158 protein-coding genes and 4 pseudogenes (1 of these 162 running past the window's edge) are annotated in these 181933 nt (G+C 61.3%); 82 read left to right on the top strand and 80 right to left on the bottom strand.

What is annotated here, in order from left to right; all coding sequences use genetic code 11:
* The 4 genes from F7R06_RS06935 to F7R06_RS06950 all read left to right on the top strand — a co-directional run.
* A protein-coding gene (locus F7R06_RS06935; protein ID WP_090320998.1) for an HAD family hydrolase crosses the window boundary here: on the top strand, positions 1 to 327 show its 3' portion. The gene continues 702 nt to the left of window position 1, outside the view; the window shows 327 of its 1029 coding nt (coding positions 703-1029); its start codon lies off the left edge, out of view; its stop codon occupies positions 325 to 327.
* Positions 328 to 398: 71 nt separating this feature from the next.
* Positions 399 to 1979 (top strand): arylsulfatase, encoded by a 1581-nt coding sequence (locus F7R06_RS06940; protein WP_090320995.1) that lies wholly within the window; start codon positions 399 to 401, stop codon positions 1977 to 1979.
* 170 nt (positions 1980 to 2149) lie between these two features.
* Complete coding sequence (locus F7R06_RS06945; protein ID WP_090320992.1) at positions 2150 to 4663, top strand: fused MFS/spermidine synthase; 2514 nt, start codon at positions 2150 to 2152, stop codon at positions 4661 to 4663.
* 222 nt (positions 4664 to 4885) lie between these two features.
* The gene (locus F7R06_RS06950; RefSeq protein WP_090320989.1) at positions 4886 to 7252 is read left to right on the top strand and encodes a tetratricopeptide repeat protein; all 2367 of its coding nucleotides are present in this window, start codon (positions 4886 to 4888) and stop codon (positions 7250 to 7252) included.
* Positions 7253 to 7427: 175 nt separating this feature from the next.
* On the opposite strand, the gene F7R06_RS06955 is transcribed toward F7R06_RS06950, so the two are convergent.
* Together F7R06_RS06955 and F7R06_RS06960 are read right to left on the bottom strand one after the other, a co-directional pair.
* Positions 7428 to 7907, bottom strand: coding sequence for a DUF934 domain-containing protein (locus F7R06_RS06955; protein ID WP_090320985.1), 480 nt, complete (start codon positions 7905 to 7907; stop codon positions 7428 to 7430).
* The gene (locus F7R06_RS06960; RefSeq protein WP_090320980.1) at positions 7904 to 9577 is read right to left on the bottom strand and encodes a nitrite/sulfite reductase; all 1674 of its coding nucleotides are present in this window, start codon (positions 9575 to 9577) and stop codon (positions 7904 to 7906) included. Before F7R06_RS06960 ends, F7R06_RS06955 begins: the two co-directional genes overlap by 4 nt.
* Positions 9578 to 9903: 326 nt before the next feature.
* On the opposite strand from F7R06_RS06960, the pseudogene ccoN reads away from it, so the two are divergent.
* Both ccoN and F7R06_RS06975 read left to right on the top strand, forming a co-directional pair.
* Positions 9904 to 11330: pseudogene (ccoN, locus tag F7R06_RS06970) on the top strand (cytochrome-c oxidase, cbb3-type subunit I).
* On the top strand, positions 11330 to 11551 hold the full coding sequence (locus F7R06_RS06975) for a CcoQ/FixQ family Cbb3-type cytochrome c oxidase assembly chaperone (RefSeq protein WP_090320977.1): 222 nt from the start codon (positions 11330 to 11332) through the stop codon (positions 11549 to 11551). The pseudogene ccoN and the gene F7R06_RS06975 overlap by 1 nt, the downstream one beginning before the upstream one ends.
* A gap of 131 nt (positions 11552 to 11682) precedes the next feature.
* On the opposite strand, the gene F7R06_RS06985 is transcribed toward F7R06_RS06975, so the two are convergent.
* From F7R06_RS06985 to F7R06_RS07000, 4 genes are all read right to left on the bottom strand, one after another.
* Entirely contained in the window at positions 11683 to 12177 is a 495-nt protein-coding gene (locus F7R06_RS06985) for a hypothetical protein (protein ID WP_090320974.1), read from the bottom strand.
* A 112-nt stretch (positions 12178 to 12289) separates the two neighbouring features.
* Positions 12290 to 12811: a GNAT family N-acetyltransferase gene (locus F7R06_RS06990; RefSeq protein ID WP_090320971.1), complete on the bottom strand. Its 522-nt coding sequence runs from the start codon at positions 12809 to 12811 to the stop codon at positions 12290 to 12292.
* Positions 12812 to 12917: 106 nt separating this feature from the next.
* Positions 12918 to 13898 (bottom strand): LysR family transcriptional regulator, encoded by a 981-nt coding sequence (locus F7R06_RS06995; RefSeq protein WP_090320968.1) that lies wholly within the window; start codon positions 13896 to 13898, stop codon positions 12918 to 12920.
* Between the two features lie 72 nt (positions 13899 to 13970).
* On the bottom strand, positions 13971 to 14411 hold the full coding sequence (locus tag F7R06_RS07000) for a carboxymuconolactone decarboxylase family protein (RefSeq protein ID WP_090320965.1): 441 nt from the start codon (positions 14409 to 14411) through the stop codon (positions 13971 to 13973).
* Positions 14412 to 14616: 205 nt separating this feature from the next.
* Between F7R06_RS07000 and pdxR the strand changes: the two genes are divergently transcribed.
* The 5 genes from pdxR (at position 14617) to F7R06_RS07025 (ending at position 18746) form a co-directional block, all read left to right on the top strand.
* Positions 14617 to 16050 (top strand): MocR-like pyridoxine biosynthesis transcription factor PdxR, encoded by a 1434-nt coding sequence (gene pdxR / locus F7R06_RS07005; RefSeq protein WP_090320962.1) that lies wholly within the window; start codon positions 14617 to 14619, stop codon positions 16048 to 16050.
* A 123-nt stretch (positions 16051 to 16173) separates the two neighbouring features.
* Positions 16174 to 16467, top strand: a complete 294-nt coding sequence (locus tag F7R06_RS07010) for a putative quinol monooxygenase (protein WP_090320959.1) — start codon at positions 16174 to 16176, stop codon at positions 16465 to 16467.
* Between the two features lie 199 nt (positions 16468 to 16666).
* A complete protein-coding gene (locus tag F7R06_RS07015) occupies positions 16667 to 17086 on the top strand; it encodes a cupin domain-containing protein (RefSeq protein ID WP_090320956.1) in 420 nt (139 codons plus the stop codon).
* A 227-nt stretch (positions 17087 to 17313) separates the two neighbouring features.
* On the top strand, positions 17314 to 18024 hold the full coding sequence (locus tag F7R06_RS07020; protein ID WP_090320953.1) for an ATPase: 711 nt from the start codon (positions 17314 to 17316) through the stop codon (positions 18022 to 18024).
* A 146-nt stretch (positions 18025 to 18170) separates the two neighbouring features.
* Positions 18171 to 18746, top strand: coding sequence for a hypothetical protein (locus F7R06_RS07025; protein WP_090320950.1), 576 nt, complete (start codon positions 18171 to 18173; stop codon positions 18744 to 18746).
* An 88-nt stretch (positions 18747 to 18834) separates the two neighbouring features.
* Here the strand turns inward: F7R06_RS07025 and F7R06_RS07030 are convergent, their stop codons facing one another.
* Together F7R06_RS07030 and F7R06_RS07035 are read right to left on the bottom strand one after the other, a co-directional pair.
* Positions 18835 to 23730, bottom strand: a complete 4896-nt coding sequence (locus tag F7R06_RS07030) for an NAD-glutamate dehydrogenase (RefSeq protein WP_090320947.1) — start codon at positions 23728 to 23730, stop codon at positions 18835 to 18837.
* 489 nt (positions 23731 to 24219) lie between these two features.
* The gene (locus F7R06_RS07035; RefSeq protein ID WP_090320943.1) at positions 24220 to 25614 is read right to left on the bottom strand and encodes a hypothetical protein; all 1395 of its coding nucleotides are present in this window, start codon (positions 25612 to 25614) and stop codon (positions 24220 to 24222) included.
* Between the two features lie 356 nt (positions 25615 to 25970).
* On the opposite strand from F7R06_RS07035, the gene F7R06_RS07040 reads away from it, so the two are divergent.
* The 10 genes from F7R06_RS07040 to F7R06_RS07085 all read left to right on the top strand — a co-directional run bounded on the left by F7R06_RS07040 (position 25971) and on the right by F7R06_RS07085 (position 39200).
* Positions 25971 to 26324 carry a hypothetical protein gene (locus F7R06_RS07040; protein WP_090320939.1) on the top strand — a complete coding sequence of 118 codons (354 nt, stop codon included), beginning with the start codon at positions 25971 to 25973 and terminating at the stop codon, positions 26322 to 26324.
* A gap of 290 nt (positions 26325 to 26614) precedes the next feature.
* The gene (locus F7R06_RS07045; RefSeq protein WP_020800601.1) at positions 26615 to 27574 is read left to right on the top strand and encodes an AAA family ATPase; all 960 of its coding nucleotides are present in this window, start codon (positions 26615 to 26617) and stop codon (positions 27572 to 27574) included.
* Positions 27575 to 27579: 5 nt separating this feature from the next.
* Positions 27580 to 28524: a DUF58 domain-containing protein gene (locus F7R06_RS07050; RefSeq protein ID WP_090320935.1), complete on the top strand. Its 945-nt coding sequence runs from the start codon at positions 27580 to 27582 to the stop codon at positions 28522 to 28524.
* Entirely contained in the window at positions 28521 to 29015 is a 495-nt protein-coding gene (locus tag F7R06_RS07055; protein WP_090320932.1) for a DUF4381 domain-containing protein, read from the top strand. The genes F7R06_RS07050 and F7R06_RS07055 overlap by 4 nt, the downstream gene beginning before the upstream one ends.
* A complete protein-coding gene (locus F7R06_RS07060; protein ID WP_090320929.1) occupies positions 29008 to 30087 on the top strand; it encodes a vWA domain-containing protein in 1080 nt (359 codons plus the stop codon). Before F7R06_RS07055 ends, F7R06_RS07060 begins: the two co-directional genes overlap by 8 nt.
* Positions 30084 to 31826, top strand: a complete 1743-nt coding sequence (locus F7R06_RS07065) for a tetratricopeptide repeat protein (RefSeq protein WP_090320926.1) — start codon at positions 30084 to 30086, stop codon at positions 31824 to 31826. The genes F7R06_RS07060 and F7R06_RS07065 overlap by 4 nt, the downstream gene beginning before the upstream one ends.
* The gene (locus F7R06_RS07070; protein ID WP_090320923.1) at positions 31823 to 33475 is read left to right on the top strand and encodes a BatD family protein; all 1653 of its coding nucleotides are present in this window, start codon (positions 31823 to 31825) and stop codon (positions 33473 to 33475) included. Before F7R06_RS07065 ends, F7R06_RS07070 begins: the two co-directional genes overlap by 4 nt.
* Positions 33476 to 33724: 249 nt before the next feature.
* On the top strand, positions 33725 to 34969 hold the full coding sequence (locus F7R06_RS07075) for an exonuclease SbcCD subunit D C-terminal domain-containing protein (protein ID WP_090320920.1): 1245 nt from the start codon (positions 33725 to 33727) through the stop codon (positions 34967 to 34969).
* Positions 34966 to 38607, top strand: a complete 3642-nt coding sequence (locus F7R06_RS07080) for an AAA family ATPase (RefSeq protein WP_090320917.1) — start codon at positions 34966 to 34968, stop codon at positions 38605 to 38607. Before F7R06_RS07075 ends, F7R06_RS07080 begins: the two co-directional genes overlap by 4 nt.
* Complete coding sequence (locus tag F7R06_RS07085; protein WP_090320914.1) at positions 38604 to 39200, top strand: glutathione S-transferase; 597 nt, start codon at positions 38604 to 38606, stop codon at positions 39198 to 39200. Before F7R06_RS07080 ends, F7R06_RS07085 begins: the two co-directional genes overlap by 4 nt.
* An 11-nt stretch (positions 39201 to 39211) precedes the next feature.
* Here F7R06_RS07085 and F7R06_RS31045 read toward each other — a convergent pair.
* The 10 genes and pseudogenes from F7R06_RS31045 to F7R06_RS07130 all read right to left on the bottom strand — a co-directional run.
* A pseudogene (locus F7R06_RS31045) lies at positions 39212 to 39319 on the bottom strand (outer membrane lipoprotein carrier protein LolA); the annotation flags it as partial.
* A gap of 38 nt (positions 39320 to 39357) precedes the next feature.
* Positions 39358 to 39615 (bottom strand): hypothetical protein, encoded by a 258-nt coding sequence (locus F7R06_RS07095; protein ID WP_090320908.1) that lies wholly within the window; start codon positions 39613 to 39615, stop codon positions 39358 to 39360.
* Positions 39612 to 39824 (bottom strand): hypothetical protein, encoded by a 213-nt coding sequence (locus F7R06_RS07100; RefSeq protein ID WP_090320904.1) that lies wholly within the window; start codon positions 39822 to 39824, stop codon positions 39612 to 39614. Before F7R06_RS07100 ends, F7R06_RS07095 begins: the two co-directional genes overlap by 4 nt.
* 115 nt (positions 39825 to 39939) lie before the next feature.
* Entirely contained in the window at positions 39940 to 40065 is a 126-nt protein-coding gene (locus F7R06_RS31220; RefSeq protein WP_281198154.1) for a hypothetical protein, read from the bottom strand.
* 209 nt (positions 40066 to 40274) lie between these two features.
* Positions 40275 to 40454: a hypothetical protein gene (locus F7R06_RS07105; RefSeq protein WP_090320901.1), complete on the bottom strand. Its 180-nt coding sequence runs from the start codon at positions 40452 to 40454 to the stop codon at positions 40275 to 40277.
* A gap of 156 nt (positions 40455 to 40610) precedes the next feature.
* Positions 40611 to 41780, bottom strand: a complete 1170-nt coding sequence (locus F7R06_RS07110; protein ID WP_090320897.1) for a lactonase family protein — start codon at positions 41778 to 41780, stop codon at positions 40611 to 40613.
* On the bottom strand, positions 41773 to 42123 hold the full coding sequence (locus F7R06_RS07115) for a DUF5629 family protein (protein ID WP_090320894.1): 351 nt from the start codon (positions 42121 to 42123) through the stop codon (positions 41773 to 41775). The genes F7R06_RS07110 and F7R06_RS07115 overlap by 8 nt, the downstream gene beginning before the upstream one ends.
* 71 nt (positions 42124 to 42194) lie before the next feature.
* Positions 42195 to 43775: an aldehyde dehydrogenase (NADP(+)) gene (locus F7R06_RS07120; RefSeq protein ID WP_090320892.1), complete on the bottom strand. Its 1581-nt coding sequence runs from the start codon at positions 43773 to 43775 to the stop codon at positions 42195 to 42197.
* Positions 43776 to 43785: 10 nt separating this feature from the next.
* Complete coding sequence (araD1, locus tag F7R06_RS07125; protein ID WP_090320889.1) at positions 43786 to 44778, bottom strand: AraD1 family protein; 993 nt, start codon at positions 44776 to 44778, stop codon at positions 43786 to 43788.
* A 159-nt stretch (positions 44779 to 44937) separates the two neighbouring features.
* Complete coding sequence (locus F7R06_RS07130) at positions 44938 to 46260, bottom strand: MFS transporter (protein ID WP_090320887.1); 1323 nt, start codon at positions 46258 to 46260, stop codon at positions 44938 to 44940.
* A gap of 193 nt (positions 46261 to 46453) precedes the next feature.
* On the opposite strand from F7R06_RS07130, the gene F7R06_RS07135 reads away from it, so the two are divergent.
* Together F7R06_RS07135 and F7R06_RS07140 are read left to right on the top strand one after the other, a co-directional pair.
* Positions 46454 to 48190 carry an IlvD/Edd family dehydratase gene (locus tag F7R06_RS07135; protein WP_090320885.1) on the top strand — a complete coding sequence of 579 codons (1737 nt, stop codon included), beginning with the start codon at positions 46454 to 46456 and terminating at the stop codon, positions 48188 to 48190.
* A gap of 210 nt (positions 48191 to 48400) precedes the next feature.
* Positions 48401 to 49129 carry a FadR/GntR family transcriptional regulator gene (locus F7R06_RS07140; protein ID WP_090320883.1) on the top strand — a complete coding sequence of 243 codons (729 nt, stop codon included), beginning with the start codon at positions 48401 to 48403 and terminating at the stop codon, positions 49127 to 49129.
* Positions 49130 to 49294: 165 nt separating this feature from the next.
* Here F7R06_RS07140 and F7R06_RS07145 read toward each other — a convergent pair whose 3' ends face one another.
* The 8 genes from F7R06_RS07145 to F7R06_RS07185 all read right to left on the bottom strand — a co-directional run bounded on the left by F7R06_RS07145 (position 49295) and on the right by F7R06_RS07185 (position 59746).
* Entirely contained in the window at positions 49295 to 51679 is a 2385-nt protein-coding gene (locus F7R06_RS07145) for an efflux RND transporter permease subunit (protein ID WP_090320880.1), read from the bottom strand.
* 28 nt (positions 51680 to 51707) lie between these two features.
* Positions 51708 to 52760 carry a WD40/YVTN/BNR-like repeat-containing protein gene (locus F7R06_RS07150; protein WP_090320877.1) on the bottom strand — a complete coding sequence of 351 codons (1053 nt, stop codon included), beginning with the start codon at positions 52758 to 52760 and terminating at the stop codon, positions 51708 to 51710.
* A gap of 469 nt (positions 52761 to 53229) precedes the next feature.
* Positions 53230 to 55887: an aminopeptidase N gene (gene pepN / locus F7R06_RS07160; protein WP_090320870.1), complete on the bottom strand. Its 2658-nt coding sequence runs from the start codon at positions 55885 to 55887 to the stop codon at positions 53230 to 53232.
* Between the two features lie 10 nt (positions 55888 to 55897).
* Complete coding sequence (locus F7R06_RS07165) at positions 55898 to 56728, bottom strand: DUF2797 domain-containing protein (RefSeq protein WP_090320866.1); 831 nt, start codon at positions 56726 to 56728, stop codon at positions 55898 to 55900.
* The gene (locus F7R06_RS07170) at positions 56725 to 56985 is read right to left on the bottom strand and encodes a YeaC family protein (RefSeq protein WP_020799300.1); all 261 of its coding nucleotides are present in this window, start codon (positions 56983 to 56985) and stop codon (positions 56725 to 56727) included. The genes F7R06_RS07165 and F7R06_RS07170 overlap by 4 nt, the downstream gene beginning before the upstream one ends.
* A 33-nt stretch (positions 56986 to 57018) precedes the next feature.
* Positions 57019 to 57888, bottom strand: a complete 870-nt coding sequence (locus F7R06_RS07175) for a rhomboid family intramembrane serine protease (RefSeq protein ID WP_090320862.1) — start codon at positions 57886 to 57888, stop codon at positions 57019 to 57021.
* Positions 57885 to 58859, bottom strand: a complete 975-nt coding sequence (locus F7R06_RS07180; protein WP_390959975.1) for a metallophosphoesterase — start codon at positions 58857 to 58859, stop codon at positions 57885 to 57887. Before F7R06_RS07180 ends, F7R06_RS07175 begins: the two co-directional genes overlap by 4 nt.
* Positions 58856 to 59746, bottom strand: coding sequence for an NAD(+) kinase (locus tag F7R06_RS07185; RefSeq protein WP_007988608.1), 891 nt, complete (start codon positions 59744 to 59746; stop codon positions 58856 to 58858). Before F7R06_RS07185 ends, F7R06_RS07180 begins: the two co-directional genes overlap by 4 nt.
* A gap of 115 nt (positions 59747 to 59861) precedes the next feature.
* On the opposite strand from F7R06_RS07185, the gene F7R06_RS07190 reads away from it, so the two are divergent.
* Positions 59862 to 60812, top strand: coding sequence for a DUF1853 family protein (locus F7R06_RS07190; RefSeq protein ID WP_090320856.1), 951 nt, complete (start codon positions 59862 to 59864; stop codon positions 60810 to 60812).
* A 33-nt stretch (positions 60813 to 60845) separates the two neighbouring features.
* Here the strand turns inward: F7R06_RS07190 and F7R06_RS07195 are convergent, their stop codons facing one another.
* Both F7R06_RS07195 and F7R06_RS07200 read right to left on the bottom strand, forming a co-directional pair.
* A complete protein-coding gene (locus F7R06_RS07195; protein WP_090320851.1) occupies positions 60846 to 62129 on the bottom strand; it encodes an arsenic transporter in 1284 nt (427 codons plus the stop codon).
* A 162-nt stretch (positions 62130 to 62291) separates the two neighbouring features.
* Positions 62292 to 62852, bottom strand: coding sequence for an NADPH-dependent FMN reductase (locus F7R06_RS07200; RefSeq protein ID WP_090320848.1), 561 nt, complete (start codon positions 62850 to 62852; stop codon positions 62292 to 62294).
* A 175-nt stretch (positions 62853 to 63027) separates the two neighbouring features.
* Between F7R06_RS07200 and F7R06_RS07205 the strand changes: the two genes are divergently transcribed.
* Complete coding sequence (locus tag F7R06_RS07205) at positions 63028 to 63264, top strand: hypothetical protein (protein WP_090320845.1); 237 nt, start codon at positions 63028 to 63030, stop codon at positions 63262 to 63264.
* Positions 63265 to 63352: 88 nt separating this feature from the next.
* Entirely contained in the window at positions 63353 to 64246 is an 894-nt protein-coding gene (locus F7R06_RS07210) for a LysR substrate-binding domain-containing protein (RefSeq protein WP_090320842.1), read from the top strand.
* Here F7R06_RS07210 and F7R06_RS07215 read toward each other — a convergent pair.
* From F7R06_RS07215 to F7R06_RS07235, 5 genes are all read right to left on the bottom strand, one after another.
* Positions 64212 to 64826: a GNAT family N-acetyltransferase gene (locus F7R06_RS07215; RefSeq protein WP_090320839.1), complete on the bottom strand. Its 615-nt coding sequence runs from the start codon at positions 64824 to 64826 to the stop codon at positions 64212 to 64214. The genes F7R06_RS07210 and F7R06_RS07215 overlap by 35 nt on opposite strands.
* A gap of 14 nt (positions 64827 to 64840) precedes the next feature.
* Positions 64841 to 67096 carry an Orn/Lys/Arg family decarboxylase gene (locus F7R06_RS07220; RefSeq protein WP_090320836.1) on the bottom strand — a complete coding sequence of 752 codons (2256 nt, stop codon included), beginning with the start codon at positions 67094 to 67096 and terminating at the stop codon, positions 64841 to 64843.
* A 117-nt stretch (positions 67097 to 67213) separates the two neighbouring features.
* Complete coding sequence (gene dnaQ / locus F7R06_RS07225) at positions 67214 to 67972, bottom strand: DNA polymerase III subunit epsilon (protein ID WP_090320833.1); 759 nt, start codon at positions 67970 to 67972, stop codon at positions 67214 to 67216.
* A gap of 175 nt (positions 67973 to 68147) precedes the next feature.
* The gene (gene rnhA / locus F7R06_RS07230) at positions 68148 to 68600 is read right to left on the bottom strand and encodes a ribonuclease HI (RefSeq protein ID WP_090320830.1); all 453 of its coding nucleotides are present in this window, start codon (positions 68598 to 68600) and stop codon (positions 68148 to 68150) included.
* A gap of 92 nt (positions 68601 to 68692) precedes the next feature.
* Complete coding sequence (locus F7R06_RS07235) at positions 68693 to 69451, bottom strand: class I SAM-dependent methyltransferase (RefSeq protein WP_090320827.1); 759 nt, start codon at positions 69449 to 69451, stop codon at positions 68693 to 68695.
* A gap of 65 nt (positions 69452 to 69516) precedes the next feature.
* On the opposite strand from F7R06_RS07235, the gene gloB reads away from it, so the two are divergent.
* From gloB to fabI, 8 genes are all read left to right on the top strand, one after another.
* Complete coding sequence (gene gloB, locus F7R06_RS07240) at positions 69517 to 70284, top strand: hydroxyacylglutathione hydrolase (RefSeq protein ID WP_090320825.1); 768 nt, start codon at positions 69517 to 69519, stop codon at positions 70282 to 70284.
* Between the two features lie 99 nt (positions 70285 to 70383).
* Entirely contained in the window at positions 70384 to 71832 is a 1449-nt protein-coding gene (locus F7R06_RS07245; RefSeq protein ID WP_090320822.1) for a transglycosylase SLT domain-containing protein, read from the top strand.
* A 272-nt stretch (positions 71833 to 72104) separates the two neighbouring features.
* Positions 72105 to 73919, top strand: coding sequence for an extracellular solute-binding protein (locus tag F7R06_RS07250; protein WP_425415222.1), 1815 nt, complete (start codon positions 72105 to 72107; stop codon positions 73917 to 73919).
* Entirely contained in the window at positions 73916 to 75757 is a 1842-nt protein-coding gene (locus F7R06_RS07255; RefSeq protein ID WP_090320815.1) for an extracellular solute-binding protein, read from the top strand. Before F7R06_RS07250 ends, F7R06_RS07255 begins: the two co-directional genes overlap by 4 nt.
* Before the next feature lie 4 nt (positions 75758 to 75761).
* On the top strand, positions 75762 to 76835 hold the full coding sequence (locus tag F7R06_RS07260; RefSeq protein ID WP_090320812.1) for a microcin C ABC transporter permease YejB: 1074 nt from the start codon (positions 75762 to 75764) through the stop codon (positions 76833 to 76835).
* 1 nt (position 76836) lies between these two features.
* Positions 76837 to 77856, top strand: a complete 1020-nt coding sequence (locus tag F7R06_RS07265; RefSeq protein WP_090320809.1) for an ABC transporter permease — start codon at positions 76837 to 76839, stop codon at positions 77854 to 77856.
* Between the two features lies 1 nt (position 77857).
* Positions 77858 to 79468: an ABC transporter ATP-binding protein gene (locus tag F7R06_RS07270; protein ID WP_090320806.1), complete on the top strand. Its 1611-nt coding sequence runs from the start codon at positions 77858 to 77860 to the stop codon at positions 79466 to 79468.
* Between the two features lie 21 nt (positions 79469 to 79489).
* Entirely contained in the window at positions 79490 to 80284 is a 795-nt protein-coding gene (fabI, locus tag F7R06_RS07275; protein WP_007937760.1) for an enoyl-ACP reductase FabI, read from the top strand.
* A 183-nt stretch (positions 80285 to 80467) separates the two neighbouring features.
* On the opposite strand, the gene F7R06_RS07280 is transcribed toward fabI, so the two are convergent.
* Complete coding sequence (locus F7R06_RS07280; protein WP_090320804.1) at positions 80468 to 81328, bottom strand: LysR family transcriptional regulator; 861 nt, start codon at positions 81326 to 81328, stop codon at positions 80468 to 80470.
* A gap of 111 nt (positions 81329 to 81439) precedes the next feature.
* On the opposite strand from F7R06_RS07280, the gene F7R06_RS07285 reads away from it, so the two are divergent.
* Positions 81440 to 81865, top strand: a complete 426-nt coding sequence (locus F7R06_RS07285; protein WP_090320801.1) for a VOC family protein — start codon at positions 81440 to 81442, stop codon at positions 81863 to 81865.
* A 133-nt stretch (positions 81866 to 81998) separates the two neighbouring features.
* On the opposite strand, the gene F7R06_RS07290 is transcribed toward F7R06_RS07285, so the two are convergent.
* The 6 genes from F7R06_RS07290 to F7R06_RS07315 all read right to left on the bottom strand — a co-directional run bounded on the left by F7R06_RS07290 (position 81999) and on the right by F7R06_RS07315 (position 87530).
* Positions 81999 to 82580: a GGDEF domain-containing protein gene (locus tag F7R06_RS07290; protein ID WP_090320799.1), complete on the bottom strand. Its 582-nt coding sequence runs from the start codon at positions 82578 to 82580 to the stop codon at positions 81999 to 82001.
* Positions 82581 to 82654: 74 nt separating this feature from the next.
* On the bottom strand, positions 82655 to 83233 hold the full coding sequence (locus F7R06_RS07295; protein WP_090320795.1) for a hypothetical protein: 579 nt from the start codon (positions 83231 to 83233) through the stop codon (positions 82655 to 82657).
* A gap of 1 nt (position 83234) precedes the next feature.
* Positions 83235 to 85403 (bottom strand): xanthine dehydrogenase family protein molybdopterin-binding subunit, encoded by a 2169-nt coding sequence (locus tag F7R06_RS07300; protein WP_090320791.1) that lies wholly within the window; start codon positions 85401 to 85403, stop codon positions 83235 to 83237.
* A 7-nt stretch (positions 85404 to 85410) separates the two neighbouring features.
* Positions 85411 to 85866, bottom strand: a complete 456-nt coding sequence (locus F7R06_RS07305; RefSeq protein WP_090320788.1) for a (2Fe-2S)-binding protein — start codon at positions 85864 to 85866, stop codon at positions 85411 to 85413.
* A gap of 261 nt (positions 85867 to 86127) precedes the next feature.
* Complete coding sequence (locus F7R06_RS07310; RefSeq protein WP_090320785.1) at positions 86128 to 87282, bottom strand: NnrS family protein; 1155 nt, start codon at positions 87280 to 87282, stop codon at positions 86128 to 86130.
* Positions 87282 to 87530 (bottom strand): transmembrane sensor/regulator PpyR, encoded by a 249-nt coding sequence (locus F7R06_RS07315; protein WP_090320782.1) that lies wholly within the window; start codon positions 87528 to 87530, stop codon positions 87282 to 87284. Before F7R06_RS07315 ends, F7R06_RS07310 begins: the two co-directional genes overlap by 1 nt.
* A gap of 266 nt (positions 87531 to 87796) precedes the next feature.
* On the opposite strand from F7R06_RS07315, the gene F7R06_RS07320 reads away from it, so the two are divergent.
* Both F7R06_RS07320 and F7R06_RS07325 read left to right on the top strand, forming a co-directional pair.
* The gene (locus F7R06_RS07320; RefSeq protein WP_090320779.1) at positions 87797 to 88300 is read left to right on the top strand and encodes a VOC family protein; all 504 of its coding nucleotides are present in this window, start codon (positions 87797 to 87799) and stop codon (positions 88298 to 88300) included.
* 33 nt (positions 88301 to 88333) lie between these two features.
* Complete coding sequence (locus tag F7R06_RS07325) at positions 88334 to 89167, top strand: AraC family transcriptional regulator (protein WP_090320776.1); 834 nt, start codon at positions 88334 to 88336, stop codon at positions 89165 to 89167.
* A 183-nt stretch (positions 89168 to 89350) separates the two neighbouring features.
* Here the strand turns inward: F7R06_RS07325 and F7R06_RS07330 are convergent, their stop codons facing one another.
* The 5 genes and pseudogenes from F7R06_RS07330 to F7R06_RS07350 all read right to left on the bottom strand — a co-directional run bounded on the left by F7R06_RS07330 (position 89351) and on the right by F7R06_RS07350 (position 97235).
* A complete protein-coding gene (locus F7R06_RS07330) occupies positions 89351 to 92728 on the bottom strand; it encodes an ImcF-related family protein (RefSeq protein ID WP_090320773.1) in 3378 nt (1125 codons plus the stop codon).
* Positions 92715 to 93371 (bottom strand): hypothetical protein, encoded by a 657-nt coding sequence (locus F7R06_RS07335; RefSeq protein ID WP_245706680.1) that lies wholly within the window; start codon positions 93369 to 93371, stop codon positions 92715 to 92717. The genes F7R06_RS07330 and F7R06_RS07335 overlap by 14 nt, the downstream gene beginning before the upstream one ends.
* Positions 93368 to 95023, bottom strand: a pseudogene (locus F7R06_RS07340) (type VI secretion system Vgr family protein); the annotation flags it as partial. The gene F7R06_RS07335 and the pseudogene F7R06_RS07340, both read right to left, overlap by 4 nt.
* A gap of 216 nt (positions 95024 to 95239) precedes the next feature.
* Positions 95240 to 95827, bottom strand: coding sequence for a LysE family translocator (locus F7R06_RS07345; protein WP_090320770.1), 588 nt, complete (start codon positions 95825 to 95827; stop codon positions 95240 to 95242).
* Positions 95828 to 95903: 76 nt separating this feature from the next.
* Entirely contained in the window at positions 95904 to 97235 is a 1332-nt protein-coding gene (locus F7R06_RS07350; protein ID WP_090320767.1) for an aminotransferase-like domain-containing protein, read from the bottom strand.
* Between the two features lie 89 nt (positions 97236 to 97324).
* On the opposite strand from F7R06_RS07350, the gene F7R06_RS07355 reads away from it, so the two are divergent.
* From F7R06_RS07355 to F7R06_RS07375, 5 genes are all read left to right on the top strand, one after another.
* Complete coding sequence (locus tag F7R06_RS07355) at positions 97325 to 98221, top strand: DMT family transporter (protein ID WP_090320762.1); 897 nt, start codon at positions 97325 to 97327, stop codon at positions 98219 to 98221.
* A gap of 90 nt (positions 98222 to 98311) precedes the next feature.
* Entirely contained in the window at positions 98312 to 98932 is a 621-nt protein-coding gene (locus F7R06_RS07360; RefSeq protein WP_090320760.1) for a LysE family translocator, read from the top strand.
* A gap of 98 nt (positions 98933 to 99030) precedes the next feature.
* Positions 99031 to 100071, top strand: coding sequence for a DMT family transporter (locus F7R06_RS07365; RefSeq protein ID WP_090320757.1), 1041 nt, complete (start codon positions 99031 to 99033; stop codon positions 100069 to 100071).
* A gap of 102 nt (positions 100072 to 100173) precedes the next feature.
* Positions 100174 to 101256, top strand: a complete 1083-nt coding sequence (locus tag F7R06_RS07370) for a bifunctional transcriptional activator/DNA repair enzyme AdaA (RefSeq protein ID WP_090320754.1) — start codon at positions 100174 to 100176, stop codon at positions 101254 to 101256.
* A 114-nt stretch (positions 101257 to 101370) separates the two neighbouring features.
* Positions 101371 to 101988, top strand: a complete 618-nt coding sequence (locus F7R06_RS07375) for a DNA-3-methyladenine glycosylase family protein (protein WP_090320749.1) — start codon at positions 101371 to 101373, stop codon at positions 101986 to 101988.
* Between the two features lie 85 nt (positions 101989 to 102073).
* Here F7R06_RS07375 and F7R06_RS07380 read toward each other — a convergent pair whose 3' ends face one another.
* The 3 genes from F7R06_RS07380 to F7R06_RS07390 form a co-directional block, all read right to left on the bottom strand.
* Positions 102074 to 103171 carry an extracellular solute-binding protein gene (locus F7R06_RS07380; protein WP_090320747.1) on the bottom strand — a complete coding sequence of 366 codons (1098 nt, stop codon included), beginning with the start codon at positions 103169 to 103171 and terminating at the stop codon, positions 102074 to 102076.
* A gap of 2 nt (positions 103172 to 103173) precedes the next feature.
* Positions 103174 to 104298 carry an agmatine deiminase gene (aguA, locus tag F7R06_RS07385; RefSeq protein WP_090320744.1) on the bottom strand — a complete coding sequence of 375 codons (1125 nt, stop codon included), beginning with the start codon at positions 104296 to 104298 and terminating at the stop codon, positions 103174 to 103176.
* Between the two features lie 100 nt (positions 104299 to 104398).
* Complete coding sequence (locus F7R06_RS07390; RefSeq protein ID WP_090320742.1) at positions 104399 to 105283, bottom strand: LysR substrate-binding domain-containing protein; 885 nt, start codon at positions 105281 to 105283, stop codon at positions 104399 to 104401.
* A 209-nt stretch (positions 105284 to 105492) separates the two neighbouring features.
* On the opposite strand from F7R06_RS07390, the gene F7R06_RS07395 reads away from it, so the two are divergent.
* Complete coding sequence (locus tag F7R06_RS07395; protein WP_090320739.1) at positions 105493 to 105981, top strand: GFA family protein; 489 nt, start codon at positions 105493 to 105495, stop codon at positions 105979 to 105981.
* Positions 105982 to 106173: 192 nt separating this feature from the next.
* Here F7R06_RS07395 and F7R06_RS07400 read toward each other — a convergent pair whose 3' ends face one another.
* Positions 106174 to 106782, bottom strand: a complete 609-nt coding sequence (locus F7R06_RS07400) for a MiaE family protein (RefSeq protein ID WP_090320736.1) — start codon at positions 106780 to 106782, stop codon at positions 106174 to 106176.
* A gap of 159 nt (positions 106783 to 106941) precedes the next feature.
* Here F7R06_RS07400 and F7R06_RS07405 point away from each other — a divergent pair, with 159 nt between their 5' ends.
* On the top strand, positions 106942 to 107805 hold the full coding sequence (locus tag F7R06_RS07405) for a universal stress protein (RefSeq protein WP_090320733.1): 864 nt from the start codon (positions 106942 to 106944) through the stop codon (positions 107803 to 107805).
* Positions 107806 to 107898: 93 nt separating this feature from the next.
* Here F7R06_RS07405 and F7R06_RS07410 read toward each other — a convergent pair whose 3' ends face one another.
* Entirely contained in the window at positions 107899 to 108369 is a 471-nt protein-coding gene (locus F7R06_RS07410; RefSeq protein ID WP_047528256.1) for a DUF1289 domain-containing protein, read from the bottom strand.
* Between the two features lie 455 nt (positions 108370 to 108824).
* On the opposite strand from F7R06_RS07410, the gene acnB reads away from it, so the two are divergent.
* The gene (gene acnB, locus F7R06_RS07415; RefSeq protein WP_090320730.1) at positions 108825 to 111425 is read left to right on the top strand and encodes a bifunctional aconitate hydratase 2/2-methylisocitrate dehydratase; all 2601 of its coding nucleotides are present in this window, start codon (positions 108825 to 108827) and stop codon (positions 111423 to 111425) included.
* 84 nt (positions 111426 to 111509) lie between these two features.
* On the opposite strand, the gene F7R06_RS07420 is transcribed toward acnB, so the two are convergent.
* Together F7R06_RS07420 and F7R06_RS07425 are read right to left on the bottom strand one after the other, a co-directional pair.
* Complete coding sequence (locus F7R06_RS07420) at positions 111510 to 113171, bottom strand: SulP family inorganic anion transporter (protein ID WP_090320727.1); 1662 nt, start codon at positions 113169 to 113171, stop codon at positions 111510 to 111512.
* A gap of 101 nt (positions 113172 to 113272) precedes the next feature.
* On the bottom strand, positions 113273 to 114553 hold the full coding sequence (locus F7R06_RS07425) for a serine/threonine transporter (protein WP_090320725.1): 1281 nt from the start codon (positions 114551 to 114553) through the stop codon (positions 113273 to 113275).
* A gap of 269 nt (positions 114554 to 114822) precedes the next feature.
* Here F7R06_RS07425 and F7R06_RS07430 point away from each other — a divergent pair, with 269 nt between their 5' ends.
* The 5 genes from F7R06_RS07430 (at position 114823) to F7R06_RS07450 (ending at position 119076) form a co-directional block, all read left to right on the top strand.
* Positions 114823 to 115206 carry a tautomerase family protein gene (locus tag F7R06_RS07430; RefSeq protein WP_090320722.1) on the top strand — a complete coding sequence of 128 codons (384 nt, stop codon included), beginning with the start codon at positions 114823 to 114825 and terminating at the stop codon, positions 115204 to 115206.
* 30 nt (positions 115207 to 115236) lie between these two features.
* Entirely contained in the window at positions 115237 to 115842 is a 606-nt protein-coding gene (locus F7R06_RS07435; RefSeq protein ID WP_090320719.1) for a TetR/AcrR family transcriptional regulator, read from the top strand.
* A gap of 152 nt (positions 115843 to 115994) precedes the next feature.
* Positions 115995 to 116960, top strand: a complete 966-nt coding sequence (locus tag F7R06_RS07440) for a 2-hydroxyacid dehydrogenase (RefSeq protein ID WP_090320716.1) — start codon at positions 115995 to 115997, stop codon at positions 116958 to 116960.
* 143 nt (positions 116961 to 117103) lie between these two features.
* Positions 117104 to 118171 carry a phosphotransferase family protein gene (locus F7R06_RS07445; protein ID WP_090320713.1) on the top strand — a complete coding sequence of 356 codons (1068 nt, stop codon included), beginning with the start codon at positions 117104 to 117106 and terminating at the stop codon, positions 118169 to 118171.
* A 137-nt stretch (positions 118172 to 118308) separates the two neighbouring features.
* The gene (locus F7R06_RS07450; protein ID WP_090320710.1) at positions 118309 to 119076 is read left to right on the top strand and encodes an SDR family oxidoreductase; all 768 of its coding nucleotides are present in this window, start codon (positions 118309 to 118311) and stop codon (positions 119074 to 119076) included.
* Between the two features lie 566 nt (positions 119077 to 119642).
* Here the strand turns inward: F7R06_RS07450 and F7R06_RS07455 are convergent.
* Entirely contained in the window at positions 119643 to 119894 is a 252-nt protein-coding gene (locus F7R06_RS07455; RefSeq protein ID WP_090320707.1) for a DUF1652 domain-containing protein, read from the bottom strand.
* Between the two features lie 181 nt (positions 119895 to 120075).
* Positions 120076 to 121572: a helix-turn-helix transcriptional regulator gene (locus F7R06_RS07460; protein ID WP_090320704.1), complete on the bottom strand. Its 1497-nt coding sequence runs from the start codon at positions 121570 to 121572 to the stop codon at positions 120076 to 120078.
* Between the two features lie 195 nt (positions 121573 to 121767).
* Here F7R06_RS07460 and F7R06_RS07465 point away from each other — a divergent pair, with 195 nt between their 5' ends.
* A complete protein-coding gene (locus F7R06_RS07465) occupies positions 121768 to 122202 on the top strand; it encodes a YeeE/YedE family protein (RefSeq protein ID WP_090320701.1) in 435 nt (144 codons plus the stop codon).
* A 2-nt stretch (positions 122203 to 122204) separates the two neighbouring features.
* Positions 122205 to 122618 carry a DUF6691 family protein gene (locus F7R06_RS07470; RefSeq protein ID WP_090327284.1) on the top strand — a complete coding sequence of 138 codons (414 nt, stop codon included), beginning with the start codon at positions 122205 to 122207 and terminating at the stop codon, positions 122616 to 122618.
* 65 nt (positions 122619 to 122683) lie between these two features.
* Here F7R06_RS07470 and F7R06_RS07475 read toward each other — a convergent pair whose 3' ends face one another.
* Positions 122684 to 123967 (bottom strand): Zn-dependent hydrolase, encoded by a 1284-nt coding sequence (locus F7R06_RS07475; protein WP_090320698.1) that lies wholly within the window; start codon positions 123965 to 123967, stop codon positions 122684 to 122686.
* A 142-nt stretch (positions 123968 to 124109) separates the two neighbouring features.
* On the bottom strand, positions 124110 to 125594 hold the full coding sequence (locus F7R06_RS07480) for an NCS1 family nucleobase:cation symporter-1 (protein ID WP_090320694.1): 1485 nt from the start codon (positions 125592 to 125594) through the stop codon (positions 124110 to 124112).
* Positions 125595 to 126139: 545 nt separating this feature from the next.
* Here F7R06_RS07480 and hydA point away from each other — a divergent pair.
* From hydA to preA, 3 genes are all read left to right on the top strand, one after another.
* Positions 126140 to 127579, top strand: a complete 1440-nt coding sequence (hydA, locus tag F7R06_RS07485) for a dihydropyrimidinase (protein WP_090320691.1) — start codon at positions 126140 to 126142, stop codon at positions 127577 to 127579.
* 203 nt (positions 127580 to 127782) lie between these two features.
* Positions 127783 to 129150 (top strand): NAD(P)-dependent oxidoreductase, encoded by a 1368-nt coding sequence (locus tag F7R06_RS07490; protein ID WP_090320688.1) that lies wholly within the window; start codon positions 127783 to 127785, stop codon positions 129148 to 129150.
* Positions 129151 to 130425 (top strand): NAD-dependent dihydropyrimidine dehydrogenase subunit PreA, encoded by a 1275-nt coding sequence (gene preA, locus F7R06_RS07495; protein ID WP_090320685.1) that lies wholly within the window; start codon positions 129151 to 129153, stop codon positions 130423 to 130425.
* A 226-nt stretch (positions 130426 to 130651) separates the two neighbouring features.
* Here the strand turns inward: preA and F7R06_RS07500 are convergent, their stop codons facing one another.
* Complete coding sequence (locus tag F7R06_RS07500; RefSeq protein ID WP_090320682.1) at positions 130652 to 131272, bottom strand: TetR/AcrR family transcriptional regulator; 621 nt, start codon at positions 131270 to 131272, stop codon at positions 130652 to 130654.
* Between the two features lie 140 nt (positions 131273 to 131412).
* On the opposite strand from F7R06_RS07500, the gene copC reads away from it, so the two are divergent.
* From copC to F7R06_RS07545, 9 genes are all read left to right on the top strand, one after another.
* Positions 131413 to 131778, top strand: coding sequence for a copper homeostasis periplasmic binding protein CopC (gene copC / locus F7R06_RS07505; RefSeq protein ID WP_090320679.1), 366 nt, complete (start codon positions 131413 to 131415; stop codon positions 131776 to 131778).
* A gap of 3 nt (positions 131779 to 131781) precedes the next feature.
* Positions 131782 to 132639, top strand: coding sequence for a copper homeostasis membrane protein CopD (gene copD, locus F7R06_RS07510; protein ID WP_090320676.1), 858 nt, complete (start codon positions 131782 to 131784; stop codon positions 132637 to 132639).
* A gap of 237 nt (positions 132640 to 132876) precedes the next feature.
* Entirely contained in the window at positions 132877 to 134172 is a 1296-nt protein-coding gene (locus F7R06_RS07515; RefSeq protein ID WP_090320674.1) for an OprD family porin, read from the top strand.
* 194 nt (positions 134173 to 134366) lie between these two features.
* Positions 134367 to 135191, top strand: a complete 825-nt coding sequence (locus tag F7R06_RS07520; protein WP_090320672.1) for an NAD-dependent epimerase/dehydratase family protein — start codon at positions 134367 to 134369, stop codon at positions 135189 to 135191.
* Between the two features lie 55 nt (positions 135192 to 135246).
* The gene (locus F7R06_RS07525) at positions 135247 to 136134 is read left to right on the top strand and encodes an SMP-30/gluconolactonase/LRE family protein (protein WP_090320669.1); all 888 of its coding nucleotides are present in this window, start codon (positions 135247 to 135249) and stop codon (positions 136132 to 136134) included.
* Between the two features lie 66 nt (positions 136135 to 136200).
* The gene (locus F7R06_RS07530) at positions 136201 to 137184 is read left to right on the top strand and encodes a TRAP transporter substrate-binding protein (RefSeq protein WP_090320665.1); all 984 of its coding nucleotides are present in this window, start codon (positions 136201 to 136203) and stop codon (positions 137182 to 137184) included.
* Positions 137185 to 137264: 80 nt separating this feature from the next.
* Positions 137265 to 137792 (top strand): TRAP transporter small permease, encoded by a 528-nt coding sequence (locus tag F7R06_RS07535; protein ID WP_090320663.1) that lies wholly within the window; start codon positions 137265 to 137267, stop codon positions 137790 to 137792.
* A complete protein-coding gene (locus F7R06_RS07540) occupies positions 137793 to 139073 on the top strand; it encodes a TRAP transporter large permease (protein ID WP_090320660.1) in 1281 nt (426 codons plus the stop codon). It begins immediately after the preceding gene.
* Between the two features lie 76 nt (positions 139074 to 139149).
* Positions 139150 to 140019 (top strand): aldose 1-epimerase, encoded by an 870-nt coding sequence (locus F7R06_RS07545; protein WP_090320657.1) that lies wholly within the window; start codon positions 139150 to 139152, stop codon positions 140017 to 140019.
* Here the strand turns inward: F7R06_RS07545 and F7R06_RS07550 are convergent.
* From F7R06_RS07550 to F7R06_RS07595, 9 genes are all read right to left on the bottom strand, one after another.
* Entirely contained in the window at positions 140004 to 141743 is a 1740-nt protein-coding gene (locus F7R06_RS07550; protein WP_090320654.1) for a PAS domain-containing hybrid sensor histidine kinase/response regulator, read from the bottom strand. The genes F7R06_RS07545 and F7R06_RS07550 overlap by 16 nt on opposite strands.
* Positions 141727 to 142890, bottom strand: coding sequence for an alcohol dehydrogenase-like regulatory protein ErcA (gene ercA, locus F7R06_RS07555; protein ID WP_090320651.1), 1164 nt, complete (start codon positions 142888 to 142890; stop codon positions 141727 to 141729). Before ercA ends, F7R06_RS07550 begins: the two co-directional genes overlap by 17 nt.
* A gap of 247 nt (positions 142891 to 143137) precedes the next feature.
* Positions 143138 to 144280: a pyrroloquinoline quinone biosynthesis protein PqqE gene (gene pqqE, locus F7R06_RS07565; protein ID WP_090320648.1), complete on the bottom strand. Its 1143-nt coding sequence runs from the start codon at positions 144278 to 144280 to the stop codon at positions 143138 to 143140.
* Positions 144258 to 144530 carry a pyrroloquinoline quinone biosynthesis peptide chaperone PqqD gene (gene pqqD / locus F7R06_RS07570; protein WP_090320645.1) on the bottom strand — a complete coding sequence of 91 codons (273 nt, stop codon included), beginning with the start codon at positions 144528 to 144530 and terminating at the stop codon, positions 144258 to 144260. The genes pqqE and pqqD overlap by 23 nt, the downstream gene beginning before the upstream one ends.
* Positions 144527 to 145279 (bottom strand): pyrroloquinoline-quinone synthase PqqC, encoded by a 753-nt coding sequence (pqqC, locus tag F7R06_RS07575; protein ID WP_090320642.1) that lies wholly within the window; start codon positions 145277 to 145279, stop codon positions 144527 to 144529. Before pqqC ends, pqqD begins: the two co-directional genes overlap by 4 nt.
* Positions 145280 to 145409: 130 nt before the next feature.
* Complete coding sequence (pqqB, locus tag F7R06_RS07580; RefSeq protein WP_090320639.1) at positions 145410 to 146324, bottom strand: pyrroloquinoline quinone biosynthesis protein PqqB; 915 nt, start codon at positions 146322 to 146324, stop codon at positions 145410 to 145412.
* 56 nt (positions 146325 to 146380) lie between these two features.
* Positions 146381 to 146452 carry a pyrroloquinoline quinone precursor peptide PqqA gene (gene pqqA / locus F7R06_RS07585; protein WP_003253598.1) on the bottom strand — a complete coding sequence of 24 codons (72 nt, stop codon included), beginning with the start codon at positions 146450 to 146452 and terminating at the stop codon, positions 146381 to 146383.
* A gap of 262 nt (positions 146453 to 146714) precedes the next feature.
* Positions 146715 to 148235, bottom strand: coding sequence for an acetaldehyde dehydrogenase ExaC (exaC, locus tag F7R06_RS07590; protein WP_090320636.1), 1521 nt, complete (start codon positions 148233 to 148235; stop codon positions 146715 to 146717).
* A gap of 237 nt (positions 148236 to 148472) precedes the next feature.
* Positions 148473 to 150248: a PQQ-dependent methanol/ethanol family dehydrogenase gene (locus F7R06_RS07595; RefSeq protein WP_090320633.1), complete on the bottom strand. Its 1776-nt coding sequence runs from the start codon at positions 150246 to 150248 to the stop codon at positions 148473 to 148475.
* Positions 150249 to 150422: 174 nt separating this feature from the next.
* Between F7R06_RS07595 and F7R06_RS31050 the strand changes: the two are divergent.
* Positions 150423 to 150500 (top strand): annotated as a pseudogene (locus tag F7R06_RS31050) (outer membrane lipoprotein carrier protein LolA); the annotation flags it as partial.
* 11 nt (positions 150501 to 150511) lie between these two features.
* Here the strand turns inward: F7R06_RS31050 and F7R06_RS07600 are convergent.
* The 5 genes from F7R06_RS07600 to F7R06_RS31225 form a co-directional block, all read right to left on the bottom strand.
* The gene (locus F7R06_RS07600; RefSeq protein WP_090320630.1) at positions 150512 to 151450 is read right to left on the bottom strand and encodes a quinoprotein relay system zinc metallohydrolase 1; all 939 of its coding nucleotides are present in this window, start codon (positions 151448 to 151450) and stop codon (positions 150512 to 150514) included.
* Between the two features lie 16 nt (positions 151451 to 151466).
* Positions 151467 to 152234 (bottom strand): quinoprotein dehydrogenase-associated SoxYZ-like carrier, encoded by a 768-nt coding sequence (locus F7R06_RS07605; protein ID WP_090320627.1) that lies wholly within the window; start codon positions 152232 to 152234, stop codon positions 151467 to 151469.
* Positions 152235 to 152243: 9 nt separating this feature from the next.
* Entirely contained in the window at positions 152244 to 153119 is an 876-nt protein-coding gene (locus F7R06_RS07610) for a substrate-binding periplasmic protein (protein ID WP_090320624.1), read from the bottom strand.
* A 3-nt stretch (positions 153120 to 153122) separates the two neighbouring features.
* Positions 153123 to 153584 carry a cytochrome c-550 PedF gene (pedF, locus tag F7R06_RS07615; RefSeq protein WP_090320621.1) on the bottom strand — a complete coding sequence of 154 codons (462 nt, stop codon included), beginning with the start codon at positions 153582 to 153584 and terminating at the stop codon, positions 153123 to 153125.
* Positions 153585 to 153735: 151 nt separating this feature from the next.
* Positions 153736 to 153858 carry a hypothetical protein gene (locus tag F7R06_RS31225; RefSeq protein ID WP_281198139.1) on the bottom strand — a complete coding sequence of 41 codons (123 nt, stop codon included), beginning with the start codon at positions 153856 to 153858 and terminating at the stop codon, positions 153736 to 153738.
* A 157-nt stretch (positions 153859 to 154015) separates the two neighbouring features.
* Between F7R06_RS31225 and F7R06_RS07620 the strand changes: the two genes are divergently transcribed.
* The 6 genes from F7R06_RS07620 (at position 154016) to F7R06_RS07645 (ending at position 159103) form a co-directional block, all read left to right on the top strand.
* Positions 154016 to 155200, top strand: a complete 1185-nt coding sequence (locus F7R06_RS07620) for an ABC transporter substrate-binding protein (protein ID WP_090320618.1) — start codon at positions 154016 to 154018, stop codon at positions 155198 to 155200.
* Positions 155201 to 155231: 31 nt separating this feature from the next.
* A complete protein-coding gene (locus tag F7R06_RS07625) occupies positions 155232 to 156191 on the top strand; it encodes a YVTN family beta-propeller repeat protein (protein ID WP_090320615.1) in 960 nt (319 codons plus the stop codon).
* Entirely contained in the window at positions 156188 to 156919 is a 732-nt protein-coding gene (locus F7R06_RS07630; protein WP_090320612.1) for an ABC transporter ATP-binding protein, read from the top strand. Before F7R06_RS07625 ends, F7R06_RS07630 begins: the two co-directional genes overlap by 4 nt.
* Positions 156916 to 157707: an ABC transporter permease gene (locus F7R06_RS07635; RefSeq protein ID WP_090320609.1), complete on the top strand. Its 792-nt coding sequence runs from the start codon at positions 156916 to 156918 to the stop codon at positions 157705 to 157707. Before F7R06_RS07630 ends, F7R06_RS07635 begins: the two co-directional genes overlap by 4 nt.
* A gap of 116 nt (positions 157708 to 157823) precedes the next feature.
* Positions 157824 to 158381 (top strand): PQQ-dependent catabolism-associated CXXCW motif protein, encoded by a 558-nt coding sequence (locus F7R06_RS07640; RefSeq protein WP_090320606.1) that lies wholly within the window; start codon positions 157824 to 157826, stop codon positions 158379 to 158381.
* Between the two features lie 56 nt (positions 158382 to 158437).
* Positions 158438 to 159103, top strand: a complete 666-nt coding sequence (locus tag F7R06_RS07645; protein ID WP_090320603.1) for a response regulator transcription factor — start codon at positions 158438 to 158440, stop codon at positions 159101 to 159103.
* 88 nt (positions 159104 to 159191) lie between these two features.
* Here the strand turns inward: F7R06_RS07645 and nahK are convergent, their stop codons facing one another.
* From nahK to F7R06_RS07660, 3 genes are all read right to left on the bottom strand, one after another.
* Complete coding sequence (gene nahK, locus F7R06_RS07650) at positions 159192 to 161825, bottom strand: hybrid sensor histidine kinase/response regulator NahK/ErcS' (protein ID WP_090320600.1); 2634 nt, start codon at positions 161823 to 161825, stop codon at positions 159192 to 159194.
* Positions 161755 to 162918, bottom strand: a complete 1164-nt coding sequence (gene nosP / locus F7R06_RS07655; RefSeq protein WP_090320597.1) for a nitric oxide-sensing protein NosP — start codon at positions 162916 to 162918, stop codon at positions 161755 to 161757. Before nosP ends, nahK begins: the two co-directional genes overlap by 71 nt.
* A 181-nt stretch (positions 162919 to 163099) precedes the next feature.
* Positions 163100 to 163906: a sulfite exporter TauE/SafE family protein gene (locus F7R06_RS07660; protein WP_090320594.1), complete on the bottom strand. Its 807-nt coding sequence runs from the start codon at positions 163904 to 163906 to the stop codon at positions 163100 to 163102.
* 162 nt (positions 163907 to 164068) lie between these two features.
* Here F7R06_RS07660 and F7R06_RS07665 point away from each other — a divergent pair, with 162 nt between their 5' ends.
* The gene (locus F7R06_RS07665) at positions 164069 to 164932 is read left to right on the top strand and encodes an MBL fold metallo-hydrolase (RefSeq protein WP_090327281.1); all 864 of its coding nucleotides are present in this window, start codon (positions 164069 to 164071) and stop codon (positions 164930 to 164932) included.
* A gap of 127 nt (positions 164933 to 165059) precedes the next feature.
* Here F7R06_RS07665 and bkdR read toward each other — a convergent pair whose 3' ends face one another.
* The gene (gene bkdR / locus F7R06_RS07670) at positions 165060 to 165548 is read right to left on the bottom strand and encodes a Bkd operon transcriptional regulator BkdR (RefSeq protein ID WP_008059350.1); all 489 of its coding nucleotides are present in this window, start codon (positions 165546 to 165548) and stop codon (positions 165060 to 165062) included.
* A 186-nt stretch (positions 165549 to 165734) separates the two neighbouring features.
* On the opposite strand from bkdR, the gene F7R06_RS07675 reads away from it, so the two are divergent.
* From F7R06_RS07675 to F7R06_RS07695, 5 genes are all read left to right on the top strand, one after another.
* Positions 165735 to 166970: a 3-methyl-2-oxobutanoate dehydrogenase (2-methylpropanoyl-transferring) subunit alpha gene (locus F7R06_RS07675; protein ID WP_090320589.1), complete on the top strand. Its 1236-nt coding sequence runs from the start codon at positions 165735 to 165737 to the stop codon at positions 166968 to 166970.
* A 1-nt stretch (position 166971) separates the two neighbouring features.
* Positions 166972 to 168030, top strand: a complete 1059-nt coding sequence (locus F7R06_RS07680; RefSeq protein ID WP_090320586.1) for an alpha-ketoacid dehydrogenase subunit beta — start codon at positions 166972 to 166974, stop codon at positions 168028 to 168030.
* On the top strand, positions 168031 to 169305 hold the full coding sequence (locus F7R06_RS07685) for a dihydrolipoamide acetyltransferase family protein (protein WP_090320583.1): 1275 nt from the start codon (positions 168031 to 168033) through the stop codon (positions 169303 to 169305).
* A gap of 3 nt (positions 169306 to 169308) precedes the next feature.
* The gene (gene lpdA / locus F7R06_RS07690) at positions 169309 to 170691 is read left to right on the top strand and encodes a dihydrolipoyl dehydrogenase (protein ID WP_090320580.1); all 1383 of its coding nucleotides are present in this window, start codon (positions 169309 to 169311) and stop codon (positions 170689 to 170691) included.
* A 318-nt stretch (positions 170692 to 171009) separates the two neighbouring features.
* Positions 171010 to 172029 (top strand): branched-chain amino acid aminotransferase, encoded by a 1020-nt coding sequence (locus F7R06_RS07695; protein ID WP_090320577.1) that lies wholly within the window; start codon positions 171010 to 171012, stop codon positions 172027 to 172029.
* Between the two features lie 186 nt (positions 172030 to 172215).
* Here F7R06_RS07695 and dmeF read toward each other — a convergent pair whose 3' ends face one another.
* From dmeF to F7R06_RS07715, 4 genes are all read right to left on the bottom strand, one after another.
* Complete coding sequence (gene dmeF / locus F7R06_RS07700; protein ID WP_090320574.1) at positions 172216 to 173142, bottom strand: CDF family Co(II)/Ni(II) efflux transporter DmeF; 927 nt, start codon at positions 173140 to 173142, stop codon at positions 172216 to 172218.
* 12 nt (positions 173143 to 173154) lie between these two features.
* Positions 173155 to 173430 (bottom strand): metal/formaldehyde-sensitive transcriptional repressor, encoded by a 276-nt coding sequence (locus tag F7R06_RS07705; protein WP_047528162.1) that lies wholly within the window; start codon positions 173428 to 173430, stop codon positions 173155 to 173157.
* Between the two features lie 134 nt (positions 173431 to 173564).
* Positions 173565 to 174068 carry an MEKHLA domain-containing protein gene (locus tag F7R06_RS07710; protein WP_162842369.1) on the bottom strand — a complete coding sequence of 168 codons (504 nt, stop codon included), beginning with the start codon at positions 174066 to 174068 and terminating at the stop codon, positions 173565 to 173567.
* Positions 174061 to 174399, bottom strand: coding sequence for an FKBP-type peptidyl-prolyl cis-trans isomerase (locus F7R06_RS07715; RefSeq protein WP_090320571.1), 339 nt, complete (start codon positions 174397 to 174399; stop codon positions 174061 to 174063). The genes F7R06_RS07710 and F7R06_RS07715 overlap by 8 nt, the downstream gene beginning before the upstream one ends.
* Before the next feature lie 185 nt (positions 174400 to 174584).
* On the opposite strand from F7R06_RS07715, the gene F7R06_RS07720 reads away from it, so the two are divergent.
* From F7R06_RS07720 to F7R06_RS07730, 3 genes are all read left to right on the top strand, one after another.
* Positions 174585 to 175658: a sensor domain-containing diguanylate cyclase gene (locus F7R06_RS07720; protein WP_090320568.1), complete on the top strand. Its 1074-nt coding sequence runs from the start codon at positions 174585 to 174587 to the stop codon at positions 175656 to 175658.
* A gap of 149 nt (positions 175659 to 175807) precedes the next feature.
* Positions 175808 to 177100, top strand: a complete 1293-nt coding sequence (gene tcuC / locus F7R06_RS07725) for an MFS transporter (protein WP_090320565.1) — start codon at positions 175808 to 175810, stop codon at positions 177098 to 177100.
* A gap of 23 nt (positions 177101 to 177123) precedes the next feature.
* Positions 177124 to 177900, top strand: coding sequence for a substrate-binding domain-containing protein (locus F7R06_RS07730; RefSeq protein ID WP_090320562.1), 777 nt, complete (start codon positions 177124 to 177126; stop codon positions 177898 to 177900).
* Here F7R06_RS07730 and F7R06_RS07735 read toward each other — a convergent pair.
* Entirely contained in the window at positions 177890 to 178804 is a 915-nt protein-coding gene (locus F7R06_RS07735; RefSeq protein ID WP_090327277.1) for a LysR family transcriptional regulator, read from the bottom strand. The genes F7R06_RS07730 and F7R06_RS07735 overlap by 11 nt on opposite strands.
* 381 nt (positions 178805 to 179185) lie before the next feature.
* On the opposite strand from F7R06_RS07735, the gene gabP reads away from it, so the two are divergent.
* Positions 179186 to 180586, top strand: coding sequence for a GABA permease (gene gabP, locus F7R06_RS07740; protein ID WP_090320559.1), 1401 nt, complete (start codon positions 179186 to 179188; stop codon positions 180584 to 180586).
* A gap of 108 nt (positions 180587 to 180694) precedes the next feature.
* Positions 180695 to 181810 (top strand): choline metabolism transcriptional regulator GbdR, encoded by a 1116-nt coding sequence (gene gbdR, locus F7R06_RS07745; protein WP_090320556.1) that lies wholly within the window; start codon positions 180695 to 180697, stop codon positions 181808 to 181810.
* Positions 181811 to 181933: the final 123 nt, after the last annotated feature.

Below are 181933 nucleotides of genomic sequence, written 5' to 3' on the forward strand. Positions count from 1 at the left end.
AAACTGGCGCACAACGACGACGGGCCGGGCAAACCGGAAAGCATCGACGCCGTCATTGGCAAGCGGCCGATCCTGGCCTTCGGCAACTCCGACGGCGACCTGCAAATGCTGCAGTGGACCGCTGCCGGGCCGGGCAAACGCTTCATGGGCCTGGTGCATCACACCGACGCCAAACGCGAGTGGGCCTATGACCGCGAGTCGCAGATCGGCCGACTGGACAAGGCCCTGGACGAAGCCAACAAACGTGGCTGGACGGTCGTCGACATGGCGACCGAATGGCGTCGGATCTACCCGTTCGATGCCGCCACACCTGAGCAAGTGCAATAAAAAAAAGCGTAACGCAGGACCGCAATAAACGTTTGTCGCACCGAGCGACGTAAGCAAAAGGAGCAAGTCAGATGACTCGCATACGCAAATGGTTACCCAAGCTTGCCCTGGTGGCGACTTCGGTCATGGCGATTTCGGCAACTGCCGTGGCCGCGGAAAAACCCAACATTCTGGTGATTTTCGGTGATGACATCGGCCAGACCAACATCAGCGCCTATTCCATGGGTGTGGTCGGTTACAAGACGCCGAACATCGACCGCATCGCCAAGGAAGGCATGCTGTTCACCGACTATTACGCGGAGAACAGCTGCACCGCCGGGCGCTCGTCGTTCATTACCGGTCAGACACCTTTGCGTACGGGTCTGTCGAAAGTCGGCATTCCGGGCGCCCCTGTCGGCCTGCAAAAGCGTGACATCACCATCGCCCAGGCGCTCAAGGGCCTTGGCTACGCTACTGGCCAGTTCGGCAAGAACCACCTGGGCGACAAGGACGAGTACCTGCCGACCAACCACGGTTTCGACGAGTTCTTCGGCAACCTCTATCACCTCAATGCCGAAGAAGAGCCTGAACGTCCGTACTGGCCCAATGACGACGCCGAGTTCGTCAAGGCCAACTCTCCACGCGGCGTGATCCACAGCTTCGCCGACGGCAAGATCGAGGACACCGGTGCCTTGACCAAAAAACGCATGGAAACCATCGACGACGAAACCACCGCCGCCGCCCAGGCGTTCATCGAGAAGCAGGCCAAGGCGGACAAACCGTTCTTCGTCTGGATGAACACTACCCGCATGCACTTGTTCACCCATGTACGCGATTCGATGAAGGGCCAGAGCGGCATGCCCGGTAATGAATATGCAGACGGCATGCTCGAGCACGACGGCGACGTCGGCAAACTGCTCAAGACCCTCGATGACCTGAAGATCACTGACAACACCATCGTCGTCTACACCACTGACAACGGCCCGAACCAGTTCTCCTGGCCGGACGCGGCGACCACACCGTTCCGTAACGAGAAGAACTCCAACTGGGAAGGCGCCTACCGCGTACCGGCCATGGTGCGCTGGCCAGGCAAAATCAAGGCTGGTGAAGTGTCCAACGAGCTGTTCTCGGGCATGGACTGGTTCCCGACCCTGCTCGCCGCTGCCGGCGATGCCGATGTGAAAGACAAACTGCTCAAGGGCTGGGCACCGACGTCTGGCGGGACCAACTTCAAGGTGCACCTGGACGGCTACAACCAGCTGCCCTACCTGACCGGTCAGCAACCCAAAGGCGAACGCAAGGAGTTCTACTACTTCAACGATGACGGCATGCTGGTGTCGATGCGTTTCGGCAACTGGAAAGCGGTGTTCTGCGAGCAGCGTGCGCCGGGCGGCTTCAAAGTATGGAGCGAACCGTTCGTTTGCCTGCGGGTACCGAAAATCTTCAACCTGCGGATGGACCCGTACGAACGGGCGGACATCGTGTCTGACCAGTATTACGACTGGACCACCAAAAACGTTTATCTGGTTGCCCAGGCAGTGACCAAATCTGCGCAGTTCCTGCAGACCTTCATCGAGTATCCACCTAGCCAGAAACCGGCCAGCTTCAGTGTTGACCAGATTCGTGCCGCGGTAGATGCCAAGATTGCCGAAAAGATGAAAGCTGCACAGTAAGACCGCTTGACCGCCGCTCGCCTTCACCGGCGAGCGGACTTTTTTCTGAAAGCGCACAACTGTAGGCGCTGGCTTGCCAGCGATGGCGACCGTCCGGTCGACAGACAGAGTGTCTGAGCCAGCGCCTATAGATTTTTTTCAATCCGAAAATCGTACAAGGCATCAGCCCCATGTCATCACGTGTCGCCAGCAAGTCGTCGGCCATACCTGCCCCTCACGTCGCCTCCCCGGCGCTGTTGATCCCCGCCCTGTTGCTATTCGTCTCCGGTGCCGCGGCACTGGTGTATCAGGTGCTGTGGATCAAACAACTGTCACTGGTGGTGGGCGTCGAGGTGTACGCCATCACCACCGGCATCAGTGCGTTTTTTGCAGGCCTGGCCCTGGGGGGCTTGCTGTTCGGCCGCTGGGCGGACCGCTTGCAGCAACCGGTGCTGCTGTATGCCGGGCTGGAAGTGCTGGTGGCGGTGCTCGGCGTCGGCGCAACCTTCGCCATGAGCCTGGCGGCCAGTCCTTTCGCCTGGCTGGAACAGCACATCGGTCTGCTGGCCTGGGTGTTGCCGTTTGCCCTGGTGGGCATTCCCGCCCTGTTGATGGGTGGCACCTTACCCGTGCTGGTTCGTTCGTTGGCCAGTCACCCGCAACAATTGGGCAAGGCTGGCGGACACTTGTATGCGGCGAATACCGCCGGCGCCATCGCCGGCACCCTGCTCGCGGCGTTCGTGCTGATCGCCACCCTCGGCGTGCGCGGTAGCGCCCTGGCTGCCGCGATGCTGAACCTGCTGGCCGCTGCCGGAGCCTTGTGGTTCCACCGCCATCGTTCACTGCCGGTTGAAGCACCGGTCAAACACCACACGGACAAGGCACCGGATCGCCTGGCCCTGTGGCTGTATTCAATTGCCGGTGGCGTGGCTCTTGGCTACGAAGTGGTGTGGTCACAGTCCATCGTGCAGTTCATGAGCACGCGCACCTATGCCTTTGCCGTGGTGCTGGCGACGTACCTTACCGGGCTGTTCCTGGGCAGCGCGCTGCTCGCTCGACGGGTTGATCGGCTGCGCGATCCCTGGGGCGTATTCGGCCTGCTGATCGCCGGCGCAGGAGTGATCGCATTGCTGGAAATCGCCGTGCTCGGGCGCTGGCTGGTGCTCGCCCAGAGCCTGGTCGAAGCCTGGGTGCTGTCGTTGGGCGCCAGTGAGTTACTGGGCATGAGCGCACGCTTTGCGGTCGCCGCCCTGAGCATCGTGTTCGTGCCGACCGTGCTGCTCGGCGCGGCGTTTCCCGTGGCACTGCGCTTGAGCGTCGGGCGCGACCATGTGGGGCGCAATGTGGGAGAAGTCGTGGCGTTCAATACCCTGGGCGGGATTATCGGGGTGATGCTCTGCGGCTTTGTGCTGATCCCCTTGCTGGGGCTGGTGCGAACCCTTGGCTTGCTGGCGATCATCGCCGCCGGGATCGGCTACTTCGCCGTGCGCAAGGGGCATGGGGTCAAGAAAGGCCGGCGTCAGGGCGTGGTCGCGGTCGGCCTGTTATCGGTGGTGCTGGCACTGCTGACCCCGGTCGACAAACTGGCCAGCCTGCTGCCCGGTGCCCGCAACGGCACCTTGGCGTTCTATGAGGAAGGTCGCGGCGGCACGGTTGCCGTGGTCACCCAGGGCAAAGGCCAGAAAGCCTTCCAGCGCCTGTACATCCAGGGCGTGTCCAACACCGGCGACGCCATGCCATCCCTGCGCTACATGCGCATCCAGGCACTGTTGCCGCTGCTGATCCACAACGGAGAACCGCGCTCGGCGCTGGTGATCGGGTTCGGCACCGGCATCACCGCAGGCGCCTTGACCCGCTATCCGGGCCTGGAACATCGCGTCGTCGCCGAACTGTTGCCCTCGGTGGTCAAGGCCGCGCCCTTGTTCAAGGGCAACTTCAATGCCGCCAGCGATCCCGGTGTCGATGTCCGTCTGCGCGACGGTCGCCAGGAACTGCTGCGCAACCCGCAGCCGTACGACCTGATCACCCTCGAACCACCACCGCCGTCCGCTGCCGGTGTGGTCAATCTGTATTCCCGGGACTTTTACCAATTGGCGGCCAGCCGTTTGCAGAAACAGGGCCTGGTCGCCCAATGGCTGCCGTTGCCGACGCAAAACATCGACGACTCACGCTCGCTGGTGCGCAGTTTCCTTGATGTCTTCCCCTACGCCACCCTGTGGACCAGCGAGTTCCACGAGATGCTGCTGGTGGGTTCGCTGGAGCCGATGGAACTGGATGCGGCGAAAATCAGCGCACGCTTCCAGCAGGACAGCGTGCGCAGCACCTTGCAGGATGTCGGTATCGGCTCGGCGGCCGCGCTGCTGGCGACCTGGGTCACCGATCGTGCCGGCCTTGAACGCTTCGCTGCGGATGCGCCACCGGTGACCGACGATCAACCACGAATCGAATACGCCCCCTGGGTACGGGACAAGGAAATTACCCGCGTGCTTCCGGCGCTGCTGAATCTGCGCAGTGCCCCGCCCCTGGTCAACGCTGACGCCGCTTTCATCGAACGGATGAACACCCACCAGCAACGCCTGATGCAGTTCTATCGGGCGAGCCTGCATGCCTACGAGGGTGACCGTGATGCCTGGGCCAGGGATGCTCGCGAGGTGATGCGCGGGGATGGCGGTAACCCGTATTTCCGCTGGTTTGGCGGGGATTGATCTGGTAACCATCAGACCGCCATAGTCGGAACGCCACCTGTGGGAGCTGGCTTGCCAGCGAAGGGGCCATCTCCCTCAACGCATCACTATCAACACTCACTCTATTCATCCAACGCCGCATAACCGATCACAAGCGTCATTTGACAGACGCCGGCCATCCGGCAAAGCTGCCTCTCGCTGAACCCGCCTGACGGCAATCGCACCTGGACCACGGAAGTCGCAATGCCGAAACATAAAAATAAAGCTGCAAACACAAGCCCTGACTCGCAACCGACCCTGATCAAGCGCTACCTGTTTCCCGTCACCATCGGCATTTTGCTGTTGGCGGTCGCAGGCATCGGCTGGTTTCTGTTCAGCGGCAATCCGGCCCCCCTGACCTACGCACCGGTCAGCAAGGCCGTGGGTGAACCGGTCAAGGCGCCACCGCAGCCCGTTGCCCTGGCGCCGGCCAAAATGGTCGATGAGCAACAATGCCAGGGCTGCCACAGCGCGCAGGTCAAGGACTGGCAAGGCTCCCATCACCAATTGGCGATGCAACCGGCCAACACCGAAACCATGCTCGGTGATTTCAACAACGTCACCTTCAAGGCGGAAAACGAAACCACCCGTTTTTCGCGCAAGGACGACGATTTCTGGGTCAACACCCCCGGCAGCGACGGCAAGAATGCCGACTTCAAGGTGGCCTACACCTTCGGCATTGCCCCCTTGCAGCAGTATTTGATCGAGGTCGGTGAAGGTCGCCTGCAAGCCCTGGGCGTGGCCTGGGATACCGAGAAGCACCGCTGGTTTCATCTCTATCCGGGCCAGGGCGTGACCTTCAAGGACCCGCTGCACTGGAGCAAACCGAGCCAGAACGCCAACTTCATGTGCATTGAGTGCCACACCACCGGTTTCAAGCGTAATTTCGATGCGGCGAAGAACACCTTCGACAGCCAGTGGAACAGCCTCGGGGTCGGTTGCCAGGCGTGCCATGGCCCGGCCTCGAACCACCTGGAATGGACCGCGAAAAAGACCGATCTGATCCACGCCGGTTTTGCCGTCGATCTCAAGGACAAGAACGCCACCGTCGAAATCGAGACCTGCGCCCGCTGCCACTCGCGCCGCGCGCCGTTGGACGACGGCTACACCGTTGGCAAGCGCTTGATGGATGACTACCTGCCGAGCCCGCTGACCCGCGAGCTGTATGCCCTGGACGGCAAGATCAAGGACGAAGTGTTCGAACACGGCTCCTTCGCCCAGAGCAAGATGTTCGACAAGGGGGTGCGCTGCAGCAATTGCCACAACCCGCACAGCGCCGAGCTCAAGGCGCCGGGTAACGGCGTGTGCCTGCAATGTCACAACACCGCCGGCAAGACGACCGTGCAAACCGTCGATGGCAAGGGCCTGCAAGCGAAGAATTACGACTCCATCGAACACACCCGTCACGCCATGGGCCAACCGGGATCGCAATGCGTGGATTGCCACATGCCCGGCAAATTCTACATGGGCAATGACTTCCGCCATGACCACAGTTTCAGTATTCCCAACCCCGAGCGTGCGGCAAGACTCGGTACACCGGACGCCTGCCTGAGCTGCCACCAGGGCAAGGCTGGCGACAAGGTCACCGAGCAGTTCAAGCTGTGGAACACCGCCAACGCCAGCCCCGTCCAGGCCCCCCGCTACGACGAAAGCCTGTGGCTGATTCGCAACGGCCAGCCAGGCGCGGCGCAGGCGCTCTACGAGCAACTGCAACGCAGCAACCTGCCGGCGATTCAACGGGCGACCCTGCTCGCCGAGCTGCCGCTGTATCCAAGCGAGCAGGCGTTGAAACTGGCGACCAGGGACCTGAGCCATCCAGCGCCGCAAGTGCGGGAAAGCGCGGTCCATGCCATCAGTGCGTTCCTGCCGCCCGAAGAGCGCGCCGCCTTGCTGTCGCCGTTGCTCAGCGATCCGGTGAAAGCCGTGCGCATTGCCGCGGCCCGGGACTTGCTCAGCGTCGCGAACACGGGTCTGGGCAGTGCCCGGGCCCATTGGGAGGCGGCCATCGCCGAGTACGAAAGCGTGCAAAAGAGTCTGGCCGAACGTGCCGAATCCAACCTCAACCTGGCCATGCTGTATCAGGCCAGCGGGCGCACGGGCGAGGTCGAAGGCTTACTGCGAACCGCGCTCAAGCGTGATCCGGGTTTCTACCCGGCACTGGTGACGCTGGTGCAGTGGCTGGAGGCCAATGGCCGCGGACAGGAAGCACAGGCACTGTTGGCGCAAAGCCTCAAAGAGCACCCGGACGCCGCCCTGCTGCAACATACCCAGGGCTTGTCGCTGGTACGCGCGGGCCAATCCGCCCAGGCCATGCCCTTCCTGCGCAAAGCCGCGCAACTGGAACCGCAGAGTGCCCAGTTTGGCTACGTGCTGGCTGTGGCGCTGCACGACAGCGGCAAAGTCGATGAGGCGTGCGAAGAACTGGAACGGCTATTGAAAGTGCAGCCGGCCAACCGCAATGCGCGCCTGGCGTTGATCCAGTACTACCTGAACAATGGTCAGGAACCGAAAGCGCAGGTGCTGTTGCAGGGCTGGAAGAAAATGAACATGGGCGATCCGGCATTGAAGTGATTGTGGGCTGCTGTGCTGCTGTGGCGAGGGAGCTAGTCGGATCACCTCACCGTCCCGCTCGGCTGCGCAGCAGTCGTAAGACCTGCTCGCACGGCGTGTCTGACTAAATATTGGGGCCGCTGCGCGGCCCAGCGGGAGCAAGCGCCCTCGCCACATTGTGAACACCCCATCTGAGTCACCGCCGCCGAAACAACGGCCGCGGTTCTATCACCGAACGACCGTAAAGCACGCTCATGCCGGCCAATCCTTTCAACGCATCCTCGGCAGACTTATCCGCCCGCACCGCGAAGCTGTCGAAGCCGCATTGACGCATGTGGCTGAGCTGATCGCGCAGCACGTCACCGATGGCACGCAACTCGCCCGTCCAGCCCAATCGAGTGCGCAGCAAGTACGCCTGGCTGTAGCCGCGACCATCGCGGAAACTCGGAAAGTCCACGGCGATCAGCGGCAGTTCGGCCAACCACGGCTTGAGGCTCTCCACGTCATCGTCCGGCCCTAGCCACAACGCTTGTTGCCGAGAGTTTTCCAGCCAACGGGCCAGGGGCAGGATCAGCTTGCCCGCCGGCAATGGCGCCTCCAGGTCCCGGACCAGCATCCATGGGTCGTCCTCTATAATCCGCGCCACGCCCTCTTGCAGACGCAACAGATTGTTCATGCCGATACCTCCAGCGTTTTCGGATAAACCGCCTCTTTGAACGGTTCCAGGCCGATGCGCTGCAAGGTATCGACGAACAGCTCCTCGCTCTCGCGGTAACGCACAAAGGTATCGATGATGTGCTCGATCACCCCGGGCACTTCGGCGGCGCTGAAGGACGGGCCGATGACCTTGCCCAGCGCACTGTTCTTGCCCTGGGCCCCACCGAGGGTGATCTGGTACCACTCGCTGCCGTTCTTATCGACCCCCAGGATGCCGATGTTGCCGATGTGATGGTGCCCACAGGCGTTCATGCAGCCCGAAATATTGAGGCTGATGTCACCGAGGTCGTGCAGGTAGTCGAGGTCGTCGAAACGCGCCTGAATGGCCTGGGCGATGGGGATCGACTTGGCGTTGGCCAGTGCGCAGAAGTCGCCACCGGGACAGGCGATGATGTCGGTCAGCAAGCCGACGTTGGCGCTGCCCAGGTTGTGCTCGCAGGCCAGGCGCCAAAGCGCGAACAGGTCGGCCTTGGGCACGTCCGGCAGGACGATATTCTGTTCGTGGGCAATGCGGATCTCGGCGAACCCGAAGCGCTCGGCCCATTCGGCCACCGCCTCCATCTGTTCGCTGGTGACATCGCCCGGCGGCGCGGCACTGCCGGGTTTGGTCGACAGCACCACGCTGGCGTATCCCGGCACCTTGTGCGCCTGCACATTGCGCTGCACCCAACGGGCGAAAGCCGGGTGCGCGCTCAACTGTGTGCCGAAATCCAGGCAGGTGTCCGCCCATTCGCGGTATGGCGGCGCGACGAAGGCACCAGCCACTCGCTCGTACTCGTCTTGGGTCAACTGTGCCGGTCCGTCCCGCAGGTACTGCCATTCTTCCTCGACTTCCCGGGCGAACGCCTCGATGCCCAGGGCCTTGACCAGAATCTTGATCCGCGCCTTGTACTTGTTGTCTCGCCGGCCATGGCGGTTGTAGACCCGCAACACCGCCTCGACGTAGGACAGCAAATGCTGCCACGGCAAGCCTTCACGGATCTGCAAGCCGAGGATCGGCGTGCGCCCCAAACCTCCGCCGACGATGACCCGCAGGAGCATTTGCCCATCGCTGCCAGGGTAAAGATAGAGACCGATGTCATGCATCATGATCGCCGCCCGATCCTGCTCGGCCGAGCAGATGGCAATCTTGAACTTGCGCGGCAGGAACAGGAATTCCGGATTGATGGTCGACCACTGCCGCAGGATTTCCGCCAGCGGGCGCGGGTCGATCATTTCGTCGGCCGCGACCCCGGCAAAGGCTTCGGTGGTGATGTTGCGCACACAGTTGCCGGAGGTCTGGATCGCGTGCATGTCCACCCGGGCCAGGCGTTCGAGGATATCCGGCACTTCGGCCAGTTCGATCCAGTTGAACTGCATGTTCTGCCGCGTGGTGAAGTGGCCGTAACCACGGTCGTAGTCGCGGGCGATGCTCGCCAGCGTGCGCATCTGCCGGGCGCTCAGGGTGCCGTAAGGGATGGCCACCCGCAGCATGTAGGCGTGTTTCTGCATGTACAGGCCATTCTGCAGGCGTAGCGGCAGGAACTCTTCCTCGCTCAGGTCCCCCGCGATGAAGCGCTCGACCTGATCGCGAAACTGCGCAACCCGCTCGAACACCAGCGCCCGGTCATAGTCGTCGTACTGATACATGTGGCTACCTCATCAGGATTTGGCACATCACCCTGCAGGCGCGAGCCTGCTCGCGAAAAACGCACAGGCAACGGGGGCATCCAGAGAGCCCGCGTCATCGTTGACGCCCATCGCGAGAAGGCTCGCTCCTACAGGAGGTAGCACTATGGGCCGGCGCTCATTTTCATTACAGATTCAGATATTGGTTTAAAAGCCGTATCAGAGGTGGATCATCCAGGCCATGGTCATTTTCAATCTGATCCGCACTAATGAACTTTTCCTGAGCCTGTTTTGTTTTCACCCCGGTTTCTACAGTGCACGGCATTGCAACCGTGGAAGCATTGAGCATGAGCACAACAACTGTCGGGCAGGCCTATAACTACAAGGTCGTGCGCCAATTCGTCGTGGCGACGGTGATCTGGGGCGTCGTAGGGATGGCGATGGGCGTATGGATCGCCTCGCAACTGGTGTGGCCGCAGATGAACCTTGATCTGCCGTGGACCACCTTCGGCCGGTTACGCCCGCTGCACACCACCTGGTGATTTTCGGTTTTGCCGGCAGCGCGCAATTCGCGGCCAGTTACTACGCGGTGCAGCGTACCTGCCAAGTGCGACTGTTCTCGGACAGACTCGCCGCGTTCACCTTCTGGGGTTGGCAATCGGTGATCGTGATCATGCTGATCAGCCTGCCGCTGGGTTACACCACGACCAAGGAATACGCCGAGATCGAGTTCTCCGGCGCGGTGTGGATGACCGTGGTCTGGGTCGCCTATGCCATCGTGTTCTTCACCACGGTGGTGCGGCGCAAGACCCGACACATCTACGTCGGCAACTGGTTTTTCGGGGCGTTCATCGTGGTGATCGCGATGCTGCACGTGGTCAATCACCTGTCGATCCCGGTGGGCTGGTTCAAGTCCTATCCGGTGTATTCCGGGGCCACCGATGCCATGGTGCAGTGGTGGTACGGACACAATGCGGTGGGTTTCTTCCTGACCACCGGTTTCCTCGGGATGATGTACTACTTCGTGCCTAAACAGGTGGGACGTCCGGTGTATTCCTATCGCCTGTCCATCGTGCATTTCTGGGCGCTGATCACCCTGTATATCTGGGCCGGTCCGCACCACTTGCACTACACCGCGCTGCCGGACTGGGCCCAGTCACTGGGCATGGCGATGTCATTGATCCTGTTGGCTCCGAGCTGGGGCGGCATGATCAACGGCATGATGACCCTGTCGGGGGCCTGGCATAAATTGCGCACCGATCCGATCCTGCGCTTTCTGGTGCTGTCCCTGGCGTTTTACGGCATGTCGACCTTCGAAGGGCCGATGATGGCGATCAAGACCGTCAACGCCCTCTCCCACTACACCGACTGGACCATCGGCCACGTGCACGCCGGCGCCCTCGGCTGGGTGGCGATGATCACCTTCGGCGCGACGTACCACATGGTGCCGAAAGTCTTCGGTCGCGAGCAGATGCACAGCACGCCACTGATCAACCTGCATTTCTGGCTGGCGACCATCGGCACGGTGCTGTACATCGCCTCGATGTGGGTCAACGGCATCACCCAGGGCCTGATGTGGCGGGCCATCAATGACGATGGCACCCTCACCTATTCCTTCGTCGAAGCCTTGCAGGCCAGTCATCCGGGGTTTGTGGTGCGCTTTGCCGGTGGCGTGTTCTTCCTCGGCGGCATGCTGCTGATGGCTTACAACGTCTGGCGCACGGTACGGGTGGCCGACGTGCGAATGGCCGAACGGGAGGCGCAGATCGCCTGATGATCGAAATCGCACTGAATATTCTGGGGGCGGTTTGCCTGTGGCTGGGCGTCGAGTACTGCCTGAGCAGTCATTCGGCGCAAAGCCTCGATGACGCCAGCCTGATGCCATTTGCCGATGACCCGGAAGTGGCGCGGCGGGTGGAACAGGCGACGGGAAAGACGGTGAAGGCCGTCGCCCCGCAAGAGCCGAAGCCAGGATGGGGTCACCTCGAACTCTGATACAACAGCCAACCCCTGTGGGAGCGAGCTTGCTGGCGATGGCGGTCTGATATTCAACATCAGTGTTGTCTGAACTGGCCTCATCGCGAGCAGGCTCGCTCCCACAGGGGCCTGTGCATCGCTCAGTGAATTCAGTTGCGCTCGCGGGGAATCAGGCTCTGCAACTGCTGCGCCAGAAAATTCGCGTCGAAGGCGAAGGTATCCGGGTCCTTCAAGCCGTTGGTCTTGCGCCATTGCCAGCCGTCCGACGGCGGCAGGCAAACCAGCGAAACACTGCCGTAGCGTGCAGCGGTAAAGCCCATTACCGCCACTGAAATCTGCCCGCCAACACCCATCACATCCGGCACGAACTCCACCGGTTTGCCGGCGATCAGGATGCTCAGTTTTTCGGTATTGAAGGTGGAGGTTTCCACCGGCACGCTCGGCCCCGATGCGACATAGGCTTCACGACTGACCTCCAGCAGATTCGGCGCCTTGACGGGTTCCAGCCACTGCTGGATCTGATCGAACAGTTCGCCAATGCGCTTGGCCCATTCGGCCGATTGCGTCTCGAACAGTTGTTTCTTGTGCGCTTCGCTGTCTGCGTAATGACGAAGCATCTCGCCCAGTTGCTGTACGTCGTCCATCGCGGTGTTCCTTTGATTGAAGCGGTGCTGCGGACCTTGAGCATGGCAGAAGCGCGCCGCGGGCGTACGACTAAAAGCACGAGCGGCACTGGCGTTGTCCTGAACCGCTGATTCAATCGGCCTTGGGTGGGCGACGCAGGCGCGCCATGCTCAAGGTATCGACGAAGACCCCGTCACGCACCGCGTAATCGCGCAAGATCCCTTCGGTTTCAAAGCCGAATTTGCGATACAGGCCGATGGCAGCTTCGTTGTCGGCATAGACGGACAGTTCGATCCGCCGCAGATTCATCCAGTCATCGGCGATATCCAGCGCCGCCGCCAACAGTTTGGTGCCGACGCCCTTGCCCTGCCACGCCTGCGCGACACCCATGCCGAACGTACCGGCATGGCCACGACGGACACGTGAAAACTGCTCAAGGGTGATGCTGCCGATAACGGCGCCCTGGTGCAGCGCCACCAATTGAATGATTCGTTCGTTGTCCGACGCCAGGCGTTTGCGCCAGGTCTCGCGGGACGGAAACGGCATTTGCAGCGTCTGCCGGGCGACCATGGGGTCGTGGTAAAGCGCGGTGATGCCTTCAATGTGGGATTCGTTGAAGCGTTCGAGGGTGATGACAGGATCGATGGCGGGCATGGGTGACTCATCCTTGATACAGACATGGCCGCTCACTCTATATCGCATCCTTCCCGGCTGGCGAGCCCCCTGTGGGAGCAGGCTCGCTCCCGCAGTTTGATCGGGCTCAACCTTCGAACCACTCCCGGCGCTCGTTGAAGGTACTGTTGATCAATTCGACGATCATCTGAACCTGCTCATCCCCCTCGGAGTGGACATTCACCGCCAGCCAGACCTGACGCTGCATCGGTGCGTTGAACAGCCCTGGCAAACCGATCAAGCCACGGTCGAAACGGCTCATGTAGCCGGGCAAGAGGCCGATGCAGGCGCTGCAACGGATCATCTCCAGCATCAGTTCATAGGAATGCAACTGCACCACCCCGGCCAGGCGCTGGTCTACCAGGTTGTTCCACGGGCGAAAACAGTCGACCTGCCGATCATGCTGCCACTGCACCAGCAGGAAATCGGCCAGGTCATCGAGACTGTCCGGGCGCGAAGCGACCCTTGAGTAACGTTTGGCGATGTGCGGCAGGTAGTCCAGACGCGCCAGGCGCCGGGGTTCGCTGATGGCAAAACTCGGGCCGGGTAGCGGCGAGTCGGTGCCGGCCAACCACAACACCACATCGGCACTGACCGCTCGCAGTGACAGTTCGCTGTCGAGGCTGATGATGTCCAGGCGCACGCTGGCGTTGCGCCGTAGCAAGGCCACCAGGTCACGCCCGAGAATGTCGTGCAGGATCGATTCGGCGACGGCCAGGCGCACCAGCGGTTGTTCGATCACCGGCAAGTCGCGCTCGTGGGCCAGTGCGATCAATTGCGAATGCAGCTGCAGCCCGTCACGACTGAGGGCAACGCCATTGTCCGAGGGGCTGAACAACGAACACTGCAGCTGTGTTTCCAGCTGCGCCAATTGCTTGCGCAAGCGGGTCGCCTTGATATTGAGGCTCCGCGCCGCCTGCATGAAACAGCCACAACGAGCGGTGACGTTGAAACACTGGGCCAGCACCGGATCGAGATCCGCCGCCAGTGTCCGCCAGGAAACGCTTTTCTCGATGGCTGCGCAGTGCTCGGCAATGAGCCGACGGCTGCCGGCTTCCATGATTGACATCGATGACTCCCTGTCCGTCTATCGGTGCAATCCATCCTGCGCACCCTTCATGAAAGCCGTATGACAAACCGATCAGGTACTGGGGCTTTGCCGGAAACTCACCGCCAGCCGATTCCAGCTGTTGATGGTCGTGACGGCGATGGTCAGGTCGACCAGTTCAGCTTCGCTGAATTGCGCTCGCGCCTGCTCGTAGACATCGTCCGGCACATGGCTTTCGGCAAGCAGGGTCACGGCCTCGGTCCAGGCCAGGGCCGCCCGTTCGCGCGGGTTGAAGAAGTTGCTGTCACGCCATACGACAATGGAATACAGGCGCCGATCGGTTTCGCCCAGGCGCCGCGCATCCACCGAATGCATGTCGGTGCAGAACGCACAGCCGTTGAGCTGTGACGCTCGGATCTTGATCAGGTGCAGCAGCGCCGGCTCGATGCTCAAGCTGCTGGTCAAGGCCTCCATCGCGATCATGGCTTTCATCGCCTTGGGTGACGCGCTGTAGTAATCCAGACGGGGGTTCATGGCGGGTCTCGTGCAGCACGGATGTGCAATTGACGTTATCCGTTGTTGCCTGTGCGTTACAGGTCCAATTCGACGGAAAAACCGTGGACCACCCGTCTCCAGACCAATTGACGGTTTTTCCGCCACGCAACTTCTGCACAAGCGCAGGATGAGGGTAATCTTGCGCGACGCACACGCGCCCCAATTGCCCCGGAGTTTGGCCGGTATGGAACTACATGTTGTCATCAATGGCCGCAAGGACCTGGCCGGTCAGCTGTACAACCAACTGCGCAGCGCGATTGAGTCCGGACGACTGGCAGCCGGGACGCAACTGCCGCCCAGTCGCCTGCTGGCCGAGCAACTGGGCATTTCGCGCAAGACCATTTCCGACACCTATGCTCAACTGACCTACGAAAATTTCCTGACCGGGGTGATCGGCAAAGGCACCTATGTCAACGCCCGGGCTTCGAAAGTCGAGCGTAAACAGAGCCATTCGGAACTGGCCGGTTTCGAGGTCATTGAATCCTGGCGCAACCTGCCAGTATTTCTGCGCCACCCGACACTGGAAGGCTCGCTGCGCTACGACTTCATTGGTGGCGCCACCAGCAAGGGCCAGTTTCCCCAGGACGACTGGCGGCGCTGCACCTCCCACGCCTTGCGGCAGATCTCCGCCTCCAAAGGCTTCTACAGCCTGCCGGAAGGCCTGCCGGCGCTGCGCAATGCCATCGCCCGGCACATCGCATTTTCTCGCGGGGTCAATTGCCAGGATGAAGACGTGGTGGTGTGCAACGGCGCCCAGCAGGCCCTGGACCTGATTGCCCGGGTACTGACCCGGCCGGGCAGCGTTGTCGCCATGGAAGACCCCGGTTACCCGCCAGCACGCCTGTTGTTCGGCACCCACGGCGCCACGGTGATCGGCGTACCAGTGGATGGCGAAGGCATTCAGGTGGACAAGATTCCCCTTGGCACGCGGCTGATTTATGTGACCCCGTCGCACCAGTTCCCGCTGGGCATGCCCATGAGCCAGGAACGGCGCGTGGCGTTGCTGGCCAAGGCCCATGAGCTGGGGGCAATCATCATCGAAGACGACTACGACAGCGAATTCCGCTATGAGGGCCGGCCCACAGATTCGCTGCAAAGCATGGATGAACGCGGGATCGTCGCCTACGTCGGGACCTTCTCGAAAACCCTGTTGCCGGAGTTGCGGCTAGGTTATGCGATTCTGCCGCCGGCGATTCTCGATGCGGTGGTGCGTGCCAAGCAGCTCACCGACCTTCACACCTCGACCCTGCCGCAATGGGCGCTGGCCAAGTTCATCGCCGAAGGCTGCCTGCTCAAGCACATTCGCCGTTGTCACACGATCTACGCCGGTCGACGGGACCGGATACTGGCGCGCATCGCCACCGACCTCTCGCCATGGCTTGAAGCGGTGCCGACCACGGCCGGTTTCCACATGGTGGTGCTATGCAAAGTGCCGATCGATGTCCCGTTGGTGATCGAACTGGCGAAAAAAGTCGAAGTCGGGCTCTACCCCATCGACAGCTTTTTCTACCAGCAGGTGCCGCTGGCCGGGCTTTTCCTCGGTTTTGGCGCCATTGAAACCCTGGACATCGACATCGCCCTGGATCGCCTGCGGGACATCTTGCAGCAAGTCGCCTGACGGATTGGTCTGCGACTTTATCCGGCGATTGGCTATTGGTGGTCCCGGGGTGCAGGCCTATCCTGCATAGGCGTTATCTCTCAATGAGCAGGATTCGTCCGGCCTGATTCAGGAGTGTGAGCAATGCCCAACCAAATGATCAATACCGTCAAGGTAAAAGCCGTCGCTGGTCGCTCGGACGAACTGGGTAAGCAACTGCAAAAGATTGTCGAAACCCTGCGCGAACTTCCGGGTTGCGAGTCCTATATGGTCGACCGTTGCCCCGACGACAGTAATCGCTGGACCGTGAGTGCCCATTGGCAATCGGAAGCGGCCATGCAATCGCATTTCAACAGCCCTCAAGTGCAGGGATTCATCGACCTGATCGATTGCCAGCTGGCCAACGCTGTCGACTTCAACAGTTTTCCGATTCGTTAAGAATGCGATTAAAGATCGCAGCTTTCGGCACTTTCTTCAGGGCATGGGTACCTCTGTAGAAGGTGCCGGGGGCTGCGATCTTTTTTTGTCTGAAGACCTGACATTGGTCCCCTGGACTTCCCGAATATTGGCTGTTTTTTTGTGGTGGGTGCCGCACTAGATTGGTTCCGGACAACTCATCCATTGCAGGTAATGAACCATGAACGTTTTGCGCCTATGTACTGCCCCTTTTGTTGCCTTGGCCCTGACCGTTTCCGCCTCGGCATTCGCCCATGAAGCCAGTGATCATTCAGAAAAGGTCACGGTGCTGCAAGATCAAATGCTGCAAAACGCACCTGGCAAGAAAGCCCTGATGATCGAAGTCGACTACCAGCCGGGGCAATCCTCCATTGCGCACAAGCATGAAGGCACTGCCATGGCCTATGTGTTATCGGGGGCCATCACTTCCCAAGTGAAGGGCGAAAAAGAACGGACCTACAAGGCCGGTGAGTATTGGTACGAACCGGCCGGTTCCGAGCACCTGGTTTCGAAAAACGCCAGCAAAACCAAGCCTGCAAAACTATTGGTGTTCATGGTGCTGTCGCCAGAAGAGAAAGTACTGATCCCATTGGAAAACTGATAGCTGTACGTTCAGCCATAAACAAAAAGGCCCGAATCATTGATTTGGGCCTTTTTATATCCGTCGGCAATTAACCCGAACGCTTTAAACCAAACAAAACTATTGGGCGCCTGATAACTACGGATATTGACTATTTCATCGTCAATTCGCGGTTTAGTCTGGAATGACTGCCGAGTAAAACCGGCAATTTAACTTTCCGACTGATGTTGTTTCACCGGAGAAACACCATGAAACTTGCGCTTGTCAGTACCCTGACAGTCACCGTGCTAATAGCCGGCTGTTCAATACCCACCGCTCCTTCGGCGGTATCTTCAGTGGATGGCATTTTCACGCAACCCGTTGGGCGCAGTAATGCCCGGAGCATACCCAACGGCCACAATGTTTCGCTGGGCATCGTCTACAGCCGCAATACTCTAACCAACCGCGCCTACTTACAGAATTACCAGGCCAACGCCGGCACCGGTTTCGGCCAGAGCCTGCTGGTGCAACCGATTCACGATGCCTACGTAGCCACCTCCCAGCCCGATCTGGCGGTGGATTGGGTCAAGGCCTCGCTGCAGCGCCAGTTCGGCTCGGTCACGGTGTACCCGGACATGCGGAGCCTGATGGCGGCCAAGCCGGAGGTGGTCGGCATCGTCGACAGCCGCAGCCAGCTGATGACATCGCGCAGCTCCGACATCGAAGCGAAGGTCAGCGTGGACTTTTACGACAACAACCTGGCTTACATCGGCACTGCACAAGGGCATGACGCCAAGGCATTGAGCCCGGTATGGGCGGATTACAAGCGCAGCGAAGACATCGTCGCGGATATTAACGAACAGCAGAATGTGCAAGTAAGAGCGCTGCAGAAGTTTGACCAGTCGCTCAGTAATTTATTGACCAACCCGACAAGTAACGTCTCGATGCTCGACAACAAGACAGAGCGAAAATCGTATTGAAACTGCGAAAATTAATGTGAGCAAACTCCAACCTGGACAGGAAGGGTTTGCTCACAATTAATCAACGTCATGAATTTTAAACAGCGGTATCTTCAGCTCCGCGCGACGGCGCCAACAATTATCCCCTATAGACAAGGAACGTCTTCATGACTAAAGACCAGGAAAGATCCTTCATCGCCCGCATCACTTGCGATGAAATCAACATGACATTTTTTGACCAGGTATTGAGTGCGAGTCATTTCGAACCGGGTGGAAGCAGATCTCCCATACCTCCAAATGTAGTGACGACCTTTGAAGCCTATGATCCTGTCACCCAAACCATGCTCCGTACAGGCGGCAGAAAATCCACGGCCATGGTCGTCCACTTCAAGTGTTATAACGACTACTACAACCTGCAGATTCTGAGCGAAGCCTACTACCAAAAATACTTCAGCAAGGGCGGAAAAGGCGTGCTGGGCGCCTATCCGGCCTCCGGCGGTAATACCACCTCCTTCCATTTACTGAACGGCTTTCATCAAATCATCACTCTGGATGATTTGAGCAGCTCCCAAGCGACCCTTTACTTGAAAGCACGCAACGCCGGAATCATCAAAAAAGCAATCTGGCGCGACCCGGCATACAGCACCTGTTTCACCGATGAGTCCGGCGATGTCGTCACGTTCAATCTGCAAATTCTGGAAAGGCACGTCTCGACACCCGCACGCTCCACGCCCTACACCTGAGTGATCGATCCATGGGCCGACACGTTTCCACCCTTGAATAAAAAAGCCCCGCATCTCTCGATGCGGGGCTTTTTCATTCAACGCCTGATCAGGCCGCCGGTTCCAGCTCGGCGACCGCTGCGGCAGATACCACCGCTTGACCGCTCAATGCCAGATCCAGCAATTCGCGGTTGGCCACCGCGTACATGGCGTAATCAGTGCCGCTGGCGGCACGGATTTCCACCAGCATGGCGCGCCAGCGTTCGATCATGCTTTCGTTCTGCTGCATCCACAGTTCCAGGCGTGTTTCCACGTCCTGGGTACCGTCGCCCTGCTGCAGGACCGAGATGGTGATCGCACGTTGCTGCCAGTCGACGTCATCGCGGAACGCTTCACGGGCCAGGGCCTGCCAGTTGTTTTCAACCGGCAGAGCGCTGATCTGTTGCAGGTACCAGGTGATGTCCAGCGCGCTGCCCACGGCGAAGTAGGCCTTGGCCACGTCCGCTGCGTTCTGGCCGGTCACGTCGGAGGCCTCGATGATCGGCAGCAAGGTGTACAGGTGAGTAGTGCCTGCAACCATGCGCGCCAGCAACTCAGGAACGCCAGCAGCGACGTAGGCCTGGTAGCGGGACTGCCAGCCTTCGCGGGTCGGGCCTTCCAGCAGTTCGTCGAGCTTGAGGCCCAGCGCTGCCAGATGCGGACCGAAGTGCGCGACGTCACGGGCAGCGTTCTGCTCGTTGCGACGGGTGCGCAGGAACCAGCGCGTGGCGCGACGGCCCAGACGCATCAGCTCATCCATCAGCTCCAGTTGCACATCGGCGGAGACCTGGTAGTCCAGGGCTTCGATCTGACGGAACCAGTGCGGGAGGTGGAAAATGTCGCGCACGATCACGTAAGCACCGGCCACGTTCGCCGGGCTCATGCCGGTCGACTCTTTGAGTCGTTGAACGAAGGTGATGCCCATGTGGTTGACCAGATCGTTGGCGATCTGGGTGCTGACGATTTCGCGCTTCAGACGATGACGGCGCATGGCTTGGGAGAACTTGCTCACCAGAGTCGGCGGGAAAGCGGTTTCCATGTCGCGGGTCAGGTAATCGTCGTCCGGCACCAGGGAGTTCAGCAACTGCTCCTTGAGATCGATCTTGCTGTAGGAGATCAATACCGACAGCTCGGCGCGGGTCAGGCCATGGCCTGCGGCAACGCGCTCGTTGATCTGCTCTTCGTTCGGCAGGAACTCGATGGCGCGATCCAGCTTGCCGCGACCTTCCAGATCGTTCATCAGACGCTTGTACTCGGCAATGCGCGGCAAGGCGCGACGGGCCGCCAGGGACAAGGCCTGAGTCTGCTTGTAGTTGTTGCCCAGTACCAGGTTGCCGACTTCGTCGGTCATGCTCGCCAGCAACTGGTTGCGTTGCTTGTCGGTCATGTCACCGGCCTGAACCACTTCGTTCAGCAGGATCTTGATGTTGACTTCGTGGTCGGAGCAGTCCACGCCACCGGCGTTGTCGATGAAGTCGGTGTTGGAGCCGCCGCCATTGAGGCCGAACTCCACACGACCCAGCTGGGTCATGCCGAGGTTACCGCCCTCGCCCACCACTTTGCAGCGCAGTTCGTTGCCGTTCACGCGCAGTGCATCGTTGGCCTTGTCGCCGACATCGGCGTGGGTTTCGCTGCTGGCTTTGACGTAGGTACCGATACCGCCGTTCCACAACAGATCCACCGGCGCCTTGAGCAAGGCGTTGAGCAGTTCGGTCGGGGTCAGCTTGTCAGCCTGGATGTCGAAGCGTTCCTGCATCTGCGGGGAAATCGCGATGCTTTTCGCGCTGCGCGAGAAGATCCCGCCGCCTTCGGACATGATGCTGGTGTCGTAATCCGACCAGGCCGAACGCGGCAGATCGAACAGACGCTGACGCTCGGCGAAGCTGGTGGCCGGATTCGGGTTCGGATCAATGAAGATGTGCAGGTGGTTGAACGCTGCGACCAGTTGCAGCTTGTCGGACATCAACAAGCCGTTACCGAACACGTCACCGGCCATGTCGCCGACACCGACCACGGTGATGCTGTCTTTCTGGACGTTGATGCCGCGCTCGCGGAAGTGGCGTTGTACGCCGACCCACGCGCCCTTGGCGGTGATGCCCATTTTCTTGTGGTCGTAACCGGCCGAACCACCGGACGCAAACGCGTCACCCAGCCAGAAGCCGTAGTCGATGGCGATACCGTTGGCGATGTCGGAGAAGGTTGCAGTGCCCTTGTCCGCCGCCACGACCAGGTACGGGTCATCGTCGTCATGACGCACGACATTGGCCGGCGGTACCAGGGCGCCGTCTTTCAGGTTGTCGGTGATGTCCAGCAGGCCCGAAATGAAGATGCGGTAGCAGGCAATGCCTTCGGCCGCGATCTCGTCACGGCTGCCGCCCAGTGGCAGGCGACGTGGCAGGAAGCCACCCTTCGCACCCACCGGCACGATGACCGAGTTCTTCACTTGCTGGGCTTTTACCAGGCCCAGGACTTCGGTACGGAAGTCTTCTTCACGGTCGGACCAGCGCAGGCCACCACGCGCCACGTTGCCGAAGCGCAGGTGCACACCTTCGACTCGCGGCGAGTAAACGAAGATTTCGAACTTCGGTACCGGCTTTGGCAGCTCTGGAATCAGGTGCGGGTTGAACTTGAAGCTGAAGTAGGACTTGTTATGCCCGTTCGCATCAGTCTGGTAGAAGTTGGTACGCAGGGTTGCCTTGATCAGGTCCAGGTAGCGACGCAGGATACGGTCTTCGTTCAACACCTGGACGTCGTCCAGGGCGCTCAGGATCGCTTGTTCCAGACGTTGCTGCTTGTCTTCCAGATCGTCGCTGGTGAGTTTGCGCGCCAGGTAGAAACGGGTCTTGAACAACCGGGTCAACTCGCGAGCGATGTCGGTGTGGTTGTTCAGGGTGCTGGCGATGTAGCCCAGGTCGAAGCCCAGACGGATCTGCTTCATGTAGCGGGCGTAAGCACGCAGCAGCGCCACATCACGCCATGGCAGGCCGGCGGTCAGCACCAGACGGTTGAACGCATCGTTTTCGGCATCGCCGCGCACGATGTGGACGAACGCGTCCTGCAGGGTGTCGTTGAGTTGCTGGATGTCCAGTTCCAGGCCTTCGGCGGCGGTAAACGCGAAGTCGTGAATCCAGAACTCGCGGCCATTGGTGTGACGCAGGCGATACGGGAACTCACCCAGCACGCGCAAGCCGAGGTTTTCCAGGATCGGCAACACGTCGGACAGTGCCAGCGGGGTATCGGCGTGGTACAGCTTGCAATGCAGCTCACGCTGGCCGGAGACCTGACCCAGCGGCTGATAGAAGCTCATCACCAGCGGATTTTTTTCGCTCAGGCTCAGCAGATGCTGCATGTCGACCACAGCCGAATGGGCGGCGAAACGCTCGCGGTAACCGGCCGGGAAACCTTTCGGGAAGTCGGCCAGCACGTTGGTGCCGTGGGCTTCGCCGAAGCTTTCGACCACCAGACTGGCGTAGTCGTCCTGCCAGCTGCGGCAGGCCTGCACCACTTCTTTTTCCAGCAGCAGCGGGTCGATGTCGATGCGGTTTTTCGGGTCGACGCGCAGGATCAGCTGCACGCGAGCCAGCACGGACTCGGAGAAGAAGGTCCAGAACTCGCAATCGGAGGCTTTCAGGCGATCCATCAGCACTTGCTGGATCTTCTGGCGCACTTCGGTGGAGTAGATGTCACGCGGCACGTAGGCCAGGCAGTAGCAGAAACGGCCGTACGGGTCTTTGCGCAGGAACACGCGAATCTTGTTGCGTTCCTGGATCTGCACGATCGACATCACGGTGCTGAACAGCTCGTCCACCGGGGTCTGGAACAGATCGTCGCGCGGCAGCACTTCGAGCACCTGTGCCAGTTCCTTGCCCAGGTGTGCCTTGGCCTGGAAGCCGGAACGGCGTTCGATTTCCTCGACCTTGCGGCGAATGTACGGAATGGCACGCACGCTTTCGCCGTACACCGAGGAGGTGTACAGGCCCATGAAACGGCATTCCTTGATGATCTTGCCGTCGGCATCGATTTCACGGATCGATACGTAGTCCGGGTAAGCCGGACGGTGCACGCGGCTTGGGTGCGCGGCCTTGGCGAACGTCAGCAGTTTCGGCTCGCGCAGGTAGTTCACGGCGTAGTCTTCGATACGCAGTTCATCGTAGGTCATGCCGGTACGCAGCAGTTTGGTCAGGCCCAGGAAGGAGTCCTGGTCGTAGACGATGTGACCGCCGTCGGCTTCATCACGCACCACGAACTCTTCGTAGCCGAGGAAGGTGAAGTGGTTGCCCACCAACCATTCCAGGAAGCTCTTGATTTCGCTCTTCTCGTCGGCATCGACGGCGAACTGGCTGTTGTCCAGGCTGGAAAGGATTTCCTGGACCTTGGCTTTCATCGGCTCGAAATCGCCCACCGCAACGCGCACTTCGCCGAGCACTTGCTCCAGCTCTTTGGTCAGCACGTTCAGTTCGGCGGTGTTGGCGCAACGGTCGATTTCCAGGTACATCAACGACTCTTGCAGAATGTCGTCGCCCTGGGTGCCTTTCGGCAGGATTTCCAGCAACTCGCCCTTGCTGCCGCGACGCACGCTCAGCACGGTGGTTTGCAGGGTGTGAATGCTGTAACCGCGACGGTTCAGCTCGGTACGCACCGAGTCGACCAGGAACGGCAGGTCATGGTGCAGCACTTCGACCGCGGTGTGGGTCGACTGCCAGCCATGACGCTCGTAATCGGGGTTGTAGACGCGCACTTGCGGATGCGCGTGATCGAAGCGCTCAAGCAGGCGCCACGCAGAAAGGGTACAGCCAGCGAGGTCGGACAACCGACGCTGGGTCAGTTCATCCAGGGAAATGATGCCGAAGAATTGTTCAGCGAACAGCGCCACTTGTGGCAGTGCCTGTTCACTGATGTGCTGCGCCAGTGCCGCTTGCAGTTGGTGCTGGAAGTCGGCTTTGCTGGCTGCGGTGAAGAACGCCATCTGTGGTACTCCGCTTGGGCTTGTTATTGATGGAAGCGTCGCGTGCAAAACCCCTGTTCGGGGCAACCCGTCACCCTGTTCCTGATTCTCGGGCAGAGGAAACAGGACGACAGGTGGGTGAAGCTGGACGAGACACTCAGGTCACATTCACCTTCCATGAATGGGCATCTGCAAAAACGACTGGGCTGCATGCAGCACAATGCCTTTACAGGTGCTCATCCGTTGCGCAGCTTAACGAGTGCGGCAAGGCCCGTGCTTGCGGTGCTGCGACATATTCGGTCAACGGTACGCTGCTTGCGCCATGCGCAACGATCAACACTAGCAGCCGAGCGGGAAATCGGGGAAATTCCTGCCGGATCGGCCGGCCATTCACCCGAAAACACGTGCAGGAGACCGTTGCGTTTTCAAGCGGATCAGAAAAAGACGACACCCATGATTGCGGGGCAAATCATGGACGCCGACGGGATCGCCGTAGTAACTACGACCAAATCAGTCAATCAAGTCTTCAATGGCTCGGAATTTACTCACGGTGGCGCAGTCGTAACACATCATTTGCAGCGTCATCTTGTCCATGCTGGCGTCGATATTGGCCGAGTCGCACTCACGACAAAACAGCTGCAGATGCCCTGCCAGATCACTGCCGAAGAGGGCCCCGGAAAAAAACTGCGGCACCAATTCATCGCGCCAATAGATTCCGGGTGACTTCGAAAAGCCAGCACCGCTGTCCTTGAGTACCACGTCATATAGCAAGCGATGCAAGGCCGACTGCGGCACCCGCGAATCGCGATAGGCTGTCTTGCGCCAATTCCTCGCCAGCGCATCCTGCGCCGTACCCAGCATGTTGCCCGGAATGGTGTTTGCTGCATGGTTTCTGCCCTTGGAGTTGCCGGTCGCATAAAAATGCGCGGCATTTTTCACGGCCAGGCGCGCAAAGTAGTAGAGATGACTTACCGAGAAGTCCTGCAAAAGCTGGCCAACGACGGTTTCGGCACGCCCTTGGGCACTGAACACAAAATTCACCTCATTGGTCAGCACCTGGATGTACTGGATCGACTCATCCCGCGCCAGACTGAACATCAACGCATAAAGCTCGCTTTTCCAGGCGGGCTGCACGGCCCCGGACAGCTCCTGATAAAGCGCCAGGTACAGCGCGTCGCGAGTGCACTGTACGCTGGGCTCCAGGGCAACGTTTGGCAGCCAGCGTACTGCGGAAAAATCGTTGATCAGGCATCCGGATGCCCGGTCGAACGCCTTAATATCCGAACCCAGATCGACCAATAATGCGCCGCATTCGTAGAGCTTTTTCACCCACTCTTCGCTGGATTCTTCGCTGGGCGCCAAATATTCGCTTCTTGTACTGGCATCGAGCGGGGCGATGCGTTCCGCACCGGCGGCGCCGCCATCGTCCAGCAAGGCAAGCAGGACCAGTTTCTGAACGAAGCTCAGCGACGCATACGGCACTGGCGGACTCGTTACTCCATAACGCTTCTCCAGCTCACTCCGGTCGCGCAACGCTTGGGCCGCGACTTCCTGCTGGCGCACTTTGTAACACTCGATGCAATTACAGAGCCTATGCCGACCATAGTTGCCCGGCGCGAAGTGATAGTGCTCGCAACGCACGCATTTGAAGGGCTTACGGATTGAGACAGGAGTACCCCTGGCATGCCGACGCACCCACATGGGAAGGTCGCAGTAAGGGCATGCCAGGTCCTTGCTGATGATGGGTGGCAATACCTTCAACAGACTGCGGACATTCGCCGAAATGTTGTATTCGACTGCCAGTTCCGCAGTTTTTTCGCCGTTCAGATAACGCTGATAGAGCTCCTCGACCTGCTCTTCGGACAAATGTTTGATCTCATCTGCCCACTCAAAATAACGACGCATTCAAAGGTCCTTTTTTTCATAGCTGACTACGCAATCCAACGCGTTCGAGCTGCAAAAACTAAGGCAAATAAATCGGACAAAACAAGCAAAAACGCCGTGGATACGGGTTATTTTTCCCTTGTATAAATACCCTACAGCCCCATCGGATTTTTCATGTTGCCGGATGAGACACATCCGAAAGACAGGTCTTTCATCATTCATAGACCAAACCATGAAGCCAGGCTGAAATTCATCCGACCAATAATATAAAACGCACTATTTTGCGACTCAGGCCACTCGGGGGCAGCACAAAGACTCGACGGCTGGCAGAATTGGCTTTTGTAGCCCTCAAACGCTCGCCGAGCCAGGAACTCCCCATGCAAATGACCACCCCCCTCTTGATCGTCAACCCTTGCGATGAAGAAGAAGACAACATGGCCATGCTCTGCTGCCACAGCAACAAGGGCGAAATGTTCCTGATGACCCGCTACCCGGACGAGGACGAGCTGGAAATCACCCTCGATGACGAACCATCGTCCCTGGACGGTGTGAAAGTCACCCTGAGCCCTACCCTGCTGAAGATCGAAATCGCGGCGGCCGATGCTGATGCGCTCAATGGCGATGATGTGCTGGAGATCACTCACAGCACCGATGCGAGCGAGCTGGCGGAAGTTGAGGAAACCTTGCAGAACATTCTCAAGGGGACCGGGACTTACATCAGCAACATTTAACGGTGCCTGAGCAGGCCTCATCGCGGGCAAGCCCGCTCCCACAGGGTCTGGATGTGCAGCACAGATAGTGAACACTCCGCAGATAACTGTGGGAGCGTGCTTGCCCGCGATGGCGTCCTGAAGCCCCAACCTGCCTTTCTGCCTGTCAAGGTTGCGGCGTCTCTCCAATCATTTCCCCCACTTTACGCAAAATGCCGTTAGTCGCCGCCCCCCGCGATGGATTAAAGTAACGCCCCCAGCCCTGGCGTTATTCGAACGTCGTCGGTCACCCTTTCCAGGAACAGTCATCGATGGAACATCGTGAAGCGCTGCTTGCGCTGCGAACCTTTCTTTCAACGCAGATTCTCGGCCAGGAAAAACTCATCGAGCGCTTGCTCATCGCCCTGCTTGCCGACGGCCACATGCTGGTCGAGGGCGCCCCTGGCCTGGCCAAGACCAAGGCCATCAAAGAACTGGCCGAGGGCATCGAAGCCCAGTTCCATCGCATTCAGTTCACCCCCGACCTGTTGCCGGCCGACATTACCGGCACGGAGATCTATCGCCCGGAAACCGGCAGCTTCGTGTTCCAGCAAGGCCCGATCTTCCACAACCTGGTGCTGGCGGACGAAATCAACCGGGCGCCGGCCAAGGTCCAGTCGGCCTTGCTCGAAGCCATGGCCGAGCGCCAGGTCAGTGTCGGGCGCAGCACGTATGAGCTGTCACCGCTGTTTCTGGTGATGGCCACGCAAAACCCCATCGAGCAGGAAGGGACCTACCCGCTGCCCGAAGCCCAGCTCGACCGTTTCCTGATGCACGTGAAAATCGGCTTTCCCGATGCCGCCGTCGAACGGCGGATCCTGCAACAGGCTCGCGGCGAAGCGCTGAACGGTGAGACCAAGCCCGAACGCCGGGTCAGTCAGCAGGCCATCTTTGCCGCGCGCAAGGAAATCCTCGGCTTGTACATGGCCGACGCCGTGGAGGAATACCTGGTGCAATTGGTCATGGCCACGCGGACACCGGGCAAATTCGACCCGGAAATGGCCGAATGGATTGCCTACGGCGCCAGTCCTCGCGGTTCGATTGCCCTCGACCGTTGCGCCCGCGCCCACGCCTGGCTGGCCGGTCGCGACTTCGTCAGCCCGGAAGACATCCAGGCCGTGCTGTTCGATGTGCTGCGCCATCGCATCATTCTCTCCTTTGAAGCCGAAGCCGCGGGGATCGACCAGGATCGGGTGGTCCAGCGGATTCTCGACGTCGTAGCCGTCGCTTGACCCCGATGAACGCCCCCCTGCCGTCCCAACCGGGTATCCGCATCACGCTCGCCGAGCTGATCGAGATGCGCCATCGCTTACGTGAAGTGCAATTGTTCTCCACGCCGAGCCAGCGCAGCCCGCTGATCGGCCTGCACCACTCCAAGCTGCGCGGACGTGGCGTGGACTTCGATCAGGTGCGGGTCTACCAGGCCGGTGACGACGTGCGCACCATCGACTGGCGCGTCACGGCGCGAACGCAAGAGCCGCACACCAAACTGTTCCACGAAGAACGCGAGCGGCCGATCTTCATCATGGTCGAGCAAAGCCGCCGGCTGTTTTTCGGCTCCGGGCTGATGTTCAAGTCGGTGCTCGCCGCCCAGGCCGCGAGCCTGATCGGCTGGGCCGCGCTGGGTCATAACGATCGGGTCGGCGGACTGGTGTTCGGCGACAACGAGCATTACGAAATCAAACCCCGGCGCAGCAAGCAGAGCCTGCTGCAATTGCTCAACCGACTGGTGCGCGTCAACCAGTCCCTGAACACCGAAAGCGAGCCGGCCCGCGATGCCTTCGGCATTGCCTTGCGTCGTGCCCGGGAAGTGTTGCGCCCGGGCAGCCTGGCGATCGTGATCTGCGACGAACGGGCCCTGTCCGAGAGCGCCGAACAGCAGTTGAGTTTGTTGTCGCGCCATTGCGATCTGTTGCTGCTGCCACTGTCCGACCCGTTGGATCACGCCCTGCCCGCCGCCGGGCTGTTGCGCTTTGCCGAACGTGGCGCTCAGCTGGAACTCGACACGCTGAATTTCGACCTGCGCCAGACCTACCGCGCCCAGGCCGAAGCGCGCATTGCCCGTTGGGAATTGCTCGCACAAAAACTGCGCGTGTTGTTGATGCCCCTGAGCACCCAAAGCGAGATGGTCGAACAATTGCGCGAATACCTGAACCCGCAGAAACCGGGGAAAGGCCGATGAACAGTCTCGATCAGCTGCAACCGCTGATTACCCCACCCGCCATCGGGTTCTGGCCACCGGCGCCGGGCTGGTGGTTGTTGCTGTTGTTGCTGCCTTTGATCGGTTTCGGCCTGTGGAAGCTGCGACGCTTCCTGCCGGGCAAACGCCCGGTCGTGCGCGCCGAGCAACCACTGGACCCGGTGCGCCTTGCCGCGCTGGCGGAACTGGCGTTGATGCCCAAGCCCTACGACGGCGCGCCCGCAGGCGCCTGGCTGCAACAGCTCAACGGCCTGCTCAAGCGCCTGTGCCGAAACCACTATCCCTACAGCCAGAGCCACACCCTCAACGGACGCAAATGGCTGGCCTTTCTGGACAACCGCTGCCCGGCAGCCGGCCTGACCCGCTGGATGGTGCTGGTCGAAGGCGCCTACAAGCCCGAATGCAAACTCGACGACAAGGCCATTGCCGGCCTGACCCAAGCCGTCGAAATCTGGATTCGCAAACATGTTTGAGTTCGCCTGGCCGTGGATCTTCGTCCTGCTGCCCCTGCCGTGGCTGATGCGCATACTGTTGCCGGTGGCCGACAGCGGCGAGCCGGCGCTCAAGGTCAGTTTCCTCAATGACCTCGAAGGCCTGGCCCGGCGCCGCGCTCGCGCCAACCTGCCGGCCTGGCGCCAACAGGCACCGTTCATGCTGCTGTGGCTGATGTTGCTGACCGCCGCCGCGCGTCCGCAATGGCTGGGCGAACCGTTGCCGATTGCTGCCAGCGGCCGCGATCTGCTGGTGGCGGTGGATGTGTCCGGTTCCATGGACTTCCCCGACATGCAATGGCAGGACGACGATGTCAGCCGCCTTGCGCTGGTCCAGCATTTGCTCGGTGATTTCCTGGAAAGCCGCGAAGGTGATCGGGTCGGCCTGATCCTGTTCGGCAGCCAGGCGTACCTGCAAGCGCCCCTGACGTTCGACCGCCACACGGTGCGTGTCTGGCTCGACGAAGCGCGTATCGGCATCGCCGGCAAGAACACCGCCATCGGCGACGCCATTGGCTTGGCCATCAAGCGCTTGCGCCAGCGTCCGGCACAAAGCCGCGTATTGATTCTGGTGACGGACGGCGCCAACAACGCCGGCCAGATCGACCCGCTCACCGCAGCGCGCCTGGCGGCCAAGGAAGGGGTGAAAATCTACCCGATCGGCATCGGCGCCGACCCGGAGCAAAGTGGCACCCCGGGGTTCCTCGGGATCAACCCGAGCCTGGATCTGGACGAACCGTCCCTCAGAGCCATCGCCGAAACCACGGGCGGCCAATACTTCCGGGCCCGTGACGGCAAGGAGCTGCAAGCGATCAAGGAGACTCTCGACCGACTGGAGCCCGTGGCCCAGCAACCGACCCAGGCCCGCCCGGCTCAGACGTTGTATCAGTGGCCTTTGGCGCTGGCACTGTTATTGAGCATGCTGTTGGTGGCCCGCGAACTCTGGCCGGATACCCCCTTGCACCGCCTGTTTACCAAGGATCTGTTTTTGCAAACGCAACTGCCTGACTGGCGCGAGCGGCTCAAGCGCCTGCGTCTGCGGAGGCGTCGATGAGCGCACTCTGGCCCTACTGGTTCCGCCCCTGGTGGCTGCTGTTGCTGCCATTGCTTGGCTGGTTGCTCTGGCAACTCTGGCATCGGCAGAAACGTGCCGGGCGCTGGCAGATGATTCTGCCGCCCGCCTTCCACTCGGCATTGCTCAGTGGTGGCAACGGACGCGACAGCAAACTGCCGTGGATCGCCCTTGGCGTGGCCTGGCTGCTGACCGTGTTCGCACTGTTGGGCCCGAGCTGGGAACGTGTCGAGCAACTGAGCCAGAAACCCGCCGACCCATTGGTGGTGCTGCTGGAGTTGACCCCGGAGATGCTCGCCGCCGACGTTCAGCCCAACCGCCTGGAGCAGGCCCGGCGCAAGCTGTTCGACCTGCTGCAAAATCGCAGTGATGCGCAGACGGCCATCGTCGTATACGCCGGCAGTGCGCACGCCCTCGTCCCCCTGTCGGATGATTTGGCCACCAGCCACAATCTGCTCGATGCCCTCAAGCCGTCGCTGATGCCCGAAGCCGGCCATCGCGCCGACCTCGCGGTGGCCAAGGCCCTGACCTTGCTGCAACAGGCCGCCCTCGGCGATGGCCGGATCCTGTTGATTGGTTCATCTCTCACGGAGCAGGAACGCTTGGGGATTCGCCGCGCGCTGAGCGGCAAATCAACGCAGTTTCTGATGCTCGGCATCGGCACCGCCGAAGGTGCGCCGATCACTCAGGAAGATGGCAGTTTCCTCAAAGATGAACAGGGCGCGATTCTGGTGCCTCGTCTGGACGACGCTGGCCTCAAAGCCTTCGCCAGTGACCTGGATGGACATTATCGCCAGGCGCGCCTGGACGATACCGACCTGCGCGCCCTCGGCCTGCTCGACGGCCCGCGCAACCTGCGCAACGACGGTCAGACCCTGCGCCTGGACACCTGGGCCGATCAGGGTTACTGGCTGCTGCTGCCCTTGTTGTTGCTGGCGGCCTGCGCCGGCCGTCGCGGCTGGCTGTTCTGCCTGCCGCTGTTGCTGGCATTGCCACAGTCGAGCTATGCCTTCGACTTTCAGGACCTGTGGCTGCGCCCCGACCAACAGGGTCAACACCTGCTCAAGCAGAAACGCCCGGCAGAAGCGGCACAACATTTCGAAGATCGCCAATGGCAAGGTGTGGCCCTTTACGAGGCCGGTGATTACACCGGCGCCGCCCAGCGGTTCGCCGAAGGCAATGACGCCCACGCCCACTACAATCGTGGCAATGCCCTGGCCAAAAATGGCGAACTGGAAGCCGCGCTGGACGCCTACGATCAGGCGCTGGAGCGCCAGCCGGACTTGCGCCCGGCCCTGACCAACAAGGCACTGGTGGAAGCCCTGATCAAGCAGCAACAGACCCCGCCTGCCGCCGAGCCGGACAAGGCCTCCACTGAAGAGCCGCAGACGCCGCCCCAGGAATCACCGTCCGGCGCCACCTCGACGCAACCGTCGGGCACGGGCGAACCGAAGGCCGAAAGCGAGGACGCCCAATCCGCCACCGAACAACCACCAGCCCGCCCGACCCGCCCCGGCAGCAATGAAGTACCGGGCAGCGAACTGGGGGATGAACAGCACACCACACCGCCCATGCGCCCGGCCAACGACAGCATCGAAGGCGAACAACAGCAGGCGCTGGAGCAGTGGCTGAGGCAGATCCCGGATGACCCCGGCGAATTGCTCAGACGCAAATTCTGGTACGAACAGCAACAACATCAGGATCAGGGAAAAACTCGATGACCCGCTTCACCGCCTACATGCTCGCCTCGATGCCGGCCTTGCTGATCTGCACCGCTCAGGCCCAGGCAGCCGAGCTGGTCGCCAGCGTCGATCGCACCCGCCTGAGCTCCGGAGAGACAATCGAACTGACCCTGGAGTCCTCCGACGTCACGCAGTTCGGCAAGCCGGACCTGACGCCGCTGGAACCACTTTTCGAGGTGCGTGGCACACGTCAGGTCAACCAGTTGAACACCCTCAGCGGCGACAACCGCGCCACCACACGCTGGATCGTCACCCTGCTGCCCAAAGAAAATGGCAGCGTAGTGATTCCGCCGTTGAAGCTGGGTGACGTCGAGAGCCAGCCGATCACCGTGCAAGTGGTGGAAAGCCAAACCCAGGACAACCCGAACAAACAGGCCCCGGTCTTCATCGACGCCAGCCTCGACCAGAACAGCGTGTACGTGCAGGCTCAGGCAGTCCTGACCTTGCGCATCTACCATTCGGTGTCGCTGTACGACGACAGCAGCCTGCCGCCACTGCAGATTCCGGATGCACGCATCGAGCAGCTCGGCGAATCGCGCACCTACGAGAAAGACATCAACGGCGTGCGCCATGGCGTGATCGAAATGCGCTATGCGATCTATCCGCAGCACAGTGGCGAACTGATCATCCCGGCGCAAACCTTCAATGCCGCCCTGGTGGATGCACAGCCCGCCCCGGACGCCACACCGCAATCGCCGAAATCCGGCAAGCTGATGCGCGTCAGCTCCAGCGAACTGCTGCTGACGGTCAAGGCCAAGCCCATCACCTACCCCGCCGACCTGCCATGGCTGCCGGCACGCAGCCTGACCCTGAGCGAGCACTGGAACCCGGAACCGGAGCATGTCCAGGTCGGTGACTCGCTGACCCGCAGCCTGATCGTCAAGGCCGAAGGCCTGGGCAGTTCGCAACTTCCGCCATTGCCAGGTACGGAGGCCAGTGGTCTGCGTCGTTATCCGGACCAACCGGTGCTGGGCAACCAGAACAACGACCGCGGCCTGGTCGGCAGTCGTGAAGACCGTGAGGCGCTGGTACCGGTCCGTAGCGGACCGATCGAGCTGCCGTCGGTCGAAGTGGTCTGGTGGAACACCTTTGAAGACCATCTGGAACACACCAGCCTGCCGGCCCGAACCCTGCAGGTCGCGGCCAATCCGAGCCTAGTGGTCGACACGCCGGCCGGCAACTCACCGGCCAACGCCACTGTCGACAACGAAACCCTGCGGCGCTGGAAACTCAGCACCCTGATCCTCGCTTGCACGACGCTGCTGGGCTTTGGCCTGTGGTGGCGCGCGCGCTGGCAACCGGCAATCGCGCGAGCCGCACAGACCGGCCCGAGCCCGCGCACCGTACTCGACGACCTCAAGCGTGCCTGCCAGGCCAACGATCCCCACGCCACGCGCCAGGCCCTCGACGCCTGGGCCCGACAGCAACCGGAAACCCTGGCCGACATGGCCGCCCGCTTCGTGCCACTGTCCGACGCCCTCGACGGCTTGAACGGCGCGCTCTACAGCGAAACCGGCCAACACTGGCAAGGCGAAGAGCTGTGGCGGGCGATCCGCACCATCCCGATTGCCGAGCGGGTCCAGGACCCGGTGGGTGACAGTGGTTTGCCGCCGCTTTATCCCAAATAAACACCCGTCTTTATGGCAGGAAGCTTTTGTGGCGAGGGCGCTCGCTCCCGCTCCGTTGCGAAGCAACCGCAAAGCCTTGACCCGTTATCATTGGGTATTCGAATGTGGGGCCGCTTCTCAGCCCGGCGGGCGCAAGCTCCCTCGCCACAGGTTCGCGGTGCGATCGTGTTTTTTTGCCAGTAAACTCTCTCCCCTTTCGCCGCGTCATGTGTCCCCGCGGCCATCACCTTTTATCTAGCGGAGTTGCCCTTGCGTCTGTTCCACACCTCCGACTGGCACCTCGGGCAGAACCTGCACGGCCAGGATCGCGATTTCGAGCACGGTTGTTTTCTCGACTGGCTGTTGCGTCAGCTCAAGCTGGATCAGCCCGATGTGCTGCTGATCGCCGGCGATATCTTCGACACGGTCAACCCGCCGGTCAAAGCCCAGGAACGCCTCTACGACTTCATCGTCAGCGCCCACGAGCAGCAGCCGTCGCTGACCATCGTGATGATTGCCGGCAACCATGATTCCGGATCGCGGATCGAACTGCCCGCGCCTTTGATGCGCCGCTTGCGCACCCATGCCCTGGGTCGCGTGTTGTGGCTCGATGACGGGCAACTGGACGCCGAACGCCTGTTGCTGCCTCTGCCGGACGCTAGCGGTGAAATCGCCGGCTGGTGCCTGGCGCTGCCGTTCCTGCGCCCGGCGGAAGTGACCGGCGCGCATCTGGGCGACAACTACCTGCGCGGCATTGGCCAGGTTCATGAATGGCTGATCGAAGCGGCCAACGCCAAACGTCAGCCGGGCCAGGCACTGATCGCCATCAGCCATGCGCACATGGCCGGTGGTTCGGTGTCGGAAGACTCCGAGCGCAGCCTGATCATCGGCAACGCCGAAGCCCTGCCCGCCAGCCTGTTCGGGCCAAGCATCAGCTACGTGGCCCTCGGACATTTGCACAAGCCGCAAAAGGTCAACGGCGAGAAGCGCATTCGCTACAGCGGCTCGCCGATTCCGTTGTCGTTCTCGGAGATCGGCTACCAGCACCAGATTCTCGACATCACCCTCGACGGCGAAACCCTGGTCAGCGTCGAACCCAGACTCATTCCCCGTGCGGTGAACCTGCAGCGTCTCGGCCCGGCGCCGCTGGCGGAGATCCTGTTGCAATTGGCGGACTTGCCGAACATCGACCTGCTCGCCGACTTGCAGCGCCAACCCTGGCTTGAAGTCCGGGTGCGCCTCGACGAACCGCAACCCGACTTGCGCCATCAAGTGGAAAGCGCCCTGCTAGGCAAGGCTGTGCGACTGGTGCGCATCGCCGCCGAATACGCCGGCAATGGCAGTCGTGACGGCACCGAGGACGGTGCGGCGCTGATCGAACTGGACCAGCTCACCCCGCAGGAACTGTTCAGCCGGGCCTGGCAGGACAATTACGGCAGCGAAGTCGACGAGCAAACCCTCAAGGACTTTGCCGAGCTGCTGCAAGACGTGCAGATGGAGGGCGAACAGCCATGAAGATCCTCGCGATCCGCCTGAAAAACCTCGCCTCCCTGGCCGGGCCCTTTGAAATCGACTTCACCGCCGAACCCCTGGCCAGTGCCGGCCTGTTCGCCATCACCGGACCGACCGGCGCCGGCAAAAGCACCTTGCTCGATGCCCTGTGCCTGGCCTTGTTCGGTGCCGTGCCGCGGCTGAACAACACCGGCCGCGACGCCAAGGTGCCGGACGCCGATGGCGAAATCGGCACCGGTGACCCGCGTACCCTGCTGCGTCGCGGCACCGGTGAGGGCTATGCCGAAGTGGATTTCGTCGGTGTCGACGGCCGCCGCTATCGCGCACGCTGGGAAGCCAACCGCGCCCGGGAAAAGGCCGGTGGCAAGCTGCAGGCCAGTCGCCAGAGCCTGCGTGACATCGATCAGGATCAACTGCTGGCCAGCCAGAAAGGCGAATACAAGACGCAACTCGAAGCCGCCCTGGGCCTGAATTTCGAACAGTTCACCCGTGCCGTGCTGCTGGCCCAAAGCGAGTTCAGCGCCTTTCTCAAGGCCGATGACAACGACCGCAGCGAACTGCTGGAAAAACTCACCGACACGGCGCTCTACACCCGTCTCGGCCGTCGGGCCTTCGACAAGACCAAAGAGGCCCGCGAGGCGCACAAGCTGCTGCAGGACCAGGCCAGCGGTGTCACCCCGCTGTCGCCCGAAGCCCGTGCAGAGCTGGATGAACGCTTCAACGAAGCGCAGCAACAGCTGAAGTTGCAGCAGGCGCAAATCAAGCAGCTGGAGCAGCAACACACCTGGCTCAAGGATTTGCGTCAGTTGCAGGACGCGCAACAAGCGGCCGCCGAGCAACTGCACAGTTCGCAACAACAGTGGGAAGGTCTGGCCGGCGAACGCCTCAAGCTCACGCGCCTTGAACAACTCGCCCCGCAACGTCACCAGTTCGCGCGCAAGACGGAACTCGATGCGCAACTGACGCCACTGGCTGCACAGATTGCTACACATACCCGCCAACACGGCGAACTCAGCGAACGCCAGACGCAACTGGAGCAAACCCTCGATTCGGCGAAAAACGCCCTGAGCGAAGCGCAGCAGCGGCACAGCGAAAGCGCCCCGCTGCTGCGTCAGGCGTTCGAGGAGCAAAGCACCCTCGCCCGCCTCGCCAAGGACACCGCCCTCAGCGCCGACGCCCGACAGTCCGCCGAGCAGGCCTGCACGCAAGGCCAGAGCGGCATTGAAACCTTGCAGGTCAAACAGGCCCAGGTCGCTGAACGCCTGCAAAAAATGGCCACCGAGCTGGAACAGAGCACCCATCTGGCGCCGTTGAGCGATGCGTGGAATGCCTACCGCGATCGCCTGCAACAGCTGATGCTGATTGGCAATCGACTGAACAAGGGCCAGGCCGAACTGGCCACCCTCGAACAGAAGGCGGCGCAAAGCGCCGAAGCACTGAACACGCAAAAACAGCAACTGGAAGTGCTGTTCAAAGAGGCCGGCGCCGAGCCGGATGCGGTTGCCGAGCAGATCGGTATCCTTGGCAACCTGTTGCAGGACAATCGTAAACAACTGCGCGCCATTGAAGACATGACGCGGCTCTGGGCCAGTCAGCAGGAGCTGGAAAAACGCGGCGCCGAGCGGCACCAGCGACTGCTCGATGCGCAACAGGAGCGCGAGCGCCTGACCCAGGACGGGGTCAAAACCAAAGCCGAACTCAGCGTCGCCGAACAAACCCTCAACGTCACCCGTGAACTGCTCGAACGCCAGCGTCTGGCCCGCAGCGCCAGTGTCGAAGAGTTGCGCGCGCAGTTGCAAGACGACCAGCCCTGCCCGGTCTGCGGCAGCAACGAGCACCCGTATCATCAGCCTGAAGCACTGCTGCAAAGCCTGGGTCGCCACGACGAAAATGAGCAGGCCTCGGCCCAGCAGGCGGTGGATCAGCTCAAGGAAAAGCTCACCGAGCTGCGCGCCGAAGTCGGTGGTGTGATCGCCCGGCAGAAAGAGCTGCTGCAACAGCAAGAACAATTGACCGCCCAACTCCAGGCACTGGCGCCGAGCCTGGAGGCGCACCCGCTGGGCACTTCGTTGTTCAATCAGGACGCCGACAAGCGCGACGCCTGGCTGACCCGGCAAAACGATCAGTTGAACCAGAGCATCACCCAGGACGAACAACGCCAAAGCGCCCTGCTCACCCTGCAGCAGGATGCCGCGCGCCTGACCCAGCAACTGCGCAATACCGAGACCGCGCATCAGCAAGCAGCGCAGCACCTGAGCAATCAACAACGCGAACTGAGCAGCGACCGTCAGCGCCTCGACGAGGAACTCACCACGTTCGCCAGCCTGCTGCCGGCCGAAACCCTCGAGGCCTTGCGCGTCGAGCCGGCGGCAACCTTCATGCAGCTGGATCGGCAGATCGCCGAGCGCCTGGCGCAAGTCGATCAGCAAAAGGAAGAACTGGCCGAACAGCAGCAATGTCAGCAGACGCTGGAGAAGGAACAGGATCGCCAGCTCAGCCGCATACAGCAGCTGCAAAGCGCCGAGCAGCAGTTCAGTGCTCTGGCCGAACAGCAACAGGCCTGTCAAGCGAAACTCGCGCAACTGCTGGGCGAACACAGCAGCGCCGAGCACTGGCAACAGCAACTGGAACAGGCCGTGGAGCAGGCGCGCAACGCCGAAACCGCCACGGCTTCGGAACTGCAGAACGTGCGCACGCAATACGTGCGGATTGGCGCGGAACTCAAGGCACAACAGGAGCGTTTGCAAGCGCTGCAGAGCGAAGACAACGAGCTGACGCAGAAGATTGCTGACTGGCGCGCGCGTCATCCCGAGCTGGATGACGGCGGTCTCGAAGACCTGCTGCGGGTCGATGACACGTACGTCAGCGAGCTACGCCAGCGCTTGCAGAACAGCGAAAAAGCCATCGAACAGGCCAAGGTGCTGCTGCAGGAACGTGACCAGCGCCTGGCCGATCATCAGGCCCAGCACAATGGCAACCTCGACGCCGAGCAACTCGCCAGCGCCCTCACCGACCTGCAAAACCAGTTCGGCCTCAGCGAACAGCGCTGTGCCGAGTTACGTGCCGAACAGGCAGAGGACCAGCGCCGGCAAAACGCCAATCAGGCCCTGGCGCAACAGATTGCCGACGCCTACGCCGAATTCCAGCGCTGGGCGCGTTTGAATGCGTTGATCGGTTCGGCCACCGGCGACACCTTCCGCAAGATCGCCCAGGCCTACAACCTCGACTTGCTGGTCCATCACGCCAACGTGCAACTGCGCCAACTGGTGCGCCGCTATCGCCTCAAGCGCGGCGGCAGCATGCTGGGGTTGCTGGTGATGGACACCGAGATGGGCGACGAACTGCGTTCGGTGCATTCGTTGTCCGGTGGCGAGACCTTCCTGGTGTCGCTGGCGCTGGCGCTGGGCCTGGCATCGATGGCGTCAAGCACGCTGAAAATCGAATCGCTGTTCATCGACGAAGGCTTCGGCAGCCTCGACCCGGAATCCCTGCAACTGGCCATGGACGCCCTCGACGGCCTGCAGGCCCAGGGCCGCAAGGTCGCGGTCATTTCCCACGTGCAGGAAATGCATGAACGGATTCCGGTACAGATTCAGGTCCGTCGGCAAGGCAACGGCCTCAGCACCCTGGAGGTGAAATGACCACGCTCTATTCCTTCCGCCGCTGCCCGTACGCCATGCGGGCGCGCATGGCCCTGCGCTACTCCGGGGTTGAGGTCAGCATTGTCGAAGTCAGTCTGAAGGCCAAACCCGCCGAAATGCTCGCGCTGTCGAGCAAAGGCACGGTGCCGGTGCTGGACGTGGACGGCCAGGTCATCGATGAAAGCCTGGAAATCATGCGCTGGGCGTTGGCGCAGAATGACCCGCAGGACTGGTTGCTCAAGGATGATCCCCAAGGACAGCTGACCATTGCCGCACTGATCGAGGAAAACGACCAGGCGTTCAAGGTGCAGCTCAATCGCTACAAATACGCCGAACGCTACCCCGAGCATGCAATGGAGTTTTACCGCGCCGAGGGCGAGGTGTTCTTGCGCAAGCTCGACCAGATGCTCGAGGGTCACGCCTGCTTGCTGGCCGATCATCCCAGCCTCGCCGACGTGGCGTTGATGCCGTTCGTTCGGCAATTCGCCCATGTCGATCGCGAGTGGTTCGCGCAGACGCCTTATCGGCGATTGCAGGCCTGGTTGCAGCGGTTTATCGAGTCGACATTGTTTACGTCGATCATGGCGAAATAAACGCGCCCCTCTGTAGGAGCGAGCCTGCTCGCGAAAAACCTGAGAGCGCCGCGCGGTGACAGGTGCTCAGCGTCATCGTTAACGACCATCGCGAGCAGGCTCGCTCCCACAGGGATCATGGTGATTCAGTGATTCAGTGATTCAGTGATTCAGTGATTCAGGCCAGCACTTCACACATTCCGATCATCGAGCAGTCCACTTCGAACGGCCCGAAAAAGCCGCTTTCAGGTTCGACCGGCGGATTACCGGCCAGCATCCCCATGGCCTTGGCGGTCTCGATGTTACGCGCGATGCTGTGGTTGGCCTCGATGGCTCGTGCCACCCCGCCTATCGAACCTTGCCCGATCCCCAGCAAGGAAAATCCATTGGTGATGAATGCCAGAAAGGCAACGACCAAAAGCTTGCATCTGTTCATGCTCCGCCGACTCCCGCGAGATCAGCCTGATCGACCATCGCCTGTTGGGCGCGGTGTTCAAACTGGATGCCGGGATGCGCGACTTGAATCGGCGCTTCGAAGGATTGTTGCGACTGCGGCGAAAGACTGACCGCCAGCACCATGACCAGGTAAAGACCGATAGCCATGTAGGCGCCATGTTTGGCAGAAGTGATGATTGCGCGGGCCATGATGTTCTCCGTGGGCATGTTTCAATGTCCACAGGATCGATCAAAAAAGCGCGGATAACCAACGAGTCCGATCTATAGCAACTATCAGCTTCGTTGATCATTGAAGCAGACTATTTCAGTCTTCAATAAAACTCATCAGGCGTTCACGGGCAGCGTCAGGCTCGCCGGGAATGGGCTGTGCAGCCGATAAAATAGGGGTGGAATAGAGAAACAGCAGCACCACAGCCAGACGCATCGCCATCTTGTCGATCCTTTTTCTTGAGAAGGAGTCAAAAAATCAGCGTCAAATTTAAACGTGCAGTGGAGTGATATCAAGCAGAAGATTGATGGCTATTTGATGCTGTCGTAAATGCGTTATGCAGGAGCGACATCACTTCTACGCCTTTCGGTCCGCGGACGATCGATTGGCAAGTGACTTGGCTCCTGCATAAAGGGGGCAGGAAGTAGCTTTCAGTGTTGGGCTTTGTGATCCAGCGCGGCGTAGAAGTTGGCGCTCTGCTGCAGGTATTTCTGGGTGTAGCTCTGGGTGTGGGATTTTTTCTCGCTGATTTCAACGTTGGCACTGGCTGGCAGGGCAACGGAAGCAGAGATGGCGGAAGCGGCGATTACGGAGAAGAGATTGAAGTTCATGGCGGTATTCCTCGAAGTCAGTTGGCTTGCTTGCCCGGTGGGGCCGTGAAGCAAACTTAACCTTCGAGGGGCGCCGTCTTGAAATGCTTTGCAGCATTACCAGATATCAGCCTCATTGATAGAACAGCGCAGGCCCCTTGGACCGGGGCCTGCGGCCTATTGTCGCAGCAAAAACTTGAGATCGCTCGGGGCGTCCATCGGCAACTTTTGCACGGTTTTACCCAGCAAACCGGTCTTGGCATCGCGCTCGACGACGACAATCTGGTTGCTCTTCTGATTGGCGATCAGCACAAATTTGCCACTGGGATCGAGGCTGAACTCACGCGGGTGGTCGCCTTCCACCGAACGACGTTGCAGCTCCTTGAGGTGGCCGGTTGCAGGGTCGATGGCGAACACCAGCAACTGATTGGCGGTGCCACGGTTGCTGACGTAAAGGAATTTGCCGTCTGCCGAGGCATGTAACGCGGCGGCAGCCTTGTCCGAGACCGGCTGGCCGGCCGCCAGGTCGACCATCTGCGTCTGCACCAGCGAGCCGTCCCGGTAATCGAACACCGCCACCTGTGCACTCATCTCCATGGTCAGCCAGGCGCGTTTGCCATCGGCGCTGAACAGCAAATGCCGTGGCCCGCTGCCGGCAGGCAACTGGACGAACGCCGGCTTGGCCGGGGTCAATGGCAGGTCCGGGTTGGCCTTGGGATCGAAACGGTAGGCAAAAACCCTGTCCGCGCCCAGGTCATTGGAGAACACGTATCGGCCATCCGGCGCCGAGACCGTCGAATGCACGTGCGCCGACATCTGCCGCTCGGGATTGACCCGACTGGCCGGATGGCTGCTCATCTGCACCACCGGCTTGAGCGCACCGTCGGCACTCACCGGTAACACCGCCAGGGTGCCACCGGGATCTTCGGCCACCGAGTAGTTGCTGACAAACAGATGGCTGGCGTCAGCGCTGAGGCTCGAATGCGTCGGTTCATTGCCCAGGCTCTGCACCTGATTGATCAGGCTCAGCTCATGGGTCTTGGGGTCGATTGCGTAGCTGCTCACTCGCCCTACCGGATCGGTCTGGCCGGGGCCGTTTTCATTGACCACGAACAGACGACGCTGATCCTTTGACAGGGTCAGCCAGGAGGGATTTTCGCTTTTGACCACTTGCAGGGGTTTGGCGTCGATCTGCCCGGTCGCGCTGTCGAAATGCAGCCGATAGAGGCCCTGGCTTTGTCCGGCGGTGTACGAACCCACCAGCAGTTGATAGTCCTCGGCAGAAGCGACTTGAACGCCCATCGCACCGATGCTGCCGGCCATGAACAATGGCCAGAAGTTACGCATCCTCATTTTCATCGTCTTCATCATCGTCATCGTTGTCACCGCCAATGACGTCACCGAGGCAAACCAGGCGATGTTCACCAGAATCACCCGTGATCAACCAGCTTTGCAAAGTGCTGTCGAAGCTAGCGGCCTGGATTTGCGCCGGCGTGAACTCCCAATGCTTGGCCGCTCGACCGTCCATGCATTCGATGTGCAGGTTGTCGTCCTCGTCGAGGGAAAATTCGAAGGCGTGCAGCCCGTCGATTTCCACCATACCGCAGTGTTCGAGGACGTTGAGTAAGGTGTCAGTGGCAGCAGTCATGGCATTCAATCTTTGGAAGGGAAAGACGCAATGATAGCTCATGGGTTTGCGGACTGTTCCACACAATCCGTGGATGCGGGCTTGCCCGCTCCCACGGGGACTGTCACCCGCGATCAGATCGCGTCGCGGGAGGGCTTGCCATCCACCAGGCGCTGAATGCCCAGCGGATTAGCATTCTGCAACGCCTCCGGCAGCAGGTTGTCCGGGTAATTCTGGAAGCACACCGGGCGCAGGAAACGGTCGATGGCCAGGGTGCCCACCGACGTGCCGCGAGCGTCCGACGTCGCCGGATACGGCCCGCCATGCACCATCGAATCGCACACCTCGACACCGGTGGGATAGCCGTTGATCAGGATTCGCCCGACCTTCTGCTCCAGCAAGGCCGTGAGCTCACCGAACTGTTCAAAGTCAGCCTGTTCACCCAAGATCGTCGCGGTCAACTGACCGTGCAGCCCATTCAATGCAGCGTGCAGTTGTGCCTGATCGGCCACTTCCACCACTACGGTGGTCGGGCCAAACACTTCCTCTTGCAGTACCTTGTCGCCGTTGATCAGCAAGCTGACATCTGCCTTGAACAGTTGCGGCTGCGCTTGATGACCTTGTTGCGGTTTGCCCGCCAGGTGCTCGATGCCCGGATGACCGGAAAGCTTTTGCAGGCCCTTGCCATAGCTGCCCAGGGTTCCGGCGTTGAGCATGGTTTGCGCCGGTTGATCGGCCATCATGTCGGCGAGCAATTTGAGGAACGCGCTGAACTGCGGCGAACGGATACCGATAACAAGGCCGGGGTTAGTGCAGAACTGACCACAGCCCTGAACCACGGAAGCCGACAGGCCACGGGCAATGGTTTCCGTGCGCTCTTGCAGTGCCTGGGGCAGCACGATCACCGGGTTGATGCTCGACATCTCGGCGAACACCGGTATCGGTTGTGCACGCGCCGCCGCCATGTCGCACAGCGCCCTGCCGCCCTTGAGCGAACCGGTGAAGCCCACCGCCTGAATGGCCGGATGCTTGACCAGTGCTTCGCCGACGCCAGCGCCGTAGATCATGTTGAAAACGCCGGTCGGCATCCCGGTCTTTTGCGCCGCGCGGACGATGGCATCGGCCACCTGCTCCGCCGTGGCCATGTGTCCACTGTGGGCCTTGAACACCACCGGGCAACCGGCGGCCAGTGCCGCAGCGGTATCGCCACCCGCGGTGGAAAAGGCCAGGGGAAAATTGCTCGCTCCAAACACTGCCACCGGCCCGAGGCCGATGCGGTACTGGCGCAGATCGGGTCGCGGCAGCGGTTGGCGCTCAGGCAGCGCCTGGTCGATGCGCGCCCCGTAGAAGTCGCCGCGCCGCAGCACCTTGGCGAACAAACGCATCTGCCCGCTGGTGCGGCCGCGCTCGCCGATGATCCGTGCCGCTGGCAGCGCGGTTTCACGGCAAACCAGCGTCACGAACGCGTCACCCAGGGCATCGAGTTCATCGGCGATGGCTTCGAGAAACTGCGCGCGACGCTCGGCGCTCAAGTGGCGATAAGCAGGGTACGCCAGGGCCGCAGCCTTGGCGGCGGCATCGACCTCCTCCGGTGTCGCCTGGTAGAAATCATGGGGCAGCGCTTCGCCCGTTTCGGCGTCGACACTCTGCAGTTTGACGGTGCCCAGCGCGCTGCGCTGGCCGCCGATGTAGTTGTGGCCAAGAATCCGGGTCATGGGTAACGCCTCACAAGGTGCCGACGGAGCCGGGTTCGAATACCGCTTCGACCGGCGAAATGCCATTGATCAATGGCGCGCCGAACTCGGCCTGACTGATTTCGAACACGTCACCAGGACGGGTGCGCACACCCTCGGCGAACGACAGGGTCGCGGTGCCGAAGAAATGAATGTGCACGTCCCCCGGGCGCAGGAACTGGCTGTACTTGAAATGGTGATATTCCAGGTTGGCCAGGCTGTGGCACATGTTCGCTTCGCCGCTGAGGAACTCGTTCTGCCACAGCACTTCACCGTCCCGCAGGATGCGGCTGGTACCGGCCAGGTGCTGCGGCAGATCGCCGACTCGCAGTTCCGGCCCGTAGCTGCAACTGCGCAATTTTGAATGGGCCAGATACAGGTAGTTCTTGCGTTCCATCACGTGATCGGAGAACTCGTTGCCCACGGCAAAACCTAGGCGATAGGGTTTGCCATTGTGGCCGATGACATACAGGCCGCTGATTTCAGGCTCTTCACCAGCATCTTCGGCAAACAGCGGCAACGGGAACGGCTCGCCTGGACGCACGACAATGCTGCCGTCGCCCTTGTAAAACCATTCAGGCTGCACGCCGGCCTCACCCGCTTCGGGCTTACCGCCCTCCACGCCCCACTTGAAGATGCGCATGGTGTCGGTCATCGCCGTTTCGTCACCAGCCTGCTGATGCATTTTGTCCCGGGCCGAAGCGCTGCCCAGGTGCGTCAGTCCGGTGCCGCTGATCAGCATGTGCGCCGGGTCGGGATGATCCAGTGGCGGCAGGATGCGCAGTTGCGCCAGCAGTTCGGCGTAGTCATGGCTGATCCCCAGCCCCAGTTTTTTCACTTGCTGCTCGAGGTTGACCCCGGCCTCGATCGCCGCCAGTGCCAGGTCACGAACCGTGCGCGCGTCCTGCACCTCACGCACCATTCCTTGCTCGACGACGCCAACCCGACGCTCGCCGTTACTCAATTCGAACTGAACCAGACGCATGAATCTCTCCTGTAAACACAGAACTCGGGCGCACCTGACTCCCTGTGGGAGCGGGCTTGCCCGCGATGACGGCAGCACATTCAACATTCATGTGCCAGATAGATTGCTATCGCGGGCAAGCCCGCTCCCACAGGGATAGTGGTGATTTCCAGTTATGGGTCAGGTGCGGGTTGCGCCGCGGGCACTGGCGGCAAACTCATCGGCCGGCAGCACGTGCTTGCGTTCCAGCAGGCGATAGACCACGCCGGTCAGCACCAGGCCGAACAGCATGACGCCGGACAGAAAGTACAAACCCGAGGCCAGGTTGCCGGTGTATTCCTTGAGCGCACCGATCACAAACGGGCCGATGTAGCCGCCGAGGTTGCCCACCGAGTTGATCAAGGCAATCCCCGCCGCTGCGCTGGCGCCGGCAAAGAAGCGGCCGGGCAAGGTCCAGAAGATCGCCGTGCAGGAAAACAGCGCGAATGCCACCAGGCAAAGCGCTGCCAGCTGCAGCACCGGCACCGACAGCCAGGCGCTGAAGAACAAGCCGATGGCACCCAATACATAAAGCACCGCGAGGTGGCCGTAGCGATCGTTCAGACGGTCGGAACTGCGCGGAATGATCAGCAAGCCGATGATTCCGAAAATGTACGGCACCGATGAAACGAACCCGGTCACCAGATCGCTGCCGCCAAATTGCTTGATCAGCGTCGGCAGCCACAGGCCCAGGCCATAGATGCTCAGCGTCACCGGCAGGTAGAACAGCGCCAACAACAACACACGCTTGTCCTTGAGGGCATGCAAGGGGTTGCCGTGGCGGGTCTGGCCGTACTGTTCCAGGTCTTTTTTCAGCTCGCCGGTCAGCCAGTCTTTCTCGGACTGGTCCATCCATTTCACCTGTTGCGGGCCGTCCGGCAGGTAACGCAGCACCGGCCAGGTCAGCAGGATCGCCGGGGTGCCAATGACGATGAACAACCATTGCCAGCCATGCAGTCCGAGCACGCCGTCCATGCCCAGCAATCCGCCGGACACCGGCCCGGTGATCATCATCGCGATGGGTTGGGACAGGATGAACAGCCCGAGGATCTTGCCGCGATGGCGCACCGGGAACCACTGGGTGATGTAGTAGAGAACGCCCGGGAAGAACCCGGCTTCGGCTGCACCGAGCAGGAAACGCATTACATAGAAGCTGTTCGGCCCCTGGACGAAGGCCATGCCGATGGTGATGGCGCCCCAGGTGATCATGATCCGCGCGAACCAGCGCCGCGCACCGAAGCGGTCGAGCATCAGGTTGCTGGGGATTTCCAGCAGGAAGTAACCAATGAAGAACAGCCCTGCGCCTAGACCGTAAGCCGCATCGCCCAGGCCGATGTCGGCGCCCATGTGCAATTTGGCGAAGCCCACGGCGGAGCGATCCACATAGGCGATCAGGTACAGCAGGATCAGGAAGGGAATCAGTTTCAGCGTGATGCGGCGAACAAGCCGCAGTTCCTGGCTCATGAGATCGGTCTCCGATTGTTGTTTTTATAGAACCTCGGGAGACGCCTCTCACGGAAAACCGTCAGGGCCATCCCTCCGTTGAAAGCAACTATATAGTAATACTAATTACCCAACAACACTTCCAAACAGGTCAATTTACGCTTATGTTAGGCGCAAGCTTGAACCATATAGTCATACAATAAGAGAATCGATCATGTCTGATAAGAAACCCACCCTGCGCTCCGCCCAATGGTTTGGCACGGCCGACAAGAACGGCTTCATGTACCGCAGCTGGATGAAGAATCAGGGCATCGCCGACCACCAGTTCCACGGCAAGCCGATCATCGGCATCTGCAACACCTGGTCGGAACTGACGCCGTGCAACGCGCATTTCCGCCAGATTGCCGAGCACGTCAAACGCGGCGTGATCGAGGCCGGTGGTTTCCCCGTGGAATTCCCGGTGTTCTCCAATGGCGAATCGAACCTGCGCCCCACCGCCATGCTCACCCGCAACCTGGCCAGCATGGACGTGGAAGAAGCCATTCGCGGCAACCCGATTGACGGCGTGGTGCTGCTGACCGGCTGCGATAAAACCACCCCGGCGCTGTTGATGGGCGCGGCCAGTTGCGACGTGCCGGCCATCGTCGTCACCGGCGGACCGATGCTCAACGGCAAACACAAGGGCAAGGACATTGGCTCGGGCACGGTAGTCTGGCAGCTCAGCGAACAGGTCAAGGCCGGCACCATCACGATCGATGATTTCCTTGCAGCCGAGGGCGGCATGTCGCGCTCCGCCGGCACCTGCAACACCATGGGCACCGCCTCGACCATGGCTTGCATGGCTGAAGCGCTGGGCACTTCCCTGCCCCACAACGCGGCGATTCCAGCCGTCGATGCGCGGCGTTATGTGCTGGCACACATGTCCGGCATGCGCGCCGTGGAAATGGTCCGCGAAGACCTGAAACTGTCGAAGATCCTGACCCGGGAAGCCTTCGAAAACGCTATTCGCGTCAATGCCGCCATTGGCGGATCGACCAACGCCGTGATCCACCTCAAAGCCATTGCCGGCCGCATCGGCGTGGAACTGGATCTCGACGATTGGACCCGCATCGGGCGCGGCATGCCGACCATCGTCGACCTACAGCCCTCCGGGCGTTTCCTGATGGAAGAGTTCTACTACGCCGGTGGTTTGCCGGCGGTGTTGCGCCGTCTCGGCGAGGCCAATCTGATCCCGAACCCGAACGCCTTGACCGTCAACGGCAAGTCCATCGGCGAGAACACCAGGGACGCACCGATCTACGGCGAAGATGAAGTGATCCGCACCCTCGACAACCCGATTCGCGCCGACGGTGGCATCTGCGTATTGCGCGGCAACCTGGCGCCCCTCGGTGCCGTACTCAAGCCTTCTGCTGCCACACCGGAATTGATGCAACATCGCGGGCGTGCGGTGGTGTTCGAGAACTTCGATATGTACAAGGCGCGGATCAACGACCCGGAGCTGGACGTCGACGCCAACTCGATACTGGTCATGAAAAACTGCGGACCCAAGGGTTATCCGGGCATGGCCGAGGTCGGCAACATGGGCCTGCCAGCCAAACTGTTGGCCCAGGGCGTGACCGATATGGTGCGCATATCCGACGCACGCATGAGCGGCACGGCGTATGGCACCGTTGTCCTGCACGTAGCGCCGGAAGCGGCGGCGGGCGGCCCCTTGGCGGCGGTGAAGGAAGGTGACTGGATCGAACTCGATTGCACCAGTGGCCGCCTGCACCTGGACATCCCGGACGCCGAACTGGCCGCACGCATGGCGGACCTGCAACCGCCTCAGCCATTGTTGGTGGGCGGTTATCGCCAGTTGTACATCGACCATGTCTTGCAGGCGGATCAGGGTTGCGACTTCGATTTCCTGGTCGGCTGCCGAGGGGCTGAAGTGCCACGTCACTCCCACTAACCCCACCCCCCTGTAGGAGCGAGCCTGCTCGCGATGGACGTAAACGATGACGCGCCCTGACTGAAAGCACGCGTCGCCTTCAAGTCCATCGCGAGCAGGCTCGCTCCTACGGTCGTTCTGCGCCAGTCAAAAACCGGCGCTAGCGACCGTCACCCGCCGCGCCTGTTATCATGCCCGGCATCTCCATCGCACAGGACCGCGCCATTCCCCATGGACTACCGCAAACCTTCCGACCGCAAAAGCATGCATTCGCGCATCGTCCAGGAACTGGGCATGCAGATCGTCTCCGGACGCTTCAAGCCCGATGACAAACTGCCCGCCGAAGCCCTGTTGTGCGAGGAATATGCCGTCAGCCGGCCGGTGTTGCGCGAAGCCACTCGGGTGTTGGTCGCCAAAGGCCTGGTGTATTCCCGTCCACGGGTCGGCACGGTGGTCAAACCGCGCAAAGACTGGCACATGCTTGATCCGGACGTGCTGCATTGGCTGATGCAAAGCAGTCCGCAGAACCAGTTCTTCGATCTGCTGACCAGCGTGCGCAGCATCATCGAACCGGCCGCCGCCGCACTGGCCGCGCAATTCGCCACGGAGGCCGACATCGCATCCATCGCTGAGGCCTATCAACGCATGGAAGCCGCGCCAACGCCGGAAGCGCTGTTGCAACCGGACCTGGACTTCCACAGTCGCATCGCCGATGCGACCCACAACGACTTGCTGGCCAACCTGTGCAACATGCTCTCGGTGGCCATTGCCGAAGCGTTGAAGCACTCGAACCAGCGGCCCAACCTGCATGAACTGGCGCTGCCACGACACAAGGCGATTTTGACCGCCATCGAGAATCGCGATGCGTTGGGTGCGCGACATGCGACCCTGGTGCAACTTGACGATGCGCGTAACGCATTGAATGTGGTGCTGGGCACTGACGACCACAGCCTTCTGTAGACGCTGACGTCGGGTCGCCGCATCGCAGCGATGGCGGTGGATCAGCGGCATCCATGCCGACGGTTGAACCGCTTCGCCGGTAGCCGGCTCCCACAGGATTTGAGGTGGAATTTGAGAAACAAAAAAGCCGCAACCAGGGTTGCGGCTTTTTCATTTCTTCGTGGATCAGTGAGCAAACAGCGAATTGCCCTTCTGCCCCGCCAGTTTCTCCGGCTTGATCAGGAAGCGTGCCAGTGCTGGCAGCAGCCACAGTGCACCGAACATGTTCCAGAGCAGCATGAAGGTCAGCATCAGGCCCATGTCGGCCTGGAACTTGATGGCCGAGAAGATCCAGGTGCACACGCCGATGGCCAGGCACAGGCCGGTGAACAGTACGGCCTTACCGGTGGACTTCAGCGTCTGGTAGTAAGCCTCTTGCAGCGGCAGACCGGCACGCAGGAAGCTTTCCAGGCGGCTGTAGATGTAGATCCCGTAGTCCACGCCAATCCCCACCCCGAGCGCCACGACCGGCAGCGTCGCGACTTTTACGCCGATGCCCATGAAGGCCATCAGGGCGTTGCCCAGTACCGACGTCAGCACCAGCGGCAGCACGATGCACAAGGTCGCCGCCCAGGAGCGGAAGGTGATCATGCACATGGTCGCCACGCAGATGTAGACCAGGATCAGGATGGTCAGCTCGGATTCCTTGATCACCTCGTTGGTGGCCGCCTCGATACCGGCGTTACCGGCGGCGAGGAGGAATTCCAGGCCATCCTTGTTGTTGGCCTTGGCGAATTCCTGCACCGCATGCACGGCGCGATTCAGGGTCTCGGCCTTGTGATCGTTGAGGAACACCAGCACCGGCGCCAACGAGCAGCTGTTGTTGTACAAACCGTCAGCCCGGGCAATGGAGTTGTTCAGCACGTCAGGGTTGCGCGACAGGGTTTCCCACTTCAGGTTGCCCTCGTTCATGCCCTTGATCATTTGCTTGGACACCGTCACCAGGGAGATCGCCGATTGCACGCCCTCGGTGTTCTGCATCTTCCACATCAGTTCGTCGATCGGCGCCATGGCTTCGTAGCGCGAGCAACCTTCAGCCTTGGTCTTGACCATCACCACCAATACATCGGAGCTGGTCGAGTAATTGTTGATGATGAAGTTGTTGTCCTTGTTGTAACGCGAGTCCGGACGCAGCTCCGGCGCGCCCTGGTCAAGGTCACCGATCTTGAGGTTCTGGCTGTACCAGAGGCCGCCACCGAAGGCGATCAGCGCCAGCAGAATGGAGACCGGTGCGACTTTGGCGCTGGCAAAATTGGCCAACAGACGCCAGAACGGATGTTCGCGGTGAGCATCCTTCTTGCTGCGCTCGACGGCGCGCTTGCTGATGCCGACGTAGGAAATTGCCACCGGCAAGAGGATCAGGTTGGTGAACACGATCACCGCTACGCCGATGGACGCGCCGATGGCCAGCTCGCGGATCACGCCGATGTCGATGATCAGCAACGTGATGAAGCCAACCGCATCCGCGAGAATCGCGATCATCCCCGGCAGGAACAGTTGGCGGAAGGTGCGGCGCGCAGCGGTCAGGGCGTTGTCCGCATCACTGGATTGCAGGGCAATGCCGTTGATCTTCTGTACGCCATGGGAAATACCGATGGCGAAGATCAGGAACGGTACCAGCATCGAGTAGGGATCAAGCCCGAAGCCGAAGAAGTGCATCAACCCGAGCTGCCAGACCACCGCCACCAGCGTCGTACTCAACACGGCCACCGTACTGCGCATGCAGTTGGTGAACCAGTACAACAGGATCAGGGTAATGACGAAGGCGATGCCGAAGAACATCACCACCATCACCAGGCCATCGATCAGGTCGCCCACTTTCTTGGCGAAGCCGACGATGTGAATCTTGATGTGGGGGTTCTGCGCTTCGAACTTGTTACGGATCTTGTCTTCGAGTTCGTGGGAAAACTTGCGGTAGTCCAGCGCCAGCAACTTGCCCTGGTCCTGTGGGTCCGGGTAGGCCTCCAGCAGCGGGATGTCGACGATGCTCGACTTGAAGTCGTTGGATACCAGGCGCCCGACCTGTCCGGACTTGAGCACGTTGTTGCGCAGCAGGTCGAGGCTGGCTTGCGAACCGTTGTAACTCTGCGGGATCACCTCACCACCGGCGAAGCCCTCCTCGGTCACTTCGGTCCAGCGTACGCTCGGGCTCCACAGCGACTTGAGGCCGGAACGGTCGACGCCGGAAATGTAGAACACCTCGTCGTTGATCTGACGCAGGGTCTCCATGTATTCCTTGGAGAAGATGTCGCCGTCTGTGGCTTCCACGGAAATCCGCACGGTGTTGCCCAGGTTCGCCAGATCGTTGCGGTGCTCCATCATCTTTTGAATGAACGGATGCTCGAGCGGGATCATTTTCTCGAAGCTGGTCGATGGCCTGATCAGCGTCGCCTGCCAGAACAGGAAGATGCTGACCAGCAGGCAGATCGTGATCACTGCCGGGCGGTTGTTGAAAATCAGGCGCTCAAGAAACGTCGCCTTGTCTTGATGATGAGTGCTCAAGGAAGTCATAGCCCCGCCTTCTTATTATTAACCCGGCTCATTTGCCCAGCTCGGCGCCGTTTGGCGAAGTGGCGTGAACGCCGCCCTGTCCGGTCAGAATCAGATTGCCATTCCCGGCGGCAGTGACCGACGAGAGGGAAATGCGATCCCGACGATTGAATACGCTGAAAGTCTCGCCGTTGTCGCTGCTGCTGATCACCGAACCGCCGTTGCCGACGATCACGATCGAACCGTCTTCCAGCAGCGTGCCACCGGACAGACCGAATTCCAGGTCACCGCGTTCGGCCTTGAGTTCGATTTGCTGCCAGGTGCTGCCGAAATCGGTGGAGCGATAGAGATTGCCGCGCAGCCCGTAAGCCAGCAGCGTATTGGCCTGTGCGGTGCCGATCACACCGAACAGCGACCCCTGGTAAGGACCTTGGAGTTTTTCCCAGGTCTGGCCCCAATCGGCGGAGCGGAACATGCTGCCCTGCTCGCCAACGATGAACAGCCCGGCATCCTTGACCGCCGCGATGGCGTTGAGGTGGTACTGGTCTTCGTTGTCCAGGCGATCGCTGGCATCTTCCCAGTGCTTGCCGCCGTCGGTGGTTTCCATCAACGACCCGTAGGCGCCCACGGCAAAGCCGCTGTTGACGTCCTTGAACCAGACATCGAGCAGCGGCGATTCGCGTTTCAGATCTTCGAATTGCTTGGTCCAGGTGACGCCACCGTCCTCGCTGGCGAGGATCTGCGCGTCATGACCGACGGCCCAGCCATGCTTGTTATCGACAAAGAACACCGACGTCAGCAGTTGCCGGGTGGGCACCTTGGCCTGAACCCAGGTCGCGCCTTTGTCGTCGGAATAGAGAATGTGACCGCGATCCCCGACCGCCACCAGGCGCGAGCCTGCGTGCACGACATCGAGTATCAGGCTTTTGCTGGCCTTGGCCGATTCAACGGAATAAACAACGTCGGATGCCGGCGCGTCAGCGGCCAGCACTGGCGCCGACACCATGGCACAGCCGAACAGCGAGAGCGCTGTGGCCAGCAACGCGAATTTGCGTATTGCCGGCGGGCGGCAGATACCCACACCCATGACAGGCTCACTCATAGACCTTCCCCCATTATTATTGTTAGGTCGTTCAACCTTTCAGGGCGCCGACAGGGTGCTCGCCGTGATTGACTGTTTCGGAGCATAGTCCTGAAACCCGCAATCCAGAGCCCCTTCGGAAGCTGGCTTATCCTATCGGTGTTTTTGAAGGGCTGACAATCGACGGCACGTTATGTTTTGTTAACTGAAGGGATAACGGGCGCGGGTGAATGAGGGGGTATCAGGAAGGATGATGGTGTCTGGGTCGAGATCATCGCGAGCTGGCTCAGGAGGATGTAACGCCATACCTGTAGGAGCGAGCCGGCTCACGATGGACTCAAGTGCGCCGCGTTTATCCAGATCACACGCGTTATCGTTGACGACCATCGCCAGCAGGCTGGCTCCTGCCAGGATCAGACAGAACCCTGTAGAAGCGAGCTTGCTCGAGGTTTAGGCACCGCGCAGTGACTGGCACTGCGCGCAAAAGGCATCAAGCCAGGCTTTTGCTGACCACTTCAAACACATCGCTGGACAGCTGGCCGGAAGCACGAATGCGCTCCAGCTCGCCTTTCATCAAGGCCTGGCGGGCGCTGTCGTACTTGCGCCAGCGGGTCAGCGGTGCCAGTTGGCGGGAAGCGATCTGCGGGTTGAAGCTGTTCAACTCGATCACCAGGTCTGCCAGGAAGCGATACCCGGAACCGTCGGCCGCATGGAAGTTGATCAGGTTCTGCCCGGCGAATGCGCCTACCAGTGCCCGCACCTTGTTCGGGTTCTTGATGTTGAACGCCGGATGCTGCATCAACGCCTTGACCCGCTCCAGGCCACCTGGCAACACGCTGCCCGCCTGGACACTGAACCACTGGTCCATGACCAGCGGGTTGTCCTTGAAGTGCTCGGCGAAACTGCTCAACGCCTTGGCCTTCTGCTCTTCGAACGGCGAATTGACCAGCACCGCGAGTGCGGTCAAGCGCTCGGTCATGTTGTCGCAGGTGTCGAACTGCTCCAGTGTCGCCGCCAGGACTTCAGGCTTGCCGCTGAGCATCAGGTACGACAGCGCAATGTTCTGCAGCGCTCGGCGGGCAAAATGCTCGGCCTCGGCCACGTACGGGGTCTGCTTCGACAGATCGCGGTTGGCCTGATAGCGCGTCCACAGGCCGTCGAACAACGCTTCGGCCAGTTGCTTGCGGGCAAACTCGCGGGCGATGTGAATGGCCTCGACGTCGGCCACTTCGCTGATTTCGGTCAGATAGGCTTCGCTTGGCAGCGAGAGCATTTCCGCGACCATCGCTTGATCCAGCGAATCGTCGGACAGCACGGTGCGCAAGGCCGAAACCAGACGCTGATCGAGCACCAGCGCTTCACCCTTTTGCTGCTGGGCAATCAGTTCCTGCAGCACTTGCACCGACAATTGCTGGCCAGCATCCCAACGATTGAACCCGTCGCTGTCGTGCTGCATCAGGAACATCAGTTGGTCGCGGTTGTACGGGAAGCTCAGTTTTACCGGCGCCGAGAAGCCTCGCAGCAGCGACGGCAGCGGTTGTTCGGCGATGTCGACGAAGGTGAAGGTCTGCTCGGCTTCGGTCACGGAAAGCACCCGGGTAGTGCCCTGGGCGCTGGCTTCGCCGTGAAGGCGCAAGGCGATTTCGTTGCCCTGGCTGTCCAGCAGGCCCAGCTCGACCGGGATCACGAACGGCAGTTTCTGAACCTTGTCCGGCGTTTCCGGGCAGCTCTGGCGGAAGGTCAGGCTGTAGGTCCTGGCCGCCGCGTCGTAGGACTCGCTCACCGCCAGGCGTGGCGTGCCTGCCTGGCTGTACCAGCGCTTGAACTGGGTCAGGTCAACGCCATTGGCGTCTTCCATGGCCTTGATGAAGTCGTCGCAGGTCACGGCCTGGCCGTCGTGGCGCTCGAAGTACAGGTCGCTGCCTTTACGGAACCCTTCGGCGCCGAGCAAGGTGTGGATCATGCCGACCACTTCCGAACCCTTTTCGTACACGGTCAGGGTGTAGAAGTTGGAAATTTCGATGAAGCTGTCCGGACGCACCGCGTGGGCCATGGGGCCGGCGTCTTCGGCGAATTGGTGAGTGCGCAGGTACGCCACGTCCTGGATGCGCTTGACCGTGGCCGAGTTCATGTCGGCAGAGAAATGCGAATCGCGGAAAACCGTGAAGCCTTCCTTGAGCGACAACTGGAACCAGTCGCGGCAGGTCACGCGGTTGCCCGACCAGTTGTGGAAGTACTCGTGGGCAACGATCGCCTCGACCCGCTGGTGCGCGGCATCGGTGGCGGTTTCGGCCCGGGCCAGCACGGCGCTGGAGTTGAAGATGTTGAGGCCCTTGTTCTCCATCGCGCCCATGTTGAAGTCGTTCACGGCAACGATCATGAAGATGTCCAGGTCGTATTCGCGACCGTAGACCTCTTCGTCCCAGCGCATGGACTTTTTCAGGCTGTTCATGGCGTGCTGGCACTTGTCGATGTTTTCCGGCTCGACATAGATGCGCAGCGCCACGGAGCGCCCGGTCATGGTGGTGAAGCTGTCCTCGACACACCACAGATCACCGGCCACCAGCGCGAACAGGTACGCCGGCTTCTTGAACGGGTCCTCCCAGGTCGCCCAGTGCCGGCCATCTTCGCCAGGCCCCGAGGCAATCGGGTTGCCGTTGGACAGCAGCACCGGATAGCTGTGCTGCTCGGCGACCACGGTGGTGGTGAACGTGCTCATCACGTCCGGACGGTCGAGGTAATAGGTGATCTTGCGGAAGCCTTCGGCCTCGCACTGGGTGCAGAACATCGTGCCGGATTTGTACAGGCCTTCCAGCGCGGTGTTGGTTTCCGGGTGGATCCTGACGCTGGTGTCGACCGTGAAGGTGGTGCTGGTCGGGTGCAGGGTCAGGTGATTCTCGGTCAACTGGTAATCCGCGATGCCCAGTTCGCGATCAGCCAGCGTCACCGACAGCAGTTCCAGTTGCTGGCCGTCCAGCACCAGCGGCGGCAGGCCCGGACCGCGCTCGGGATTGCGGCGCATCACCAGTTGCGCATGGACCAGGCTGTGGTCCTCGAACAACTCGAAGGTCAGGTGCGTTTCGTCGATCAGGTACTCGGGTGCCTGATAGTCCTTGAGGTAGATCATCTTCGGTTGTTCGGTGCGCATGCTGGAGTCCTTACTGATGCACGGCCAGCTGATAAGCCGTGTATTTACGAATGTTGATCACGCCGGTGTCGAAGATCAGGTACTGGCCCTTGACCCCCATCAGCGTGCCTTCGGCAATCGGCTGCTTGTCCAGGTTGAAGCTGACGATCTTGGCCGGGTATTGCTCGACCGGGTAGCGGATTTCGAGTGGTTCGACATCGGCGACGGTCTGAATCGCCTGGAGGCCGAAACGCTGCTGCAACCCTTGCAGGCCTTCGGCGCAGCTGTCGAACAACTGATCGCGAACCTGCGCCAGGTCCACGGGCGCCGCATCCCCCTTGAGCAAGGCGCGCCAATTGGTCTTGTCCGCGACCTGACTGCGGAACAGATCCTCGACAAAGCCCGATTGCTGGCGGGTCGACACACGCATGATCGGCAAGGCCTGGCTGGCGCCCTGGTCGATCCAGCGGGTCGGCAACTGGGTGGCGCGGGTGATCCCGACTTTCACCCCGGACGAGTTCGACAGGTACACGATGTGATCGGTCATGCAGAACTGCTCGCCCCACTCCGGCTCGCGGCAAGTGCCGGCGTCGTAATGGCAGCGCTCCGGGCTCATGATGCACACGTCGCACTGGGCCAGTTTGCTCATGCAGGGGTAGCAGTAGCCCTGGCTGAAACTGGTTTTGGTCTTGCGTCCGCAATGGGTGCAGTGGATCGACCCCAGGTATTCCAGGCGAACCTTGGTGCCGATCAAGGGGTTGACCGGTACCTCGGCGTCGCCCAGGCGAAAGGCGTATTGCACGTTCGGCCCGTCCAGGCGCGCCGACATTTTACTGATTGCACCGCGGCCAATCTCGATCAATGGATGGCATCCGACTTGAACAGGATATTGGGCACTTGAATCGATTTGGAGCTGCATTCCTGCGGCCCCATGTAGCCGGTACGCTCTTCTTCAGGCAGGTTTTTGATTTCCCAGGCGATCATCGCTTGCAAAGACAGCTCGCGCTGCTCGGCGGTGAGCTTGCCACCATCGGACCATTTACCGATTTCCACCGCCAGTTTCAGGCTCTGGTAGATGTCCGGGGTGATGTTTTTGATCATTTCGTTAAAAGAGGACATTGGGTCTCCGCGCTCTCTATTTACATAACTGTTTCAGGCGGCCAGTTTACGGCGGTTGTACAAACCACCCAACAAACCGGTCAAGCATCCGACGAGCAGCCCGCTGACATGGGCCGCGTTGGCGATTTCACCGAAGCCGATCATCGAGACCAGCCCGGACAGACACAGCAGCAGCCACACCAGCATCATCACCAGCACCCCGCGGGGCAAACGATAGGCGGCGTTCGGCGACAATATCTGGAAAATCCAGCAATGCCCGAGCAGTCCGTACAACACGCCGGACAACCCGCCAAACAGTGTGGGGCCGCTGAAAACAAACTGGGCATAGTTGGAGGCAAGACTGAACAGCAGGGTCAGGCCTATCAAATTGACAGTGCCCTGACGCGATTCGATGCGCCGTCCCAGCTCCCAGTACCACATGCCGTTCATGGCCAAGTGCAGGATGCCGAAGTGGATCAGCATCGGCGTCACCAGTCGCCACCATTGCCCAGCCGCGAGGCTGTCGGCCAATGGCACAAAGTGGATGTACTCACCGACGACGTGATAATCGAGGAAAGTCAGCCAGCGCATGGTGTCTAGGTTATCGCCCAGCCAAGTCACGATACCGACGATCAGGCTGAGCAACAGCACCAACGCTGTGCCTTTTGCATGGCGAAGCTGCGAGCGCAAGCTCGGCCGGCGAACCGTCCTCGCCACCGGGATATCCAGTTGCTCATCGGGGTCGCCCGCCGGATAGCGTTCGTACAGCACCCGGACGTCTTCACTGATGTTCGCCGGCACCCACAGCACTTGCTCGCCCGCCTCCTCACTGACCCGATGGGGCACCTGCATGCGTTGCAGCAGTTTGACGAACCCGCTCAAATCCACCGCCAGGGGCAAGCGCAATACGGCGACTGTCGTCATTGCAGCACCTCCGGCCGCTCAACATCGACCCAGACGAATTTATGCGGATCGAGACGACTTTCCTGGTCAAGTCGATAGGCAACGAGTTTGCCGTAGAGCACGGCGCTGTAATCCAGGCACGCCAGATTCGGACGAATCGGGGCGGGTTTGCCGCTACGCCAGTAATGGCCGACGAACAGCAACGGTTCGTCGATGCCGTAGCGCAGCAGGTTGTTTTTCTCGGTTGACGACAGCGGCGTGCGGGCCACCGGTTCGGGCAAGGCGTCAGGCTGGAACACGATGTCTCCGTAGGTTTGCGGATCGTCTTCCCAGAATTTGGTCCGGAAGAACGAGCGTGTCAGGCCATCGCCGCTGGTCATGGTCAGGCCATGGGGCAGGCGCATGTCGGTGCCGCGCAGCAATCGGTCAAACACGGTACAGGCGAAGCTGCCGGGCATGGCAGACGCCTGAAGGAAGTGTTCATCGACGCAACCATTGGGGAACAATGCCCGCAACGGTTCGATCAAGCTCGCATCCCAACAGGCATGCACCACCCGGAAGCGCCCGGCATCGACGAACAACGGCATGTCATAGAACCATTGCAAGAAGTCATGCCAGTCCGCTGGATGATGCTCGAACTGGGTCAGGGTTTCCTGAAGCAACCGGGCATGGCGCGGGGTGTGTTCGCGTACGAACTGCTTGCCGCTGCCAGGCAATGCCGGCGTACTCCAGCCCAACGCGTTGAACTCATGGTTGCCCATGATGCACAGCGCCTGACCGGCCTCGACCATGTCGTGGACGATATGCAGCGCCTCGCGAATCCGTGGGCCACGGTCGATGATGTCACCGACGAACACCGCCATGCGCGAGGCATGACGCCAGACGCCAGCTTGTTTGTGATAACCAAGTCGGTCGAGCAAGTGCTCCAGGGTCAGAGCGCAACCGTGCACGTCACCGATCAGGTCATAGCTACGCGCGGGATCGAGCATCAGTCGCCTCCACCCCCCAACTTGCTGCCCCAGCCGAGCTTGGTCCGGCAGACTTCATAGTAGTTGTGGTCGAGCGGGTGAATCAGCCGCAGTTTCTGGGCTTTTTTGCTGACGGTGATGGTGTCACCCGGCGCACAGGTGAAGTGGTTCTGCCCGTCACACGAGACTTGCGGGTAGATCTGCATATCCTTGGACACGACGATTTTCAGCTCACTGTTGCCATCGACCACGATGGGCCTGCCCGACAAGGTATGGGGGTACATCGGCACAATCACAATAGCGTCGAGCTTGGGGTGCATGATCGGCCCGCCCGCAGACAGCGCGTAGGCGGTCGACCCCGTCGGCGTGGCGACGATCAGGCCGTCGGCTTTCTGGCTGCAGACGAACTGGCCGTCGATGTACAGCTCGAACTCAATCATCCGCGTGGATTTGCCGGGGTGCAGCACCACGTCGTTCAGTGCATCGCCCTGACCGATGGCCTCGGCGTGACGGCGGACTTCGGCCTGCAGCAGGAAGCGGTTTTCCACCAGATAGTGGCCGTCGAGCACTTCGGCGACCTTGACTTCCAGCTCATCGGGGCGGATGTCGGTCAGAAAGCCCAGGCTGCCGCGGTTGATGCCGAGCACCGGAATATTGTGCCTGGCCAGCGCACGGGCTGCGCCCAGCAGGCTGCCATCGCCCCCGACCACGATGACCATGTCGCAGACTTCGCCGAGCATCTTGCGCGAGGAGGTTTGCAGACCATGGCCCGGCAAGACTTCAGCGATGGTGTCTTCGAGGATCACATGCAGGTGACGATCGAGCAGAAACCGTTTCAGTCGGCGGACGGTATCGAGCACCTGAGAACTGCCCAGACGACCGATGATGCCGATATTGCGAAATTGCTCCATGGGGCTCCTAAGGAAGGGCAGCGACGGCGAAAAGCACGATTATGGGCGAAAGCCGCTGATAGACAAAATCCTTTCAGCCTCAAGGCGGCTTCCGGTTTCGGGCTATGCTCGCAAGATGATCCTATTTCCAGATTTGCTGCAGTTACCCCACCAGTTGCGCCACCCCGAAGTGCGCGACCTGGCATGGGTCATCCTGGCGCCGCCGATGCTCAGCGACACCCCGTGGCCGCAGCGCCATCCGCTGGCCGGCAGTGACTGGGTGCAGGCGCCGGAACGCCTGCAACACTGGCTGCTACAACTGGATCGAGACAGTTATGGCTTGCTGCATTGGCTGTCTCAGGCCCGTACCCGGCGACTGGGCCTGTACTACGAGCGCCTCTGGCAATTTGCCGTGCAGCACGCGCCAGGTATCGAGTTGATTGCCGCCAACATGCCGATCCGCCGCGAAGGCCACACCCTCGGCGAACTGGACATGCTGCTGCGTGATCGAGACGGCGTGCATCACCTGGAGCTGGCGATCAAGCTGTATCTGGGGCCGCAAAACGGCAACGGCCACGATACCGCGCAATGGCTCGGCCCCGGTTGCCATGATCGGTTGGATCGAAAATTGGCACACCTGTGCCAGCATCAATTGCCGATTTCCGCGCGACCGGAAAGCCGCGAAGTGCTGGCGGCGCTGGGCATCCGCGAGTTCAGCGCGCATTTATGGCTGGGCGGTTACTTGCTTTATCCCTGGCCGGGGCAAGCGGCGCCACCCCGAGGGGCGCATCCGCAACACTTGCGTGGTCGCTGGCTGCACCAAAAGGATTGGGCCGAGTTCGTGGCCCAGAGTCCGTCTGGCCGCTGGCAACCCCTGCCCCGCCATGCCTGGCTGGCGCCAGCGCACTACCCTGCCGAGCAGACATGGAGCGCCGAGCAACTGGATGCGTGGTTAAGCGATCTGGAGCCGCTGGCGCCGGCGCAACTGCTGGTCCGGCTGACGGAAAACGACCAGGGCGAGTGGGAGGAAGCTGAACGATTGTTTCTGGTGGCGGATCTTTGGCCGAATGTGCCGGGCCAGGGTTGAAATGTGCAGTGATCGGACCAGGGCCATCGCGATTTAAACGGACAACCGTACCGCCAGCGCCGCCAGGGTTGCCAGCAACACCGGCACCGTCAACACAATCCCGACCTTGAAGTAGTACCCCCAGCCAATCTGGATGTTCTTGCGTTCCAGCACATGCAACCACAATAGGGTCGCCAGACTGCCGATCGGGGTGATTTTCGGGCCCAGGTCGCTGCCGATGACGTTGGCGTAGATCATTGCCTCCTTCACCACTTCCGTTGCCTGACTCGCATCAATGGACAACAGGCCGATCAGCACCGTCGGCAGGTTATTCATGATCGACGACAACAACGCGGTCAGCACCCCCGTGCCCAGGGCCGCGCCCCAGACGCCATATCCGGCAAAGGCGTCCAGCCAGACCGCCAGATAACCGGTCAGCCCGGCGTTGCGCAGGCCATAGACCACCAGGTACATGCCCAGCGAGAAAATCACGATATGCCACGGCGCTTCTTTCATGACTTTGCGCGTGGAAATCCTGTGACCGCGGGCCGCGATGGCCAGCAGCAAGGCCGCACACACCGCCGAAATGGCACTGATCGGAATGCCCAGCGGCTCCAGCGCAAAACAACCAAGCAACAGAATCACCAGCACTGCCCAACCGGCATAGAACGTCGCCTTGTCATGGATCGCAGAAGCCGGGCGCTCCAGTTGTTCGGGGTCGTAATCCCGGGGAATGTCGCGCCGGAAGAACCACATCAGCACCGCCAGGGTCGCGGCCACGCTGACCAGGTTGACCGGAATCATCACCGCGGCGTAGCGGTTGAAACCGATCTTGAAGAAGTCCGCCGAAACGATGTTCACCAGGTTCGACACCACCAATGGCAGGCTGGCGGTGTCGGCAATGAAACCGGCGCCCATGACAAATGCCAGGGTGGCCGTCGGCGAAAAGCGCAACGCCAGCAACATGGAAATCACGATGGGCGTCAGTATCAGGGCCGCACCGTCATTGGCGAACAACGCCGAAACCAGCGCGCCGAGCAGCACCATATAGGCAAACAACTTTCGTCCATTGCCCCGCCCCCATCGCGCCACATGCAGCGCCGCCCAGGCAAACAACCCGGCTTCGTCGAGCAACAGGCTGATGATAATCAGCGCGACAAAGGTACCGGTGGCGTTCCAGATGATCTGCCACACCTGCGGGATGTCGCTCAGATGCACCACGCCGAAAATCAGCGCGAGTACGGCGCCCAGCACCGCGCTCCAACCGACGCCGAGGCCTTTGGGCTGCCAGATAACCAGGGTAATCGTCAGAAGAAAAATCAATGAAGCGGCGAGCATGCGAAACAGCCTTGAGCAAGGAGCGGACCGGCGGGGATTCTGAAGTAGAGCCGCCGTCCGTGGCAATGGCGCCCAAAGGATCAATGCTGTGTTGCGTGTGCGACCTGAATTGAGGGGGCCCGCCCTTTGTCACAGGCAAGCTCCCTCAGCATGCAAACAACCTCAGGCCTTCTTGTGCTGCTCCACCCACTGCCCATAGGCATTGATGAAACTCTGCAGGAACGGCTTGACCGATTCGGACAGCTTGCCCGCCTCGTCGAACGCCGAACCGGCACCGCCCAGGTAGGCTTCCGGTTGCTGCATCATAGGCACGTTGAGGAACACCATGGACTGCCGCAGGTGATGGTTGGCGCCAAATCCGCCGATCGCGCCAGGCGATGCACTGATCACCGCGCCGGGCTTGCCGCTCCAGACACTTTTGCCATATGGACGCGAACCCACGTCGATGGCGTTTTTCATCGGGGCAGGCACCGAGCGGTTGTATTCCGCAGTGACGAAGAGCACTGCGTCGGATGAGCTCACCTGTTGTCGGAAAGTGCTGTAGGCTGCCGGCGGTGAAGCGCCATCGATGTCTTCGTTGTACAGCGGCAGATCGCCGATTTCGACAATAGTCAGCTTGAGATTGGCCGGTGCCAGATCGGCCAGGGCCAGCGCGATCTTGCGATTGATCGAATCCTTTCTCAGGCTGCCGACCAGGACTGCGACCTTAAAGACGTTGCTCATGGAAGATTCTCGACTGTCCGATGGGAGGAGCTTGTAGTTATAGATGACGATTCAAACAGTGGGCGAACGGAAACGCCGTCCCTGACTATTTTTTTCCTGTAGGAAAACTTACTTCACCCAGCGACGGTCTACTGAGCCGCAAATTGAGTGATTTATCTCCAGAGGTTCTAAGCAGATGGCAGCAGTACTCGTCGGTCAGTTCCATGCAAGAGACGCGGAAGGCCGCATTTATTCCGTACATGAGTTCCAGGAATCCACCCCGCCGGCAGACGGCCTGGCAAGCGCGGCGCCTGTCACCACGTACAAGCTGGCAATTGGCGATCGCGTGAACAAGCTGGATGAAAACGAATTCCTGCTGGTGCAATCGGGCGTCACCATTACCCGCGAGCCCGTATCGAGCAGCGTTTCATAACTCGATGGCATGAGCAGAAGTCTTAAGCGCAGACATGGGTTAGGATTCAGCCACTGACTCCCTCACCTGCTGAACATGGACTTCACGCATGCGCTTACGCCATATCGAAGTGATCCAGGCGCTCCTGCAGACCGGTCACCTGGGCACTGCCGCCGAATGGCTGCAGCTGCCGGTGGCCGAAGTCGAACGCATTCTGCGCGACGCCGAGGGTCAGTTGGGCTTCATGTTGTTCTCCAGCGTACGCGGGCGTCTGCAAGCCACCCGTGAGGCACGGGAGCTTCAAGTCGAAATGGCCCGCGTCTACGATGCGCTCGAACCGGTGCAGCGCCTGGCCAGCAGCCTCAGGCAATACCAGGCCCCTCCCTTACGCATCATCTGCACGCCGCCCCTGGCCCAGCAATTGCTGCCGCAAAGCATTGCCGCGCTGCGTCGACGCCTGCCCGATGCGCCCTGCACCCTGCTCAGCCAACCCACCCGCGAGATCGTCAAAAGCTTGCTGCTGCGCGAAAGCGATCTGGGATTGAGCTTGCATGACCCGGATCGGCCCGAGATTGAATGCCAGGTGATTGCCCAGGGCAAACTGCAGCTGCTCGCGCCCCATGGCTGGTTGCAACCCCGGCAGAAGTACATTTCCTTGCAGGACCTGGCGGGCCAGGCGATGGTCGGCCTCGAAGGTCACGACCCGCTCAGCCCGGCGCTGGAAAACAAACTGCATGGGCTGCGCCCGGCACCGGTGATCCACACACGGGTGCAGACTCACCAGATGATGCGCAGCATGGTCGAGGCCGGTGAAGGCCTGGCCATCGTCGACCCCTTCACCGCCCTCGGTGCCAAATCGGCCGGGCTCGATGTCTGCCCGCTGGCGCCAGCGGTGCCGGTCAGTCTCTACGCCTTGAGCCTTAAAAACGGCGAGCCTTCCCCCGCCGTTCAGGCCTTGCTGGCGATCATCACGGAACAAGCCGCGGCGATGTTGGCGAACTGATCGGTTTTTCCAGCGGATTATCGAAAAAGCGGTACCAGAACAACGCCACCTCGGCAGTGTTGGGATCGATACCCCGATAACGCAGATGGTCGACGCCGCCTACCACATAGCCGCAGCGTTCATAGAGGCGGCAAGCGCCCAGATTGTTGTTCTGGGTTTCCAGCATGATGCCTGGCAGCTTCTTCTTGCGACTCCAGAACTGCGCCACATCCAGTAGCGCCTTGGCCACGCCATGGCGCCGGGCAGGCGCATGCACCGCCAATTCGTCGATATGGGCAAAGCCGTTCCAGTTGGTGCTGACCACCAGATGCCCCACTGGCTCGTCATCCAGATAGGCCATGAAAATTGCGCTGTCGGCGGCGTCGCGATAACTGCTGAACTCCTCGGGGTCGATGCCATAGCACTTGCGGTAGGGGGTGATCGGCGTGACGTGCCATTGCTCCACTGGCTTGCCTATTTCAGGTGCGCCGTAGGCGGCAACTTCAAAACTGAAATCGCTGCCCCAGATATAGGCGGCAAAACCTTCATCGGCGACGCGCACCGACAGCCCTGGGTAAATCGGATTTATGACCGGTTGCATACTGGGAAAGGTCCTCACTCCTTGATGCAATCGACGGTGTAGTGCCGTCCATTGCCCTCATCTTCGTGTTGCAAGCCGTGCACATCGGCGACAAACCCGGGAAAGCTGCTGTCGAACGTGCGAGCAAACTTCAGGTAGTCGATGATCGAGCGTGTCGACTCGGTAAAACGCTCGCCGGGCATGATCAACGGAATCCCCGGCGGGTATGGCACCAACATCACGGCAGCGATACGCCCTTCCAGAGCATCGATCGACACCGCTTCAACTTCGCCGCGCACCAATTGATCATAGGCGTCTGCCGGCTTCATGGCGATTTCCGGCAGGACGGTGTACATGCGCTTGAGATGCCTGGCCGTGGCATTGCTGCGATAACAGGCGTGCAATTGATCGCACAGATCGCGCAAGCCCATGCCCTGATAACGCGCGACATTCTCCTGCGCCACGCACGGCAGGCAATGGGCCAGACTGACATTGGCGTCGTAACTGCGCTTGAATTCCAGCAATTCGGTGAGCAGCGTGCTCCACTTGCCCTTTGTGATGCCCATGGAGAACAGCACCAGGAACGAATACAAACCGGTCTTCTCCACCACCAGCCCGCGCTCCCACAGGAACTTGCTGACGACGGCCGCCGGAATCCCTCGCTCGCTCAGGGCGCCGCCCGCGGTCAGGCCCGGCATCACCAGGGTGACCTTGATCGGATCGAGCAGCACGTAATCGTCGGTCACGCCGCCAAAGCCGTGCCAGTCGTCCTCCGGTTGCAGCAGCCAGTCTTGTGTGACAACCCGGTCGATGCCTTCCACCGAAGGCGGCTGCCAGATGAAAAACCACCAGTCATCGGCGGCGATGTGCTGGCGCAGGTTGGCCAGCGCCCGGCGAAAACTCAGGGCCTCATCGAACATTTCCTGAAGCAGCGATCGCCCGGCCGGGCCCTCCATCATGGCCGAAGCAACGTCCAGTGAAGCGATGATGCCGTACTGCGGCGACGTGGAGATGTGCATCATGAAGGCTTCGTTGAAACGGTCACGATCGAGTTGACGCGCACCACCGTCCTGCACATGAATCATCGAGGCCTGGCTGAACGCTGCCAGCAACTTGTGAGTGGAATGGGTGGTGAACACCAGCGGGCCGTCCTCACTGCGTGAGGTGCCCATGCCGTAGCGCCCGGCGAAAAACTCGTGAAACGCCGCATAGGCGTACCAGGCCTCGTCGAAATGCAGCACCTCGACGCTGGTGCCCAATTGCTGCTTGATCAGCTCGGCGTTGTAGCACAGGCCGTCATAGGTTGAATTGGTGACCACCGCGAGCTTGACCCTGGGCGCGCGGCCCTTGGTCAATGGACTGGCATCGATCTTCGCCTGGATCGCTTCGCGGCTGAATTCGCTCAGCGGAATCGGGCCGATGATTCCCAGCTCATTGCGCTCCGGGCACAGGTACAGCGGGATCGCGCCCGTCATGATGATCGAATGCAGTACCGACTTGTGACAGTTGCGATCGACCAGCACCAGGTCATCGCGCGCGACCATGGAGTGCCAGACGATCTTGTTCGCAGTCGACGTCCCGTTGATCACAAAGAAGGTGTGATCCGCACCGAAGTTACGGGCCGCGCGGGCCTCTGCTTCGGCCAGCGGCCCGGTGTGATCCAGCAGCGAACCGAGCTCCGGCACCGACACCGACAAATCCGAACGCAGGGTGTTTTCCCCGAAGAACTGGTGAAATGCCTGCCCAACCGGACTTTTGTGGTACGCCACGCCACCGCCATGCCCAGGGGTGTGCCAGGAATAATTGGAGTCCGCGGTGTGCTGCACCAGGGCCTTGAAAAACGGCGGCAGCAAGCCATCGAGGTATTTGCGCGCCGCCCGCGCCACCTGGCGAGCGAGAAAGGGCACGGTGTCTTCGAACAGATAAAGTATCCCGCGCAGCTGATTGAGCTCGGCCATGGCGTCGGCCGGGGCGTTTTCCAGGGTGACTTGCTCGCCCAGGGCGAAGATTGGCAGGTCCGGCGCACGCACCCGCGCCAGCCCGATCAGCTCGGCCATATTCTGTAACAAATGCGTATGAGCGCTGGCATCTTCCGCCGCGATCAACATGCACGACAGTCCGTGATGCGTCGAAGCCACCAAACGCCCCTCGGTGTAATCCACGGCCGAGACAATACTGAAACCTTCCTGCTCCAGCTCCCGGGCAATGCCCCGCACGCGGTCACCGGCAACGGTGTCGGCCTTGATGTCGCGATGGACGATCAAGACCGGGAATTTCAAATCTTTATACATGGGGCTCAGTGTCCTGAGGCGGCAGACCAGAGCCTGCCAATACCCTCAGGTTAGAGGGTTGCAGCAGATGTAGCGAGTGCGACGCCCCAAAACGGGTCATCCACAGAGGGAAAAGACCTAGGCCTGCGCCTCCGCCTCGGCCAACTGCACCCACAGCGCCGGCGCACCGGCCGACTTGGCGATGGCTTCCATGCGTGCCACATGCCGGGCCAGATCGTCTTCGCTGGCGCGAATGATACGGGTCGGCTGACGGTCGGCGGGCAGACGGCGGATTTCCGTGGCGGAGTTGTCCGCACCTTCGCCGGAACCATTGCCATCGGACGCATTGCCGGCCAGCGACAGGCTGGTCTGGCCGCCGGTCATGGTCAGGTAAACGTCGGCAAGAATCTCGGAGTCGAGCAAGGCGCCGTGCAGTTCACGGCCGGAGTTGTCGACGCCGTAGCGTTTGCACAGGGCATCGAGGCTGTTGCGCTGGCCAGGGTGACGTTCCCGGGCCATGAGCAGGGTGTCGAGGATCGAGCAGTGCTGCGTGATGTCCGCACGGTCGTGCTGGCCCATCAGTGCGAATTCGTTGTTGATGAAGCCAACGTCGAACGCCGCGTTATGGATGATCAGCTGCGCGCCCTTGATGAATTCGAAGAATTCTTCGGCCACTTCGGCAAAACGCGGCTTGCCCACCAGAAATTCGTTGGTGATGCCGTGGACGCCGATGGCGCCTTCATCACTTTCGCGATCCGGTTGCAGATAGACGTGGAAATGCCGCCCGGTCAGGCGCCGACCGATCAACTCGACGCAACCGATTTCGATAATCCGGTGGCCGTCGGTCACCGGCATGCCGGTGGTTTCGGTGTCGAGTACAACGGATCTGGTGGCCATCTGATGCTCAGCTCTCAATCGGTCAATCGTGCAAAAGCGGCGATGTTAACACGCTCGCCAAGGTCTTTCAGGTACGCCGTGTTGCCCCCATCGCGAGCAGGCTCCACGCTGGATCTTCATGGTTCGTAAGTTTCCTGTGGGAGCGAGCCTGCTCGCGATGGCGACGACCCGGTCATCAGGCCTGCTTGAACCCGCGCACTTCATCCACGCCGCGGTTGGCCAGTTGGTCGGCCCGCTCGTTGCCGTGATGGCCAATGTGTCCGCGCACCCATTTCCAGGTGACGTTGTGACGATTGACCTGCTCGTCGAGCAGTTTCCACAGGTCGGCATTCTTGACCGGTTCTTTCGAAGCGGTTTTCCAGCCGCGTTTCTTCCAGTTGGCCATCCACTCGTTGATGCCTTTCATCACGTACTGGGAGTCGGTCACCAGCAGCACGTCACAGGGACGCTTGAGTTCTTCCAGGCCACGGATCGCGCCCATCAGCTCCATGCGGTTGTTGGTGGTGTTGGTTTCGCCACCCCAAAGTTCCTTTTCGACCCCCTTGCACACCAGTAATGCGCCCCAGCCGCCAGGGCCAGGATTGCCTTTGCAGGCGCCGTCGGTGAAGAGTTCTACGCTATCGCTCATGCCAATCTATCCAGAAAATGCGGTGGCTCGCCGATCAGTGATCGACAAAGCCCGAGACCGGGTGCAACCCCGGCCAGGAAATACAAGGTGAATTACGGTTCGATACGACGACGGTTGACCTTGGCCATGGGCAAAGGAATCAACTTGCCCATCGGTTCGCGACGCTCCTGACGCAATGGGCGCAGGCCCACCACTATCTTGCGCGCCACCAATAAATAGAAGCCGCCGCCAGACAACTGCCATTGACCGGCCATGCGCTCCCAACCGGCCAGACGGGTCTGCCAGGCCGGTGACGCGAGCGGCGGACGATAGCACCCGAAACGACGTTTCTCCAGCGCGAAGCCCAGCAGGTTCAGCCAGTCGGTCACACGCGAGGGGGAAATGCAGCGAGCCTTGCGCAATGCATCGTGAGCGAACAAATGGCGCAGCCCCCAAGTGCTCCAGGGATTGATCCCGATGATCAACAGGTGGCCGCCAGGGCGTACGCTGCTCGCCGCTTCGCGCAGCAAGCCATGGGGCGACAGGCAGAAATCCAGTCCATGCTGCATGACCACCACATCGGCGGCATGCTCGCTCAACGGCCAGGCCTGCTCTTCGCAGACAATCTCAACCCCCGGCAACGGTGCACCCAGGCGTACATTGCGCTGTACCTGCGGCGCTGACGGCGGCGTCTGCGCCGACGGGCCGTAATGGACCAGATAGCCACCAAAAAAACGACCCAGCTCTTCTTCGAGCATGCGTCGTTCTTCATCCAGCAAAAACTGCCCGATGGGGCCGGACAGCCATTCACGGGCCGCGCTGATCAACGCCAGCCAGTCAGGATCAGCCTGAGCGAACGCTTTATCGGTCATTGCATTCTCCAACGCGCCAGGAAGCTCTAAGATGCGCCATTGCTTACCAATTGGCGAATCCGACGATGATACAGATCACTGCCCTGCCCGCCTTTACCGACAACTACATTTGGCTGTTACAGGACCACGATACCCAGCGCTGTGCAGTGGTCGACCCTGGCGATGCCGCCCCCGTGCAGGCCTGGCTTGCAGCCAATCCGCGATGGGTGTTGAGCGATATTCTGATCACTCACCACCATCATGACCATGTCGGCGGCGTCGAGCAGCTGAAAAAAACCACCGATGCCACCGTCTACGGTCCGGCCAGCGAAAACATTCCGGCGCGGGACATTGCCCTCAAGGATAACGACCGTATCAGCGTGCTGGGCCATGAATTCGATGTCATCGCCGTGCCTGGCCATACCCTCGGGCATATTGCCTATTATCATCGCGGCCTGCTGTTTTGCGGAGACACCCTGTTCGCGGCCGGTTGCGGCCGCCTGTTCGAAGGCACGCCCCTGCAAATGTATACCTCGCTGTCACGCCTCGCGGCCCTTCCCGAGGACACCCGGGTGTACTGCACCCACGAATATACGCTGAGCAACCTGCGCTTCGCCGCGGCGGTCGAGCCCGGCAATCCCGACACCCTCGAGCGCCTGGCCACCGTGACCCGACAACGGGAAGCCGGCGTCATTACGTTGCCGTCCACGGTGGGCCTGGAAAAACGCACAAACCCGTTCTTGCGCACCGCTGAAACATCCGTTAAAGAAAAAGCGGACGAACGGACCGGCACGCATAACCCGGCGCCCGATATGGTTTTTGCGGTTTTGCGAGCCTGGAAAGACACGTTCTGAACAGAGTCGCCGAGGTTCCGCAAATTCTGAATGGTTGACCGCAGGGGGTGCGCTTTCTAGAATCCCCCGACATTTTTGCCCGGAACTTACTTCCAGCCAATGTCGTCACCTATTCGCAAAGCCATCAATTCGGATGCATTGACCCGCCTGGCTCAAGCCATAGCGGTGGCTGTGTCCGCGACATTGGCGGGCTGCTCAAGCCATGTGCCGCAAACCGATGCGGCACACACTCCGAATATTGCCGCTCGTGCCAAGCAAAAACCTGTCTGGCTCAGTGAAAAGCCGAGCCCGCAGGCTGCGCAGGACGTCTGGGAACGCATGCGCCAGGGTTTCCAGCTGCAGGAAGGCCTGGGCGTCAATCCGCGCATTGAGCAACAGCGTCTGTGGTTCGCCAGCAATCCATCCTTCCTCGAAAACGCCGGCTCTCGTGGCAGCCTTTACATTCACTACATCATCGAACGCCTCGAAGAGCGCAACATGCCGCTGGAACTGGCGCTGTTGCCGGTGATTGAAAGCGCCTACAACCCGATGGCCTACTCCCGGGCCGACGCGGTGGGTCTTTGGCAGTTCATCCCGTCCACCGGGCGTTACTACAACCTGCGTCAAACCCGCTCCTATGATGGTCGTCGCGATATCACTGCCTCGACCACTGCGGCAATGGATTACCTGACCCGCCTGCACGACATGTTCAACGGCGACTGGCTGCTGGCCCTGGCCGCGTACAACGCGGGCGAAGGCACCGTCAGCCGGGCCATCGAGCGCAATGAAAGGCTCGGCCTGCCCACCGACTACTGGAACCTGCCGCTGCCTGCCGAGACCCAGGCGTATGTGCCGAAGCTGCTGGCCCTCTCGCAAGTGGTGCTGGCGCCAGAAGCCTATGGCGTGAACCTCAACCCGATCGCCAACGAACCCTACTTCCAGGTCGTCGAAATCAACCAGCGCATGGACCTGTCCAAGGTCGCAGAAGTCGCCAACATCGATGAAGACGAACTGTTCCAGCTCAACCCCGCGTTCAAACAGCGCACCACCCTCGACGGCCCCCAGCATCTGTTGGTGCCGACCTCCAAGGCGCAGTTGCTGACCACCAGCCTGCAGACCATGCGTCCTGAAGAGCTGATCAGCAAGAAACCGCGCAAACCGGTCTTCGAGGGCGCTGATGACATCCGGGTGGCGAGTGTCAAACGCAACTACCGGGTCAAGCGGGGCGACAACCTGGGCTCCATCGCCAAGGCCAACAACGTCGACATCAAGGACCTGCAGCGCTGGAACAAGCTCAGTGGCAAGAACCTCAAGCCTGGCCAGACCCTGGTCATTCAGGACACCGGCAAGCGCGGCTCCGGACGCATCAACACCGTGGTCGCGGCCAACGCCAGGACCAAGAGCGAGACCAGGAAGCCACAAACCCAATACAAGGTTCAGCAAGGCGACTCGCTGTACATCGTGGCCAAGCGATTCAACGTTGAAATGCAACACCTCAAGCGCTGGAACCCGCGCGTTGGCCAGGCGCTGAAACCCGGTCAAATGCTCATCGTCGCCAACCCGCATTAAAAACAAGCCCCTGCATTCAGGGGCTTTTTTTGTCCGCGAATTTTTTCACCCCTTCTGATAGGAGCGAGCCTGCTCGCGAAAAACCAGAGAGCGCCGCCACGCTTCCAGTTTTACGCGTAATCTCCCAAACCACCGCGAGCAAGCCGACTCCTGCAACGGATCAGATCTGCTTTAAACCCCTGTCTTTTTCCTGTCCAGACAAGCTGTTACTGTACGGCCCACAAAGCCCAAGCCGCCTGGATCGGATCTCTGACTTGAAGCGTCCCCTCCTCCTGCTCCTGATCAGCCTGGCCTTGAGCTCCACCGCAAGCGCGACGATCAGCGAAAGCCATGGTTATGCGCAGTTCGGCACGCTCAAGTACCCGGCCAGATTTACCCACTTCGACTGGGTCAACCCGCAAGCGCCCAAGGGCGGTACGTTGCGGGTGATGGCATTTGGCACCTTCGATACGCTCAACCCCTACACCTTCAAGGGCACCAGCCCGGTGACCACGCCGAACTTCCTGCAATACGGCATCAACGAACTCAACGAACCGCTGATGGTCGGCACCGGCCAGTACGCCCCCTCCGGTGACGAGCCGACATCCAGTTATGGCCTGATAGCCCAGTCGGTGGAGTACAACGAGGACCGCAGCTGGGTAGTGTTCAACCTGCGCCCCGAAGCGCGCTTCCACGATGGCACGCCGATCACCGCCTACGACGTGGCGTTCTCCTACCGTCTGCTGCTCAAGGAAGGTCATCCGCAGTACCGCACCAACCTGCAGGAAGTGTCGCGGGTCGATATCCTCAACCCGCAGCGCATACGGTTCGTCTTCAAGCGCGCCGGCAATCCGCTGCTGATCCTGCGCCTGGGCGAGTTGCCGGTCCTGCCGCAACACTACTGGAAAGGTCGCGACTTCAAGGCCACCACCTTCGAGCCCCCGCTGGGCAGCGGACCGTATCGCATCACGTCGGTGACGCCGGGACGGCAGATCGTTTTCGAGCGGGTCAAGGACTATTGGGGCAAGGATCTGGCCGTCAATCGAGGCAAGTACAATTTCGACCGCATGGAAGTCGAGTTCTACCGCGACAGCGATGTGGCATTCGAAGCGTTCAAGGCCGGCGAGTTCGACATCTATATCGAGCACCAGGCGAAGAACTGGGACACCGGCTACAACTTCCCGGCGATCCGCCGCGGTGAAGTGATCAAGGCGCAGATCCCGCACCAGATTCCGACCCAGAGCCAGGGCCTGTTCATGAACAGCCGCCGCCCGACCTTCTCTGACGTGAAGGTTCGTGAAGCGTTGGGCTTGATGTTCGACTTCGAGTGGACCAACCGCACGCTGTTCAGCGGCGCCTACCAGCGCGCCATTAGCTATTACCCCAACAGCGAGTTCTCCGCCACCGGGCTGCCGGTCGGGCATGAATGGCTGATGCTCAAACCCTGGCGCGAGCAGTTGCCCGCCAGGCTGTTCACCGAGCCCTTCAGCCTGCCGCAGACCCAAGGCGCCGGCATCCCCCGGGAAACCTTGCGTAAAGCCCTGGGATTGCTCGCCGAGGCCGGCTGGAAGCTCAACGGCCAGCGCCTGCAAAACGCCGCCGGACAACCGCTGCGCCTGGAGATCCTGCTGGTCAACCCGAACCTGGAACGCATTCTTCAGCCCTATGTCGAGAACCTGACCAGCATTGGCATCGACGCGCGGCTGCGAACGGTCGATCGTGCGCAGTACAAGCAGCGCCTCGACCAGTTCGACTTCGACATGATTCTGATGACGCTCAACCAGACCCTCAGCCCGGGCCTTGAACAGTGGCAGTACTTCCACTCCAGCCAGGCCGGGGTCAAGGGCAGCAAGAATTACGCAGGCATCGCCAATCCAGTGGTCGACCATCTGCTCGAACAACTGCTCGCCGCCAAGAGTCGCGACGAACAAGTCGCCGCCGGCCGGGCTCTGGATCGGGTACTGCTGTGGCAGCACTACAGCATTCCCAACTGGTACCTCAACTATCATCGCCTGGCCTACCGCAACCGGCTGGCCTTCGTCACCACACCGCCCTACACCCTGGGCCTGAGCGCGTGGTGGCTGAAATCTTCGGAGAAAGATCAATGAAACCTGCAAGCGCCCTGCTTCTGCAGGCCAGCGCCCTATTGTTCGTCGGGCTGGCCTGTGCCGCCCCGCAGCATGCCCTGACCCTGTACAACGAGCCGCCAAAGTACCCGGCCGATTTCAAACACTTCGATTACGTCAACCCGGACGCCCCCAAGGGCGGAAAATTCCGCCAGGCCGGGTTCGGCGGCTTCGACAGCCTCAACCCGTTCATCAGCAAGGGGGTGGCCGCCGACGACATCAATCTGATCTACGACACCCTGACCAAACATGGCCTGGACGAACCCTTCACCGAATACGGCCTGGTCGCCGGCAAGATCGAGAAGGCACCGGACAATACCTGGGTGCGTTTCTACCTGCGCCCGGAAGCGCGATTCCATGATGGTCATCCGATACGCGCCGAAGATGTGGTGTTCAGCTTCCAGACCCTGATCAAGGATGGCGCCCCGATGTACCGCGGCTACTACAGCGATGTCGACGAAGTGGTCGCCGAAGATCCGCTCACGGTGTTGTTCAAGTTCAAGCACAACAACAACCGCGAACTGCCGCTGATCCTCGGTCAGTTGCCGGTCCTGCCCAAGCATTGGTGGGCGACCCGCGATTTCAACAAGGGCAACCTCGAAATCCCCCTGGGCAGTGGCCCCTATCGGGTCAGCGAAGTGAAGGCCGGGCGTTCGGTGCGCTATGAGCGGGTCAAGGACTACTGGGGCAAGGACCTGCCGGCCAACCGTGGTTTCTACAATTTCGACGTGATGACCACCGACTACTACCGCGACAACACCGTCGCGCTGGAGGCGCTCAAGGCCGGGCAGTTCGACTACTGGCTGGAAATGACCGCCAAGAACTGGGCCAACGCCTACAACATCCCGGCGGTCACCGAGGGCCGCCTGATCAAGGAGCAGATCCCCAACGGCAACCCCACCGGCATGCAAGGCTTCGTGTTCAACCTGCGTCGCCCGCTGTTCCAGGACGTGCGAGTGCGCCAGGCCCTGACGCTGTTGCTGGACTTCGAGTGGACCAACAAGCAATTGTTCAACGGCGCCTACGCGCGAACCCGCAGCTATTTCGAGAACTCGGAAATGGCCGCCACCGGGCTGCCCGATGCCGATCAACTGGCGATCCTCGATCCGTTCCGCGGCAAGATCCCCGAACAGGTGTTCAGCGAAGCCTTCCAGAACCCGGTTACCGATGGCAGCGGCATGATCCGCACCCAGCAGCGCAAGGCCTATCAACTGCTGCAAGAGGCTGGCTGGCGCATCGTCGATGACAAAATGGTCGATACCACCGGCAAACCCGTGACGATCGAGTTCCTGCTGGCCCAGACCGAGTTCGAGCGGGTGCTGCTGCCGTTCAAGCGCAACCTGAGCGACTTGGGCATCGACCTGGTGATCCGCCGGGTCGACGTCTCGCAGTACATCAACCGCGTGCGCTCGCGGGACTTCGACATGATCGTCGGCAGCTTCCCGCAGTCCAACTCGCCGGGCAACGAACAGCGCGAGTTCTGGATGACCGCTGCCGCCGACAAACCCGGCAGCCGCAACACCATGGGCCTCAAGGACCCGGTGGTGGACCAACTGGTCGAACAACTGATCAACGCCGATTCGCGCAAAAGCCTGGTGGCCCATGCCCGGGCACTGGACCGGGTGTTGCAATGGGGCTATTACGTGATTCCCAACTGGCACATCAAGACCTGGCGCGTGGCCTACTGGAACCACATCGGTCATCCCAAGGTCTCGCCTAAATACGACATCGGCACCGCCACCTGGTGGGTCAAGCCCGATGCCAAACCTGCGATAGAGATCGAAACCAAATTGCAAGCCGACCCTGCGGGAACGGAGTAATCAGATGCTGGCGTATATTTTTCGGCGACTGCTGCTGATCATCCCGACTTTGTTCGGCATTTTGCTGATCAACTTCGTGATCATCCAGGCGGCCCCTGGCGGGCCGGTGGAGCAAATGATCGCCAAGCTCGAAGGCTTCGAAGGTGCCACCAGTCGCATCGCCGGTGGCGGTGCCGAAGTCTCGGTGGCCGGCTCGGCCTATCGCGGCGCCCAAGGGCTGGACCCGGCCCTGATCAAGGAAATCGAGCACATGTACGGCTTTGACAAGTCGGCCCCGGAACGCTTGTGGATCATGGTCAAGAACTATGCGTCCCTGGATTTCGGCGACAGCTTCTTCCGCGACGCCAAGGTCATCGACCTGATCAAGGAAAAGATGCCGGTATCGATCTCCCTGGGGCTGTGGAGCACCCTGATCATGTACCTGGTGTCGATTCCCCTGGGGATCGCCAAGGCGACGCGCCACGGCAGTCACTTCGATGTCTGGACCAGTTCGGCGATCATCGTCGGCTACGCCATCCCGGCGTTCCTGTTCGCCATCCTGCTGATCGTGGTGTTTGCCGGCGGCAGCTACCTCGACTGGTTCCCCTTGCGCGGGCTCACGTCGAACAACTTCGATGAACTGAGCATGGGCGGCAAGGTGCTCGATTACTTCTGGCACCTGGCGCTGCCGGTGACCGCACTGGTGATCGGCAACTTCGCGACCATGACCCTGCTGACCAAAAACAGCTTCCTCGACGAAATCAACAAGCAATACGTGGTCACCGCCAAGGCCAAGGGCCTGACCCACCATCGCGTGCTCTACGGCCATGTGTTCCGCAACGCCATGCTGCTGGTGATCGCCGGGTTCCCGTCGGCGTTCATCGGTATCTTCTTCACCGGTTCGCTGCTGGTCGAAGTGATCTTCTCCCTCGACGGCCTCGGCCTGATGAGTTTTGAAGCGGCGATCAACCGCGATTACCCGGTGGTTTTTGGCACCCTGTTCATCTTCACCCTGCTGGGGCTGGTGGTGAAACTGATCGGCGACCTCACCTACACCTTTGTCGATCCGCGCATCGACTTCGAAAGCCGGGAGCATTGAGATGAACCTGTCCCCGCTCAATCGCCGCCGCTTCGAACTGTTCAAGGCCAACAAGCGTGGCTGGTGGTCGCTATGGCTGTTTCTGATCCTGTTCGGTGCCAGCCTTGGCGCCGAATTGATCGCCAATGACAAACCCCTGGCGGTGCATTACGACAACCACTGGTACTTCCCGGCGCTCAAGCGTTACCCGGAAACCACCTTTGGTGGCGAATTCCCGCTGGAGGCCAACTACAAGAGCCCGTACATCCGCGAACTGCTCAAGGCCAAGGACGCCTGGGTGCTGTGGGCGCCGATTCCCTACAGCTACCAGAGCATCAATTACGACCTGAAGGTCCCGGCACCGGCCCCCCCGTCGACCGATAACCTCCTCGGCACCGACGACCAGGGGCGTGACGTGCTGGCCCGGGTGATCTACGGCTTCCGCATTTCGGTGTTGTTTGCCCTGACGCTGACCCTGTTCAGTTCGCTGATCGGCGTCATCGCCGGTGCCTTGCAGGGGTTCTACGGTGGCTGGGTCGATCTGGCCGGCCAGCGGTTCCTGGAAATCTGGTCCGGGTTGCCGGTGCTCTATCTGCTGATCATCCTGGCCAGTTTCGTCCAGCCGAATTTCTGGTGGCTGCTGGGCATCATGCTGCTGTTTTCCTGGATGAGTCTGGTGGACGTGGTGCGCGCCGAGTTCCTGCGTGGGCGTAATCTGGAATACGTGCGCGCGGCCCGGGCGCTGGGCATGCAGAATGGCGCAATCATGTTCCGCCACATCCTGCCCAACGCCATGGTCTCGACCATGACCTTCATGCCGTTCATCCTGACCGGCGCCATCGGCACCCTGACCGCCCTGGATTTCCTCGGCTTCGGCCTGCCGGCGGGCAGCCCGTCCCTGGGTGAACTGGTGGCCCAGGGCAAATCCAACCTGCAAGCGCCCTGGCTCGGCATGAGTGCGTTTGCGGTGCTGGCCTTGATGTTGAGTTTGCTGGTGTTTATCGGCGAGTCCGCTCGCGATGCCTTCGACCCGAGGAAGTGAAATGAATCAGGACAATCTGATCGAAGTGCGCGATCTCGCCGTCGAATTCGTCGTCGGCGACCAGTGCCAGCGCGTGGTCGAAGGGGTCAGCTTCGACATCAAACGCGGTGAAACCCTGGCCCTGGTGGGCGAAAGCGGCTCCGGCAAATCGGTAACCGCCCACTCGATCCTTCGTCTGCTGCCCTACCCGCTCGCCCGGCATCCATCGGGCACCATCGCCTATTCCGGGCAGGACCTGCTGAGCCTGAAAGAAAAAACCATCCGGCACATCCGCGGCAACCGGATCGCGATGATCTTCCAGGAGCCGATGACCTCACTCAACCCGCTGCACTCGATCGAGAAACAGATCAACGAGGTACTGGGCATCCACAAGGGGCTGATTGGTAAAGTCGCGACCAAGCGTACCCTGGAGCTGCTGGAAATGGTCGGCATCCCCGAGCCACACAAGCGCCTCAAGGCCCTGCCCCATGAGTTGTCCGGTGGTCAACGTCAGCGCGTGATGATCGCCATGGCCCTGGCCAACGAGCCGGAACTGCTGATCGCCGACGAGCCGACCACCGCCCTGGACGTGACCGTTCAGCTGAAAATCCTCGAATTGCTCAAGGAATTACAGGCCCGCCTGGGCATGGCATTGCTGCTGATCAGCCACGATTTGAACCTGGTGAAAAGAATTGCGCATCGCGTATGTGTCATGCAGCGCGGTTGCATCGTCGAACAGGCATCGTGCGAAGAGTTGTTCCGCGCACCGCAGCATCCGTACACTCGCATCCTGCTGGCCGCAGAGCCCAGCGGCACGCCGGCAACCAACGTGGTTGGCCCGCCGTTGCTGACGGTCGAGGACCTGAAAGTCTGGTTCCCGATCAAGAAAGGCCTGCTGAAAAAGACGGTGGATTACGTCAAGGCGGTGGATGGCATCAATTTCAGCCTGCCTCAGGGGCAGACCCTGGGGATTGTGGGTGAAAGCGGTTCCGGCAAATCGACATTGGGTCTGGCGATCCTGCGGTTGATCGGCAGCAAAGGCGCCATCCGTTTTGAAGGCAAACAGCTAGACTGCCTGACGCAACAACAGGTGCGGCCGTTGCGCAGAGAGATGCAGGTGGTGTTTCAGGACCCCTTCGGCAGCCTGAGCCCGCGCATGTGCGTGAGCCAGATCGTCGGCGAGGGCCTGCGGATCCACAAGATGGGCACCGAGGCGGAACAGGAACAAGCGATCATTGCGGCACTCAAGGAGGTAGGTCTGGACCCGGAAACCCGGCACCGCTACCCCCACGAATTTTCCGGTGGGCAGCGGCAGAGAATCGCCATTGCCCGGGCATTAGTGCTAAAACCGGCGTTGATTCTGCTGGACGAGCCGACTTCGGCCCTCGACCGCACCGTGCAACGCCAAGTGGTGGAGCTTTTGCGTTCACTGCAAAGCAAGTACAACCTGACGTATCTGTTTATCAGCCATGACCTGGCTGTCGTCAAAGCGCTGAGCCACCAGCTGATGGTGGTCAAGCATGGCCAAGTGGTCGAACAGGGAGACGCGCAAAGCATTTTTGCCGCCCCCCAACATCCGTATACACAGCAGTTGCTGGAAGCCGCTTTCCTGGCTCCAGCCACTGCGCAATAACCTGAAAGAGAGGAGCAACACATGGGTTTTCTCGCCGGTAAGCGCGTACTGATCGTCGGTGTCGCCAGCAAGCTGTCCATCGCATCCGGCATCGCTGCCGCCATGCATCGCGAGGGCGCTGAGCTTGCCTTCACTTATCAGAACGACAAACTGAAAGGTCGTGTCGAAGAGTTCGCACAAGGCTGGGGTTCGAGCCCTGAGCTGTGCTTCCCGTGCGACGTGGCCAGCGATGCGGAAATCGCCAAGGTTTTCGAAGAGCTGAGCAAGAAGTGGGACGGCCTGGATTGCATCGTGCACTCCGTGGGCTTCGCCCCGGGCGACCAACTGGACGGCGACTTCACCGAAGCCACCACCCGTGAAGGTTTCCGCATCGCTCACGACATCAGCGCCTACAGCTTCGTGGCCCTGGCCAAGGCCGGTCGCGAAATGATGAAAGGCCGCAACGGCAGCCTGCTGACCCTGTCCTACCTGGGCGCCGAGCGCACCATGCCGAACTACAACGTCATGGGCATGGCCAAGGCCTCCCTGGAAGCCGGCGTGCGTTACCTGGCCGGCTCCCTGGGCCCGGACGGCACCCGCGTCAACTGCGTATCGGCTGGCCCGATCCGTACCCTCGCCGCTTCCGGCATCAAGAACTTCCGCAAGATGCTGGCCGCCAACGAAGCGCAAACCCCGCTGCGTCGCAACGTCACCATCGAAGAAGTCGGCAACGCCGGCGCCTTCCTGTGCTCGGACCTGGCCTCCGGCATCAGCGGTGAAATCATGTACGTGGACGGTGGCTTCAACACCACGGCCATGGGCAACATCGAAGAGTGATCTTCGGTTAGCCGATAAAAAGGACCCGCCTCTTCAGGCGGGTTTTTTGTGCCTGTGATGTCAGGACGGCACGCCCTTTGTAGGAGCGAGCCTGCTCGCGATGGTCGTTAACGATGATGCGTTTTGTCAGGATGAAACGGGGTGGTCTGAAGTCCATCGCGAGCAGGCTCGCTCCTACAGGGATTACGGTTGTGTCAGACAATTGGCAAACAACTGCTGAATCGGCTGAGTCCGCTGGCCATAGCGTTGCAACAGCACAATCTCGCGATAAAACGTCAACTCACCCAAGCGGACCACCCTGACCTTCGCCCCGTGCTCGAGCCATAACCCGGCTTCGGGCAGGAGCGAAATCCCCAAACCGCATTCGACCATCTTGACGATGGCTTCCAGTTCATCCAGCTCCAGCGCCACCTGCACATCGATCTGCTGTTCACGCAGAAACCGGGTCACCAGGCGTCCACCGAACGAGTTGCGGTCGTAGCGTACGTGAGGATGCTCGGCGAGCAACTGCAGCGGCTCGTCGCCTTCAAGTTCCGCCGGGACGATCAAAACAAATGGCTCGCGACGAATGACTTGTGCCGACAGTTCCTTGGGCAGGTCGAACGGTGGCTTGATCAGGATCGCCAGATCGACTTCGCCGGTGTCCACCTGGCTCAGCAGATTGAGCGACACCCCCGGCACCAGTTTCGGCTCCAGCAACGGCGCTTGCTGACGCAAACGCAGCAGCGCCTGGGGCAACAATCCGGTCTGGGCCGTGGCCACCGCGCCGATTTTCAGCTCGCCACGGTATTCGCTGACATCGTCGCTGACCGCCATGCGGCTGAAGGTGTCCAGGATCTCGCGGGCCATGGGCAACGCGCGCTGCCCCGCCGCATTGAGCAGCGCCTGACGTCCGGTGCGATCGAACAAGCGAATGCCGAGGGCCTGTTCCAGGTTGCGCATCTGCGCACTGACGGCCGACTGTGTCAGGCCGATGTGCAGGCCTGCTGCCGCAAACGTGCCGTAACGCGTCACCGCGATAAAGGTTTTCAGTTCCCGCAGCATAGGGTCCCCGATTGATCGAAATAATTTGAGCTCGGCGCAAAAACTATCGTCTTTTAATCGAAAAGCACAGGACTACACTCAGCCTGAATTCAGCAGATTGAGGCCCACCCGATGCAACTCTCCCCTTTTCACCTCGCTATTCCCGTCTATGACCTGCCGGCCGCGCGGCACTTCTATGGCAGCGTTTTCGGTCTGGAAGAAGGTCGCTCCAGCGATCACTGGGTCGATTTCAATTTTTTCGGACACCAGTTAGTGATTCACCTGGCACCGAAAAACGCGACCCAGGAAGCCGCCCACACCAACGCCGTGGACGGCCATGACGTACCGGTGCCGCATTTTGGCGTGGTGCTGGGCATGACGGAGTGGGAGGCACTGGCCGAACGCCTGAAGTCACTGGGGACGCGCTTTGTGATCGAACCGGGAATTCGTTTTCAGGGACTGGTGGGTGAGCAGGCGACCATGTTTCTGTTTGATCCCTGCGGCAATGCGCTGGAATTCAAGGCGTTCAAGGATATCGGGCAGTTGTTTGCCAAATAAGCGGTGACAGCAAGAACGCCTTCGCGGGCAAGCCCGCTCCCACAGTGATTTCTGTCGTTCACACGAGCGGTGTACACCAAGCCTCTGTGGGAGCGGGCTTGCCCGCGAAGGGGCCAGTCCAGCCAATACACTTCTAGCGGCCCAACACCCTTTCCGCCTCGACCAAAAGCTCTTCAATCGAGCCATGCTGCACAGTGTCGTACTCGATCTGCCCAATGCTGAAGCGGATGTCATAACCGCGATGCACCGTGGCATTGCGCTCGTCGAGCATTTCTTCGAGTCGCGCCTTGATTGCCTTGATGTCCACCGCGCTGGAACCGGTCAGCAAGGCGACGAAGGTGGCGCCTTCCAGTCGACCGATCACATCACTTTCCCTGAAGCCAATGCGCAGCACGTCGGCAAAGGTTTTCAGGGCATCGTCGCCCTCGGCGCGACCGAACAGGTAGTTGATGCGCTTGAACTCATCGAGGTTGAAAAACAGCAGGGTCGCCGGCCGGCCCAGTTGCTGGCAGACGTTCAGCCCCAGTTGGGCCAATGCAATGAACCCGTGCCGATTGGACAGCAGCGTCAACTCATCCATGCTCGCCATCTGCACGCCGATCACTTCCTGCTCAGCCTGGCGGGCCAGGTCGCGCAGCAGTTCGCGCTCCTGCAATGGCGTGCGCAAAGGGTCTGCGCAGACGCTTGATGGGTAAGTCTTGCCTGGGATCAGCATAAGTTGCTCCTGTGGCGACTATGTACTTTAGAGTCGCACAGAACCGGTTTGACTCCCGGTTGAGGCACCGTTGGTCAGCTACCCAGCGGACATGGCCCTCCCGCGTCCGCCCACACCTTGAATTGCTCGACGAAAATATCGTGGGGCACCGGCACGGGCTCGCGATTGCCCCCGGGATTCCAGCCCCACAACACCAATTTGTCCTCGCTGACGTGCTTGATCAGCGCCGCGAAATCACGATCGCCGTTGCTGGAACGGTCCTTGATCATGGCGCACAACTTGTCGGGCGGCAGGCCAATCCAGGCCATTTTGTGCGCGGCCGGTGGCAGGCTCCAATGGGGCGCCCCCGGAGGTGCCTTGGGGCCATAACTGGGCGGTGGATTGGCCTCGGCGTGGCAGGTCGCGCAGGGCAATCCGGCCGCGCCCTTGCCATCCAGGCCACGCACCACATTCATCCCATGGGGTTTTCCGGCGTCGAACTGCAACGGCGAATCGCCGGGAATGTGGCAGTTCTGGCAACGCGGGCTCTGGAAAACCTTCTGCACGGTTTCGAAGGCTTTCAAGGCTTCGCGATTATCGGCAAACAGCTCGGTTGCATAGATAAAAAGGCAAATCAGCAATAACGAGCCCAGCAACCAGTGATGTCGTTTCATCTCACACCCCCGACAACTGCAGCGGCAATTCACGCAGGCGCTGGCCGGTCAAGGCAAACACCGCGTTGGCCACGGCCGGCGCCGTGGGTGGCACGCCCGCCTCGCCGATGCCACCGGGTTTATCGCTGCTGGGCAGGATATGCACCTCCACCACCGGCATCTCGTTGAGCCGCAGCACCTGATAGTCGTGGTAATTGGACTGCACCACTTGCCCGTCCTTGAAGGTCAGTTTGCTGTGCAAGGTAAAGCCGAGGCCAAAGGTGATGCACGATTCCATCTGCGCCGCGATGCTCTGCGGGTTGACCGCAATCCCGCAGTCCACCGCGCACACCACCCGATGCACGCGGATCGCCAGGTTGTCCTGGGACACCTCGGCAACCTGCGCCACGTAACTGCCGAAAGACTCATGCACCGCCACGCCCAAGGCGTGGCCCTGGGGCAGTGGCGCCTTCCAGTTGGCTTTCTCCACCGCCAGGTTCAACACACCGAGGTGTCGCGGATGGTCCTTGAGCAAGGTACGGCGATACTCCACCGGGTCCTTGCCCGCCGCTGAAGCCAGTTCGTCGATCAACGACTCCATGACAAACGCCGTGTGACTGTGCCCCACCGAACGCAACCACAGCACACTGATACCGGTTTGCGGTGAATGCAGTTCGACTTGATGATTGGCCAGCCCTTCGAGGTAGGGACTGTCCGCCACGCCTTCGACCGAGGTCTTGTCGATGCCGTTCTTGACCATCGCCGCTTCGAGGGAGGTGCCGGCCATGATCGACTGCCCGACCATCACATGCTTCCACGCCAGCGGCAGGCCGTCGGCCCCCAGGCCAATCCGCGCCTGATGCAGGAACGCCGAGCGGTAATAGCCGCCACGAATGTCGTCCTCCCGCGCCCACACGGTTTTCACCGGCCCGCCCGCTGCCTTGGCCACCTGCACCGCTTCAGCGACAAAGTCCGAAGTCGGGTTGGCACGCCGGCCAAAACCGCCGCCCAGGAATTCGGTATGGATTTGCACCTGCTCAGGTTTGAGCCCGGTGATTTTCCCGGCAATCATCTGATCGAGGGTCTGGAACTGGGTACCGGTCCAGATCTCGCACTTGTCCGGGGTGATCTTCACCGTGCAGTTCAGCGGCTCCATGGGCGCATGGGCCAGGTACGGCACGCTGTACTCGACATCGATGGTCTTGCTCGCCTTGGCCAGCGCCGCCTGGGTGTCGCCGGCCTGGCTGGCGGGAAGGCCCGGCGTGGCGGCGAGCTTGCGGAAGCTTTCCAGCAGTTTTTGACTGTCCAGACCGGTGTTCGGCCCCAGGTCCCACTCGACCGTCAGCGCATCGCGCCCCAGCTTGGCCGCCCAGTAATGCTCGGCAATCACCGCCACGCCGGTCGGCACCTGCACCACTTTGAGCACCCCCGGGATCGCCAGCGCGCCGGCGCCTTCAAAGGATTTGACGCTGCCGCCGAATACCGGCGACCGGGCGACCATCGCGGTCATCAAGCCGTCGAATTGCACGTCCATGCCGAACTTCGCGCGCCCGGTGATTTTTTCCGGGGTGTCCAGGCGTTTGGTGGGTTTGCCGATGAATTTCCAGTCCTTGGCGTCCTTGAGCTTCATCGATGCCGGATCCGGCACCGGCAATTTGCCGGCATCGTCGGCCAGTTCGCCGTAGCTGACGCGCTGGTCACCGGCAATGACCATCCCCGATTCGGTGCGGATCCCGGACGGCGCCACGTTGAAACGCTTGGCTGCGGCCTCGATCAACATCAACCGCGCGGCGGCACCGGCCTGGCGGTAGCGGTCGAACTCCATCCAGGTCGAGGTCGAGCCGCCGGTGATCTGCATCCCGCCAAACCCGGCCAGGCCATAGTCCTTGGCCGAGGCCGGGGAATGTTCGACGCGGATTTTCGACCAATCGGCGTCCAGCTCTTCGGCGATCAGCATGGTCAGGCCGGTCCAGATGCCCTGGCCCATTTCCGAATGGCCGAGCAACACGGTGACGCTGTTGTCATTGCCAATGCGCAAAAACGCATTCGGTGCGAACACCTTGCCCTGGTTGTCCGCGCCCCGGGCAAACCGATGGCCGCCGGGGATGACAAACGCCACCACCAGGCCGCCGCCCAGCGCCGTGGCGCCCTTGAGGAAACCACGACGGGATAACGCAGTGATGCTGTCCATGGCCACCTCAACCCAACTCGGCGGCGCGTTTGATCGCGGCGCGGATGCGTGGATAGGTGCCGCAACGACAAATGTTGCCGGACAGTGCCTGATCGATGTCGCTGTCAGTCGGTTTGGGGATCTTCGCCAGCAGCGCCGCCGCCGACATGATCTGCCCGGACTGACAGTAACCGCACTGCACCACATCGAGTTCGGCCCAGGCTTGTTGCACCGGGTGCGATCCGTCAGTGGACAGGCCTTCGATGGTGAGGATTTTCTGCCCGTGGGCCACGGCCGTCGCGGGCGTGATGCACGAGCGCAGCGGCGCGCCGTCGATGTGCACGGTGCAGGCGCCGCACTGGGCCATGCCACAACCGAATTTGGTCCCGGTCAGGTGCGCAACGTCGCGTAGAACCCAGAGCAGCGGCATGTCCGCGGGGACATCCAGTTCCTGGTCCTTGCCATTGATGTTCAGGGTCAGCATTGCGATGGTCCTCAGACTCAAGGTGTTCTGAAGAGCGCGCGTCTTGGGAAAGGTGATTTTTAAGGGAGTGAAGCGAATCTACGCGCGCAGGGCTATTCCTACAGCTAAGCGCAAATTGACCCGAAGGCCGAATCGTATCGACCATCGGTCGTCCAGAACACAGCCCCGCAGGAGCCGGCTTGCCGGCGAAAGCGGTGGCTCTATCAGCATCGATGTCGCCTGACACACCGCTGTCGCTGGCAAGCGGGCGCCTACCGACAACTAGGCCCGTGGCTTGAGCAAAACCCCGGTATAACCCAGCAGGAACAGCCCGAACGCCGAACACCAAAGCAGCGCCGCCAACCCCAGCCCCACTCCGGAAAACGGCACCAGCAGTACCCGCGACACACCCGCCAGCAGCACCAGGGCAAACCCCGCGACCATCGCCTTCGAAGGCAGCAGCGGCCGTCCGGTATGGCCGAGGCTGACCCGGGCAATCATCGCCAGTATCAGCCCGCCGATTGCGCCAACCGCCAGCGCATGGGTGGCCAGACTCTGTTGCAGCATCAGCCCGGCGTGCCACAACGCCATCGCCACGACCGCCACGACCAGCCAGGCATAGGCCACATACAGCGACCACAGCAGAGGCACCCGCCACATTGCGCGGTCATGCCAGCGCCACAGCCGCCACAGGTGCAACACCCCGATCAGCACAAACAACAGCGACAACCATGGCCTTGGCGCGTCATTCAGGCCGACGGCAACGCTCACGGCGGCCAGCAAGCCACTGACCAGCAGCACCCGGGTCGGCAACGGGCTGGACGCAGGCAATGGCGGACGATTCAGCCCACGCTGAATGAAGAACGGGATCACTCGCCCACCGATCACACTCATCAACGCCGCCACCAGCCACAGTGCCGCCAGCACACCGCGCCGTTGCAAGCCATCGTCATGGGTCTGGAGCCCCCACAGCGTCATCAGCTGACACCCGGCGAGCAAGCTGATCATCAGCAAAATCGGGTAGTTTTCGCGTTTGCCTGCCGCCAACAAATCGCACCCCAGCACCCAGGCCAGCAGCGGCAGAAACGGCAGTTGAAATATCAGGACCAACGAAGAAGGAATCGGCATCAGCCACGCCAGTCGTGCCAGCAGCCACACCAGCACCAGCCCGATCAGCGGCCAGCCGTTTAGCCCCCGGCGTCCCGTCCAGTTCGGCACCGCTGTCAGCAGAAAGCCGGCAATGATTGCCACGGCAAACCCGAACGGCATCTCGTGTCGATGCCAGACGAGCATGCCGCCGACCGGTTCAATGCCCGGCCATCGGCCGTACAGCCACAGCCCCCAGATGGCCACCGCCAGCGCGGCAAACCCCGCTCCCGCCAGAAAGAACGGGCGAAAACCGAGACTGAAAACGGGCTTGCTTGCGAAATTGCCCATCAGGCCAGCGCCCTGGCCACAGGCTTGCTCAACCGATGCTGGGCCAACAGGCGCATGACGTAGCCGACTTTCAGCAGGGTTGGCCCGATGATGGTCATGGCGTGCATGGCGACCAGCGCAACGATCGGCAGATGACCGTTATAGAGGTAAGCGCCGTAGATCCCGGCAAGCAACATGGCCAAGCCAGTGCCGAGCACACGGCTCGAGAGGTGCAGAACATTCTGAGGATGGCTGAAAAAGTCGAACATTTTCCGTACTCCTGAAGGTATTCAGTTGTACATGAGGCGTATCAAGTCCCGTGCCAGAACTTTAAGCCCTCAAAATCAGCCACCTGCGAGGCACAGAGTCTTAAAGACTACTGCGTTGAATAGTCTGTATGACTCGATTGGTTGTCATAAAGACTATATCCAGCCAAAAAAACAGGAAGAACTTGTCGATCTACGGCACCGCCAGACGACCAGAGGCTGGCTACGCTGATAGTCCAGCCTGCAAAAACCTGCCAGGGAGACCCGCCATGCTACACGTACCCAAAATCACCCCGTGCCTGTGGTTCGACGGCCAGGCCGAAGAAGCCGCCAAGTTCTACTGTGCGATCTTCGATCACGCAAAAATCACCGCCATCACCCATTACGGCAAGGCCGGCCAGGAATTCCACGGCCGGGAAGTCGGTTCGGTAATGACTGTCAGTTTTGAACTCGACGGGCAGACGTTTAGCGGCCTCAACGGGGGCCCGAATTTCAAATTCAACGAAGCGGTCTCGTTCCAGGTCAATTGCCAGACCCAGGAAGAAGTCGACCATTTCTGGGGACGCCTGTCGGCGGGCGGGCCGGTCGAAGCGCAGCAATGCGGCTGGCTCAAGGACAAGTTCGGCGTCTCATGGCAAATCGTGCCGGTGGCACTGATGGAGATGATCAAAGACCCCGACACGGCAAAATCACAGCGCGCCATGCAGGCGATGATGCACATGAAAAAACTCGATATTGCCGCGCTGCAACGAGCCTTTGACGGCGAGAGCTAATACACTCCGACGCTGAACTGCCAAGGACTGACCATGAAGCTCACCACGCTCAAGGCCTGCGACAAGGCCCCGCGCTTCTGGCGCGACGATGCCCTGCCCTTCATCGAAGCGCGCTCCATCGCCGACGGGCGCGAGGTCTGTTACAGCCGGCATGCCCACGAACACTTCTCCATCGGCGCCATCACCGCCGGGCGCAGCACCTACATCCACGAGCAATCGCAGTTCGAAGTCAGCACCGGCACCGTGGTGCTGATGAACCCCGGCGATGTCCATGCCTGCAATCCAATCGACGACCAGCCCTGGTCGTACCTGATGCTCTACGTCGATACTGCGTGGCTCACCGATTTGCAGCACCAGCTCGGGTTCAGCGACGATCTGGCGTTTCGCCGCTTTGCCCTCACCCACACTGCCGACGCCAGCCTGTTTGATGGGCTGAAGGCCTTGTATGAGGTGCTGGTCGATCCGCAGCAGGACGTGCTGCGCAAGCAGAGCACGGCCGTGGAGTTTTTCAGCGACGTGCAGCTGCGCCTCAACCCGACCGATCCACCGCTGCGCGAACCGAACTTCAAACTGGAACGCGCCGCCGATTTCATCCGCGATCACTGCACGCAAATGCTCAAGCTCGAAGACATCTGCGAAGCGGCACAGCTGTCACCGTCCTACCTGATCCGCGCGTTCAAGCAGCATTACGGCATGACGCCCCACGCCTTCCTGGTCAACCGGCGCATCCAGTTCGCCCGGGACCAACTGCGCCATGGCAAGCTAATCGCCGATGTCGCACTGGAAGCAGGATTCGCCGATCAGGCGCACTTTCAACGGGCGTTTAAACAGCATCTGGCGGCGACACCGGGGCAGTATCGGGGGTGAGCCCTTGTGACAGCGGAGTTCCTGTGGCAGTGATTTCCTGTGGCGAGGGAGCTTGCTCCCGCTCGGCGGCGAAGCCGTCGCAAGACCTGTATGCAGGGTCTCGCTGACGAAATGCCGGGGCCGCTTCGCAGCCCAGCGGGACAGTGCGGCGATCCGACAAGCCCCTCGCCACAGACCTGTCAGTCACTTGCGCCGGGCTTTGGTGCCCTCAACCACAAACACCTGCGTCGGCAATTCAAAGTTCCTCAGCTTGAGCAGCGCCATCGGCCCCGCGCCCAGCTCGGTGCGCAGGTGCCAGGTCAGGTCGATGCCGTCCGGGGCCCTGAGCTGCACCTGGTAGTGGCTGTCGCTGTCGTTCAAGGGCGTGATCCGCGCCTGTTCCAGCAGGCGGATCAGGCCCCAGGTGCCCTGGTAGTCGCCGAACAGGCGTTCGCCGGCAGACACGCTGGTCCAGGTCAGGCTGGTGCCCGGGTGGCTGGTGAAACCGGGCCAGCTGAAGCGCTGCCAGCGCTCTTTCTGGTTGAAGTAGTGATGTTTGTCGCCATTGAGGATGAAGGTGGTTTGCACCAGGTCGCGCACCGGTTTGGCCCGCAGTTCGAAGCTCAGGCCCATGCCGCCGTCGGTGAACAGCACGTCGGCCAGGTGGCTGAGCTGGTTGATCGCGCTGAGAAATTGCGGGTTGAAGCGCAGGCCCTGGCTATGGCGCGTGTCGGCCACCCAACGCTGGCCTTCCTTGCGTAACACCCCGCCCAGTTGTTGCTGCAAGAACTGTTCGATGCGCCCGGAGTCGGCCCGAATCATTTGCCCGAGCATCGGCAACGACGCGTCGCTGGCGGTCGCGGCGAAGGGGAAGCGACCGGCGAAGGCGCGGTGCCAGTCGTCGACGATCGCCCGTTGCCACTGGCTGTTGAGGCCGGCGGCCGAGGGTTGCAGGACCCGTTGCCAGGCCTGTTCCAGCGGTTGCACGAACAGGGTCTGGCCGATGCCGTCCCACTCCGCGCCAAGGCTGGCGGCGACCAGGCTGCCGTAGGACTGGGTGTCGGTGAGGTCGACGTTCTGGCCTTGAAACACGCTCTGCGCCAGGGCCTGGGTCATGTCTTGCGGGTTGGCGGCGTTGCTCACTTGTTGCAGCTTCAGGCGCACCCGGGTGACGCGGTTGAGGAAGGCTTGCAGGCTCAGGCGGTCGCTGTCGTTGCGGCTCTCGGCGTCCTTGCCCAACAGCGCCAGCAACGGGCCGAAGGTGGCGTCCAGCGGACTGCCCGATCCCGGCAGCTGCTGGTCGATCGCCGGCACCTTGTCCTGGCCGATCAGCTTCTGCGCCGATTTGACCAGCGAGTCGGCGAACGCCGGCCCGCGCACGCCGGCCTGGCCCTGATACGCCAGGGTGTTCATCAGGGCAATCAGGGGCGACTGGCGCACATCGCTCATCAGCGCCAATTGATCAATCACCTCGCCGAGGCTGTTGACCGGCTGCCAGCGCAGGCTGTTGAGAAAGCCCAGCCAGGCGTTGGCGTAGTCGCGCAAGTAACGCTCGGTCAGTTGCTGTCGCAGTTGGTCCGGGGTCGACTCGCCAGCGATGTCGGTGGGGTCATCGCTGAGCACCCAGTCGATTTCTTCGCGGCGTGCCTCGACGATGCCATCGATGGCCTGGCGTATCTGCCCCTCCCAGGCCGAGCGGGTGAACACACCCGGCACCTGCTTGCGCGTGGAAAACAGCGCCCGGGCATTGGTCTCGCCGACCATTTGCTGCAGGCTCAAGGCCGGGTAGAGGTTGGCGGCATCATCGAGGACGGTTTGATACAGGCTGGCTTCGGCATTGCGTTGGCCCAACTGGCCGAGCAATACCTGTCGGACCTGGGCCACCAGCTTCGGGTCGGCCTCGATGCGCCAGTGCGGATGCGCCACCAGGTGCTCGCCATAGAACTGCCAGAGCGTCGGCGACAGGCCGTGCCACAACCCCGGCGAAACCCCGGCGTCGCTCGGCTCGAGCGGGCCCAGGACCTTGACCAGAAAGGCCGCGTCGACTTTTTCCGGTTGCGCCAGCATCAGGTAGGCCTTGAGTTGGTCATAGGCCGCGCCGGCACGCCGGGTGCGCTCGGGGCTGTCGGCGGGCAACTTGATCAGGGCAGTAAGCTGTTGTTGCAGGCTGGCCACGGCCGGATCGCGCAACAATCGCTGGTTGGCCTCGACATAGGTGGGCCATAGCATTTGCAGCAGTTCTGGATTCTTGTTCAGGCCGAAGCGCTGGTACCACGGCGAACCGTGTTCACTTCGGTAATCAAGGCGCCCGAGTTCGCGGGTTAGCTCGTTGAATGCCAGCCATTGCTCGTCCGCGCTTTGCGATTGCTTGAGGGACACCAGCAAGGTCTGCACCTGGGCGATGTGCACGCGGTTACTGGCAAATGAAAGCAAAAGCCCCGCGCCCCAGATCAACACCAGTCCCAGCGCCAGTGAATAACCCACCCGCGTGACGCCCCAGCCCAGGCGGCGATGGGGTAACGTCTTGTCAGCGAGCACGCCCTCCCAGGGCGGTGTGGCGTGCCAAAGGTGATCAGTATTTTCTTCAGTTGCTTTACCGCCCGGCACCGGCAGGCTGAACCACAACCCGCGTAACGGCACCCCACGGTCGAATACCCGGAACAACGGCGTCAGGGCCTGTTGCCAACGGCTTATGCCCTCGACCTGCAAATCGCGAGACAGACGCAACAGGAAATCATGACTCATGGTGCCCTGTATCTGCGCCCAACCGCTGTCGCGCAGGGGTTGCAGCAAGTTTTCCAACTGACGCTCCACGGCCAGCGGCGTCACGCCGGATGGCAGCAGACAACCCACCGCCTGGGTCGGGCGTTTGTCCTGCTCCCATCGACTGTCGCAGACCTGCCACAGGTGCAGCGGTAACTGCCAGCGCAGCTGGCGCGCCAGGTCTCGCAGGTGACGCACACCGGCGTCCATCGCCCGGGCGTCAGTGCTTTGTTGCGAGTCCAGGGCCCAGATCACAGCGTCGAGGGCGCGCCAGCGGCTCAGGCCTTGCCACGGGGTGAAGCGGCCAGCATCGAATCTGGTTTGGGTGCTGCCGCCCCAGAGCAGAATGGTGTCGTGGCCGGCGAGCCATTTTTTAGCGTTCAGGTTGGGGGCGATGGCGGTGATCTGATCAGGTTCGCCAACGACCAGCAGCAGGCGGACTTTGCGACGCCAAAGGAAACGGTGGTTTTCGTGCAGATATTCCTTTAATTCAGCGACCCAGGAATCGTCTGCCGGACCGGGCTCTTTGCTTAATGGCGAAATCGGTGCATCAACCTCTACCCCTGTCACGCGCGTCGCCCAAGTCACCGCCAAACGATCCCAGGCCAGCAGTATCACCGGACAGAACCCGCACAGGGCAACCCAGGTACCCGCCCCCCACAGCACCAACGATTTGAAGGGTAGTCGAGGCCAGCCGAAGTATTCATGGCTCAAGTCGTACAGCAGACAACCGACCACCACCAAGAGCGTCACGACCAGCAGATAGCCCGATCCCACTTTCACCAGAGAGCCTTTGCTCGCTTGCTTACTCACCGCCATGAGGCACCGCCATTCCAATAGCCAATTGATTGTTTCCGTCCTGACTCAGCCAGCCACAAGGCTGCCCTGCCTGCCCCGCCTGCAACAACGCCAGGGACATGCCGATGAAGGGCGCGAGTTGCGCCAGTACGCCCCAGTGTTCTGATAATTGATGTTCAGTGGCCGACCAGCCGCCTTTCACGAAAGCCCCCTGACTGGTTTTATCCAGCGCCAGACAGGTTGGCGGTGCTGCGTCCAGCCCGGCGTAGCGTTGCATCTGTACACAGAGTTCAGCGGGCGACTCGCTGGCCTCGCTCAACAGGTACTCACCCCTGTGCAATAACTGCCGGCCCCGGCAACTCACCAGCCAGACAAAGCCTGCTTCACCGGGCAGCTCTGGCTCTTCGGCACTCGGCACCGACACCACCCCGGCGCACAACAGCCAATCAGCTTCGTCGCGACAATGCTGATTAAACCCATCGATCATTCGATCCAGATCGGACAGGTCCTGCAGAGGCAAACGCGCTTCGGGCAATGTCACGCCAGCCTTGGCCACGACCTCCACAAAGGCTGCCTCGCTGCTCTGATCTCCCACCCACGCGACACCTCGCAACAGCGGCCAGCGCTCCTTCAAATCAGGCAGGGCCAGGGTCAGTTGAGCCAATCATCCGTCCGCAGCTCAAACCCTTCCCCGCGCTTGTGCTTCTTCGCATCCACCAGATGCCCCAGGTTCAACTGGCTTTTGCCGCCGTACTCGGTGCTGAGCTTGACGTGCTCCTGGCCGCGCCGGTCTTCCAGGCGCAGTTTGTTGTTGGCCGGGGTGCGCAGCACATTGCGGGTGTAGTCGCGCTTGGCCAGGGTCACGTGATCGGGGTGTTGGTTGTCGTGCAGGGCGTGGGCGATGTAGGGGCGGTCGGGGTCGCCTTGTTCGAAGGCGATGGCCACTTCGGTGCCGGCGATCAGCGGCAGGTGCAGGCCGTGGGTGTCGCCGGCGTAGGCGCGGGCCAGGCGTAGCCACATGCTTTCCTGACCGGGGTTCCAGGTGTCGCGGTCGAACAGGAAGTTGACCCGGTAGCGCCCTTCAAGGTCGATCTCGGCGTAGGGGTCGTTGGCCTGGGGGTTGGTGACGCGGGCCGGGACGGTGCCGGCGATTTGCGGTTTGTCCACCAGCGGTGGCCGAAAGCAGATGGTCTCGGCGTAGGGCATGGCCTCGAAGCGGGCTTCGAAGCTGCGGTCGCGGGCGGCCTGGGTGACCAGCCCGGTGATGACCGCGCCGGGGGCGAAGGCCTGGGGCGCGCCGCCGGCGATTTTCAGGACCTGGCCGGGGGCCAGGGTGGCGCTGCTGCTGATGCCGCTGAGCCGGGTCTGCTCGTTGAGGTAGCGTTCATGGCGCAGGCGTGCGTAGAAGTAGCCGCTTTCGCTTTGCAGGTCTTCGTCCTGGAGGTAGGCGTTGCCGAGCTCGCGGTAGCCTTCGGCGTAGTGGTAGGCCTCGCCGTAGGTGGTGGTGGCGCCACGGGTCTGGTCGACGTCGCCGTCGAGGTAGGCGTGGGCATCGCGGTGGTGATAGGCGCGGACGTTAACCTGCCGTTCCACCACCTGATGGCGGGTTTGCAGGTCCCAGACGCCGTCCTCGTCGCTGCTGCTCAGGCCGGCGGGCGAATGGTGCGGCAGGCGCACGTCGAACTGGTAACCGCGCTGGTCGTCGCAAAACTCCACCACGTCGATGCGCAGGCGCTCGTCGCTGGTGAAGCGGTACCAGATGCCGACGTCGGCGAGCAGGCGGCTGATGAACATCAGGTCGCTCTCGTTGTATTGCATCACCTGCGCGCGCCTGGGGTACTCGCGCACCAGACGAAACAGGAAATCCTGACCCCGGAAGCCATGGCGGCTGCGCAGGATGCTCTCGACGATTTCCGGCACCGATTGCTGCTGGTAGATGCGGAACTGCCGGCCGCGATCGAGCAGGGCCAGGCGCGGTTGCAGGGTGATCTCGTAGCGCGCTTCGTCCACCGACGCGGACAAGCGCTTGAAGCCGCTGACCACACCGAACAGGGTGCGCAACGGCTTGACCTCGGGCAACTTCAGCCCCGGCAAGGGCTTAATCGGCGGCGCGTGCAGGCTGAACCGCGCGTCCTGGCCGAGCAATTGTGGGGCACCGAGGTCGAGGTCGGTGCTGGTGAATTCGATGGTGTAGAGGAAGGGCTCGCTCAGGCGCTCGGTGCCGTGGAAGGCGAGTACGTCGAGGGTGGCGTCGAGGTTGCGGACCTGGATTTTGTGGCGGCTGTGGTCGAAGAAAATACGCGGGGCGATTTGCAAAATTCAGACCTCCCTGGCCTGTTTGAGGTGCACGGGGAGGCATTTTTTCCACCCTCGTTCAAGCGCGTGACAGCTTTCACGAAGGTGAAAAGGGTTGAAATAGGAGGTTTCCGAGGGTGGTGTAGGAGGCTTCCGTATCTGGATGCGACGGGGTTGTAGGAATTTTTTGGGCAGTGAGTTTCCTGTGGCGATCCCCCCTCGCCACAGACCTGCCCGTCATTCGGCAATCAGGTAAACCGCACTGACCGCCAGCATCAACGCCATCACCCGGTTAAACCAGCGCATGCCCGCCGGGTTGTCGAGGTAGCCGCGCAGAAAAGTCCCGGCGTAGGCCCAGCAGCCCACCGACAGGTAGCAAATCACCAGGTACACCGCCGCAAATTGCCAGACCAGCCGCGCCTCGCCATCGGCGACAAACGCCCCCATACCAGCCACGCAGGCCAGCCAGGCTTTCGGGTTGAGCCATTGCATCACGGCGCCATACAGCATCGACGGCGCACGGTTTGCGTCCTTCGCCTCAAGCTGCCCATTGTCGGCGGCGAGCTTGTACGCCATGTACAACAGGAACGCCACGCCCGCCCACTGCACCACCCGTGTCATCGCCGGCCACAGTCGCAACACCTCGTGCAACCCCAGCCCCATCAACACCAGCAGCAACACAAAGCCCAGGGTCGCCCCGGCCACATGCCGCTGACTGGCACGAAAGCCGAAGCGCGCCCCGGAACTCAACGCCACGATATTCACCGGCCCCGGCGTAATCGAAGCGGCCAACGCAAACGCCGCCATGGACATCATCAGACTCATCGCACACCTGTTCCTGTCAGTTGAACCAGGCCCCAAGGTAAAGCGCCTGCTGGCGTGCGTATTGAAGAAAACTGCCCTAGGCGTAAAAGCCGACCACCCTTTTCACTTTCACCAGCGCCTGGCGCAGCGAGTCCATGTCCACCGAGCCCAGCGCCAGGCGGATCGCGTGGGGTACATGGGCCGAGATCGCAAAGGGGTCGGCCGGCGAGACCGAGACCTGCTCGCGCATCAAGGCCATGGCGATCTGGTCGGCGCGGGCATCGTCGGTCAATGGCAGCCAGATGAAATACGAAGAAGGATGAGTGACGGTCCTCAGTCCCGCCAGTTCCTTGCGCGCCAGGGCCTGCCTGGCCTGGGCGTCCGCACGCTTCTGTGCTTCGAGCTTGAGGACGGTGCCGTCGTCGAGCCAGGCGCAGGCGATGGCGGTCATCACGCCGGGCGTGTTCCAGGTGGTCGCCATGATCGTGCGCTCGAAGGCCGCGACCCAGGGCGCGGGCGCGGCAATGAATCCGACACGCAAGCCAGTGGCGATATTCTTCGACAGGCCTGAAACGTACACCGTCCTTTCCGGCGCTATCGTCGCCAGGGGTGGCGGAACGTCTTCGGCCAGAAAGGCGTAGGCCGCGTCTTCGATGATCTTCAGATCATGCTTGCGCGCGATCGACACCAACTGCTCCCGCTGGTCGGCGGCCATCACCCAGCCCAAGGGGTTGTGCAGCGTTGGCATCGTGTACAGGGCCCGAACCGAACGGGTCCGGCACAAGGCTTCGAGGGCTGCCAGATCAGGGCCCTTGTCCGTGACCGGAATGGGCAACAGCTCCAGATGCAGGGTTTCGGCCAGTGTCTTGAAACCGGGGTATGTCAACGCATCAGCAGCGATCACATCGCCGGGCTTGAGCAAGGTCATCAAGGTCACCGCCAGACCGTGCTGGGCGCCACTGACGATCATGACCTGTTCGGCCGGCACGTTGAGCCCGCGTTCAATCAGGTGCCGCGCCACCGAGGCCCGTTCGTGCAGACGCCCCGCGTGGGGCTGGTAACGCAGCAGCGCTTCCAGGTCACCGGACAACGCCAACTGCCGCAGGGCATTGCGCAACAGATCGGCCTGCCCGGGCAACGACGGGTAGTTGAAGTTGAGGTCGATCATCCCCGCCGCGACCACCGACTGGGCGATGCCTTGCCCGGGCGGCAGCGACGTCTCCCGGACAAAGGTGCCGCGCCCGGTTTCGCCGCTGACCAGACCCATGCGCTCAAGCTCGGCGTACACCCGGCTCGCCGTGACCAGCGCCAGGCCTTGCTCAGTGGCGAGCTGCCGGTGAGTCGGCAAGCGCGTGCCGGGCGACAGGCGACCGGAGCGGATGTCGGCGGCAAAAGCGTCTACCAGGGATTTGTAGCGGGAACGAGGCATGTCGAGTTGTATCCATGACAATTTTTTGATTGTACCGATAGTCGATCATAGGATGGCTTTCGTGCAACCAGACTTTGAGCGAGAGCGCGATGGAACGGACTTCGAACCTGCAACACCGATTAGTGCAAAGCCATGCCAGCGGCTGGATCAATGGCCTGATCGGCGTGCTGATCTTCAGCGGATCGCTGCCAGCAACGCGGGTGGCGGTACTGGAATTCGATCCGGTATTCCTCACCGTCGCCCGCGCCACCCTCGCGGCGATCCTGGCACTGTGCCTGTTGCTGCTGTTTAAGGAAAAACGCCCCGCGCGCCAGCAACTGCTGCCCTTGGCCATCGTGGCGTCAGGTGTGGTGGTCGGCTTTCCCTTGCTGACGGCACTGGCGCTGCAGTACGTGACCTCGGCCCATTCCATCGTATTCGTCGGCCTGTTGCCGCTGGCGACTGCGGTGTTCGGGGTCTTGCGCGGTGGCGAGCGGCCCCGACCGGTGTTCTGGGTGTTCTCGGTGCTCGGCAGCCTGTTGGTCGTTGGCTTCGCGATCTCCCAAGGCCTGACCGCTTCGCCCCAGGGTGACCTGTTGATGCTGCTGGCGATCCTGGCCTGCGGCCTCGGCTATGCCGAAGGCGCGAAGCTGTCCAGGACGCTCGGTGGCTGGCAGGTGATTTGCTGGGCGCTGGTGTTAGCGCTGCCGGTCATGGCGCTGGTGACGTGGTGGCGGGCGCCGGCAACCTTTGCCAACATCAGCGCGCCCGCCTGGTTCAGCCTGGCGTATGTGTCGCTGTTCAGCATGTTGATCGGGTTTGTGTTCTGGTACCGCGGCCTCGCCCAGGGTGGAATCGCCGCCGTTGGCCAACTGCAATTGCTGCAGCCGTTTTTCGGCCTGACGCTGGCGGCAACCTTGCTGCACGAACACGTCAGCCTGGGCATGCTCGGGGTGACGGTCGCGGTGATCCTCTGCGTCGCCGGGGCGAAAAGATGCGCCCGTTAACCACTGATACGGCACTTTAGGTCAGTGACTGTACGGGGCGGCCCCTTCGAGGGCTGTGATAAAAATACGCTCTCGTCACTGGAGCCGATCATGGACCTCGCCACCCTCTCCCTCTTTCTCCCGGCCTGCTTCGCCCTGAACATGGCGCCCGGCCCGAACAACCTGCTGTCGGTGAGCAACTCGACCCGCTACGGCTATCGCACCGCGTGCCTGGCCGGCGTCGGCCGCCTGCTGGCGTTCGCCGGGATGATCGCCCTGGCCTCGGCTGGTCTGGCGGTGGTGCTGCAAACCTCGGAACTGTTGTTCTACGGGATCAAGATTCTCGGTGCGGCGTACCTGTTCTACCTGGCCTGGCAGTTGTGGCGCGCCGACCCCGGCGTTACGAGCGTAGTGACCGGCGCGCCCGTGGGCCTGCTGGCGCTGGCCCGGCAAGAGTTCCTGGTGGCAGCAGGCAACCCGAAGGCGATCCTGATCTTCACCGCGTTCTTGCCGCAGTTCGTTGACTCGACCCGCGCCATCACCCCGCAATTCGCGGTGTTGGGCGCCCTGTTCCTGATACTGGAATGGATCGCCATCGCCGCCTACGCCTACCTGGGCCTGCACATGCGCCGCTGGTTCGCCAAGCCGTCGGGCAAGCGCATCTTCAACCGCTGCTGCGCGGGGCTGCTGTCGGCGGCGGCTTCGGTGTTGTTGATGGCGCGTCGGGCCTGAGCCGTTTTTATTCATGGCCTTCTGCGCCAGCATGGATCGGCAACTGCGCCTGTGACTAAATAGGTCATCCCGCCATTGCCGTGAAAGCCAGGCCCCAAATGAACATAAGCATTCTGTATGCCCTTGCCGCCGCTGCGCTCTTTGGTGCAAGTACACCGTTGGCCAAGCTGCTGGGGCTGAACCTTTCGCCCATCCTCCTGGCCGGGCTGCTGTACATGGGCAGCGGCCTGGGACTGAGCGTCGCCCGATTGATCCGCGACCGTGGCTGGCGCCCCAGCGGGCTGACCGCTGCGGAATGGCCCTGGCTGATCGGCGCAATTGCCTTTGGCGGGATTCTCGGCCCCGTGGCCTTGATGTTCGGCTTGACCTCAACCTCTGGCGCCACAGCCTCCTTGATGCTGAACCTCGAATCCGTGCTGACCGCCGTGCTGGCGTGGGTGGTGTTTAAAGAGAACGCCGACCGACGCATCGTCCTCGGCATGCTGGCAATCGTTGCAGGGGGCGTGCTGCTGGCCTGGCCACAGGGAGCGGTTCACGCCCAGGGCTGGACCGGACCGCTGTTGGTCGCCCTGGCCTGTGCCTGTTGGGCTATCGATAACAACCTGACGCGCAAAGTCTCAGCCTCCGACGCGCTGTTCATTGCGGGTGTAAAGGGTTTGTGCGCCGGGTTGGTGAACTGCTCCCTGGCGCTGTCACTCGGCGCATCGTTGCCACAGATGACGGTACTGGGCCCAACCCTGATCGTCGGTTTCCTCGGTTACGGTATCAGCCTGGTGTTGTTTGTGCTGGCCTTGCGCGGGCTGGGATCGGCACGCACGGGCGCCTACTTTTCCACCGCGCCGTTCCTCGGCGCCGCCATAGCCATCCTGCTGCTGGGCGAATCGGTGACGGCGAGTTTTTGGGCGGCCTCATTGTTGATGGGCCTGGGGGTCTGGATTCATCTCAAGGAAAGCCATGCCCATGAGCATGAACACCAGGCACTGCTTCACCGACATCGACACGTCCACGATGAACACCACCAACACGACCATGAATTTGAGTGGGACGGCACCGAACCCCACAGCCATGAACACCAACACACGCCCATGCGGCACAGTCACGCGCACTTTCCAGACATCCATCATCGTCACAAGCACTAGTCGAGCACCGGCAGGGCCTGACGGATCGCTGCTTGAAACGGTCCGGAATTCCCTGTCGATTTTCCGGTGGAGACCACAGGATTCGCGCTCTATGCTGGCCCCATGAACTTGCACAGCACGCTACTTCCGCCCCACGCCGAGATGGTTCGCGCCATGCTCGAACGCGACACCGCCTACGAGGGGGTGTTTTTTACCGCGGTCAAAACCACCGGGATTTTCTGTCGCCCCAGTTGCACGGCACGCAAACCAAAGCCGGAGAATGTCGAATTCTTCGCCCATGCCGATGAGTGCCTGTCGGCGGGCTATCGCGCCTGCCTGCGCTGTAAACCCCTGGACGCCGCGGCCATCGCCCCGGACTGGGTACAGACGCTGCTCAAGTCGGTAGACGCCGATCCCGAGCAGCGCTGGACCGATGCCCGGTTGCTGGCCACAGGCATCGAGCCGCTGAAACTGCGGCGCTGGTTCAAGCAGCATTTCGGCATGACCTTTCATGCCTGGTTGCGCACGCGCCGCCTGGGCATGGCGCTGGGCGGTATCAAACAGGGCGATTCCATCGACAGTGCGGCATTCGACTCCGGCTACGAGTCCCTGAGCGGTTTTCGCGATGCCTTCCGCAAATCCTTCCACATCACTCCCGGTCGCGCGGCCAACAGTGAGCCGCTGCTGTTCACGCGCCTGACCACGCCGCTGGGGCCGATGATCGCCATGGCCGAACGACGCGGACTGGTGTTGCTGGAATTCCTCGACCGGCCGGCGTTGACCCGGGAGATAGAAGCCCTGCAGAACCGTTACGGCTATGCCGTGGCGCCAGGCCACAACCGCCACCTGCAACACATTGAACAGGAACTGGCGCAGTATTTCGCCGGTCACTTGACCGAGTTCAACGTGGCGCTGCACCTGCCCGGCAGCGAATTTTCCCGCCAGGTCTGGGCGGTGCTGGCGACCATCCCTTACGGCCAGACCACCACCTACGGGGCCATCGCGGCCAGGCTGGGCAAGCCTGGCGCCAGCCGCGCGGTCGGCCTGGCCAATGGGCACAACCGCCTTTCGATCGTCGTGCCCTGCCACCGGGTGATTGGTGCCGATGGCTCGCTGACGGGCTATGGTGGAGGACAGCCGCGCAAGGCGTTCCTGCTCAGGCTGGAAAAAGCCGCCGTGCAGATCACCCAGCCACTCGCCTTCTGACCACCCACTGTTGTTCATAAGGACCCTCAATGGACAGGCTCGACATGCAATTGCACGAAAAGACCCATGACGAAATCAACGCGCCGTTGAAGCCCTGCGCCAATGCCTGAGCCCATGCCCGAGCGCTATCAACCCGCCACCGATTTCCTGTCGTCAATCGATGAGGATTGGCGCCGGCACATTGCGGCGGTCGGCCCTTGCCTGCACCAACCCCAGGCCGCCCGCGATCCCTATGAATCGCTGATGCGGGCGATTGCCTATCAGCAACTGCATGCCCGGGCCGGCGATGCGATCATCGGCCGCTTGCTGGCCCTGTTCCCGTCAGGCGGATTCCCCAGACCCGAGCAGATCGTCGCCAGCGACTTCGATCAACTGCGCGATTGCGGGTTCTCCGCCAGCAAGATCGCGACCCTTCAAGGCATCGCCCAGGCCACCCTCGACGGCGTCGTGCCGGATTACGCCACGGCGCTGGCCATGGACGATGAAGCGCTGATCGAACGCCTGATCACCCTGCGCGGGGTGGGCCGCTGGACCGTGGAAATGCTGCTGATCTACAGCCTCGAACGGCCGGACATCCTGCCGGCCGACGATTTCGGGGTGCGTGAGGGGTATCGACGACTCAAAGGCCTGCAAGCACAGCCGACGCGCAGACAGATGATCGAAATCGGCCTGGCGTGGAGCCCTTACCGGACGGTGGCGTCCTGGTATTTGTGGCGGGTGCCGGGCCGGTAGACCGCGTTATCGTTCTTCGCGAGCAGGCTCGCTCCCACAGGGGCGGCGCCGATCCTTCGAAAGCGAGCTTGCTCTCCAACGCCAGTCACAACCCCGATTTCAACCGGCTGAACGCCCGGATCAGCGCCCGGTTGAAGGCCTTGCCGTTGTCATTCTTGCTGTACAACGAAGCGCGAACTTCGGCCGGCGGGTAGGTCCCCGGGTCATTGCGAATCGCCGGGTCGATCAGGCTGTCCGCCGCAGTGATTGCGTTGGCGTAGTGAATGGTGTCGGTGATCGGCGCCATCACTTCAGGCGTCATCAGGTAATCCATCAAGGCCAGGCCGGCCTGCGGATGCGGTGCATCCTTGGGAATGACCATGGCGTCGAACCAGATCAACGTGCCCTCCTTCGGAATCCGGTAACCGAGCTTGTAAGGCTTGCCCGCCGCTTCGGCCTGGCCGGCAGCGATGGCCACGTTGCCGTTCCACGACATCGCCACACAGGTGTTGCCGTTGGCCAGGTCGCTGATGTTCAGGTCGTTATCGAAATAGCGAATGTAGGGGCGGATCTTCGCCAGTTGCGCTTCGGCGCGTTTCAGGTCATCGAGGTTCTGGCGGTTGATGTCCAGGCCCATGTATTTCATGACCGCCGCGAACACCTCGTTGGGATCGTTGAGCAGGCTGACCCCGCAATCGGCGAATTTCGCCACCACCGCCGGGTCGAACAGCATGGCCCAACTGTCCGTCGGCGCGTCGGGCAGGCGCTGCTTGACCGCCTCATCCTGAAAGCCCACGCCCGTGGTGCCCCAGGCATAGATCCCGGCATAGCGATTGCCCGGATCGAACACCGCCATGTGCTGGCGAAACTCCTCGCCGACGCCGGCAAAGTGCGGCAGCAGCTGCTTGTCCACGGGCTGGATCGCGCCGCTCTGGATGGCCCGGGACAGATGCTGGCCGGCGGTCAGCACCAGGTCGTAGCCGCTGCGGCCGGTGAGCAGTTTGGTCTCGACGGTTTCCAGGGAGTCAAAGTGATCGGCGACCACATGGATACCCGTCTGCTTCTCGAAATTGCTCAGGGTATCCGGGGCCAGGTACTCGCCCCAGATATAGAGATTCACCACCGGCTTGGGGGTGTCTGCGGCCTGCACACACAGGGGTGCAAGCACCAGCAGTATTGCTTGAGTCAGTTTGTGCAGGCCCATGGTCACGCTCCCTTTTTCTGGCAGGCAGCGCCGGCGTACTGAGGCATGGTGATGCACGCAACGTTGCCGCCACCGAGGAGAATTTCCCGAGAGTTTTCGATGCCGACGATTGTGTGCCGTGGGAACAGTTCCGCCAGGGTCGCCTGCGCCACCTGGTCGTTGCGATCGCCAAACAGCGGCACCACGATCGACGTGTTACCCGCGTAGTAGTTGATGTACGACGCGCAGATTTTCGTGCCGGCCTGGCGGGTATGGGTGCTGTCCTGCTGATCCAGGCCTTCGGCCTCTTCGGCGGTCCACTCCAGCACATCCGGTTGCGGCAGTTTGTGCACGATCAGCTCACGGCCTCGGCTGTCGCGGGTACTGCGCAGGATGTCGTAGGCCTCCTGGTAGATTTCCCACTGCGGGTCGTCGCGGTTGTCGGTCCATTGCAGCACCACTTCCCCGGGGCGCACGAAGCACGCCAGGTCATCGACATGGCCATCGGTTTCGTCGAACTTGCAACCGCGCGGCAGCCAGATGACCTGCTCGGCGCCGAGGTAATCGGTCAGGCGCCGGGTGACTTCATCCTTGCCCAGGTGCTGATTGCGATTGCGGTTGAGCAGGCATTGCTCGGTGGTGAGGATGCTGCCCTGGCCGTCACTCTGGATACCGCCCAGTTCGGCAATCAACGGCGCGCGATAGCGGTCGAAGCGCTCGATTTCGAGGATTTTGCTCGCGATCTGGTCGTCCTTGTCCCACGGATAGTACAAGCCGCCGTCGAGGCCGCCGTAGGCGTTGAATTCGAAGTCGACGCCGCGCACTTCGCCGCTCTGGTCGTTGACCACGAAGCACGGACCACTGTCGCGGAACCAGGTGTCGTTGCAGGTCATTTCGACCACCCGCACGTTCGGCGGCAATTGGCGGCGTGCGGTGGCGAATTGCGCGGCGGAGGCACACACGGTGACCGGTTCGCTCTGGGCGATCGCGGTGACGATCTGCACCCAGACTTTCTGCGCAGGCTTGGCGCCATTGCGCCAGACGTCGGTGCGCTCCGGCCAGCCGAGCCAGCAGCCGGACTTGGTTTCGAATTCGCCGGGCAAACGGAAACCGTCGTGCTTGGGAGTTGAATCGAGCAAACGTGCCATGGGCAAACCTCATCAGCGGGGATTGGAATGACCACAGGCTAAGGTCGCTGGCGGCCTCCTCGCCAACGATGATTATTTCGGAACACTTGAATTGAACTCATCAATCGACCAGTTGATCGTTGAACCATTCCAGCATCTGCGCCACCGCCGGCCGCTCCAGGCGCACCCGTTCGCACACCAGGGCGTATTGGCCCAACGCCGTCATGCTGGAGGTAAAAGGCCGGACCAGACGACCGCTGAGCAAGTCTTCCTGGGCGGTCAGGTTATCGCCCATGGCCACGCCCTGCCCCTGGGCCGCGGCCTCCAGCGCCAGCCCGGCGTGGGCGAAATACAACTGCCGTTCGGGGCGCTGATCGCCGGCATGGCTGGTGAGCCAGGCGGTCCAGGTCTTGCCGTCCTGATCGTCGTGGAGCAGGCAGTGGCGTGCCAGATCCCTGGGGGCTTTCAGCGTGCCCTGGTTGAACAGACCGGGGCTGCACACCGGAAAAAACTGCAGCGCCGGCAATGGCCGGACGAAATACGCACTGCTGTCCACCGGGCCGGTGCCATAGGTGATCGCCAGGTCGATGTCTTCCCCCGGCGCCGTGGCGTCGATGGGTTGTTCGTAGAGGTGCAAGGTGATGTGCGGATAGCGCGCGTAGAAATCGGTGAGGCGGCTCATAAGCCACTTTTGCGCCAGTTCGGCGGTCACCGCCAGGCGCAACACCGCGAGGGACGACGGGTCGCGTAATTCATCGCAGGCATCGCCGATCAGTTCGAAGGCCTGCTGCAAACTTTGCATCAGCCGCCCCGCCGCCATCGTCGGACGAATCTGCCGACCTTCACGGACGAACAACGACACGCCCAGCTGTTCTTCCAACTGACGAATCTGATGGCTGACGGCGCTGTCGGTCACGCATAACTCTGCCGCCGCCCGGCCGAAATGGGCATGGCGCGCGGCGCATTCGAAGGTTCGCAGTGCTGCCAGGGAGGGTAGTCGTCGCATCGGGCCTGGTCCGGAATTGGAGGTGCCCATGCTGACTTGGCTGTCGGTAGCCGTCCAGTGGCACCGCGTTATCGTTCATCGCTGGCAAGCCAGCTCCCACAGGAGCCAGGCGCCCACAATCCTGTAGCTGGCTTGCCAGCGAAGGCGTCGGCACGCGCGCCACACATCTTCTAGGCTGAACGAACGAATTCAGTCCTCTGGAGAGCACCATGCAACTCGAAGGCTCCTGCCATTGCGGCGCGGTGTCATTCAGCCTGACCAGCGCCCACCCCTACCCCTATCAACGCTGCTATTGCTCGATCTGCCGCAAGACCCAGGGCGGTGGCGGCTACGCGATCAACCTGGGCGGCGATGCCGCCAGCCTGAAAGTACGCGGACGCAAGCACATCGCGATCTACCATGCGCGTCTCAAGGACGAGGGTGACAAGCGCGCCCACAGCAGCACCGCCGAGCGGCATTTCTGCTCGCTGTGCGGCTCGGGCTTGTGGTTGTTCAGCCCGGAATGGCCGGAGCTGATTCACCCGTTCGCCTCGGCCATCGACACCCCGCTACCGGTGCCGCCGGAGCACACGCACCTGATGCTCGGCTCGAAAGCATCGTGGGTGGAGGTCGAGGCGCATGGAAAGGATCAGCAATTCGATGTCTATCCCGAAGAGTCCATCGCCCAGTGGCATGAGCGTCTGGGCCTGAGCCGCTAGGCTGACAATCCTGCGCCAGCGCAATGCCCCTGTAGGAGCGAGCCTGCTCGCGATGGTCGCCAACGATGACGCGGACGTTCAGATTTAATGCGGCGTCTTTGAGTTCTTCGCGAGCAGGCTCGCGCCTACAGGGGGTGGTGTTTTGAAGGGCAAATGCCAGGCATAAACAATCCCCCCGGAGGGGAATGCTGTTCAGGCCGCGGCCGGCACACCACTGTGGAAGCGGAACTCCACATCCGGCGATTCGATCAATTCCTGCTCGGCGGCGCGGACCTTGTCGATAACCTGGGCGATATCCTTGGCATCTCCGTACTGATAGGCCAGCTTCAGGTACCCCTGGAAATGCCGGGCCTCACTTTTGAGCAGGCCGAAATAGAACTTGCCCAGTTCCTCGTCCAGATGGGGCACCAGCGCTTCGAAACGCTCGCAACTGCGGGCTTCGATGAACGCGCCGACCACCAGGGTATCCACCAGTTTCACCGGTTCATGACTGCGCACCACTTTGCGCAACCCAGAGGCGTAACGCCCGGCGGACAGCTGGCGCAGCTCGATCTTGCGTCTTTTCATCAGGCGCATGACCTGTTCGTGGTGCACCAGTTCTTCCCGGGCCAGGCGCGACATCATGTTGATCAGATCGACATGGGCGTGATACTTGGCTATCAGGCTGAGCGCCGTGCTGGCGGCCTTGAATTCGCAGTTTTTATGGTCGATCAGCAGGGTTTCCTGATCGGCCAGTGCGGCTTGAACCCAGCCATCGGGGGTGCGGCAGCCAAGGAATTCGTGAATTTCGGGAAGGATCATGGGGCCCACGGACAAAAGGTTCAAAACGAAGGGCGCCGATTATACCGGCCTGCCCGAAGACCACCAGTCGCTACCGTTGATATGCATCAAGTCCCGAGTGGGCGGCCAGCAACTATAGTTGTTCCACGCCATCAACTTTACGTTCCGGAGATCCCGATCATGCAAGCCATTCGCAGCATTCTGGTGGTTCTCGAACCCGAGCACTCGGAAAGCCTGGCGCTCAAGCGAGCCAAGCTGATTGCCGGCGTGACCCAGGCCCATTTGCACCTGTTGGTCTGCGACCGCAAGCACGACCACAGCGCCATGCTCGGCGTACTCAAGGCTGCCCTGGTGGCGGATGGCTATAGCGTCACCACCGAACAGGCCTGGGAAGGCAGCCTGCATGAAACCATCGTCATGGTGCAGCAAGCCGAAGGCTGCGGGCTGGTGATCAAGCAACACTACCCCGACGGCGCGCTGAAAAAGGCCCTGCTGACCCCGGAAGACTGGAAAGTGTTGCGCACCTGCCCGACCCCGGTACTGCTGGTGAAAACCTCAGGTTCCTGGAAGGACAAAGTGATTCTGGCAGCCGTCGATGTCGGTAACATCGACAGTGAACACCGCCATCTGCACAACACCATCATCGATTACGGTTATGACATCGCCAGCCTGGCCAAAGCGCACTTGCATGTCATCAGCGCCCATCCGTCGCCCATGCTGTCGGCGGCCGACCCGACCTTCCAGCTCAGCGAAACCATCGAGGCGCGCTATCGCGAACAGTGCAAGGCGTTCCAGGCCGAATTCGACGTCGACGATGAGCACCTGCACATCGCCGAAGGCCCGGCGGACGTGCTGATTCCGTTCATGGTGCACAAGCTGGAGGCGGCGGTAACGGTGATCGGCACCGTGGCGCGCAGCGGGATTTCAGGGACGCTGATCGGCAATACGGCGGAAGTGGTGCTCGATGCGGTGGAGAGCGACGTGCTGGTGCTCAAGCCGCAGGAAGTCGAGGATCACCTGGATGAAATCGCGAGCAAGCATTAAGCCCTGCTCTGCCTGGTAGATGGCCATCGCGGGCAAGCCCGCTCCCACAGGTTCTTCGTCGACCTTGTGGGAGCGGACTTGCCCGCGATGCTCCTAGCCGCCAAACGCATCATTCAGAAACCCCGGCGCGATGTAGCGCTGGTAATGCGCTTCTGACAGCAAAAAGAATTCCCGATCAATGGCGTCCCGCAACTCCGGCAGGTTCCAGTCGCGAAACTCCGGCAGCAGCACCATGCCGTAGGCTTCCAGGTTGTTGATCACCCGCGCGCCCCGCGCAATCAGTTGATACGCCCAGCAATATTCCGACTGATGCGGCACAAAGCGGATCTTGCGTTGCTCCAGCTGCATCCTGAGCAGCGCCGGATCGAAAATTTCCACCTTGGCCGCCATCACCTGGGACAACAACTGCTCAAGACGCAGCCATACCGCGCGCTTTTCTTCTTCGTTGTAGCCGTTCCAGTGAATCACTTCGTGATGGAAACGCTTGCAGCCACGGCACACCAGATCACCGTAAACAGTGGAGCAGAGGCCGACGCAAGGGGTCTTGATGGTCTGATTGGGCATAGGGGAAAACGCGAAAAAGCAAAACAGGCCGGCATGTTAGCCCTTTGTCCGCCATTGATCACCCCTCAACATTCAGCGCCACCGGTGTGTCGACAGGCCGGGAACCCTGCACCACCAAAGTCCAATAGCACCCGACTTACCTTTAATTTTTTTTTGCCGTAGAATCAGCCAGCCTTTTTAGGCGCCAATGTCCGTTAGAAGCTGTTTTCAAAGCGTCACGAGCACAGTCGTTCCTTCAGAGCGGTGTTGGCGAAGGGTTTTTCCAGCGGGGAAAAATCCGGCGCCAACCCTCATCAGCTCCCGTTCTGCAGGCGTAAAACTTTGAAAGCAGCTTCTGTAAGGAATTGTCGGTAATTCTGGCTAAGTGGCCCACAACGCCATGCAGCGCATGAGTACGGCGATTCCTGGATGAGCGTCCCGGACACCCATTTGGGACCACTGATGAGGGTAATACTGTGCTTGAAGCCTACCGCAAACATATCGAAGAGCGCGCAGCACTGGGTATCGTTCCCCAGCCGCTAAACGCCGAACAAACTGCAGGCCTGGTCGAGCTGCTGAAAAATCCCCCGGCTGGCGAAGAAGCTTTCCTCGTTGACCTGATCACCAATCGCGTTCCACCTGGAGTGGACGAAGCAGCCTATGTCAAGGCCGGCTTCCTGTCCGCAATCGCCAAAGGCGAAGCCAAATCCCCTCTGATCGACAAAAAACGCGCTGTTGAACTGCTCGGCACCATGCAGGGCGGCTACAACATCGTGACCCTGGTCAACCTGCTGGACGACGCCGAACTGGCTCCAGTAGCGGCCGAAGAACTCAAGCACACCCTGCTGATGTTCGATGCCTTCCACGACGTCGCTGAAAAAGCCAAGAACGGTAACGTTCACGCCAAGGGCGTGCTGCAGTCCTGGGCTGACGCCGAATGGTTCGTGAAGCGTCCGGTGCTGGCCGACAAGATCAGCCTGCGCGTGTTCAAGGTCACCGGCGAGACCAACACCGACGACCTGTCCCCTGCTCCTGATGCCTGGTCCCGTCCAGACATCCCGCTGCACGCCCTGGCCATGCTGAAAATGGCTCGCGACGGCATCGTGCCTGACGCACAAGGCGTCACCGGCCCGATGAAGCAGATCGAAGAAATGCGCAATGCCGGCTTCCCGATCGCCTACGTCGGCGACGTGGTCGGTACCGGTTCTTCGCGTAAATCGGCAACCAACTCCGTACTGTGGTTCTTCGGCGACGACGTTCCTTACGTGCCGAACAAGCGTGCCGGCGGTTTCTGCTTCGGCAGCAAGATCGCTCCGATCTTCTACAACACCATGGAAGATGCTGGCGCACTGCCAATCGAATTCGACGTTTCCAACATGCACATGGGCGACGTGATCGACCTGTACCCGCATGCTGGCAAAGTCTGCAAGCACGGCACCGACGAAGTCCTGACCACCTTCGAAATGAAGACTCCGGTCCTGCTGGACGAAGTTCGCGCCGGCGGCCGTATCCCGCTGATCATCGGCCGTGGCCTGACCGAGAAGGCTCGCGCCGAGCTGGGTCTGCCACCTTCGACCCTGTTCAAGAAGCCTGAAGCACCGGCTGAAAGCACCAAGGGTTTCACCCTGGCGCAGAAAATGGTCGGCAAGGCGTGCGGCGTGACTGGCATTCGTCCAGGCACCTACTGCGAACCGAAAATGACCACCGTGGGTTCCCAGGACACCACCGGTCCAATGACCCGTGACGAGCTGAAAGACCTGGCGTGCCTGGGCTTCTCGACCGATCTGGTGATGCAGTCCTTCTGCCACACCGCGGCTTACCCCAAGCCGATCGACGTGACCACCCACCACACCCTGCCTGACTTCATCATGACCCGTGGCGGCGTGTCCCTGCGTCCGGGCGACGGCATCATCCACTCGTGGCTGAACCGCATGCTGCTGCCAGACACCGTCGGTACCGGTGGTGACTCGCACACCCGTTTCCCGATCGGCATCTCGTTCCCGGCCGGTTCCGGCCTGGTGGCATTCGCCGCCGCCACCGGCGTCATGCCGCTGGACATGCCTGAGTCGATCCTGGTTCGCTTCAAGGGCGAACTGCAGCCAGGCGTCACCCTGCGTGACCTGGTTCACGCCATTCCTTACTACGCGATCCAGAAAGGCCTGCTGACCGTAGAGAAGAAAGGCAAGAAAAACGCCTTCTCCGGCCGCATCCTGGAGATCGAAGGTCTGGAAAAACTGACCGTCGAGCAAGCGTTCGAACTGTCCGACGCCTCGGCCGAACGTTCGGCTGCCGGTTGCACCATCAAGCTGTCCAAAGAGTCGATCGCTGAATACCTGCAGTCGAACATCACCCTGCTGCGCTGGATGATCGGCGAAGGCTACGGCGATGCGCGTACCCTGGAGCGTCGTGCTCAAGCGATGGAAGCCTGGCTGGCCAACCCTGAGCTGCTGGAAGCGGACAAAGACGCTGAGTACGCCGAAGTCATCGAGATCGACCTGGCCGACGTCAAGGAGCCTGTGCTCTGCGCGCCGAACGACCCGGACGACGCTCGCCTGCTCTCCAGCGTTGCTGGCGAGAAGATCGACGAAGTGTTCATCGGTTCGTGCATGACCAACATCGGTCACTTCCGCGCGGCCGGCAAGTTGCTGGAACAGGTCAAGGGTCAGCTGCCTACCCGTCTGTGGCTGTCGCCGCCGACCAAGATGGACGCTCACCAACTGACCGAAGAAGGCTACTACGGCATCTACGGCAAGGCTGGCGCGCGCATGGAAATGCCGGGCTGCTCGCTGTGCATGGGTAACCAGGCACGTGTAGAGCCGAACTCGACTGTCGTGTCGACTTCGACCCGTAACTTCCCGAACCGTCTGGGTGACGGCGCGAACGTCTACCTGGCTTCGGCCGAGCTGGCGTCGGTGGCTTCCATCCTGGGTCGCCTGCCGACTGTCGAGGAGTACATGGAATACGCTGGCAAGATCGACAGCATGGCGGCTGATGTCTACCGCTACCTGTCCTTCGACCAGATCGCCGAGTTCCGCGAAGCGGCTGCGAACGCCAACATCCCGGTCGTTCAAGCCTAACGCTGCAAGGCAATGAAAAACGCCGCCCATCGTGAGATGAGCGGCGTTTTTTTATGCCTGTTGGTTCAACCTCGCCACCCTCCATCATTCAGGTCCCGCGGAGTACTTGAGGGCCTGTTGCACCGCACCATCCACACTCAACCCACTCAGCGTCACGCCGTTAGCCTGGACTTCGGGCAATACCGCCAACGCACCTTGCGCCTCGTCCTTAAGACGAGCCAGGACCAGCTTCTTGCCTTCGTTATGCACCCGTACAAAAAACTCCTGCAGCGCCTCGATGCTGGTGCCATCCAGGTTCGGTGACTCCTCCAGGCTGAGGATCGCGGTATGGAGCGGAGCAGGTGAATGCCGGATCAAGTGCAAGGCGGCACCGAGAATCCGTTCGACATTGGCAAAGAACAACGCTTCGCCCGGTCGCAGGATCAGGACGCCCGGCTCTATTTTCGCCGCCGGATGACGTTGCACATCGACAAAGTCGTGCCCGTCGTCGATCCGGCCAAGAATCTGGATATCGGCCGCCGACATTTGCTTGAGCATCAGCAGCACGCTGATCGCCACGGACACCAGCAAGCCATCCAGCACCCCCAGCACCAGCACCGCACCCACTGCGCACATCACCAGCACGCGGTCACGCCGCCAGATGAAATATCGCCCCAGCGGCTGCAGGCTCAACCCGCGCGCCAAGGCATGGATGACGATGGCGGCGAGGATCGGTTCCGGGGTCAGCGCGATATACGGCAGTACCGTCATGACAATCAGCAGCACCACCAGCGCCGCCACGCCACCGGCCAGCCGTGAAGTGGCGCCCGCCGCCTCGTTGGCCGATGTCGCCGAGTACCCCGCCCCCGCCGGCATGCCATGGAACAGGCCGGAGAGCAGGTTGGAGGCCCCGAGGGCCAGCAGGTCGCGGTTCGATTTCACCCGGTCACCGTGCTTGAGCGCGTAGGCGCTGATCGAGCCGTAGGATTCCGCGTACAGGATCATCACCATGGCAAACGCCACTTCGCCCAAACGCAGCCAATCGGCAAACGGCAACACCGGCAGGTTCGGCACTTCCAGGCTCAGGTTGATGAGTCCGATCATCTTCACGCCATACGCCGACAGGTTCAGCCACTGGCCGGCCGCGATGCCGATCACCACCACGAGCAAGCCGCCGGGTACCCGTGGAAACCGCGAAAACAATAACAACAACACCAGCGCCACCGCCGCCACACCGGCCGCCGGCCAGTTCCATTGCGGCAACTGTTCGAACAATTGCGGCGCGAAACGCACCAGGTTGGCGTCGATCAATTGCACACCGACCACACTGGCGACCTGCTTGAGAATGATGGTCAGCGCCAGGCCAAAGGCAAACCCGCGCAACACCGGTTTGGCAATAAAGGAAGTGACGCTGCCAAAACGAAAGATCCCGGCCAGCAGAAACAGCCCGCCGGTAACCAGCACCAGCCCGACCGCCAGGGTCGAACGCAGCTGCGGGTCGCCGTTGGCCATGGTCGCGGTCGCCGCCGCCAGCACCGCCGCCGCCGATGACGTGGCCGAGACAATGGCAAACCGGCTGGTGCCGAACAGCCCGTAACAGAGCAAACCGGCAAACAGCGCAATGACCCCGGCCTGCGGCGCCAATGCGGCGATGCTCGAATAGGCGACCGCTTCGGGCAACAACAGCCCGGCAATCGACAGCCCGGCGAGCACATCCTGCCAGCGATGGGGCTGTTCGCTGGGGTTGGGGGTTGACGCGCTTGACAATCCGGTGCCTCCGTTCGACAGGCAAAAAAAAACCGCTGCGCGTATCACGCGCAGCGGCCACTGTAACTGTCAATCAGGTACTGCGCGAGCAGGCCCGGCGCTCAAGCCGTCAGCGAGTAGATCAAAGCCGTAATCGCCACCAGCCCCACCGCCACCACAAATACGTTGGACGCCTGGCCGCGATAGCGCGCCATGGCCGGCACCTTGCGGATTGCGTACATCGGCATCAGGAACAGGATTGCCGCGATGACCGGGCCACCGAGGGTTTCGATCATGCCGAGGATGCTCGGGTTGAGGGTGGCGACGATCCAGCACACCACCAGCATGAACGCCGCGACGATGCGGTCCAGCGCCTTGGCGCCCGGGCGTTTGCCGCTCTTGACGATCAGGCCTTTCAAGCCTTCGCTGGCGCCGATGTAGTGGCCCAGAAACGACTTGGAAATGGCCACGAAGGCAATTAACGGTGCCGCAAAGGCGATGGTCGGATTGCTGAAGTGGTTGGCCAGGTACGACAGGATCGACAGGTTCTGCGCCTTGGCCTCGGCCAGTTGTGCCGGGGACAGGGTCAGCACGCAGCTGAAGACGAAGAACAGCACCATCACCACCATCAAGGCGTGGGCGCGCGACAGGATCTGCGAGCTGCGCTCTTCGGCGTGTTCACCGTAACGACGCTTCTGATCGACCGCGAACGCCGAGATGATCGGCGAGTGGTTGAACGAAAACACCATCACCGGAATCGCCAGCCACAGGGTGTGCAGCAACGCCGACGGCGCAGGCAGGGTGCTGGCCGTGGTCAGGATGCCGCCGTTCCAGTGTGGAATCAGGAACACCGCCAAAAACAGCAAGGCGACGATGAACGGATACACCATCAGGCTCATGGCCTTGACGATCATCTGCTCGCCACAGCGCACAACCGCCAGCAGGCCGAGGATCAGCACCAGCGACAGCACCGCGCGCGGTGGCGGCATGATGTGCAGTTGATGCTCCAGGAAGCTGCCTACGGTGTTGGTCAGCGCCACGCTGTAGATCAGCAGGATCGGGAAAATCGCGAAGAAGTACAGCAGGGTGATCAACGCGCCGGCCTTGATGCCGAAATGCTGCTCTACCACCTCGGTGATGTCCGCGCCTTCACGGCCGGACAGCACGAAACGGGTCAGGCCACGGTGCGCATAGAAAGTCATCGGGAATGCCAGCAGTGCCAGCACCAGCAACGGCCAGAAGCCGCCCAGGCCCGCGTTGATCGGTAAAAACAGGGTACCTGCACCAATCGCCGTGCCAAACAGGCCAAGCATCCAGGTGGTGTCTTGGCGATTCCAGCTCGAAAGGGTCGCTGGTGTCGCGTCTACATAGCGTTCGTTAACGCTATTGGCCTGATCATTCATCCGGTGGGATCTCCACATTCCGGTCACTTGCCACCCGGTCAGAACGCGTCGGAGTACCCGACAGGCAGCGCCCTGGCCGAAACAGGGGCGCGATTGTCCGGGATTAGTGAACAGAAGCAAAGACTTAGGTGATGGACGATGGTGCCAGGTGACTGAAATCGAACAACCTATTGGACCCACAGGGTTTGTGCCAAAGCACAATCCCCGCTTGATAAAGGTCCGACATCATGTATTTTTGATCAAACCTGTCTCTCTTTCGGAGTCTTCCCATGCCACTGGTTCGCATCGAGATCAAAAAGCAACAGGACCCTACCTACGCCAAACGTATCGGCCAACTGATCTACGCCGCCATGCGCAGCAGCATTGGCGTGCCGGAGGACGATAACTTCCAGATCCTCGCCGAACACGACGAACAGCACTTCATCTTTGATCCCGGATACCTGGGCATCCCGCGCAGCGACAAGCTGGTCATCATTCAGATCACCCTGAGCGAAGGCCGCACCGTCGAGCAGAAAAAACTGCTCTACAAAACCATCGCCGAGAGCCTGAACGCGGAACTGGCGGTGCGTCTGGAAGACGTTTTCATTAATCTGGTGGAAGTGAAGAAAGAGAATTGGTCGTTTGGCAACGGCGTTGCCCAGTACGCCCTCTGATTTTTGCAATTTAATCTCTGTGAGTCCCCCATGCCCCGAGTCTCCCGCAAGCAAGCCGACCTGAACCGCGAAATCATCGTCGAGGCGGCCACGCGGCTGTTTCGCGAGCGCGGCCTGCACGGGATCAGCGTCGTCGATGTGATGGGCGCGGCGGGGCTGACCCATGGCGGGTTCTATGGTCATTTTGAATCGAAGGAGGCGCTGGCCGTTGAGGCCAGTGGCCGGGCTTTCGAACAAGCCGCCGGCCGCTGGCGGGAGTGGATTGTGGCGGCCGAGGACCACGCCGCCGCACGCCGCGCCTTGATCGAGCCCTACCTGTCGACCGCCAGCCGCGACAACCCGGGGGACAGCTGCCCGGTGGTGGCGTTTGCCGGCGACATGTGCCACGAGTCCACCGACAGCGCCTTGCGCGAGACCTTCATCGGCGGTTTGAACCGGTTGTTCGATACCCTGGCCAACCTGATGGACTCAAGCGACGCGGCGAGCAACCGCCAACAGGCGCTGGTGCAGTATTCGCTGATGGTCGGTGCCTTGACGCTGGCCCGCGCCACCCGTGGCGACGCCCTGTCGGATGAAATACTGGAGGCGGCCAAGGGCTTTCTCGGCGCGGCGCCTGCATCCCCTGCACCACGCTGAATGCTGCTACCCCATAGAAAACCCTCGCTTGCCGCGCCAGCTCCTACACTGAGTGACGCGGCACCGATGTTGCTTGTTGCCAGGACGTCCGGCAACCAGCCATCTCAACCGATGTTCGAGCCCGATATTCCGATGCCCACAGGGAGCCAAGCATGCCTGCAACCGTTCTGGTACTGGTCGAAACCATCAATGATTATCTGCCCATCCTCGAACATCAGGGCTTTCACCTGATATTGGCGCCTACGCCTGCCGAACGCGCCGAGGCCATCACCCGGCACAGCGGCCAGATCAATGCGGTCCTGACCCGCGGCCCCTTAGGCTTGTATGCCGATGAAATCGCCGCCCTGCCCAATCTGAAGATCATTTGCGTGATCGGCGCCGGTTATGAGCACGTCGACCTGCAAGCGGCGGCCGACCGCGGCATCACCGTCACCAATGGCGCCGGGGTCAACGCCTCTTCAGTGGCGGACCATGCCATGGCCTTGCTGCTGTCACTGGTGCGCGACATCCCGCGCTGCGACGCCGCCGTGCGTCGGGGCGAGTGGCCGAAAATCATGCGCCCTTCCCTGGCCGGCAAGCGCCTGGGCATCCTCGGCCTCGGCGCCGTCGGCATGGCCATCGCCAAACGCGCCGCCAACGGCTTCGACATGAGCGTGAGCTACCACAACCGGCAACATCGCAGCGACGTGACCTACAACTTCTGCTCCACCCCCACCGAATTGGCGCGCGCCTCGGACTTTTTGATCATCGCCACCCCCGGAGGCCTGACCACCAAACACCTGATCAACCGCCAGGTGCTCGACGCCCTTGGCCCCAAGGGTTTCATCGTCAACATTGCCCGGGCCAGCGTGGTAGTCACCACCGACCTGATCAGTGCCCTGGAACAACGCCGCATCGCCGGTGCCGCACTGGATGTCTTCGATGCCGAGCCTCAAGTGCCGGATGCACTCAAGTCGCTGACCAATGTGGTGCTGACCCCGCACGTCGCCGGATTGTCACCGGAAGCGACCCAGGGCACCGTCGAACTGGTGGGCCGCAACCTCGTGGCGTTCTTTTCCGGGCAACCGGTGCTCACCCCGGTTGAACTGCCGAGCCGCCTCAGCAATGCGGTCCTGTAGGACAATTCAAACAGGTGTATCAAACTCAATGATTGCCCGGCAACACGCTCACCAATAAGGGCGGTTCGTGGTTGTGGGGGCCGGGTGAGCGCATTAGATTAGCCAATAGTTTCAGGCCTCCAGAATAAGCAGAAGGGATAAGCATGGCGCTTACTGACCAGTCCACTCGTATCCGCACCGGCGAAGAACTCGATGCCAGCCTGATCGATCCGTACCTCAAGGCGCACATTCCGGGCCTCAGCGGCTTGCCGCAGATCAGCCAGTTCCCTGGCGGTGCCTCGAACCTCACCTACCTGCTGGAATACCCCGAACAGGAATTCGTCCTGCGTCGCCCGCCCTTCGGCCACAAAGCCAAGTCCGCCCATGACATGGGTCGCGAGTTTCGCATTCTCAACCAGCTTCGCGAGGGTTTTCCCTACTGCCCCAAGGCTTACGTGCACTGCACCGATGAATCGGTGATCGGTGCCGAGTTCTATGTGATGGAACGGGTCAAGGGGATCATCCTGCGCTCCGAGCTGCCGCCGGAGCTGGGCCTGGATTCGGCGAAAACCGAAGCCTTGTGCAAGAGTTTCATCGACAAGTTCGTCGAACTGCACCGGGTCGACTACAACGCTTACGGCCTGGGCGATCTTGGCAAGCCCGAAGGTTACGTGGCCCGCCAGATCAAAGGCTGGAGCGACCGCTACGAGAAAGCCCTGACGCCCGACGCGCCCCAATGGGAAGCGGTCAAAGCCTGGCTCAACGACAAGATGCCGGCCGATCACCCGACATCCAGCATCGTCCACAACGACTACCGTTTCGACAACGTCATCCTCGACCCGAACAACCCGATGCAGATCATCGGTGTGCTCGACTGGGAACTGACCACCCTCGGCGACCCGTTGATGGACCTGGGCAATACCCTCGCCTACTGGATCGAAGCCGGTGACCCGGCGCCGGTGCAACTGATGCGTCGCCAGCCAAGCCACGCGCCCGGCATGCTGACCCGCCGGGAGTTCGTCGATTACTACGCCGAGCGCTCAGGCATCCAGATCGACAACTTCGATTTCTACTACACCTACGGCCTGTTCCGCCTGGCCGGCATCGTGCAGCAGATCTACTACCGCTTCTACCACGGCCAGACCCAGGACAAACGCTTCGCGCAGTTCATTCACATGAACAAACTGCTGGAGCAGATGAGCCTGCAGGTCATCCAGAAATCCAGCCTGTGACCTTACGCGATCCCTGTCGGAGCGAGCCTGCTCGCGAAGATCGTGAACGATAACGCGCAGTGACTGGCCTCAACTGAACAGCATTGGCTGCAACCCGGCATTTGACTCGATAACAAGATTTTTTATAGGGGAATCCCATGTCCAAGACCCAGTTGTTCGACCTCGATGGCAAGATTGCTTTCGTTTCCGGCGCCAGCCGTGGCATCGGTGAGGCCATCGCCAAGCTGCTGGCGCAGCAAGGCGCCCATGTGATCGTTTCGAGCCGCAAACTCGAGGGCTGCCAGCACGTGGCCGACGCGATCATCGCCGCAGGCGGCAAGGCCACCGCCATCGCCTGCCACATCGGTGAAATGGAGCAGATCAGCCAGGTCTTCGCCGCCATCAAGGAGCAATTCGGGCGCCTGGACATTCTGGTCAACAACGCGGCGACCAACCCGCAGTTCTGCAACGTGCTGGACACCGACCTCAGCGCCTTCCAGAAAACCGTCGACGTGAACATTCGCGGCTACTTCTTCATGTCGGTGGAAGCCGGCAAGCTGATGCGTGAAAACGGCGGCGGCAGCATCATCAACGTTGCCTCGATCAACGGCGTCTCGCCGGGGATCTTCCAGGGCATCTACTCGGTGACCAAGGCTGCCGTGATCAACATGACCAAAGTGTTCGCCAAGGAATGTGCGCAGTTCGGTATCCGCTGCAACGCCCTGCTGCCGGGCCTGACCGACACCAAGTTCGCTTCGGCGCTGGTGAAGAACGAGGCCATCCTCAATACCGCCCTGGCACAGATTCCGCTCAAGCGCGTGGCCGACCCGAGCGAAATGGCCGGCGCCGTGCTTTATCTGGCGAGCGATGCGTCGAGCTACACCACCGGTATTTCTCTGAACGTGGACGGCGGTTTCCTGTCCTGATCCCGCAGTTCTTGGAACTCATGCCACTGTAGGAGCGAGCCTGCTCGCGATGGACGTTAACGATAACGTGTGCTTACTGATTAAAACGCGGCGTTTTCAAGTCCATCGTCGGAGCTCCGCCCGGAGCAAGCTCGCTCCTACAAATGTCGGGCGTTCAGCTAACAGATCGGCAGTCCTTGGGACTGCCTTTTTTATGCCCGCGTTACTGCGTCACGCAACGGGTAGTCGTCGTCACCCGAGTCACCTCGCCTTCGGCCCTCGCATCGCCCATGACATCGGTTTTATCCAGGGTCTGGCAGGTGCGTTCAGGGGGTGGAGGCGGTGCGGCGGGAGGTGGAGGTGGCGGACTGGCACAGCCGCCGAGAATGATGGCGCAAAGTACGAGCGACATTGGAGCAAAAACGCGTTTCCCAAGACTGTTCATAGGATGACCCGCGAGAAAGGATGTACACATGGGTGTGACAACAAAACACCGCCCTAAAGTTCACGGGGCAGGTGCAGAAATATCACTTTTATACATTTTCATCGCGTAATCAGTCGTTCAGGCAGGGGAAACCTGGCAATTCCTACACCACCGGGTCGGGGCGCTGCAGGCTGTTGCTCTCCAGTTCATAACGCAACTCTTCAATGAGCGCCGCGATCGATTCGGGCGTTTGCAGCCTCGTCATGTTCAAACCGCTGACCACCAGATCAACTTGTCCGGTCACCGGGTGATAGAGCTTGATGGTCAACGAATGATCGCCTGTGACTGCGCACTCGCAGGCCAAGGGTGAAAAGGCCCACTCAAGCTGCGTGCGCAATTGCGCCAGGTAAATCATTGCGATGGCCCTCGGCGGCAAGCGACTGTGCAGGTAAAACGTTCGGGGTGCATGGCTGATCCTTTAGCGACTTCGGGGCGTGCGAATGATCCGAAATAGTCATTCGCACGCGATCAGCCTAAGGCTTGCCACTTGTACGCCAGAACGTGAATTTGCACCTTGCCGACTAGTGCATTTGCACCTACCGCTGACCCTTTTGCCTCCATGCACTGGAAAACAACCCACGCTCGCGAGCCCAGACAATCGCCTCGCTACGACTGTGCACATCGAGCTTGGAATACACCGTTGCCACATGATTGCGTACCGTGTTCGGTGCCAGCTTCAGGCGCGCGGCGATTTCCTTGTCGGCCAGGCCTTCGCAGATCAGTTCCAGCACATCGCGCTCCCTGGCCGTCAGGTCAGTGAAAGACACGCTGGGCAATTGCGGCGAGTTGACATGTTTCACGTTGGCGAGCTTTTCGATCAGCGTGCGACTGAACCAGGAGGCATCTTTCATCACCTCTTCAATGGCCGTCACCAGTTCCAGCTCGGTGCGCTTGCGCTCGGTGATATCCATCAACACCAGCAGGTAGCAAGCGCTGTCCTGAATGTTCACGGTGTCGGCGGAAACCGCGCAATCCATCAGTTGGGTGTCTTTTTTTCGCACGCGAACATCGACACGATCCAGACGCCCGGTTTTCTCCAGGGCGCTGAACAGCTTTGTCCGCGCGCCTTTGTCATAGATGAAATCGATTTCGGCGATGGTCCTGCCCTGCACTTCCTCGCGGGGATATGCAAGGGTCTCGAGGAACGCCTCGTTCACATCCATCACCACCTGATCGCTGGCGCTGCACACCAGGATCGGCACCGGCGTCAGGCCAAAGGCCTTGGCGAAGCGCTCCTCGCTCTGGCGCAGGGCAACTTCCGCCTTGCGCCGCGGCTCCACGTCGACGAAGGAAAACAGCATGCAGGGCTCGTCGTTGAGCTCGAGCGGCTGGCCGGCGACGATCACCTGCTTGCTTGCCCCATCGGCCACGCGCAGTTCGGCCTGCATTTGCGGAATGGTCGCGCCTTCGCGCAAACGCTGCTTGGCCAGATCCTTGTTCTGCGCCTGATCCAGCACGTCCAGTTCATAGGTGGAGCTGCCGATCACCTGATCACGGGCATAACCGGTCATTTCGAGGAAGCCGGGATTGACCTTGATGTAGCGCAGATCACTGAGCCGGCAGATCACCGCCGGCGCCGGGTTGGCGGCGAAGGTTTTCTCGAAGCGTTGCTCGGCACTGGCCCACTCGGTGACATCGTCCATGATCAGCACCAACGACTCCGGCTCACCATGGCTGTCGGTGACCACCAGGCTGCGCACCTTGTGCACCCAGGTGCGTTCTTCGTCATCAATCGGGGTCAGTTCCACCAGCACATCGCTGAAGGTCTCGCCACGGGCAACACGGCTGATCGGGTAACTGGCCACCGGCACCGGGTGATTGTTGCGATAACGCAAGGCAAAGCGTCGGGCGTACTCCTTGGCGTTCGCCCCCAGATCACCGATCCGTTCGATGCCGTGCATGGCCAACGCTGCGTCATTGGCCCAGACAATGGCCTGGTCGAGATCGAGCAGAATCACCCCGTCGGACAGGCCGGTGATGATCTGCTGCAACTGGCGGCGGCTGGTTTCTGTGGTCAGGACGTCTTGGCTCATTGCATCTCCCTACGTACGACGGAGCGATTGCGCTCCTGTGAAAAGTACGACCGCCGGGGCCTGCAATCGTGCGAAGTTCCTGCGGGCCTGCGGCAAGGAAACTGTGGAGTGCGAGCTTGTCTCAGATAGCGTGTTCGTCCTTAACAGAACAGAATGAGTGGTGTAATGCGCCTTTCACCCTTCAGGAGCGTCGCCATGATGTTTGACTCGCTTCACTTCACGCCGTTTTCCGCCCTGGCCGGAGGCGCGCTGATCGGCCTGGCCGCCAGCGTAATGGTTGTGGCCAACGGACGGATTGCCGGAATCAGCGGGTTGCTGGGCAGCCTGCTGGAGCGCAATGACTCGGCGTGGGGCGAAAAGGCCCTGTTCATACTCGGACTCTTGGCTGCGCCTGTGTTGTGGGCGTTGTTTCACGAGTGGCCGGCCATTGAATTCAAAACCGGGCCGCTGGGCCTGATCGTCGCCGGATTGTGCGTCGGCATCGGCACTCGATACGGTTCCGGCTGCACCAGCGGCCACGGCGTGTGCGGCATCTCGCGCCTGTCACCGCGCTCGATCGTCGCCACATTGAGCTTCATGTTCAGTGGTTTTGTGACGGTGTACATCCTGCGTCACGTGCTGGGGTTTTGATGATGCGCAAACTTAGCGCTTTTCTCGCCGGGCTCTTGTTCGGCATCGGCCTGTTACTGGCCGGCATGGCCAATCCGGCCAAAGTGCTGGGCTTTCTGGACATTGTCGGGACCTGGGACCCTTCCCTGGCGCTGGTCATGTTCGGCGCGATTGCCGTTGCCTGGGCACCCTTTCATTGGGCCATGAAGCAATCGACGTCCTGGCTCGGAGCCCCCATGCAGTTGCCGGTCAGCCGCGAGCTGGACCGACGCTTGATCGGCGGCAGCCTGTTGTTCGGCGTCGGCTGGGGCATTGCGGGTATCTGTCCGGGCCCGGCATTGGTGTTACTGCCGACGGGGCATTGGCAGGCGTGGGTCTTCATGATCGCCATGCTGACCGGGATGCTGATTTTCAGAGCGCGACAAGCACGCCGTTGAGTCCCCCATGATTCGAGATCGCAGCCCTCGGCGGTGTTCAGCCGATGGCTGCGACCTCCTGCACCTCAAGCCGCCAATTGCCCACTGGCGATCGCCGCCGACGCCGCCAGCATGGCCCGCAACAACACCGCACAACCGGCCGCCAGGTCATCCGGCGCGGCGTTTTCGATTTCGTTGTGGCTGATACCCCCTTCGCAAGGTACGAAGATCATGCCGGCAGGTCCGAGTTCGGCGAGGAAGATCGCGTCGTGCCCTGCTCCGCTGACGATGTCCATGTGCGACAGGCCCAATCCTTGCGCCGCACCGCGTACCGCTTCTACGCACCCCTTGTCGAAGTACAGCGGCGGAAAGTCGGCGGTCGGGGTGAGTTCGTAGGTCAGGCCGTGTTCTTCGCACGTGGTTTCGATGACTTCACGGACTTCGGCGATCATCGAGTCCAGCCGCGCCGGTTCCAGATGGCGGAAGTCCAGGGTCATGCGCACTTCGCCGGGAATGACGTTGCGTGAACCGGGATAGGCTTGCAGGCAACCGACCGTGCCGCAGGCATGGGGTTGATGGCCGAGGGCCGCGCGATTCACCGCGCCGACGATTACCGAGGCGCCGACCAGGGCGTCCTTGCGCAGGTGCATCGGCGTCGGGCCGGCATGGGCTTCGACACCGCGCAGTTTGAGGTCGAACCATTTCTGCCCGAGGGCGCCCATGACCACGCCAATGGTCTTGCGCTCGTCCTCTAGTATCGGGCCTTGCTCGATGTGTGCTTCGAAATAGGCGCCCACCGCGTGACCGCTGACCGCGCGCGGTCCGGCGTAACCAATGGCGTTCAACGCCTCGCCCACGGTGACGCCCTCGGCATCGACCTTGGCCAGGGTTTCCTCAAGGGTGAATTTTTCCGCGAACACGCCGGAGCCCATCATGCACGGGGCGAAACGCGAGCCTTCTTCGTTGGTCCAGACCACCACTTCCAGCGGCGCTTCGGTTTCCACGCTCAGGTCATTGAGGGTGCGCAGTACTTCGACCCCGGCCAGCACGCCGAAGCAGCCGTCGAATTTGCCGCCGGTGGGCTGGGTGTCGATGTGGCTGCCGGTCATCACCGGCGGCAGGTTCGGGTTGCGCCCGGGTCGTCGCGCGAAGATGTTGCCGACGGCGTCGATGCTGACGGTGCAGCCCGCCTCTTCACACCACTTGACGAACATATCCCGGGCCTGGCGATCGAGGTCGGTCAGGGCCAGGCGACAGACACCGCCCTTGACCGTGGCGCCGAGCCTGGCCAGCTCCATGAGCGACTGCCACAGACGGTCGCGGTTGATGTGCTGGTGGGTGGACTGCAGAACGTCTACAGCAGCGTTCATGGTGATCTCCTCAGGCAATTCTTATGGTTTCTGTCAGGCATTTCGTCGGTGTATTTGAGGCCGTCATCGCGAGCAGGCTCGCTCCCACAGGGGTAACGCGTACCCAATGTGGGAGCGAGCCTGCTCGCGATAGGGCCAGCCGCTACACCGCCGATTTCACGGCAGACGGCTGCGCCCGCATCGAGCACAACCCGTAGTAAATCAACCCGCCCAGGGCCGAGCCGGTGAACCAGCCGTAGCTGTAGAACCAGCTGAAGGCATCGCTGCCCAACGACAGCAGCGTCAGCACCACCGGCACCCCGAACGCCAGGAACCCGCTCCAGTTCCAGGCCGGATACACGTCGTCGCGGTACAGGCCGGCGAGGTCCAGTTGCTGTTTCTTGATCAGGAAATAATCCACCACCATGATCCCGGCAATCGGCCCCAGCAGGCTGGAGTAACCCAGCAACCAGTTGGAATAGACGGTTTCCAGGCTCACGTCAGAAACGATCAGGCCGAGCTTTTTCAGCAGTTCATGGGCCATCAGCGCCAGGCCGACAAACCCGGTCAGCAGCACGGCCTTGGTGCGGTTGATGACCTTGGGCGCGATGTTCTGGAAGTCGTTGGTCGGCGAAACGATGTTGGCCGCGGTGTTGGTGGACAAGGTGGCGATGATGATCAGCGCCATGGCCACCGCGACCCAGACCGGGCTCTGGATATGGCCGATCAGCGTCACCGGATCGGAGACGGTCACGCCCACCAGTTTGACCGACGCGGCGGTCATCACCACGCCCAGCGAGGCGAACAGGAACATGGTCAGCGGCAAACCGATGATCTGCCCGACGATCTGGTCCTTCTGGCTTTTCGCGTAGCGGCTGAAGTCCGGGATGTTCAGCGACAGCGTGGCCCAGAAACCGACCATCGCGGTCAATCCGGCGGCGAAATAACTGACCACGCTGGCGCCCTCTGGACGCTTGGCCGGAATTGCCAGCAGTTCCGTCATCGACACATTGGGCATCGCCCACACCAGTAGCCCTGCGCCTACCGCCACCAGCAACGGTGCAGACAGGGTTTCCAGCCATTTGATCGACTCGGCGCCACGAATCACCACCCACAGGTTCAGCGCCCAGAACATCATGAAGCCAATGACTTCGCCGGTACCGCCCAGGGATTTCCAGCCGTCGAACACCGAGCCCAGGAACAGATGAATCGCCAAGCCACCGAACATGGTCTGGATGCCAAACCAGCCGCAGGCCACCAGGGCGCGGATCAGACACGGAATGTTGGAACCGAGGACGCCGAAGGACGAGCGCAGCAACACCGGAAACGGGATGCCGTACTTGGTGCCGGGAAAGGCGTTCAGGGTCAGCGGGATCAACACGATGATGTTGGCGAACAGGATCGCCAGCAGCGCTTCGCCGACGGTCAGGCCGAAGTACGCGGTCAGCACGCCGCCCAGGGTGTAGGTCGGCACGCAAATCGACATGCCGACCCACAAGGCCGTGATGTGCCATTTGTTCCAGGTTCGTTCGCGCACCTTGGTCGGTGCCATGTCGTGGTTGTATCGGGGACTGTCGAGGACGTCGCTGCCGGCCTCCAACTCAAACAAGCCGTCGCGCTCGGTCACTTGCGATCTGATCTGTTGCATGGCCGCTCCATTGTTGTTTTGTTTTGCTCATCGGGGCTGGCGACTTCAATAAACGTGCCGCGTACCCCGCTTGCGCATCGGGCAGTTCCATAAACATTTTGTAAGCAACTGATGTTTATCAGTTTTATTTATTCAACCCTTCGGTCTTCGCTGACGTGCCGGACCATTCAAGGCAAATGCCAGGCAAGTTGTCCAAACAGTCAGGACTCAATCTGGTGCGCGAATCTTTTTTTAAACGTTGAGCGTCAACCATAGACCATCGTCAAACAGCTGATTTCACATAGGAAATCTTGACCATATTTCTATCCTGTCAAGTGCGTCAAAATGGTGAGAGGCCTCACCATTTTGGTGAATTTCATTTTTTATACTTATATATCAACTACTTAAAGCAGTTATAAGCTTATAAAAATTATTCTTGCCGATTCCCATAACACCAGCTAGCGTTTATTCCTGACAGCGATGACAGGAATACACCTGTTGCAACTCGCTTCATATAAAAACATTTAGAGCCGGCACCAGCCGGTCATGCCTGCGAGGAACTCGGAATGTCTCTGTTGATCCGTGGCGCCACTGTTATTACCCATGATGAAAGTTATCGCGCCGATGTGTATTGCGCAGACGGCGTGATCAAGGCCATCGGCGAAGACCTCGAGGCGCCCACAGGTGCCGAAATACTCGACGGCAGCGGCCAGTACCTGATGCCGGGCGGCATCGATCCGCACACCCACATGCAACTGCCGTTCATGGGCACCGTGGCCAGCGAAGACTTTTACAGCGGCACGGCGGCCGGTCTGGCCGGCGGCACCACGTCGATCATCGACTTCGTGATTCCCAATCCCCAGCAGTCGCTGATGGAAGCGTTCCATCAGTGGCGTGGCTGGGCCGAGAAGTCAGCTTCCGATTACGGCTTCCACGTCGCCATCACCTGGTGGAGCGAGCAGGTCCGCGAAGAAATGGCCGAGCTGGTGATTCACCACGGGGTCAATAGCTTCAAGCATTTCATGGCCTACAAGAATGCGATCATGGCCGCCGACGACACCCTGGTGGCGAGTTTCGAACGCTGCCTGGAGCTCGGCGCGGTGCCCACCGTGCACGCGGAAAACGGTGAGCTGGTCTATCACCTGCAACGCAAGCTGATGGCCCAAGGCATGACCGGGCCGGAGGCGCACCCCTTGTCGCGCCCTTCACAAGTGGAAGGCGAAGCGGCGAGCCGGGCGATCCGTATCGCCGAAACCCTCGGCACACCGTTGTACCTGGTGCACGTTTCGACCAAGGAAGCCCTCGACGAAATCACCTACGCCCGGGCCAAGGGCCAACCGGTGTACGGCGAAGTGCTGGCCGGGCACCTGTTGCTGGACGACAGCGTCTATCGACACCCGGACTGGCAGACCGCCGCCGGTTACGTGATGAGCCCGCCGTTCCGCCCTGTCGGCCATCAAGAAGCGCTCTGGCATGGCCTGCAAGCCGGCAACCTGCACACCACCGCCACTGATCACTGCTGTTTCTGCGCCGAGCAGAAAGCCGCCGGCAAGGACGATTTCAGCAAGATCCCCAATGGCACCGCCGGCATCGAAGACCGCATGGCCGTGCTTTGGGACGAAGGCGTTAACACCGGGCGTTTGTCGATGCAGCACTTCGTCGCGCTGACCTCCACCAACACCGCGAAAATCTTCAACCTCTACCCACGCAAAGGTGCGATCCGCGTCGGCGCCGATGCCGACCTGGTGCTGTGGGACCCACAAGGGACGCGCACGATTTCGGCGAAGACCCACCATCAGCAAGTCGACTTCAACATCTTCGAAGGCAAGACCGTTCGCGGCGTGCCCAGCCACACCATCAGCCAGGGCCGGGTCGTCTGGGCCGACGGCGACCTGCGGGCCGAGCGCGGCGCCGGGCGGTATATCGAACGGCCAGCGTATCCAGCGGTGTTTGACTTGCTGAGCAAGCGGGCTGAGTTGAATCAGCCGGTTGCCGTGAAACGCTGACCACCCCTGTGGCGAGGGAGCTTGCTCCCGCTGGGTGGCGAAGCCGCCCCAACCCTGTCGCCCCGGAACTCCTGACACTCCGGTTCGACTGGGTTTCAGGCCTGCTGCGCAGGCCAGCGGGAGCAAGCTCCCTCGCCACAGGGCAATGCACAAAAACAATGCCCATTTAGAGGCAGCACCTCCATCACCGTGAGGCCAATACCGTGATCAAGACCCTGACCCACCTCCCGCATCCCGTTGAGCATGCGGCCGTTCTCGCCAGCCATTTCACCGATCTGGCGCCCCCGCTCAACGCCCGACAGGCTCACCTCGAAGCCTCGCGCTGTCTGTATTGCTACGACGCGCCATGCGTGAATGCCTGCCCGAGCGAAATCGATATTCCGTCGTTCATCCGCAATATCCATCAGGACAACGTGCAGGGCGCGGCGCAGAAAATCCTCTCGGCCAACATCCTCGGCGGCAGTTGCGCCCGGGTCTGCCCCACCGAGATCCTCTGCCAGCAAGCCTGCGTGCGCAACAACGCTCAGGAGTGCGCACCGGTGCTGATCGGCCTGCTACAGCGCTACGCCGTGGACAACGCGCACTTCAGCGAACACCCCTTCCCCCGCGCCGCCGCCACCGGCAAACGCATCGCCGTGGTCGGTGCCGGGCCGGCCGGTTTGTCCTGCGCCCATCGCAGTGCCATGCACGGCCATGACGTGGTGATTTTCGAAGCCAGGGAAAAGGCCGGCGGTCTCAATGAATACGGGATCGCCAAGTACAAACTGGTGGACGACTACGCGCAGAAGGAACTGGAGTTCCTGCTGCAGATCGGCGGCATCGAGATCCGCCACGGGCAAAAACTTGGCGAGAACCTGAGCCTGACCGAACTGCATCAGCAATTCGATGCGGTGTTCCTCGGCCTGGGCCTGGCGGCGAGCAAGCAATTGGGGTTGGCCCATGAGGACGCGCCAGGCCTGCTGGCCGCCACCGACTACATCCGCGAACTGCGCCAGAGCGATGACCTGAGCCAACTACCACTGGCCGACCGCTGTATCGTGCTCGGCGCCGGCAATACCGCCATCGACATGGCCGTACAGATGGCACGCCTGGGCGCCCATGACGTCAATCTGGTGTATCGCCGTGGTGCCGAGGACATGGGCGCCACCCACCACGAACAGGACATCGCCAAGGCCAATCAGGTGCGCCTGATGACCTGGGCACAACCCGAAGAGGTCCTGCTCGATGCTCAGGGTCGTGTGCGCGGCATGCGATTCGCGCGCACGCACCTGGTCGAAGGTCGTCTGCAAACCACCGGCGAAACCTTTGAACTGGCCGCCGACGCCATCTTCAAAGCCATCGGCCAGGCCTTCGACAGCAGCGCCCTCGCCGACCCGCTGGCCCGTGAACTCAAGCGCCAGGGGGATCGCATCGAGGTCGATGAACAGCTGCGCACCAGCGTCCCCGGCATATATGCCGGCGGCGATTGCACCAGCCTCGACCAGGACCTCACCGTGCAGGCGGTGCAGCACGGCAAACGGGCCGCCGAGGCCATCAACGCTCAACTGATGCTCAACGTGGAGGCTGCGTAAATGGCCGATCTCTCGATTGTCTTCGCCGGCATCAAAAGCCCCAACCCGTTCTGGCTGGCCTCCGCGCCGCCCACCGACAAGGCCTACAACGTGGTCCGCGCCTTCGAGGCCGGCTGGGGTGGCGTGGTCTGGAAAACCCTGGGTGAAGACCCGGCGGCGGTCAACGTATCGTCGCGCTACTCGGCGCACTTCGGAGCGAACCGCGAAGTGCTGGGCTTCAACAACATCGAACTGATCACCGATCGCTCCCTGGAGATCAACCTGCGGGAAATCACCCAGGTCAAAAAGGACTGGCCGGACCGGGCGCTCATCGTGTCGTTGATGGTGCCCTGCGTCGAAGAATCGTGGAAACACATCCTGCCCCTGGTGGAAGCCACCGGCGCCGACGGCATCGAACTGAACTTCGGTTGTCCGCACGGCATGCCGGAACGCGGCATGGGCGCGGCGGTCGGCCAGGTGCCGGAATACGTCGAACAGGTCACCCGCTGGTGCAAGACCTATTGCTCGCTGCCAGTGATCGTCAAGCTGACGCCGAACATCACCGACATCCGCGTCGCGGCCCGCGCGGCGCACCGTGGCGGCGCGGATGCGGTGTCGCTGATCAACACCATCAACTCGATCACCAGCGTCAATCTGGAGCGCATGGTCGCCAACCCCATGGTCGGCAACCAGAGCACCCACGGCGGCTATTGCGGCTCGGCGGTCAAGCCGATTGCCTTGAACATGGTCGCCGAAATCGCCCGCGATCCACAGACCCGCGACCTGCCCATCAGCGGCATCGGCGGCATTGGCAACTGGCGCGATGCGGCGGAATTCTTGGCCCTGGGCAGCGGTTCGGTGCAGGTGTGCACGGCGGCCATGCTGCATGGCTTCCGAATCGTCGAGGAGATGAAGGACGGCTTGTCGCGCTGGATGGACAGTCAGGGTTACGCGAGCATTTCAGAATTCTCCGGGCGCGCGGTGGGCAATACCACGGACTGGAAGTACCTGGACATCAACTATCAGGTGATCGCCAAAATCGACCAGGACGCCTGCATCGGTTGCGGTCGCTGCCACATCGCGTGCGAAGACACCTCGCACCAGGCGGTGGCCAGCCTCAAGCAGGCCGACGGCACGCACAAGTATCAAGTGATCGAGGATGAATGCGTGGGCTGCAACCTGTGCCAGATCACCTGCCCGGTGCAGGACTGCATCGAGATGGTGCCGGTGGAAAACGGCAAGCCGTTTCTGGACTGGAACCATGATCCGAGGAATCCGTATCACGTCAGTCCTTGAGATGGGCCGCGCCTGAAAAGACGCCATCGCGGGCAAGCCCGCTCCCACAGGGTCTCTGGTGTTCACAAGTTTTGTGTCGACTGAAGATCTACTGTGGGAGCAAACTTGCTCCGGGCGGCGTTCCGACGATGAGGCCACCAGCTTCGCGACAAAACTTACGGCTCCAACCGCTCAAACTGTGGGAGCTGGCTCGCCAGCGATGAGGCCACCAGCTTCGCCACAAAACTTACGGCTCCAACCCGATCCCGCGCAAAATCACACTGGTCACGGTCTGTATCGCCCGTTCGAACTGCATGTCCGACAGCGGCTGATGGTCGTTGAGGATGTTCACCTGGTGGTCGAAGTCGGCGTAATGCTGGGTCGAGGCCCAGATCATGTACAGCAGGCTCGAAGGCTCCACCGGCAGGATGCGCTTGTCGTCCACCCACTGGCGGATTTTCGCTTCTTTCATCTTGGCCCAGTCGTACAGGCTCGCATCCAGTGCCACGCCCAGGGTCGGGGCGCCGTGGATGATTTCGTTGGCCCAGACTTTCGAACCGTACGGACGGCTGCGGGAGTGGTTCATCTTGGCGCGGATGTAGCTGCTGAGCACCACGCGCGGGTCATCGAACATCTCGAAGCACAGCGCATCCTGCTTCCAGACTTCCAGCAAGTCGAACAGCACGGCGCTGTACAATTCGGTCTTGGTGCTGAAGTAGTAATGCAGGTTGGAGCGCGGCAGTTGCACCTCGGCGGCGATGTCGGCCATGGCGGTGCTGCCGAAGCCTTTCTCGGCGAAGACCTTCTCGGCCCCCAGCAGAATTTTCTCGACGTTACTGCGACGAATCTCAATCTTGTGATTGCCCATGAGGGCTCCCTGACAACAGCGTTAAACAAGACTAGCATCCGCTCTACCTCGCGGCGACAGGGTAAAACCAAACTTCGTACAACAGGCCTCTGGCGGCTAAACTGACGCCCATTTCGCAACTGACTGACAGGAACCCGACAATGCTGCTCAAAAAAGCCCTCACCACCGCCGCCCTGCTCGGCTCGCTGCTGGCCGCCTCCTCGGTATTTGCCCACGCCCATCTGAAAAGTGAGACACCGGCCGCCAACAGCACCGTGAGCGCACCGACAGAACTGCGCCTGATGTTTTCCGAAGGCGTTGAAGCGGCCTTCACCAAAGTCACGATCAGCAAGGACGGGGCCTCTGTTGCGGTGAAAAGCCTGGCCACCGAAGGCAGCGACAAGAAGACCCTGGTGGTCACACCCGCTGCGCCGTTGAGCGCTGGTGCCTATACAGTCGAATGGCATGCCGTGTCGGTCGATACCCATAAAAGCGAAGGCACCTACAGCTTCAAGGTTGGCCAGTAATACATGGCGAGCGCGCTGGTGCTGTGCCGCTTCCTGCATTTCACCGTGGTACTGATGCTGTTCGGCGCCTGGGTATACAAGCCTCTGTTGCTGCGCCGTGAGAGCCCCCTTGATCGGGCGCTCACACGCATCAGTTGCTGGCTGGCGGGATTGGCGCTGGTCAGCGGCGTCTGTTGGCTGCTGCTGATCACCTCCAGCATGGCCGGTGCCTGGGACGCCGCGTTCGAGCCCTCGACCTTGCGCCTGGTGCTGGGCAGCACGTTCTTTGGCCAGGTCTGGAGCTGGCACTTGCTGCTCAACGGCGTGTTGCTGGCATTGCTGCTAAGCCCGCTGCGCAGCCACCTTCCCTTGCGCCTGGCCCTCGGCGCTTCGCTGCTGGCGACCCTCGCGCCGGTCGGCCACGGCGCCATGCTTGATGGCGCCGAAGGCCGATGGCTGATGCTCAATCAACTGGTGCACCTGGCCTGCGTCGGCATCTGGCTCGGCGGCCTTATGCTGCTGGTCATGATCCTGCGCCGCCCTGCCGGGCATGACATCCGGACGCTGTTGCAGCGATTCAGTGGTGTCGGTTACATCGTGGTGGCGGGATTGCTGATCACCGGGCTGATCAACGTACGGGTCCTGACCGGCGCCTTCTGGCCGACGCCGTTGCTGTCCGGGTTTGCCCTGATCCTGTTGATCAAGGTCAGCCTGATCACCGCGATGCTCGGTCTGGCGTTGTTCAACCGTCTGCGGATCAAGGACTGCGAACAGCGCCTGTCGGCATTGCGTAAAAGTGTGATTGCCGAATGGTTGCTGGGCATTGGTGCGGTGGCGGCGGTTTCGCTGCTGGGTACCCTGCCGCCCATGATTGCCGGCTGACAACCCAAACTCCTGTGGGAGCTGGCTTGCCAGCGAAGGCGTCGTCACATTCAACATCACTGTCAACTGACTCACCGCCATCGCGAGCACGCTCGCTCCCACATAAACATTCCGCACCCTCCATGTCATCGTACAACTTCCGATTGACAACACTGAAACGTCGCGTAAATAATCGCCTCCAATGTTGTACGACAACGTATAACAATTATAAAAACAAAAAAGAACTGGAGTGTTACAGTGAGCAAGCCCGCCCGCAATTCGTCCCCCCGTGCCCCACGTCCACCCTTCGCCCGCCGTCATGCCCTGAGCCTGATCGGTTGCAGCAGCCTGGCCATCGCCCTGCCCATGACCAGTCATGCCGAAGGTTTCGCCGATGACGCCAAAGCCACGCTGAACCTGCGCAACGCCTACTTCAACCGCAACTACACCAACCCGGCCTACCCCCAGGGCAAGGCTGAGGAATGGACCCAGAACTTCATCCTCGACGCCAAATCCGGATTCACCCAGGGCCCGGTCGGCTTCGGTGTGGACGTGCTGGGCACGTTTTCGCAGAAGCTCGATGGCGGCAAGGGCACCGGCGGTACACAGTTGCTGCCACTGGACCACGACGGTCGCCCGGCCGACAACTTCGGCCGCCTGGGCGTGGCGCTCAAGGGCAAGATCTCGAAGACCGAAGTCAAGGTCGGTGAATGGATGCCGGTGCTGCCGATCCTGCGCTCGGACGACGGCCGCTCGCTGCCGCAAACCTTCCGTGGTGGTCAGATCACCTCCACTGAAATCAGCGGCCTGACGCTCTACGGCGGGCAGTTCCGCCAGAACAGCCCGCGTAATGATTCGAGCATGGAAAACATGTTCATGAACGGCAAAGCGGCGTTCACCTCTGATCGTTTCAACTTCGGTGGCGGCGAATATGCCTTCAACGACAAACGCACCCAGGTCGGCGTGTGGTACGCGGAACTGAGCGATATCTACCAACAGCAATACTTCAACCTGAGCCACAGCCAGCCCATTGGCGACTGGACCCTCGGCGCCAACCTCGGCTACTTCATCGGCAAGGAAGACGGCAGCGCCCTGGCCGGCGACCTCGATAACAAAACCGCGTTCGCCCTGCTCTCGGCCAAGTACGGTGGCAACACCTTCTATGTCGGCCTGCAGAAGCTCACGGGCGACGATGTCTGGATGCGCGTCAACGGCACCAGCGGCGGCACCCTGGCCAACGACAGTTACAATTCCAGTTATGACAATGCCAGGGAAAAATCCTGGCAAGTGCGTCATGACTACAACTTCGTGGCCCTGGGCGTGCCGGGCCTGACGATGATGAACCGCTACATCAGTGGCGATAACGTGCATACCGGGGCCATCACCGACGGCAAGGAGTGGGGTCGTGAATCGGAACTGGCCTACACGGTGCAAAGCGGTCCGCTGAAAAACCTCAATGTCAAATGGCGTAACGCGAGCATCCGCAAAAACTTCAGCACCAACGAGTTCGACGAAAACCGCCTCTTCATCAGCTATCCGATTTCGTTGTTGTAAGCCGGTTCGGCTGACACCGGTCTTGTGGCGAGGGCGCTTGTTGCCTCGCCACAGGCCGCCCGGAGAACCCAACCCTTCGTCAAATTCGACACAAGACGCGTTGACAAGAAACGGAAAGCCTTACGATACTGCCATTAGTCGTACGACAACTTACAACAAATTCAATAACCACCACTGCTTGTCCAGGACTCTCCATGACCACCACACCCCCTGCCCGCGCCCCTTTCAATCGCCTGCTGCTGACCGGTGCCGCCGGTGGCCTGGGCAAGGTCCTGCGCGAAAGCCTGCGCCCCTACGCCAATGTCATTCGCCTGTCGGACATCGCCGACATTGCGCCGGCCATCGATGACCGTGAAGAAGTCGTGCCGTGCGATCTGGCCGACAAGCACGCCGTGCATCAACTGGTCGAAGGCGTGGACGCGATCCTGCACTTCGGCGGCGTGTCCACCGAGCGCTCGTTCGAAGAGATCCTCGGCGCCAATATCTGCGGCGTGTTCCACATCTACGAAGCTGCGCGCCGTCACGGCGTGAAGCGCGTGATCTTCGCCAGTTCCAACCACGTGATCGGCTTCTACAAGCAAGACGAAGTCATCAACGCCCACTCCCCTCGCCGCCCGGACAGTTACTACGGCTTGTCCAAGTCCTACGGCGAAGACATGGCCACTTTCTACTTCGATCGCTATGGCATCGAGACCGTCAGCGTGCGCATTGGCTCCTCGTTCCCGGAACCGCAAAACCGCCGGATGATGAGCACCTGGCTGAGCTTCGGCGACCTGACCCAACTGCTCGAACGGGCGTTGTACACGCCGAATGTCGGCCACACCGTGGTCTATGGCGCGTCCGACAACAAGGACGTCTGGTGGGACAACCGTTATGCCACGGTCCTGGGCTATGCGCCGAACGACAGCTCCGAAGTGTTCCGCGAAAAGGTCGAAGCCCTGCCGATGCCAGCGGCCGATGATCCGACGCGGATCTACCAGGGCGGCGCGTTCTGCGTGGCCGGTCCGTTCGGCGACTGAACCGCCAGTGCTTACCGCGTGATCCCCACAACAAAAACCAAGGGAATGAGTGGCCATGCCAGCTGAATTGATTGTCGATGCGCGCAACGCCGTGGGCGAATGCCCGGTGTGGGTCGGCGCCGAAAACGCCCTGTACTGGGTCGATATCCCGGCCGGTGGCCTGCAACGCTGGAGCGCCGACACCGGCCATGTGTCGGCGTGGAAAACCCCGGAAATGCTCGCGTGCATTGCCCGTCACCCTGACGGCGGCTGGGTCGCCGGCATGGAGAGCGGCTTCTTCCAGTTGCGCCCGCACAACGACGGCAGCCTCGACAGCGACCCCCTGGCGGGCATCGATCACAGCCGCCCCGACATGCGCCTCAACGATGGTCGCTGTGACCGTCAGGGGCGGTTCTGGGCCGGCAGCATGGTGCTCGACATGGGTGCCAACGCCGCCGAGGGCCGGCTTTACCGCTACAGCGCCGGACAACGCGGACCGCTCGACGCCCAACTGAGCGGCTTCATCGTGCCCAACGGCCTGGGCTTCAGCCCGGACGGGCGCACGATGTACCTGTCCGACTCCCACCCCGCCGTCCAGCAGATCTGGGCCTTCGACTACGACATCGACAGCGGCACGCCGAGCAATCGCCGGCTGTTTGTCGACATGAATCACCACGCCGGGCGCCCCGATGGCGCCGCGGTCGATGCCGAGGGTGGCTACTGGATCTGTGCCAACGATGCCGGGCTGATTCACCGCTTTACCCCGGATGGGCGCCTGGACCGTTCCCTCGCCGTACCGGTGAAAAAACCGAGCATGTGTGCCTTCGGTGGCAGCCGCCTGGACACCTTGTTCGTCACTTCGATCCGCCCCGCAGACGACCACGACGAACGGTCACTGGCCGGTGGCGTGTTCGCCCTCAACCCCGGCGTAAAGGGTTTGCCGGAGCCACTTTTCAACGTCTGACCGCAACTGCTCGTGCTGCAACGCTGTGCCTTGAACACAAAAACAATAAAACAGGAGACACCCCCAATGGACTTCAAACGCACCTTGCTCGCCGCTGCACTCCCCTTCACTGCAACCCTCGCCTTCTCCCTCAGCAGCGCCGCCCATGCGCTGGAAATCAAATTCGCCGACATCCACCCCGCCGGCTACCCGACCGTAGTGGCCGAGGAGCAACTGGGTAAAACCCTGGTGGCCGACAGTGACGGCAAACTGACCTTCAAGATGTTTTCCGGCGGTGTGCTCGGCTCGGAAAAGGAAGTGATCGAACAAGCCCAGGTCGGTGCCATCCAGATGGCCCGGGTCAGCCTCGGTATTGTCGGTCCGGTGGTGCCGGACGTGAACGTGTTCAACATGCCGTTCGTGTTCCGCGACCAGGCGCACATGCGCAAGGTGATCGACGGCGAAGTCGGCGACGAGATCCTCGCCAAAATCACCGACTCCGAATTCGGCCTGGTCGCCCTGGCCTGGATGGACGGCGGCACGCGCAACCTCTACACCAAGAAACCGGTGCGCAGCCTGGCAGACCTCAAGGGCATGAAGATCCGCGTGCAAGGCAACCCGATGTTCATCGACACCATCAATGCCATGGGCGGAAACGGCATTGCCATGGACACCGGTGAGATCTTCAGTGCATTGCAGACCGGGGTGATCGACGGCGCGGAAAACAACCCGCCGACCCTGCTTGAACACAACCACTACCAGAACGCCAGGTTCTACAGCCTGACCGGGCACCTGATCCTGCCGGAACCGATCGTGATGTCGAAGATCACCTGGGAAAAACTGACGCCCGAGCAACAGGCACTGGTGAAGAAAACCGCCAAGGCCGCGCAGGCACAGGAACGCATCCTGTGGGACGCCAAATCGGCCAGCAGCGAAGAGAAGCTCAAGGCTGCGGGCGTCGAGTTCATCACCGTCGACAAGAAACCTTTCTATGAGGCCACTGCCTCGATCCGCGAGAAATACGGCGCGCCCTATGCCGACCTGATCAAGCGCATCGAAGCCGTTCAGTAATCCCTCCCTGCATTCAAGAAAGGCCCGGCGCCACTGACAGTGGGTGTCTGTCAGTGCGCGCCCGGTTACGGTGAAACCCGATGAAGAATCTACTGCTGCGCATCAACGACAGGATCTACATGACCTGTATCTGGGTCGCAGGGCTGTCCGTGCTGGCCATCGCCCTGATCATTCCCTGGGGCGTGTTCGCCCGCTACGTCCTTGGCACCGGTTCCAGCTGGCCGGAGCCCAGCGCCATTTTGCTGATGATGGTGTTCACCTTCATTGGCGCCGCCGCCAGCTATCGTTCCGGCTCGCACATGGCGGTGGCGATGCTCACTGATCGCATGCCACCGAACCTGCGCAAAGCCATGAGCGTGTTTGCCCAATTGCTGATGGCGACCATCAGCCTGTTCATGGCGATCTGGGGGACCAGGCTGTGCCTGTCGACCTGGAACCAGTTCATGAGCGCCCTGCCGACCCTGCGCGTCGGCATCACTTACATGCCGATCCCGATTGGCGGTTTGCTGACGTTGATCTTTGTGCTGGAAAAACTCCTGCTCGGTGACCAGAGCAACCGGCGGGTCGTGCGCTTCGACCTGGTTGAAGAAAACGAAGGGGCTGCCTGAATGGACGCATTGATTCTGCTGGGCAGTTTTATCGCCTTGATCCTGATTGGCATGCCGGTCGCCTACGCCCTGGGGCTTTCGGCCCTGATCGGCGCATGGTGGATCGACATTCCGTTCCAGGCATTGATGATTCAGGTCGCCGGCGGCGTGAACAAATTCTCCCTGCTGGCGATTCCGTTCTTCGTCCTGGCGGGCGCGATCATGGCCGAGGGTGGCATGTCCCGGCGGCTGGTGGCGTTTGCCGGGGTGCTGGTGGGGTTTGTCCGTGGCGGACTGTCGCTGGTCAACATCATGGCCTCGACCTTCTTCGGCGCGATCTCCGGCTCTTCAGTCGCGGACACCGCCTCGGTCGGCTCGGTGTTGATCCCGGAGATGGAGCGTCGCGGCTATCCACGGGAGTTCGCCACGGCGGTCACCGTCAGCGGCTCGGTGCAAGCACTGTTGACCCCGCCGAGCCACAACTCGGTGCTCTATTCGCTGGCCGCGGGCGGCACCGTGTCGATTGCCTCGCTGTTCATGGCCGGCGTGGTGCCCGGCCTGCTGATGAGCGCGTGCCTGATGGTGCTGTGCCTGATTTTCGCCAAGAAGCGCGACTACCCCAAGGGTGAAGTCATTCCGATGCGCGAAGCGCTGAAGATCTGCGGTGAAGCGCTGTGGGGCCTGATGGCCATGGTGATCATTCTCGGCGGGATTCTTTCGGGGATTTTCACCGCCACCGAGTCGGCGGCGATTGCGGTGCTGTGGTCTTTCTTCGTGACCATGTTCATCTACCGCGACTACAAGTGGAGCGAACTGCCGAAACTGATGCACCGCACGGTGCGGACGATTTCGATCGTGATGATCCTGATCGGCTTCGCCGCGAGCTTCGGCTACATCATGACGCTGATGCAGATCCCGGCGAAGATCACCACGATGTTCCTCACGCTTTCGGACAACCGTTACGTGATCCTGATGTGCATCAACGTCATGCTGTTGTTGCTCGGCACCGTGATGGACATGGCGCCGCTGATCCTGATCCTCACGCCGATCCTGATGCCGGTGATTGTGGGCATTGGCGTGGACCCGGTGCAGTTCGGCATGATCATGCTGGTCAACCTGGGCATCGGCTTGATCACGCCGCCCGTGGGCGCGGTACTCTTTGTGGGGTCGGCCGTGGGCAAGGTCAGTATCGAATCAACCGTCAAAGCCCTGTTGCCGTTCTACGGCGTGCTGTTCCTGGTGCTGATCGCCGTGACGTACATTCCCGCGCTGTCACTGTGGTTGCCGCATCTGGTGCTGTAACCAGGACTCGCAAACGCATTGTGGCGAGGGAGTTTGCTCCCTCGCCACATCAGCTCATCAACCTGCAGAGAAGGCCATGACGTTAGCAACCCTCGAACTCGAAGACGAACTCACCCGCCTCACCCTCGCCCCTGAATTGGGCGGGAGCATCGTCAACTGGACCGTGCGCGATACTGGCCAGCCCTTGCTGCGCCATGCCGACGCCCACGCTCTGAACACCGGTCTGCCCGGCAAACTCGGCTGCTTTCCGTTGGTGCCATGGTCAAACCGCATCGCCGAGGGCGGTTTCGATTGCCCGGATGGCTGGCAGTCGCTGACACCCAACAGCCTCACCGATCCCCTGCCGATTCATGGCAGCGCCTGGCAGCAGCCGTGGCAAGTCATCGTTCACACGCCCAATGAAGCGGTCTTGCAACTCGACAGCAGCACACCCTTCGCCTATCACGCGCGCCAGCGTTTCCATTTGGGCGAAGGCAAGCTGAGCATCGAACTGAGCGTCACCCACCTGGCCGAACGCGCGGCCTGGCATGGCCTGGGGTTACACCCGTACTTGCCGCGAACCGCGAATACCCGATTGCAGGCACCAGCTCATCAGGTGTGGTTTTGCGACGCGACAAAACTGCCGACACAGCTTGGCGAACTGCCGGCCGAATGGGATTTCCAGCACCCCAGGGCGTTGCCGGAAACCCTGGTCGACAACGGCTTCTGCGAATGGGACGGCCATTGCCTGATTCAGCAACCGGACCTGGGCTATGAACTGCAATGCCAGGCCAGCGGCAGCGATTACTACCTGCTCTACTGCCCCGTGGGCCTGGATTTTTTCTGTATCGAACCGGTCAGCCACCCGGTCAACGCTCACCATTTGCCCGGTCGACCGGGCCTGCGTTTACTCGAACAAGGACAATCCACCGACCTCGGTTTCACCCTGCACTATCGAGCGCTCTGACCCAGCAGTTGACTCAACACCGCACGCAGCTTGCCGGGCTTCACCGGTTTGTTGAGCAACGGCGCGTCCAGGCGTTGCAACGCACGCCGACACTGGTCGGTGCGGTCGGCCGTGATGATCACTGCGGGGATGGTTTGATGAAAATGTTCGCGCAGATGCCGGACCACATCACAACCGACCACCGCGTGATCGAGGTGATAGTCCGCCAGGATCAGTTCCGGTGCCTGCCCGCGCAAGGCCGAGAGGGCCGAGGCTTCGTCGGTGGCGGTGACCACGTCGCAGCCCCACTGCCCGAGCAACGCGCTCATGCTTTGCAGAATGCTCACTTCATTGTCGAGCACCAGCAAACGCCGTCCCGGCAGCGGATTGCCTGTCCCGGGCTGCGGCGCGGCCAGGCTGACAGGCAACGGCATCTCGGCGCAGATCGGCACATCGATGCTGAACATCGAGCCGCGCCCCGGCAGCGAATGCACGCCGATTTTGTAGCCGAGGATCTTGGCGATGCGCTCGACGATGGCCAGCCCCAGACCCACCCCCTTGCGGTCGGCGGCGCGTCCGACGTCCAACTGGTTGAACTCGAGGAAAATCGAATCGAGCCGATCCGCGGCGATACCGCGCCCGGTGTCCCAGACCTCCACGCGCAACATCTCACCCCGGCGCCTGGCCCCCAGCAGGATGCTGCCTTCATCGGTATAGCGGCAGGCGTTGCTGAGGAAGTTGCGCAGGATCCGCGTCATCAGGCGCAAGTCGGTACTGACGGCGTACTGGCCCATGTGCACGCGCAGATTCAATCCCGCCGCCTCGGCGACCGACTGAAACTCCGACACCAGCGGCCCGAGCAATTCGTCGAGGCGGTAGACGGCGACGTCGGGCTTGACCGCCGCCTGATCGAGCCGGGAAATGTCGAGCAAATCCGTCAGCAGGTCTTCGGCGCCTTCCAGTGCCTGGTGCGTGCGTTCGACCAGCACCTGCTCGACTGCCGGCAGCTTGCGCTCGCGCAGGGTCGAGATCAGCAAGCGCGCGGCGTTCAACGGTTGCAGCAAGTCATGACTGGCGGCGGCGAGGTATTTGTCCTTGCTGCGATTGGCCGCCTCGGCGGCATCACGGGCATCGCGCAACGCCTGGGCGATCTGCTGACGCTGGGTGATCTGCTGCTGCAGGTTGCGGTTGGCTTCCAGCAGTTCATCAGTGCGCGTGGTAACCCGTTGTTCCAGTTCGTCATTGAGTTGTTGCAGGCGCTGCTGGGCCAGTTTGCGCTCGGTGATGTCGGCGACAAAACCTTCCACCAGTCCTTCCTGATCGGGCTTGAGCAGCAGGTTCATGAGCACATCGAGATGGCTGCCGTCCTTGCGCCGCAAGCGGGTTTCGTAACCGTGCAGGCTGCGTTGTTGCCTGAGGATTTCACCGATGGTTTCCAGCTCCGACACGCCGCCGGCAAACAGGTGGCTGGCCAGATCGGTCAGGGAAAACAGCACCTCCTGGGGGTCCTCATAACCGAGCATGTGCGCCAGTGCCGGGTTGGCCGCGCGCATGCCGTCTTGCAGGCTGGCCTGGAAAATCCCGTGGACTGCGTTTTCGAACAACCATTTGTAGCGGTTGCGCTCGGCCTCCAGCTCGTCCAGCCGTGCGGCCAGCTCCGGGTAATGGCTCTTGCGCGCCGAATGGTTGCCTAACCCCAGCAGCCCGGCCAGCGCCCGTTGTTGCTCGTCAGAGGGCTTCGCCATACACGACCTCGACATCACGCTGACTGGATTCGCGCGGGTTGGTCAGGATGCACGGATCGTCCATCGCGTGCTGCGACAGGAACGGAATGTCCGCGGTGCTGACCCCGTGCAAACCGAGGGTTTCGTGGAAACCGATGGCGTGTTTCAGCGCGATCAGGTGCTCCACCAGCCGCCCGCAGATCTGCCGGTGGTTGAGGCCACGGCAGTCGATGCCAAAGGTCTCGGCAATCACCTTGAAACGGTCCGGCGCCGAGTTGTAGTTGAAGGCGACCACGTGCTCCACCAGCACCGCGTTGCACAAGCCGTGAGGCAGATCGAGAAAACCGCCCAGGCTGTGGGACATGGCATGCACCGCGCCCAGGATCGCATTGGAAAACGCCAGCCCGGCCTGCATGCTGCCCAGCATGATTTTCTCGCGCAGCGCGATGTCCGTCGGGTTGGCGATCATTTGCACCAGGTTGCCATTGATCAGGCGCATGGCCTCCAGCGCATGGGGATCGGTCAAGGGCCCGTGCCCGGTGGACACGAAGGCTTCGATGGCATGCACCAGCGCGTCGATGCCGGTACAGGCCGACAGGAACGGGTCCATGCTCAGGGTGGTTTCCGGGTCGATCAGCGAAACGTCCGGCACCACGGCCTTGCTGACGATGGAGAACTTCATGCGCTCCTGTTGATTGGAGATGATCACGAATTGCGAAACGTCCGCCGAGGTGCCGGCGGTGGTCGGAATCAGGATCAGCGGCGGGCTGGGCACACGGATGGTGTCCACGCCCTCGAACTCGAGAATGCTGCGACCGTGGGCGACGACAATGCCGATGCCCTTGCCACAGTCCATCGGGCTGCCACCGCCAACGGCAACGATCACATCGCAATGGTTTTCCCGGTACAGCTCGGCACCGAGCATCACTTCTTCGACGCGCGGGTTGGGCGATACGGCGCTGTACAGGCAGTATTCGATGCCCAGGGCTTGCAGGCTGGCCTCGACATCGGCCACCCAACCGGCGGCAATCACCCCGGGATCGCTGACCACCAGGACCTTGCGCGCGCCAAAGGTCTTGGCGTAGTTGCCGACGTTGTGCCGGCAACCGGCACCGAAGATGATTTCAGGCGAAACGAATTTACGCAGCTGGCTGAGACTCTGGCTCATTGGAAAGCCTGTTTTTATTGTTTTGGAAGGTAGCGATCACACTAAAGCATCCGGCTGCGAATGCAATCAGACCAATGGCTGGGTTCACTACAGATCCTGAAGGGGATTCGGTGTGTACCTGGATTGTCGCGTCAACCAATGCCCCCTGTAGGACCGAGCCTGCTCGCGATGGAGTGTCAGTCGCCGCGCCTTTTACTGATGCACCATCGCGAGCAGGCTCGCTCCTACAGGGGATGTGTGTGTTCAATCAGCCACGGTAGATCAGCCTCGACGCTTTTTCGTTGCGCAACGTCAGGTGTTCCATGCCCAGCCCCGGTGCCTCGGCCTCCTCCCGCGCCTTGAGGATGACCCCGTGATGGGGCGACTTGCTGCACACCGGGTCGGCATTGGCGGCGTCTCCGGTGAGCATGAAGGCCTGGCAACGACAGCCGCCCAGGTCCTTGTGCTTTTCATCGCAGGAGCGGCATGGCTCCTTCATCCAGTCATCGCCGCGAAAACGGTTGAAGCCGAACGAGTGGTTCCAGATGTGCTCGATGCTGTGTTCGCGCACGTTGGGAAACGGCACCGGCAATTGCCGGGCACTGTGACAAGGCAAGGCCGTGCCGTCCGGGGTGATGTCGAGAAACAGGTTGGCCCAGCCGTTCATGCAGGTCTTGGGCCGTTCTTCGTAATAGTCCGGGGTGACGAAGATCAGTTTGCACGGGTGCCCCTGGGCCTCAAGACGTTCGCGATACTCGTTGGTAATACGCTCGGCTCGCTGCAATTGCGCGCGCGTCGGCAACAGCCCGACGCGGTTGAGCTCGGCCCAGCCATAGAACTGGCACGTGGCCAATTCGACGAAATCTGCTTCCAGTTCCAGGCACAGGTCGATGATTTGCTCGATGCGGTCGATGTTGTGCCGATGGGTGACGAAGTTCAGCACCATCGGATAGCCCTGGGCTTTCACCGCACGGGCCATGGCCAGTTTCTGCGCGAAGGCCTTGCGTGAACCGGCGAGCAGGTTGTTCACCGCTTCGTCGGCGGCCTGGAAGCTGATCTGGATGTGATCGAGCCCGGCGACTTTGAAGTCGCGCACTTTCTGCTCGGTCAGGCCAATGCCCGAGGTGATCAGGTTGGTGTAGTACCCCATGTCCCGGGCGGCCTTGATCAGCTCGGCCAGGTCCTGGCGAACCAGGGGCTCGCCACCGGAAAAACCCAATTGCGCGGCGCCCATCTCACGCGCCTCGCGGAACACCCGAATCCATTCGTCGGTGCTCAACTCTTCGCCCTGCCCGGCAAAATCCAGTGGATTGGAGCAATAGGGGCATTGCAAGGGACAGCGATACGTCAGCTCCGCCAGCAGCCACAGCGGCGGCCCCGGCAGCGCGTCACTCGATCCAGAATTGCGCATGGGCCACCTCCAGAAACGCCAACACATCCTCATCGATCCCCGGCACACCGGGGAAACTCTCGGTCAAGTGATCAATGATCGCCGCCACGCTGCGCTGGCCGTCCACCCGTTCAAGGATGAGCCCGGCACTGGCGTTGAGCTTGATCATGCCTTCGGGGTACAGCAGCACGTGACAGCCTTGGCGGGGCTCCCATTGCAGGCGAAAACCCCGGCGCAGGGCCAGTGCCTGGTCGCGACCGATCGGGCTCACAGGGCAATCCCCCGGTGCCAGACGTTGTCGCGGGTCACCGTGTGGTACGGCGGGCGTTCCAGTTCATAGGCCATGCTCATGGCATCGAGCATGCTCCACAGCACATCGAGCTTGAACTGCAGGATGTCCAGCATGCGCCGCTGCGCCTCGGCGGTGGTGTAATACGCCAGGGTGATGCGCAACCCGTGCTCGACATCGCGTCGGGCCTGACTCAGGCGGGTACGGAAATAGTCGTAGCCGGCGACGTCGATCCACGGGTAATGCGTGGGCCAGGCGTCGAGCCGCGATTGATGGATCTGTGGTGCGAACAGTTCGGTCAGCGAGCTGCTCGCCGCCTCCTGCCAGCAGGCACGGCGGGCGAAATTGACGTAGGCGTCCACGGCAAATCGCACCCCGGGCAACACCAGCTCCTGGGACAGAATCCGTTCACGCTCAAGCCCCACGGCCTCACCCAGGCGCAACCAGGCTTCGATGCCGCCCTCGCTGCCGGGTGCGCCGTCATGATCGAGAATCCGTTGCAGCCATTCCCGACGCACCTCGCGGTCAGGGCAGTTGGCCAGAATCGCCGCGTCCTTCAACGGGATGTTCACCTGGTAGTAAAAGCGATTGGCGACCCAACCCTGAATCTGCTCACGACTGGCACGCCCGGCGTACATGGCTTGGTGGAATGGGTGGTGGATGTGGTAGTAGGCACCCTTGGCACGCAGGGCGGTTTCGAATTCGGTGGGGGTCAGCGGTCTGTCTGTCATTTTATTATCCTTGGCGTTCTGCGGTGCCCGGACCGCCCTCATCGCGAGCAGGCTCGCTCCCACAGGAATTCGCATTCCAAATGTGAGAGCGAGCTTGCTCCGGGCGGCGTTCCGACGAAGGGGCCGTCGGCTACAGCTCGATACTCATGCCGTCATACGCCACTTCGATGCCCCGCCGTTCCAGCAGCGCCCGTTCGGCCGAGTCTTCATCGAGGATCGGATTGGTGTTGTTAATGTGGATCAGCACCTTGCGCTGACGGGGGAAACCTTCCAGCACTTCGAGCATGCCGCCGGGCCCGCTTTGCGGCAGATGCCCCATCTCGCTGCCCAGGCTCTGGCCGACTTCACACACGCGCATTTCATCGTCGCGCCACAGGGTGCCGTCGAGCAGCAGGCAATCGGCGCGTTGCATCCAGCCCAATACTTCGTCATCGATTTGCCCCAGGCCTGGCGCGTAGAACAACGACGCGCCACTGCGCAGGTCTTCAATGAACAGGCCAATGGTGTCGCCTGGCTGTGGGTTGCCGCGATTGGGCGAGTACGGCGGTGCGTTGCTCACCAAAGGAATCGCCCGAAACTGCAAATGCCCGCAGGCCTTGATGCTGAAGGGCTGGCGATCCAGACCCAGTGGTTGCCACTGCAACCCGCCGTTCCAGTGCGCAAGCATGTTGAACAACGGGAAGCCCGTGCTCAGGTCCTGATGGACCCGTTCGGTGCACCAGACGTCATGCGGGCAGCCCTCACGCAGGCTCAGCAGGCCGGTGCAGTGGTCGATCTGGCTGTCCATCAGCACCACGCCCGCGACGGCAGTATCCCGCAGACGGCGGGCCGGTTGCAGCGGCGCAAAACTCTCGAGTTGCGCACGGATGTCCGGTGAAGCATTGCACAGCACCCACGCCACGCCGTCGTCGCTCAGGGCAATCGACGACTGGGTGCGCCGTTGCGCGCGCAGGCTGCCATTGCGCAGACCGGCGCATTGCCGGCAGTTGCAGTTCCATTGCGGAAAACCACCGCCGGCGGCGGAACCGAGAACGCGGATGTGCATGGGCAATGCTCCCAAAAGGCAGGCCCGGCCAACACCCTGGCTGGCCGGGTGAACCATCAACGGTTGGCGAAATACATCGTCACTTCGAAGCCAATGCGTAGGTCGGTAAACGCGGGTTTAGTCCACATGGGTCAATCCTCTTGTTGTGCCGGGCGATTCCGGTAGAACCATTAATGCACGGGGCGCCGGGGGGTCGAATGCTACTTTCGAAGGAGGTGGCAGGGTGCGTTGGTAGGGGGTGCATGATCGTCATGCACGCACAAACGTTGTAGGAGCGAGCCCGCTCGCGATGGACGTATAGACACCGCGTACATACAGACTGAACGCGTCATCGTTGACGTCCATCGCGAGCAGGCTCGCTCCTACAGGTTGAGTGTCGTTAGTGCGAGGTTAGAAGAACCCCAGCGGGTTGATGTCGTAGCTCACCAGCAGGTTTTTGGTCTGCTGATAATGGTCGAGCATCATCTTGTGGTTCTCGCGGCCGACACCGGATTTCTTGTAGCCACCGAACGCGGCATGCGCCGGGTACAGGTGGTAGCAGTTGGTCCAGACACGTCCGGCCTTGATCGCCCGGCCCATGCGATAAGCGCGGTTGATGTCGCGGGTCCAGAGCCCGGCACCGAGGCCGAACTCGGTGTCGTTGGCGATCGCCAGGGCTTCGGCTTCGTCCTTGAAGGTGGTGACGCCCACCACCGGACCGAAGATTTCTTCCTGGAACACGCGCATGTTGTTGGTGCCCTTGAGCAGCGTCGGCTGGATGTAATAGCCGCTGGACAAGTCACCCTCAAGACGCTCGGCCGCGCCACCGGTGAGCAGCTCGGCGCCCTCCTCCTGGGCGATGGTCAGGTACGAGAGGATTTTGTCGTATTGCTGCTCCGACGCCTGGGCGCCGACCATGGTGTCGGTGTCCAGCGGATTGCCGCGCTTGATCTTGACGATTTTCTTCATGACTTCGGCCATGAACGGTTCATAGATCGACTCCTGCACCAGCGCCCGCGACGGACAGGTGCACACTTCGCCCTGGTTGAAGAACGCCAGCACCAGCCCTTCGGCGGCCTTTTCGATGAACGCGGGCTCGGCGTTCATGATGTCTTCGAAGAAGATGTTCGGCGACTTGCCGCCCAGTTCCACGGTGCTTGGAATGATGTTTTCGGCGGCGCAATGCATGATGTGCGCGCCGACCGGGGTCGAACCGGTGAAGGCGATCTTGGCGATGCGCTTGCTGGTGGCCAGGGCCTCGCCGGCTTCACGGCCGAAACCCTGGACGATGTTCAGTACGCCCGCCGGCAGCAGGTCGGCAATCAGTTCGGCAAACACCATGATTGACAGCGGCGTCTGTTCGGCCGGTTTGAGCACGATGCAGTTGCCTGCCGCCAGGGCCGGCGCGAGTTTCCACGCCGCCATCAGCAGCGGGAAGTTCCACGGAATGATTTGCCCGACCACACCCAGTGGCTCGTGGAAGTGATAGGCGGTGGTCAGCTCGTTGATCTCGGCGGCGCCGCCTTCCTGGGCACGGATGCAGCCGGCGAAATAACGGAAATGGTCGGCGGCCAGGGGCACGTCGGCATTGAGGGTTTCACGCACGGCCTTGCCGTTGTCCCAGGTTTCGGTGACGGCGAGGATTTCCAGGTTTTGCTCGATGCGATCGGCGATTTTCAACAGCACCAGGGAGCGATCCTGGGCCGAGGTCTTGCCCCAGGCATCGGCGGCGGCATGGGCCGCGTCGAGGGCCTTGTCGATGTCGGCGGCGCTGGAGCGCGGGAACTCGGCGATCACTTCACCGTTGACCGGCGAGGTATTGGTGAAGTACTCGCCATTGACCGGCGCGACGAACTCGCCGCCGATGAAGTTGCCGTAGCGTGGCCTGAAGGATACGACTGAGCCTGGTGTTCCGGGTTGTGCGTAGATCATGGTGGGCCTCTGTCTGGGTCGGTGCCTGTCGAACCAACAGGCGATGAACCGATACTAGAGAGCCCCGCGCGCCAGACGAATGCGCCGTTGGCAGGGGGACTCTCGTTATTTGGTCGTAGGAGCGAGCCTGCTCGCGATGGTCGTGAACGATAACGCTGGGTACCTGACACGCCTCGGTGTTCTCGGGTTCATCGCGAGCAGGCTCGCTCCTACAGGGGTTATGCGGTGGTCCTGGCGTCAGTGCTTGGCCACCAGATCCTTCGGCAGTTTGAAGGTCCAGAGCATGCCGCCCTGGTTGAAGTCCTTGACGCGCTTGGCCACCTCACCGCCCCACAGTGGTACGGCGCCGCCCCAACCCGAAAGAACCGAGACGTACTGTTCGCCGTCCATTTCCCAGGTCACGGGCGAGCCCAGTACGCCGGAACCGGTCTGGAACTCCCAGACTTTCTCGCCGGTCTTGGCGTTGAACGCTTGCAGGAATCCTTCCGGCGTCCCGGTGAACACCAGGTTGCCCTTGGTGGTCAGTACCCCGCCCCACAGCGGCGCGTAGTTCTTGTGGCGCCAGACTTCCTTGCCGGTTTTCGGGTCGATCGCCCGCAGCACGCCGATGTAGTCTTCATTCAATGGCTTGATGGTGAAACCGGCGCCGAGGAACGCCGCGCCTTTCTTGTAGGCGATACCCTCGTTCCAGATGTCCATGCCCCATTCGTTGGACGGTACATAGAACAGCCCGGTGTCGCGGTTGTACGCCATCGGCATCCAGTTTTTCGCGCCGAGGAATGCCGGAGCTACGAACACTGAACTGCCCTTGGCTTCGGTGCCGGGTGCGCCAGGACGACTGGCTTCGTTGTAGATCGGCCGGCCGTCCTTATCGAGCCCGGTGGCCCAGGTGATCTTGTCCACGAACGGAAAACCGCGAATGAATTTACCGTTGGTGCGGTCCAGCACGTAGAAAAAACCGTTACGGTCGGCGGTCGCCGCCGCCTTGATTTCCTTGCCACCCTCGTTGTAGTTGAACGAGATCAGTTCGTTCACGCCGTCAAAGTCCCAACCGTCGTGAGGGGTGCTCTGGAAGTGCCATTTGATGGTGCCGTCGTCCGGGTTGAGCGCCAAGCGCGAGGACGAGTAGAGGTTGTCGCCAGGGCGCAGGTGCGAGTTCCACGGCGCCGGGTTGCCGGTGCCGAACAGCAGCAGATTGGTTTCGGGGTCGTAGTAGCCGCCCAGCCAGGGCGCCGCGCCACCGGTTTTCCAGAGGTCGCCGGGCCAGGTCTTGCCAGCCTCGCCGCCGGAGATACCGTTCTCCACCGCTTTGCCGTCCTTGTAGACGTAGCCCATGTGGCCTTCCACGGTCGGCCGGGTCCACAGCAGGTCACCGTTTTTCGGGTCATAGGCTTCGATCTTGCCCACCACGCCGAACTCGCCACCGGCCACGCCGGTAATCAGTTTGCCGTTGATCACCAGCGGCGCGGCACTGATCGAGTAACCTTCCTTGTGGTCGGCGACCTTTTTGCTCCAGACCACCTTGCCGGTGTCCTTGTTCAGCGCCACGAGCTTGGCGTCGAGGGTGCCGAAGATCACCAGGTCGCCATACAACGCCACCCCACGGTTGATCACGTCGCAGCAGGGACGGATGTCATCCGGCAGGCGCGCATCGTATTGCCAGAGTTTCTTGCCGGTGCGCGCATCCACGGCGAATACCCGCGAGTAGGAGCCGGTCATGTACATCACGCCGTCCTTGATCATCGGCTGCGCTTGCTGACCGCGCTGCTTTTCACCGCCGAAGGAGAAGGCCCAGACCGGCCGCAACTCCTTGACGTTGCCGACATTGAGAATGTCCAGCGGGCTGTAGCGCTGACCCTGGACGCCCAGGCCGTTGGTGACGATCTGCTCCGGGTTCTTGGGGTCCTGGAGAATGTCCTGGTCGGTGACCCCGGCCAGTGCCTGGCCGGACAACAGCATGGCACTGAGCAACAGGCTCAAGACGAAGGGCTGGCGACGTGCGGGTTGAGTCATGACGGCTACCTCTGCGGTTTTTGTTATTTGCGGGAAATTTTCCCGGTGTGATGCAGATTCTTGGGCGCCGCAGCCCTTGCAACAATGACCCGCTGTGTGGAGTTTTCTAGTTCCTTGGTAGGGGGTTGGGTGTGGATAGGGCGCGCTCCCCCTGTAGGAGCGAGCCTGCTCGCGATGGTGGTGAACGATAACGTTGGAAACCTGACACCCCGCGGCGCTCTCAGGTTCATCGCGAGCAGGCTCGCTTCTACAAGGGGTGTTGATCATTGCTGCGCGGCCGAATCCACTCGGGTCATTTGCGTGCGTTCGTAGCGCGGGTACAGGTGGCTGACGCTGCGGATCAGCTCATAGCGGCTCAGGTTGATGCCGGCGAAGCGTTCGGGAATGGGGCTGCGGATCATCTCGGCCATGTCGCTGCCCCGGGCGGCGCCGTCGCGCATCAGCTGGTCGAGCCAGCTCAGGTAATCACGCATTTGCTCGAACGGCTTTGCATCGCTGGCCACCGGCCCGTGGCCGGGCACGACCAGCGTCCAGGGCAACGCTTGCAAGGTGGCGATGTCCGCCAGCCACACCGATAACCCCGGACTGTTGGGCGTGGTCAGCGCCCGTTGATAAAACACCAGATCCCCGGCGAACAGCACGCCGGTTTTCTGGTCGAGAATAGCCAGATCCGCACCCGTATGCCCACCCAGGCTCAGCAGCTGCAGATCGTGGTTCCCAAAACGTTGCATGCCGGCGGTCAGTGTCCGGGTCGGCAACACCACTTCGGTGCCCCGCATCCAGTCGCCCACCAGCCGATACATGTTTTGCGCCATCGCATCACCCTGTTGATGCAACAGCTCGGTGGTGCCGGCCAGCGCACCGATCGGCACATCGGTGAAGGCCTGGTTACCCAGCACATGGTCCGGGTGATGGTGCGTCAACAGCACTTCGATCACCGGTTTATCCGTGGTGGTGGCAATCGCCCGGCGCATGGCTTCACCGTAGCGCTTCGATGGCCCGGTATCGATCACCACCACGCCGCGCTCGGTGACGATGAATGCGGTGTTGACGATATTGCCGCCGTTGGCCGTGGCGAAATTGTCGGTGCTGCCTTCCAGCAGCCAGGTGTCTTCGGCGATCTGCCGGGGTTTGAGTACGTAGTCGAGATCGGCCATGGCCGCCAGGCTCAGGCCCACGAACAACAACAGCATCCAGCGCATGACACACTCCTTGGGGTCAGGGGATCGACGCATCGAATTGATTGCCGCTGTTGTCGCGCAACACCAGGCGCGTCTGCCCTGCCCCTTCAATGTCAAAGGCCAGGTTGGGGTTTTCACTGACGGCGGGAAACAGTTCCAGGCGCGCCAATACGTGATTGTTCGAGTCCCTTAATTCGGCGTGATTGATGAAAAACTCCGGAATGCCGCTGACCATGCCGTTGTCCATCGGGTGTGCCACCTGCAGGCGCAGACGACTGAAATCGCCACGTGGATAGCGCCCGCCCAGCACCTCGCCGATGTGTTCCTCCCAGCCTGGTTGGGTACGCACCACACTGGGCGCGGTACAGCCGCCGCCCGCCGCATCGATCAGGGCCGAACCGACATGCCACAAACCATCGCGGGTCAGTACCGCCGCGCGCAATGGCGTTGCCTGTTCGACGCGAATACGCACCGACAGCCACGGCAGCACACCACTCAAGGGTTCGAAGTCGACGATTTTCGGCAACGGGTTCAGCTCGGCCCAGGCCAGTATTCTCACCACCTCACCCTTGAACGCCCGGGCGTCGATTTCCACCGGCACTTGTCGGGCGTCCTCGGCAAACGGCGGGGCCAGCAGCTTGACCCGTTCGTCAAACACGAACGGCGCATCGCCCAGCATTTGCTTGTGATAGAACGACCACATGACCGACGGCACCGGGTCCTTGCCCGGATCGATGTCGGCGGCCTGTGCGGCCTGGCCCAGGCTCAACCAGCAGGCCAACAGACAACTCGCTTGCCAGTTCATCGCCCGCTCCTATTGATACATCTCGGGTACGTCATACCGCAGGCCGTAATGGCCATAGATGGTTTTCACCGAGCCCTCGCGGATCAGCCCTTCCAGTGCCTCTTCCACGGCATAGGCCAGCTGCCGGTTGCTTTCGTGCACGGCCATGCCGATTTCCCAGAGTTGTTTGCCCATGTTCGGATAAGCGTTTTCCGCCAGCGCCACTTGCGGGTCGGCGGCCTCGTGCACCTGCCAGTCGATCTCGCCGCGCATGGCCATCACCGCGTCGACCTCACCGGCCTTCATCGCTGCAAACGCCTGGGGTACGCCCGGGTAATGGTGGGTCTTGCCGGCGAGCATGCCGTTGAACACCGAGGTCAGGTAAAACGACGGCACGCTGTCGACCTCGACCCCGATCGGGTGCTGCTCGAACACCGCGACACTGCCGACCTTGTCCAGTCGCCGACGGTCGTACGCCACTTGCCATTGCTCGTTCTGGTAAGGACCGAACATCACCACATGACCGTTTTCCATCTCGCCGAACTCGTTGCGTTTCTGCGCGTAGTCGCGGTCGTAAGGCACGCGCATCATCAGGTCGGCCAGTTGCTGCTTGTGCAGCGGACTGGCACGCCAGATGTAGTCACGCAGGTCGTCGTCGAGTTTTTCTCCGGCCGGCGCCCAGATCAGCGTCAGGCGCACGCCCAGCGCCTTGGCCAGCGCCTCGGCGAGTTCGACGTCGACACCGCGAGGCTGACCGGCGTCTTCGAAACTGTAGGGCGCGAAGTCCTTGTAGACCGCTACCTTCAGTTCCCCGGCGGCGATCATTTCGTCATAGTTGCGGACCTGCGCCTGCACCGACTGGCAGCACAGCCACACAGCGCTGATCAACACCGCGAGCAGGCGCATGGGTTACTCCTCGATGTGGACGCTGTCCAGATAAGTGCGGACCGCCCACAGGGCTTCCTGGCTCAGGTAGTCGGCCATCTTCGGCATGTAGACCCGACCATCTCGCACCGCCCCGTTGCGCACCCGTTCGACGAACCACTCATCGCCGGCATCGCCGACATCAAGCTTGCGCAAATCCGGTGCGATTCCGCCTGATATGGCCTCCAGACCGTGACAGGCCGCGCAGTTCTGGGTGTAGGCCGACGAGCCGATTTCCAGGGCCTTGTCGTGCTCCGGGGAATTGCGGTACGGGTTCTCGGCGGCCCAGCCATCACCATCCACCTTCACACCGGCATCCTTGATCGGCGTCAGGCCTTTGGTTTCGACGGCCTGAGGCACCACGTTGCCGTGGGCCCATACGGAACCTGCACTGATAAAGCCGGCCAGCAGTCCGGCAGCGAGCAAGGCGTTGCGTTTTGTTGTCATTGTTATGCCCTCAAGATTGCACGCAAAACCTCTTGGCAGAGGCTATGGCGATCATCTTAGGAACCCCGCCGCGCCGGCCCCATGCTGCTTTGGTGGTCGCGACCTCCTCCCTTGGTCGTAGAGCTTGTGGCGCACTCGCACCTCGGCGGTGCTAGCGACCCGGTGTCAGGGGCAGGACCTGGGGCGGCACGGGACGCGGGGCGTGAAGCCTGTCAACGCCGATCAGGGTAAGAATCAGCAGAAACGGCAAGAGCAGTGCCTTGAGAATACGCATGGTCAGTCCCATCCAGAATGACGGTCGTTGCTGCCCATGCTAGAACCGCGCCGTTTGCCGCGGGTTACGACCTTGGTACTGCCTCATCGGTACTTTCTGCATATTTCCACGGTTCCACGGCCTTCCTATGCTGGCGCTACCTGTTAAGGAGTGCCCTATGCGCCAGCTTGCCCCTTACGCCTTGTTCTATCTGCTGGCGATTGCCTGCGCTGCCGGCCTGGCGACTCAGAGCCAGGCGGCGGACGCGTCATTGCAGGTGCGGATCGGCTACCTGGGCTATCGCCCCGACCCTGGACCGTTGCTGTCGAACGTGATTCCCGAACCGAGCGATGCCGGGTTGCGTGGCGCCGAACTGGCGATCACCGACAGCAATAGCACCGGGCGCTTTCTCAACCACAGCTACAGCCTGGTGAGTGCCAGCGCCGACAATGCGGATGCGTTGATCGAAGCCGCCAAGGCCCAGCACGCAGAAGGCCTGCGGCTGTTTGTGGTGAACGCGCCGGCAGAGACCCTGCGCCGGCTCAGCGCGGTGCTTCCCGACAGTCTGTTGTTCAACGCCGGCAGCCCGGACGACAGCCTGCGCACCACCGATTGCCTGCCGAACGTGCTGCACAGCCTGCCCAGCCGGGCGATGCTCGCCGATGCCCTGGGGCAATTTCTGGTGGTGCGCAAATGGCAGCGGGCGCTGCTGATCGTCGGCCCGACCGCGGACGATCAAGCCTACGCCGCCGCCCTGCGCCGCGCGGCGAAACGCTTCGGCCTGCAACTGGTGGCGGAAAAGGCCTGGAGCTTCGACAACGATCAACGACGCAGCGCCCAGGCCGACATGCCGCTGTTCACCCAGACCGCTGAATATGACGTGGTGTTGGTGGCCGATGAACGCGGCGATTTTGGTGAATACGTGCCGTACCAGACCTGGTACCCGCGCCCGGTGGCGGGCACCCAGGGCTTGACCCCGGTGGGCTGGCACAAAACCGTGGAAACCTACGGCGCCGCGCAGTTGCAAAAACGCTTCGAAGCCCTGGCCGGACGCTGGATGAACGACCGTGACTTCGCCGCGTGGATGGCCGTGCGCAGCATCGCCAGTGCCGTGAGCAAACTGCGCCAGACCGAGCCCATGGCGATCCGTGACCTGGAAATCAGCGATCAACTGCCGCTGGACGGCTTCAAGGGCCGCAAGCTCAGTTATCGGCCGTGGAACGGCCAGTTACGTCAGCCGATTCCCATCGTCCAGCCCCGGGCACTGGTCAGCACCTCGCCCCAGGACGGCTTTCTGCACCCCTTCAACGAGATGGACAGCCTGGGTTACGACAAGCCCGAGGTCAGCTGCCGCTTTCCCTGAGCACAACAACGACAACAACAAGGAATCTGCCATGCGCCGCACCCTGCTTTCATGCGCCCTGCTGCTCGCCGCCGGGCATGCCACGGCCAGCACTGCCTGGGTCTCCAACGAAAAGGACAACAGCCTGAGCCTGATCGACATGCAGACCCTGCAAGTCACCGACACCCTGCCCGTCGGCCAGCGCCCGCGCGGTCTGCTGCTGTCCCATGACAACAAGCTGCTGTACATCTGCGCCAGCGACTCGGACCGGGTGCAGGTGATGGACGTGGCCACGCGCAAGATCATCAAGGAGTTGCCTTCGGGCAAGGATCCCGAGCAGTTCGCCCTGCACCCCAACAATCGCTGGTTGTATGTGTCCAACGAGGACGATGCGCTGGTCACGGTGATCGACACCGAAACGTCCAAGGTCCTCAGCCAGATCAATGTCGGCGTCGAACCCGAAGGCATGGCCGTCAGCCCCGATGGCAAGTGGGCGGTGAACACCAGCGAAACCACCAACATGCTGCACTGGATCGATACCAGCACCCAGACCCTGACTGACAGCACCCTGGTGGATCAACGCCCGCGTTTCGTCGAGTTTTCGGCGGATGGTTCGCAGCTGTGGGCCTCGGCGGAAATCGGCGGCACCGTGACCATTCTCGATGTGGCCAGCCGCAAGGTCCTCAAGACCCTGAACTTCCAGATCAAGGGTGTGCACCCGGACAAGGTCCAGCCGGTGGGTGTCAAACTCAGCGCCGATGGCAAGTACGGCTTCGTCGCGCTGGGCCCGGCTAACCATGTGGCGGTGATCGATGCCAGGACCTTCGAGATTCTCGACTATCTGCTGGTGGGGCGACGGGTCTGGCAGATGGCGTTTACCCCCGATCAAAAGCAGTTGCTGGCCACCAATGGCGTCAGCGGTGACGTTTCGGTGATTGATGTCGATAGCCTCAAGGTCACCAAATCCGTGAAGGTCGGACGCTATCCCTGGGGCGTGGTGGTGACCCCATGAACGCCCTGGAGGTCGTCGACCTGAGCTTCGCCTACGGTGCCCGAGAGGCCTTGCGCCAAGTGAGTTTCAGTCTGGCGCCGGGGCGCTTCGCGGCGCTGCTGGGGCCCAACGGTGCCGGCAAATCGACCCTGATCGCCTTGCTGACCCGGCTCTATGACGTGCAGCGCGGTGACATCCGCGTCGGTGGCTGCTCGTTGTCGAGGACACCACGGCCAGCGCTCAGGCAGTTGGGCGTGGTGTTTCAACAAAGCACCCTCGACCTGGACCTCAGCGTCGAGCAGAACCTGCGTTATCACGCGGCGCTGCATGGCCTGTCCAGGCGCCAGAGCGCCCTCCGGGTCGACGCGGAACTGGCCCGGCAGGCCCTGACCGAACGCCGGCGCGAACGGGTACGCGAGCTCAATGGCGGCCATCGCCGGCGGGTGGAAATTGCCCGCGCCCTGCTGCATGAACCGCGTCTTCTGCTGCTCGACGAAGCCAGTGTCGGACTCGATCCCGCCAGTCGCCTGGCGCTCAACCAGCACATTCGCAACCTGTGCCGCGAGCAGGGCATCAGCGTGCTCTGGACCACCCACTTGCTTGACGAAGTGCAGCCCAGCGATGACTTGCTGATCCTCCATCAAGGCCGGCTGGTCGCCAGCGGGCAGGCCGATGCGTTGAGCCTGGCACACGGCGGCGATCTGGGTTCGGTCTTCACCCGTCTGACCACATCCGGAGCGGCCCGATGAATGCGTACTGGCAATGTTTCAGCGGTATCGTGCTGCGCGAATGGCTGCGTTTCGTGCTGCAACGCACGCGGTTTCTCAGCGCGCTGGTGCGGCCCCTGTTATGGCTGTTGGTGTTCGCCGCGGGTTTTCGCGCCGCCCTTGGCATCGCGATCATCGAGCCCTACGACACCTACATTCCCTATGAGGTGTACATCATTCCCGGCCTGGCCTGCATGATCCTGCTGTTCAACGGCATGCAGGGTTCGCTGTCGATGGTTTACGACCGCGAGATGGGCAGCATGCGCGTGCTGTTGACCAGCCCCCTGCCCCGGACCTTTCTGCTGTGCAGCAAGCTGTTGGCCACGGCGCTGATTTCGTTGTTGCAGGTGTATGCGTTTCTGGCCATTGCCTGGGTCTACGGCGTGCAACCGCCGGCCATGGGCCTGCTGTTGGCCTTGCCGGCGTTGTTGCTGGTGGCGTTGATGCTCAGTGCCCTGGGCCTTTTGCTGTCGAACGCGATCCGCCAGCTGGAGAACTTTGCCGGGGTGATGAATTTCGTGATCTTCCCGCTGTTTTTCCTGTCGTCGGCCCTGTACCCGCTGTGGAAGATGCGCGAGTCCAGTGAGTGGTTGTATTGGTTATGCGCCCTGAACCCGTTCACCCATGCCGTGGAACTGGTGCGGTTTGCCTTGTATGAACGCTTCAATGCCCTGGCGCTGGCGGTGTGCGTGGGGCTGACCCTGCTGTTTTCGCTACTGGCCGTGCTGACGTTCAACCCGCAACACGCCGCCCTGCGCAAATCCGGCTGACAGCCCCTCTGCAGGACCAAAATTACTACTTTAGTACTGGTTTTCCTGTCTATGGTCGCATTCCAAACGCAGCACGACTGGCATGTAATGGGCTCATAACGATAAGGACTGAACCCATGCCGCATGCCCCACATCGCCTGCTGCGTCTCTCTCTTGCTGCGTTGGCGCTGAGCCTGTGGCTGGGCAACGCCCACGCTCAAGCCCCGCTGTTTTCCGCAGAGGGCTATCGCATCGACCTGTACCGCAGCCCGACGCCGGACCAGCTGCAGGGCGCGACACTCGTCGACACCCCGGCCCTGCAAAGCCTGCTTGAACAATCCCCGCGCCCGCTGCTGATCGACGTCTACCGCCGGCAATGGCTGCAAGGCCGCTTCATCGAAGACACGCCCCACGAAAACCTGCCCGGCAGCCATTGGCTGGCCAACACCGGTGACGGTGAGCTGACGCCACAGTGGCAGGACTATTTCACTGACAACCTGAAAAAACTGACCGCCGGTGACCCGACGCAACCGCTGGTCTTTTACTGCCGCTCCGACTGTTGGTTGAGCTGGAACGCGGTCAAACGCGCGGCCACCCTGGGCTATAAGACACTGTATTGGTACCGTGACGGAGTGGACGCCTGGCAGGCGGCCAACCTGCCGGTGACGCCGGCCCGGCCCGAACCCTTTCCCTGAGCTTTACGCGTGCGTGTTGTTGCCACACCATAATCAAAATAATGAGGTGAAAGGCTATGTACAAAATTCTGATTGCCGATGATCACCCGCTGTTTCGCGAAGCCATCCACAACGTCATCAGCGACGGCTTTGCCGGCAGCGAAGTGATGGAAACCGCCGACCTGGACAGCGCCCTGGCCCTGACCCGGGAGCACGATGACCTGGACCTGATCCTGCTCGACCTGAACATGCCCGGCATGCACGGGCTCAATGGCTTGATCAACCTGCGCAACGAAGCGCCGACCATTCCGGTGGTGATCGTGTCTGCCGAGCAAGACAAGCAAATCGTCCTGCAGGCCATCACTTACGGCGCGGTGGGGTTCATCACCAAATCCTCGCCCCGCAGCCAGATGACCGACGCGATCCAACAGATTCTCAACGGCAATGTCTACTTGCCCCCGGACATTATCCGCTCGGCCAGAGCCGGCACCCACCGGCGAATGAATGACACCCCAAGCTTCCCGCCGGAGCTGCTCCAGGCCCTGACCCGCAAGCAATTGCAGGTGCTGGAACGCATGACCAAGGGCGAGTCCAACAAACAGATCGCCTACACCCTGGAAATCGCCGAAACCACGGTCAAGGCCCACGTCTCGGCGATCCTGCGCAAGCTCAACGTGCACAACCGGGTGCAGGCAATCCTGAGTGCCGGGGACATTGATTTCGGGTCGTATTTGCGGCGGTGAGTCTGCCTGAAGACCGCATCGCGGCTATCGTCGGAACGCCGCCCGGAGCAGGCTCGCGCCTACAGGGGGGGCACCCACACCGGGGAAATCAAGGCCGAGCGAGCAAATGGCTCATGGCTGTCTTGAGCTTCATCGGCCGTACCGGCTTGTGCATCAGGGTGTGCCCCAGTTCGCGGATCTGCTGCTTGAGCTCATTGCTGTAGTTGGCGGTGATCATCATCGCCGGGATCGGTTTGCCGCGCCGGGCATTGATCCGGGCTACGGCGTCCACACCGTTCTGATCGTTGTCCAGGTGATAGTCGGCGATCAGCAAGTCCGCGTCGGCGTGGTAGTTGTCCACTTGCCGTGCCAGGTCTTCCTCCGACAGCGCCGTGACCACTCGGCAGCCCCAGCCCTCCAGCAGCGTGCGCATGCCAGCACAGATGGTCGCATCGTTGTCCAGCACCCAGACCCGTGCCCCGCGCAGCCGCTCGAGCATCGGCTCGCTCATCGGCAAACCGGGGGCTGCTTGCGGGGCGGTGGCGCTTAACGGCACTTCGACGCAAAACATCGAGCCCTTGCCCGGCCATGAGCGCACCTGGACCCTATGCCCGAGAATGCCGGCGATTTTTTCGACGATCGCCAGGCCCAGCCCGAGGCCGCGATCCTGATCCGGGCGTTGCACATCGCCACGCTTGAACTCCTGGAAAATCTCCTCCAGACGGTTTTCGGCAATGCCCATGCCGCTGTCCCAGACCTGAATCGACAGGCGCTGGTGATGGCGCCTGCAACCCAGTACCACGCGACCGCTGTAGGTGTAGCGAATGGCATTGCTCAGCAGGTTGCGCAGGATGCGCGCCAACAACTGGATATCGCTGCGCACCAGTGCCGAACAGGCGATGAAATGCAGCTCCAGGCCTTCGCTGCGGGCGACCTGGGTGTATTCCGCCGCCAGGGTGTCCAACAGCTCGCTCAGGGCGAACGGCGCGATGTCAGCCTTGATCACCCCGGCATCGAGCTTGGAAATATCCACCAGGGTGCCCAAAAGGTTTTCCACGTCTTCCAGGGAGTTGCTGACATTGCGCACCAGCACCTCGTTGCTGGTCGCTTCCCGGCGTTCCAGCAAGGCGCTGGTGAACAACCGCGCCGCGTTCAAGGGTTGCAGCAGGTCATGGCTGACGGCCGCGAGAAACTTGGTCTTCGACAGATTGGCTTGCTCGGCCTCCTGCTTGGCCTCGCGCAAACGTGATTCGACCCGGCGACGCTCCTCGATCTCACGCAGCAACTGGTCGTTGAGGGTGGTCAGTTCGGCGGTGCGTTCGCGCACCCGCAGCTCCAGATTCTGATAGGCCTGGTGCAACGCCTCGGCGGTACGGCGGCGTTCAGTGATGTCGCGGATCAATACGAAAATCCCCACCACCTCACCGCTGGCCAGCCGATTGGGCACGTAGGAACGCAGCATGTAGCGTTCCTGGTTATTGACGTTGGTTTCGGCGACCTCGAAGGTCACGCTTTCGCCGGCCAACGCCCTGGCCACGTAGGACTCCAGGCGCTGGTAATGTTGCTCGCTGTGCACTTCGCGCAAGCGTTGGCCGAGCATCACGCCCCGTGGCCAGCAGTACCACTCCTCGTAGACCTTGTTGGTGAATTCGTAGACCAGATCGGCATTCAGATAGGCGATCAATGCCGGCACATGGTCGGTGATCAGGCGAATCCAGCGCTCGCTTTCGCTCAGGGCTTCGGCGTGCTGGTAGCGTTCGGTGATGTCGGTGAAGGTGTTGACGAATCCGCCCATGGGCAGCGGATGGGTGCGAATCTCCAGGACCCGGCCATCGTAAAGGCGTTGCTCGCATTCCTGCATGGGCCGCCCGTTGGCGTCGCGGCTGGTCGGGGTCAGCAGGGTCAATTCGCTGTCGGCGATCACTTCGGCAAACGGTCTATGCGCCGCTACCGGTGCCAGGCCACTGAGTTCGAGAAACCGGCGATTCCACAGTTCCAGGATGCCGTCGGCGTTGACCATCGCCACCCCTTGGGAAAGGTTGTCCACCGCCCGTTGCAACAGATGCGACTTCTGCGCCACTGCTTGCTCGCGGCGCACGGTTTCGCTGAGTTTGACGTCGGTGATGTCGGTGAACAGGATCACCCGCCCGCCTTCCTGGGTCGGCCGCTCGCTGACCTGCAACCAGCGACCATCCTGCAGGCGATACAACAGGTTTTCGTCGGCATGCCCGCGCGGCTCTTCGCTGAACAGGCCGTTGTTCATCATCAGGCGCTTGACCTCGGTCAGGCGCATACCGGCGTTGATCCGTACCCGGCTGTTGCTCCAGAAGGCCTTGAAGCGGCTGTTGAACAGGACGATGCATTGCTGGGCATCGAACAGCACGAAGGCGTCGGAGATGCTCTCGATCGCGTCGATAAGGTGTCGATGAGCCGTTTCCGCGCGCAAGCGTGCTTCACTGAGCAAATGGTTGCCCGCCTTGAGTTCGGCCATGGCCTGGTTCAATGCGTCGGTGCGTTCCCGCACCTGCTCGGCCAGCACCACCGAATGCTGGAACGCGGCGTAGGGATCATTGCCCCGGGTGATGCCAGACTCGATGCGTTCAATCAACGCGGCGTTGATGCGTTGCAGCTTCTGATTGTCGTGTTGCAGGCCGGCGATCTGCGCCCGTAGCTCAGCGCAGTCCGAGGGAACGCCCTCGGGCAATGGCGACCCCGGTGAACGTTTGGTTGATGTGCATGCCATTGAACTGTTCTCCGTAGGTGTTGAACCCCATCACCCGCTGCTCGCGCAAAAAAGCGCCGATCCGTTCCAGGCTACCGTCGTCCTCCAGCTCCAGGCGGCGCAGAAAACAGTCGCAGCCAATGGTCAGCAGTAAATCACCGAGGCGTTCCTGCAAGCCGTCGAACAGGCTCTGCAGGTTCGGCAGCATTGGGCCGGGGGTCATGGCGGTGAGGACGATGCCGTTCTCCACGGCGCAATAGAAACTCAGGCTCAAATCGGCATGAACCTGCTGAATGGCGCGCACGTAATACTGCTCGTTGATCCGCACCGCCAAGGGATGCGCGGCGAAGATCCGGTGATCGAGTTCGGCCACTGGCACCCCGATGTGTCGGGCGTACTCGGCGGCGGCCGGCTCGGCATTGAGTTCGAAGACCCGCCGCGAAGCGCTGTCGGCCCCGGTGACCACCAGTTTTTCCTCCCGGGGCAGGATGTGATGGGTGGTGAACACTTCGAAGTCCAGCCAGGTATTGACCAGCACCACCACCGCCGCGCCGCTGTGAAACTCACCGTCGAAGTAGACATGGGTGTGGGTCAGGTAGTTGTCGTCGCCGGCCGAACCGCCGAAATGCGGAATGTCGCCCAGCGCGGCGCTCAAGGCCGCCAGGACCATTTCTTCGCGGCTGGACAGGCCGTCGAGCAAGGTCAGGGCAAAGCTGTTGCCCTTGATCGGTGCCAGGGTGTTGCTGCGACAGCCGCCGACCAGGCGCTCGACCATTTGCTGGGCGTCGATCAGGCTGAAGCGTTCCATCTCGTCGATCAGTTCGAGGGCGATGGAGAAGTGCCGGTGATCGAAACCGACCGCCGTCACGCAATTGCGCCCATACCCCAGCGGAGTGATTTCCCCGGCGCTGGTGCAGCCCGCCAAACGAATGCCGCCGAAGCTTTGTTGCAAGGCCTGCCCCAGCGCCTGCAAATCGTACTCGGCGGAACAGAAGAACAGCACGAAGCCCAGGTGCGGGTGCAACAACTGCCGTGCCAGCTCCTGCGCCACTTGCAGGGCATCGGTGGCCTGGGACATCGCGCTGACGATACCTTCGTTCTGGACCTCCTGCATCGTCGCCCCCCCGCAGGTGCGTGTGTATGAGGTACGAGTGTACGAAGCCAGCGGGAAGCGACCTATGCTACTTGGGTAGCGGGTAGTCGCTTCAATGGGATGAGAGGGGGACGGATTGGGCCGTGACGCGCACAGCCATCAGGCTCGGGAGCGCTTCTTCGCTGCGCGCCACAGGCCCCGGCTACATGGCTGCCTTCAAAAGCATGTAGGCCGCGACCACCAGGCAGATGCTGGCAAAGCCCACCTGCAATGCCCGGGCGGGCACCCGTGCGCTGAGTTTTCGGCCGATGATCATGCCGACGATGCTCGAGGCAATGAACGCATAGCCCAGACCATCGATGCGAACCCCGGCATGCAAGGCGCCGATCACGCCGATGGCCGAGATCAGGCTGATCACCATCAAAGAGGTGGCGATGATTCCGCGCATCTGCACATCGGTCAGTTGCTTGAAGGCCGGGACAATCAGGAATCCGCCCCCCACGCCCAACAGACCCGAGACCACACCGGTCACTGCGCCGAGGGCCGCGAGGGTCGCGGTGCACTTGGCGGTCCAGGAAAACCGCCCGGTGTGCTGGTCGAGCATGCAGTTTTTCTGGCCCCAGTTGGCGTGACCGTGATCGCTCGGGCCCTCTTCCTGGCGCTCACGACGCAACATCCGTCCGGCCACCATGACCATCAGCAGGCTGAACAGGATCATCAGGATTTTTTCCGGCATCTGATGGGCGAAATAGATCCCGACCGGCGAAAAGACCGCCCCCAGCAGGGCAATCAGCAGGGCGGCGCGGTAACGCACCAGGCCATGGCGCAAACCATCAAGCGCCCCGACCGCTGCCGCGCTGCCCACCGCAAACAGCGCGACGGGCGCGGCCTGGGTCATGCTCCAGCCCAGCCCCAGTACCAGCGCGGGAACCGCAAGAATCCCGCCGCCGGCACCGGTCAAGCCGAGCACCAATCCCATCACCACCCCAAAAAAACTCGCCAGCCCCATAAAACACTCATGATCCACGGAAAAAGCCGGGAACGCCCGGTATCGATTGAGTGACAGGATAGAGCCCGCACGGCTTTTTTACCGCATGGATTCGACTCGGGGCTGGTCAACCCGGTGAGAATGAAACTACCCTCAATGCTCTACCAAACAGAAACCGCCCCCATGCCCGCCTTGATTGAAGCCTTCCTCGACCCTGCCTCGTCGACCTACAGTTACGTGATCTACGAAGCCGATGGCAGCCAGTGCGCAATCGTCGACCCGGTGCTCGACTACGACCCGGCCGCCGGGCGCACCGCCACCACCCAGGCCGACCGGATCATCGCTTTCGTTCGCCAACATCAGTTGCAGGTGCAATGGCTGCTGGAAACCCACGCCCATGCCGACCACCTGTCGGCCGCGCCCTATTTGCGTCGGGAACTGGGCGGCAAGATTGCCATCGGCGCGTCAATCAGCAAGGTCCAGAACGTGTTCAAGGCACTGTTCAATCTTGAACCGGAGTTCTGCGTGGACGGTTCGCAGTTCGACCATCTGTTCGCCCCGGACGAGTCCTTCAACATCGGCAACCTCAAGGCCACCGCGCTGCATGTTCCTGGCCACACCCCGGCGGACATGGCCTATCTCATCGACGGCGAGCAGATCCTGGTGGGCGATACGCTGTTCATGCCGGACGTGGGCACCGCCCGTTGCGACTTCCCCGGCGGCAACGCTCATCACCTGTACGCTTCGATCCAGAAACTGCTGGCCTTCCCGGCCGATGTGAAACTTTACGTCTGCCACGACTACCCGCCGGAAGGTCGGCAAGCGCAATGCCAGACCACCGTTGGCGAACAACGAAAAAGCAATATCCATGTGCATGACGGCATCGACGAAGGCACCTTCGTCGCCATGCGCACCCACCGTGACGCCGGGTTGGGCATGCCGACGCTGTTGCTGCCGGCGATCCAGGTGAATGTGCGGGCGGGGAACATGCCGCCGGCGGAAGACAATGGCGTGGTCTACCTGAAAATCCCGCTGAATAAACTCTGACTGCAGGTGCATGGCTTTTCGGCGATGGCGGTGTGTCAGGCGACGTTGATGTTGACTGTGCAGACGCCATCGCGGGCAAGCCACGCTCCCACAGGGGTTGTGGGTGTCTGCGGACGTTTTCGGTTGTTCAGGTGCCCAGGGTCAACCCGTTGGCCGGCAACGGCAGCGCGGTCTTGTAGCGCACCTGCTTGAGCGCAAAGCTCGAACGGATATTCGCCACCCCCGGCACCTTGGTCAGAAAGTCCATCATGAAGCGCTCCAGCGACTGGATGGTCGGTACCAGCACGCGGATCAGATAATCCGGGTCGCCCGCCATCAGGTAGCACTCCATGACTTCCGGGCGATCGGAAATCGCCTCTTCGAAATGCTGCAACGCCTCCTCCACCTGCTTTTCCAGGCTGACATGGATGAACACGTTCACGTGCAGCCCCAGCAGGTCGGCATCGAGCAGGGTCACTTGCTCGCGAATCAGACCCAGTTCCTCCATCGCCTTGACCCGGTTGAAACAGGGGGTCGGCGAGAGGTTCACCGAGCGTGCGAGGTCGGCATTGGTGATCCGCGCGTTCTCCTGAAGGCTGTTGAGAATGCCGATATCGGTACGGTCCAGTTTGCGCATGAGACAAAACCACCTGTTTTTTATGTTTATGCAGATTTTTTATCTGTAAATGATCTTGAGCGCAACGAAACAGAGAGAAATATTCTTCTTGGCCGGGCCTATGATGTTTGTAGGACAAAATTTCTTCTACAAGAACGAAATCTGTCAGCTCACTACAAGAAATTCACAAGATCGAGCGTAGAAGCCATGAACCAAGCGTACGAACCGCTGCGTCTGCACGTTCCCGAACCTTCGGGCCGTCCCGGCTGCAAAACCGACTTCTCCTACCTGCGTCTGACCGACGCCGGCACGGTGCGCAAACCCTCCATTGACGTTGAACCCGCCGATACCGCCGATCTGGCAAAGGGCCTGATTCGCGTGCTCGACGACCAGGGCAATGCCCTCGGCCCATGGGCTGAAGGCGTGCCGGTCGAGATCCTGCGCAAAGGCATGCGCGCCATGCTCAAGACGCGGATCTATGACAACCGAATGGTGGTCGCCCAGCGCCAGAAGAAAATGTCGTTCTACATGCAGAGCCTCGGCGAAGAAGCCATCGGCAGCGGCCAGGCCCTGGCGTTGAACATCGACGACATGTGCTTCCCGACCTACCGTCAGCAAAGCATCCTGATGGCCCGCGAAGTGCCGCTGGTGGGCCTGATCTGCCAACTGCTGTCCAACGAGCGCGATCCGCTCAAGGGCCGTCAGTTGCCGATCATGTACTCGGTCAAGGACGCGGGTTTCTTCACCATCTCCGGCAACCTCGCCACCCAGTTCGTGCAAGCGGTGGGCTGGGGCATGGCCTCGGCGATCAAGGGCGACACCAAAATCGCCTCCGCGTGGATCGGCGACGGCGCCACCGCCGAATCGGACTTCCACACTGCCCTGACCTTCGCCCATGTGTACCGCGCGCCGGTGATCCTCAACGTGGTCAACAACCAGTGGGCGATCTCCACCTTCCAGGCCATCGCCGGTGGCGAAGCGACCACCTTCGCCGGTCGTGGCGTGGGTTGCGGCATCGCCTCGCTGCGGGTCGATGGCAACGATTTCTATGCGGTCTACGCCGCTTCTGCCTGGGCTGCCGAACGCGCCCGCCGCAACCTCGGCCCGACCATGATCGAATGGGTCACCTACCGTGCCGGCCCGCACTCGACCTCCGACGATCCGTCCAAATACCGCCCTGCCGACGACTGGAGCCACTTCCCGTTGGGCGACCCGATCGCGCGCCTCAAGCAACACCTGATCAAGGTCGGCCACTGGTCCGAAGAGGAACACGCCGCGGTCAGCGCCGAACTGGAAGCCGAAGTGATCGCCGCGCAGAAGGAAGCCGAACAGTACGGCACCCTCGCCGGTGGCCAGATTCCGAGCGCCGCGACCATGTTCGAAGACGTCTACAAAGAGATGCCGGAGCACTTGAAGCGCCAGCGTCAGCAACTGGGGATCTGACATGAACGATCACAACAACAATATTCAGTTGGACACCGCCATGACCACGACCACCATGACCATGATCCAGGCCCTGCGCTCGGCCATGGATGTGATGCTCGAACGTGACGACAATGTCGTGGTGTTCGGCCAGGACGTCGGCTACTTCGGTGGCGTGTTCCGTTGCACCGAAGGCCTGCAGGCCAAGTACGGCACCTCGCGGGTGTTCGATGCGCCGATCTCCGAGAGCGGTATCGTCGGTACTGCCGTGGGCATGGGCGCCTACGGACTGCGTCCGGTGGTGGAGATCCAGTTCGCCGACTACGTCTACCCGGCCTACGACCAGATCATTTCCGAAGCCGCCCGCCTGCGTTATCGCTCGGCCGGCGAGTTCACCGCGCCGCTGACCCTGCGCATGCCCTGCGGCGGCGGCATCTACGGCGGCCAGACCCACAGCCAGAGCATCGAAGCACTGTTCACTCAAGTGTGCGGCCTGCGCACCGTCATGCCATCCAACCCCTACGATGCCAAGGGCCTGTTGATCGCCTCCATCGAAAACGATGACCCGGTGATCTTCCTTGAGCCCAAGCGCCTGTACAACGGCCCGTTCGATGGCCACCACGACCGTCCGGTGACCCCTTGGTCGAAACACCCCGCCGCTCAGGTTCCGGACGGCTACTACACCGTGCCGCTGGACGTGGCCGCCATCGCCCGTCCGGGCAAGGATGTCACCGTTCTGACCTACGGCACCACGGTGTACGTGTCGCTGGTCGCCGCCGAAGAAAGCGGCGTGGATGCCGAAGTCATCGACCTGCGCAGCCTGTGGCCGCTGGACCTGGAAACCATCGTCAAGTCGGTGAAGAAAACCGGGCGCTGCGTGATCGTTCACGAAGCCACCCGTACTTGCGGTTTCGGTGCCGAACTGACAGCGCTGGTGCAAGAGCACTGCTTCCACCACCTGGAAGCGCCGATCGAACGCGTCACCGGTTGGGACACCCCCTACCCGCACGCGCAGGAGTGGGCGTATTTCCCTGGTCCGTCCCGAGTGGGCGCGGCTTTGAAACGGGTCATGGAGGTCTGAATGGGCACGCACGTCATTAAAATGCCGGACATTGGCGAAGGCATTGCAGAAGTTGAATTGTCGGTATGGCACGTCAAGGTCGGCGACATGGTCGTCGAAGATCAGGTGCTGGCCGATGTCATGACCGACAAGGCGATGGTCGATATCCCGTCGCCGGTGCATGGCAAAGTCATCGCCCTTGGCGGTCAACCGGGCGAAGTCATGGCGGTCGGCAGTGTGCTGATCAGCATTGAAGTCGAAGGTGCGGGCAACGTTAAAGAGTCGGCTCAGCCAGCGGCCCCTGTCAAAGAAGCAGCGGTTGCAGCCCCGAAAGTGGAAGCCGTGGTCGAAAGCAAACCAGTCGCAGCCGCGGCGCCACGCCCGGCCGTGTGCCAGGGCCCGATGGTGGCCCGTGAAGCGAATGAGCGTCCGTTGGCGTCCCCGGCCGTGCGCAAGCATGCGCTGGACCTGGGCATCCAGTTGCGTCTGGTACGCGGCACCGGCCCGGCCGGTCGGGTGTTGCACGAAGACCTCGAGACCTACCTGGCCCAGGGCCAGTCGAATGCGTCGAGCGTCAGCAGCGCTTACGCCCAGCGCAACGATGAACAGCAGATCCCGGTGATCGGCATGCGCCGCAAGATCGCCCAGCGCATGCAGGACGCCACGCAACGCGCCGCGCATTTCAGCTACGTCGAAGAAATCGACGTCACCGCCGTGGAAGAGCTGCGCGCGCACCTCAACGAAAAACACGGCGCCACTCGCGGCAAGCTGACCTTGCTGCCCTTCCTGGTCCGCGCCCTGGTCGTTGCCCTGCGCGACTTCCCGCAAATCAACGCCCGTTACGACGACGAAGCCCAGGTCATCACCCGCCTCGGCGCGGTGCATGTGGGGATCGCCACCCAGGCCGACATCGGCTTGATGGTCCCGGTGGTGCGCCACGCCGAAGCCCGCAGTCTGTGGGACAGCGCGGCAGAAATCGCCCGTCTGGCCACGGCCGCACGCAATGGCAAGGCCAGCCGCGATGAACTGTCCGGTTCGAGCATCACCCTGACCAGCCTCGGCGCGTTGGGCGGCATCGTCAGTACGCCGGTGCTGAACCTGCCGGAAGTGGCGATTGTCGGCGTGAACAAAATCGTCGAACGGCCAATGGTGATCAAAGGCCAGATCGTGATTCGCAAGATGATGAACCTCTCCAGCTCCTTCGATCACCGCGTGGTCGACGGCATGGACGCGGCGCAATTCATCCAGGCCGTGCGTGGCCTGCTCGAACAACCCGCCACCCTGTTTGTGGAGTAAGTCATGCAAACTCTGAACACCACGCTGCTGATCATCGGCGGCGGCCCCGGCGGTTACGTGACGGCGATCCGTGCCGGCCAGTTGGGCATCGCGACCATTCTGGTAGAAGGGCAATCCCTGGGCGGCACCTGCCTGAACATCGGCTGCATTCCATCCAAGGCACTGATCCACGTCGCCGAGCAGTTTCACCAGACGCAACAGCACAGCCAGCATTCGGCCCTGGGCATCAGCGTGTCGGCGCCGACCCTGGACATCGGCAAGAGCGTCGAGTGGAAGGACGGCATCGTTGATCGCCTGACCACCGGCGTCGCCGCGCTGCTGAAAAAGAACAAGGTCCAGGTCATTCAAGGCTGGGCCAAGGTCATCGACGGCAAGACCGTCGAAGTCGGCGACACCCGCATTCAATGTGAGCACCTGGTGCTGGCCACGGGTTCGAAGAGCGTTAACCTGCCGATGCTGCCAATTGGCGGGCCGATCATTTCGTCCACCGAAGCCCTGGCACCGAAATCGATACCGAAACGGCTGATTGTGGTCGGTGGCGGTTACATCGGCCTGGAACTGGGCATCGCTTATCGCAAGCTCGGTGCCGAGGTGAGCGTGGTCGAGGCGCAGGAGCGGATTCTGCCGGCCTACGACGCCGAACTGACCCAGCCGGTGCACGAAGAACTGAAAAAGCTCGGCGTGAAGCTTTACTTGAAGCACAGCGTTCAAGGCTTTGATTCCAAAGCAAATACCCTGCAAGCTCTGGCCCCCAACGGCGACACCCTGAACCTGGAAACCGATCAGGTACTGGTGGCCGTCGGCCGCAAGCCGAACACCCAGGGCTGGAACCTTGAAGCGCTGGACCTCGCGATGAACGGCTCGTCGATCAAGATCGACAACCGCTGCCAGACCAGCATGCGTAACGTCTACGCCATCGGCGACCTCAGCGGCGAACCGATGCTCGCGCACCGGGCCATGGCCCAGGGCGAGATGGTCGCCGAGCTGATCAGCGGCAAGTCCCGCGAGTTCAACCCGACGGCCATCGCTGCGGTGTGCTTCACCGACCCGGAATTGGTGGTGGTCGGCCAGACGCCGGACGAAGCCAAGGCTGCCGGACTGGACTGCATCGTTTCCAGCTTCCCGTTCGCCGCCAATGGCCGGGCGATGACCCTGGAGTCGAAAAGCGGCTTCGTGCGCGTGGTTGCCCGTCGCGACAATCATGTGATTGTCGGTTGGCAGGCGGTAGGCGTCGGGGTGTCCGAGTTGTCCACGGCCTTTGCGCAAAGCCTGGAGATGGGCGCGCAACTGGAGGACATCGGCGGCACGATTCATGCGCACCCGACGCTGGGCGAGGCGGTGCAGGAAGCGGCATTGCGGGCGCTGGGGCACGCGTTGCATTTGTAAATGCGCCCCCTGTGGCGAGGGAGCTTGCTCCCGTTGGGCTGCGAAGCGGCCCCAAACCTGCCACTGCGGAACATCTGATGCACCACAGTGGCAGTTTTTACCAGTGCTGCGCACTGGAGCGGGAGCAAGCTCCCTCGCTACAAAAGGGGGTGAAACATGCGAGAACAATGGGAGTTTAATAAGCAAGCTACGATTTTTGCCTATCCCCCCATCGTCCGGGCTGCGAAACCGGCCCGGAATGAAGTATTGTTGTGCCCATCCGGAAAAACGTCAGAAGCCTTGAACCGTTTCGGCGGTTGTTAAGTGATAGAGGGTGTCATGGGTAACGAGAGCATCAATTGGGACAAGCTGGGTTTTGACTACATCAAGACCGACAAGCGCTATCTGTCGCACTGGCGTAATGGCGAGTGGGACAAAGGCACCCTGACCGAAGACAACGTGCTGCACATCAGCGAAGGCTCCACGGCCCTTCACTATGGCCAGCAATGTTTCGAAGGCCTGAAGGCCTATCGTTGCAAGGACGGCTCGATCAACCTGTTCCGTCCGGACCAGAACGCCGCGCGCATGCAACGCAGTTGCGCCCGCCTGCTGATGCCGCACGTGTCCACCGAGCAGTTCATCGAAGCGTGCAAGGAAGTGGTTCGCGCCAACGAGCGTTTCATTCCGCCTTACGGCACCGGCGGCGCGCTGTACCTGCGTCCGTTCGTGATCGGCGTCGGCGACAACATCGGCGTGCGTACCGCACCCGAGTTCATCTTCTCGATCTTCTGCATCCCGGTAGGCGCCTACTTCAAGGGTGGCCTGACCCCGCATAACTTCCTGATCTCCAGCTACGACCGCGCCGCCCCGCAAGGTACCGGTGCGGCCAAGGTCGGTGGCAACTACGCGGCCAGCCTGATGCCGGGCTCCCAGGCCAAGAAGGCGCATTTCGCCGACGCGATCTACCTGGATCCAATGACCCACAAGAAGATCGAGGAAGTCGGTTCGGCCAACTTCTTCGGGATCACCCACGACAACAAGTTCGTGACCCCGAACTCGCCATCCGTGCTGCCGGGCATCACCCGTCTGTCGCTGATCGAACTGGCGAAAACCCGCCTGGGCCTGGAAGTTGTCGAAGGCGACGTGTTCATCGACAAGCTGTCGGACTTCAAGGAAGCCGGTGCCTGCGGTACTGCTGCGGTGATCACGCCGATCGGCGGAATCAGCTACAACGACCACCTGCATGTGTTCCACAGCGAAACCGAAGTCGGCCCGATCACCCAGAAGCTCTACAAAGAGTTGACCGGCGTGCAAACCGGCGACATCGAAGCGCCAGCAGGCTGGATTGTCAAGGTCTGACCTGACGCCAGATGCACAAAAGCCCCCCATCGGCCTGCCGATGGGGGGCTTTGTTTTAAGCGTGTTTTGCGTCTTTCGTTCGACAAGGCGAGCTAACGCTCGAACTCGTTATTTGCTGGCACACGCGCTGCCCTGTGGGAGCCAGCCTGCTGGCGATGGTCGTCAACGATAACGCGTGTTACCTGGTTAAACGCTGCGCAGTTCTACCGTCAGGTGGGACAGTTCATGCACCGGCGCCAGGCGTTCGCGGATGGTGTCGGCGCTGATGTTCGCCGCCGCCACGACACTGACGATCGCCGCCCGTGCCTGCGGGCCGACCTGCCAGACATGCAGGTCGCTGATGCGCACATCGTCTGAAGACTCAAGCAACTCGCGAATTTCCTCAGCGACGTGTTCGTCCGTGGCGTCCAGTAGTACGGCGGCGCTGTCGCGCATCAATCCGAGCGCCCATTTCGCAATCACGATCGCGCCGACAATCCCCATCACCGGGTCGAGCCAGACCCAGCCCAGATAGCGCCCCGCCAGCAAGGCGGCAATCGCCAGGATCGAGGTCAGGGCGTCGGCCAGTACATGCACGTAAGCCGAGCGCAGGTTGCTGTCATGATGGTGATGATGGCCGTGGTCATGGCTGTGCCCGTGATCGTGGTGACCGTGATCGCCCGCCAGCAGGAAGGCACTGACGATGTTCACCACCAGCCCCACCACCGCAATCACTGTCGCCTCGGTGAAGGCCACGGTCGTCGGCTGGAACAGGCGCAGGATGGATTCACCCGCAATGCCGATCGATACCAGCCCCAGCACCATGGCCGAGGCAAACCCGGCCAGATCCCCGACCTTGCCGGTACCAAAGCTGTAACGCGCGTTGTTGGCGTGTCGGCGAGCGAAGCCATAAGCCGCCGCGGCGATGCCCAGGGCTACGGCATGGGTTGCCATATGAAAGCCGTCGGCCAGCAACGCCATCGAACCGGTGATGTAGCCGGCGGCAATTTCGCCGATCATCATTACAAACGTCAGCACCACCACCCATAGGGTGCGGCGGGCATTGTCGTCATGGGAGGCGCCCAGAAACACATGGTCGTGAGAAAAGCGCGCAGCCTGTGGTGTCAGTGTCATGGTTACAGATCTCTATTTCGAATAACGACGAATGGCTTGCAACAAGTCTTCCAGACCTTCGGCACGGGCTTCGTCACTGAGTCCCGGATGTGCGACGTGCTCACGGGCGTGGGCGTCGATGAACTGTTCCAGCAACCCGTTGACCGCCCCGCGGATGGCCGCGACCAAGTGCAACGTCTTGGCGCAATCGGCATCCGATTCAAGCGCGCGCTCCACGGCCTGGACCTGGCCGGCGATGCGCCGCACCCGTTTGAGCAAGTCATCTTTGTGTTCGTGAATGTGCGACATACCTATACCCCCTACCCCTATCTGGCGCGCATAGTCACCGATAGCCCGAGGGTTGGCAAGGCGTTGACGCAAGAATTATTCAGAGAGGTGTATTGGCGCGGTGACGAGCCGGCTCGTACCACCGGCTGTATCGATCAATCGATCAGGCCCACGCGCCCGGCATCCGGCCAGAAAAGCGCGGCCTGCCCACGGTGAACGCCATCGCGGTCAATCAGGGTCCAGACCTTGCCTTCGTGAATCATGAACGGATGCCCATGGCGGTCCACCCGATAACCACTGTAGCCGTGGGCGATGCCACGGGCGCTGACTTGTTCGAGCAGGGTCTGGCGCATGGCCCGGTCCAGCGGCGAGGCACTGAAGCGCGATGGCATGCCCAAAAACTGCTCGCGGGGGTATTTGAAGCAGGTGAGCGCCTGTTCATTGGCGTAAAAGAAGCAGGGATCGGCTTCGCTGCCATGGGCCAGCAGACTGTAAGGCGCGTGGGCGTGCAGCCAGTGCAGGCGTTCGGCGCCCTTCAGCGAGTTTGGCGCCGGCAGGTTTTCGCCGGTCCAGTGCCGATAAGACCGGTCCAGCCATTCAACGGCGGAGTATTCGTCGATGGCCACTATCGGCCTTTCCAGACCATCACGGTCAATCATCACGCGTCAGCACTTCAAGCAATTCAATCTCGAAAATCAGGTTCGAGTTCGGCGTGATCTTGCCCATGCTCCGCTCGCCATAAGCCAGATGCGCCGGTACCAGCAACTTGCGCTTGCCACCGACCTGCATGCCCATGAGGCCCTGATCCCAGCCCTTGATCACGCGACCGGTGCCGATCACGCACTGGAAAGGCTTGCCCCGGCTGTAGGAAGAATCGAATTCCGTGCCGTCTTCCAGCCATCCACGGTATTGGGTGGTGATCAATGCGCCTTTGACGGCCGCTTTACCGTCACCCGGTTGCAGATCGATTACCTGAAGCTCGTCATTCATTGGATTCACTCGTATGCTCTCTCGCCCGAAAAGGGCCTGACCGGCGCCGTTTTCCCAGATCCGCGCTCGATTGGCAACCCTTGCTGCTGTCAAGCGCGGCGTTGAAAGCTGTTTACCGAAGTGTCCTGAAGTAGGATAAACAAACCTCCCCGGACGGTTCACATCGCCATGATGGCCACCCCAGAATGATATTTGTTTCGACCCCTGCTGCCCTTGGCCTGGTAATACTCACGTTGATCATCGTGCTGCTGTGGCGCGAGCGCACATTACGCAAGCAACTGAGCGAATGTCGCACGCTGATCGACCGCCTCTCCGAAGGGCAGAACATCCATCAGGACGGTGACGCCGAGCGCTTCAAGCGCAGCCAGTACTTTGCCCGCATCGGCACCTGGGACTGGGATGTCGACACCGACAGGCTGTACTGGTCAGACGCGATCTACGGCATGTTCGGGTTCAAGATCGGCGAAGTGACCCCCTCCTACACCTTGTTCTGCGCCTGCGTGCATCCGGATGACCGGGTCAGGGTCCGGGCCGGCGAGCTGCGCTGTCTGGAAACCGGTGACAATCACGACGAGGAATACCGTGTGGTCTGGCCCGACGGCACCATCCGCTGGTTGCGCGAGACCGGCAACGTGGTGAAGAACGAGCAGGACGAAACGATCAAGATGATGGGCGTGGTACGCGACATCACCGAAGAAAAGGCTTCCGCCAATTACCTGCGACACCTGGCGCATTTTGACCCGCTGACGGGATTGCCCAACCGGCTGGTGCTCGAAGAGCGCCTGGCCGAAGCGCTGGAACAGGCGCGTATCAGCGATACGCGGGTGGCGCTGGTGTTCGTCGACCTCAACGGCTTCAAGGCGATCAATGACCACTATGGTCACGCCGCCGGCGACCGCGTACTGATTACCACCGCCACCCGCCTCAAGAAGATCCTGCGCGCAACCGACACCGTCGCCCGCATCGGCGGCGATGAGTTCGTGGTCATTCTTCAAGGGCTGCCTCAGGGCCGCTGCCTGCAAGACGAAGCGCGCAGCATCTGTCAGAAAATCTTCGTCGAACTCTCCCCGCCCGTCACCATCGGCAACGACCAGCGCCATATCGGCACCAGCCTGGGCGTGGCCGTGTTCCCCGACCATGCACCGAGCATGGACCGGTTGATCCACGTTGCCGATCTGGCGATGTATGCGGCCAAGCGCAGCGGGAACAATCAGTACCGATTGGGTGATCAGGCGTTGAGCCACAGCCGGGTGGAGTGAGTGCCCGAAAGCATTGATCCGTCCTGCGCATCAATGCATGCCAAAAACGCACTTATCATATCAATCACCCTGTTCCACTATCCGCCCCAATAAGAACCGTGCACCGCCTACAGGCAGTGCACGTCATAAAAGCGGTGGAGTACTTATCGATGACAGCCTCAATTCCGCGCGGACGCTCCCGCGCCAGTGCCATTTTCCGGGTCACCTCGGGCAATTTCCTCGAACAGTTCGATTTTTTCCTTTTCGGTTTCTATGCCACGCAAATTGCGGCCGTGTTCTTCCCGGCCAGCAGCGAGTTCGCTTCCTTGATGATGACCTTTGCCGTGTTCGGCGCAGGCTTCTTGATGCGTCCATTGGGTGCGGTGCTGCTGGGTGCGTACATTGATGATGTGGGTCGGCGCAAAGGGCTGATCGTGACCTTGTCGATCATGGCCAGCGGCACGATCCTGATTGTGCTGGTGCCCGGCTACGAAACCATTGGTTTGTTCGCGCCGGCCCTTGTCCTGATCGGACGGTTGCTGCAAGGGTTTTCGGCGGGCGCGGAGCTGGGCGGCGTCTCGGTGTATCTCTCGGAAATCGCCACACCCGGCAACAAGGGTTTTTTCACCAGTTGGCAGTCAGCCAGTCAGCAAGTGGCAATCGTGGTCGCCGCTGCGCTGGGCTACGGCCTGAACCAATGGATGGCGCCAACGATGGTCGCCGACTGGGGCTGGCGGATCCCGTTTTTTGTCGGCTGCATGATCGTGCCGTTCATCTTCCTGCTGCGTCGTAACCTGGAAGAAACCGAAGAGTTCGCCGCTCGTAAACACCGTCCAGGCATGGGCGAGGTATTGCGTACGCTGGCACAGAACTGGGTGGTCGTATTCGCCGGCATGATGATGGTCGCCTTGACCACCACCGCGTTTTACCTGATCACCGTGTACGCGCCGACCTTCGGCAAAACCGTACTGCACCTGAGTACATCCGATGCGTTGCTGGTGACGTTGCTGGTAGGCGTGTCGAACTTCTTCTGGCTGCCGATTGGCGGCGCGTTGTCCGACCGTATCGGCCGACGCCCGGTGCTGATCGCCATGGCCCTGTTGGCATTGGCCACCACCTATCCGGCGCTGACGTACCTGGTACAGGCACCAAGCTTCCTCAACATGTTGCTGGTGCTGCTGTGGTTGTCGTTCATTTATGGCTTGTACAACGGCGCGATGATCCCGGCGCTGACGGAAATCATGCCGGTGCACGTGCGGGTCGCCGGGTTCTCCCTGGCGTATAGCCTGGCCACCGCCGTGTTTGGCGGATTCACCCCGGCGATGTCGACCCTGCTGATTCAGTACACCGGCGACAAGGCTGCGCCCGGCTACTGGATGAGTTTCGCCGCGCTCTGTGCGTTGTGCGCGACGTTGTACCTGTATCGCCGCGCCAGCGGTCGCCTGCAACCCGCCCTTTCCTGAGCCCGTCTTCGAGAACACACACGATGAAAAAGCTATTCAACGTTGCGGCCCTGAGCCTGCTTCTCAGCCTGGGGCTGAGTACCTTGGCCCAGGCTGAAGAGATCCGCGTGATGACCTCCGGCGGTTTCACCGCCGCCTATAAGATCCTCGGCCCGAAATTCGCCGCAGCCACCGGCAACACTCTCCATACCGATCTTGGCCCATCGATGGGCAAAGCCCCGGAAGCGATCCCCAATCGCCTGGCTCGCGGTGAACAGGCCGATGTCGTGATCATGGTCGGCTACGCCCTCGACGACCTGATCAAGCAAGGCAAGGTCGACCCGGCTTCACGGGTCGAGCTGGCAGACTCGCGAATCGGCCTGGTGGTGCGCGAAGGGGCGCCGAAGCCGGACATCAGTTCCATCGACGGCCTGAAAAAGACCTTGCTCGACGCCAGATCCGTGGCCTATTCCGACAGCGCCAGCGGCGTCTACATTGAACAGCAGCTGTTCAAACGGCTGGGCATCGAAGACCAGCTCAAGCCCAAGTCGACCATGGTCCCGAAAATACCCGTGGGTTCCGTGGTGGCCACCGGCGACTATCAAATGGGCTTTCAGCAGGTGAGCGAATTGCTGCCAGTGCCAGGGGTGAGTTTTGTCGCGAAGATTCCGGAGTCGGTGCAATCGGTGACCCGATTCGCTGCCGGCATTCCGGTGGGGGCGCAACACCCGGCCGAAGCCAAAGCGTTGCTGGCCTATCTGGCATCAGCCCAGGCACAGCCGGATGTGAAAGCCACCGGACTGGATTCGGTCAGTCACTGACAGACGGCGGCTGGACTTTCATTTCCACCACCAGGCGTTCCAGTTCCAGTGCAGCCGGGGTCAGGGTTCGGCCCCGGCGCTTGATCAAACCGACGCTGCGCATCACCTGTGGGTCGGTCAGCGGCACCTGCGTCAGAATCGGGTGATCCGCTGCCGGCATTGCCATCAGCGGCACCGCCGCCACGCCGAGCCCCGCCTCCACCAGGCCGATCATGGTCGTCACATGTCGGGTTTCGCAGATGCTCGGCCGCTGCGGCACCACCCGGGTCAATGCCTGATCCAGTAAAAAACGGTTGCCCGAGGTTTTATCCAGCGAGATGTAATCTTGCTGATAGAACTCATTCCACGTCACGCTGCTGCGCCCGGCCAATGGATGGTCGCGGCGACAGGCCACCACATAACTTTCCTGAACCAGTGGCTCGAAATCCACTTCGGCTTCCTGCGTGCCCATGAAACTCAGGCCGAAATCCGCTTCGCCGTTGACGACCGCACTCAGCACTTCGTGGGCGCTGGAATCCAGCACTTTGACTTTGATCCGTGGAAATTGCCGATGGTAATGAGCGACGACCCGCGGCATGAAGTAGTACGCCGCCGACGGCACGCAAGCGACGGTGACATGGCCCAGGCGCGTCGAGGCGACTTCGCTGATGCCCAGCAACGCGACGTCCAGATCGTCCAGCAGGCGCTCCACGCTCGGCATGAAACCGCGTCCGGCCTGGGTCAGGCTGACCTTGCGCGTGGTGCGTTCAAAGAGCCTCACGCCCAGGGCATCCTCGAGTTTTTCAATGCGCCGGCTCAGGGCCGGCTGGGAAATGCGCACCGTGTCGGCAGCCTTGCGAAAGCTGCCCTGCTCAACCACGGCACGAAAGGCCTGCAAGTCGTTGAGGTCGAAATTGATGGCCATGGTCTGCACTCGCAGAGGAATCGGATTGATCCACTTATTCTATGAATGTAACCAACTAATGCAAAATGTAACGAGATTGAACCCATCAAAACAAAATAAACACGACAGCCCAGTTTGTGACCAATTGGTTTCAGTTGTGAACTCCGAGTCGGTACGTGTCGATATCAGGCAAGGGGGTGGCGCGAACAGGCTACTGAATCGTCGGACAAGCCGGGTAAGGTGGCGCGTCTTTTCATCTAAATATCCACATCCCGATTATGGGTTTGATAAGAACTGCAGCGTTTGAAGGGTGCCGTTCTCAGGACGGGACAACAGGCAACGAATGATGATTCGTAGCTTGCATCAATTCGCTTAAATGTCGATCAGCAGAGAAAATAACCAATGGTTAGCCCGAGCTCCAAGGATTCGAATGGCCAATTGGCGCAGGGCTTCAAGCCTCGTCACGTAACAATGCTCTCAATCGCCGGTATCATCGGCGCCGGTTTATTCGTTGGCTCAGGACATGCCATTGCCGCTGCTGGCCCGGCGGTCCTGCTGGCCTATCTTTTCTCTGGCCTGCTCGTCGTCCTGGTCATGCGCATGCTCGGTGAAATGGCGGTGGCGAACCCGGACACAGGCTCGTTTTCCACCTATGCCGACCAGGCAATAGGTCGCTGGGCCGGCTTCACCATCGGTTGGTTGTACTGGTGGTTCTGGGTGCTGGTGATCCCTATCGAAGCACTGGCTGCCGGCCATGTTCTGAACCAGTGGTTCCCCCAGATCGATGCCTGGCTGTTCGCCCTGGTGTCGATCATTGCGTTGGTCATCACCAATCTGTTCAGTGTCTCCAAGTACGGCGAATTCGAATTCTGGTTCGCCATGGCCAAGGTGGTGGCGATCATCGGTTTCATCGGCGTGGGTTTTGCCGTATTGATGGGCTGGATTCCCGATCGGGAAGTCAGCGGTTTGAGCGGCCTGATGGCCGAGCATGGAGGATTTGCCCCCAACGGACTGTCGGCGGTAGTCGGCGCTTTCATCACCATCATGTTCAGCTTCATTGGTACTGAAGCGGTCACCATCGCCGCCGCCGAATCCGACAATCCGTCGCAGAATATTGCCAAGGCCACCCGTTCGGTGATCTGGCGCATCGGCGTGTTCTACCTGTTGTCGATTTTCGTGGTCATCTCCGTGGTGCCTTGGAACGATCCGCTGCTGGCCCAGGTAGGCTCCTATCAGCGGGCACTGGAAATCATGAACATTCCCCACGCCAAGTTCATGGTGGACGTGGTGGTGCTGATCGCGGTGGCCAGTTGCATGAACTCCTCGATCTACATTGCCTCGCGCATGCTGTACTCGCTGGGCCGTCGTGGCGATGCGCCAAAGGCGCTGAAGGCGACCTCCTCCGAAGGCGTGCCGCGAGCAGCAGTCATCGCCAGCACCGTGCTGGGCGCAGGGATCACAGTATGGAGCTACTTCATGCCCGCCGGGCTGTTTGAGTTCCTGCTGGCCAGTTCCGGCGCGATTGCCCTGGTGGTGTACCTGGCCATTGCGGTTTCGCAATTGCGCATGCGCCGGATGTTGCGTCGGCAGAACATCGAGCTGACCTTTCGCATGTGGCTATTTCCGTGGCTCACCTGGTTGGTGATCGTGTTCATCTGCGCGGCACTGGCTGTGATGATGGCCACCCCTGAACACCGTACCGAAGTGAGCACGACTATTGGACTGGCGCTGGCGATTTCCTTTATCGGTCTTGTGACATCGCGTCAGCCTGCACAGGCTGCAAGAGCGACATCGGTGGGATAACACAAAGGCATTTACGTCGAATTTAATACTTGCGCGCGCAAAGACCAGGAGTAGTACAAGCTCCTGCGTCTCAGGCTGTAATCGCTTTTTGTGAGGACATGACCCCCGATGTCATCGAACTCTATCGTTTCCGACCGTGCAACTACCCAATCAGTTGGTTTTCTGCTGCTGGATAAATTCACGTTGATGTCCTTGGCGTCCGCCGTAGAACCCCTGCGCATGGCCAATCAGTTGTCGGGGCGAGAGCTGTATCGCTGGCATACGTTCAGCCCCGGTGGAGAGCCTGTCTGGGCCAGTGATGGCGTGCCGATTACGCCGGATGGTTCGTGGAACAATCCGTTGGTGGCGGACACCGTCATCGTGTGCGGTGGTATTGGAATCCAGAGTGCAATTACTCGCGAGCACGTCACCTGGCTGCGAGCTTTGGCGCGTCAATCCAAGCGATTGGGAGCGGTGTGCACCGGTAGCTGGTTGCTCGCCGAAGCAGGGCTACTCGACGGGTACGAGTGTAGTGTGCATTGGGAATGTCTGGCGGCCATGCAGGAAGCTTTTCCGCGAGTCAGCATCAGCGCGAGCCTCTTTACCCTCGACCGGAACCGATTCACAAGCTCCGGCGGAACAGCGCCAATGGACATGATGTTGCACCTGATCGGCCGCGATCATGGCCGTGAATTGTCTGCTGCCATTTCGGATATGTTTGTCTACGAACGCATCCGCAATGAACAAGACCATCAGCGCATCCCGCTTAGGCATGTACTAGGAACTCATCAACCCAAGCTGCAGGAGATCGTCGCGTTGATGGAAGCCAATCTTGAGGAGCCGCTCGACCTGGATAAGCTCGCAGAATACGGTGATCTGTCTCGTCGACAGCTAGAACGGCTATTTCAGAAATATCTGAACTGTACGCCGTCACGCTACTACTTGAGATTACGCCTTATTCGAGCGCGACAACTGCTTAAGCAAACGTCATTGTCGATCATAGAATTGGCATATCTATGCGGTTTCGTGTCCACACCGCATTTCTCCAAATGCTATCGCGAGTACTTTGGTGTTCCACCAAGCGACGAACGTTCCGGCTCTGAAATGAGTCGCATACCGGCAACGCTTGCGACTACGCGGCAGTCATCGACCAGACCGCCGACAGCGCTCGACCAAGCACGAAACGAATCGACCTTTGCCAGTGTTCGGATGATTGATCGTTCGAATTTTGGCGAATTGTACTGATCGGCCGCCCCAGCCGCACCATCCGTAGTGCATGGGTTTACTCAATAAGATCACGCAGGAGATTTGACGTGCACATTGGTGTTCCTCTCGAAACCCAGACGGGTGAAACACGGGTTGCTGCAA

Origin of the sequence: Pseudomonas moorei (assembly GCF_008801475.1) — a bacterium.
GTDB classification, from domain to species: Bacteria; Pseudomonadota; Gammaproteobacteria; order Pseudomonadales; family Pseudomonadaceae; genus Aquipseudomonas; species Aquipseudomonas moorei.

Excerpts from the sequence above, each read along its gene's own strand:
- gabP (WP_090320559.1), top strand. The coding sequence starts at position 179,186 with ATGGTTAGCCCGAGCTCCAAGGATTCGAATGGCCAATTGGCGCAGGGC.
- F7R06_RS07085 (WP_090320914.1), top strand. The coding sequence starts at position 38,604 with ATGACCACGCTCTATTCCTTCCGCCGCTGCCCGTACGCCATGCGGGCG.
- F7R06_RS07680 (WP_090320586.1), top strand. The coding sequence starts at position 166,972 with ATGAACGATCACAACAACAATATTCAGTTGGACACCGCCATGACCACG.
- F7R06_RS07720 (WP_090320568.1), top strand. The coding sequence starts at position 174,585 with ATGATATTTGTTTCGACCCCTGCTGCCCTTGGCCTGGTAATACTCACG.
- F7R06_RS07210 (WP_090320842.1), top strand. The coding sequence starts at position 63,353 with ATGCGCTTACGCCATATCGAAGTGATCCAGGCGCTCCTGCAGACCGGT.
- preA (WP_090320685.1), top strand. The coding sequence starts at position 129,151 with ATGGCCGATCTCTCGATTGTCTTCGCCGGCATCAAAAGCCCCAACCCG.
- F7R06_RS07170 (WP_020799300.1), bottom strand. The coding sequence starts at position 56,985 with ATGTCCTCTTTTAACGAAATGATCAAAAACATCACCCCGGACATCTAC.
- F7R06_RS07080 (WP_090320917.1), top strand. The coding sequence starts at position 34,966 with ATGAAGATCCTCGCGATCCGCCTGAAAAACCTCGCCTCCCTGGCCGGG.
- lpdA (WP_090320580.1), top strand. The coding sequence starts at position 169,309 with ATGCAAACTCTGAACACCACGCTGCTGATCATCGGCGGCGGCCCCGGC.
- rnhA (WP_090320830.1), bottom strand. The coding sequence starts at position 68,600 with ATGAGCGATAGCGTAGAACTCTTCACCGACGGCGCCTGCAAAGGCAAT.
- F7R06_RS07035 (WP_090320943.1), bottom strand. The coding sequence starts at position 25,614 with ATGCGTCGTTATTTTGAGTGGGCAGATGAGATCAAACATTTGTCCGAA.
- F7R06_RS07145 (WP_090320880.1), bottom strand. The coding sequence starts at position 51,679 with ATGACTTCCTTGAGCACTCATCATCAAGACAAGGCGACGTTTCTTGAG.
- F7R06_RS07380 (WP_090320747.1), bottom strand. The coding sequence starts at position 103,171 with ATGGGCCTGCACAAACTGACTCAAGCAATACTGCTGGTGCTTGCACCC.
- hydA (WP_090320691.1), top strand. The coding sequence starts at position 126,140 with ATGTCTCTGTTGATCCGTGGCGCCACTGTTATTACCCATGATGAAAGT.
- F7R06_RS07290 (WP_090320799.1), bottom strand. The coding sequence starts at position 82,580 with ATGCTGATCCCAGGCAAGACTTACCCATCAAGCGTCTGCGCAGACCCT.
- exaC (WP_090320636.1), bottom strand. The coding sequence starts at position 148,235 with ATGATCTACGCACAACCCGGAACACCAGGCTCAGTCGTATCCTTCAGG.
- F7R06_RS07000 (WP_090320965.1), bottom strand. The coding sequence starts at position 14,411 with ATGAACCCCCGTCTGGATTACTACAGCGCGTCACCCAAGGCGATGAAA.
- F7R06_RS07070 (WP_090320923.1), top strand. The coding sequence starts at position 31,823 with ATGACCCGCTTCACCGCCTACATGCTCGCCTCGATGCCGGCCTTGCTG.
- F7R06_RS07400 (WP_090320736.1), bottom strand. The coding sequence starts at position 106,782 with ATGATCCTTCCCGAAATTCACGAATTCCTTGGCTGCCGCACCCCCGAT.
- F7R06_RS07475 (WP_090320698.1), bottom strand. The coding sequence starts at position 123,967 with ATGAACGCTGCTGTAGACGTTCTGCAGTCCACCCACCAGCACATCAAC.
- F7R06_RS06955 (WP_090320985.1), bottom strand. The coding sequence starts at position 7,907 with ATGAACAATCTGTTGCGTCTGCAAGAGGGCGTGGCGCGGATTATAGAG.
- F7R06_RS07360 (WP_090320760.1), top strand. The coding sequence starts at position 98,312 with ATGGACCTCGCCACCCTCTCCCTCTTTCTCCCGGCCTGCTTCGCCCTG.
- F7R06_RS06990 (WP_090320971.1), bottom strand. The coding sequence starts at position 12,811 with ATGCCCGCCATCGATCCTGTCATCACCCTCGAACGCTTCAACGAATCC.
- F7R06_RS07045 (WP_020800601.1), top strand. The coding sequence starts at position 26,615 with ATGGAACATCGTGAAGCGCTGCTTGCGCTGCGAACCTTTCTTTCAACG.
- F7R06_RS07310 (WP_090320785.1), bottom strand. The coding sequence starts at position 87,282 with ATGGGCAATTTCGCAAGCAAGCCCGTTTTCAGTCTCGGTTTTCGCCCG.
- F7R06_RS07050 (WP_090320935.1), top strand. The coding sequence starts at position 27,580 with ATGAACGCCCCCCTGCCGTCCCAACCGGGTATCCGCATCACGCTCGCC.
- aguA (WP_090320744.1), bottom strand. The coding sequence starts at position 104,298 with ATGGCACGTTTGCTCGATTCAACTCCCAAGCACGACGGTTTCCGTTTG.
- F7R06_RS07355 (WP_090320762.1), top strand. The coding sequence starts at position 97,325 with ATGGAACGGACTTCGAACCTGCAACACCGATTAGTGCAAAGCCATGCC.
- F7R06_RS07620 (WP_090320618.1), top strand. The coding sequence starts at position 154,016 with ATGCGCCAGCTTGCCCCTTACGCCTTGTTCTATCTGCTGGCGATTGCC.
- F7R06_RS07130 (WP_090320887.1), bottom strand. The coding sequence starts at position 46,260 with ATGAGCCAGGAACTGCGGCTTGTTCGCCGCATCACGCTGAAACTGATT.
- pqqC (WP_090320642.1), bottom strand. The coding sequence starts at position 145,279 with ATGACAGACAGACCGCTGACCCCCACCGAATTCGAAACCGCCCTGCGT.
- F7R06_RS07665 (WP_090327281.1), top strand. The coding sequence starts at position 164,069 with ATGCCCGCCTTGATTGAAGCCTTCCTCGACCCTGCCTCGTCGACCTAC.
- F7R06_RS07635 (WP_090320609.1), top strand. The coding sequence starts at position 156,916 with ATGAATGCGTACTGGCAATGTTTCAGCGGTATCGTGCTGCGCGAATGG.
- F7R06_RS07065 (WP_090320926.1), top strand. The coding sequence starts at position 30,084 with ATGAGCGCACTCTGGCCCTACTGGTTCCGCCCCTGGTGGCTGCTGTTG.
- F7R06_RS07110 (WP_090320897.1), bottom strand. The coding sequence starts at position 41,780 with ATGCGTAACTTCTGGCCATTGTTCATGGCCGGCAGCATCGGTGCGATG.
- F7R06_RS07135 (WP_090320885.1), top strand. The coding sequence starts at position 46,454 with ATGTCTGATAAGAAACCCACCCTGCGCTCCGCCCAATGGTTTGGCACG.
- F7R06_RS07735 (WP_090327277.1), bottom strand. The coding sequence starts at position 178,804 with ATGGCCATCAATTTCGACCTCAACGACTTGCAGGCCTTTCGTGCCGTG.
- copD (WP_090320676.1), top strand. The coding sequence starts at position 131,782 with ATGGCGAGCGCGCTGGTGCTGTGCCGCTTCCTGCATTTCACCGTGGTA.
- F7R06_RS07465 (WP_090320701.1), top strand. The coding sequence starts at position 121,768 with ATGATGTTTGACTCGCTTCACTTCACGCCGTTTTCCGCCCTGGCCGGA.
- nahK (WP_090320600.1), bottom strand. The coding sequence starts at position 161,825 with ATGGCATGCACATCAACCAAACGTTCACCGGGGTCGCCATTGCCCGAG.
- F7R06_RS07430 (WP_090320722.1), top strand. The coding sequence starts at position 114,823 with ATGCCACTGGTTCGCATCGAGATCAAAAAGCAACAGGACCCTACCTAC.
- F7R06_RS07710 (WP_162842369.1), bottom strand. The coding sequence starts at position 174,068 with ATGATTGACCGTGATGGTCTGGAAAGGCCGATAGTGGCCATCGACGAA.
- F7R06_RS06975 (WP_090320977.1), top strand. The coding sequence starts at position 11,330 with ATGATCGAAATCGCACTGAATATTCTGGGGGCGGTTTGCCTGTGGCTG.
- F7R06_RS07150 (WP_090320877.1), bottom strand. The coding sequence starts at position 52,760 with ATGAGTGAGCCTGTCATGGGTGTGGGTATCTGCCGCCCGCCGGCAATA.
- F7R06_RS07115 (WP_090320894.1), bottom strand. The coding sequence starts at position 42,123 with ATGAGCTATCATTGCGTCTTTCCCTTCCAAAGATTGAATGCCATGACT.
- F7R06_RS07375 (WP_090320749.1), top strand. The coding sequence starts at position 101,371 with ATGCCCGAGCGCTATCAACCCGCCACCGATTTCCTGTCGTCAATCGAT.
- F7R06_RS07630 (WP_090320612.1), top strand. The coding sequence starts at position 156,188 with ATGAACGCCCTGGAGGTCGTCGACCTGAGCTTCGCCTACGGTGCCCGA.
- F7R06_RS07315 (WP_090320782.1), bottom strand. The coding sequence starts at position 87,530 with ATGTTCGACTTTTTCAGCCATCCTCAGAATGTTCTGCACCTCTCGAGC.
- F7R06_RS07480 (WP_090320694.1), bottom strand. The coding sequence starts at position 125,594 with ATGCAACAGATCAGATCGCAAGTGACCGAGCGCGACGGCTTGTTTGAG.
- F7R06_RS06950 (WP_090320989.1), top strand. The coding sequence starts at position 4,886 with ATGCCGAAACATAAAAATAAAGCTGCAAACACAAGCCCTGACTCGCAA.
- F7R06_RS07030 (WP_090320947.1), bottom strand. The coding sequence starts at position 23,730 with ATGGCGTTCTTCACCGCAGCCAGCAAAGCCGACTTCCAGCACCAACTG.
- F7R06_RS07215 (WP_090320839.1), bottom strand. The coding sequence starts at position 64,826 with ATGCAACCGGTCATAAATCCGATTTACCCAGGGCTGTCGGTGCGCGTC.
- F7R06_RS07500 (WP_090320682.1), bottom strand. The coding sequence starts at position 131,272 with ATGGGCAATCACAAGATTGAGATTCGTCGCAGTAACGTCGAGAAAATT.
- F7R06_RS07285 (WP_090320801.1), top strand. The coding sequence starts at position 81,440 with ATGCAACTCTCCCCTTTTCACCTCGCTATTCCCGTCTATGACCTGCCG.
- dnaQ (WP_090320833.1), bottom strand. The coding sequence starts at position 67,972 with ATGGCCACCAGATCCGTTGTACTCGACACCGAAACCACCGGCATGCCG.
- F7R06_RS07450 (WP_090320710.1), top strand. The coding sequence starts at position 118,309 with ATGTCCAAGACCCAGTTGTTCGACCTCGATGGCAAGATTGCTTTCGTT.
- F7R06_RS07235 (WP_090320827.1), bottom strand. The coding sequence starts at position 69,451 with ATGACCGATAAAGCGTTCGCTCAGGCTGATCCTGACTGGCTGGCGTTG.
- F7R06_RS07015 (WP_090320956.1), top strand. The coding sequence starts at position 16,667 with ATGAACGTTTTGCGCCTATGTACTGCCCCTTTTGTTGCCTTGGCCCTG.
- F7R06_RS07550 (WP_090320654.1), bottom strand. The coding sequence starts at position 141,743 with ATGGCGAAGCCCTCTGACGAGCAACAACGGGCGCTGGCCGGGCTGCTG.
- F7R06_RS07120 (WP_090320892.1), bottom strand. The coding sequence starts at position 43,775 with ATGACCCGGATTCTTGGCCACAACTACATCGGCGGCCAGCGCAGCGCG.
- F7R06_RS31225 (WP_281198139.1), bottom strand. The coding sequence starts at position 153,858 with ATGCGTATTCTCAAGGCACTGCTCTTGCCGTTTCTGCTGATTCTTACC.
- F7R06_RS07270 (WP_090320806.1), top strand. The coding sequence starts at position 77,858 with ATGAATCAGGACAATCTGATCGAAGTGCGCGATCTCGCCGTCGAATTC.
- F7R06_RS07705 (WP_047528162.1), bottom strand. The coding sequence starts at position 173,430 with ATGTCGCACATTCACGAACACAAAGATGACTTGCTCAAACGGGTGCGG.
- ercA (WP_090320651.1), bottom strand. The coding sequence starts at position 142,890 with ATGAGCCAGAGTCTCAGCCAGCTGCGTAAATTCGTTTCGCCTGAAATC.
- F7R06_RS07330 (WP_090320773.1), bottom strand. The coding sequence starts at position 92,728 with ATGGCGGTGAGTAAGCAAGCGAGCAAAGGCTCTCTGGTGAAAGTGGGA.
- gbdR (WP_090320556.1), top strand. The coding sequence starts at position 180,695 with ATGTCATCGAACTCTATCGTTTCCGACCGTGCAACTACCCAATCAGTT.
- F7R06_RS07040 (WP_090320939.1), top strand. The coding sequence starts at position 25,971 with ATGCAAATGACCACCCCCCTCTTGATCGTCAACCCTTGCGATGAAGAA.
- F7R06_RS07455 (WP_090320707.1), bottom strand. The coding sequence starts at position 119,894 with ATGATTTACCTGGCGCAATTGCGCACGCAGCTTGAGTGGGCCTTTTCA.
- nosP (WP_090320597.1), bottom strand. The coding sequence starts at position 162,918 with ATGCAGGAGGTCCAGAACGAAGGTATCGTCAGCGCGATGTCCCAGGCC.
- F7R06_RS07140 (WP_090320883.1), top strand. The coding sequence starts at position 48,401 with ATGGACTACCGCAAACCTTCCGACCGCAAAAGCATGCATTCGCGCATC.
- pqqB (WP_090320639.1), bottom strand. The coding sequence starts at position 146,324 with ATGCACATCCGCGTTCTCGGTTCCGCCGCCGGCGGTGGTTTTCCGCAA.
- F7R06_RS07185 (WP_007988608.1), bottom strand. The coding sequence starts at position 59,746 with ATGGAGCAATTTCGCAATATCGGCATCATCGGTCGTCTGGGCAGTTCT.
- F7R06_RS07200 (WP_090320848.1), bottom strand. The coding sequence starts at position 62,852 with ATGAGCAACGTCTTTAAGGTCGCAGTCCTGGTCGGCAGCCTGAGAAAG.
- F7R06_RS07595 (WP_090320633.1), bottom strand. The coding sequence starts at position 150,248 with ATGACTCAACCCGCACGTCGCCAGCCCTTCGTCTTGAGCCTGTTGCTC.
- F7R06_RS07295 (WP_090320795.1), bottom strand. The coding sequence starts at position 83,233 with ATGAAACGACATCACTGGTTGCTGGGCTCGTTATTGCTGATTTGCCTT.
- F7R06_RS07660 (WP_090320594.1), bottom strand. The coding sequence starts at position 163,906 with ATGGGGCTGGCGAGTTTTTTTGGGGTGGTGATGGGATTGGTGCTCGGC.
- F7R06_RS07305 (WP_090320788.1), bottom strand. The coding sequence starts at position 85,866 with ATGCTGACCCTGAACATCAATGGCAAGGACCAGGAACTGGATGTCCCC.
- F7R06_RS06945 (WP_090320992.1), top strand. The coding sequence starts at position 2,150 with ATGTCATCACGTGTCGCCAGCAAGTCGTCGGCCATACCTGCCCCTCAC.
- F7R06_RS07425 (WP_090320725.1), bottom strand. The coding sequence starts at position 114,553 with ATGAATGATCAGGCCAATAGCGTTAACGAACGCTATGTAGACGCGACA.
- F7R06_RS07010 (WP_090320959.1), top strand. The coding sequence starts at position 16,174 with ATGCCCAACCAAATGATCAATACCGTCAAGGTAAAAGCCGTCGCTGGT.
- F7R06_RS07350 (WP_090320767.1), bottom strand. The coding sequence starts at position 97,235 with ATGCCTCGTTCCCGCTACAAATCCCTGGTAGACGCTTTTGCCGCCGAC.
- F7R06_RS07460 (WP_090320704.1), bottom strand. The coding sequence starts at position 121,572 with ATGAGCCAAGACGTCCTGACCACAGAAACCAGCCGCCGCCAGTTGCAG.
- F7R06_RS07020 (WP_090320953.1), top strand. The coding sequence starts at position 17,314 with ATGAAACTTGCGCTTGTCAGTACCCTGACAGTCACCGTGCTAATAGCC.
- araD1 (WP_090320889.1), bottom strand. The coding sequence starts at position 44,778 with ATGCGTCTGGTTCAGTTCGAATTGAGTAACGGCGAGCGTCGGGTTGGC.
- F7R06_RS07435 (WP_090320719.1), top strand. The coding sequence starts at position 115,237 with ATGCCCCGAGTCTCCCGCAAGCAAGCCGACCTGAACCGCGAAATCATC.
- F7R06_RS07100 (WP_090320904.1), bottom strand. The coding sequence starts at position 39,824 with ATGGCCCGCGCAATCATCACTTCTGCCAAACATGGCGCCTACATGGCT.
- F7R06_RS07265 (WP_090320809.1), top strand. The coding sequence starts at position 76,837 with ATGAACCTGTCCCCGCTCAATCGCCGCCGCTTCGAACTGTTCAAGGCC.
- F7R06_RS06960 (WP_090320980.1), bottom strand. The coding sequence starts at position 9,577 with ATGTATCAGTACGACGACTATGACCGGGCGCTGGTGTTCGAGCGGGTT.
- copC (WP_090320679.1), top strand. The coding sequence starts at position 131,413 with ATGCTGCTCAAAAAAGCCCTCACCACCGCCGCCCTGCTCGGCTCGCTG.
- F7R06_RS07640 (WP_090320606.1), top strand. The coding sequence starts at position 157,824 with ATGCCGCATGCCCCACATCGCCTGCTGCGTCTCTCTCTTGCTGCGTTG.
- F7R06_RS07190 (WP_090320856.1), top strand. The coding sequence starts at position 59,862 with ATGATCCTATTTCCAGATTTGCTGCAGTTACCCCACCAGTTGCGCCAC.
- F7R06_RS07540 (WP_090320660.1), top strand. The coding sequence starts at position 137,793 with ATGGACGCATTGATTCTGCTGGGCAGTTTTATCGCCTTGATCCTGATT.
- F7R06_RS07610 (WP_090320624.1), bottom strand. The coding sequence starts at position 153,119 with ATGCGCCTGCTCGCGGTGTTGATCAGCGCTGTGTGGCTGTGCTGCCAG.
- F7R06_RS07175 (WP_090320862.1), bottom strand. The coding sequence starts at position 57,888 with ATGACGACAGTCGCCGTATTGCGCTTGCCCCTGGCGGTGGATTTGAGC.
- F7R06_RS07605 (WP_090320627.1), bottom strand. The coding sequence starts at position 152,234 with ATGAACTGGCAAGCGAGTTGTCTGTTGGCCTGCTGGTTGAGCCTGGGC.
- F7R06_RS07445 (WP_090320713.1), top strand. The coding sequence starts at position 117,104 with ATGGCGCTTACTGACCAGTCCACTCGTATCCGCACCGGCGAAGAACTC.
- F7R06_RS07095 (WP_090320908.1), bottom strand. The coding sequence starts at position 39,615 with ATGAACAGATGCAAGCTTTTGGTCGTTGCCTTTCTGGCATTCATCACC.
- F7R06_RS07025 (WP_090320950.1), top strand. The coding sequence starts at position 18,171 with ATGACTAAAGACCAGGAAAGATCCTTCATCGCCCGCATCACTTGCGAT.
- F7R06_RS07390 (WP_090320742.1), bottom strand. The coding sequence starts at position 105,283 with ATGCGACGACTACCCTCCCTGGCAGCACTGCGAACCTTCGAATGCGCC.
- pdxR (WP_090320962.1), top strand. The coding sequence starts at position 14,617 with ATGGAACTACATGTTGTCATCAATGGCCGCAAGGACCTGGCCGGTCAG.
- F7R06_RS07205 (WP_090320845.1), top strand. The coding sequence starts at position 63,028 with ATGGCAGCAGTACTCGTCGGTCAGTTCCATGCAAGAGACGCGGAAGGC.
- tcuC (WP_090320565.1), top strand. The coding sequence starts at position 175,808 with ATGACAGCCTCAATTCCGCGCGGACGCTCCCGCGCCAGTGCCATTTTC.
- F7R06_RS07300 (WP_090320791.1), bottom strand. The coding sequence starts at position 85,403 with ATGGACAGCATCACTGCGTTATCCCGTCGTGGTTTCCTCAAGGGCGCC.
- F7R06_RS07365 (WP_090320757.1), top strand. The coding sequence starts at position 99,031 with ATGAACATAAGCATTCTGTATGCCCTTGCCGCCGCTGCGCTCTTTGGT.
- F7R06_RS07440 (WP_090320716.1), top strand. The coding sequence starts at position 115,995 with ATGCCTGCAACCGTTCTGGTACTGGTCGAAACCATCAATGATTATCTG.
- F7R06_RS07645 (WP_090320603.1), top strand. The coding sequence starts at position 158,438 with ATGTACAAAATTCTGATTGCCGATGATCACCCGCTGTTTCGCGAAGCC.
- F7R06_RS07600 (WP_090320630.1), bottom strand. The coding sequence starts at position 151,450 with ATGCGCTGGATGCTGTTGTTGTTCGTGGGCCTGAGCCTGGCGGCCATG.
- pepN (WP_090320870.1), bottom strand. The coding sequence starts at position 55,887 with ATGCGCACCGAACAACCGAAGATGATCTACCTCAAGGACTATCAGGCA.
- F7R06_RS07405 (WP_090320733.1), top strand. The coding sequence starts at position 106,942 with ATGCAAGCCATTCGCAGCATTCTGGTGGTTCTCGAACCCGAGCACTCG.
- F7R06_RS07730 (WP_090320562.1), top strand. The coding sequence starts at position 177,124 with ATGAAAAAGCTATTCAACGTTGCGGCCCTGAGCCTGCTTCTCAGCCTG.
- F7R06_RS07625 (WP_090320615.1), top strand. The coding sequence starts at position 155,232 with ATGCGCCGCACCCTGCTTTCATGCGCCCTGCTGCTCGCCGCCGGGCAT.
- F7R06_RS07530 (WP_090320665.1), top strand. The coding sequence starts at position 136,201 with ATGGACTTCAAACGCACCTTGCTCGCCGCTGCACTCCCCTTCACTGCA.
- dmeF (WP_090320574.1), bottom strand. The coding sequence starts at position 173,142 with ATGACACTGACACCACAGGCTGCGCGCTTTTCTCACGACCATGTGTTT.
- F7R06_RS07685 (WP_090320583.1), top strand. The coding sequence starts at position 168,031 with ATGGGCACGCACGTCATTAAAATGCCGGACATTGGCGAAGGCATTGCA.
- F7R06_RS07260 (WP_090320812.1), top strand. The coding sequence starts at position 75,762 with ATGCTGGCGTATATTTTTCGGCGACTGCTGCTGATCATCCCGACTTTG.
- F7R06_RS07545 (WP_090320657.1), top strand. The coding sequence starts at position 139,150 with ATGACGTTAGCAACCCTCGAACTCGAAGACGAACTCACCCGCCTCACC.
- pedF (WP_090320621.1), bottom strand. The coding sequence starts at position 153,584 with ATGACAACAAAACGCAACGCCTTGCTCGCTGCCGGACTGCTGGCCGGC.
- F7R06_RS07410 (WP_047528256.1), bottom strand. The coding sequence starts at position 108,369 with ATGCCCAATCAGACCATCAAGACCCCTTGCGTCGGCCTCTGCTCCACT.
- F7R06_RS07320 (WP_090320779.1), top strand. The coding sequence starts at position 87,797 with ATGCTACACGTACCCAAAATCACCCCGTGCCTGTGGTTCGACGGCCAG.
- F7R06_RS06985 (WP_090320974.1), bottom strand. The coding sequence starts at position 12,177 with ATGGACGACGTACAGCAACTGGGCGAGATGCTTCGTCATTACGCAGAC.
- F7R06_RS07060 (WP_090320929.1), top strand. The coding sequence starts at position 29,008 with ATGTTTGAGTTCGCCTGGCCGTGGATCTTCGTCCTGCTGCCCCTGCCG.
- F7R06_RS07470 (WP_090327284.1), top strand. The coding sequence starts at position 122,205 with ATGCGCAAACTTAGCGCTTTTCTCGCCGGGCTCTTGTTCGGCATCGGC.
- F7R06_RS07520 (WP_090320672.1), top strand. The coding sequence starts at position 134,367 with ATGACCACCACACCCCCTGCCCGCGCCCCTTTCAATCGCCTGCTGCTG.
- F7R06_RS07195 (WP_090320851.1), bottom strand. The coding sequence starts at position 62,129 with ATGCTCGCCGCTTCATTGATTTTTCTTCTGACGATTACCCTGGTTATC.
- F7R06_RS06940 (WP_090320995.1), top strand. The coding sequence starts at position 399 with ATGACTCGCATACGCAAATGGTTACCCAAGCTTGCCCTGGTGGCGACT.
- F7R06_RS07325 (WP_090320776.1), top strand. The coding sequence starts at position 88,334 with ATGAAGCTCACCACGCTCAAGGCCTGCGACAAGGCCCCGCGCTTCTGG.
- F7R06_RS07105 (WP_090320901.1), bottom strand. The coding sequence starts at position 40,454 with ATGAACTTCAATCTCTTCTCCGTAATCGCCGCTTCCGCCATCTCTGCT.
- F7R06_RS07370 (WP_090320754.1), top strand. The coding sequence starts at position 100,174 with ATGAACTTGCACAGCACGCTACTTCCGCCCCACGCCGAGATGGTTCGC.
- F7R06_RS07345 (WP_090320770.1), bottom strand. The coding sequence starts at position 95,827 with ATGAGTCTGATGATGTCCATGGCGGCGTTTGCGTTGGCCGCTTCGATT.
- bkdR (WP_008059350.1), bottom strand. The coding sequence starts at position 165,548 with ATGCGCAAACTGGACCGTACCGATATCGGCATTCTCAACAGCCTTCAG.
- gloB (WP_090320825.1), top strand. The coding sequence starts at position 69,517 with ATGATACAGATCACTGCCCTGCCCGCCTTTACCGACAACTACATTTGG.
- F7R06_RS07280 (WP_090320804.1), bottom strand. The coding sequence starts at position 81,328 with ATGCTGCGGGAACTGAAAACCTTTATCGCGGTGACGCGTTACGGCACG.
- F7R06_RS06995 (WP_090320968.1), bottom strand. The coding sequence starts at position 13,898 with ATGTCAATCATGGAAGCCGGCAGCCGTCGGCTCATTGCCGAGCACTGC.
- F7R06_RS31220 (WP_281198154.1), bottom strand. The coding sequence starts at position 40,065 with ATGGCGATGCGTCTGGCTGTGGTGCTGCTGTTTCTCTATTCCACCCCT.
- F7R06_RS07255 (WP_090320815.1), top strand. The coding sequence starts at position 73,916 with ATGAAACCTGCAAGCGCCCTGCTTCTGCAGGCCAGCGCCCTATTGTTC.
- F7R06_RS07245 (WP_090320822.1), top strand. The coding sequence starts at position 70,384 with ATGTCGTCACCTATTCGCAAAGCCATCAATTCGGATGCATTGACCCGC.
- F7R06_RS07220 (WP_090320836.1), bottom strand. The coding sequence starts at position 67,096 with ATGTATAAAGATTTGAAATTCCCGGTCTTGATCGTCCATCGCGACATC.
- fabI (WP_007937760.1), top strand. The coding sequence starts at position 79,490 with ATGGGTTTTCTCGCCGGTAAGCGCGTACTGATCGTCGGTGTCGCCAGC.
- pqqE (WP_090320648.1), bottom strand. The coding sequence starts at position 144,280 with ATGCGCAATTCTGGATCGAGTGACGCGCTGCCGGGGCCGCCGCTGTGG.
- F7R06_RS07535 (WP_090320663.1), top strand. The coding sequence starts at position 137,265 with ATGAAGAATCTACTGCTGCGCATCAACGACAGGATCTACATGACCTGT.
- F7R06_RS07055 (WP_090320932.1), top strand. The coding sequence starts at position 28,521 with ATGAACAGTCTCGATCAGCTGCAACCGCTGATTACCCCACCCGCCATC.
- F7R06_RS07715 (WP_090320571.1), bottom strand. The coding sequence starts at position 174,399 with ATGAATGACGAGCTTCAGGTAATCGATCTGCAACCGGGTGACGGTAAA.
- F7R06_RS07395 (WP_090320739.1), top strand. The coding sequence starts at position 105,493 with ATGCAACTCGAAGGCTCCTGCCATTGCGGCGCGGTGTCATTCAGCCTG.
- F7R06_RS07675 (WP_090320589.1), top strand. The coding sequence starts at position 165,735 with ATGAACCAAGCGTACGAACCGCTGCGTCTGCACGTTCCCGAACCTTCG.
- F7R06_RS07695 (WP_090320577.1), top strand. The coding sequence starts at position 171,010 with ATGGGTAACGAGAGCATCAATTGGGACAAGCTGGGTTTTGACTACATC.
- F7R06_RS07525 (WP_090320669.1), top strand. The coding sequence starts at position 135,247 with ATGCCAGCTGAATTGATTGTCGATGCGCGCAACGCCGTGGGCGAATGC.